The following is a 225,367-nucleotide window of genomic DNA, read 5'->3' on the forward strand; positions in this document are numbered from 1 at the left end:
ATCAGGCGGGATTGCTTAGTGTAGCGAGCACACAAAGTGCTCAAGGAAAATGATGACGCTGAATTACCGACCGATCCGGCGACGTGTGGCCACCAAACCTGCCAAAGCAAGTCCAATCAGGGCAAGAGAGCCTGGCTCAGGAACTTCAGTGACTGGCGGCTTGATGGAAGCCTGAACCTTTGCGAGCAACACGGGTGCCAAGGCATCAAAGTCACTTACCGGTACAACCCAACTCTTGCCCATAGGATTGGGGATAGTTGTCGCGTTGACTGCCAGGATGGTGGCTGGCCCAGGAAACGCGATGGCAACCATATTGGCTAATGCGGTGGCGTCAGCAACCCCGGTTCCAATAGCCTCGATGGACAGCGCGTCCATGCCAGCGGCGGCTGCAGCTACAGCAGCAGCTACTGCGGCATCCTGGCTGTTTGGTTCCCCATCCGTAGCCAAGTTAATGATTGATTTGGTTCCGACATCAGCAAAATTGGCGGATCCCGTCAAAAGAGCAGTTAATCCCGAAATTGCGCCTGCTGTGTTGGTACTACCACCAGCTTTGGTGTGTGAGGTTATTGCAAGTTGAATGGTTGTCAGCGTGGCCGCCGTCAAAACAGTGGGAAGCACCACACTAGTAACGCTGGTGCCATAGGACACCACAGCAATCTCTACGGACCCATCAACTGGCAGCCCAGCCAGTGCGGCGTTGAGTCCGGTTCTGAGCAGGTTGTAATTGGCGGTAGAGACGCTACCGGAAGCATCCAGCGCAAACCCCAATTGCGTCACTGGCGCTGCCCAGGTCGCGAAAGCGCTTAGCGTTAGTGACGCAGTGATAAGGGCAGAAGCCAAGCCTCGACGTAAAAATTTCATTTTGAACACCTCGTTAGTGGTTGATTAACAATTTCTCTCTCGCCCGGGGAGTGACAAAGCAAATCGTATGCCAATGTCTGTTAGTCGCAAACAAACTTGTTCTATTTCAACAGCTTAAGTTTATTTAGCGCTGGTTAAAATTGATCAGATCCATTGTTGTCGGCTTCTTGTGTAAAAAATCCTGACACTGGAACGGGTACAAGAATGTGGCAGTGGACCATGCGCGTTTCTTGATAGCGATACACCTGCTTGAGCGAACGGTTTCACTGGGCTTCTGGTTCACGATGTTGCAGCTGCGGGCAGGGCGCCGACCGGGGTCATGATGAGGCACGAACCTGGTTTGGCCGGTGTAGACATGCTGCGCACGCTTTGGTGCGTGTCACTGATGGCCAGTGCCCACGCCTCCTCTAGAGACTTAGTTCAGCGCAGCCCGCACGTTGTCTTTGTAGGTGTAAAGCGTGATGGCCGGGGTGGTCAGTTCACCCTTGGGGGTGAATGCGATGTTGGCGGTGATGCCCTTGAACTGGGTTTTAACGATGAACGGCACATAGACCTGCGGGTCGACCGAGTCAGCGCGCTTCATGGCATCGACCAGCACAAAAGCGGCGTCATAGGCATAGGGGCTGTAGATCTGGAACTGGCCTGGGAAGCGTGCGTCGTAGCGTTTCTTCCAGTCTGCACCGCCTTGCATCTTTTGCACCGAAGCACCGCCGGTGGCGCAGGTCACATTTCTGACGGTGTTGGCTTTGCTGGACAGTTCCACCAGCTTTTCGGTGCACATCGCGTCGCCGCCAAAGTACTTGACGGTGGTCAGGCCGAGCTGCTCCATCTGGCGCAGCATTGGGCCCGCTTGGGCGTCCAAGCCACCGTAGAAGATGGCGTCGGGCTTCTTGCTCTTGATGGCGGTCAATATGGCATTGAAATCGGTGGCCTTGTCGTTGGTGAATTCCATGGCAACCACCTGAATGCCTTTTTGCTCGGCAGTTGCCTTGAACACGTCGGCCAGGCCTTGGCCATAGGCGGTGCGGTCATCAATGACGGCCACGGTCTTGACTTTGAGCGCATCGTGCGCAAAGTAAGCCAATGCAGCACCCAGCGCGTTGTCGTTGGCAATCACGCGGTAAGTGGTGTTGTAGCCGCGCTTGGTCACGTCGGGGTTGGTGGCAGAGGCCGTGATGTGTGGCAGGCCGCACTTGTTGTAGATGCTCGACGCTGGAATGGTGGTGCCCGACTGCAGGTGACCGACCACGCCTGCCACTTTGGAGTCGCACAGCTTTTGCGCCACGGTGGTGGCCTGGCGCGGCTCGCCAGCGTCGTCTTCCGCGACCAATTCGAACTTGATCCGCTTGCCGCCAATTACGGGGTTTTGGGCGTTGAGGTCGTCAATGGCCATGCGCACGCCGTTTTCGGTGTCTTTGCCAATGTGGGCAATGCCGCCCGAGGTGGGGCCAGCGTGGGCAATGCGCACAGTTTGCACGTCTTGCGCGTGCGCCAACGTGGCGCACAGCGTCAGCACGGCGGCAGCAGTCAGATGGAGTGAACCGGAAGGAAAAGACGGTTTTTGCATGGCTTTGATTCTGAGGTGAAAGTGGAAGTCACTGAGAGCAGGGATTAGCCTGGACGGTGGATGCTACTACGCGCACCGGTGAGGTGCGTGTGCCCTGGCGTTGGATCAACCCAAGTCAAGCGGAATGTGACGGGCTAATGCAGCCTGCCCATCACCCTCCAAGACTCAAAAAGCCAAAACCCAACAGGCTCAATGAGTATATGAAAAATAAGCCTCCAGCCCTTATAAATAAAGGGCCATTAGCTATTAAATAAGAAAAAGCTGGCGCAGACCGGCAGCCATGCAGTGGTGTGCTTGAGCACTTCCCTGGTTGTCTTGGGACCCGGCGCGCTGGTGGGCTTCTTGAACAGCATGATTTTCGGCTTGAGGCGTAGGGCCGACGCACCGGGGTTTACACTGGAAAAGCATTTTGAGACCCCCAGCCCTAATGACCAAACAGACAACCGCTATGAATTTGATATGAGCTTGCAAATTGTGACGCCTGAAAAAGCGGGCCTGAGCACCGACCGCCTGAAGCGCTTGATGGGCGTGTTGCAGCGCGAGGTGGACGCCAAGCGTCTGCCCGGCGCGGTGGTGGTGGTAGCGCGCCATGGCAAAACCGCACTGTTTGAGAGTGTTGGCGAGCTCAGCCCCATCACGGGTGAAACCATGCGCTGTGACGCGCGCTTTCGCATCTATTCCATGACCAAGCCGATCGTCTCGGTAGCGGCCATGATGCTGGTGGAAGATGGGCGCCTGCTGCTGGCCGATGCGGTGGCCAAGCACCTGCCAGAGTTTGCGGGGCAGCAGGTGGCGGCTGCATCGGGCGAGGTGCCGGTGCAGCGCGATGCCACCGTGCACGACCTGCTGCGCCACACCGCCGGCATGACTTACGAGTTTCTGGGCAGCGGCCCGGTGCAGCGGCAATATGCCCAGTTGCGCCTGGGTTCGCGCGATCGCAGCCTGGCGGACTTTACCCACAGCCTGGCCAGCTTGCCGCTGCTGTTTCAACCCGCCAGCGTGTTTGAGTACAGCCGCGCCACCGATGTGCTGGGCCGGGTGATTGAAGTGATTTCTGGCCAAAGCCTGCAGGATTTTTTAAACGAGCGCGTGTTCGCGCCGCTGCGCATGCCTGACACCTCGTTCACCGTGCCGCCCGAATTTCACGGTCACATTGCCGAGCCGTTTGCGCGCGACCCAGAGGGCGGCCTACAGATGAAGGTGATTGACGTGCGCACCGACGCCGCGCTGGCCTCGGGCGGCGGTGGCCTGATCTCCACCGCGCAGGATTACGCTCGCTTTTTGCAATTTATGCTCAATCGCGGCGAACTTGATGGGCAACGCCTGCTCGGCCCGCAAACTATTGACTTCATGACCACCGATCACTTGGGTGACCTCCCGGTGGCAGCGGGCGGCTCGCGTGCGTTGCTGCCGCCCGGCCATGGTTTTGGCCTAGGTTACGCGGTGCGCAAACAGCTCGGTGTGGCGCCGGTGCCGGGCTCAGCGGGTACCTACTTCTGGGGCGGTCTGGCGGGCACCTCGTTTTTTGTCGACCCCAAACTGGACCTGTTTGGCATCCTGATGCTGCAGGCGCCTAATCAGCGCGAGTATTTCCGCATGCTGTTTCGCAACATGGTGTACGCGGCGGTGCTTGACTGAGCAGGACATCCCGCTGCCCTTTTAGTTCTTTCCGATAGCTGTCCTCCATTTGAGTCTTGACTTTTGACCGCGTCGCGGTTTGTTCTTTCGCCTCCATGCCGATGAGTGGAGCAGAGCCCCCGCAATTGACTTTGAAACTGGCTGTTGTAATGCTGACTTTGACTTTAGCCCGATGGTGCCTCGGGTGCGCCGCAGGCCGTTCACGCAGGCGACAAGAGAGTGGCTTGCCGTACAGCGGCGGGCATTCCAGCGAAGTCGCGCTATGAATGACAATCGCGGGTTAATTCAATTGATCGAACCGATCCCCGCCATGACCGAATCCCTTCCCGAATCCACCACGCCTATCACCGAGGTCGTTGATCAGCACGTTGAGACCGCCAGCCCTGGCGCAGTTGCTAAAGCGCCAGAACAAGCCAAAAGCAGAGGTAAAGGCCGTTTTGCTAGCGCCCAGCCGGTGCTTGAAAAGTTGTTTGAGCTTTACCCGCCACTGTTTGGCCAGCGCTTCGTACCGCTCAAACTGGGTATTTTTCAGGAATTGATGGCCGCCCAGCCGGAGGTGTTTTTGCGCGACGACCTCAAACTGGCACTCGGTGTGCACACCCGTTCTACCCGCTATCTGCAAAGTGTGGCGGCAGGCTTGCCGCGCCATGACCTGGACGGCAAGCCGGTCGAGCCAGTCGCACCAGAGCACGTGGTGCTGTCATGCATCGAACTGTTTCGGCGTCGCCAAGCACGCGGCGCAGACGCTGCGCCGGCCAAACTGCGCCAGCAATTGCTGGGGGCGTATCACCACAGTGGGATGTCGCGGCTGGATTTTCTGTCGCGGCTGACCACGCTGGACGAGCCGATGACCGCGCTGATGGACGAGGTCATGGCCGAGGTCGACCAGCAGCGCGCGCGCCAAGCCGCCTTACTCAAGGCGTTTGAGGCCAGCGGCAAATCGGCGGAAGATTTTGCGGCCGAGTTGGGCATGGATGCCAGTCTGATCCGCAATGCGGTGAGCCAGCGCCAAGCGGGTTAACGCAGCGCCAGGCAGCATTGGCGGCGTTTGGCGCCGACCCTACTGGCGGCGTGACGCTGGCGCGGCTCTGGGGGCGACCGAGCCCTTCAAAGCCTCTGCACGCCCGGCCCATCGCCGGGAACCGGGCCGTCGGGGTTTTTCGGTGTTAGTCCTCACCCACTGGCAAGCAAGAGCAAAACAGGTTGCGGTCGCCATAGACGTTGTCGATGCGACCCACCGGCGGCCAGTATTTGCTGTGCTTAAGGCTGGGCACTGGAAACGCTGCCAGCCCACGTGGATAGGGCTTGGCCCACTCTGAATCCAGTAGCGCTGCAGCGGTGTGGGGTGCATTTTTCAGCGGATTGTTGTCCTGCGGCCACTCACCGCTTTGCACCTTGGCGATTTCGCCGCGGATGGCGATCATGGCGTCAATGAAGCGGTCAAGCTCGGCCAGGGACTCACTCTCGGTAGGTTCCACCATCAGCGTGCCGGGCACCGGAAAACTCAGCGTCGGCGCGTGAAACCCGTAGTCCATCAAGCGTTTTGACACGTCTTCGGCGCTGATGCCGTTGGCGCCACCGGTGGTCTCTTTCAGCGGACGCACGTCCAGAATGCACTCGTGCGCCACGCGGCCGGGTTGGCCGTCCACCGGCACACTGGTGTAAAGCGTCGGATAGTGGTCTTTGAGGCGCACGCTGATGTAGTTGGCGCTCAGGATGGCGACCTCTGACGCGGCTTTGAGGCCCGCCGCACCCATCATCCGGCAGTACATCCAGCTAATTGGCAGCACCGCCGCATTGCCTAGTGGCGCGGCTGAGACGGCGCCAACGCGGCAGCCCTCACCCCGACCCTCTCCCGGTGGGAGAGGGCGTGATGAAGACGCGGCGTGCCCAGGCAAAAAGGGCACCAGATCCGCCACCACACACACCGGTCCAACGCCAGGGCCGCCACCGCCGTGCGGGATGCAGAAGGTTTTGTGCAGGTTCAGGTGGCTTACGTCGCCGCCAAATTCGCCGGGCGCGGCCAAGCCGACCAACGCGTTCATGTTGGCGCCGTCCACATACACCCGACCACCGTGGCTATGCACCAGCGCGCACAGATCTTTCACGTTGGTCTCGAACACGCCGTGGGTGCTGGGGTAGGTGATCATCATGGCCGCCAAATGGGCGCTGTGCTGCTCGCACTTGGCTGTCAGGTCGGCCATGTCGACATTGCCCAGTGCGTCGCAGGCGGTGACCACCACTTTCATGCCGACCATGGTGGCGCTCGCCGGATTCGTGCCGTGGGCGCTGCTCGGGATCAGGCAGACATGGCGGTGGCTCTCGCCGCGCGAGGCGTGAAAGCCGCGAATTGCCAGCATGCCGGCGTATTCCCCCTGGCTGCCGGCATTGGGCTGCAGGCTGACGCCGGCATAACCGGTCGCCTGGCACAGCCAGGCACGCAGTTGCGCGTCCAACTCGGCGTAACCCTGGCGCTGGTTGGCTGGCGCAAAAGGGTGAATCGACGCAAACTCTGGCCAGGTGATCGGAATCATCTCACTGGTGGCGTTGAGCTTCATGGTGCAACTGCCCAGCGGGATCATGCTGCGGTCCAGCGCCAGATCAAAGTCGCTCAGGCGGCGGATGTAGCGCAGCATGCCGGTCTCTGAATGGTGGCTGTTGAACACCGGGTGGGCCAGGTAGGGGCTGGTACGTAGCAGGCGCGCTGGCAGCAAGGAGTCGGCCAGCGGCTCGACCTGGCTGAAGCTCAGGCTGCGGCCACGGCCACCGTCCTGGCCACGGCGGGCGGTATTGGGCCAGCCGCTCACCGCGTCGGCAAAGAAGGCCCACAGCGCTTCAACGTCGGCCCGCGTGGTGGTCTCATCCAGCGAGATGCCCAGCGACGTTTCAGAGACAAATCGCAGGTTAGCCCCTGCTGCTATTGCGTTAGAAGCTATGGAAAAAGTAGCGTCACTGGTTTCTACGGTGAGCGTGTCAAACGCGGTGGTGTTGGCCACGGTGTAGCCGAGCGACGCCAGACCTGCGGCCAACACGGCGGTAAGTGCCGCCACGCGCTGCGCGATGCGCTTGAGGCCAACCGGGCCGTGGTACGCCGCGTACATGCTGGCAATCACGGCCGGCAACACCTGCGCGGTGCAGATGTTGGAGGTGGCTTTTTCGCGGCGGATGTGCTGCTCGCGGGTTTGCAGCGCCAGCCGGTAGGCCGGGTTGCCATGCACGTCCACGCTTACGCCGACCAAGCGGCCTGGCATTGATCGTTTGAATTCATCACGGCAGGCCATGTAGGCGGCGTGCGGGCCACCGTTGCCCATGGGCATGCCAAAACGCTGGGTGGTGCCAATGGCAATGTCGGCACCGAGCTCACCTGGCGGCGTTAACAGGGTGAGCGCCAGCAGGTCGGCGGCCATGATCACCACGCCGCCCTTGTGTTTGTAGTTGGTAATCCATTCGCGGTCGTCACGCACCTCGCCGCTTAGACCCGGGTATTGCAGTAACAGCGCAAAACTCTCGTCGGCCAGGGCCTCGTCGCCGCTGCAGGTCTTGACGGTGATGCCCAGCGGCTTGGCGCGGGTGCGGATCACTTCCAGCGTTTGTGGCAGCACCTCGTCGTCGACAAAAAAAGTGGTCGATTTGGACTTGCCTGCACGCATGGCCAGCGTCATGGCTTCAGCGGCGGCGGTGGCTTCGTCAAGCATCGAGGCATTGGCCATGGGCATGCCGGTCAGGTCGGTGATCATGGTCTGGAAGTTGATCAGCGCCTCCATGCGGCCCTGGCTGATTTCGGCCTGGTAGGGCGTGTACGCGGTGTACCAGGCGGGGTTTTCCAGAATGTTGCGCAGGATCACACCAGGGGTGAAGGTGTCGTAATAGCCCTGGCCGATGTAGCTCTTAAAAACCTTGTTTTTGGCGGCGATGGCTTTGAGTTCGGCCAGTGCGGCAGCCTCGGTGATGGCGCTGGGGATGGCCATGGGTTTGCTACGGGCAATGCTGCGCGGCACGATTTCGTCGATGAGCGCGGCTCGGGATGCGGCGCCTACGGCTTGCAGCATCTGCGCTTCGTCTGCCGCACTCACGCCGATGTGGCGGGCGACGAATTCGCTGGCGTTTTCAAGTTCGTGAAGAGGGGGCGTGTGGGTCATGTCGATGGCTCGGGTTCAGTGGGCGTCAGCGGCAAAGGCGGTGTAGCTGGTTTCGTCCATCAGGCCGTCGAGATCAGACGGGTTGTCCAGCGTCATCTTGAAGAACCAGCCGGTGCTCAAAGGTTCGGAATTGGCCAGCGAGGGGTCTGCGCGCAAGGCTTCGTTGACTTCGGTGACGACGCCGTTGGCGGGCGCGTAAATGTCGGCAGCAGCTTTGACCGACTCAACCACGGCGGCGGCGTCTTTGGCGGCAAAAGTTTTGCCGACTTCGGGCAGGTCCACAAACACCACGTCGCCCAGGGCGTCTTGTGCGTGGACTGTGATGCCCACGGTGGCGTTGTTGCCGTCGATCTGGACCCATTCGTGGTCGGGGGTGAATTTGATGGTCATGAGGTGCTCCGTAAAGTGAATTGAAACGATATGAAAACTTGAACTTGAACTTGAACTTGAACTTGAACTTGAACTTGAACTGTTTGGTTTTTATCCGCAGCGCGCGTTGGGTGCGTAACTCCGCGAATGTCCCCCGGCTTGGGGCTACTACCCCAAGCCTCCTCCTTTATTTGGCAAAACCCCAAGTCCACGCTGCGCTACGCACCCAACGCACGTTGCTAGTTGTTGTTGGAAGGATCATCGTTCAGCATTGGCGATGAGACTTAGCCGCGGAAATAGTTGGTTGGCACAAACGGCATGGCAACGACTTCCATGCGCACTGGCTTGCCGCGCACGATGGCGTTGACCACCGTGCCCACAGCAGACAGCTGCGTGGGCACGTAGCCCATGGCGATGGGTTGGTCGATGGTGGGGCCAAGCAGGCCGCTGGTGACATCGCCGATGCGTGCGCCGCTCTGGTCTTGCAGCTCGGTGTGTTCGCGCACCGGAATGCGTTCCAGCGCTATGAGCCCAACGCGTTTTCTTAAGACTTTTTGGCAAAACCCCGAGTCCTGGCCTATAGCCCCCGTGGCGTCTGCGCAGGTAGCTAGTATTTTTGTAGCGCCTGGAAAGCCGCCAGCGCGTGCGCCGCCGGTGCGGCGCACCTTTTGTATGGCCCAGGCCAGGCCGGCTTCTACCGGGGTGGTGGTGGCATCGAGGTCATTGCCATACAGCGGCAGGCCGGCTTCCAGACGCAGCGAGTTGCGTGCGCCCAGGCCAATGGGCTTGACTTCGGGCTGCGCCAGCAAGGCCTTGGCCAGGGCCAACGCGTCAGAGGCGTGCACTGAGATTTCGAAACCGTCTTCGCCGGTGTAGCCGCTGCGGGTCAGGAACACGTCAACGTCCTGCGAGCCGGTGCTGACGGTGAAATGGCCGCCAGTCATGAACACCAGCTTTTCAACGCCGGGTGCCAGCCTTGAGAGCGCGGTCACTGCCTGCGGGCCTTGCAGCGCCAGCAGGGCGAATTCGGGCATGGGGATCACCTGGCAGCGCGTGCCGATCTGCGCCTGAATGTGAGCCATGTCAGCCACTTTGCAGGCGCCGTTGACGATGATAAAAATCTCATCCAAGGCTTGGCGGAAAAACATCAGGTCGTCCATGATGCCGCCCTCGTCATTGAGCAGCAGGCCGTAGCGCTGTTTGCCCACAGCCAGGTCAATCACGTCCACCGGCAGCAGGCTTTCCAGCGCGGCGGCAGCGTCCGGGCCGACCAGACGCAGTTGGCCCATGTGCGACACGTCGAACAGGCCAGCGGCGGTGCGGGTGTGTTTGTGTTCGGCCATCAAGCCCGCCGGGTATTGCACCGGCATGCTGTAGCCGGCAAACGGCACCATGCGCGCGCCTAGCGCGACATGCAGGTCATTAAGGGGAACATTCAGCAGGGTTTCAGGGGAGGCAGACATCCGTTACTCCAGGGGCAGACCAAAAAAACCATGGCAAAACAAAATGCTTTGCCACAGGCTGCCCCCGCTGTCCGCTTTACCTGAGAGATTCGCCGGGCCGTGCCCTGCCATAAGCGGCAGGCTGACTGCGGGTTGCTCCTTCGGTGGACCGTGCGCCGTGCTCTGCGCTTGGCCTCTCTCCAGTGGGGATACGTCGACTGGCTAACGCGCCAAACGACGTTTGTCAGTCCTTTTGCCTGAGCGTTCAAACTGCTGCAATCAGCGGCCCTGCGCCTTCGGCGGCTGCCCTGAAACCTGTTGGCCTGGGCGGCTCTCTCCTGACCTGCAGAATTCTACCTTCACGGTCGATAATGCAGCCTCGTTATCACTGGTTGACCCACTCTGCATGAATAACTCGAACAACTCTTTATTTCTGGGCCTGGTGTCCAACCAGACGGCTTTCATTGCCGGCATCGTGGTGTTTTTGGTGTTGGGACTGCTCGCGTTTCGGCGTGGCAAGCAAACCAAACGCGCCGAGTTCACCTGGATCGGCCTGGCGCTGATGGTGTTCCCCTACGCCGTGGCGCAGGCCTGGTTGTTGTGGCTGATCGGCGCGGGTCTGACGGCCTTGCTGCTGTTTCGCTGGAAGTAAGCGCTCTACCGACGATATTGCGACGACGTTAAGCCGATGTTGAACCCACGCTATCGTCTTACTGGTTTGCCCTGGCTGGGTGCTTTGGCGCTCGGTCTGACGCTGGTGTTAGCGGGTTGCGGCACAGCACCCACCCAGCAACGCGGTGGGCAGTCTTCTCCAGCGCCGATCCTTTATGGCAGCGCCGCGGATGCTATCAATATTCCTTCGCGCCTGCAGCCCGAGCAGGCCAACGATGTCACGTTATATGCGCTGGGGCTGGTCGGCACGCCCTACCGTTATGGCGGCAACACCCCTGCGAGTGGCTTTGATTGCAGTGGCCTGATCAGGCACGTGTACCAGTCGCGTGCAGGGGTTGCTGCGCCGCGCACGGTGGCCAAGTTGCAGTACTGGGGCGAACCCGTGCCGGGGGAAGCGCTGCGCTCGGGTGACCTGGTGCTGTTTGCCAAGCGCGGCGCGCCTACCCACGCCGGCATTTATGTGGGTGAAGGGCGTTTTGTGCACGCACCGTCTACCGGCGGCGAGGTTCGGCTGGACAGCTTGAACTCGCGCTACTGGGCTGCGCAACGCCTGGCGTTTCGCCGGCCCTGACAAAGCGGCTTGCGCTGCGCTTCTTCAGCCGATCAGCGCAATGACGCTGACAAACAGAACTTTCACAGCCAGCCAAGTGCCCAGCACCACCGCCCAGGTTTTCCACGCCACGCGGGCGGCGTTAAACCGGTTTTCGGCCAGCGTGAACACCGCTGCGCAGACCGCGCCAAACGACAACCCCATCAACACCTGATCGAGCTTTTGCAGCCAGACTGGGTTGTTTTCGCTGGTGGCAGGCTGGAAAACGCTGACGATCAGCCCAAACAGCAGCCAGCGCACGGTGTAGCCGCGCCAGCGGTACCAGCGGCCTTTGGGTTGGGCCGACCAGGGGATTTTTTGCGTGACGCTGTGTGGCATCACATCGCCGCGTAGTTGGGCCCGCCGCCACCTTCGGGCGTGACCCAGACGATGTTTTGTGTGGGGTCCTTGATGTCGCAGGTTTTGCAATGCACACAGTTTTGTGCATTGATCTGCAGCTTGTCAGCACCCGCAGCGTCTTTGATGAACTCGTAAACCCCGGCCGGGCAGTAGCGTGCCTCGGGGCCAGCGTATTTAGCCAGGTTGGTGGCCACCGGCACGCTGCCGTCTTTAAGCGTCAGGTGCGCGGGCTGGTTTTCTTCGTGGTTGACGTTGCTAATGAAAATGCTGGAGTTGCGGTCAAAGGTCAGCTTGCCATCCGGCTTGGGGTAATCAATCGGTTTGCAATCGGCGGCAGGCTTCAGGTAGGCGTAGTCGGGCTTGTCGCGGCGGATCGTCCAGGACATGTTGCCTTTCAGGCCAAACTGCTCCAGACCGTTCATCAGCGTGCCCACGCGCAGACCATATTTAAACCAGGCCTTGAAGTTGCGCGCCTTGTTGAGTTCGGTGTACAACCAGCTTTGCTTGAAGGCTTGCGGGTAGGCGGTCAGCTCATCGTGCTGGCGGCCAGCGGTGACGGCCTCAAACGCCGCTTCTGCCGCCAGCATGCCGGACTTGATCGCAGCGTGCGTGCCCTTGATGCGGCTGACGTTCAGGAAGCCCGCATCGCAGCCCACCAGCGCGCCGCCGGGGAATACCGTCTTTGGCAAAGATAAAAGGCCGCCAGCCGTTATGGCGCGTGCGCCATAAGCTATTCTTTTTGCAGTGACTTCGCCTTTTGAGTTTTCCAAATACCAGCGGATGTTGGGGTGCGTCTTCCAGCGCTGGAATTCCTCGAACGGGCTCAGGTACGGGTTTTCATAGTTCAGCCCGGTTATGAACCCCAGGGCTATTTTGTTGTCTTCCATGTGGTACATGAAAGAGCCACCGTAGGTTTTGTTGTCCATTGGCCAGCCAGCGGTGTGCAGCACCAGGCCGGGTTGGTGGCGCCCCGGCTCCACTTCCCACAGTTCCTTGATACCGATGCCGTAGCTCTGCGGGTCGCAGCCCGCATCAAGCTTGAATTTTTCGATGAGCTGCTTGCCCAGGTGACCACGCGAGCCTTCGGCAAACACGGTGTATTTGCCCAGCAGTTCCATGCCGATCTGGAAGTTGCCACCGGGCTCACCATTTTTCTCAATGCCCATGTTGCCGGTGGCGACACCGCGCACTGAACCTGTGTCGTCGTACAGCACTTCAGCTGCGGCAAAACCGGGGAAGATTTCCACGCCCAGGTTTTCAGCCTGTGCGGCTAGCCAGCGGGTGAGGGCGCCCAGGCTGATGATGTAGTTGCCGTGGTTCTGGCTGCATTCGGGCAGGAACATGTTGGGCGTGCGGTAGGCACCACCTTCGCTCAGGAACAGCATGGCCTCGTCGGTCACCGGCTGGTTCAGCGGTGCGCCCATGGCTTTCCAGTCGGGCAAGAGTTCGGTGAGTGATCCGGGGTCTAGCACCGCACCGGAAAGGATATGTGCGCCGGGCTCGGAGCCTTTTTCCAGCACCACCACCGAAATTTCCTTGCCCTGCTCAGTGGCGAGTTGTTTCAGGCGAATGGCGGTGGCCAGGCCGGCTGGGCCACCGCCGACAACGACGACGTCGTATTCCATCGATTCGCGTGGGCCAAATTGGGCCAGGATGTCCTCTGGTGTCATGGTGTTCTCGCTAATAATGGTCCAAGGGAGGCGCGTGCACGCCCATGGAATGATTGTCGAAGATAAAACGAATTTAAAAGTCGGGTGTGCTCATAATAGAACGATCGTTCTATTTGCTCTGTACTCTGGAGAGAAAAACATGTCTTACAACATTGATTTATCGGGCCGTGTGGCCCTGATCACCGGCGCGTCCAGTGGACTGGGCGCCCAGTTTGCGCGCACTTTGTCGGCGGCCGGTGCGGCCGTCGTGCTGGCGAGTCGGCGGGTTGAAAAGCTGAAAGAATTGCGCGCCCAGATTGACGGCGAGGGTGGTGATGCGCACGTGCTGGAACTCGATGTAACCGACCAAGCCTCCATCAAATCCGCAGTGGCGCATGCCGAAACCGAGGTGGGTTCCATCGACATTCTGATCAACAACTCGGGCGTTAGCACCACCCAGCGCCTACAGGATGTGACCGAGGAAGACTTTGACTTCATATTTGACACCAACATCAAAGGCGCATTTTTCGTGGCGCAAGAGGTGGGTAAACGCATGTTGGCACGCTCGCAAGGCTCCGCGCCGGGCTCGTTCACCGGTGGGCGCATCATCAACGTAGCCTCAGCGGCGGGGCTGCGCGTGTTGCCCAAGATTGGTGTCTATGCCATGAGCAAAGCCGCCATGATCCAGATGACCCGCGCCATGGCGCTAGAGTGGGGCAAGTTTGGCATCAACGTCAACGCCATTTGCCCCGGCTACATCGACACCGAGATCAACCACCGCCACTGGCAGACCGAGGCGGGTCAGAGGCTGGTGCAAATGCTGCCACGCAAGCGCGTGGGGCAACCGCAGGACCTGGACGCGCTGCTGGTCATGCTCTGCTCGGACCAAAGCCATTTCATCAATGGCGCGGTGATCTCTGCCGATGACGGCTTCGGGATTTAATGTCGTTTCAAAACCGCCCATGGCGTTGTTGCTTCACCTTGTCGTGCTGCGGCACTGCCTGCGGCATCTGATCTAGATACGCATGATTTTGAAGAGAAATGACGCCTTGGGCATTGCTGCCGGGCTGGGGGCAGGTGCGCTGTGGGGCATGGTGTTTGTAGCGCCTCGCATGACGCCGGGGCTGACCTCGGTGGATTTGACCGCGGGGCGCTTTGTCAGTTACGGGCTGATGGCTATGGTGGTGATGCTGCTGGGGCGACGCCTGCGCAGATTGCCCACCGGGTCGCAAGCGCTCAGCGCCTTGGGCTTGAGTCTACTGGGCGCCACCGGGTATTACCTGCTGCTGGCGTCGTCCATCAGCGCGGCGGGCTCCGAGGTGCCGACGCTCATCATTGGCACCATTCCGATCTGGGTCATGCTGCTGGGCAAGCCGCTGGGGCTGAAATGGTCGGCGCTGCTGCCGGGGCTGCTGCTCACCCTGGCCGGCCTGGCGCTGATGATGCAGACTTCGCTGGCCAATGCCGTGGCTTTGCCGCTGCAGGGCCAACAATTTTGGTGGGGCGTGCTGCTGGCACTGGTGGCCATGGCCAGCTGGACGGCGTTTGCCATGCTCAACGCCAGCTGGCTCAAGCGTCACCCGCAGGTGAGTGTGACCGAGTGGTCCAACTGGCTGGGCCTGGCCACCGGCATCGGCGCCTTGCTCCTTTGGCTGTTCGCAGGTTCAACGTCAAATGAGCTTCTAGCCCTTGACAGTAAAGGGTTAGTAGTTATGGTTTGTATAGCAACGGGTGTTGGCTCCGGATGGGCTGGCAGCCTCCTCTGGAACGTGGCTAGCCGCCGCTTGAGCGTCAGCCTGGCCGGTCAACTGATCGTGAGTGAAACGCTGTTTGGGCTGTTTTATGCGTTTGTATGGGACGGGGGCTGGCCCACGCCCAGCCAATGGCTGGCCGCCGGTTTGTTCACACTGGGCATTCTGGCGTCGATCCGGGCGCACCGATGATGCGCTGGACGCCATACAACTTTGCCCAGGGTGGCATGGGTCGCTGGTTGCAGGCCACCGGCTCGCTGAGCGCGCGCCTGGCGGCCACTGGCAAAGTGTTTTCAGTACAGGTGCTGCGCCAGGGTCGGATGCCTTTGACCGAGGACGAGGCGCAAGCGCTGGGTGTTGCGGGTCCGCGCCTGGGTTATGTGCGCGAGGTGCTGCTCAAGGTGGATGGTGTCAGCGTGGTGTTTGCCCGCAGCGTGACCGCCCACGCGCACTCGCTGGGCGCTTGGCGTTCGGTGCGCGGCCTGGGCACGCGGCCGCTGGCCAATGTGCTGTTCACGCGCTCGGGCATCACCCGCCAGGCCATGCAGTACCGGCAGTTCGGCCCGCACAGTGCGTTGCTGCGCCAGGTGCAGCAGCTCTGTGCGGGCGTGCCACGAGGCTTAAGCGCGCGTCGCTCGGTGTTCATGCGCCAGTGCGCGCCCTTGCTGGTGATGGAAGTTTTTATCGCGCCACAGGCCGCTTGGCGCTGGCCCGCGGCAGTGTGGCAAATCACAGACTAGAGGACACAACCCATGAAAATTGAGCTACCTGAGCAGAAAAAACTGGTTTACCAGATGCTGATCCCGATCCGCTGGGGCGACATGGACGCGATGAACCATGTCAATAACACCGCCTATTTCAGGTATCTGGAAACCGCACGGGTGGACTGGTTGCAGTCGGTTGCCGCCATGCCGACACCCGTCGGAGAAGGCCCGGTGATCGTCAATGCGTTTTGCAACTTCTACAAGCAGTTGGAGTACCCGGGCGACGTGCTGATCAAGATGTACACCAGTGACCCGGCGCGCACCACCTTCGAGACTTGGGCCACCATGGAACGCGCTGACCGCCCCGGCACCATCTGCGCAGCCGGTGGTGCCACCACCATTTGGGTCGATTTCCCGACGCAAAAAGCGGTGACCTTGCCTGAATGGCTCCGCGCAGTGGTCAGCTAATTTTCATTTAATTCGCCTCTAGCCCTTATTCAACAAGGGCTAGAGGCTACAAAAAAATGCGTGATTAAATGGTGAAGTGACCGCTGGAAATGAAGCGGTCAACTTCGGCCTCAGCGGCCAGCCAGTCTTCCACCGGATTGCCCAGCGTGAAACCACGACGTTCTGCGATGTAGAACGCTGCTACAGCCACATAGTTGTTGCGCTGTTCAGTGCTCAGCACCGGTGCTGGCGCTGTGGACGGCTTCAGTGCGGTTTTTGTCGCGGGGATCTTTTTGGCAACTGGCGCTTTGGGAGCAGCTTCCTTTGTCGCAACCGCTGGCTTGGTGACAGCCTTTTTGGCTGCGGGTACAGCAACGGCAGGGGCAGCAATGGGCTTCTTAGGTGTGGTGGCCATGGTTTCTCCTTCGGTTTTGAACTCGGATGCGAGTGGGGTTGGACTGTATCAAAACTGTGTGACACAAGCCCAGATACTTTTAGCAATATTCATACCAACAGCGTGCGCTAACCGGCCATCAATTTGTGCACCAGGTCGCCGGTGTTGGAAGCGGCGTATTTTCGCATCAGTTTGGCGCGGTAGATTTCCACCGTGCGGTGGCTGATCAGCAGCGCGCGCCCGATCTCTTTACTCGTCAAGCCATCCATCAGCAGCGTGGCCACCTCGCGCTCGCGGGCGGTGAGCTCGGCTTTCACCGGGCGGCGCGCGCTCAAATCTTCAAAAGTCCAGATGCCGGCTTCGTGCGGGCTGAGTAGGTTCAGCGCGCGCCCAGTCACATGGCACCAGAAGGTTTCGCCCTTGAGGCGCCCGTCCAAGCGCTTCATGATGCGGTCGTCTGAATAGGTGCCGTTGCGGTTGAGCAGCGGGGCAATGCGTGCACCGGTGCGCTCAAACTCGGCGGCGCTGGGGTAAAGCACCTGAAACGACTGGCCCACCAATTGCTCCAGGCGCGCGCCAAACATCTCGCACAGGTGGCGGTTGCAGTCAACCATGGTGCGGTTGCGCGACACAGCCAGGCCCACGGGAGCCATGTCAAAGGCCTGGCGGTAATCAAGGGTGTCCATGCGGCAAATATTTGGGCAACTAAGGGTTGTACTTTACGGAAAACTACGTAGCTGGCTAGGTAGTATGCTAGCCACAGATCGACTTCTATGGAGAACCAGGCGTGAACAAAATTTATCCTGATGCAGCGGCTGCGTTGAAAGGCATTGTCCGAGACGGCCAGTTGCTGGCCGTAGGCGGCTTTGGCCTGTGCGGCATTCCCGAGGCACTGATCGACGCGCTGCGCGACAGCGGCAAAAAAGACCTGACGGTAATTTCCAACAACGCGGGTGTGGACGGTTTTGGCCTGGGCCGGCTGCTGGAAACCCGGCAGATCAAAAAGATGATTTCCAGCTATGTGGGCGAAAACAAGGAGTTCGAGCGCCAGTACCTGGCCGGTGAACTGGAGCTGGAATTCACCCCGCAAGGCACGCTGGCTGAAAAGCTGCGCGCTGGTGGTGCCGGTATTCCGGCGTTTTACGTGCGCACCGGTGTCGGTACGCTGGTGGCCGAGGGCAAGGAAAACCGCGTGTTTGACGGCCACGCCCATATTCTGGAGCACTCGTTGGTGCCCGACGTGTCACTGATCAAAGCGTACAAAGCCGACAAAAGCGGCAACCTGATCTTCAGGCGCACCGCGCGAAACTTTAACCCGGCAGTGGCCATGGCCGGCAAGATCACTGTGGTGGAGGTTGAGGAGATTGTTGAAACCGGCACCTTTGACCCCGACGCAGTGCATTTGCCCGGCATCTACGTGAACCGCATCGTGCTCAATGCCGCGCCTGAGAAGCGCATTGAGAAGCGCACCATTCGCTGAGCTCTTGCGCTCTTCTCAACCGATTAAATAAAGGAGCCTGATCATGGCCTGGACACACGACGAAATGGCGGCCATTGCAGCCAATGAATTGCAGGACGGTTTTTATGTGAACCTGGGCATTGGCCTGCCCACTATGGTGGCCAACCATGTGCCGCCCGATGTGGAGGTGTGGCTGCAAAGCGAAAACGGCATGCTCGGTATTGGCCCGTTTCCCACCGAAGACGAGGTCGACGCCGACCTGATCAACGCCGGCAAGCAAACCGTGACCACGCTGCCGGGCTCGGCCATCTTTGGCAGCCACGACAGCTTTGCCATGATCCGTGGCGGCAAGATCAACCTGAGCATTTTGGGCGCCATGCAGGTCAGTGAGCGTGGCGATCTGGCCAACTGGATGATCCCCGGCAAGATGGTCAAAGGCATGGGCGGCGCCATGGACCTGGTGGGCGGCGTGCGCAGCGTGGTGGTTCTGATGGAGCATGTGGCGAAGAAAAAAGACGGCGGTTTTGACTTGAAAATTCTGCCCGATTGCACCCTGCCACTAACCGGCGTGGGCGTGGTGGACCGCATCATCACCGACCTGGCGGTGATGGACATCACCCCCCACGGTGTCAAGGTGGTGCAGCGCGCACCGGGGGTCTCCATGCAAGAGTTGCAAGAGAAAACCGGCGTGCCGCTACACTGAACCGCCTAGCACAATCAGCCTACGGCCTGGCCTGCAGATGCGGGTGCAGGCCGTTTTTGTCGCTGACACGCTCGTTTAGAAAAAGGTAAATACATGAAATTTCGCACGTTTTCGCTGCTCCTGGTTTTGGCGCTGATTGCCGCATTTACTCTGCTGAACTGGCAGATCATCATGGCGCCGACCGCGCTGTCTCTGGGCGTGGCCCAGGTGCAGGCGCCATTGGGCTTGATCATGCTGGGGCTGATGGTGGCATTGATCGCGCTGTTTCTGGTGTACTTGCTGTACCTGCAAACCACGGTGATGTTTGACGCCCGCGCCCATGCCAAAGAGCTGCAAACCAACCGCAAGCTCGCCGACGAGGCCGAGGCCTCACGCTTTACCGAGTTGCGCAGCTTTTTGGACCTTGAATTCAAACGCATGGACCTGGCCGATATTGCCGCCAAGGCCGCCTTGACCACCCGCATCGACCAGCTTGAGCGCGACCTGCGCTTGTCAGTGGAGCAGTCGGGCAACTCGCTGGCCGCCAGCATGGCCGAGATGGATGACCGCATGCGTGCAGGTGGCAGCAACCTGCGCTGACGCGCCACGCCAGCGGAACCAGGCCATGCCATGGCTGTATCTGAGCATCGCCATTGTGTTTGAGGTGGTGGCCACCTCCGCGCTCAAATCGTCGGAAGGTTTCACCCGCCTGACCCCCTCGCTGTTGGTGGTGGTGGGCTATGGTGTGGCGTTTTATTGCCTGTCGGTCGCGCTTCGCAGCATGCCATTGGGCATCATTTACGCCATCTGGTCGGGCGCCGGCATTGTGCTGATGACCCTGGTGGGATGGCTGGTGTATGGCGAAACGCTGGGTTGGATGGCGCTGCTGGGCATGGGGCTCATCACCGTCGGGGTGATTATTTTGAATGCGGTGGCCTGATGGTTTGACCGGCTATGCCACGACCCGACCGCCAAACGGCATGCGCGAGCGTGCCACCACGCGCAGCAACACCACCAGTGCCAGTGCGGCAATGGTCAGGCCCAGAATCAGCGCGATCCAAAAGCCTTGCGCGCCCATCGCCTGCGCAGGCCGCCAAGGCATCCAATCGGGTGCCAGACCCAGCACATAACCCAACGGCAGCGCAAACACCCAAAACGCGGTGAGGTGAATCACCATAGGTGCACGGGTTACCTTGTAGCCGCGAATGGCGCAACTGGTGATGACTTGCGTGGCGTCCGAGAGCTGAAACACTGCCGCCCACAGCAACAACTGTGCCGCCAGCGCGATCACCGCCGCATCGTTGGTGTAGAGGCTGGCAATCGGCTTGGCCAGCAGCGCAATACCCGCGGCTGACAGCACGGCAAACACCAGCCCCAACGCCACCCCCACCCAAGCCTGATAGCGCGCCAGCACCGGGTCTCCGGCGCCGAGCGACTGCCCCACGCGCGTCATCAGCGCTAGCCCCACACTCAAGGGCACCATGAACACCAGCGAGGTGAAGTTCAGCGCAATCTGGTGCGCCGCCATCTGCGTGCTGCCAAACACGGCAATCAGCAGTGCGATCAGGCTGAAGGCGCTGCTCTCGGCAAAATAGGTGATACCAATCGGCATCCCCAACTTCAACAGGGGGCGAATCTCGCGCCAGATCGGTGGCTCGAACCGGACCAGCGGCCAGGTGCTGCGGTAGGCGCTGGCGCGCTGCATCCACCACACCAACGTCAGCAGGTTGAACGCCACCGTGATCAGCGTGGCCCAAGCGCAACCCAGGCCGCCCATGCGCGGAAAACCCCAGTTGCCAAATACCAGCAAGCTGTTGACGCCGATGTTGATCAGCAGCGAGAGCAGGGCAATCACCATCAACGGCTTGGTCTGGTTGATGCTGGTGCTGTAGCCGTACAACACCCGGTACATCGCAAACAGCGGCAGCGCAAAGCTGGTAATCAGCACAAAACCTTTGGCCAGGTCGCGCACATACGGCTCAAGCAGCATGTGATCGAACAACAGCGCGGCCGCATTGGCTATCAGCATCGCCATCAGCCCCATGCCGAGCGCCTTCCACAGCGCCTGGCGCACCACCCGCGGCACGCCAGCCAGGTCGCCCGCGCCCACCTGGTGCGCCACCATCGGGTTCACGCTCATCATCACCCCCAACAAGCTGATCATCAGCATGTTCCAGATCGACACTCCCAGCGACACCCCAGCCAGATCCTGCGCCGAGGCATGCCCGGCCATGGCCACGTCCACCACCGCCATACCCACGGTGGCCAACTGCCCCACCAGAATCGGCCAAGCCAGCCGCCACAGGCCGCGCAGCTCGGCCTGCAGACGCCAGCGCGAGGCCGGGTGATGGAAAAGATGTTTGAGAGGGCTTATCAAAATAGATAGCTGTCAGCGCTTGTTTTATAAAGGCTAGAGCGGGTTTTTATGTAAAAGTTGGGGCCAATCCGGCTGCCTGGCTGCGTGGCCAGGTGGATGCTTCAGTCGGGGAGGGCGGAATTTAGTGACCCTTGAGGCAGAGAGTAGGGCCGGGGCTGTCTAAGCGGGGGCTAGTCATAGGAGTTGAACGGGTTCAGCAGCGGCACATTGAAACCAGCGAAGTCTTGGGTGTTGCGGGTCACCACAATCAGGTGGTGGGTCAGCGCTGTGGCGGCAATCATGGCGTCTTCAAACAACGCATCAGAGCGCCGATGCAGCAGTTTGGCCCACAGTCTGAAGATGGCAACATCCACGGGCAAGATGTTGTGAACGTTGCTCAGGCGGCCCGCCCATTGCGAGATTTCAAGCGCTTTGGGCGCGTTCTGTTCACGCGTGAGTTCAATGCCACGCTGAATTTCCCCCAGGGTGACCGCTGAAATATACAGATCAGATTCTGCTGTGCCCTGCAGCCACGCCAGCACGCCGACGTGTGGCTTGGCTTTGCGCAGTTCTGAAATCACATGGGTGTCTAGCAGATACATCAAAAGCTCTCCGGGGCGCGGGTTGGCGTTTGGCCGCGCGGCACGGTCGGCAAGTCAAACCGAGCTTCAGGGTCCAGCAAAACTTGCTTGAGTGAGGGTCGGCTGCTGGCCTGCATTTGCCGCCACTGTTCCACTGGCACCAAAACGGCGGCATCCAGGCCGCGCTTGGTTACCAACTGCGGGCCGTCGCTCAGGCAGGCTTGTAAAAATTCGCTGAAACGCGCTTTCGCATCTTGAACCGGCCAAGTGTTCATCAGTTCATACTCCGCTAACTGGTTTGTAGTCTGACTAGTTTACCCGGATTGGATCGTTACGGGTCCGTCATGTTGCATACGCGCAGAGGGCCGTCACCATGGGTCTTTATCTGGCTACACCCGGCCCATGGCTGCCTGTGATTGGTCGGCGGCGAACAGCGCCAGTGCTGCGAAAGCGGGTGCACAATTTGACAGATAGAAATCACGAAATCGACCAGAACCGGGCGGTCACAAACGAAGGCTAACGGGCAGGCACTTTGTCAAGTTTTCGCCGCAACGAGCGACACTGATTATTTCCATTGCGGGTAATGACGGAGCTTGAATTTCTTGGGAATGCGTAGTCATCGCGTGCGAGCGTAAAAACGCAGAGAGTTCCCCAAGAGTTCGCAGCGTTTGCTAGCCCTTGCGTCGCAGACGCCCCGAGAGCTTCAGACCATCACGAAAATTCAGCGCCATCAGACTGAAGTTGGCAGCACCCGCTACCAGCCCCACTATCTGCAGCGCATAAAAGGTCAGATCCATCTCGCCCGCAGCGGCCTTGCCATAGAGGTAAAAGGCGCAGGGCAACAGGATCAACAGGCCGTTGGCGGCAATGATCTGCATGCGCATCTTCTTGCCCGCCAACAAGTTGCCTTTTCGTTCGCCCGATAACGCAAAACCGCTGCCGCCGGTAACCGCCATAGCCGAAATCATGACCCACATGGTTTGCAAAATGTTGTGCCTGACCAGCACGATGGCGTCTTGCGACAAGAACAACTCAGAGACCAGTGTGGACAACCAAAAACTGCCAATGCACAGCATGGCGATGGTTCCGGCCATCGGGTGAATGATTTTCTTTATAGACACGGTCCTTGGGCTAGATTTTGTGCGCAGTCAGCACGTTGCGCACAATCAGAAAATGCTCAGGCAACCGCGCACCAGCGCTGCACCGCCTCAGCCGTGTCAAATGGTCCCGTGTTGAAACAAATGCGTGCCTGGGGGGCATGCTCATGGACCACGTTGAGAACTTTCTCGAACAGCAGAAAGTTTTTATCGATGGTGCGCACGCCCGCACCGATCACCACACAGTCATAGCGTTTTTGCTGCAACGTGGTGCGGATCACGGCCTCTGCTGTTTCGCCAAAATCGGTGAGGCACAATTTTGCGTCGTAGCCCATGGCGTTCAGTGCGGCAATGTCCTTGTCCAGTCCGTCTTGTACTTTCTCCGCCGTCATACCGGGGAAGGCCGCGTAGGCCGGATCGGCGAAATTGATGAGTGTTGGCTGCAGGCCGACAGATAAGACAGATTTTTTCGAAGTCATGGTATTTCCTTGGGTTGTAAATGAAGGTTGTTGACGAACTTAACTGACGCGAAGAATCATTTTTCCACGGGACTTGCCACTTTCACCCAGGCGATGCGCTTGTGCCGCATCGGCCAACGCAAACTCTTGTCCCACCAGCACGCGCAACTGACCCTTCTCCATCAACGCCGCCAGTTGAGCCAGCACGCCGCCACGCGGCGTTGAGAACACAAACGCCGCGCGCGCACCGGCCGCAGTGGCCCGGTCTGGTGAAGGTGGCTGGGTGGTTGCCACCAACAATCCGCCAGCACGTAGCGTGGACCAGGATGCCTCTTGCGTGGGGCCGCCCAAGGTGTCGATGACGACATCCATGTTGCTGGCGATTTGTTCGAATTGTTGCGTGCGGTAGTCAATGACTTCATCGGCACCCAGGCTTTTCACCACGGCCACATCAGCAGTACCCGCCGTGGCAGTAACGTGCGCACCCTGCGCTTTGGCCAGTTGCACGGCCACGCTGCCCAACGCACCGGCGCCACCGTGGATCAGGACACGCATGCCGCGCGTTACCTGCGCTGTGTCGATCACTGCGGTCCAGGCTGCCAGGCCGGGCATGGGCAGGGCTACCGCTGTGGAGAACGACACGGTACGGGGTTTGCGCGCCACTTGTGCGGCATCGACCGCCACGTAATCGGCATAGGTGCCGCCCCGGGCGAACTCGGCATAGAAAAACACTTCGTCGCCCGGAGAAAATGCCGTCACCGCCCCACCGACGGCAGTCACCACGCCGGCCGCGTCCGATCCCAAGGTAAACGGAAACGTTTTGGGGATCATCTGTGCCATGGCACCGCTGCGCATTTTCCAGTCAATCGGATTGATGCCGGCCGCGACCACGCGCACCAGAACATCGTTAGCTCCGCAGGCGGGTACGAGCACTTCTTCCAACTGCATTTGACTGGCATCACCGTAGGCGTGGATTCGTATGGCTTTCATTTTGGGCTCTCTCTGATGGGTTGTTCGGGTGAGTTGTTCGGGTGAGTTGAGCAACTTGGTCGGATGAAGGAATGCATGTTAATCTTCTTCAAAAATTAATGAAATAACAATTAATGAATAATATTTTTCCATTAATGGAATAATTAACCCGATGGAAAACCTCTCTGCTTTGCACGACATGGCCTTGTTCGTTGAGGTGGCGCGCACCGGCAGCTTCAGTCGGGCCAGCGTCAAGCTGGGCGTGCCTGGCGCGACGCTGTCGCGGCGCATTGCCGCCATGGAGCGCCATTTCGGCGTGCGCCTGCTGGACCGCACCACGCGCAGTGTGGCGCTGAGCGAGACCGGGCAACGCTACTTTGAGCGCTGCGCCCACTTGGTGGACGAGGCACGGCTGGCGCAAGAGGCGCTGGCCGAGACTGTCAGTCGCCCGGTGGGCCATGTGCGCGTGTCGATGCCGGTGGACCTGGGTCTGACCTACATCGGGCCTTTGCTGCCTGACTTTGCCCGGCAGTACCCCGGCATCAGCCTGGACCTGGACCTGTCACCCCGTTTCAGCGATCTGGTCACCGAGCCTGTGGACTTGGCCATCCGTTTGGGTGAGGTGGTAGGCGATCAACTGGTGGTGCGTCGCCTGGGGTCAATCGAGCAGCTTCTTTTCGCGGCCCCTGGCTATTTGGCACTGCATGGCCACCCCCAACAACCCGCCGATCTGGTGGAGCATGCCTGCATCACCTCTGGCAGCGCGCAGCAAGCCAGCAACTGGCGCCTGCAGCGCCATGACCAGGCCATGCAGGCGATGCACGCCATGCAGGTGCAGGTACGCGGCCACTTTGGCATTAACAATCCCGGATTGATCCGCCTCTTGGCTGAGCGGGGTTTGGGTATTGCTGCCTTGTCACACAATCTGGCGCGTGAAGCCGTTGGCGCCGAACGCCTGGTTCGCGTGTTGCCGGATTGGTCGTTCAAGCCGATGGCCGTGCACGCCGTGCTGGCCACGCGCATGCAGACGGCCAGTGTGCGGGTGTTGGTGGAGTTTTTGGCGGCGCGGCTGTCGCTGGAGTGAGCCAGACGCAAGGCAAGGCGAAGCAACAACAGATCCTATTGATAGGGAAACGAAATAACAGAACGGCTGCAAAAGCAGCAACACGGACCCTGAAATACTGGGAATCAAACACTGTTTACGGGTAGCGAAAATTGACACTTATCAGTCGCCTTTGGGCCCACTGGAGCGGGTGCGCAAAGCTGGTTTACAGGCATGGCCCGCTTTTTGAACCTGTCGGGAGCACTGGCACGTATCACACGCGTGCATTTTTCGAACACCGCAGCATTTGGCCAGATGTGCCGATGATGATTCCCTTGCCGGGAGCCAACACCCTCGCCAATGCGACCCGCAAAGCGGTGCTGGCAGCACTCATCTACCCGGTCAAAGTCGAGAATCAACAGTTGGCGGACTCAGTGCGCGTTGATCTGGGCGGCGAATTGCGTCCGCTGCGAACCATGCAGCATTTGGTGGTGCCAGACATGCTCAGCCAGGTGACCGACTGATGGCGGACCTGACAAGAATCGCCAGCTGACCCGCTTCACCGCCCGCGCAAAAACAAGGCGTCGAGCTCTTTCATGCTGATCTGCCGCCAGGTCGGGCGGCCGTGGTTGCATTGGTCTGAGCGCTCGGTGGCTTCCATCTGGCGCAACAAACCGTTCATTTCTTCCAGCGTCAGGCGGCGGTTGGCGCGCACCGCGCCGTGGCAGGCCATGGTGGCCAGCAGCTCGTTGTGGGTGCGCTGGATGACGCCGCTGGCCTCATGCTGGCTGAGCTCGGCCAGCACGCTGCGCGCCAGTTCCACCGCATCGCCTAGGGCCAGGGTGGTTGGCACCGAGCGCACCGCCAGCGTTTTGGCAGAAAACACGGTGATCTCCAGGCCCAGTGCCTCCAGCGTGGCGGCATGTTGCTCAGTGGTGGCTACTTCGGTAGGCGTTGCGGCAAAGGTGGCGGCAATCAGCAGCGGCTGTCTGGGCAGCCGCTGCGGCGGCTGGTCGGCACCGGCATTGGCAGCGGTTTGGCTGGCCCACTGGGTTTTGAGTCGCTCGTAGACGATGCGCTCGTGGGCGGCGTGCATGTCTACTAGGACCAGTCCCTGAGCGTTTTCAGCCAGGATGTAGACGCCGTGCAGCTGTGCCAGCGCGCGCCCCAGCGGCCAGACGGTGGCGTTGGTGGCGTCGTTAGCGTCATTGGCGTCGTTCTGCAGTACCGCTGGTGGGCTGGCCGGGGCGTCGTTGCGCGCGGCAGCAGGCCCCCAGAGCGCGCCCAGGTCGCTGACCCGGTGCCCGCTGCGTTCATCAAAAAGCATAGCTCGTTGCGCTTGCCCCATAAGGGCTGGAGGCTGATTTGTCTTATAAAACGCTGCTGCGCCCAAGTGCGTGGCCGACGCTGGCGTGTCTGCCAGGTTAGGGTGCGAACCATGGGCAGACCCGAAGGCTGAGGCGGGTATTGCCCAGCCGCCAGGCGCGCCAAGGGATGTTGCGCCCGCGTAGGCGTCCGGCTGGCCCGCGCGCGGCAGGGCCAGCGCCTGGTCCACCGCGCGGCGCACTGCCTGGTGCACGTCGCGGCTGTCGCGAAAGCGCACCTCGATCTTGGTGGGGTGCACATTCACATCGACCCGCGTGGGGTCCATGTCGATGTACAGCGCGTAGACCGGCTGGCGCTGGCCGTGCAGCACGTCTTCATACGCGCTGCGGGCCGCGTGGCTTACCACCTTGTCGCGCACAAAGCGGCCGTTGACATAGCAAAACTGCTGGTCAGCGCGGCTGCGGGCGGCGTCAGGCGTGCCAGCGCGACCCCAGACTTTGATCACCGGTGCGTAGTCGGGCCGCCCGGGTGTGGCGGCGCTGGAAAAATCCACCCACACCGAGCGCTCAACAAAGTCGCTGCCCAGCACGTCGGCCAGGCGTTGCTCCAGCGCGGGCAGGCTGCCAGCCTCGCCGCAGCGGCGCCATTGCTCCACCAGACGGCCTTCATGCCATATCGCAAAGCCGACATCCGGGCGAGCCAACGCGTGGCGTCGCACGGCTTCGACGCAGTGGGCCAGCTCGGTGGCGTCGGTTTTCAGGAACTTGCGGCGTGCAGGCGTTGAAAAAAACAGCTCTTTCACCTCGACCGTGGTGCCCTCGGCGCGGGCCACGGGTTTGAGTTCACCCGTCTGGCCTTCTAAAAGATAAGCATGATTTTGGCCGCTAGCCCTTGACAGTATTGCGCAGTCAGCTATTGAATTGATGGCAGCCAGCGCTTCACCGCGAAAGCCCATGGTGCCCACCGATTCCAGCTCGGCCAGGCTGGCGATCTTGCTGGTGGCGTGGCGCTTCAGGGCCATGGGAAATTCGTCACGCGCAATGCCGCCGCCGTCGTCTTCCACGCTGATCAGGCGCACACCGCCGGCCAGCAGGCGCACGGTGATTTGGCTGGCGCCGGCATCCAGCGCGTTGTCCACCAGCTCACGCACCACCGAGGCCGGGCGCTCCACCACCTCGCCAGCAGCAATCTGGCTGATGAGTTCGTCAGGCAGTTCGCGGATCGGGCGGCGCGGCGCTTGATTTGGGGGCGTTTGGGCGGTATTCACCCGGGCATTTTAGGGTCGGGCGATAACCACGAGGGGGTCTAATCAGACCCTACAGGTCTGCCAGCAGGAAGCCGGCCCGGCATGAGGTGCTGACACCCATCAGCCTTGGCTGAAAACGCCAAGATGTAGCCGGGTGGGCAAGCCAATGGTCAGTCCCACGGGCTGCATGGTGGCGGTGATGTGCACTTTCATGCCTGTGTGGTCGATGGGGCGTTTGAGGCGCTGCCCGGCGGTTTGGCTTTTCACGCGGCCACTGAAGCTGATCGACCGCATTGCCCAATAGGTGCCGCCACAGCAAGCACAGCACGACTTTGGAGGCCGCACTTCGGTGCCTAACTTGGCCTTATGCGGTTGCGCTCTCTAGCCGTTTAACGTGTGATGTTTAACGTGTAACGTTTCGCGTTATATAATCAATCCCATGATCCGCACATTCAGAGACGAAGCTGCCGCCGCGCTGTTTGTTGGCAATGAGGTTCGCGTCCTGGCGGGCGAGATTCAGCGTGTGGCGTTGCGCAAGCTCAAGATGATTGACGCTGCCAAAAGTTTGATGGACTTGCGAGTGCCACGGGGTAACCAGCTTGAGGCACTCAAACGTGAGCGAAAGGGTCAGCACAGCATTCGTATCAACGACCAGTGGCGCGTGTGTTTTCGATTTGCTGACGGACACGTCACTGACGTTGAAATTGTTGATCACCACTGAAGGAGCCACACCATGATCCTAGACCGCACAGACCTCGATACGCTTGATTTCAGCGATGTCGCCACAGGCAAGCGTTTGACTCCGGTGCACCCTGGCGAGGTGTTGCGTGAGGAATTTTTGACTCCTAACGGTCTGACCGCCAATGCGCTGGCGATTCGCCTGGGTGTACCGGCACCGCGTATTCATGACATCGTGCGCTGCCGCCGCGCCGTGACAGTTGATACCGCCTTGCGCTTAGCTCAGTTCTTTGGCACCAGTGCCGAGTTTTGGACCAGTCTGCAAACTGACTTTGATATGACTTTGGCGCGTGATGCCATGCGCGAAGTGTTGGGGCGCATTGGCCGATTTGAGGAAGTGCCGTCTCAAGGCTTTTAGCCCGCTGACTGCGGCGCCATTGCTCCACCAGTTTGCCCTCAAGCCATGTCGCAAAGCCAACACCCGGGCAGGCCAGCGCATGGCCGAAAGCCCATGGTGCCTGCCGATTCCAGGTCTGAGAGGCTGGCGATTTTGCTGGTGGCGTGGCGTTTCAGGGCGATGGGCAGCTCGTCGCTGGGGTGGCGCAGCCATCGTCTGCGCCACTGATCAGGCGCTCACCGCCGGCCAGCAGGCGCACGGTGATTTGGCTGGCACCGGCATCCAGCGCGTTGTCCACCAGCTCACGCACCACCGAGGCCGGGCGCTCCACCATCTCGCCAGCGGCAATCTGGCTGATGAGTTCGTCGGGGAGTTCGCGGATCGGGCGGTGGGGGGCAATTGGGCGGTGTTGACCTGCAGATTTTAGGTGTTCAGTACCCCAAGGTATTGGCAGGGATAATGCCCCAACATGGACATTCTCTTGACCCTTATTGACTTCATCCTGCACGTCGACAAGCATCTGGAGGTGTTTGTGCAGACCTACGGCGCGTGGGTGTATGCGCTGCTGTTTTTGATCATTTTTGTGGAAACCGGCTTGGTGGTCATGCCATTTTTACCGGGTGACTCACTGCTGTTTGTGGTGGGCGCCATGTGCGGCGTGGGGCTGCTGAGCTATCCGCTGGCCGTGGGCTTGCTGCTGACGGCGGCTATTTTGGGCGACCAAACGAACTACACCATTGGTCGCTACTTTGGTCCCAAGGTGTTTGGCTGGGAAAATTCGCGTTGGTTCAACAAGCGGGCGTTTGATCAGGCACACGCGTTTTACGAAAAATATGGCGGCATCACCATTGTGGCGGCGCGTTTCATGCCCTTTTTGCGCACCTTTGCGCCGTTTGTGGCCGGTGTGGCGCAGATGACGCGCGGTCGGTTCACGTTTTTTAACGCCGTGGGTGCCGTTCTTTGGGTGGTTGGCATCATCACCGTGGGCTATTTTTTCGGAAACATTCCGTGGGTTCAGTTGCACTTGGACAAGATCATCTGGGCGATGATTTTGGTGCCGGGTCTGTTTGTGCTGGTAGGCGCCTGGCGCGCACGTACTAGGCCTGTAACGTAAACCGCTTGCCACCATGCCCCTGGCTGCACGCGGCTCCAAAACAGACGGTCATGTGCAATGGTTGGCCGCAGAGGGCGGCTGGGTGCTGCATCTGCGCCAAGACTGGCGTGGCTATGCCCCAACGCAAGCGCAGGCGGCGCCAGCCACGCTGACCGAAGGTGCGCTCCGCGTTGATGCCACAGAGTTGTCCGACTGGGATGCCAACCTGGCACCGGCGCTGTGGTCGCTGCTGGGCCCGCTGGCGCAGCGCGGCCTGACGCCCGACATCCAGGGGCTGCCCGCCGCCGTACGTGCACCGCTGCACCTGGCGCTGCAGGCGCAAAGCCAGCTACTGGAACCAAAACGGCCTGAGGCTGAGGTGACCGTGCTGGGGGTGATCCGCGAAAGTCTGCGCTGGGAAGATTTGCGCCTGACGCTGGCTTTTGTCGGTGAACTGCTGCTGTCTGTGGGGCGGTTGCGCCAGAAACCCCGGGTGTTTCGCTGGGCCGACTTGCTGCACCAGATGGACGAGATGGGCCCGCGCAGCGTGCCCATCGTGGCACTCACCACCTTTCTGGTCGGGCTGATGCTGGCCTACATGAGCGGCGCGCAGCTTGACCGCATTGGCGCCCCGAATCTGATTGCCGATGTGGTCACCGTAGGCATGGTGCGGGAGCTGGCCGCATTGATGACCGGGGTGATTCTGGCCGGACGCATTGGCGGCGCGATTGCCGCTGAACTGGGCAGCATGACGGTGAATGAAGAGATAGATGCCTTGCGCTCTCTGGGCATTGACCCGATGGTGCATCTGGCGCTGCCGCGGCTGTTTGCCATGCTGCTGACAGCGCCACTGCTGATTGCTTTTGCGATGGTGATTGGCGTGCTGGCGGGTATCCCTGCCGTGACGCTGGTGTATGGCGTGACGCTGTCGGATTATTTGAACCAATCGTTGCTGGCGTTGAACTGGACGCATCTATGGATTGGGCTCTTCAAAGGCACCACGTACACCCTGCTGGTGGTCATTGCTGGCTGCCGCGAAGGCTTTTACGCCCAGCGCAATGCCCAGGCCATTGGCCTGGCCACCACCCGCGCGGTGGTTAAGGCGCTGGTGTGGATGGTGGTTGCTGCGTGTGCCAGCACCGTGGTGTTTCAAAGCCTGGGGCTGTGATGACCGGCCTGCTGCACATCCAAGACGTGAGCATGGGCTGGGGCGAGCGGGTGATCTCGCGCGACCTGAACTTTGAGGTGCAACGTGGCGAAATTTTGGTCATCATGGGTACCAGCGGCTGTGGCAAGAGCACGCTGATGCGCCTGCTGGTGGGGCTGGAGCGGCCCATCAAAGGCCATGTTTTTTTTGAAGATTCCGATTTGCACCAAGGCGAGCCGCAGGCGCTCGATGTGTTGCGCCGGCATTTTGGGGTGATGTTTCAGGGCGGCGCGCTGTGGAGCTCAATGACCGTGGGTGAGAATTTGCTGCTGCCACTGCGCCTGTTTTCGCAGCTGTCCACAGCGGCGATGCGGCAGGTGGCCGAATTCAAGCTGGCGCTGGTGGGGCTGCAGGGCAGCTATGACGCCATGCCGGCCACGCTCAGTGGTGGCATGATCAAGCGTGTGGCGATTGCGCGCTCGCTGGTGCTCAACCCCGATGTGCTGTGCTTGGACGAGCCCGCCTCGGGCCTGGACCCGGTGAACGCCGCCAGGTTAGATGAGCTGATTCTGGCGCTGCGCGAGCACCTGGGCACCACGGTGATACTGGTGACGCATTCTGTGGAAGGCATTTTTGCCGTGGCTGACCGGGCCCTCTATTTGGATGATCAACTCAAGACCATGACCGCTATCGACACCCCCCAAGCCCTGCTGGCCCACGGCCCCGAGCGTGTGCGCGAGTTCTTGCAGCGCACGCCGCACAAATCATGACTACCAGCGCGCGCGCCTTGCGGGTCGGATTGTTTCTGGTGCTGGGCATTGCGCTGCTGGTCACGGCGATTGCTTTTGTGCTGGGCGGGCAGCTGTTTACCGCCCGTGAACCGGTGCTGATGCGCTTTTCTGGCTCGGTCTACGGCCTCAAGGTGGGCTCACCGGTGGTGTTTCGCGGCGTCAACATTGGCACCGTCACCAGCCTGGGCCTAGCGCACGGCAGCCAGCCAGACAGCTTTGAAATCCCGGTCAACGCCATGCTCGACCGGGACGCGGTACTGCAACTCGGGCCCGCGAAAACCAGTGCCACCCAAGCCATCAGCGCGCTGATCAGCCAGGGCCTGAGTGCCCAACTGGCCAACCAGAGCCTACTCACTGGCCAGCTGTATGTCGACCTGGACTTGCGCCCCAACCAGGTCAAGCCAATCGCTGCGGCAGTCAATGGTTTGGGTGGTGTGCCGGACATTCCCACGCTGCCCAGCACCACGCAGGCGCTGCAGGCGCAGCTTGAAGGCGTGGACATCAAAGCGGCCTTGCAGGACGTGGCCACCATTGCCAAGGTCACCCGCCAGTTCCTGCAGGACCCGCAGCTCAAGGCCACGCTGGACAACGCCGCCAAGCTCAGCTTTGAGCTGCGTGCGCTGGCCCAGAGCTTGCAGCGCGAGCTCAAGCCACTGTCTGCCACGGCTCAGGCCACGCTGACCCAAGCTGGGGCTGCGGCCGGCGCGCTGGCGCAGGCCGCCACCCGCATCGCCCAGGTGGCGCAGCAGTTAGAGGGCACCTTGGCCCCCGATGCACCGCTGATGCAGAGCGTGCAGGCCACGGCCAAAGAGTTAGGGCAAACCGCCGCTAGCCTGCGTCAAACCACAGACGAAGACAGCGCGCTGGTCAACAACCTCAACCGCGCCGCCCGTGACGTGGCCCGCGCCGCGCGCCAGATGGGTGACCTGGCCGAGCTGCTGGAGCGCCAGCCCGATGCCCTGCTGCGTGGCCGCGCGCAGGTGCCCTGATTCCGCGCACTTTGAGGCCGCATCGCCATACTCCACATCTGCAGAGCCAACCACCTTGCCCCATCCGCCATGAAGCCTTCACTCTTTGCCCACCCAATCTCTGCTCCCGCGCCGCATGTACCCAGCAGCAGGCGCCTGAGCGCGTTGCCAGTCTTGGCAGCCCTTGCCCTGGCCACCGTTCTGACTGGCTGTGCCAGCCGTTTGCCCAACCCAACTTTGTATGTGCTGCACAGCGCGCCGCCGGTAGAAGCGCAACGGCAGGCGCAGACTCTGGCCGTGAATTCGCCGGAGGTCAGCGCCGCTCCCTGGCAACTGGTTTTGCCGGTGCGCCTGCCTGCTTACCTGGATCGCAATGCGCTACTGTTGCCTGAGGGTGCCAACGGCGTGCAACCGTCACTCACCCATCGATGGGCTGAGTTGCTGTCGAGCAGCGTGCCGCGCGTGTTGGCGCAAGACTTGATCACGTTGCGCGGTGAAGGCAGCGTCTGGAGCGCGCCGCTGCCCGCTGGTTTGGTGCTCAAGGGCCAGTTGCGTGTGGAAATCATCACGCTTGATGTGGCGGCCAACGGCCAGGCAGTAACGCTTTCAGCGCGCTGGAGCACGGTGGGCGCACCTGCGGCACCACGCGCCCACAACCTGAGCCTGACCGTGCCCAGCCGCTCGCCGGACGCTGACAGCCTGGTTAGCGCGCATCGGCTGGCGCTGTGGCTGCTGGCGCAGGCAATTGCCAAGACGCTGGATTAACTTTCATGGACTCTGAGCACCCTCTGGACAAACCCGTGATTTCATTCGTTACGGGTTTTGTACTGGCATTGTGTAGACAAGTGGCGTGATCCGCGACTAACCAGCCACGCACACCACCGCCTATGAAAAGCAACAAACTCATCCTGATCGCACTGATTCTGGCCGCCGTGGTCGGCTTTGTGGCGCTGGATGGCGGGCGGTTTTTGAGTCTGGACTACCTGCAGCAGAGCCACGCCCGCTTTGCCGAGTTGTACGCGGCCCGGCCGCTGTCGGTGGTGGCGGGCTACTTTGTGATCTATGTGCTGGCCACGGCGTTGTCGTTTCCGGGGGCCACCATCCTCACGCTGGCAGGCGGTGCGGTGTTCGGGCTGGGCTGGGGTCTTTTGATCGTGTCGTTTGCGTCGAGCATCGGTGCCACGCTGGCCTTTTTGGCAGCGCGTTTTGTGCTGCGTGACAGCGTCGAGACGCGATTCGGCAAGCGCCTGGCCGACCTCAACGCAGGTGTGGCCAGAGACGGCGCGTTTTACTTGTTCACCCTGCGCCTGGTGCCGCTGGTGCCGTTTTTTGTCATCAACCTGGCGATGGGGTTGACCAAGATGCGCGTTGGTGTGTTCTATATCGTCAGCCAGCTCGGCATGCTGGCGGGCACCGCGGTGTATGTGAATGCGGGCACGCAGCTCTCCAAAATCACCTCGCTGCAAGGCATTTTGAGCCCGGCGCTGCTGGGCTCTTTTGTGCTGCTGGGCGTGTTTCCGCTGCTGGCGCGCAAGGTGATTGAGGCCATCAAAAAGCGCAAGGTGTATGCGCGCTGGCAAGCGGTGCGGCCGAAAACGTTTGACCGCAATCTGGTGGTGATTGGCGCGGGTGCGGGCGGGCTGGTATCGGCTTACATCGCGGCGGCGGTCAAGGCCAAAGTGACGCTGGTGGAAGCGCACAAAATGGGCGGCGATTGCCTGAATTACGGCTGTGTGCCGAGCAAGGCGCTGATCAAAAGCGCCCGTGTGGCGCACCAAATGAAGCATGCTCATCGCTACGGTTTAGAGAGCTACTCGCGCTTATCCGATAAGGGCCAGAGGCCAATTTCGTTTAAAAGTGTGATGGCGCGGGTACAGGCCGTGATTGCCGCCATTGCGCCGCATGACAGCGTTGAGCGCTACACCAGTCTGGGCGTGGAGGTGTTGCAGGGCCACGCCAAAATCATCAACCCCTGGACGGTTGAAATTGCCTTGAGCGATGGCGCACGGCAATTGCTGACCACCCGCAACATCGTCATTGCCGCGGGTGCGCGGCCGTTTGTACCGCCGCTGCCGGGGCTCTCGGAGGTGGCTTATGTCACCAGCGACACGCTGTGGGAGCGTTTTGCCGAGTTGGATGAGGCGCCCAAGCGCTTGCTGGTGCTGGGCGGTGGGCCGATTGGTTGCGAGCTGGCGCAAAGCTTTGCCCGCCTGGGTTCGAAGGTCACGCTGGTCGAAATGGCCCCGCGCCTGCTGATGCGTGAAGACCTTGAGGTCTCCGGCGTGGTGATGGATGCTTTGCGCGCTGACGGCGTGCGGGTGCTGACTGGCCACAAGGCGCAGCGGGTTGAGAGGCTTCCCGCTGGCGCCAGCGCCGACCTTGCTGGCAACGCCGTCACCCAGCCTGCGAAAGCAACCCGCTCATTACCCGCTGGCGGTGTGCTGGTGGTGGAGCATCAAGGGGTTGAGCTGCGCATTGAATTCGACCAACTGCTGTGCGCGGTTGGCCGGGCGGCGCGCCTCACGGGTTATGGGTTGGAAGACATTGGCATTGCGGTCGGCAAAACGGTTGAGACCAACGATTATTTACAAACCCTCTACCCGAATATCTACGCGGTGGGCGACGTGGCCGGGCCGTTTCAGCTGACCCACGTCGCCGCCCATCAGGCCTGGTATGCCGCGGTGAACGCTCTGTTTGGCGACTTGAAGTCGTTTAAGGCCGATTACTCTGTCATCCCCTGGGCCACCTTCACCGACCCCGAAGTGGCCCGCGTCGGCTTGAGCGAACAAGAGGCGCTGGCGCAAGGCGTGGCCTTTGAGGTCACCCGTTATGGCATCGACGACCTGGACCGCGCCATTGCCGACAGTGAGGCCCGCGGCTGGGTCAAGGTACTCACCGTGCCCGGCAAAGACCGTATTTTGGGCGTGACCATCGTCGGCACCCACGCGGGCGATTTGCTGGCCGAGTTCGTGTTGGCCATGAGACACGGCCTGGGTCTGAACAAGATTCTGGGCACCATCCACACCTACCCAACGCTCTGCGAGGCCAACAAATACGCCGCTGGGCAGTGGAAGCGCGCCCACCAGCCGGAGCGCCTGCTGGCCTGGGTGCGCAAGTACCACGACTGGAAACGAGGTTAATGCCATGGCACAACCCGGCTTGCATCCCGCCAGCGCCAAGGCCGCCGTCGCCGGCAGTCGCCAGCCGCTGCCCGCTTCGCGCCAAATCGGTGGGCATGACTTTTCTGGACGATGAATGAACGCTGCATGAGCACATTGGTTTTATTCAACTACGACTGGGATCAGGTTGGTTTTGCGCGCAACGCGCCCAGCTATCCTTTTGAAACCGCAGGTTTTGATCTGTTTAACTTTCCAAGCAACGCGCATCTGGTGGGGTTTGATTTGCAGCGCTTTGTGGATCGGCTGGCGCGCCAGGCCCGCCGCCGTGGCTGGACAGCGGTGGTCTCCAACCACGAGCAGTTTGGCGCGCTGGCCGCCGGGCTGCTGGCCGAGCGCATGGGCTGGCCGGGCACGTCGGTGGCGGCGGTGCTGGCCTGCCAGCACAAGCTGTATGCGCGGCAAATGCTGCAAGAAGTCTGCCCTGAGGCCAATTGCGACTTTGCCCCCTTGGACGCCGACTATGGCGCCCCGGTGCCTGACGGCCTGCAGTACCCGACGTTTGTCAAGCCGGTGAAAGCGGCGTTTTCGGTGCTGGCGCGCACTGTGCAAAACCAGTCCGAGTTGCACGCGCACACGCGCTTTGGCTTTTGGGAACTGTGGGTGATCCGGCATCTGGTGGAGCCGTTTGAGCGCATTTCGCAAGCGCGCCTGCCCCAAGCCGGTAGCGCCCACCACCTGCTGCTGGAAGAGCCGGTGGGCGGCGCCCAATACAACCTGGACGGCTATGTGTTTGCGGGCGATGTGCGCCTTCTGGGCGTGGTGGACGCCATCCACTACCCCGGCACCCAGGCCTTTATGCGGTTTGAGTACCCCAGTCGCTTGCGCGAAGCCCTGCAGCAGCGCGCGCTGGAGGTTGCGCGGCGTTTTCTAACCCATGTGGGCTTTACCCACGGCCTGTTCAACATGGAATTCTTTTACGACGAAGCCACCGACCGGCTGACGGTGATCGAATTCAATCCACGCATGGCGGCGCAGTTTTCTGACCTGTATTTGCGCGTGCGCGGTATTGACCTGCACCGCTACGCGCTGGCCTTGGCCCACGGACAAGACCCGGCCACCTTGCCGCTGGCGGTGCCCAGCGCGGGTGCTGCGGCAAGTTTCGTTTACCGCAGTTTCTCAATCGATACACAGGTGAGCCAACCCACCGCCGCGCAAAAAGAAGCCTTGCTGGGCGCCTACCCTGATGCCTTGCTGTTTGAGTTTCCCAAAACACCGAGCCAGATCGCGCGTGATTTCAAATGGCTGGGCAGCTACCGCTACGCCATCGTGCACCAGGCCGCGGTCGATGCGACAGCGCTGCGGCGTGACTGCGAGGATGCCAGTCGTCTGCTAGGCTGGCCTGCGCCGTATGCTGAGCCGTATGTCGAGCCTGATATTGAGCCGTGTGCCGAATCTGATGCCGACAACCCGGCAGTGGCGCATGATGAGCTGCCTGAGGCAGCGCTGGAAAAGCACTCTGACAAGGCGGCTGACGGTGCCCCCCGTAGTGGCCATTTGGCACTGACCAGCCAGTCTTGAGGCACTTTTTGCTACCCTTGCGCCACCTTCCAATCCCTTTTTCAGGAGACAATTTTATGAAACCCATGTCCTGGTTGCGCCGCATAGCGGCTGTGGCGTTGCTGACCTCGCTGGTGGGCTGCGGCGCCATGATGGCGCAAAACCCGTCGGGCAATTACCGTCCGGTCAATGCCGTGTCCGACAACCCCGAAGCGCGCTTGCTGCTCAAGGGCGCTGACGTGACCGCCTACTTCACCCAGGGCAAGTATGAGCAGGGCAGCCCGCAGTTTCGCAGCAGCTACGAGGGCGTTGACTTTCGCTTCGCCAGCGCCCAGACCAAGGCGCTGTTTGACCAAGAGCCCGCTAAATATCTGCCGCAGTACGGCGGCTACTGCGCCAACGGCCTGGTATATGGCATTCCCTGGGGCGGCGACGCCAACACCTTCAAGCTGATCGACGGCAAGCTGTATGTGTTTGGCGGACAAGGGTCCAAAGACGCGTTTGAGCTGGATGAGAAGACCAACCTGGCGCTGGCCGACAAATACTGGACCGAAGAAGTCAAGGGCAGCAACAGCCACCTGCAGCGCCTCAAACGCATGGTTTTCCGGGTGCCGCATTACAAAAGCGGTGACGAGCTCGCCAAGCTGGTCGCCGCCGCCAAGGCCAAGCCCTGATCGTCAGGGTGGCCTGTTTTATAAGCGAAATTGCCCTCTGGCCCTTGTGCAGTAAGCGCGAGCAGCTATCAAATTTATGAATCGGCGCGGGTCTCTGGCTGCTCTGGGTTGTGGTGCCGCCGCCGCTCTGGGTGGTTGTTCGCTGGAAACTGAGGAGGAGCGTGGTGGCAAACCCGCTCAATCCCCGCTGGCAGACGCCGACACCCCGGCTCAGGTCAACACCGGGCGCAGCTACCCGCTGGCCTGGTGCTTTAGTTCGGGCGGCCCGCGCGGCTTTGTGCATGTGGGCGTGCTCAAGGCACTGCATGAGTTGGGCCTGACGCCCGATCTGGTGGTAGGCAGTTCGGTGGGTGCGCTGGTGGGGGGCTTGTATGCAGCGGGCATGCCCATGGCGCAGATGACAGCGCTGGCGCTGGAGGCCAGCGTCATCAGCCTGTTTCGGCTGAACATCATGGGTCCGGGCTGGATCAATGTCGCCGGCGTGGCGGACTTGGTCAACGACGCGGCAGCGGGCAGGCGCCTGCAGCACTTTCCCACGCCGTTTGCGGCAGTGGCGCTGGCCCAGGGCAGCAACACTTTGATCGCTTTCAACTGGGGTAACGCCGGGCTGGCGGTGCAGGCCGCGTGCAGCATAGAAGGCCAGCTGGCGCCGGTGCGACTTCGCGACCAGACTTACCTCGACGCCGACCTCGTCAGCCCGATGCCGGTGCGCCTGGCCAAAAGCCTGGGCGCGCAGCGTGTGCTGGCCATCGACGCTTCAGCTTATGAAGACCAGGCGCCGCCGGGTGCCGAAAGTTACCGTGAATCAGACCTGCGCAAACGCGCACTCACCGAGGCAGACGCCCGCCACGCCGATCTGGTGCTGCACCCTGAATTTGGTTACTACACCGGGGTCAGCCGCGAGTACCGCGAGCGCACCATTGAAGCGGGTTACCGCCAGACCCTTTTGCAGTCGAAGCCCTTGCTGAGGTTGCATAGTTCGCAATGAATTTAATTGGGTTCAGATTGCTTTGTCGCACAGGCATGTGCTCGCGCAGATTTTGTTGGTAGTTGGAAAGTTTTGGGGACATGAGAATCCGGTTTTCACCCGCTTGGAAAGCGCATCAAAGCCGTCCGAATCACCAAAACCGCTAGCCAGGTTGGTCCTTGGGGCGGCTGACGATTTCTGGTACCCCAGTATGACGGATAGGACATCCAACCGCATGAGGCCAAGTATCGCACCCCAAACCGTCCTGGAAAACCGGGGTTTTCCTGAAATGACAGTCTGAATCCCCCAGAATCTGCGCCCCATCAGCGCCGGGGTCGACTCCGATGTGCTCCAGAATTTTGTGAATGTCGGCACTGAAGGTGGTGAAGGTGGTGAAGGTGGTGAAGGCAATGATGCGCATCTGGCCCCCACACATCGGGCAGATCAGCGGGAACACTATCGTAGATACGCGCAACCAGCGCGGCCCACAGGTCATGCGATGGTGGGCGAGGTTTGGGGGTGGCTTGTGGCTCAGGTGGGGCTCTGGCGCCTGCAGGCGTGACCACGGGGCTGTTCTCGACCACTTGCGCTGGCGGCACCAATTGGGCGATGCGGTTGATCAGCTCCAGGGGTGTGAGCACCAGTTCACCCGAGTACTTATCGGACTGCAGCGGCTCTGTGTGGCCTTTGCCACAGCGGTAAACCAGATCAGCGCCGCGCGGCGCGCAAGCATCGGCCAGCAACGGCGCCGGCGTGATCGATCTCGATCGCGACTACTGGGGCTTCAACGCACGCTGGCGCTTGCAGACCGAGTGGCGCAGCGGGCAGCTCAATCTGAGCGCCGGCCTTGCGGGTGACCGGCAGCCCGACCTGCGCCAGGGCTTTGAGAACTTTGTCGGCTCACCGCTCAACCAATCCTTGGGCGTGCCGGGAAGACTCAAGCCCGACGAGACCAACCGCGCCACCACGCTTGACGCGTACCTTCGAGCGTCCTGGCAACGGGAAGACTGGACGTTGGAGGGCGGCCTGCGCCGTGTCAACGCCCGCTATAGCTCAGACGAAGTGTTTCTGGCCAACGGCAACCAGAGCGGCGCGACGCGTTTTAGCGGCTGTCTGCCCGTGGTCGGTGTGCGCTGGCAACTTGCGCCCCAGTTATAGGCCCACGCCGCTATCGGTCGCGGGCTGGAGACGCCCACGCTCAACGAAGCCGCTTACCGCACCGACGGAGGGACCGGGTTCAACACCGACCTTATCGCCTCGCGCACCACCAGCGCCGAGTTCGGCCTGCGCGGGCGCAGCGCGGCGGGCCTGTGCAACGCCACGCTGTTCGACATCTGCACGTGCGACGAAATCGTTTCAGCCGGCACATCCGCAGCGGCACCGCCAGCATCCCCGCCGGCAACCGCCTGCCGGACATACCGGAGCAGCAGCTGTTTGCGCAGGTGGACTGGTCGCCAGACCTCGCTACCAGCATCGGCGACGTGTTCACGCTGGAGGCCCGGCGCACCGGCCGAATGTTTGCCGACGATGCCAACAGCGCCCAGGCCAAGGCATACACCCTGCTGGGCCTGGCCGCGCGTTTCGAACAAAAGACCGGTGCTTGGACCTGGCGCGGCGGTTTTGAATGGGCTCAATAAAGGTTGCGCTCAAAGTCCCAGTTCAGGTCCAAGTGAAACATGCTTTCCAGCAAATCCTTCATGGCAACACCTGGAGCACTTGGCTCGCTGAGGTCAGGACCAGCCCACAGATTGCGCTAACCGATCCGCTTGCACGCTTGAGATCCGCGCAGCCGGTCAGCTCTTCGCGGCCGTCACCAAGTGCTCGTGGTCCGACAGATCCATGATGTCCTCGTTGCTCTTTTTCCAGGTTGCCCGCTCCTCGTCGTTTGCGCGTGGCGAGAACCAGCCGGTGACCGCGTAGAGCATGCCGATCAGGGGCGCTGTCCAGCAGGCAAAAGCCAGCGGGATGTACAGCAGGTTCACCAGCTGGCCGTCCATGATGCCCAGGCCCAGGGCGCTGATGACGAAGGCGCCGCCGGCGTTCCACGGAATCAGCGGGCTCATCAGCGTGCCGCCTTCCTCAATCCCGCGGCTCAGGTTCAGTGTGGAATAGCCCATGCCGCGGTAAAGGGGCGCGTACATGCGCCCAGGCAGCGCGATCGAGATGTAGGGGTCGCCCGCCACGAGGTTGGTCGCGAACGAGGTGCCGATCGCCGAAACTTGGACTGCAGCAAAACCCTTGGTGCGGGAGATGATGCTCAGGATAATCGCCTCCAAGCAGCCGGTGCGCTCCAGCGCGCCGCCAAAGCCCAGTGCGATCAGCATCAGCGAGATGGTCCACATCATCGACTGGATGCCGCCGGCATTGAGCAGCTTGTCAATCTCGGCCACGCCAGTGTCGATGGCGAAGCCCGACTGCGCAAAGGTAAAGACATCGTGCAGCCCCACGCCTTGGTAAAAAATGGCAACCAGCGCGCCCACCACCACGCCTGAGAACAGCGCTGGCAGCGGTGCAATGCGCCTGAGCGCCAGCGTCACCACCAGCAGCGCTGGCAGCAGCGCAATCCAGCTGATCTGAAAGCGCGTGGCAAGCCCCGTCGTGATCGCTTCAATCGCGCCGAAAGAGGTCTCCACAGGCTCGATCACCAGAAAGCCCACCGCCAGGTAGATAACCAGCGCAATCAGCATGGCCGGCAAGGTGGTCGCCATCATGTTTTTGATGTGGTCAAAAACGTTGACGCCGGTGACGGCAGAGGCGAGGTTGGTGGTGTCCGACAGCGGGGAGATTTTGTCGCCAAAGAACGATCCCGAGACGACGGCACCGGCGGTCCAATACATCGGAATGCCAAAGCCGGCACCGATGCCCATCAGCGCCAGCCCGACCGTGCCCACGGTGCCCCAGCTCGTGCCCAGCGACAAAGAGACGACAGCGCAGAGCACCATGGCAGCAGCCAGGAAGATCGACGGGTTCAGCAGCGTGAGCCCGTAGTAGATCAGCGTGGGCACGGTGCCCGAGGCGATCCACACGCCGATGATCATGCCTACGACGATCAGCACCGCAATCGACGGCAGCGCGACGTGGATAACATGGAACACACCCTCGCGGATGTCGGGCCATTTCTGGCCTCTGACCACACCCAGCACCGCGGTGATCGCCAGGCCGATGGCCAGCGGGATGTGGGGCGTGAAGTCGTTGTAATAGAAGAGCTGCACCGCCAGCAGGCCCAAGGTGAGCAACACCGGCAGCAGCGCCAGAGGCAGCGAGGGCAGGGTTTGTGTGGGGGTTTTTGTGGCTTCGGTCATCGCTGGGTCCTTTGCAGTTTTGGCTGTGCATCACTGTCAAGAAGGACAGCTGTCTCGTGTGGGTCCGGCTCAGTGCAGTGTTGGCGCATCCGCCAGGGTTGGGGAACGCCGCGTTTTGAAAAAATTTGTAGCGCTGTAAGAAAGCCAATGCCTGCCACTGTCATCAGACGGCCCATGATTTGCGCTGTGTGGGCCAGCGTCTGTGCGATAGCGCACTCAGGGGTGTCCACATCAGGGTTTGCCACCGCAGCACCACCTCGCAAGCAACCACCGGCCTTTTCAACGCACTGGTCAGGGCGGGTATCACGGCAGAAAACTACCCCTTCTGCACCATCGAGCCCAATACCGGCGTGGTCGAGGTGCCCGATCTGCGGCTGGCGCAGCCGTCTGCCATCGTGGAGCCGGAGCGGGTGGTGCCGGCCATCGTGGAATTTGTGGGCATCGCCGCTCTGGTGGCGGGCGCGAGCACCGGCGAGGGTCTGGGCAACAAGTTTCTGGCCCGTATCCGCGAGACCGACGCCATTGTCAACGTGGTGCGTTGCTTCGAAGACGACAACGTGATCCACGTGGCCAACAAGGTCGACCCGATCGCCGACATCGAGGTGATCTTGACCGAGCTCTGCCTGGCCGACTTGGCGGCGGTGGAAAAAGCCATCCACCGCGTGAGCAAGACAGCGCGCTCGGGCGACAAGGAATCGGTCAAGCAGCTCGCTCAGTTCTTCCTGATCACGGCCAGGCCCGCGACGTTCGTGGCCAACGTGGCCGAAGACGGCTTCGAGAACAACCCGTTTCTAAACCGGCTCACGGCGTTTGCCGAAAAGCCATCTGCGCCAAGATCGGCCTCCCCTTGAACGATGCCAGTTCGGCGAGTCTCACTCCCGTCGTTGTGTCAGTCGTGAAGATCGCGCAGCGCCTGCGTCGCCACCATGAAGGCGGTCTCGACGTCAAGCAGATCGTCCGGTTCAGGGACAGCTTCTCGCGCGGCTCTGACAATCATGCCGGCGTGGCGCTGAAGGCAGACCATGTCCGGCGCACTTTGCACGTGTCCTGCAACTTGGGTGATGGCATCGAGCATGCGGATCGCCACTGCAGGGTTCGAACGGGCGCTTTGCCTGATTTGGTTGAAGGCCGCGTCCGCGATCCCTACAAACGAAGGCCCCGGCGCCACCAGACGCAGCCGCCCGTGAGAGTCGAACCGCAGGGCTGACGGCATGTCGCACCGGGCCAGACGGCACAGACCCGACCCGAGTCGATCCACGCAGGCGATCGCGGTGAACGGATCGTTGATGCCCGGGGACAGTGCCCGCACGGCGATCTCGACCAACTGAAGGAAGGAGAACTCGACATCCTGGGCGGCGGTGCGCTGGTTGCCGAGCACGAAGGCGGCGTTCATCTTGTCGACCAGCGTTTCAGTGACCCGGTCCCCTGGCCAGACCATCACCATCGCCCGCCCTTTGACGAGGTAGTGCCCGGGCCGGCGCTCAAGGCGAAGCAGCAAATCTTCCTCGTCGGCCAAGGCCATCAGGGCGTCGGCGTCAATCAGCTGGAGATAGCCGTCTTCGAGAGCGCCCACAGGGCGGGCCTCGCTTGCGAACGCCTCCGGCAAGCTGGCTTCGCTTGGCCCTTCTGAAACTTCCGATCCAGGCTTGCCCAAGTGGCCGGGAAACAGCCTGTCAATCCCGTCCGTCAGTTCCTTGGCGACCCGTCCCACGACCTCATCGGCCTGGATCGAGACCGAGACGTGATGGATGAAATAGATCAGCACGCCGATGCTGACCATGGCCAGCATCACGCCAATGCTGACGGACAGATGCGGCACGAAGGCCAGCTCGTCTGCACGCCGGATGGTGCGCAGCACCAGCAGGCAGTACACGAAGGTGGCCACGAAGGTGCCCAGCACCACCTGGTTGGCGGTGTCGCGCATGAAGTTGCGCAGCAGGCGGGGGCCCAACTGGGACGAGGCGAGCGACAACGCCACCAGCGTCATCGAGAACACCGTCCCGGCGATGGCGATCATCGACCCGGCCACGGTGCCCAGCAGCAGGCTGGCACCTTCGGCGCCACCGGAATAAATCCAGCCTAGGCGCTGCATCCAGCCCTCATCGATGGCCTTGTCGAGTGCGGCTTTGTCAAGCTCGACGGCGCCGATGGCCAGTGCCACGGCCAAGCACGCCATGACCGCTGGTACGAACCACAAACTGGATCGAAGGCGATCCCAATATTTCAGCAGCAATGCTTTCATGAATGCCTCACTTCAATCGGTTGGCCTCGAACGAAGCGCCCATGCCGACGCTGAACGGGCCATCCCTACAGCGTAAATTCTCGAACAGACGCGCTGCTCGTCCATCTTCAGCCAGGCCTGCAGATCGGCCACAAGTTGATCGCCGGACGCGCCCGAGGGCTTGCACAGCTGCTGCAGTTGTTCTCGCATCGCGACCAGCTCGGCAAGCGTCAGGCTTTGCGCGAGCGCGCACGACACCTGGGTGCACTGGCCGCGTCGAGCCGAGCCGCAACTGCGGCCGGACCTGGCGCACGGTGGCCAGCCCCAGCATTTCGAGGCCGCGGATGCAGCCCCAGCCGAAGTTGAACTCATGGCGGCACACCGACAGCTTCGCCGTAGTTGGATAGGTGTGATGGTTGTTGTGCAGTTCCTCGCCGCCGATCACGATGCCCCAGGGCGAGATGTTGCGGCTCTCGTCAGCGGTCTCGAAGTCGCGATACCCGCTCCAGTGGCCGACGCCGAGGAAACTGTGCGGCGTGTAGAGCTTACGCTTGAGCCAGTCGTCGGGCGTCCCAGTGCCGAAACGGTCGAGCATGTGTTGGTCCTCCGCAGCGGCCGCAGAAAGCTCGCTGCCGCGCAGCAGCACGGCGGCGGTGCCCCGGGTCTGCGGGCTGTGCGAGTCCTGGGGCGTCTTGCAGGCTGAATGGTGCTTTCTGTGCACCGCAACCCATTTGCGTGTCACGATGCCGGTGCTGAGCCAGAGCCAGCATCGAAAAAATGTGCAGGCAGCGCATGCAGCTCGACTGAGCGATGCGCCTGGCTGCGGCGCAGAAAAATTGTGACCGCGGCGATCGTGATGTGCGTTGTCACGAGCGTATAGGCGACGATCTGCCAGCCGCTGAAACTGCCAAGTCCGTGCACGAGCCAGTCGAAGAGCGCATCTTGCAGTGTGGCCAGAAGTTCGGTCATATATATCGGGAATTCTCAATGATTCAGCGTGGTTTGCGGGTGCAGTGTTACTTGGTCGAGCGGACCGCCTTTTCCACCTCGCTGAGTTTGGCGTCGTTCGGCTCGCCCTCGACGCGCGCGATGACCTTGCCCTGCGTGTTCAGCACGAACACGAATGCCTTGGCACTGTCGCGCGGGATGTTAAAAGCGTTTTCGAGGCTCGACTCGTTCAAGATCCAAGTCTGGTCAAAGTAGCGCGCCGGGATTTTTTCTTTGGCCTTGCCGATCGCGTCTTCCTCGCTCATGAAAAACGGCAGGTCGATCGCGAGCACGTCTCGGATGCGCACCCCGCTCTGGTCGATGTTCCTGCGCAGCGCTTCGACCCACAAGCGGGTGTCCTTGGCGGCATCCGTGCTTGGCGTGACGATCAGGATCGTCGGCTGGCCGATCAACTGGGCGGCGCTGACTTTTCCCCCAGTCAGGGCGGTTGCCGTGAAATCGGGGATCGGGCTGCTTGAGAGCTGCGACCAAGCGCCGACCGGTGCCAGCAGCACAAGCAGCAAAAGTGCACGCGTGATGGATGTTTTCATACGGGTTCTCCTTTATGCCTTGCTTTGAAAGGACTGGTTCGCACTGCTCAGTCCTGGATCTGCCGGGCACTGTCATTTCAACGCGATCGCCTGCACGGCGTTCTGCTTGCTGCCGGAGCGTCGTTCAATGAGCACGTTGATTTCCGAGCCAAACAGGATGGCCAGGCCTGCGATGAAGAGCCACAGCATCAGCATGATCACCGCACCAACGCTGCCGTAGGTGGAGGCGAGGGTGCCGACGTTTTGGGCATACTGGGCAAAAGCCAGCGAGGCGACCAGAAGCACCGCCACGCCGACAACGCTGCCCGCCGTGATGAACCTGAAGCGTTGCCTGACGTTCGGGGCCAGGTAGTAGATGAGGGAGAACGCCAGCAGCAGCGCGGCCAGGATGACCATCCAGCGAAAGACCGTGAAGAATGCCAGCAGCGCGCCGCCGATATTGAAACGCGCGCCCAGCCATTCCTGGATCTGGCCGCCCAGAACGATCAGCGAGAAGCCGCCCACCACCAGCACCACAAACAAGAGGCTCAGCGAGATCGCCACGAGCCGGGCCCGCAGAAAGCCACGCCCCTCTTTGACGCCGTAGGTGATGTTGAGCTGCTGCATGATCGCGTACATGCCGCTGGAGGTGGCCCATAGCGCAGCGAGCAAGCCAAACGAAAGCAGGCCACCGCGTTGTTCTTGTGTGACCTCTTGAACGACACCCGTGAACATCTCGGCGGCGCTCGCCGGCAGGGCCTGGCGCAGCAGATTCATGATGGCCTGATCGACGTTCGCGATCGGCAAATAAGGGATCACCGCCAGCACGAAGATCATCGCGGGAAAGATCGCCAGCATCAGGTAAAAGCCCAGCACCGCAGACCCGTTGAGGATGTTGTCGTCTTGGGTTTCTTGGTACAGCTCTTTCAGAAACTGTTTGCTGGTCGCAAGCGTTGTCATCCGTCTTCTCCTGCCTGATCTGATGGAGATTCACTTGCCTTTTTGAATCAGCGCTATACCGTCTGCTCAACGGCGCTCAAGCCCCAGAAGTGCGCGATGTGGCGGGTCGAGGAGATGCCGACTTCAAGCATGTACTCGCCGCTGGCACCGACGCCCTCGGCGCCTTCGGTCTCAAGCGGCGTGCCATGTCCCATTCCGGTGATGTTGTATTCCTCGATGACTTCACGGCCGCTGGCGTCACACCAGACCTTCCGTGGATAGCCATCCACCGTTTCGGTCCGCGTCGGCGGACCCTCAACATCGTGGATCCCCTGCCATTGCCGAACGATTGCATCGGCATTGGAAGAATCCACGGTCTGGTCCAAGCTGCCGTGCCAAACGGAGATCGTTGGCCAGTTTTTGACGTTCTCCGATGCGTCGCGCACCAGGGCCTCCAGTTTCGAGTCGGAGGGCCCGCCATATCCCTTCATTCGAAAAAGGGCTTGCATCAGGGTGTTGGCGCTTCGATATGGAAGCCCGGCAATGATGGCGCCGCCCGCGAACACATCTGGATAGGTGGCCAGCATCACCGATGTCATGGCGCCACCAGAGGACAAGCCGGTGATGAAGATGCGATCGGGATCAACACCGTGTTCTTCGACGACCTGTTTGATCATCTGGCGGATGGAAAGGGGTTCTCCCCCGTCGCGATGACTATCGCCCCACTTGAACCAGTTGAAGCTGCGCAACGCGTTGTTGGAGGGTCTCTGTTGAGGAAGGAGCAGCGCAAAACCATACTGGTCTGCGAGGGCGGACCAGCCTGATCCGTGGTCGTAGCCCTCGGCAGTCTGCATGCAACCGTGCAAAACGACGACGAGCGGGGCACCTTTCCTAAAGTTATCGGGTACGTATGTTTCTTCCTTTAGCGATCCGGGGTCCGAACCGAACTTCCTCACGACGGTTAAGTTGCTGCCAACAGGCTTCGAAGATGCCATCAGTGGGCTCCTTTGTTTGGTTAGGGGGGGCACTATGCGAGATGACTTCAAGACGGCCTATGTCGGCACTTTCGGCTTGCTGATGTACCGCAGCCACGACAGGCATCGCCCAACCACCTTCGACAGCCGTTTCTAGCGAAGGCGTTCACTTGCGCGATCTTCTTCTGGGCTGCCTCGTCGGCAGGTCTCGTGCGTGCAAAGATGATCAAGGGGTCCACCACCAGGAGCCATGCGGAGATACGCTTCCGATGAGCAAGCAGCCTGTCGGCGTCCACGTTATGGTTCTGCGCTGGTCTTCCAATTGGGCAGGGACCGATCAGCCCATGCCCACGTAGCCCAAAATGAACATGACGATGACCACGACACCGACGATCCAAATGATGCGATTCATAGAAGCTTTCTGCCGAGACGGCGATGTCTAAGGAACGACAGGCACACTTTGCTTGGGTGCCCACTTTGAATGTCCAGCTTAGGTTGTCGCGCTCCGTAGGACTGTGCGGTGCCGAACATTGGCTCGAAAAAAGTCACTGAATTTCCAGTGCGGCGCTTAGGGCACCGCCGCAGCTTGCGGGGCGGTCGTTGTTGTCGGCATCCTGGTTTCGCCCGACGCGGGGAGGTGGGGCTGTGTCTCGACATCTGCGCAGGTCGCAGCCCCGTGATGCCTAGTTCGTCGGCAAGCCGCGGCCTGGGCGCCTAGTCGACACTCAGACTCGGGCCGCGCGCAGTCGAAGTCCAAACTCCTGCAGGGCGCTGACGCCACTTTGCTCGGCCTCAGTGAGCCACGCTTGCAGATTGGCAACCAGTTGCTCGGAAGAAAAGTGGGTGCGGGTCCAGAGCATGCGCAGCTCGTCGCGTTTGGTGACCAGCTTGGCGAGACGGGGGCTTGATGCCAGCGCGCCCGCTACCTGCGCCTTGACCTTGTTCGGAATCATCTCGTCATCCCGATGCAGCCAGCGGCTCGCGATTCGCATGTCGGCGAGCTCGCTGGCTGTGCTTCCCTCGGTTTTGAGGCGACGCACCTCGGCGCGGCTGGCGCGACGCAGGCTTCGCGCGTAGTCGGCCATCACCTCGTACCGGTTGGCGATGACCGCCTCCAGCATCTTGTCGTCGGCGACGGCTTTCACAGCGCCAAACCGGAGCCTCGGCACTGTCTTGCGGACCGTTGCAAGGCCGAGCAGCTCCAGGCTGCGGATGTAGAGCCAGCCGATGTCGAACTCGTGCGGCTTGACCGACAGCTTGGCCGATGTGGGGTAGGTGTGGTGGTTGTTGTGCAGCTCTTCACCACCGATGATCAGCCCCCAGGGCAGGATGTTGCGGCTCGCGTCCGTTGGATCGAAATTGCGATAGCCCCACCAGTGCCCGATGCCGTTGACGATGCCCGCCGCGGTGATCGGAATCCAGAGCATCTGCACCGCCCACACGGTGGCACCGATGGCGCCGAACAGAAGCAGATCGACGATCAGCATCAACGTGACGCCTGCCAGGCTGAATCGCGAATACATGTTGCGCTCGATCCAGTCGTCGGGCGTTCCGTGGCCGAACTTGGCGAGCGTCTCCGTGTTCCTGGCTTCGCTGCGGTAGAGCTCGCTGCCTTTCAGCAACACGGTCTTGATCCCGCGCGTTTGCGGGCTGTGCGGGTCGTCCGGCGTCTCGCATCTGGCGTGGTGTTTGCGGTGAATGGCGACCCACTCCTTGGTCACAATGCCGGTCGTTAACCAGAGCCAGAACCGAAAGAAATGAGACGGGAGGCCATGAAGATGGAGTGCTCTGTGCGCCTGGGCGCGATGCAGAAAGACGGTGACCGCCGCGATCGTGATGTGCGTGACAACCAGCGTGAAGGCGACGATCTCCCAGCCATTGAATCCGGAAAATCCATGGGCCAACCAATCTATCAGGGCACCGAACAGATTCGAGAACACGCCCGCCTCGCTCCTGGCACTGCGTCAAGACGCCAACCGCAGGCCATCATCGGCTCGGGGACCGATAGGACATCTAACCGCATGAAGCCAAGGATCGCACCTTAATCCGTCCTGAAAAGGCCAGCGTCCCCTGAAACGACAGTCTGAATTCCCCAGAATTTGCGTCTACGCCTCTCAAACCACGCACCGGGCTGCCCACTGACACAGCCCTACCCCGGCGCAGTCGTCGCGCCCCCCTTTTGAGGTTCACCAGTCTGTGCGCTGATCGTCGAGATACTCGGGCGGTGATTGGTTTGCCAGATCTGAGTCCGGCTCAGCCTCAACACCTTCCCCCTGTTCCTGCGATTCCTGCGCACCACACTCAACCCACAGCGGCGGCCCGCGTGCCGGGGTGATACGGGGAGCTTCGGGGTCCACGCCGATGTGCTCCAGAATCTTCTGGATGTCAGCACTGAACGTGATGAAAGCAATGATGCGCATCTGGCCCCCGCACATTGGACACAGCAGCGGGAACACCTCGTAGATACGGGCGATCAGTACCGCCCAGAGGTCATGCGATGGTGGGCGAGGTTTGGCGTGAGCACCAGTTCACCCGCGTATTTGTCGGACTGTAGGGGCTCTGTGTGCCCTTTGCCACAGCGGTAAACCAGGACAGAGGCGCGCTGCTTGAGCCGGTCCATAGCGAAGGGTGGGCGCGCACAGTAGCGCGGTAGGCGCTCCAGCCCAGCGCGGTCTGGTGCCTCAATGCGCACCCCGACACCCTCCGAGAAGCCTCCGCCGTGGCTGCTGGAAGCTGCACGCTCGGCCATGTCTTTGGCGTCACAGGTCTCTAGGTGGCCGCGTGCCACAAAAGCGCGCAGGATGCGTTTGCGCACGTTGGCCCGCACGGTAGCGATGGCGCTCTCATCAAGACCAGTCGCCGCATGAAAAATCACACTCTGCGGTGCCGACTCCGGGCCTGGCTGGGGGTTGGCCTGTGCAGCAGCATCCGTATTGACGCTTTGCGCTATTGGCCCAGTAACAGCCTCAAACACCCCATCGACCACGCACACATGAAAACAAGCGAAGCGCAGTTTCGTGAGCCGCAGGCGAAAGGGCTACGCCCGGCAAAAGCACATGCGTGTTCAGGCTGGAGCCAAAGCGGTGGATAAAAGCGACGGCGCCCAGGTGCAGGCTGGCCGGGTCACACTGCGCGGCACCCGGGCAATGGCTTTGCAGACTCTGCTGCACCACCCGCAGGAAGATATGCAGCGCCGCATTGAGTGCGCCTTTGTCGCGCTGCAGGTAGTAGCGCAAGCCTTTGGGTACCGATAACACCCATTGGCGTACTGGCAGGCGCGGGAAAACGTGATCGCAAAGGTGCGCTGGCGCCTCGGCCATTCAGCGGGTGTTGCACAAGGGGTAGAAGCCACGGCCTTTGCAGGAGAAGGCGACCAAAAAGTCGTCCCCACAGTCGTCGCAACGGACGCGCGCAAAGCCGTGGGCAAAGATGCCTTATTCGAGGTATTGGCGAAACGCCTTCTCCACATACGCGGGCGGGGTGTGGTGGTCGCCTTGGCCGTCGAACTGGCCGGCGCTGGAGAGCTCAAGCAAGTTGGCGTTAAGGCCGTTGGCCAGGGCCACTGCCGCCGTGGAGACGCCGGGCCCACGGCAGGCGGCACTGACCTGGCGTTTGAATTCGTTGCTGTAGCGTGCGCGACGGCGGCCTGCGCCTGGATTTTGAAATTCTGGCGTGTTCACGTGTCCACCTATGTTGAAGTGGACACGATGCTCCTTATTTTTGTCTTTATCGGCAAGATGGCTTTGCTAGTCGCTTACGCCGCAATGAGCTCGAAGCTCGTTGCAGACTGTCCCCTGCGCAGCGACTGCCTGCCTTGGGTCGCGCTGGATCCAATTTTTAATCACCAAAACCGCTAGCCAGGTTGGCCCTTGAGGCGGCTGACGATTTCTGCTACCCCAGTATGAGGAAGCTGTCCCAAGGGACCGCCAGGCGGGTCGTACCCAAGAACTTGGCAACTGGTCAGACGGCACCGCGCTACCACCCAAAACAAGCGACGCCAAAAGACCGCGTGACCCACAAGCTCAAGCCCTAGTCAAACCAGTCAAACCAGCCCGGCCAGTTCTACAACTTCGCGCCAGGCGGCCAGCTTGCGCTCGAACGACCATCTGGCGTTGGCCGGGCTGGTGCAGGGAAGCTGTACCACCGGGAACCCCAGCGTTCGGGTGTGCCGGGCGTGGCGAAAGCTCTCGCCGCCGTTGTGGGCAATCACCCGTAATGCAGAGCAGCGCTTAACCAATACCGCCAGATCGTTGACTTGCGGGTGCTGAATGGCGCTGTCCAGGCTGCCTTGGCGTTCACAAGAGGCGTACACATCCCACAGCCCCAGACCTTGGCTGAGCAGAACGGCTCTACGTTTTTCATAGCTGTCAACGCTTATGCAATAAGGGCTAGAGGGCCAAATAGCTTGCAAGATTTTCCAGAAGGCGTTTTGTGGGCGGGCGTAATACTGCTGGCGTGCCAGCGAGGTGGCGCTGGGGAAGCTGCCCAGCACAAGCAGCTGGGTGTGGCTTGACACAAGCGGGGCCAAGCCATGCAATCGCAAGGGTTCAGTCACGGCCGAGAGGATAGCGCGTCAAACCCTGCTGCCCATTCTGACGACTCTGACGGATCTGCCGCTCAGACGCAGGTTTTCAAAAACAGATCACGGTCCGGCGCAAAGTGGGCGTGCAGCGGCATCAGCGCGCCGCCCAGGGCGCGGGCGTCTGGGCCTACCTCACCGGCGATCAGGTTGGCGCGCCACAAGCCTTCCCAGTTGTAGCGCTTCAAAGCGTGCTGGGTGGCGGTGATGAGTTGGGCGAGCAAGACGCGGTTGAACGAGCCGTCGATCACCACCGCATCAATGTCCAGAAAAGCCGTGCCGCTAACGACCGTGTGCGCCAGCGCGTTCGCGGCGCGTTCGACCCAGGCGCGGGTGTCTGGGGCATGGTCGGCTTGCAGGGCGCGGTCGTCGTAAGCGGCGAGTGGGTCGAGGCCGCGCGCGCTGAAGCGCTGCTCCAACTGCCACAACGAGGCGTAGCTGACGAGCTGTTCGGGCATCTGCTGGCTCTGTGCCAAACCTATCGGCAGCGACGCAATTGCGCCCGAGTTGCCATGCACGCCACCGTGCAACTGTGAGTTGATCACCAGCCCGCCGCCGACAAAAGTGTCGACAAACAGATACAAAAAATTCTTCAAGTCGCGCCCGCGTCCCGCCACCAGCTCGGCCACGCAGGCGGCTGAGGTGTCTTTGGCAAACGTCACCGGTAGCTCAGTCATGGCTTGCACTTGGGCGCGCAGGTCGATCTGCTGCCAGGCTTCAGACTGCGCTGGTGACAAGCCCAGCAAACGGTGCCAGCCACCTATCTGGAAAGGCACGGCCAGGCCAATGCCAACCAGCCGGTTTTTGAGAGGCCCCAGCGAATCGTGCAGTTCCTCCAGATGGTGGGCAATGGCAGGCAACAGCGCGTCAGTGCTGGGAAACAGGTAGTCCATGCGCTGGCGCTGGCGCACTTGCCCGGTGAAATCGACCAGCAGCCACTCGGCACCGCGGCGACCAATCTTGATGCCTATGGAAAAAGCGCCGTCGGGGTTCAGCGCCAGGGGGACCGACGGCTGGCCGATGCGCCCGCGCACCGCGCTTTGCTTGAGGATCAACCCATCATCTTCGAGGCGGGCGGTAATCAGGCCAATGGTCTGGGCGGTGAGCCCGGTCAGGCGGGCCAACTCGGCTTTGGGCAGGCTGGCGTTCAGGCGAATCGCTTGCAGCACCACACGCTCGTTGAACTGGCGCATGCCGACCTGGTTGGAGCCACGTGGACGCAGCAGGGCAATAGGTTCAGCCGCAGTGGATTTGGCGTCAGGGGCGAGCAGGGGGCCGATGCCATGGAACATGGTTTTGATTCTGTGGGGTTAACAGGGGCGTGCGTTGGTGGTACAGGCAGCGTTGATGTGCGGGACATCACGCTTTAAGATTCGGCGCGGGTGAACTATAGTTCTGCGAAAGTAATTAAATCAAGTTGTCTTAGTTATGGAAAACCCTGATATGTCAAAAACAGTTTCTTCGGCGCAAGTGGCTACCGCAGGCGAGGCCTTGATCGACATGATTGCTGGCGCTGATGGTCGTTTTGAGCCGTGTCTGGGCGGCGCTGTTTACAACCTGAGCCGCGCCTTGGCACGCCAAGGCATTGACACGCTGTACCTCAACCCCCTGTCCAAAGACCGCTTTGGTCGCCAGCTCGCCGCAGCGCTGCAGGAGGACGGCGCGCAACTGGCGGTGCCCGAGCCGGTGCAACAAGTCACCTCGCTGGCGGTGGTCAATGTGGATGCCAGCGGCCACCCGGATTACGCTTTTTACCGCGAGGGCGTGGCTGATCGCGCCACCAGCGCTGCGGCGCTGACCCAGGCCTGCAGCCAGATCGACAGCTTGCAACTGGTCTGCACCGGCGCGCTGGCCTTGTCGCCAGACGACGCCAACACCTATTTGCCCTGGCTGGCATCGCAGCGCCAAGCCGGCCGCACGGTGGTGATTGACGCGAACCTGCGCCCCTCAGTCATGCCCAACCTGGACGAGTACCGCCGCCACGTACTCACCACGCTGCAGTACGCCGACGTGATCAAGGCCAGCGACGAAGACTTGGCCTGCCTGGCTCTGGCGGGCGACAACGCGCTGGCGCAAGCCCGATATTTGTTGAAAACCAGCCGCGCCGGTGTGCTGGCCCTAACCCGTGGCGGCGAGGGCGCGGCCTTGGTGACCCGTTTTGGCCAACTGTTTGAAGCCCGCGAAACCGCACCCGTCACGGTGGTGGACACCGTCGGCGCTGGCGACTGCTTTCTGGCCGGGCTGGTGGTTGCAATGCTGGCCAACCGCGTCCCTGCCGATTGGGGTTGGGCAGCGGTGTCGACCGCTGTGGCGCACGAGTTGCTGGGCAGTGCGATTGCCAGCGCAAGTTTGTGTGTGATGCAGCGCGGCTGTGTACCGCCAACGCGGGCGCAGGTTCTAGAGCGTCTGGCCGAGGGTAGCGTCAGGTATTGATTGGGTGTTGACGCGAGACAGTTCATGGGGCGGTTCTTTGCTTATACGCTCAAAGCCGCTACTGATCGTGCGATCAGTGGCGGCTTGAACACCCTAGGTAGTGTTCTTGGCCGAGAACCGGATAAGCACGCGAGGTTCTTCGAATGTCCAAGGCGCTAGACGGTAGATAGGTGGGCATTCTTTGGACTTGCAGTGTTTCGTTGGCGCATAGGTCATGTGCGCGCCGAGAGCGTTGGCTGTCGAGCTGTTTTGGCGGCTCCGATTCCGGGTTTGTCCAATTCGGCGGGCCAGCCAAAGCCGCCCCAAGGGCCTGCCTGGCGGGTCGCACCGAAACGCTCCCAAAACACTGACCAGTCCATTAACAACCAAAAAACGCAGTTGACCCCTTCCAACCGCTAGCAGTTGCGTCCACCCTGCGCTACTCCTCATTTCGCCCTACGACCATACCGCCATATCCTCGTAAGCTATTTCGTTTAAAAATGCCCTCCAGACCTTATCCATCAAGCGCGAGTAGCTATTAAAAAATATTCAGTATGAGCATCCCAACCACCATCATCCTGCCCGACCTGTGCAGCCAGCGAATTACCGATCTGCTCGCCAGCGGCAGCCGCCGTATTCTGGGTATTGCCGGCGCACCCGGCGCGGGCAAGTCCACCCTGGTGCAGGCGATTGCCACGCAGTTTGGCGAGGCGGTGCAGCCAGTGCCAATGGACGGTTTTCATCTGGCCAACAGCGAGTTGCTGCGCCTAGGCAGACGTGGCCGCAAGGGCGCGCCGGACACTTTTGACGCCGCAGGCTATGTCAACCTGATGCGCAGGCTCAAGCATCACCCGCCGGACGAGGTGGTTTACGCCCCGGATTACCGCCGCCATGTCGAGGAAGCTATTGCTGGCGCGATCGCCGTCGACCCTGCCACGCCGCTGGTCGTCACCGAGGGCAATTACCTGCTGCTCGAAGACGCCCCTTGGAACCAACTGCCCGGCATGCTCGACGAGATCTGGTTCCTGGACGTGCCCGATGAATTGCGGCGCCAGCGGCTAGTGGCGCGGCACATGCGCTTTGGCCGCACGGAGCAGCAGGCGCTGGATTGGATGGCCAGTACAGATGAGCCCAACGCGCTGCGCATTACCCAAGGCAGGGTGCGCGCGGATGTGCAGGTGTCCTGGCATTAGCCGTATCCGCGCAGACGATCAGCCAATCAGCCAATCAGGTGGTGCGGTTGCGCGCCAGCGGCGGGTTTTTGGCGAAGTAGCCTGCAATGCCTTTCATCAAGGCGTTAGCCAACAAGTCCAGGTAGGCGTTGCTGTTGAGCTTGGCTTCCTCGTCCGGGTTGCTAATGAAAGCGGCCTCCACCAGCACACTGGGAATGTCGGGCGCTTTCAGCACCGCAAAAGAGGCTTGCTCCACGCTCGCTTTGTGCAACTTGCCCACGCGCTTGATATGACTCAGCATCGACACGCCCAACTGCAGGCTGTCCTTGATTTGGGCAGTGGTGCTCATGTCCAGCATGGCACGCTTGACTTGTACGTCCTTAGCGCGCACGTTCAGGCCACCCACCTGATCTGCCTTGTTCTCCTTGGCTGCCATCCAGCGCGCTGCCGCACTGGAGGCGCCGCCCTGGCTCAACGCAAACACACTGGCGCCCTGCGGGTTGGGTGTGTAAAAAGCGTCGGCATGCAGGCTGATGAACAGGTCGGCCTGCACCCGGCGGGCCTTGTCCACACGCACATGCAGCGGCACGAAGAAGTCCGCATCCCGCGTCAAGAAGGCGCGCATGGCATTGCCATTAACCGTGCTGTCGTTGATGCGATCGCGCAGCCGGTGTGCCAAGCGCAGCACCACATCTTTTTCGCGCGTGCCACCGGGGCCGATAGCGCCGGGGTCTTCGCCACCGTGGCCGGGGTCCAGCGCGATGATGATCAGCCGGTCAGTCGCCTGCGGGGGCGGGGCTGAGATGTAAGGCCCTGCATAGTTTTTCAAGCCTTTTTGGCCTTCAGTCCTTGCTATTAAAGGGCCATTAGCTAGTTTTTCAATAACATCCTGCAAGGCATCGGTGCCTGGCAGTCTGGCGTCTGGATTGAAAGGGACCGTTTTCTGCACGATCAAATCACCCAGCGGGTCCGCAGTGACATCTTTCATGCGCTCGGCAATCAGCGTCTCCAGCGGGTCGGCAACCTGGGTGGGGTAGAGGTCAAATACCAGCCGGTGCTTGTACGCGGCCACCGGCAGCAGGTTGAATACCTGCGGTGCCACCGGCTGTTTCAGGTCCAACACGAGGCGCACCACGTCGGGGCCAAACTGCCCGACGCGGATACCTTTGATGTTCGGGTCGTCCAAGCCAACCTTGGCCACCAGCTCTTTCAGGGCCGGATTCAGGTCGATGCCGCGCACATCTACCGCCAAGCGCGGCGGATTGGGGATGAAGTTCTTTGTGAAAGTCAGCAGCGCGTCGGACTCAATGGTGACGCGCGAATAGTCTGGCGCTGGCCATAGCCGCACCGCCACAATCGCCGCACCGCGCGCCAGCTGCTGGGCACCCAGCAACAGCACCAGCGTGCCGCCGTGCACAAAGTCGCGGCGTTTCATGGCTGGGTGTCTGAGTTAAGAACCATAGGCATTTGGAATGATTCTATAGGCTCCAGAGGCTTCTGGCCCTTTTCCGGTATGGATATGCAGCTATCAAAATGCTGAATCAACGCCAGCCCGACAGCGGTTTGTGCGCTGAGTGTGACTTGGCGCGCGGCCTCATTGGACATATCTAACTGCATTGCCAGCTGCACCACGAGGTCGGCCAGCGGCAGGTGGCCAGCCGCTTTGTCGGGCCATTCCACCAGCTTTAGACCCTGGCTGGCAAAGATATCCCGAAACCCCGCGTCTTCCCACTCCTGCGGGTCATGGAAGCGGAAAAAGTCAAAGTGCCACACCGCCAGATCCGGCAATTCGTAAGACTCAACCACCGCATAGGTTGGGCTTTTGATGCGGCCTGACACGCCCAAAGCGCCAAGCAGGTGGCGCACCAGCGTGGTTTTGCCCGCACCCAAGTCGCCACGCAGTTCGATGAAAGCGTTGCGCAGTGCCGGCTGGGCCGCCAGCGTTTGCGCAAAGGCTTGCGTGGCGGATTCGTCTGGCCAGAGGGTAGTTTTTACAATAGGCAGGTGAACAACTTCAGAACACATAACGGCGACGATGCGAGGGTCTCCAACATTCAGGAATGGGGGCTTGCACTGGGATTCTCCCAAATCAGCGTGTCGGGCGTGGATTTGTCCAGCGCAGAGCCCGGATTATCGGCGTGGCTGGCAGCCGGGTTTCATGGCGACATGGCCTATATGGCGGCGCACGGCATGAAGCGCGCCCGCCCGGCAGAACTGGTGCCGGGCACGCTGAGTGTGATCTCGGCGCGCATGGATTACTTGCCTGCCACCACGCCAGAAGGCTGGCAGGCGGTGGAGTTTGACCGCTTGCAGCGCCCGCAGCAGGCCATCGTCTCGCTTTACGCCCGGGGCCGCGACTACCACAAGGTGCTGCGCAACCGCCTGCAAAAGCTCAGCGACCGCATCGCACTAGAGTTCGGCCCGCTGGGCTACCGCGTTTTTACCGACTCGGCACCGGTGCTTGAAGTTGAATTGGCCGCCCGCAGCGGGCAAGGCTGGCGCGGCAAACACACGCTGCTGCTGAACCGTGATGCGGGCTCAATGTTTTTCCTGGGCGAGATTTTTGTCGATGTGGCGCTGCCGCCCACGCCTGCGGTGGCCGACCATTGCGGTAGTTGCAGCGCCTGCATCGACATCTGCCCCACACAGGCCATCGTCGCGCCGTACCGGGTGGATGCGCGGCGTTGCATCTCTTACCTGACCATCGAGCACGCCGGGCCAATACCCCTCGAACTGCGTCCGCTGATGGGGAACCACATTTATGGGTGTGACGACTGCCAGCTGGTCTGCCCGTGGAACAAGTTTGCCCGCACCAGCGCTTTGCCAGACTTTGATGCCCGGGCGGGCTTGGCAGATCAATCGCTTGCCGAGGTCTTCGCCTGGACTGAAGCGGTGTTTTTAAATTTGACCGAAGGCGGCCCGATTCGCCGCATTGGCCATGAGCGCTGGCTGCGCAATGTGGCGGTGGCGCTGGGCAATGCTTTGCGCGGTGCGGCCAACGCTGAGGTTCGCCAGGCTCTGCAGAGCGCCTTGCAGACCTGCCAGACGCACCCGAGCGCGCTGGTGCGCGAGCATGTGGCCTGGGCGCTGGCGCAGGCGTGATCACGCCCCTGCCTGTCTACAATTTGCCTGACAAAAGCCATCTAATTTGTCTCAGCCTGGCTGAAGTCACCACTCATATCAACGCAGAAACTACCCAGGAAAGCCATGCTGATCAAGCGCATCACCGTTGGTGAGATCAAAGTCCCGCTCAAGGTTGCGTTCAAAACCGCTGTGCGCAACGTCAACGAGGTGCATGACCTGGTGATCAGTATCGAGACCGACACCGGCCTGACGGGCTACGGCGAGGCGCCTGCCACGGCAGCCATCACCGGCGACATGTTGGGCTCAATGCGCGCTGCCCTGGATCTGATCGCGCCGCGCTTGCTGGGCAAGCGGTTGCAGGATTTCAATGCCTTGTTGCGCACGCTGCACAAGCATGTGGCCCAACACCGCAGCCTCAAAGCGGCGCTGGAGATTGCCCTGTATGACCTGCGCGCGCAGGCCATGGGCGTGCCCCTGTACCAGTTGCTCGGCGGCGGCGACCCGCAGCTCAAAACCGACATCACCATCAGCGTCAACGATGCGGCTGTGATGGTCAAAGATGCTCAGCGTGCTGTGGCCGAAGGCTTTGACTGCCTGAAGATCAAGTTGGGCGGTCACACCTGGCAAGACGATGTGGACAGCGTGCTGGCCATTGAGCGCGCTGTTGGCCCGCATGTGGCGCTGCGCCTGGATGCCAACCAGGGTTGGACGCCCAAACACGCGGTGCTGGTGATCCAGGCTATAGAAAGGGCCGGTGTAGCGCTGGAATTGGTCGAGCAACCGGTGCCCGCTGGTGATCTGGCTGGTCTCAAATTTGTCACCGACCACACGCTGACCCCCATCCTGGCTGACGAAGCGGTGTTTTCTGCCCGGCAGGCGCTGCAGATTCTGGCCATCGGCGGCGCCGATGTCATCAACATCAAGCTGATGAAAACCGGTGGCATCAGCCAGGCCATTGAAGTGGCCAACCTGGCGCGCCTGCACTTTAAGACCTGCATGGTCGGCTGCATGCTGGAGGCCGCTATCAGCGTCACCGCAGCGGCTCACTTCGCCGTGGCGTTTGACGATGTGGTGTCCTACATCGACCTTGATGGCCCGCAACTGTGCGCGACCAGCGCGGTGGAAGGCGGCATGGGCATGGATGGCCCGTGGATCACTTTGCCTGATGCCCCCGGCCTGGGCATCACCGCGGTGCATGGTTTAACCAACGTGAAGGTGTTTGATGTCTGATGCTCTGAAATCCCCGGTGCCCATCTACCCGACCAGCCAGTTGCGCATCCACCGCTTTGTTGCCCTGGAGCCGGGCCCGAGCCTGATCGTGCTGGGCGCGGTGCACGGCAACGAGGTGGCGGGAAGCCGCGGTATTGAGCGCGTGGTGGCTGAATTTGACAGCGGTGCGCTGCAGCTCGCCCGTGGCACGGTCACTTTTGTGCCGGTAGCCAACCCGCTGGCCTATGAAAAAGTGCAGCGCAATGGCGAACGCAACCTGAACCGCAACCTGCGCCCTACCGACACACCAAAAGACTACGAGGATTACATCGCAAACATCCTGTGCCCCTTGCTGGCAAAGCACCAGGTGCTATTGGATTTGCACACCTTTCAGGCGGCGTCCGAGCCGTTTGCCATGCTCGGCCCGACGGATAACAACGGGCACCTTGAGCCGTTTGCTCAAGCCGCCCAAGAGCAGGCGCTGGCGCTGCGCCTCGGCGTGCGCCGCGTGGTGGAAGGCTGGTTATCGACCTACGCGGTGGGTGTGCAGCAGCGCCTGGCACGCACGCCACCCGAAAGCCGGGCTGGCTTGCTCAGCACCGACCCGAGTTACGGCGTCGGCACCACCGAACACATGCGCAGCCAGGGTGGCTATGCCATCACGCTCGAATGCGGTCAGCACAACGAGCCCGCTGCGCCCGGTGTGGCCTACCGCGCCATTCGCAACACACTGGCGCACTTGGGCTTGGTGAATGCGCCTGCGCCAGAGCCCTGCCAGAACCCCGAGCTGCTCAAGCTGCTGCAGGTGGTGGACCGCTTCCACCCGGACGATGCGTTTGTCAAAGTCTGGTCGAGTTTTGACGCGATGCGTGCCGGTGAACCGATTGCCACGCGCCACGACGGCACCCCGGTGCTGGCCCAGATCGATGGCTACATCGTTTTCCCGAACGCCACGGCCACGCCTGGCAACGAATGGTTTTACCTGGCCGGGATCAGTTCGCGCAGCGGGTTGGTCTGATTTTTACAAGTCAAATTGGGCTCTGGCCCATATATTTAAAGCGCTGATAGCTATGGTTTTTGATGAATCAGGTGACAGACCATGCCCACACGGTGGCGGCCCCATGTGCATCGTCGCCTGACTTTGACGCTGCTTTTCGGTGTGATACTTGACCTCATGCGGTTGAATGTCCCACGCCTAGATACCAACGCATTTCTGTGATCCTGCTCAAGGCTCTTCTCGACTCAAGGAGATCTCATGAAAAACTACCTCACTTGCGTTTGCGCAGCAATGACGGTGACTGTTCCCCTTCTTATGGGTGCCTCCATCGCCCACGCCCAAAGCACCAAACCCGGTCTGTGGGAGATCACCAACAAAATGGGGGGCAATGCCCAAATGGATTCGGCCATGGCGCAGGCGCAAAAGCAAATGGCCGCCATGCCCCCCGACCAGCGAAAAATGATGCAAGAGATGATGGGCAAGCAAGGCATCAGCATGCCCACCGTGGGTGCGGGTGGCGGAGTCGTCATGAAAATTTGCATCACGCCGGAAATGGCGGCCCGCAACGAAATGCCCAATCAGCAAGAGGGCGACTGCACGGCCACCATCACCTCTCGAACGGGTAACAGCATGAAGGCCAAGTTCGTCTGTACCGATCCGCCCACCACGGGTGAAGGCACCTACACCTTCAGCGGCGACACGGCCTACACCGCAGACATGAAGATGAGCACCACGCAAAACGGCAAGCCTGAAACCATGACTATGAAAGGGAGTGGTAAGTGGCTGTCGAGCAACTGCGGCTCAGTCAAGCCCATCGTAGCGCCCATGACAAAGGGCAGGTGAGTTGCCGTTCTCGCGCAGCGGGTTTGCCTGATTTTTTAAGCCAAATTGGCCTCTAGCCCTTATGTATAAAGCGCAAGCAGCTATTATTTTTGATTAATCACGCGGCAGGCCGCGACCGCAGAACCCCCAGCGCCAACGGCAAGCTGAGCATGCCCAGCAGCGTGGACAACGTCACCAGCGCTGCTACATAGGCGCCGTCATAACCCATGCGCGCTGCGAGCACGTAGCAGCTTGACTTGGTGGGCAGGGCCGAGAACATCAGCAATATCGTCGTTTGCACCGGGTTCAGGCCGAACAGCTGCGTCAGCCCCAGCGCCAGCAGCGCCATCAGCAGGTGCTTGATGGTGAGCAGCGCCACGCCCAGCAGCTTGGCATGGTTCAGCGCGCCGAGCTGCATGCCAGCACCCGTGGCCATCAGCCCGAGCGCCAATGAGGCAGCGCCAATGCCTTTGAAGCCCGGCCAGTGCGGCACGGAATAAGCCAGCGCAATGCCGCCCAGCCTGCGCCCACCAGATGACTGGCCGCACCGATGTCCAGCGGGCTTTTCAGAATCGACTGAAACAGCAGCACTAAAAAAGAGAAAAAAGTACACCAGTTGCTCCACCTGCGTCCACACCGGACGGTTCAGGGGCGTGAAGCGGCACACCAAGTAGCCGATCAAAATCAGCGAAAAGTCGGGAAAAAAGGAGGTGGGCAAAATTCACCCGGCGAGAATATCAACCCATGCCACCCAACCCCATGCCCACCGCCACCACTCCCGACCCGCTGATCGACACCTTCATTGACGCGCTGTGGCTGGAAGATGGCTTGTCCAAAAACACCCTGGCCGCGTACCGCCGTGACCTGACACTGTTTGGCCAATGGCTGGCCCAGCAGCATCGCGTGCTGCTGCAGGTGACGCAGGACGACATCAATGGTTATTTCGCCGCCCGGCACCATCAGACCCAGGCCACCACCGCCAACCGGCGTCTGACCGTGTTCAAACGCTTTTTTCGCTGGGCATTGCGCGAACAACACCTCCAGCAAGACCCAACGCTGAAAATCCTCTCGGCCAAACAGCACTTGCGCCTGCCCAAAACCCTCACCGAATTTCAGGCGGAAGCGCTGCTAGCTGCGCCCGATGTCAGCACCGCCCAGGGCGTGCGTGACCGCACCATGCTGGAGCTGATGTATGCCAGCGGCCTGCGGGTGAGTGAGCTGGTTAGCCTCAAAGTCTTCAACATCAGCCTGAATGACAACGTGCTGCGCGTCTTTGGCAAAGGCAACAAGGAGCGCCTGGTGCCGTTTGGCGAGGTGGCCGCACTTTGGCTCAAGCGCTATCTGGCCCAGCCGCGCGCCGAATTGCTCGCTGCGCATCAGACCGATGACCTGTTTGTCACCCACAAAGGTCCGACGCCAGGCACCGCCATGAGCCGGGTGATGTTCTGGATGCTGGTGAAAAAATACGCGCTAGCAGCAGGCATAAATTCGCCCATGTCACCGCATACCCTGCGCCACGCGTTCGCCACGCATTTGCTCAACCATGGCGCAGATTTGCGGGCGGTGCAGATGTTGCTGGGCCACGCAGATATTTCCACCACCACCATCTATACCCATGTGGCGCGGGAACGGCTCAAGGTGTTGCACGCCGTGCACCACCCACGCGCGTGATTCAGCAGTTCAGGCGGTGATGTTTTCGGCCCAGACCAGCGCTTGCAGATGCGCCATGTTGACCTGATCGCCAGTCAGCTGCAGGGCGGTGGCGGCTTCGGCAAACAAGCGGTCGTCGGCGTTTTCGCAGGCCAGCGTGAGCTGCAGGAAAGGTGACAGCACGCCGGTGCGGCGCAGCAGTGCGTCCGTCACCGACTGCGGCAACGAGATGGACTCCAGCGCCTCGGCCAGTGGCAGGCCCAGCATGGTGTCCAACAGCGAGAAGATGCCCACCACAAAAGCGTTGTCACACTCCTCGGGTGACAGCAATTGAGCAGCCAGCAGCTCCATCAGCCGCCCGCGCACCACGGCGGCGTGGCCCACCGCGGGGGAGGCGCCTGCAGCGCCGGAGGTGGTCATCAGCAGCGCCGCCCAGCGAAATAGCTTTTTCAGGCCCAGCAGCATTACCGCGTGCCGAAACGAAGTGATTTCACAGCTCAGCCCAAAACCCGCCGAGTTGATGAAGCGCAGCAGGTTGAAAGACAGGGTCGGGTCGTGCTTGAAAACCTCTTCAATCTCATTGGTGCTGGCCTGCTTGCGCACCAGGTTGATCAGGTGAATGATGGCCGCTTGCGCCGGGCGAATGGTCTGACCCTTGACCAGCACCGGGCGGGCAAACCAATAACCCTGGAACAGCTTGGCGCCCGCCAGCCGCGCGGCTTCAAAGTCTGCCTGGGTTTCAATTTTTTCGGCGACGAGTTGAATGCCCGGTTGGTCTGCCAGCGCAGTGGCGATGGCCTTGAGCTCACACGCAGATACCTGGGTGACATCGGCCTTGACGAACGACGCCAGGGGTAGCCAGTTGGCATAGGCCTCGGCCATCACCGACTCGTCAAACGCCAGCCTGAAGCCACGTTTGTGCACGCTGATCATGGTCTGCAGAAACGTCTCGATGTCTTCCGGCTCGGACTGGGCCGCGGGCATGGGCGGAATCTCCAGCACCATTCGGTCGGGCTCAATGAGTTCCAGGTGACCGGCTGCCAGCGTCTGATGGGTGCAGTTAATGAAAATGGTCTTGGTGGTGTTGCGCATCTCGCTGTCGGCGTTAGACAGCAGGTTAAACAGCAGCGCGGCATCGCTGGCTGCTGAATAGGCCTTGTTTTCCAGAGATCGGTCAAACAGCTCGTAACCAAACACATGGCGTTTGGCATCCAGAATGGGTTGTCGGGCAATCGCCATGGTGGAGCTCGGGGTTAGATCGGGTCGTTGGAGTGACGTTGACATGTGGAGCCTTCAGGGAAATGGGGCGCTTCAGGCAATGGCAGGTGTACCACACAACGCGGCCAGCTCGGTATCGGTAAAGCCAGCAGCCCGCCGTGCGGCTAAGTTAAATGGCCCCTTGAGCACCGGTGCCGAGTGTTTTCGGGCCAGCTCGGCGTAGGTGCTGACCGGGTCCAGGCCGCGCTGGCTGCACACGGCCGCGTACCAGCGGTTGCCGGTGGCCACGTGGCCAATTTCGTCACGCAGGATGATGTCGAGAATGGCCGCACCGGATTTGTCGCCTATTGAGATCAGTTTGGTCCGAATGGCCGGGGTGGCGTCCAACCCGCGTGCCTCCAGGGTGCGCGGCACCAGCGCCAAACGCGCCAGCAAGTCAGCTTGGGTTCGAAAAGCCATGTCCCACAAGCCATCGTGCGCGGGAAAGTCGCCGTAGGCGTGGCCTAGGGTGTGCAGGTGGTCTTGCAGCAGCTGAAAGTGCAAGGCTTCTTCTACCGCCACTTGCCACCAGTCGCGGTAATACGCCTGCGGCATATCAGCAAAGCGCCAGACAGCATCCAGCGCCAGGTTGATGGCGTTCGCCTCGATATGGGTCAACGCATGGATCAGGCTGGCATGGCCCTGAGTCGTGCCAACTGAGCGGTGCTTGAGCGCGGCGGGCTGCACCAGCGTGGGGCGCTTGGGCCGACCGGGAACGCCCGCGGGCTCAACCAACCTCTGGGCCGGGTCAACCTCCAGACCGTTGGCGGGAAGTGCCCTGACAGCTTCAGCCTTTTGCTGCGTGTTACCCAGCAACAGCAGTTGCAGTGCATGTACGCGCAAAGATGTCTGTGTGGCGTCTTGCGGGTTGTTGGGGTGGGTGGATGTCATGGCGGGCGTGTCAATCCCTACAATTCTAGGCAACTTGAACTCAGAAAATCATCATGGCAATCTATGAAATGGACGGCGTCAGCCCCACGGTGGCAGATTCAGCCTGGGTGGCTGACAGCGCCGAGGTGATCGGTGATGTGGTGCTGGGCGCTGAGGTGGGCATCTGGTTTGGCGTGGTGGCGCGCGGCGACACAGCGCAGATTCGCATTGGCGCGCGCACCAATATTCAGGATCTGAGCGTGCTGCACGCCGACGTCGGCATGCCTTTGAGCATTGGTGCGGGCGTTACGGTGGGTCACAAGGCCATGTTGCACGGCTGCACTGTGGGTGACGACAGCCTGATTGGCATCGGTGCGGTGGTGCTTAACGGTGCCAAGATCGGCAAGGGTTGTCTGGTGGGTGCTGGCGCGCTAGTCACAGAAGGCAAAGAGTTTGCGGATGGCACGATGATCATCGGCAGCCCGGCAAGAGTGGTGCGCAGCCTCACGCCCGAGCAATTGCAGGGCTTGCGCCAGAGCGCAGATCACTATGTGGCCAATGCGCAGCGTGCTAAAGCGACGCTGCACAAAATAGCCTGAACCAACGGGGAACTTGACTTGTCAGAAATCCACAAATTCCTCTTCGACGGCCTGCCGGTACGCGGCGTGCTGGTGCGCCTGACCGACGCCTGGCGCGAAGTTCTGAGCCGCCGTGCGGCCAACACCACCCAGGGCGCCTACCCCGAGCCGCTGCAAAATTTGCTGGGTGAAATGACCGCTGCGGCGGTGCTGATGCAGTCCAACATCAAGTTTGACGGGGCGCTGGTGCTGCAGATTTTTGGCGATGGGCCGGTCAAGCTGGCGGTGGTGGAAGTGCAACCTGGCTATGGCCTACGCGCCACCGCCACCCTGAATGGCACGCTGAATGATGCCGCCACCCTGAGCCAGATGGTCAACGTCGGCAACGAAGGCCGCTGCGCCATCACCCTGGATCCGCAAAACCGACAGCCCGGCCAGCAGCCGTATCAGGGCGTTGTGCCGCTCTTTGGCGACCAGCGCGAAAAGCTGGAAAAGTTCAGCGACGTGCTGCAGCACTACATGCTGCAAAGCGAGCAGCTCGACACCACATTGGTGCTGGCCGCGAATGAGCAGGTCGCTTGCGGGCTGCTGATCCAACGCCTGCCGATGCAAGGCGCTGGCAATCTGGACGGTGGCTCGGCCTACGCGCATGAGGACGAGATTGGTCGCAACGAAGACTACAAGCGCATTGCCATGCTGGCATCGAGCCTGAAGCGCGAGGAACTGCTGGGCCTGGATGCCGACAGCATCCTGCACCGCCTGTTCTGGGACGAAAATGTGCTGCGTTTTGCGCCACTGCAGGGCGATAACGGCCCGCATTTTTCATGCACCTGCAGCCGCGAGCGCGTGACCCGCATGCTGGTGAGCTTGGGTGTGGAAGAGGCACAAAGCATTCTGCTGGAGCGCCCGGACATTGAGGTGGGTTGTGATTTTTGCGGCAAACAGTACCGGTTCGATGCGGTGGATGTGGCGCAAATTTTTCGCCAGCCAGACCAGCTCCCACCCGTTCCCGGGGCAGTACATTAAATTTGGGGACGCAATCGGATGAGGGCCTACAGCAACCGGTCGTCGCGGTTCAGGGCGTCGTCCAGGCGGGCCAGCAAGGCGCCGAGTTTTTCCGAAGGCTCGCCAGGCAGGCTTGGCCCGGCAGCAGCAGCAGGCTGGGCTTGAGGTTTGCCCTGGTCGCTCAAATCAAACGCTAAGTTCAGTGCGGCCAGCACCGCAATGCGGTCACGGGCACGCACCTTGCCGCCTTCGCGAATCTTGCACATGGCGGTATCGACCCGCTCCACGGCGTCCAGCAGCCGGGCGTCGCCGCCGTCAGGGCAGCCCAGCAGATAGCTTTGACCCATGATTTGCACTTCAAGCTGCTTCATGCATCACCCCGCGAAGAGACCGTTTTGAAAGCGGGTTTGACGCTGCTGGTGCCAGGCTCACCGGGCAGTCGCTCCAGCAGGGCATCTACCCGAGCCCGCGCCGCGCCCAGGCGGCTTTTGAGCGAATCGCGCTCTTGGGTGAGGGCATCCGTTTGCTGGTTGAGCAGCGTGTTGGTGCGCATGAGCTCTTCATAGCGCACCAGCAGGCGCTCAACACGCTCGGCGATCTGGTCGATTTGTAAGGAGTCCGGCATAGATCGGCATTGTAGGGTTGGAAGAACCTGACCGGGCCAGAGTCGCCCTTCAAGTACCGACGGCGGCGGTCGGCAATGTGGCTCTGACGCCGCATTCCACCGCCGCAGCCGCATCGCGCTGCAGGTGTCCCACCAGCGGCTGCTGATCGTCGCGCTGGCCCCAGGTGTCGAAGTACAGCAAGTCCTGAATCGGCATGCGTGGCAACCAGCCAGCGGTTTCCAGCTCTGGCTTGTCTTTGAAATGGCTGACATAGCCCACGCACAGGTAGGCGATCGGTGTGATGTGCTCAGGGATACTCAGCGCATTCTGCAGCGCCGCCTCGTTGAAAATGCTGACCCAGCCCACGCCCAGGCCTTCAGCACGCGCGGCCAGCCACAGGTTTTGCACCGCACACACGCTGCTGTAAAGGTCCATGGTTTTGATGTGGGTGCGCCCGATCACCACTGGCCCGGTGCGCGAGCGGTCACAGGTGATGACGATGCCCACCGGCGACTCCACAATGCCTTCAAGCTTTAGCGTCTTGTAGGTGGCGCGTTGGTCGCCCTCAAACATTTCTGCCGCCTGTGCATGCGCCACAGCAAAGGCGTCATGCACCCGGTGTTTGACGGCATCGGACTTCACCACCAAAAAATTCCACGGCTGCATGAAGCCCACCGACGGCGCATGGTGGGCGGCAGTGAGCAAGCGGCTCAGTACCTCGTCGGGTATAGGTTTGGGCAAAAACTGGCCCCGCACATCGCGGCGCATAAAAATGGCCTGGTAAACCGCGTCGCGGGCTTCGCTGGTGAAGGCGTGTGGGTCTTGGGCAACTGATGCTGGCATTGATTTCATGACATTCCCCTGTCTGGTTGAAACATATGGCGCTGCCTGGCCGTGCAGCGTGTGATGTTTCAGGCCGGTCTTCTGACTTGGAGTCGCTTGAATCCTGCGCCTTCCCAGCTTGCGCCAGTGGCATACACATGGTTCATCATCCTTACAGCGTTGGGCACGTGGCGGACTTGCACCGCCTTCCCGATTCTCCCGAAACCTGGCGGTCACGGGCACCTGAAGGCGGCGATGATAGCCGAGCACAACGTTAGAATTCTTCGCGTTGGTGCTCGCGCTGTGGTTCACACATCGCAGTTCAACGGGAAGCAGGAGGGTGAGCCATGCAAGGCGAACCTAACCTGCGCTGCCCCCGCAACGGTAAGTGGACGAACCCTTTTGGGTTCCGCTGCCATCAAGACCACTGAATGTTTCAAACACATTTGGGAAGGTGATGGCGGTTTGCTCCATCAGCCCGGATACCGGCCAACGCGGTGGTTGCACGCACTTAAAAAGTGTGCAGCCGTGACGCTCAAGCACTGTCGGGGACGATGGTGAGGGCTTTTTTTTGGCTTTTTCAACCATGACTTCTTTTGTTTTTTCCGTGTGCCACCGCGCACCTGTGCGCTTGTGCGCGTCTGCGCTGGCTGTTTTTGCGACTTTTCCGGTTTTGGCCCAGGGCCAGGCCGCAGGCACGCTGGGGGAAGTGGTGGTGACGGCGACGCGATTCCCGGTGTCTGCCGATGTTCTTCCGTTTGGTGTAAGCGTCATCACCCAGGCAGATATTCAGCGGACAGGGGCGACCACCGTGAACGATGCACTCGTCAAATTGTTGGGCGTTCCAGGACGGACGGATTTATACGGTAGTGGCGATTACGGTTTGGACTTGCGTGGCTTTGGTACGACTGCAAGCAGCAACCAGGTCGTTGTACTGGATGGCATCAGACTCAACGAGTCGGATTTGAGTGGCGCTCGGTTGTCGGGCATTGCAATTGACTCCATCGAAAAAATTGAGGTGATACGCGGTAGCGGCGCGGTGTTGTACGGCGAAGGTGCGACTGGGGGCGTGATTGTGATCACGACGAAGGCTGGTGCTGGATCAGAACGCAGCAACCAAGCCAACCTGTACACCGCGGTAGGCACTTACGGTCTGCGTGAATTTCGAGCTGGTGCCACGCTGGCAACTGGTGGTTTTTCGCTCGACGTTTCCGGTAACCAGCGTGATACGGACAATCACCGCGACAACTTCAAGTCCTCGGCAGACGGTAGTGCCGCGACAGCTCAGTGGAGCAACGACTGGCTGCGCCTTGGGGCGAGCTACGCGCATGACACGCTTGACGCTGGCCTGCCTGGCCCTCTTTCAGCGGCGGATTACCAGGCAAACCCAGTTCAAACTAAATACTCAAACAATCATGGCAATATCGTCAACACGCGCAAGACCGTGTTTGCACAAGCTGATGTGGGTGCTTGGCAGCTCGCTCTGGATGTGGGACAGCGCAGCAAGTCACTTGATAGCATGTACAGCGGAAGCGCTTCTGGCTATGACGTCGATGCCAATACGCTGGCTGTGCGCGCCAAACACGAATCCACTTGGGGTTCAGCACGCAACGCAATCACATTTGGTCGAGATCAAACCGATTGGAAAAAAAATCAACCTGCAGGGGTTTCTGAGCAAAAGTCTCATGGCCTGTATGCTCAGGACGATCTGACTCTGGCTGGCGGTACGCGTGTTTCGGTTGGCTACCGTTCGGAAAATATTTCGCAGACCGATGATCGTGGTAGCGGAGTGGACACTGACCAGCGACAAACCGCCTGGGAGTTGGGTCTGACTCAGTCATTGTCAAAAACATGGTCTGTATTTGGCCGAATTGGTACCAGCTTCCGACTGGCCAATATGGATGAGCTATACCCCTTATACGCTCTGCCTGGTGCTGTGCTGCAACCGCAAACATCACGTGATTTTGAGATGGGTAGCCGCTGGACCTACGAAGCTGGCCGAGTGGAGTTGCGCTATTACCGCTACAAATTGAACAACGAGCTGGGGTATGACCCGACCGTGGCCAACGCCAATTCATGGAATGGATTGGGCGCCAATGTCAATTTCGACCCCACGTTGCGTCAGGGGTTTGAACTGGAGACGCACTATAGCCTGAGCAAAACGTTAGCTCTGCAGGGCAATCTGGGCATCCGTGAAGCCAAGTTCACCGAAGGTGCCCACAATGGCAAGACGGTGCCGCTGGTGGCTGGTACCACAGTGGCGGTCCGTGCCAACTGGCAGCCCTTGCCTGCTCATTCAGTCAATGCGGGCGTGGTCTGGGTGTCGGATCAACACGTGGATTTCAACAATACCTGCAAGGTGCCTGCCTATGCGACGGCCGATGCGCGCTACGCCTACCAGATGGGCAATGTGGAGCTGTCGTTGGGAATCAGCAATTTGTTTGATAAAAAGTATTTCACCCTTGCATATGATTGCGCCTCTGGTGGGGGTGCCACTAGCATTTATCCAGAAGCCGGCAGGGCGTTTGCCGGGGCTTTGCGTGTCAAGTTCTGATGCGCTGGCTTGAATCAGAACCATTGACCACCATGACCACCTGCCCCGCCATCCTCGTTGCCGCCCCGGCCTCTGGCCAGGGCAAGACCACCGTGGTGTCTGCCTTGGCGCGGCTGCACACACGCATCGGCAGAAAAGTGCGGGTGTTCAAATGCGGGCCAGATTTTCTGGACCCGTACTGGCATGCGTTGGCCAGCGGTGCGCCGGTGTATCAGCTGGATCTATGGATGAATGGCGAGGCCGATTGCCGTGCCCGCCTAGCCGCAGCGGCACGTGAGGCGGACCTGATCATTGTGGAAGGGGTTATGGGCCTGTTTGACGGCACGCCTAGTGCGGCTGATCTGGCGCAGCGCTTTGGCTTGCCGGTGATGGCAGTGATCAATACCGGTTCGATGGCAGGCACCTTTGGTGCGTTGGCCTTTGGGCTGCAGAACTACCGCCCAGGGTTGCTCTGGGCTGGGGTGCTGGCCAACTGCGTGGCCAGCGAGCGACATGCAGGCATGCTCAAAAGCAGCGTGCGCGAGCCTGAACATTGGCTGGGCGCGGTCATGCGCAGCGACGCCTTGACGCTGCCCGAGCGGCATTTGGGCCTGACTGTGGCCAGCGAGGTGGGTGACGCACTGGCGCGGCTGGATGCAGCAGCAGATGCCCTGCAGGCCACGCCCTTGGGGCAAATGACGCTGTCAGATTTGCAGCGCTGGGCTGTGGACTTTGACGACGCAGTGGCTATGCCAAAAGGCGAGGTGGCAGCGTGCTCTGCGCAGGTCAAGGAGGAGCCCGCAAAGCGGGCGGGGGACACGCAGCAGAGCACGCTGCCACCTCGCCGCAGGTCGCTGCACGGCCAAACCATCGCCGTGGCGCGCGATGCCGCGTTCTGTTTTATCTACGACGCCAACCTCGACTGCCTGCGCGATCTGGGTGCGCAGCTGGTCTTCTTTTCTTCGCTGGCAGACTCTGCGCTGCCGGCCTGTGACGCCGTGTGGCTTCCGGGTGGCTACCCGGAACTGCACGCGTCAACCATCGCGGCCAACACTGGGATGCGCGACAGTCTGGCGGCGCACATTGCCGTGGGTAAACCGGTGTGGGCCGAGTGCGGCGGCATGATGGCGCTGTTTGACATGCTGATCACGTCCGACGGTGAACGCTTCGCCCAGTGGGGCCTGTTGCCCGGTATCGTCACCATGGGTAAACGTCTTGCGGCGCTGGGCCCGCAGCAGCTCAGCTTGGCCAGCGGCACGTTGCGCGGCCACACCTTTCATTACTCCACCACCAATTCCCCGCTGCAGCCGGTGGCGCGCACCGCGCGCCCGGACACGGATCCGATGCCCGACGCGGGCGAAGCGCTGTGGCAACAGGGCAGTGTGCGCGCCAGTTACTTCCATGCCTGGTTTGCGTCGTGCCCAAAAGCGGTGGTAGAGCTGTTTACGCGACCCACTCCCACGCAGGCACAAGGCTTATGAACCCCGTCAACATCGCCCGCAGTGAACTCCTTTTGGGCGGACAGAAAAGCGGTAAGTCACGCCGCGCCGAGTTGCTGGCGCGCGACTGGTTGGCGCAAAGCGCAGTCCACAAAGCGGTGATGATCGCCACCGCCCAAGCCTGGGACGGCGAGATGCAGCAGCGCATTACGCGGCATCAGGTGGACCGCGCTGAGCGGGTGCCGGGCATGACCACGGTGGAAGAGCCTTTGCTGCTGGCCGAGTCGATTCAGGCGCACAGCAACCCGCAGACACTGATTGTGGTGGACTGCCTGACCCTGTGGCTGACCAACAGCCTGATGCCGTTTGATGTGCAGTCAGGTGCCTACACAGCGGTCGTGGACGATGATCCTGATTCCCCCGCAAGTTATATGAAAAAACAGTCTCTAGCCCTTATGCATCAAGCGCGAGAAGCTCTACTTTTGGAAGCAATTCGGCAGACGCCGGGGCCGCTGGTGCTGGTGGGCAACGAGATTGGTCTGGGCGTGATTCCGATGGGGCGCGAGGTGCGCGCTTTTGTCGACGCGCTGGGCCTGCTCAATCAGAGTGTGGCCGGTGCCTGCCAACGGGTGACGCTGATGGCCGCCGGGCTGGCGCTGACTTTGAAGGATGTGTCATGAAAGCATGGTTTTTTGCTGGTTTGATCTGCCTTGCGTCGGCGGTGCAGGCTTACGACGTGGTTGACGACCGGGGTGTGAGCGTCAGCTTCGCCCAACCGCCGCAGCGCGTGGTGAGCCTGCTGCCGTCGCTGGCTGAGACGGTATGTGAGCTGGGCGCCTGCGTGCGCTTGGTGGGAGTGGATCGCTACACCGACTACCCCGCCAGTTTGCAAAAAGTGCCCAAGGTCGGGGGCGGGCTGGACCCCAACATTGAGGCCATCGTGGCGCTGCGCCCAGATGTGGTGTTGCTGATCACCTCGTCGCGCGCCAGCGACCGGCTGCGTGCCCTGGGTATCAAGGTGGTGGCGCTGGAGCCCAAAACCCACGCCGATGTGCAGCGCGTTGTTTTGAAGATTGGCGAGGTGTTGGCGGTGGCGGACGCGGCCAAGATCTGGCGCGCCATTGATGTCGCCGTGGCGGCGGCGGCGGAGTCGATACCAGCCTCGGTCAAGGGCACACGGGTGTATTTTGAGGTTAGTCAGGGGCCATATGCTGCGAGCGAATCGTCATTCATCGGCGAGACGCTGACCCGCCTGGGTGTGAAGAATATCGTGCCGGGCAAATTGGGGCCGTTCCCCAAGCTGAATCCCGAATTCATAGTGCGTGCTGACCCTGACCTGATCATGGTGAGTGAGCGAAGCGCCACCGGTATGGCGCAGCGCCCGGGCTGGCAGGGCATGCGTGCGTTGCGTGAAAACCGCGTGTGCATCTTCGCCAACCATGATGCCGATAGCCTGGTGCGCCCAGGGCCACGCATGGCCGAAGGCGCCCGGCTGATGGCGCAGTGCCTGACGGATCAGGTGCGCAAAACGCCCACAGCACGGCCCCCACTTTGACGCTGCGCAGCGTATCTTTTGTCGTTTGGTCGCTGGTGCTGTTGAGCCTGGCACTCATCGGCCTGGGCGTAAGCGTGGGCAGCACCGGGTTTGAGAACCTGCTGACGCCGCTGCTGCATCCTGCGCCAGACCCTTCTGCCACCGCCATGGCGCAGCAAATTGTGGGCCATATTCGCCTGCCGCGCACCCTTGGCGCCTGGGCTGCTGGGGCCCTGCTGGGGCTGGCCGGTGCGGTGGCGCAGGGCTTGTTTCGCAACCCTTTGGCTGACCCATATCTGCTGGGTAGCGCCTCCGGCGCGGCGCTGGGTGTGGCGCTGGTGCTGGCGGTGCTGGGCGGCGGCGGGGGCATGCTGGGTAGCAACATGATGAGTGGCGGGGCGGCGGTGAGCGTGTTCTCCGGCAGTGTGCTGGTGCGTCTGGGGCTGACGGGTGCGGCGTTTGTTGGTGCGGTGCTGGCGGTATTGCTCACACTGGCGCTCTCGCGCGGGGTTCAGCACACGCTGCGTCTACTGCTGGCCGGTGTGGTGGTGGGCGTGGTGCTGGGGGCGGCCACGCAACTGGTGCTGCTGTTTTCGCCCGAATCGATGCAGGCCATGCAGGCTTTCATGCTCGGCTCCACAGCGTTCGTCGGCTGGATCGCCTTGGCACTGATGGCGGGCGTGTGGGTGGTGTGTGTGCTGGCTGCTGGTTTGCTCGGACGGGTGCTGGACGGCTTGAGCCTGGGCGAGGCCACCGCGCAAAGTCTGGGGTTGCCGCTGGGCAGTCTGCGCGTGGCGCTGGTGGCGGTGCTGGCGCTGGCCACAGGCACGGCGGTGGCGCAGACCGGGCTGATTGCTTTTGTCGGTCTGGCCGCGCCGCACCTAGTGCGCTCGGTCATCAAAACCACCCACGGCTCGCTGATGCTGCTGGCCAGCCTGATGGGCGGCGCCTTACTGATGGCCGCCGACACGCTGGCGCGCTGGCTGATTGCACCGCAAGAACTGCCGGTGGGCGTTCTCACCGCCGTCCTGGGCGGCGGCTACCTGCTGTGGCTGATGCGTCGCAACACGTGCGGCTTTACCGGAGGCGGCCAGTGATCAATGCTGCATCTTCTATAGCTATTGAGGCAAGCCACATAAGGGCTAGCCTCGGAAATATCGAGATACTGCACGACATCTCCATGCGCTTGCCGCGGGGCCGCTGGACCAGCGTTGTCGGGCCCAATGGCGCCGGTAAATCGACGCTGCTCAAAGTGCTGGCCGGGTTGATGCCGCACACCGGCAGCATCCAGTTGCTGGGCCATGACCTGCACAGCCTGGCGCACCGCGCGCGCGCACGCCAGCTCGCCTGGCTGGGCCAAAACGAATCTTCTGGCGACGACCTGACCGTGTGGGATGTGGCGCTGCTGGGCCGCCTGCCGCATCAGGCCTGGTTGGCTGGGCCCAGCCCGCAGGATCTGGTAGCCACCGAGACGGCGCTCAAAGCCACCCACGCCTGGGAGTGGCGTCGGCGCAGTCTGGGCCAACTCTCGGGCGGCGAGCGCCAACGGGTGCTGCTGGCGCGCGCGCTGGCGGTGCAGGCGCAGGTGCTGCTGATGGACGAACCCTTGGCCAATTTGGACCCGCCGCACCAGGCGGACTGGCTGGGCGTGGTGCGCTGTCTACTTGAGACCAACACCACCGTCGTCAGTGTGCTGCACGAGATATCGATGGCGCTGCATGCGGACGAAATGCTTATCATGGCGGACGGCCGAATCACGCATCAGGGCGGGTGTGCCGACCCCGCCACCCATCAGGCGCTGGAGTCGGTGTTTGATCACCGCATTCGCGTGTATCCGATCGAGGATCAATGGGTGGCTTTGCCGCGTGCTGATGCCCTTCAACCCGCGTTCAATCACGCCGACATTGCCGGTGGGCTTGCGTCGTGCGGGGTTGAAGACTGACGACACCCGAGCTTGGCTTCTCTAAAAGGACATCGTTTCATATGAGCTACATCACCTGGTTTCTGAATCATGGCGAAAAACACCGCAAGATCGTGGAGAGACTTAAAAAGGACGGGCTCTCGCAGGATCAGATCATTGACTACTTTGAATTTGACAATATGGTTGCGAGGGAGTTGGAGTTCTGTCTGCTCTACGCTGAGCCCAGGAAATGCCACAACACCGCTTATCTGAGCTGCTACATGTGCGCGTGTCCGTATTTCAGGTTCGACGACAAGGGCACCCTCAACGCCGAGGGCATTCTGGTGAAGAGCCATTGCGCGATCAATTCCACCAAATCTGCCCAGTTCGTTCACGACGGCGTGGCGCATCTGGACTGCTCCAAATGCAAGGTGCCGCACACCCGGGACTTCGTGCGAAATAATTTCAATGAAAACTGGCTTGAGATGATGAAAGACTGCGCCCCGGTCAAACCCGATGACCCTGAAACAGGCATCCCTGGCGTTTCCAAATAGGCCATTGGCAGGCCAAGACACTTTTTTTAAATACTGTTTTTGACGACACACATGACACTCTTGACCTCTGAAGACACCACCGCCGTCACCATCGCGCTGCACTTTCATGCCTGCCTTGACGAACACCCCGAACGCCCGGCCAGCGGCCAGCGGGTCTGGAGCGTGGATGAGGTGCTGGCGCTGTTTGATCTGCCTTTTTCAGACCTGATGTTTCAGGCCCAAACGGTGCACCGCGCTCACTTTGACCCCAATCTGATTGAGTTGGCCACCCTGGTCTCGGTCAAAACCGGCGGTTGCCCGGAAGATTGCGGCTACTGCCCGCAGTCGGTGCACTTTGACACCGGTGTGCAGGCCAGCAAATTGATGGGTGTTGACACCGTGCGCCGTGCCGCGCTGGCTGCGAAAGAGGCCGGGGCCAGCCGTTTTTGCATGGGTGCCGCCTGGCGTGCGCCCAAAGACCGTGACATTGAGGCAGTGGCTGAACTGGTGCGCACCGTCAAGGCCAGCGGGCTGGAGGCTTGTGCCACGCTGGGCATGCTGTCCGACGGCCAGGCCGAGACGCTGCGCGACGCCGGGCTGGACTACTACAACCACAACCTGGATAGCGCGCCCGATTTCTACGGCAACATCATCACCACCCGCGACTACCAGGACCGGCTTGACACCCTGGCGCGGGTGCGCGAGGCGGGCATCAGCGTGTGTTGCGGCGGCATTGTCGGCCTGGGGGAGTCGCGCTTGCAGCGAGCCGGTTTGGTAGCCGAACTGGCCAATTTGTCGCCGTACCCCGAGTCGGTTCCGATCAACCATCTGGTCAAGGTGGCGGGCACACCGCTGGCCGCTCAGCCCGACCTGGACCCGCTGGAGTTTGTGCGCACCATTGCCGCAGCGCGCATCACCATGCCGATGGCGCGGGTGCGCTTGTCGGCGGGCCGCCAAAGCCTGGGTGAGGCGGAGCAGGCGCTGTGTTTTGTGGCCGGCGCCAACTCGATTTTTTATGGCGACAAACTGTTGACCACGTCCAACCCGCAGGGCAACGAGGATTTGGCGCTGCTGTCACGGCTGGGGCTGCAAATCGGCACACCGATGCCTCGGGCCTGACCTAATGAATGTCTGGATTCCCGCCGGGGCGCTGGTCCTGGCCCTGCTGGTGGACCACTTCTGGGGCGAACCGCCGGTGCGGCTGCACCCGGTGGTATGGATGGGCAATTACCTCGGTTGGGCCGGTCGGCAAGTTCAAAAGGTGGCCTTGCAGGGGGCGCTCGCGCCATCCTCGGCGGCGGGCCCGGTAACGGTCGCCAGCGCACCAGATTACAAGGCTTTTTGGCTCGCAGCCCTTTACTGGTCGGCGGGAGCTGCTCTATTTACAGTAGCAGCATGGTGGCTCCAAAGCGCGCTCATGCAAGCGCTGGGCGCGTCTGCGGGCTGGCTGGGCGGTGCCACGTCGCAGTTGTTAGGCGCCGTGCTGCTGGCGCTGTTGCTCAAACCCATGCTGGCCTGGGCCATGTTGCGCCGTGAGGTTCAGGCGGTGGAGGGCGCTTTGGCCGGGTCTTTGCAGGCCGGGCGCGATCAACTGAAGTGGCTGGTCAGCCGCGACACCGCCAACTTGAGCGAAGCCGAGGTGCGTGAAAGCGCCATCGAATCCCTGGCCGAAAACCTCAGCGACTCGGTGGTGGCGCCAATCTTCTGGTTTGTGTTGCTGGGCCTGCCTGGTGCGGTGCTCTACCGCTTTGCCAATACGGCTGATGCGATGTGGGGCTACAAGGGCCTGTACAAAGGGCAAAACTGGGAATGGGCCGGCAAATGGGCGGCGTGGGTCGATGACGTGCTGAACTGGCTGCCCGCGCGCCTGACCGGGCTGTTGCTGGCGGCCACCAGTGGGGTGGCGCAGCATGTGCTGCGCCGCGAGGCGGTCAAAACCCCGTCGCCCAACAGCGGCTGGCCGATGGCCGCGATGGCGCTGGCCCTGAACATCCAGCTGGCCAAGCCGGGCGTGTATGCGCTCAACCCAGACGCTGGTGCGCCGCTGCCCGAGCAGACTGGGCAGGCCGTCATTTATGCACGAAAAGTGCTTCTAGCCCTTATTCCGCTTGCGCTGACTGCTCTGATATTTAAAGCATGGTTCAGCGCATGACTGCGCCTTGTATTTGCGCCCTGTCGCCCCGGTGCCTGATTTATTAAAAAGAGTTCATTCCATGAGTGCTGCCACACCAATTTCCATGCCCACTTTGCCAACTGCCGTGCCAGCCGCCACGCCAGGTGAGATGTCAGTAGAAATGCCCGTTGAGATGCCAACTGCGCGGTCCACCACGCCAGCGCCACCGTTGCCGAACATCGAGGTGCCGCTGCTCGACCCGGCCGTGCCTAAACGCGCGCGCTGCCTGATGATCCAGGGCACCTCGTCGGACGTTGGCAAAAGCCTGCTGGTGGCCGGCCTGTGCCGCGCCTACACGCGTCGCGGCATCACCGTGCGGCCGTTCAAAGCGCAGAACATGAGCAACAACGCGGCGGTCAGCGTCGACTCTGACCTGCCGCCTGGCCCGGATGGCGAGATCCGCTGTGGCGAAATTGGCCGCGCCCAGGCGCTACAGGCTCGCGCTTGCAAGATGCCGGCGTCGATCCACATGAACCCGGTGCTGTTGAAGCCGCAGGCTTGCGTCGGCTCACAAGTGGTGCTGCGCGGGCGCGCGCTCGGCAATTGGCCAGCACGGCACTACCACGAGCTCAAGCCGATGCTCATGCCGGCGGTGCTCGACAGCCTGCGCCGCACCGCCGCGCTGGCTGAACTGGTGATCGTCGAAGGTGCCGGCAGCGGCACCGAGGTTTACCTGCGGCATTGCGACATCACCAATATGAACTTGGCTGAATTGGCCGACTTGCCGGTGGTGGTGCTGACCGACAACGACCGTGGCGGCGCGATTGCAGCGGTGGTGGGCACGTATTTGCTGCACACGGCAGAGGAGCGCGCGCGCATTGTGGGTTACATCGTCAACAAGTTTCGCGGTGACTTTTCTCTGTACGAACCCGGTTGCCAGGTGATGACCGAGCAGACCGGCTGGCCGCTGCTGGGCGTTGTGCGCTGGTTCGAGGGCGCTGGCCGTTTGCCGGCTGAAGACGCGCTGGCGCTCGAAAAACCGACGCGCCAGACGAGCGGTGCAGCGGGTAGCGCCCTGCTGGTGGTCGTGCCGCAGTTGTCCCGCGTGGCCAATTTCGATGACCTCGACCCGCTGGCCGCCGAAGCCGGTGTGGTGGTGCGCTGGATTCCTCCGGGTGAGCCGATCCCGGCAGAGGCCAACGTCGTGCTGTTGCCCGGCTCGAAAACCACCCGCGCCGATCTTGATGTGTTACGCCGTGAAGGTTGGGACATCGACATTCACGCGCATGTGCGCCGCGGTGGCCGAGTCGTCGGTCTGTGTGCTGGGTTTCAGATGCTGGGCCATGTCGTGCGTGACCCGCTGGGCATTGAGGGCGCTGCGGGTGAGACGCCGGGCTTGGGCCTGCTCGATATCGAAACGACGATCGGCGGCGACAAGCGGCTGATCGATATTGACCGTTTCGATAGTGTCAGCGGTCAGCGCGTGGTCGGCTACGAAATGCACATGGGACGCACCGATGGGCCCGGGCTGGCGCGGCCGTGGCTGCGCTTGGTGGGCGCTGATGGTGGCGAGACGCCTGAAGGCGCGGTCTCGGCTGATGGCCGCATCACGGGCGCCTATATTCACGGCCTGTTTGCCGCCGATGGCTTTCGCAGCCATTGGCTGAGGCAGCTTGGCGCGCAGATTTCCGAACTCGACTTTGAGGCGCAGGTGGAAGCCACGCTGGAGGCGTTGGCTGACCATGTCGAAGCGAATCTTGACCTTGACGCGCTGCTGGCGCTGGCGCGTTAACGCGGTTGATGCATGAAAGAAACCGTCATCTTCACCCCGGCGCCAGATGCGCCCAGGCGGGCGCGCCGCCTGATGATTCAAGGCACCTCGTCGGACGTCGGCAAAAGCCTGCTGGTGGCCGGCCTGTGTCGCGCCTTTGCCAATCGCGGCTGGGTCGTGCGTCCGTTCAAGGCGCAGAACATGAGCAACAACGCAGCGGTGGCGGTGGATGCCGATCTGTCCAGCGCCGTTTCGCTTTATGCGCCGGGCAGCGGTGGCAATGACGCCATGAAAGTCGGTGACGAGCGCCCGGATTGTGGCGAAATTGGCCGCGCGCAGGCTTTGCAGGCGCGGGCCTGTGGCGCAGAGCGTTCGGTGCATATGAACCCGGTGCTGCTCAAGCCTGAGAGCGATATCGACTGCCAGGTGGTCCTGCGCGGGCGGGTGCTCGGGCGCCAGTCGGCCAGCGCCTACCAAACGCTCAAGCCTGCACTGATGCCCGCGGTGCTCGACAGCCTAGAGCGGTTGTCGCAGCAAGCCGATCTAGTGTTGATTGAAGGGGCCGGCAGTGGCGCCGAAGCGTACTTGCGCGCGCAAGACATCAGCAACATGGGGCTGGCCGAAGCCGCTGATTTGCCAGTCATGCTGGTTGGCGACGAGTCGCGCGGTGGCGTGAGCGCAGCGGTGCTTGGCCATCGCCTGCTGTGGAGCGTGTCTGAGCGCGCGCGGGTTGCCGGGGTGGTGGTGAACAAATTCCGTGGCGACCCGGCGGTGTTCGCACCCGCGGGCGATGCCATCCAGACTGCCACCGGCTGGCCGGTGCTTGGGCTGGTGCGCTGGTTCGACGGCGCCACGCGCCTGCCGCAGGAAGATTCTTTGGCGCTTGACGTGGCCGCCCGCGCCACCTCGCCGACGCTTGCCGGTGCCGCCAAGCCGCTGACCATTGCCGTGTTGCGTACGCCGCGCATGGCGAATACAGACGATCTGGATCCACTCGAGGCCGAGCCGGGGGTGGTGCTGCACTGGGTGCAGGCGGGCGAGCCGATTCCGCGCGCCGCTGATGTGGCGGTGCTGGCCGGCTCCAAAGCGACGCGCGCCGACCTCGAGTTTGTGCGCGCGCAGGGTTGGCACCACGATCTGCACGCGCATGTGCGCCAAGGCGGGCGAGTCGTCGGCCTGTGCGCGGGCTTGCAGATGCTCGGTCGTATGGTGCGTGACCCGCTGGGTATTGAGGGCGCGCCGGGCGAGAGCGAAGGGCTGGGTCTGCTCGACCTCGACACCGAGATTGGCGGCGACAAGCGGCTGCTCGACCTGGACGCGGTCGACAGCATCAGCGGCTGCCGCGTGACGGGTTATGAAATGCACATGGGGCGCACGCAGGGCGCAGCGCTGGCGCGGCCGTGGCTGCGGCTAGCGCAGGCTACTGGCGAGCGCGCTGAGGGCGCGGTGTCCGCCGACGGGCGGGTGATGGGCAGCTACGTGCATGGCCTGTTCGCCAGCGATGACTTTCGCCACCACTGGCTCAAGCAAATGCGTGGTGATATTGTGCTGGGGGCGGCTGGAGATGGCGCGCCTGTCAACGCCTACGAGGCGCGCGTTGAAGCCGCGCTCAACGCCTTCGCCGCGCAATTGGAGGTCGACCTCGACCTTGACGCGATTTGGGCGTTGGCGCGATGAGGGGCAAGGAGACCGCCGATAACAGGAGTTGGCGACCTCACGCATCCGTAGACAACATTGGCTTGACGCCAGCAAATGCATGCCAAAACGCGCGTCGGCATGGTGCGTGTTGTGAGCCGCTGCGCCCGACGAGATGAATCTTGACTACGCCACCCTGGACGCCCTGCGCCGCCAGCACCCGGCCTGGCGGCTGCTGGTGGCTGACCATGCACCGCTGATTGCCAGCTTTTTGCAGCGCGTGTTTGTGGCACCCAATGTGCGGGTGATGGCGCAGTCCGACCTGGTGGAGGCGCTGCAAGACACGTTATATGGCTTGCGCGAGCAGTTGGGCGAGCAAGCTTTTCCCAAAAGCGCCCATGAGTATCTGAACGACTGGGCCGCCAATGACAAGGGCTGGCTGCGCAAGTTTTACCCAGCCGGTAGCGATGAGGTTCACTTTGACCTGACACCCGCCACCGAGCGTGGGCTGGCTTGGCTGGGTACCTTGAGCCAGCGTGCCTTTGTCGGCACCGAGTCGCGTTTACTCACCTTGTTTGACCTGCTCAAGCAAATGCACCAGGGCAGCGAGACCGATCCGCAACTGCGCGTAGCTGAGTTGCACAAACAACGTGACGCCATCGATGCTGAGATCGCCCGGGTGGCCGCGGGTGACATGCCGCTGCTGGACGACACCGCTTTGCGCGAACGCTTTTTGCACTTCACTGCGCTGGCGCGTGAGCTGCTGACGGATTTCCGCGAGGTGGAGCACAACTTTCGCGCGCTGGACCGCACGGTGCGCGAGCGCATTGCGCTGTGGAACGGTGCCAAAGGTGCGCTGTTGCAGCAGATCATGGGCGAGCGCGATGCCATTGCCGAATCTGATCAGGGCAAAAGCTTTCGCGCTTTTTGGGACTTTTTGATGTCGCAGCAGCGCCAGGACGAGCTGACGCAATTGCTGGAACAGGTGCTGGCATTGAAACCGGTGGCCGCCCTTGAGCCAGATCCGCGATTGAAGCGTGTGCATTACGACTGGCTGGAAGCCGGTGAACACGCCCAGGCCACGGTGGCCTTGTTGTCGCAGCAATTGCGCCGTTTTCTGGACGATCAGGCCTGGCTGGAAAACCGCCGCATCATGGACATTTTGCACAGCCTGGAAGCCCGCACGCTGGCGCTGCGGGCGCAGTTGCCGAAAGGCGATTTTGGAGCTATCGACGAGATCGGTGCCAGCATCGAGTTGCCTCTGGAGCGCCCGCTATTCAGCCCGCCGATCAAGCTGGTGCTCGACAACCAGGCGCTGCAAGCCGGTGATGAAGACCTGGACGCCTCTGCGCTGTTTCACCAGACCCGCATTGACAAAGCGCAGCTGGCAGCCCATGTGCGCCAGATGCTGCAACAGCGCAAGCAGGTCAGTCTGGCGGAGGTGCTGAGCGCGCACCCGCTGCAACAGGGTTTGAGTGAACTAGTGGCCTACTTGCAGCTGGCCAGCGAGTCGAGCGACACGCTGGTGGACGACACCGTGCAGGAGACGGTGCAGTGGCAAGTGGCCGACCCGGATGCGGCAGGTGAGCCCGTTCCCGTGATGCGTCAGGCCAGCCTGCCGCGCGTGATTTTTGTGAGGCATTGAGCATGCAATCTGTTGATTTGTTTGACAGCCCTGATCCATTGCGGTCAACGCCAGACGCTGACCCGCACCGGCAAATTCCGCCAACTTCGCCAATCTCGCCGACAGATCGACGCGCCAGGTGGGACGCTGACATCTCACCAGATGCAGATGCAGATGCAGCGCCGCGCCAGCCCGCTCACGACCTCACCACGCTGGTGATCCCGCTGCTCAAAGGCATGCTTTACCGCGATGAAGACGGTGCCCAGTGGCAAGCGCTGCTCAATTTGCAAGCCCGGGTGCGCGACTATGTGGCGGTGCTGGCGCTTGAACTGGTGCTGGATGAGTCCGAGGGCTATGCCTTTTTGCGCGCCCGACCTGAAACGGATGACGACGCGCCGAAGCTGCCTCGCCTGGTGGCGCGCCGCCCCTTGACGTTTCAGGTCAGTCTGCTGCTGGCATTGCTGCGCAAAAAGCTGGCTGAATTTGACGCCAGCGGCGGTGACACGCGGCTGATTTTGTCGCTGGAGGCGGTGACTGAACTGCTGCGCGTCTTCATGCCTGCCGGCTCCAACGAGTCGCGCCTGATGGACCAGGTGGAAACCCAGCTCAACAAAATCATCGAACTGGGCTTTGTGCGCCGCCTCAAAGCCCAGTCCGGTAAAGCACAGTCGCCCAGTTTTGAGGTGCGCCGCATCCTCAAAGCCTATGTGGATGCCCAGTGGCTGGCCGACTTTGATGCGCGGCTGGCGGCGTACCAGGTGCAGCTAAGTGTGGCTGATGCGGGCCAGGCATAGCTGCAGACGAGTAATTGCATTTCCATATCAATAGGATTTGTTGTTGTTTCGTCTTGCCGTGCGTCTGCACTGTCTGCGGCTTCGCTTCTCGCGCTCCTATCGATCTAAAAATGGAATGAGGGGTGACGGTTAAAATAGTACGGACAATCGGCGTACAATTTGTTCGCCCAACTTTTTGCGATTTGGAGCTTTTTATGCAAACCAGTCAAAATTCTTCTACCAAAACCCGAGGCGCGCGATTAGAGGCGCGCATCAGCGCCGAGCAAAAAACGCTGTTTCAGCAGGCTGCCATGCTGTCGCAATGTACGCTCAGTGAGTTTGTTGTGGCCAGTGCGCAAGAGGCAGCTGCCAAAATCATTCAAACGCACGAAACCATTGCGTTGACGCGCGATGAGCAAATCCGCTTTGTTTCGGCCTTGCTGACACCGCCCGAGCCCTGCGACCGGCTACGCCAGGCGGCGGCGCAGTACCGCCAGCAAACCGGCGCTTGATGCCCCATGGCACCCACTGTGCACCCGGCTGACTGGCGGGTTGAGCCTCTGCAAAAAAGTCATGCCCGCGAGTCATTCAACTGTGGTCATGCTGCGCTGAACCGCTACTTGCAGCAGCAGGCCCGTCAAGACGCCCAAAATCAGGTGGCCGCCGTGTTTGTAGCCTTTGCACCACCCCGGGTGCAGGTGTTGGGTTATTACAGCCTTTCAGCGTCGAGCATTCCAGTGGCAGAGCTACCCTGCGACTTGACCAAAAAGCTGCCGCGCTACCCACTTTTGCCGGTCACCTTGTTGGGACGATTGGCAATCGACCAGTCCTGCAAAGGGCAAGGTCTGGGTCAGTTTTTGTTGCTCGATGCCTTGTTTAAGAGCCTGCAGGCCGCCGCCAGCATTGCCGCCATGGCGGTGGTAGTGGATGCCAAAGATGCCGCTGCGGCGGCTTTTTACCAGCACTATGGTTTTGTGCCCCTGAACACCTCGGCGGGCAAATTGTTCTTGCCCTTAAAGACCATTGCGACGCTGTTTTGACAGCCCATGAAACGCATCGACAACATCAACGCGCTGGAAACCTGCAAGGGCGGAACCGGTGTGGCATGACCGATGTTTTGGATTGACAGTGTGTCACGCGATATATACCATGTACCATATCAATTAAAGGGAGGCCCATCATGCAACAAACCGCCAAAATATTTGCCACCGGCCGCAGTCAAGCCGTTCGGCTGCCGCTGGAATTTCGCTTTGATGTGGCAGAAGTTTATATTCGCCACGACCCTGTTACGGGCGATGTGGTGCTGTCGCGCAAGCCCACAGACTGGCAAGGCCTGCTGGATGCCGTCGCACAAAACATGGGTGAAGACCTGTTGATTGAGCGCCGCGCTGTGGCAACGCCCCAGGTCCGCCGCGACCCCTTTGAGGGCTGGCAGGAATGACGCAGCGCTACATGCTCGACACCAACGTGGTGAGCCACATCATGCAAGGGCGCGACGCTGCTTTGCTGGCTCTTTTAACCCAAGTGCCCGTGGGCCAAGTGGTGATTTCCAGCGTGACGCTGGCCGAGCTTGAATACGGTCTGCACTGCAAAGGGCAACCCGTGCGCCTGAAAAACGCCATGACCCAGGTGCTGCTGCACATGGATGTGCTGCCTTGGGATGAATCCGTGGCGCGGTGTTATGGCGTGTTGTGCAGCACGCTGGAAGCGCAGGGCATCAACCTCAGCGATCTTGACATGATGATTGCTGCCCACGCCGTTGCGGTGGATGCCACTCTGGTCAGCCGCGACAAGGCCTTTGCCCAAGTGCCCGCGCCATTGAGGCTAGAAACTTGGTGAGCAAGCCACCCAGCGCCCAGTTGGAAAATTGTAAGAAATAGAGATTTAAGAGAGCCATGAGACTCAAATTTAAAAAGCAGGCCTACCAGGCTGTTGACGCTGTTACAGCGTGTTTCGTCGGGCGGCCCAAGCGTAAGCTGGACGCCAGCAGCGACGTGGCAGACGGGTATGCGAAGCTTATGGCGTTGATGCAATGACCCAACCCGATCTCGACTTCAACACCGCAGCACTGTCGGGTTTCCGCCTGCAGCGGCTTGAAGTCTTCAACTGGGGCACCTTTGACAAACGCGTCTGGTCGCTCGAACTCGGTGGCCACAACGCGCTGCTGACCGGTGACATTGGCTCGGGCAAGTCCACATTGGTTGATGCGGTGACCACGCTCTTGGTGCCAGCCCAACGCATTGGCTACAACAAGGCCGCCGGGGCTGATGCCAAAGAGCGCTCATTGCGCTCCTATGTGCTGGGGCATTACAAGTCGGAGCGCAATGAGGCCAGCGGCAACGCCAAGCCAGTGGCGCTGCGCGATGCACGGCATTACTCGGTGATTCTGGGTGTGTTTCACAACGCCGGTTTTGATAAGACGGTGACGCTGGCACAAGTCTTCTGGTGCCGCGAGGCGGCTGGCCAGCCCGAGCGTTTTTATCTGGTAGCCGAGCAGGCGCTGTCGATTGCCGCCGATTTTGGTCAGTTTGGCACAGCGATTGAGCCGTTGAAAAAGCGTTTGCGCAAAAGCGGTGCCCAGCTGTTTGACACTTTCCCGCCCTATGGCGCGCTGTTTCGCCGCCTGTTTGGCGGGCTGCAAGAGCAAGCCCTGGAGCTGTTTTTGCAAACCGTGTCGATGAAGTCGGTGGGTAATTTGACCGATTTTGTGCGCCAGCACATGTTGGAACCCTTTGAGGTGGCCCCGCGCATTGCCGCGCTGATCACCCATTTTGACGACCTGAACCGCGCCCATGCGGCAGTGCTGACCGCCAAACACCAGGTCGAGATGCTGACCCCGCTGGTGGCAGACAGTGATGAACACGCCAGCCTTTTGGCCGCCACCGATGAGTTGCGTGCTTGCCGTGACGCGCTAAAAAGTTACTTTGCCCGGCTTAAATTAGCGCTGATCGACCAGCGCCTGCAGGCCTTGGCTGAAGACCTGGCGCGCGACCAGGCCAAGGTTAAAAAGCTCGAAGAAAAGCGCGCCGCCGAGCTTGCCCAAGAACGCGAATTGCGCCAAAGCCTGGCCGAGCGGGGTGGGGCGCGCCTTGCCCGCATCGAGGCTGAAATTGCCGCGCATCAGGCCGAGATCACCCGTCGCCAAGCCAACGCCGCGCGCTATGACGAGCTGCGCCGCACTTTGAACCTGCTGCAAGTCGGCAGCACCGAAGACCTGGTGGCGCAGCAGCAAACCTGCCTGCAAATGGTTGAGGTTGAGACCGCCCAAGCCGATACCGTGCAAAACACGCAGACTGAAAAAAGCGTTGAATTCAAACAAGGCCGCACCGAGCACGATGCCTTGTCGGGGGAGATTACCAGCCTGAAAGGCCGTCGCAGCAACATCGACGCGCAGCAAATCGCCATGCGCGCCGAGCTTTGCGCGGCCCTGCACCTGGATGAAGACAGCATGCCGTTTGTCGGCGAGTTGATTGAGGTGCGCGATCAGGAGCGCGATTGGGAAGGCGCCATTGAGCGCCTGCTGCACAACTTTGGCTTGTCGCTGTTGGTGCCCGATGCCTATTACGCCCAGGTCGCGGACTGGGTGGACAAAACCCGGCTCAAGGGGCGACTGGTGTACTTTCGGGTGCGCCTGCCGGTGCGCCCTGAGGCCGCTACTCTGCACCCCGACTCATTGGTGCGCAAGCTCAGTGTCAAACCCGATTCGCCGTTTTATGCCTGGGTAGACCGTGAGCTGCAGCACCGCTTTGATGTGGCCTGCTGCGCCACCCAAGAGCAGTTTCGCCGTGAGCTCAAAGCCATCACCCGCGCTGGGCAGATCAAGGCCGGGGGTGAGCGCCACGAAAAAGACGACCGCCACCGCCTGGACGACCGCGGCCGCTATGTGCTGGGCTGGAGCAACGCCGCCAAATTGGCCGCGCTACAGAGCAAGCGCCGTGTGCTGGAAGCGGCGTTGGCGCAACTCGCCAAGCACATCAGTGAGGCACAGGCACAGCTCAAAGGCATCAACGAGCGTCTGAGCGCGCTGGCCAAGCTGGTGGAATACCGCGACTACCGCGAGCTCGATTGGGGCTTGCCCGCGCGCGAGGTGGCCGCGCTGCAGGATGAACGCGCCCAGTTGGAGGCGGCCAGCGATATTTTGCAAACGCTCACCCAGCGCCTGGCCGCGTTGGAAACCCTGCAAACCGTCACCGACAACGCCTTGCTGGCGCAACGCGACCGGCGCGCCAAGGTGGAGCAAAAAATCACTGATGCGACGGCGCTGCAGCAGCACACGCTGGCGCTGTTGGGCGTTTCAGTTACTATTGATTCAGGAGCTACTGGCGCTTATTCGGAAAGGGCTGCAGGCCAATTTGATATAAAGATTGCAGACTTGCAAAATAAGTTGCTGGCCAAACAGGCGATCACCCTGGAATCATGCGACAACCGCCAGCAAGACCTGCGCGAGAGCCTGCAAAAGTCCATCGACGCCAACGATGCCAAAGCCCGCAAGCTGGTCGAAAAAATCATCGACGCGATGCGCAGTTTTCGCCACCGTTACCCGCTGGCCAGCCAGGAGGCCGATGTGTCGGTGGCGGCCGCCGGGGAATTTCGGGCGCTGCTCAAGCAGCTGCAGCTCGATGATCTGCCCAAATTTGAGGCCAAGTTCAAAGAACTGCTGAATCAGAACACCATCAACCAGGTGGCGCAGTTCAGCGCCCAGCTCAGCAAAGAGCGTGAAACCATCAAGGAACGCATTGAGCGCATCAACCAGTCGCTCACGCAAATTGACTACAACCCCGGGCGCTTCATCGTGCTCGAAGCCCAGCCCACGCCGGATGCCGAGGTGCGCGACTTTCAGACCGAGCTGCGGCATTGCCTGGACGGCGCCGTGTCGGGCGCTGCGGACCATGATGATGGCCAGTATTCCGAGGCCAAGTTTTTGCAGGTCAAAGCCATCATCTCGCGGCTGCGCGGGCGCGAAGGCCAGGGCGAGCAAGACCGGCGCTGGACCCATAAAGTGACCGACGTGCGCAACTGGTTTGTGTTTGCCGCCAGCGAGCGCTGGCACGAAGACGGCCGCGAGCACGAGCATTATTCAGATTCGGGCGGCAAGTCTGGCGGGCAAAAGGAAAAGCTCGCCTACACCATTTTGGCGGCCAGCCTGGCCTACCAATTTGGGCTGGTGTGGGGCGAGGCGCGCTCGCGCAGTTTCAGGTTTGTGGTGATTGACGAGGCCTTTGGCCGGGGCTCGGACGAGTCAGCGCAATACGGCCTGAAACTGTTTGCGCAGCTCAATTTGCAACTGCTGATCGTCACGCCGCTGCAAAAAATCCACATCATCGAGCCGTTTGTGTCAAACGTCGGTTTTGTCCACAACGAAGAGGGGCGTGATTCCAAGGTGCGTAACCTGAGCATGGCCGACTACCGCATTGAGCGCGATCGCCTTGAAGCATCAAAACAGCCTAAAGCCCTTATAGAGCAAGCGTTAGTAGCTATTAAAAATAAAGCAACTAACGCGGAAAAAGCAACTGACCCAGGCAAAGTCGTCAACCTCGAACCCGTACTGTCGGAGCCCCCGCCATGAGCTGGACCACGGCCAAAGACCTGCGCGCCCAGGTGCAAAAACTCTGGGACAAAGGCGATTTGCTGCGCCCTTTGGTGCATGGCGAGCCGTTTGAGCCGCGGCGTTTGCGCCTGTCGGGCCCGAGTTCACAGGAGCTGACGGAGCGCTTTGAGGCCGTGCGCGACTGGATCAGCGCGCTACGCGCCACGCCCAAAGTGCGGATAGAACTGCGCGAATTTCGCCACCGCGTGTTGGGCTTGTGTGCGGTGCCGGATGCGGTCTGGCTCGACAGCCTGGACGATGCGCTGGTGCTGATTGGTAAAACCCGTGAGGCAGCCCGCTTTGCCACGCTGGTGGCCAACACCCAAGCGCAAAACGCCGCCTTGTTGCCCTGGCTGAAAAAGCGCCCGCTGTTGGCGTTGGAAGTGACAGATGCTTGGGCGCGCCTGCTGGCCGTGGTGACGTGGTTGCAAGCCCATCCACGCCCAGGCGTCTACCTGCGTCAGGTGGATTTGCCGGGTGTGGACAGCAAGTTTCTGGAAACCTACCGCGCTGTGCTGGCCGAGTTGCTCGATTTGGCGCTGCCGCCATCGGCCATTGACGCCACCGCCAACGGCCTGAGCCAGTTTTGTCGCCGCTATGGCTTCAAGGACAAACCGCTGCGGGTTCGCCTGCGCGTGCTCGACCCGGCTTTGCGGCTGCTGCATGTCGGCACCAGCTCAGGCAGCGCTGCGATCGATCGGCCAAACCCATTGGACCAAGACATCACCTTGACCCAGGCCGACTTCGAGCGGCTGGACTGGCCGGTGCAGCGCGTGTTCATGACCGAGAACGAAGTCAACTTTCTGGCTTTCCCGCCAGTGCCGGGCAGTGTGGTGATTTTTGGTGCGGGCTACGGGTTTGACGCTTTGGCGCAGGCCACTTGGCTGCAGCGCTGCCCACTGCACTATTGGGGTGATATTGACACCCACGGTCTGGCCATTTTGGACCAGTTGCGTGCCCACTTCCCCCACGCTCAGTCGCTGCTGATGGACCGCACCACCTTGCTGGCCCACCCAGACCAATGGGGCAGCGAGCCGCAGCCTGTGCTGCGTGACCTGACCCGCCTGAACGCAGGCGAAGCCGCGCTGTACAACGATCTGCGCGACAACCGGCTTGGCAAACACCTGCGACTGGAGCAGGAGCGCATCAGCTTCCTCGCGCTGCAACAGGCGCTGAGGGCGATCGCGTGCCAAGTGTCGGCACCCGCAGACGGAGCGCCGCAGACGACGCTGCCGGACACGCCACCGGACACGCTGCCGTCCGCGCCCTGGCAAGCCCTCGTATGCCCTGAGACCGGCTGGACGCACGGTGGTACCGACGCGCTGGGTGCGGCGCGCTTTGACTTTTCCACCAACAGCAACGCCTGCGGCCCCTGCCCACCAGCACTGGCAGCGGTGCAAGCGGCAGACGCCACCCTGTACCCAGACCCGGCTTACACCGCGCTGCGCGAACGTTTGGGTACTTTTCACGAGGTGAGCCCAGGGCGCATCGTGCTGGCGGGCAGCGCCAGCGAAGCCATTTTTCGCCTCACCGCCTGGGCGCATCAACAAGGCGTGCGAGCGGTTCACCTGCCCCAGCACCATTACGGCGACTATGCCCGCGCCGCGCAAGCCTGGGCGCTGCAGCGCGTGGTTGATCAGCCCTCTGCCGTGGCAGGTTCGCTTTTGGCGCAACGCACGCTGGTTTGGGCCTGCGAGCCGTCCAGCCCCCTTGGGCAGGCGCACACCGGCTGGCCGAGTTGGCTGACGCCACACGCCAGCGACAAAGCTGTAAGTACCCGCACAAACGCGTCAGCAGCCCGCCAACCCCTGCTGGTGCTGGACCGTGCCTACGCCCCGTTGCGTCTGAGCGGCGTGTCATCGCTGAGTAGTGACCAACGGCAACATGTCTGGCAGTTGTTTACCCCCAACAAAGCGCTGGGTCTGGCAGGTGTGCGTGCTGCGTACTTGATAGCACCTTACGCTTATTCTGAAAGGGCTGGAGGTAAATTTTATGCAGATTTCCAACAGCTTGAGCGGCTGGCACCGTCCTGGCCGGTAGGCGCCCATGGTGTGGCTCTGCTGCAGGCCTGGACGCAAGCTGATACCCAAGCCTGGCTGACCGGGAGCCTGCACACCCTGCGCCACTGGAAAGCGCGCCAGATCGCCCAGCTGCAAACCCTGGGCTGGATCGTGCAGCCCAGCGACGCCAACTATTTTTGCGCCCGCCCGCCGCAGCCCATTGACCTGGCCGCCTTGCGCCAGACGCATGGCATCAAACTGCGCGACGCCACCTCATTTGGCTTGCCTGGCTGGGTGAGGCTGGGAGTGCTGGGGCCGGATGCGCAGGTTGCGCTGGCGGCGGCGCTTCAAGGTGCCCATTCAACTTGAAAGCCCACCGGAGATTTTTTATGACCGCGACCTGCATCATGGTGCTAGGCACCACCAGCGGTGCTGGCAAGAGCTGGCTGGCCACGGCGCTGTGCCGCTACTACGCTCGCCAAGGCCTGAAAGTCGTGCCGTTCAAGGCGCAAAACATGAGCAATAACGCAAGAGTGGTCGCGTCAAGCAATGGTCAGGGCGAAATCGGCTCGGCCCAGTACTTTCAGGCGCTGGCGGCCAAGGCGCTGCCTGATGTGCGCATGAACCCGCTCTTGCTCAAGCCTGAGGCCGACACCCACAGCCAGGTGGTGTTGATGGGCGAGGTCAGCGCCGAGCTCACCGCTATGCCCTGGCGCGGGCGCAGCGTGCATGTGTGGCCGCAGATTGCCGCCGCGCTTGACGAATTGCGTGCCGAGAATGACGTGGTGGTGATCGAAGGTGCGGGTTCACCGGCCGAGATCAATCTTTCGAGTAGCGACATCGTCAACATGCGCGTGGCGCTGCACTGCAACGCGGCCTGCCTGCTGGTCACTGACATCGACCGTGGCGGCGCATTTGCCCACCTGTATGGCACCTGGGCGCTGCTGCCTGCGCCCGAGCGCGCGCTGATCAAGGGTTTTGTGCTTAACAAGTTTCGCGGTGACGCCGCGTTACTGGCGCCCGCGCCGCAGATGCTGCAAGACCTCACCGGCATTCCCACCGTGGCCACCTTGCCGATGTGGTGGCAGCACGGTCTGCCGGAAGAAGACGGCGTATTTGATATGGCCCCCACGTTCGGCACGGGCGTGTCCTCACTGCCCCCCGAGGGGGCGCCCGCGTCTTCGGGCGGCCGTGCGCCGCTCAGTGACTGCAGCACCACGCGCGGCGAGGTGCAACTGACGGTGGCCGTAGTGGCTTACCCGCGCATTAGCAATCTGGACGAGTTCCAGCCGCTGAAGAACATTCCCGGTGTGCGGCTGATGTGGGTACGTTCGCCTGCCGAATTGGCGGGTCTGTCGCCCTGCGACTGGGTGGTGCTGCCTGGCTCCAAAAGCACCACCGCTGACCTGGCTTGGCTGCGCTCGCAGGGCTTGGACGCGGCTGTGGCCAGGCATGCGGCGCAGGGCGGGGCGGTGTTGGGCGTGTGCGGCGGGCTGCAGATGCTGGGTGAGGCGTTGGTCGACACGCACGGCGTGGACGGCAACGCGCCGGGGCTGGGGCTGCTACCGCTGGTGACGCTGTTTTTGCCGGACAAGACAGTGCGGCACACCCAGACGCGCTTTGTTGAAGACATGGGCGCTGAGGTCATGGATGGTTTGCCGTCCGATCCGCTGGCTCACTCGCCGGCTGTTGAGGGTCAGGCCGAAGGTCTCAATCTGTCAAAGGCCCATAAATTTGCCCCTGGCCTGACCGCCAACAGCCGGGGCCAATGGTCGGCGCAGTGCCACAACCCTTGGTCTGCATTGGCCGGGGTGCAGGTCAGCGGCTACGAAATCCACCACGGTCAAACCGCGCAGCACCCGGCGATGGCGCAGGCCGGTGATGTGGCGCGCGCGGTCTTGCCCGGCGGCTTGGGCTGGCAAAATGGCGCAGGCAACGTGCTGGGCATTTACCTGCATGGGCTGTTTGAAGATCCGGCTGCCCCGCAAGCCCTGTTTGCGTCGCGACTGGACGGGCCAGTGCCCACCCTAGATGCAGTCTTTGAGCGCATGGCCGACTTTATTGCCACGCACTTTGAGCCGGGTGTGCTTCAAGCCCTTTTGAAACCTTGACTCTTTAATCACTTTTTTATCAAACTGGAAAATCGATGAACCAAACTTTGCCGCAACTCGCTGACCTATCAAATGCCGCCTTCACCCAGGCACTGCAACACAAAATTGACACCAAAACCAAGCCGCTGGGCTCGCTCGGTCGCCTGGAGACACTGGCGCTGAGTATTGGTCAGATTTTGAACACCGATTGCCCGGTGCTCAAAGACCCGCAGATGGTGGTGTTTGCCGGCGACCACGGTTTGGTGGCGCGCGGCGTGTCGGCGTTTGCGCAAGACGTGAGCTGGCAGATGGTGGAGAACTATCTGACCGGTGGCGCGGCGGTGAGCGTGTTCTCGCGCGCCAATGGCATCGCCCTCACTGTGGTGGACTGCGGCGTGGCGCATGACTTTTTGGCCGGTTTGCCTGAAGGTGCCCAGCGCCCAGGCTTGATCGTGCGCAAAGTGACCGGCGGTGAAAAAGGCACGGCTGATTCGTCTGTACAACCCGCCATGACCGCCGCGCAATGCCAAGAGGCTCTGCAAACTGGCATGGACATCGTCAAAGGCTTGCCCGGCAACGCGCTGCTACTGGGTGAGATGGGCATCGGCAACACCTCGGCAGCGTCTTTGCTGCTGGCACGTTTGGCCGGGCTGAACATTGAGGTCTGCACCGGCGCCGGTACCGGGCTGGATGCCCCGGGCGTGCAACACAAGACCGAAGTGCTGCGCAGCGTGCTGGCGCGCCATCCCCAGGCGCAAGCCCCGCTGGAGGCGCTGGCCGCTTTCGGCGGCTTTGAGATTGCCGCCATGGTCGGTGCCATGATGCAGGCCGCTGCAGAGCGCCGCGTGGTGGTGGTCGATGGTTTCATTGCTACCTCGGCCCTGCTGGTAGCGCATGCACTGCAGCCCTTGGTGTTACAGCGCTGTGTGTTTTCGCATCGTTCGGGCGAGCGTGGGCATGAGTTCATGCTGCAACACTTGGGCGTGCAGGCGCTGCTGGACCTGGGGCTGCGTTTGGGCGAAGGCTCAGGTGGTGCGCTGGCCTGGCCGCTGCTGCAGTCGGCCTGTGTCATGCTGCGCGAGATGGCCAGCTTTGAGTCGGCCGGTGTGTCGGAGAAGGACAGCAAACACAGCGCCACGGTGTGATCACACGGGTTGCGCTGCCAGTCGACCCTGCTTTATGACCCCTGGGTGTGCAGCCCCGACCCCCTTGGGCGTGCTTGCAACGTTTGCCCGTGGGTTGCCTGAGTTCGCACAAGTATGAAGTCAGCGGCGGGTGGTCTGAACCGGACCGGGGGCAGGGCTGACGCCGTGGCCTCATGACGCTTCGCTTTTTTAAACCGGCTGCGGCATCCGCTCTACCCACGACCCTTAGTGTGGGTGCTAACCCCAACTTTGCCATGACCCAATTCACCCGCCACTACCTGCTAAGTCTGCAATATTTCACCCGCATCTCGCTCCCTAAGAAACTGGCGGACTGGGTGGGTTGGTGCCCGGTCATGCTGCGCGCCAGTACCGGCCATTTCCCCGGCGTGGGCCTGCTGATCGGTACGCTGGTGGGGTTGTTCACCTGGGCGCTGTTGCTGCTGCTGCCTGCCACTGGCTTGGGCGCGCTGGTGGCGGCGGCCTTGGGCACGGCGCTTTCGGTGCGGCTCACTGGCGCGCTGCATGAAGACGGCCTGGCCGACGTGGCCGATGGGCTGGGCGGCAGCGACGACCGAGTTCGCTCGCTGGCGATCATGAAGGACTCGCATGTCGGTGCCTTTGGTGCCGTTACGGTGATGCTGGCGCTGCTGTGCAAAGTGGCGCTGCTGGGGCTGCTGGGTGATGTGAGTGCGTCTCTGCTGGTCGTGGCGCTGATTTTGGCGCATGTGGTGTCACGCACTTGGCCGCTGCTGACCATCCGGCTGCTCAAAAACGTCAGTGATCCGGCAAGATCCAAGTCCAAACTGATGGCCGATCAGATCAGCCCGCGTGCGCTGGCGACCGGAGTTTTATGGTTTTTTTCGGCTCTAGCCCTTACTGTATATGCGCAAGTTGCTACTAACGTTATAGCTATTGAACTCTCCAATGCAGACCTGTTGCAAGCTCTGGCGACTGCGCTGGTGGCCTCGCTGCTGGCCTGGGTCTGGCTGACACGCTGGTTTTCCCGCCGCCTAGGTGGTTTCACCGGCGACTGCCTGGGTGCCACGCAGCAGGTGTGTGAGCTGGCGTTTTACCTCGGGCTGGCGGTGAGTTTGTGAGGCTGACCCTGGCGCGCCACGCCCAGCCGCTGGTGGCCGCCGGCGTGTGTTACGGCGCGCTGGACATGCCCGCCGATCTACAAGCCACCCAACAAGCCGCCGAAGCGCTTGCGCAAACGCTGTCAACCGGCGTGCGAATGCTCTGCTCGCCGCTACAGAGATGTGAGCTACTAGCGCAAACGCTACAAGGGCTACGGCCTGATTTGACGTATAAAACCGATCTGCGCCTGAGGGAGATGAATTTCGGCCGCTTTGAAGGCCAGCGCTGGGACAGCATCGCGCCTGGGTTGCTGGATGAGTGGACGGCCAATTTTTGGCAGCACCGCTTTGGCGGCGTAGAAAGCGTGGCAGAGCTCATGGCGCGCGTCGCCAGCGTCTGGGGCGAAGCCCTGTCCAGTGCGCAACCGCAGGTTTGGATCACCCACGCCGGGGTGATTCGTGCCGCCACGCTGCTTGACCAAGGTGTGCGTCGCATTGATCGGGCGCAAGACTGGCCGCAAGCGGCACCGGCGTTTGGCCAATGGCTGGTGTTGCCACCGCACCCCCGGACAAACGCAGGCGGCTAGATGGTGAACATCGACACATCGGTCAGCGCAGTCTCGTCGGGCGCGCAGGCTGCCAGGCCGACTGGGTCAAGCTTCAGCAGGGCCAGCAAAATCAGCGGCAAGTTCTCCACGCTGGCGGGCGTGACAGCGCCGTCGTCGGCCAGCCGCGCTGCCAAGTGCAGCACACCAGCCAGTGGGGCCACCGGGCTGCCCAGCAGCGGCTGCGCACCCTGGCGCAAACCGGTCACCAGCGCCGGCGGAAAGTCCCAGTGCCGGGCCAGCTCGGCCATGACTTCGCCCTCGTCAAAACCGACCAGGCTGCGCTGGCGCACCCAACGCTCGCCGGGCGCGGCGGGCAGCGCTTCGATGGCCAGCAGGCGCTCGGGGCGCACTTGCACCAGGCTCAAGCCGCCCAGGCGCAGCATCATGCCGCACAGCCAGGCCTCTTGGTCATCCACCTCGCACAGATCCGCCAGCCACTGCGCGTAGCCCGCACACAGCAGGCTGTCATGCCAAAACCGCTTGCGGTCAAAACCGGCCGGAAAGACGCAAGCGCGCGCCATGCACAGTGCCAAGGTCCGTGCGCGTACCGTGGTTACCCCCACCACACTCACCGCGCGCTCCAGGGTGCTGACCGTGCCCGACAGCCCAAACATGGCGCTGTTGGCCATGCGCAGCAAGTCGGCGGTCAGGGCCGGGTCTTTTTTGATGATGCGGCACACGGTGAAGGTGTCCACGTCGTCGTCGCTCAGGGTGCGGATCAGCGCCTGCCCGGCTTCGGGCATCACTGGCCATTGCACAGTTTGAACGAAGTCAGACAGGCGGGTAAATGGGGCTCGGTCAGGTACGGCCATGTGTTTTTTTCCCTGGTGGTTGTTGTGTTTTGGGTGCAAAGTCGCAACAGTTGGCCACAGCGCACACCCAACATTGCGGTGTGCGCGCTTGGCACACATAGCGCCCGTGCAAGATCAGCCAGTGGTGCGCGTCGGTCATGAATGCTTTGGGAATGCGCTTGAGCAGCCCCAACTCCACCGCCAGCGGCGTCTTGCCCGGCGCCAGCCCGGTGCGGTTGCCGACGCGAAAAATATGCGTGTCCACGGCCATGGTGGGCTCGCCAAAGGCCACATTCAGCACCACATTGGCGGTTTTACGGCCCACGCCGGGCAGGGCTTGCAGCGCCTCGCGGGTGCGTGGTACCTGGCCGCCATGCAGGTCCACCAGCATCTGGCAGGTTTGCAGCAGGTGTTTGGCCTTGCTGTGGTACAGGCCGATGGTTTTGATGTGGCTCTCCAAGCCATCCAGGCCCAGAGCCAGCACCTTTTCAGGGGTGTTGGCGACCAAAAATAGCGCGCGGGTGGCCTTGTTGACACTCCTATCGGTGGCCTGGGCTGACAGCAGCACGGCGGCAAGCAGCTCAAACACGCTGGAAAATTCCAGTTCGGTTTGCGGCTGCGGGTTGCTGGCGGCCAAGGTGGTCAAAAAGGTTTGAATCTGCGCAGGTTTCATACGCTCAGTGCAGCTGAATAAACGAGTCGGGCAGGGGGAAGGTGGCTTTCATCCAGCGCACTTCCAGCCCCAGCGCCTGAATCACGTCAAGCGGCAAGGCATCTACCGCGAGCGCGTCAGCATCCGGCATGTCGGCCAGCATGCCCGCCAGATTCACCACCGCGCCCAAGCGCGAAAAGGCTTGCTCCACCAGCGGGTCGTAGGCACGCTCTAGGGCCTGCGCGATCTGCATCGGAAAGTTCCAGCGGCGCGCCAGTTCGGCGGTGATTTGCCCTTCAGAGAAACCGATCAGGCGCTTTTCACGCTCCCAGCGGGCCCCCGGCGCAAGCGGCAGGCGTTCAATCTCGGCCAGCGCCTGCGGGTGGGTCTGGCCAATCAGCAGCTCGCCCAGGCGCAACATCATGCCGGTCAGCCAGGCTTGCTGGGTGTCCATCTCCAGGGCACCCGCCAGCCACTGCGCGTAGCCAGCGCAGGCCATGCTGGTTTGCCAGAATTCGGGCATTTTCAGGCCTGGCGGAGGCGCAAACGCGTCGCTCAGGCAGGCGCTCAAAGCCAGCGCGCGCACCCGGCTCATACCCACCATCTGCACGGCATCGTCAATCGCGTTCACCCCACGCGGCAGGCCAAACTGCGCACTGTTGGCCAGGCGCAGCAGGCGAGCGCTCAGCGCCGGGTCACGGCTGATGATCTGGCTGACTTCTGTCACGCTGGCGCTCTCGTGGTTCAAGGTCTCAATCAATTCGTGCGCCACCTCTGACATCGAGGGCAATTCGATGGTGGCAAAAAAGGCATCAAGACTTGGCATGGTTTTCCAGAGAGAGGCGACGGCGACCTGATCGGTCACAATTTACCCCATTTACCGGCTGCCCCGCCCTGCAAACTGCTGGCAATCTGGCCTGACCAGCGTTTTTTCACACTTCTTATCTGAAAGCCACATTTCATGAAATTCGCCGACCGCCTGCAAAACGTCGAAACCTCTGCCATTCGTGAGCTGTTCAAGCTGCTGGGCAAGCCCGGCATCATCAGCTTTGCTGGCGGTTTTCCTGACCCGGCACTGTTTGACGCCACCGGTATTGCCCAGGCCAGCGCTGCCGTGCTGGCCAACAACCCCGGCCCGGTGCTGCAATACGGTGCCACCGAAGGCTATGGGCCGCTGCGCGAAGGCATCAGCCGCTTCATGGCAGGCAAGGGCAGCACGGTAGCGCCAGACGGCCTAATCGTCACTACCGGCAGCCAGCAGGCGCTTGATTTGATTGGCAAATGCATGATCTCGCCGGGTGACAAGATCATTGTGGAAGCGCCCACCTTTCTCGCCACCATCCAATGTTTCAGGCTGTATGGCGCGCACATCATCGGCGCGCCGATTGATGCCGATGGGGTGGATGTGGACCGACTGGAGCAACTCATTGACGAACACCACCCCAAGTTGGTTTACCTGATTCCCACCTTTGGCAACCCCAGCGGGGCCATGCTGAGCCTGGCGCGGCGCAAACGCATTCTTGAAATAGCAGTGCGCACGCAAACGCTGGTGGTGGAGGACGACCCGTATGGCGAGCTGTACTTTGACGCCGCACCGCCACCGAGTTTGCTGGCCCTGAGCGACACCGTGCCTGGCAGCCGCGAGGTGCTGGCGCATTGCGGATCTTTCAGCAAGATATTAAGCCCCGGTCTGCGCGTGGGCTGGATGATTGCCCCGCCTGAGTTGCTGACCAAAGCGGTGATGTGCAAGCAGTTCAGCGACGCGCACACCAGCAACCTGACGCAAGCCATCTGCGCGCAGTACCTGACGATGGACCGCCTGAACGACGCCCTGGCGGTGGTGCGCAAGACCTACGCCGAGCGCGCCTGCGTCATGGCGCAGTGTTTGCAACGTGATCTGGCTGATGCGATTGCCTTCAACGCGCCGCAAGGCGGCATGTTTTTCTGGGCGCGCCTGACCGGTGTCAACGGTCAATGCGCCAACGCCGCCGACTTTGCCAAACGCGCTATCGACCAGTTGGTGGCCTTCGTGCCCGGCGCACCGTTTTACGCGCATGACCCGGACTTGACCACCCTGCGCCTGAGTTTTGCTACGGCAGATGTCGCGAAGATCGAGGAAGGCATTGGCCGCCTGAAACTGGCACTGGGCTAGTCTTATATAAGAAAAAGGCCTCTAGCCCTTATGAAAAAAGGGCTAGTAGCTATTGAAAATATAGTAGTGGCAGTATGTTGCGATGTCGACCGGCAAGCGTCGGCACCATCAGCAACACAGCAACTCAGCGATTCGACACCTGCCAGCGCTGCCGGTACACATTGGCGATCACTTCGGGCATGAGTGCGAAGTTGCTGGTCAAGTAACCAATTGCTTGCCTGCGTCGTCTTTGACCGCTACCCGGCGCCGCGGCGCTTCAACTTGGTACTGCTCTTGGCCCGAATCATCAAGAAGGCCAGAGCCTGGTGGTTGGCAACCAAGCGACCAAAGTCCACATGTTTTAAGACTGGAGTGGCAGCGTAACTGGTGGCTCTCGCACGGGTACGGGGCTCTCTGTAGGCGCTGGGACTCGGAAGGGTGGCGTGGTATCTGGAATTTCAGGGGGAATGGACGGTGGGATCTCCGGCACTGGCAGGGGCGTGTTGGGCGGTGCAATGCCCGCAGCGTTCGCCGCTCGACGATTGCCAACCGGGGCTCGCACTATTGGGTCAGCGGGTCCACATGCACCTGCAGCCACCACTCCAGCAGCGCCAGGTGCCACAGCTTGCTGCCGTTGATGCGGGTGAAGGCGTTGGGGCCTTCGGGCTCGGCCAGCAACTGGTTCACATAGTCGCGCTGGTACAGGCCGCGCTTGAAGCAAGCGTCCGACATCAAAATTTCGCGCATTTTGTCCAGAAATGCGCCGCGCACATAACGCAGCGCAGGCACCGGAAAGTAGCCCTTGGGCCGGTCAATCACGCTGTCTGGCACCAGCCCGCGGGCAACGGCTTTGAGGGGGAACTTGCCGCCTTCTTTGAGCTTGAGCGCAGGCGGCATTTTGGCGGCCAGCTCCACCAGATCGTGGTCCAGGAACGGGGTGCGCACCTCCAGCCCCCAGGCCATCGGCATGTTGTCCACCCGCTTCACCGGGTCATCCACCAGCAGGGTGGTGACATCCAAGCGCCACACTTCGTCCAGAAACTCGTCGGCCTGCGGTTTGGCCAGCTCAGCGGCCACCAGCGCCGAGGTGACATCACTGGTTTGGAACGCCGGGGTGATCATCTGCAGGTATTCGCCGTGGTCGCGGTCAAAGTAGTGCTGGCTGAAGCGCTCCAGCGGTGTTCCCTGCGCGGCGTCCATCTCGGGGTACCAGAAATAGCCGCCAAACACCTCGTCGGCGCCCTGGCCTGACATCACCACTTTCACGTCTTTGGAGACTCGCTCGCTGAGCAGGTAAAACGCGATCACGTCGTAGCTGGCCATCGGCTCGGTCATCTGCGCCACCGCTTCGGGCAGGCGGCTGAGCACCTCGCTGTTGGGGATGCTGTATTGCTTGTGGCGGGTTTTGAAGTGCGCCGCCACCTGGTCCGAGAACTCGAATTCGTCGGCCTTCTCGGTGCCGGCGCCCATGTCTTCAAAACCGATGGAAAAGGTGCGCAAATCCTTCACATGCCCTGCCAGCAAGCCCACCAGCAGGCTCGAATCAAGCCCGCCCGAGAGCAGTACGCCCACCGGAACGTCGGCGGCCAGCAGGCGGCGCTGCACGCTTTTGTCGAGCGCGTCGCGGGTGACTTGCAGCCATTGGTCTTCGCTCAAGGGCTGTGCCGGGCGGGTGGCATCCAGCGTCCAGTACACCTGTTCGTCTACGCTGCCATCCGGGTTGAACATCATGGTGCTGGCGGGTGCCAGTTTGCGCACACCTTTGAGCAAGGTGCGTGGCGCGGGTACCACCGTGTGCAGGGTGAAGTGGTGGTGCAGGGCGGCGGCATCCAGCGTGGTGTCTACCCCGCCACCCGCCAGCAGGGCCGGCAGGGTAGAGGCAAACCGCAGGCGCTTGCAATCCTGGTTGATGTACAGCGGCTTGATGCCAAACCTGTCGCGCGCCATGAAAAACTGGCGGCTGCGCTGGTCCCACAGGCAGAAGGCAAACATACCTTTGAAGCGCTTGACGCAGTTGTCACCCCAGGCGTGGTAGCTTTTGAGGATGACTTCGCTGTCGCCTTCGCTGAAAAAGCGGTAACCGAGCCCTTGCAGCTCGGTGCGCAGTTCGCGGTAGTTGTAGATGGTGCCGTTGAAGACCAGGGTGAGCTGCAGCGTGGCGTCGACCATCGGCTGGTGCGCGTGGGCTGACAAATCAATGATCGACAAGCGCCGGTGGCCCAGCGCCACCGGGCCGTCGCTGTAGGTGCCGGCGTGGTCCGGGCCGCGGCGGGCCAGCTTGTCAGACATGCGGCCAATGGCCGCCATGTCGGGAGTTTTGCCGTCAAAACGCAATTCGCCACAAATGCCGCACATCAGCGTGTCTCCTCGTCGCTGACCACAATCACCGGGGCAAAGCCGCCGCCAGGGGTGCGAAAGTTGGTGGTTTGCCCGCTGTAGATGCGTGCAGCCAGAAGCTGTACCCGGCCACCGTAGGTGAAGGCGCGAATGTCAAATTTGAGGTCGGTGAGGACACCGTCCACCTCAATCATTCGCTCGGCAGGCGGCACCAGGGTTTGCGCCACAAAGTCGCCTTGCAAAATTTCGCCCCAGACCCGGCGGGTGAGTTTGTCGCCCCGATAGGCGGCTTTGGCACCGTAACCGGCCACGGGCTTGAAGAACAGCTGGCGGCGCTGCGCCCAGAGTTCGTCGGCGCGCTCCTGCGTCACCAAACGGGTGGTGGGCACGCTGGCGGCCAGCAGTTTGCGGTCCGCCGTCGACGCGCCCAAGGCGGTCAGCAGCGTGTCATTACTCAGCGCAATCAGGTTACGTTTGTCGGCCAGCAGCGCGTGACGGTTCGGGTGCGGCGTGAGCACCACCGCACCGGCCTCATAGGCCTGGCGCAGCGCCTGGTGGGCGGGCTCTTCCAGATAGAAGTCGGTCAGGCGGTTGTAGACCATGTCGACCCGCGTGTTCTGGTACAGCAACTGGCCCCCCTGCCATACCAGCTCAGCCGGGTCGGCAATATGCGCTTGCAGGCCATGCTGGGCAAACAGCTGGCGAAACAGCTCGAACTCGGGTGCCAGGTACTGCGCTTTGGGGGCGCTGTCCACAATCAGCACGCTGCGCCAGGGCTGGTCGCCGCGCTGCAGCTGCCACTCGGCGGCAAACATGTCAAAAATAGCTTGCGGCAATCCGCTTTGGCGCGCGCCGGTCACAAACGCATCGCCAAGCTCCTTGCAACAGACTTCCTGCGCCCGCGCCAGCGCCGCGTTAAGCAGCAGGCCGCCCGCGTTGGTGTTGATCTCAATGAGCTGCGGTCCCTGGTGGCTCAGATGAAAGTCGTAGCCCATACACGCGCCCCGCGGGCCCCAGGCGGGCTGTGCTATGGGCAGCGCACGCGACAAAGCCTGGGCTTGGTAGCCGGGCAGAGTTGCTACACGTTCTATAGCTTCCACCACAGACTCTATATGGGATTGAACCTTTTTTGATACAAAAACCACGTTGCTGGAAAACAGGTTGGACCGGGTTTGAAGCAGCTTGTCGGTCAGGCCCTGCAAGCTGGGGTCGGCTTCCAGTTGCGCACGCAGGCGGTCTTTGTTCAGGGTGCGACAAAAACAGTCGCGGTTCAGCACCTCTGCAGAGCTGAGGTTCAGGGCGGATTCAGGGGGAGTGGCGGTGGTCATGAGGCACAAAAATATGAGAAGGATCACGACCTGGGGCATAGCAGGCAGCAAGAGCCGCGTTGTGGCCAAGTATCCGGTGTGAGCATGTCTTGATTCTGCCTGTGTCCTTGAATCCGGGTGCAAAGCGGCCTATTGGTGCGGCGCTGCAAGGTTTGTAGGCATGTGGCGCGCCAGGGCGGTGGCGCTTTCCATGGAGCGCAAATCCAGGGCCAGATTAGCGTGGTTTACTGCTGGGCCAGCAGCTGCAAAAAATTCTCGCAGGTTTATCAGCGCCGGATGCTGCAGGCCAAAAAGGGCCAGATGTTTGCCGGGGACGTGGCGTAACTTCCTCAATGGTTGAAATAGACTTTAGCCTTTATAGATAAAGGGTTAGACGCTATAAAAAACACACCAAATTCAGCGTGACGGGTGGCCTTTGACTGCTGCGCCGAGGGCACTGTGCGGCTGCTTTTTTCTGGCGCATTGGCAGCAAGTAATGCGTAACAGTGAACGCCAAGGGCCGGGAATGCGTCAGGTCTGCCAGTAGCATCGCGTTCATGCTTTCCAAGTCACCATCTACCGCTCGTCACCCCGCCTGGGAGGTGTTTGTGGTGTTTTTGCGCTTGGGCTTGACCTCGTTTGGCGGGCCGGTGGCGCACCTGGGTTATTTCCGCAACGAGTTTGTCAGCCGCCGTGCCTGGCTGACTGAGTTGGCCTACGCTGATCTGGTGGCACTGTGCCAGTTTTTGCCCGGCCCGGCCAGCAGCCAGGTGGGCATGGCCATTGGCCTGCTGCGTGGCGGCTATATGGGGGCTGTGGCTGCCTGGTTGGGGTTCACCTTGCCGTCGGCGGTGTTGCTGTCGCTGTTTGGGCTTGGGCTGGCGCAGGGCGCGGATGTGGTGCCCGCCAGCGTGCTGCACGGCCTGAAGCTGGTGGCGGTGGCCGTGGTGGCGCAGGCGGTGTGGGGCATGGCACGGCTCTTTTGCAGGCAGGCTTGGCAGCGCGCCCTGGCGGTGCTGGCGGCAGTTGTGTTGCTGTTGCAGCCTGCTGTGGGTATGCAACTGGCGGTGCTGGTGGTGGCCGGGCTGCTCGGGCTGTGGCTGCCCGGCACACCCAAGGCAGGCCGGCATGATGAGGCAATTTACCCGGTCAAGACCAGAACTGGTATGGCTTTATTGCTCTTGTTTTTGATTCTGTTGCTGGGCTTGCCCTGGGCTGCGCAGGTCTGGCCGCAGGCAACGCTGGAGGTGTTTAGCGTGTTTTACCGCGTTGGCGCGCTGGTGTTTGGCGGTGGGCATGTGGTGTTGCCATTGTTGCAGGCCGAAGTGGTGCCGCGCGGCTGGGTCAGCCTGGACGCGTTCATGGCGGGTTATGGTGCAGCGCAGGCGGTGCCGGGGCCACTGTTCACCTTTGCGGCGTTTCTGGGTGCTGCGCTGCCAGGGCCACTGGGCGGGGTGAGTGGTGCGCTGCTGGCGCTGGTGGCGATTTTTCTGCCGTCCTTCTTGCTGGTGGCTGGCGCGCTACCGCTTTGGGAGCAGCTGCGGCAGAACCCGTGGGCGCAATCGGCGTTGGCGGGTATCAACGCGGCGGTGGTGGGCTTGCTGCTGGCGGCGTTGATCCAGCCAGTGGCCAGCAGTGCCTTAACCAACCTGGCCGATCTGGCTGTGGTGCTGTTGGCCCTGCTGGCGCTGATGCGCTGGCGCCAACCGCCCTGGGCTGTGGTGCTGGGCTGTGGGGTGGCAGGGTGGCTGCTGGGGCTTTTGTAACTGCTTTGGTTCACCCATGTTCGCGTCTTGCACAATGTTGTCATCCACGTTGCTGACATTCACAACCCGACACCTGCATGACCACTTCCATCCTTTTTGTCTGTATGGGCAACATCTGCCGCAGCCCCACGGCTGACGGCGTGTTTCGCCAGAAAGTTTTCGACCACGGCCTGAGCCACGCGGTGCGTGTGGACTCGGCCGGCACCCACAACTACCACCCCGGCAGCCCGCCCGATGTGCGCACGCAGGCCGCTGCCAAGCGGCGTGGCTACGACTTGTCAGCCTTGCGCGCGCGCCAGATCGTGGGCGCTGATTACGCCGCGTTTGACCTGATTCTGGCCATGGACTGGGACAACCTGGCACTGCTGCAAGACGATTGCCCAGCTGAGCACCAGCACAAGCTGCGCCGCCTGACCGAGTTTTGCCAGCTGCATGACACCCCGGTGGTGCCCGACCCGTATGACGGTGGCGAACGCGGTTTTGAGCAGGTGCTTGATCTGGTGGAAGACGCCTGCAACGGGCTGCTGGCGCATGTCCGCAAAAGGGATTGCGCGGCGCCGCTTACGCGGTAGTTTCCATCACCCGCAGCGCGGTTTCCTGCCAGGTCAGGGCTTCATGCATCAGGTGCGGGGTGTGTTGGCCGGGCGACTCGCGCAGCGCACGCTCATAGTATTCAGTTAAAGCCGGGCGGTAGTCGGGGTGAGCACATTTCTCGATGATCAGGCGCGCACGCTGTTTCGGCGACAGGCCGCGCAGGTCGGCCAGACCCTGCTCGGTGACGAGAATCTGCACGTCATGCTCGGTGTGGTCCACATGCGAGACCATCGGCACGATGCATGAAATGGCGCCGTTTTTGGCAGTAGATGGCGTCACAAAGAACGACAAAAACGCGTTGCGCGCAAAGTCGCCCGAGCCACCAATGCCGTTCATGATGCTGGTGCCCTTGATGTGGGTGGAGTTGACGTTGCCGTAAATGTCGGCTTCGATCATGGCGTTCATGGCAATCACGCCCAGACGGCGCACCACCTCGGGGTGGTTGCTGATCTCTTGCGGACGCAACACGATGCGCTTGCTGTAAAAATCAATGTTGTCATTGAACTCTTTGAGCGCAGCGGGGCTGAACGACAGCGCGGTGGCGGATGCCGAGGTGAGCTTGCCCGAGCGCAGCATATCGAGCATGCCGTCTTGCAGCACTTCGGTGTAGGCGGTCATTTTCTCGAACGGACCGTGGTTCAGACCGGCCAGCACCGCGTTGGCAATGTTGCCCACGCCAGACTGCAAGGGCAACAAATCAGCGGGCAAACGCCCGGCCTTGACCTCTTTGCCGAGAAAATCGATGACGTGGCTGGCAATGCGCTGCGAGGTCTCGTCCGGTTCGGCAAACGGCGTGTTGCGGTCCGGCTGGTTGGTTTGCACCACCGCAATCACCTTGCTCAGGTCACACCGCAGATAGGCTTCGCCAATGCGGCCACTGGCGCGCACCAGCGGAATCGGTTGGCGGTCTGGCGGTAGTTGGGTGCCGTAGTAGATGTCGTGCATGCCCTCCAGACCCATGTTTTGCATCGAGTTCACTTCCAGAATGATCTTGTCAGCTTGATCGATCCAGGTTTTGTTGTTGCCCACCGAGGACGACGGAATCAGCCGCCCGTCGGGCAGAATGCCCGCCACTTCGACCACCGCTATATCCAGATTTCCCAGAAAGCCGAACCACACCAGTTGCGCCACGTGTGACAGGTGCAGGTCGGTGTATTGCATTTCCCCGGCGTTGATCTGTTTGCGCACTGTCGGGTCGGATTGGTAGGGCAGGCGCATCGAAATGCCATGGGCCTCGGCCAGCACACCATCAAGCTCGGGCGCGGTCGAGGCGCCGGTCCACAGGCCAATACGGAAGTCTTCACCGGTGGCGTGCGCGTGTTTCATGCGCTTGGCCAGCGCCGCAGGCAACTGCTTGGGATAGCCAGCGCCGGTAAAGCCACTCATGCCGACATTGGCGCCGGTCGGGATCAACGCGGCGGCAGCTTCTGCCGACATGATTTTGGTTTTTAGCAGGGTATTGCGAATGCGTTCGACAGGTGACGTGACCATGGGTTTTTGACTAAGTGAGTTACAGGGGGAGGGCTGGGCGGTGGCCAGGCGCGCAAAGTCTAGCAGTGCTGCAGCCTTGGACAAGGGTTTACCCTGAAATGTAAACTCTTGTGATGCCGAGGTAGCTACCTTATCAATAGCTATTACCGCAGCACTGATAAGGGCTAGAAGCCATTTTTGCTTGAAGAATTCAGGTGGATCAAGGTCAGGCCGACTTTGCCCGGCGGCATCAAATATTTGAGCGCCAGCCGGTAGCTGTCCAGGTCAAACGCCAGCACCTCGGTGCGCGTTTGCAAGGCCTCCTGCAGGTCCTCGTCACTGCGCACGGTGGTCAGGTGGCACCACTGGTTAAAGATATGCATCTCGCCTTTGCCCGTGTGCGGGTTGTGCTCACGCAGGCCCACTGGCCCGGCAAACGGCCAGACGCGCAGTTTGTCAGCGCTCAGGACCATTTGCAGGCGCAGGTGATGCCGCTCAGGCGCTTCTTCGCCGCAGCACACGCCTTTGCAGTGGCCGATCTGGTGGGCAAAACAGCGGCCCTTGCCAGACTCCAAGCCTAGCGCCTGCAGGCACAGGCCGTGGGCGTCGGCGAGTTCGCGCAGGTGGCTGATGGCCTGATTTTTGGAGCGATACGGGCCATACAAATTGCCAAACTGCTCGGGCGAGAGTTCCGCGCCGCGCACCAAGGTGAGCAGCGGGCGGGCGTTCGGGTTGGCATCCAGGCGCCAGGCGCACAGGCTGCTCTCGCGGCGCAGCTGGCGGTTGTGCAGGGGCTGGTGCTTTTTTACCAAGCGGGCTTCCAGCAGCAGCGCGCCCAGTTCGCCAGCGGTCTCAACCCACTCGATGCGGCGGATTTCCTGCGCAATGCGCATCTCGCGCGGCTCGCGGCTTGCGGCAGAGAAGTGCGACATCACCCGGCTGCGCAGCTTGACACTCTTGCCAATATACAGAGGCAGCGTGCCTTCGCCGTAAAAAATATACACGCCGGGGCCTTCGGGGATGTCGGCCACATGGGTGTCGAGTTGCGGCGGCAGGGCTGCGCTGCCTTGCAGCAACACCAAGGCCTGTTGCCGCAGGTGTGCCGCGCCAAACTGCTGGGCCACTTGCTTCAGCCAGGTTTGCATCACCTGCACGTCGCCCATGGCGCGGTGCCGCGACTCGGTGGTGATGCCGTGGCGCTGCATGATGGCGTCTAGCCCGTGGCCTTTGATGCCCGGGTACAGCAAGCGCGACAGGCGCACCGTGCACAGCGTTTTGGTGCGCAGCGCGACGTCCATGCGGGCAAATTCATGCAGCAAAAAACCATGGTCAAACCGCACGTTGTGCGCCACCAAAACCGCACCGTCGAGCAGTTTCAGCAGCTGCACGCCCACTTGGTCAAACGCGGGTGCGTCGGCCACCAGCGCGTTGCTGATGCCGGTGAGCTGCGTGATGAAGCCAGAGATGAACACGCCCGGGTTGACCAGCGTGCTCCAGCGCGCCACCTCCACACCGTGCTCAAAACGCACGGCTGCAATCTCGGTGATGCGGTCACGCACCGCGTTGCCGCCGGTGGTTTCCAGGTCAAGCAGAACGTAACAGGGCAGCATGAGATGTCAAAAATAGGAGCTGCTCGCGCTTATTGCATAAGGGCTAGAGCATGAAAACATCAAAAAAATATTTCACCACCATACTGTCGCCAGTCAGCATCCGAAGCCCGTGGGCGGACCAGGCGTTCAAGAAGGAGCATGACTTTTGGCAAGGACGATTGCCTTCGTTAGCGTTGTTCCAAGTGAGGCTGGGGCGCCCAGCACGCTGGTCACCAAGACCTGGCTGGCGCGGTAGAAGCACAGCTCAGCGCTGAACAACATGTCAGGAGATGTCAAAAATATGGGTGGCAAACCGTCCCTGGCGGCGGTCAGCAAAAAAGCGCTTTAAGGTTTCCGACACGGTGCGAAAAGCCATCTCTTCCCAGGGAATCTCGTCCTCGGTGAACAGGCGTGCCTCGATGGTTTCATGACCGGGCTCAAACTGGTCGCCGAGCAGGCGTGCGTGGTAGAACAAATGCACCTGGCCGACGCGGGGCACATTTACCAGCGAGAAAAATTCGCCCATCTCGAACTGCGCACCGGCTTCTTCCATCGTCTCGCGGGCAGCGCCCTGGGCCACGGTTTCGTTCAGTTCCATGAAGCCTGCGGGCAGCGTCCAGAAGCCGTTGCGCGGCTCGATGTTGCGTTTGCACAAAAGCACCTTGTCGCCCCAGACGGGAATGGTGCCCACCACATTAAGCGGATTTTCGTAATGCACCGTGTGGCACGCCGGGCAGATCGCGCGATCTCGGGTATCGCCATCATTCGGTAGCCGGTAGACCACGGCTTGGCCGCAGTTTTTGCAGTGTTTGATGGGCGGTCGGTGCATGGCAGCAGTGTAATTTGAAACCGCGCCTAACCACCTCAGACCACTTGCAGGTTGATGGCGGTGAGCCCTTCAATGCCAGCCTGCAAGCGGTCACCGCGCACCACCGCCCCCACGCCAGCAGGCGTGCCGGTGAAAATCAGGTCGCCGGGTTGCAGCTCCCACGCCGCCGAGAGTTGGGCGATGGTCTCTGCCACGCTGCAGATCAGCTGGCTGGTTTGACCGTGCTGGCGCGCCGACCTGTTTACGCTCAGGTCAATCTTTGCCGCATGGATGCCAGGCACAGCTTGCGCCGGGGTGATCGGGCCGATGGGTGCGCCGTGGTCAAAGCCCTTGGCGATGCACCACGGGCGGCCCTGCTTTTTCAAAGCGGCTTGCAAGTCGCGTCGGGTCATGTCAAGGCCTACCGCGTAGCCAAAAACATGTTGCAGCGCCTGATCAACCGGGATGTTTTTGCCACCGGTGCCAATGGCCACCACCAGTTCCACCTCGTGGTGCAAGTTGCTAGTCAAGCTGGGGTAGGGCAGAGGCGTGGTCTGGCCGGGGGGGCACAGCACCAGCGCGTCGGCAGGTTTCATGAAGAAAAAGGGTGGCTCGCGCCCGCTGCTGCCCATCTCTTGGGCGTGCTCGGCGTAATTTTGGCCAACGCAGTAGATGCGGTGCACCGGGAACTGCGAGCCAGTGCCGACCACTGGCACAGAAATTACGGGCGCGGGAGTAAAGACGTAATTTGTCATGGAAGCTTTCGGTTAATGAGTTGGTGCAAGGGAATGAATGGCGTTACGAGCATCAGGACTTGAACCGCCAACCTGATGTCAGGCTGACTTGGCTACTAGGTCAAAGTGTTGCACCAACGGCGCTCTGGCAAAAAATGGGCCGACGATGGCACGCCAGTCGGTGAACGCGCTGGATTCACGAAAACCCACGGTGTGGTCTTTGAGCGTGGTCCAGAAGATTTGCAGCACATAGCGGCCCAGGGCTTCGATGCAACGGTTGAACTTGAAGCCCTCATAGCCACGTGCCCTGGCGATGCAGGTGCTGATGCCGCGCTGCTGGGCGGTTTCGAAGGCGTCGTTGTGTTGCGGGTGGATCTGGAAGTCGGCTAGTTCGAGGATCATTTTTTTGGTCTTAGTGCGATAGTTGCTATATTAATAGAAGCTAATTATCCTTTAAATACAAGGGCTAGGAGTGGTTTTATTCATTAATCGTTTTAAGAGTCCCGCTATTTTAGTTTTTCCAATGGACTGTTTTTCCCCACCAAATACGGCTGTTCAAGCGTTCCTTTCGCCCAACGTTGCAAGAGGGCTTGAGGCAGAGTCGGGCCAAATGAGATTTGCGCTCGAAGGGCCTTTGAATTCAGGCCGGTGTCTGGTTTGGCGGCAAGACCAAGCCCGCCCGCTGTTATCCTCGCCGCATGCACAACACCACCTTTATTCCCGGCAAAGACGCCGCGCTTGAATCCACCATCACCGCGCTGCAAGGCAAGCTGCAGCACCTGGGCTTTCATGTTGAAGAGCGCAGCTGGCTCAACCCGGTGGAGGGCATCTGGTCGGTTCATATCCGTGACCGCGACTGCCCGCTGCTGTTCACCAACGGCAAGGGCGCCAGCCGCCTGGCTTGCCTGGCCAGCGCGCTGGGCGAGTTTTTGGAGCGTCTGTCCACCAACTATTTCTGGACGCACTTCTATCTGGGCCCCGATGTGGCCAACCGCGACTTTGTGTTCTACCCGCAAGAGCGCTGGTTTGCTTTGCCCGAAGACGGCAACTGGCCTGCCACCTTGCTGACGCCAGAGTTGCAAGCGCTCTACAACCCGCAAGCTGCGGTGGAAGCCGAGAGCCTGGTGGATTTCAACTCCGGCAATGACGAGCGCGGCATCTGCGCCATCCCCTATGTGCGTGAGCGCGACGGTGCCATCGTCTACTTTCCGGTCAACATCATCGGTAACCTGTATGTCAGCAACGGCATGTCGGCCGGCAACACCCCGGCAGAGGCGCGGGCGCAGGCGCTGTCCGAGGTTTTTGAGCGCGCCATCAAGGCGCGCATCATCAGCGAAGGCATCTGCCTGCCCGATGTGCCCGAAGAAGTGATCGCACGCTACCCGCGCGTGGCCAAGGGTATCGCTGCGTTGCGTGAAGCAGGTTTTGGCATTCTGGTGAAAGACGCGTCGTTGGGCGGCCAGTACCCGGTGATGAATGTGACTCTGCTGAACCCGCAAGACCAGGGTTGTTTTGCCAGCTTTGGCGCGCACCCGCGCTTTGAAGTGGCGCTGGAGCGGGCTCTGACCGAGCTGCTGCAGGGCCGCGCGCTGGAAGCGTTGTCGGGCTTTCCTGCGCCGGGCTTTGATCTGGAAGAAACCGCAAGTTCCACCAACATCGAAATCCATTTTGTGGACTCCAGCGGCGTGATCCACTGGAAGTTCTTGGGCAACGAACCTGACTTTGAGTTTGTTGACTGGAACTTCAGCAGCACCACCGCCGAAGACGTGGCTTGGTGCGTGCAGCGCCTGCATACTGACGGCCAAGATATTTACATCGCTGATTTCACCCATCTGGGCGTTTACGCCTGCCGCATTTTGGTGCCCGGCCTGTCAGAGATTTACCCGATCGACGACCTGGAGTTTGAGAACAACAGTGTCGTTAATACGATCCGCGAAGCGATTTTGAACCTGCGCGACCTCGACGACCAAGAGTGCACTGACCTGCTCGAAACCCTGAACGATTCCAGCCTAGCCGATCACCGCCCGGTGCCCGCGCTGATTGGGCTGGCTGCCGATGCCGGCTCTTTCTGGGCCGACTTGCGTCTGGGCGAGCTCAAAACCCTGCTGGCACTGGCCGTGGGTGACGAAGCCGCCACGCTGGAAGGCTGCGAGTGGATTTTGAACTTTGACCAACTCAACCCACAGCGCAAGCCCGTCTATGCCTGCATTCAAAACCTGATCCAACTGGCCGACATGGGCGACAGCGGACCGTATCTGGATGCGTTGTCGCTGCTTTACGGCGCTGGTCCGTTGGCGCAGGCGCACGCGCTGATCATGCAAGAAGACCGTTTCATGGGCCTGAGCGCGCCGGGCATGGCGCTGGCTGGCTGTGAAATGCACCAGAAACTGCTGCAGGCTTATGACAAGGTTTACCCGGCCCACGCGGCCCGCTAAGACATCCGTGTGGCACAAACGGTTGACGTCTCGCTGCCACCCGACTGGCTGACACCCGACTGGCCCGCGCCAGCCAATGTGCGCGCCGTCTGCAGCACACGTGCGGGTGGTGTGTCGGTGGCGCCCTATGACAGCCTGAACCTGGGCGACCATGTCGGCGACGACCCGCAACATGTGGCCGCCAACCGGGTTATTTTTCAGCAAGTGCTGGGTGCGCGGCCGGTGTTTTTAAACCAGGTGCACGGCACAGCGCTGATGCAACTTGATGCGGATACGGTTGAAGCCAACCTCACTACCGAGCTAGCCCAGGGATTGCCTGCGGTTGCCGATGCCGCAATCACCACTGCCACGGGCGTGGCCTGCACCATCATGGTGGCAGACTGCCTGCCGGTCTTATTTTCCACCCTGGATGGCCGCTGTGTGGCTGCGGCGCATGCCGGTTGGCGTGGTTTGGCGGGGCAGGGTAGCAGCGGGATTCTGGAAGAAACTTATAAGACTTTTAGTGCTCTAGCCCTTATAGACAAAGCGCAGGCAGATATTGAAATAATAGCATGGTTGGGGCCATGTATTGGCCCCCAGGCATTTGAGGTGGGAGACGAGGTACGCACCGCCTTTGTCGCCCACGATGCGCAAGCAGCGCCGCTGTTTGCGTCACAAGGTGGCGGCAAGTGGCTGGCGAATTTGCCAGCTTTGGCGCATCAACGGCTGGCCAAGCTGGGCATCCATCGGGTTTTTGGCAACGATGGCAGCGCGCAGTGGTGCACCGTCAGCCAGCCGTCACGTTTCTTTTCGCACCGGCGCGACGGGGTGAGTGGGCGGCTCGCTGTGAGCATCTGGCGCGCTGCCTGACGTCGGCGCCTCGGTTGCCGTTTGGGCGGGGTCAGCATGCAAAGCCCCTGCCGCCTGCGCCGCTGCCGACTCGGTTTCTTCTCGCACCTTGATGGCGCGTTTGCGCGCTGGCGTGCCCATCACATACACCACCAGCGAGATCGGCAGCACACCGTAAAACAAAAAGGTGATAACAGCGCCCACCACCGTGCCATTGCTGGCGGTGGCCTCGGCCAGCGCCATCATCAGCGCCACATAAAGCCAGGCAATGGGAACAATGTACATAAGTCGCGATTTATGGGGGGGATTGAAAACTTGTCAGGTTTTCGAATGTAGTTGTCCCGCATACTAAGGGTTTGTCACTAACTAGGCTAAAGAAGGGTATTTCATGAAAGATGATGCACAGCAACCATGGCTCGACACCGCACAGCAGTTCCAGCAAACCATGACTCATACATGGGCCAAGGCGTTTGAGTCCTTCAAAAACATGGACCTGGGCAAGTTGCCCGGCTCTATGGCGATGGCAAGCCCGTCGAAGATGCCTGACATCAAGTTTCCCCCCGAAAAGCTGCATCAAATCCAGCAAGATTACACAAAAGAAGCCAACGACATCTTGATGATGAGCATGCAAAGCAAGCTCGAACTCAAAGATCGCCGTTTCAGCTCACCTGCCTGGACCGACAACCCGATGGCCGCTTTCACTGCCGCCATGTACCTGCTCAATTCCAAAACGCTGGCACAAATGGCTGAAATCGTTGAAGCTGACGACAAAACCCGTGCCCGTGTGCGCTTCATGGTCGAGCAGATCAACGCGGCTTGCGCACCCAGCAACTTTTTGGCGATGAATGCCGACGCCCTCAAAACCGCGTTGGACTCTAAGGGTGAAAGTATTGCCAAAGGCATCAAAAACCTGCTGCAAGACATGCGTCAAGGCCACATGTCCATGACCGATGAGAGCTTGTTCACCGTCGGTAAAAACATTGCCACCACTGAAGGTGCCGTGGTTTTTCAGAACGACTACATCCAACTCATCGAGTACAAACCGCTGACCGAAAAAGTCTATGAGAAGCCTTTTTTGCTGGTGCCGCCGAGCATCAACAAGTACTACATCCTTGACCTGCAGCCCGCGAATTCGCTGATTCGCTATGCCGTGGAGCAAGGGCACCGCACTTTCGTGGTGAGCTGGCGCAACCCGGATGCGTCGATGAAGCAGGTCACCTGGGACAATTTCATCGAACACGCCATCCTCGAGGCGATTCGCGTGACCAAAGAAATCAGCGGCGCCAAGAGCATTAACACGCTGGGCTTTTGTGTTGGCGGCACCATGCTGTCTACCGCGTTGGCGGTGTTGGCCGCGCGCGGCGACACCTCGGTGGCGAGCGTGACGTTCCTGACGACGATGGTCGATTTTTCCGACACCGGCGTGCTGGACTTGTTCATCGATGACAAGTTTGTCGAGTACCGCGAGAAAGAAATGGGCAAGGGCGGCATGATGAAGGGTGGCGACATGGCCAGCACCTTCAGCTTTTTGCGCCCCAACGACTTGGTGTGGAACTACGTTGTGGGCAACTACCTTAAGGGCGAAACGCCACCGCCGTTCGACCTGCTGTACTGGAACGCCGACAGCACCAACCTGCCCGGCCCGTTTTACACCTGGTACTTGCGTAACACCTACCTGGAAAACAACCTTAGCAAACCCGGCAAAGCAGTGGTGCTGGGAGAGAAGGTTGATTTTGGCAAGGTGAACATGCCGGTTTATATCTACGGCTCGCGTGAAGACCATATTGTGCCGATCAACGGCTCATACGCCACCACACAGTTTTTCCCTGGCCCCACGCGCTTTGTCATGGGCGCCTCTGGTCACATTGCCGGCGTGATCAACCCACCCGCCAAAAACAAGCGCTGCTACTGGACGCGTGATGACGGCATGTTGCCCAAAACTCATGCCGAGTGGTCTGAAGGTGCTGTCGAACATCCAGGCAGCTGGTGGACCGACTGGTCCAACTGGTTGGCCAGCCAGTCCGAGAAGCAGATCCCAGCGCCCAAGACCTACGGCAAAGGCAAGTACAAAGCCATTGAGCCAGCGCCGGGCAGCTACGTGCTGGTCAAGGTCTAGCCTTTGTCAGTTCCATTTGCTCAGTTAGTCGTTTTTTAATCAAGTTTAAGGAAGAAAAATGGAAGATATCGTTATCGTTTCGGCAGCGCGCACAGCTGTGGGCAAGTTTGGTGGTTCGTTGGCCAAGGTCGCCGCAACCGAGTTGGGCAGCATCGTGATTCGTGAAGTGATGGCGCGCGCCAAGCTCTCACCCGACCAGATTGGTGAAGTCATCATGGGCCAGGTGCTGGCCGCTGGCTGTGGTCAAAACCCGGCGCGCCAAGCCACGCTCAAGGCTGGCCTGGCCATGGAAACCCCGGCACTCACCATCAACGCGGTGTGCGGCTCTGGTCTGAAATCGGTCATGCTGGCTGCGCAGGCAGTGGCCTGGGGCGACAGCGACATCGTCATTGCCGGTGGCCAGGAAAACATGAGCGCTGCGCCACACGTGCTCAACGGTAGCCGTGATGGCCAGCGCATGGGCGACTGGAAACTGATCGACTCAATGATCGTTGACGGCCTGTGGGACGTCTACAACAACTACCACATGGGTATCACTGCTGAAAACATTGCGCGTGCCTGCAACATCAGCCGTGACATGCAAGACGCGCTGGCCCTGGCCAGCCAGCAAAAAGCAGCGGTCGCACAAGACGCTGGCATGTTCAAGGACGAAATCGTTGGCGTGAGCATTCCCCAGCGAAAGGGCGGCCCGGTGGTGTTTGACACCGACGAATTCCTGAACCGCAAATCCACCGCTGACGTGCTGGCAGGCCTGCGCCCGGCGTTTGATAAGACCGGCTCGGTCACTGCTGGCAACGCCTCGGGCATCAACGATGGTGCCGCTGCGGTTGTTGTCATGACCGCCAAGAAGGCTGCTGCCCTGGGCCTGACGCCCCTGGCGCGCATTGCCGCGTTTGGCACCAGTGGTCTGGACCCGGCGCAAATGGGCTTAGGGCCGGTGCCAGCTTCCCGCAAGGCGCTGGCCCGTGCGGGCTGGAATGTGCAGGATGTGGACCTGTTTGAACTGAACGAAGCGTTTGCAGCACAAGCCTGTGCGGTGAATCTGCAGTTGGAAGTAGACCCGAGCAAAGTCAACGTCAATGGTGGCGCCATTGCCATCGGCCATCCGATCGGTGCGTCCGGTTGCCGCATTTTGGTGACGTTGTTGCACGAAATGCAGCGCCGTAATGCCAAAAAGGGCCTGGCTGCGCTGTGTATCGGCGGCGGCATGGGGGTTTCCCTTGCCTTGGAACGCTAATTCTGTCTCTATCATCGCCATTCAATAATTTACAAAGAGGGGACAACGATGAGTCAGAAAGTAGCGTATGTGACCGGCGGCATGGGTGGTATTGGTACCGCCATTTGCCAGCGGCTGAGCAAAGAGGGTTTCAAAGTCATCGCGGGTTGTGGCCCAACGCGTGATTACGCCAAGTGGCTGGCCGAGCAGGCGGCACAGGGCTTCACCTTTCATGCGTCGGCCGGCAATGTGGGCGACTGGGACTCCACCGTAACCGCTTTCACCAAAGCCAAGGCCGAACACGGCACGATTGACCTGCTGGTGAACAACGCCGGCATCACACGTGACCGCATGTTCCTGAAGATGACCCGCGAAGACTGGGACGCGGTGATCGAGACCAACCTCAACTCCATGTTCAACGTCACCAAACAGGTGGTGGGCGACATGGTGGAAAAAGGCTGGGGCCGCATCATCAATATTTCCAGTGTGAACGGCGTCAAAGGCCAGGCGGGGCAAACCAATTACTCAGCGGCCAAGGCTGGCATGCACGGCTTTAGCATGGCGTTGGCGCAAGAACTGGCCAACAAGGGCGTCACCGTCAACACAGTGAGCCCGGGCTACATCGGTACCGAGATGGTCAAAGCCATCCGCCAGGAAGTGCTCGACAAGATCATTGCCACCGTGCCTGTCAAACGTCTGGGCGAGCCGAGTGAAATCGCCTCCATCATTGCCTGGCTGGCGTCTGATGAGGGCGGCTACGCCACAGGGGCCGAGTTTTCTGTGAATGGTGGTTTGCACATGGGGTGATGTCTTACGCGACCCCTAAAGCAAAACCCGCCATGTGCGGGTTTTTTTACGCTCAAATGGCCTGACAGGGCGGATGAATACGCCGCCCCCGGCATTACGGCCTTGTCAGGCAAACACTTCTGTCAACTCCAATGTTGCCGCAGCAGAATCCTTGGCCGCCAGCAGCGGCTCGCCTTGGATGGGCCACTCAATGCCCACTGCCGGGTCATTCCAGAGCAGGCTGCGCTCATGCTCGGGGTGCCAGTAGTCAGTGGTTTTGTATAAAAACTCTGCGCTGTCGCTGGTGACCAGAAAGCCATGGGCAAAGCCAGGCGGAATCCACAGCTGGCGTTTGTTGTTCTCTGACAGCAGCACGCCTTCCCACTTGCCGAAGTTGGGCGAGCTGCGGCGCAAGTCCACTGCCACGTCAAACACTGCGCCCTGCGTGACCCGCACCAGCTTGCCCTGCGGGTGCTCAATCTGGTAGTGCAGGCCGCGCAGCACGCCTTTGCCCGACTTGCTGTGGTTGTCTTGCACAAAGCTCACGTCCAACCCGGTGCACTGGGCAAAGTCACGCGCGTTAAAGCTCTCAAAGAAAAAACCGCGTGCGTCACCAAAAACTTTGGGCTCCAGGATCAACACTTCTGGCAGGGCGGTAGGTATCACGGTATATGGCATAAATTGGCCTCTAGCCCTTGCAGCATATGCGCGGGCAGCTATAAATATTGATGTTAACGACGGAGCATGTCTGGGGTGACTCGTCAGATTTGGTGTGGCGCGCCCAAGCGTCGCTCAGGCAACTATCAGCTCAGCAGCCCAAGCAAATACTGCCCATAGCCATTTTTCGCCAGCGGGGCAGCCAGTTTCTGGATCTGTGCCGCGTCAATCCATTTCCGGGCAAACGCAATTTCTTCCGGGCAGGCCACTTGCAGACCTTGGCGCTTTTGCAGGGTGGCGATGAAGCTGGCGGCCTCCAGTAGGCTGTCATGCGTGCCGGTATCGAGCCAGGCGTAGCCCCGGCCCATGATCTCGACGTTGAGCTGACCTTGCTCCAAGTAGCGCCGGTTTACATCGGTGATTTCCAGCTCGCCGCGATGCGAGGGCTGGATGCTGGCCGCGATGTCGCACACTTGGGTATCGTAAAAGTACAAACCGGTGACCGCATAGTTGCTTTGGGGCTGCCTGGGCTTTTCTTCGATGCTGATGGCGCGCATGTCACTGTCAAACGCCACCACGCCATAACGCTCGGGGTCACTCACCCGGTAGGCGAACACGCTGGCCCCGGTTGGGCAGGCGTTGGCGTGGGCGAGTTGCTTGACCAGATCATGGCCATAAAAGATGTTGTCACCCAGCACCAGCGCGCTGGGCTGGCCCGCCACAAACTCGCGCCCGATGATAAAGGCCTGCGCCAAGCCGTCTGGGCTGGGCTGCACCGCGTAGCTGATGGCCATGCCCCACTGGCTGCCATCACCTAGCAACTCTGCAAAACGCGGCGTGTCTTGCGGCGTGGAGATGATCAGCACCTCACGAATGCCAGCGAGCATCAGCGTGCTCAGCGGGTAATAAATCATCGGCTTGTCGTACACCGGCATGAGCTGCTTGCTCACCGCTTGCGTTACCGGGTAAAGCCGGGTGCCGGAGCCACCGGCAAGGATGATGCCTTTGCGTTGAATAGCTGCGTTGGTCATGGTCAATTTCCCTGTCAGTTATCTAAAAAGCCATTTAAAGAATCTCAGCCAGCATGCGGTTCACCCCAGATTGCCACGGCGGCAGCGTCAAGCCAAAAGTGCGTTGCAGCTTTTGCGTGTTCAGACGTGAGTTGTGCGGGCGCGTGGCGGGTGTGGGGAAGGCGCTGGTCGGCACCGGGTCCACCTGGCTTGCTGTGATATTTATAGTGGGCTGCACAAGCTGCGCCTGGGCTAGAACGTGTTTTGCATAGTCAAACCAGTTGGCGGTGCCGCTGGCTACCAGGTGGTAAAGCCCGGCATCTTTGTCGCCACCGGGTTGGCGGGTAACCTGGCGTAGGGCATGCGCGGTGACATCGGCCAGCAGGTCAGCCCCGGTGGGCGCGCCAAACTGGTCGTTGATCACGGTGAGCTTGTCACGCTCTTGCGCCAGGCGCAGCATGGTTTTGGCAAAGTTGCCTCCGCGTGCGGCGTAGACCCAACTGGTGCGAAAGATCAGGTGGCGTGGGTTGGCAGCGGCTACCCGCGCTTCACCTTCAAGCTTGGTCGCGCCATACACGCTTAACGGGCCGGTGGCGTCGGTTTCAACCCAGGGTGTGTCGCCACTGCCGTCAAAGACATAGTCGGTGCTGTAGTGCACCAGCCAGGCGCCGAGCTTGGCCGCTTCAACGGCCAACACCTCAGGGGCTAGGGCGTTGAGGGTACGTGCCAGGTCGGGCTCACTTTCTGCCTTGTCCACGGCGGTGTGGGCGGCGGCGTTGACGATGATGTCTGGGCGTACCGCACGCACGGTGTCGGCCAGACCAGCCAAGTTGCTGAAGTCACCGCAATAGTCTCTGCTGTCATGGTCCAGGGCGATGAGTTCACCCAAAGAGGCCAGGCTGCGTTGCAGCTCCCAGCCCACTTGGCCGCCTTTACCGAGGAGAAGAATTTTCAATGGAGATCTCCAAAACGTTGCAGCATTTGCCTGCTAATGAGGCCAAGGCAGTCCATCAATTGGCTTGCCGCACTGGCTGCGGCTTGTAAACGTTCAAAACGCTCTTGCGCTGAGTCAGGGTAATCATGCGCGAATGCGTTGCGAATCTGGCGCAGGGTCGCCCAATCGTCGGCGCTGGCTAGCCAGCCCAATTGTTCAAGTCTGGCAAACCTGTCCAAGGCCGGCATGGCGGCAATGTCCTCGCCTAGCGCGCGTAGCACGGCCGGCATGAGCTTGGCGCCCATGTCGTCTTGCAGACGCGTGTAGCGGTAGGCAAACTGGTCCAACAAACGCCGATCGTCTTTGTCAAGATGCTCATACGACGCGGCGTCCAGCGCGCGCACACGCATGTCAGCCAAGGCCTCGCCCAGCGCGTCGGCGTGCGCCAGGCACTGCTCATGCGTTTGCTTAAGAGCTAACAGTTCAACTGGGTGTTTCATACGAGTTTGACGCCAGTGGCTCGTGCGACTTCAACAATGGGTCGGGTGTCGTGCGGCACTTCTATGACGACATCAATTTTGCGTTCACCCAGTTCCCGCTCAAGTCTTGTTAGAAATCGAATCTTTCTAGAAAACAGGTCACTGGTCGCAGCAGGGGCGGGTTGAATCAGTAAATCAATGTCACCACCGCGCTTGTTGTCGTCCACGCGCGATCCAAAAAGCCACACGCTCACGCCCGCATCAAAGGCGGCAATGCTGGCTGCCCGAATGGCGGTTTGCTGATTGATGCTTAGGCGCATAGCGTTGTTTGGTCGATGCAAAGAATTATTGTCATGTCAGTTTCCATTCTTCAACCGCCAGCCCAGGCACCCGGGCGAATTCCCGCGCATTGTTGGTCACCAGGACGGAATCGTTGGCCAAGGCGTGCGCCGCAATCAACAAGTCCATCGCGCCAATGATGTTGCCATCGCGTTCCAGCTTGGCGCGAATCTGCGCGTAATGGCCAGTGGCCTGCACGGGCCAAGCTTGCACATCAAAACCAGCCAGCCAAGTCTCTACGGCTGTCGTGAAGCGTGGCACACCCAGTTTGGCCGCACTAAAACGCAATTCTGCCGCCACGATGCCTGACAGCCATAGCTGCTGCCGGTTGAGCGTGGCAAATCGCTCCAGCATCTCGGCGGGGCGCCTACGCAGCACATAGCTGCAGATGTTGGTGTCTAGCGTGCGCAGCATGGTGCTTGGCCAATCAACCCAAAGACCAGTCACGGCCCTGCGCCGGTGCGTCTTGGCGATCAGCAAAAAACTCTTCGGGCAATGCCTGCGTGCTGTCATAAAAGTTCTGTAGCCAAACCCCCATGTTTTGCCCCGGCGCAGGCTCTGGGCGAATCAGCAAAGCATCGCCAATTTGCTCAATCTGCACCTCAGTGGCGGCCAGCCGCAGCTTGGCTGGCAGCCGTATAGCCTGGCTTCTGCCACTCATGAACAATTTGGCGGTGATGGTCATGGGGTACTCCTGTGTCATAACACAGTGAGATATTACATCATTGACCCGGTGACGAGGCACTGGCGTATTGTTTTTGCACCCAATCGCGGTAGGCACCGCTTTGCACATGCGCGACCCACTCTGGGTTGCTCAGGTACCACTGCACGGTTTTGCGAATGCCGGTCTCGAACGTCTCAGCGGGTTTCCAGCCCAGTTCGGCTTCGAGCTTGCGGGCGTCAATGGCGTAGCGGCGGTCGTGGCCGGGGCGGTCGGTGACGTAGGTGATTTGCTCTTTGTAGGGTTGGCCGTCAGCGCGTGGGCGCAGTTCATCGAGCAGGCTGCATACGGTGTGAACGATCTCCAGGTTGGCTTTTTCGTTCCAGCCACCGACGTTGTAGGTTTCACCCAGGCGGCCCGCTTCAAGCACCCGGCGGATGGCGCTGCAGTGGTCTTTGACGTAGAGCCAGTCGCGGATTTGCTGGCCGTCGCCGTACACCGGCAGGGGTTTACCCGCCAGTGAATTGACGATCAGCAGCGGAATGAGCTTTTCTGGGAAGTGATACGGGCCATAGTTGTTGGAGCAGTTGGTGGTGAGCACTGGCAGGCCGTAGGTGTGATGCCAGGCGCGCACCAGGTGGTCACTGGCGGCTTTGCTGGCGCTGTAGGGGCTGTTGGGCTCGATGTGGCTAGATTCGGTAAAGGCTGCGTCATCTTTGGACAGGCTGCCATAAACCTCATCGGTGCTGACGTGCAAAAACCGGAATGCTGCTTTTTCTGTAGCACCCAGCGCAGACCAATAGCCGCGTACCGCCTCTAAAAGGTCAAAGGTGCCAACAATGTTGGTCTGGATGAATTCACCCGGGCCGTGGATGGAGCGGTCCACATGGCTCTCGGCGGCAAAGTTGATCACTGCGCGGGGTTGGTGGGTGGTCAGCAGCTGGGCCACAAGCTCGCGGTCACCAATGTCACCTTGCACCAGGGTATGGCGGGCATCAGCCTGCAGGCTTTGCAGGTTTTCGGGGTTGCCTGCGTAGGTGAGTTTGTCGAGGGTGATGACCGGCTCATCGTTCAATGCCAGCCAGTCGAGAACGAAATTGGCACCAATAAAGCCGGCACCGCCGGTGACGAGGATGGTCATGTTGTTCTTCCCTTTTGAATGCTTAGTGGGTCATTGCGAGACAAAAACTTTTAGCGCGACATGGCAATCCAGGGCGTCCGCAGTCATGGATTGCCGCGGTTTGTCCGCAATGACGGTCTTGGTTCAATCACACTGCCGCTGATTCTATTTCGCCCGAAATGGTGAGCCACTGATCTTCCAGTGACTGCAGTTCTTCGTTCACCGCTTTGAGGCGCTTGCCCAGGTTGGCAAAGTCAGAAGGCGGTGGGGATTGGCTCAAATGGCCTTCCAGCGAAGCGCCCTCGGTATTGAGCACGGCCATGCGCGCTTCCACATCCTGCAACTTGCGTTTGAGCGAGCCGGTGGGTGCCGGTTTGCTTTTGACCTTGGCTGCTGCTGCCGTCGCTTCGGCCTGCGCCTTGCGCTCGGCTTTGGCTGCTGCGCTGCTGGCTTCCTTGATGGCTTCACGCTGGCGCTTGGCTTCGTCGAGCAAATAGCGCTGGTAGTCGTCCAGGTCACCGTCGAACGGCTCTACGCCGCCGCGCGACACCATCCAGAACTCGTCACACACACTGCGCAGCAGCGCACGGTCGTGGCTGACCAACATCAGCGTGCCCTCGAACTCGTTGAGTGCCATGGCCAGCGCCTCGCGGGTGGCCAGGTCCAGGTGGTTGGTGGGCTCGTCCATCAGCAGCAAATTGGGGCGCTGCCAGACCATCATGCACAACACCAGCCGGGCTTTTTCGCCGCCGCTCATGCTACCCACGGCTTGTTTGACCATGTCGCCACCGAAGTTGAAGGTGCCCAGAAAACTGCGCAAATCCTGCTCGCGGGTTTGCTGGCCTGCTATCTTTCCAGCAGCGGTCATGTCTTTGACCAGCCGGATCATGTGCTCTAGCGGTGTGTCCGACGGGCGCAACACGTCCAACTCCTGCTGGGCAAAGTAGCCGATGTTCAGGCCCTTGCCCTCGGTGATCTCGCCGCCAATGGCTTGCAAATCGCGGGCAATGGTTTTCACCACGGTGGATTTGCCCTGGCCGTTGGCGCCCAGAATGCCGATGCGCTGGCCCGCCAGCACCGATTTGCTGACGTTAGTAACGATGACGGTGGGCGGTGTGCCCTCGGGCGCGTCTTCCGGCGGCGGGTAGCCAAAACTCACACCGGTCATCGACAACATCGGGTTTGGCAGATTGGCGGGTTCCTTGAACTCGAAGGTGAAATCAGCCTCGGCCAACAATGGCGCAATTTTTTCCATGCGGTCAAGTGCCTTGACCCGGCTTTGTGCCTGCTTGGCCTTGCTGGCCTTGGCCTTGAAGCGGTCGATGAATTTCTTCAGGTGGGCAATCTTGTCTTGCTGCTTGGAGAAGGCCGCTTGCTGCAGCTCCATCTTTTCGGCGCGCATGTCCTCAAACTTGCTGTAGTTGCCACCGTAACGCACCAGTTTGCCCGCGTCGATGTGCAGGGTGACGTTGGTTACCGCGTCCAGAAACTCGCGGTCATGGCTGATGACAATCATCGTGCCCTGGTAACGCTGCAACCAGGCTTCCAGCCACACCAGGGCGTCCAGGTCCAGGTGGTTGGTGGGCTCGTCAAGTAGCAGCAAATCAGACGGGCACATCAGCGCGCGCGCCAGTTGCAAGCGCATGCGCCAACCGCCCGAGAAGCTGTTGACCGGGTTGCTGAGTTCGGTGGTTTTGAAGCCCAGACCCAGGATCAGCGCCTGCGCGCGGGCTGGCGCGTCATGGGCACCGGCATCTTGCAGGGCCATGTAGGCGTGCGCCATGCGGTCGTAATCGTCGGTGGCTTCAGAGGCGGTCACCTCTTGCTGGGCGGCCAGCAGGGTGGTGTCGCCATCCACCACAAAGTCGGTGGCAGGCTGGTCGGTCTCAGGCATGTCCTGGGCAACCTGGCCCATGCGCCACTGCGCGGGGATGTAGTACTCGCCCACATCTTCGTGCAGGCTGCCGTTGAACAGCGCAAACAGCGATGATTTGCCGGCGCCGTTGCGCCCGACCAGACCGACCTTTTCGCCGGGGTTGATGGTGACGCTAGCGCCTTCAAGCAAGACTTTGGCGCTGCGGCGCAGGGTGACGTTTTTGAGGGTAATCAAGGGGAAAAATTCTTAAAAAAAAAGGGGCACAGCTTTACAGCTTGGTTAAAGCGGAGCGGCTGACCAGCAGCACCTGGTCTTCGCCCGCGCTGGTTTCCAGCCAGACCACCTCAAGCTGCGCAAACGCAGCCTCGAAGTGGGCGCGTTCATGGCCAATTTCCAGTACCAGAATTGCCTCTTCGGACATCTGTGCGGGCGCATCACGCAGCAACTGGCGGATGAAGTCCATGCCGTCGCTGCCACCAGCGGCATTGCCGTCCAGCGCCAGCGTCGGTTCGGCCTGAAACTCGGGCGGCAAGGCGGCCATGCTTTGAGCGTTCACATACGGCGGGTTGCACAGAATCAAGTCATATCGGCTGCCGGTTTTGGGGATGCCGTCGCACTGGCGCAGAAAGATGCGATCGTGCAGGCCGTGGCGGTCGATGTTGATGCGGGCCACTTCCAGCGCCTCGGGGCTGATGTCGCTGGCTTGCACTTTGACATCCGGGTAGACCATGGCAGCCAGCACGGCCAGACTGCCGCTGCCAGTGCACAGATCCAGCACGCGATGCGTGTCTTCGCTCAGCCAGTAGTCCAGGTTGCCCTCCATCAGCACCTCGGCAATCAGCGAGCGGGGCACGATGGTGCGCTCGTCCACATAAAACCCCACACCTTGCAGCCAGGCCTCTTTGGTGAGGTAGGCAGCGGGTTTGCGAGTGCTGATGCGTGCTTCTACAAATGTAGCTATCAGCGCTTGTTCTGTAAGGGCTACAGGCCGATTTGACGTTAAATCTTCAGGACTCAGGGAGGTGTTCAGCGGCAGACCCAAGCGCCACAGTACCAGCCAGGCGGCTTCGTCAAACGCGTTGGTGGTGCCCTGGCCAAAGGCCACACCGGCTTCTCTGAGCCGCTGGGCGGCGTCGGTAACGCACTGGCGCAGGGTCAGCGGTGCGGCTGGGTGTGGATGGGATTTGGAAGATGATGGCATGTTGTCGTCAAGTGTTCAGGTGGGTCAGATTCCGTGGGGTGTTCTTCTGCAGTTCAGTGTCGGCTACGGCTAGTGGCCCATGTCCAGCGTGATTTCGGTAAATGTAGGTTGGTCGTCGGGGTCAGGTTCGTTGGCTCTGGCCAACGCTTGCGCCTGAGCGCTGGCCTGGTTGGTGAAATCATTTTGCAGTCGCCACATCAGGTTGGTGGGTGAGTCTGAATTGGCCAGGCCCTCCTTGCGCTGCACAATGCCGGCGATGATGAGGCGGGCAATGTCTTGCTCAAAAGTCTGGCTGCCTTCGGCCAGCGACTTCTCCATCGCTTCGACGATACCTGAGAAGTTGCCTTTTTCGATCATTTCACTGACCAGTCGGGTGTTGAGCATGATCTCCACCGCCGGGGTGCGTGTGTTGGCCACGGTGCGCAGCAGCCGCTGTGAAACGACGGCCTGCATTGCGGCGGCCAGATCGCCCAGCATGGTCGGGCGTACCTCCACCGGAAAAAAGCTCAAGATACGGCTCAGCGCCTGGTAGCTGTTGTTGGCGTGCAGCGTGGCCAGGCACAGGTGGCCGGTTTGTGCGTAGGCAATGGCTGCCGACATGGTTTCACGGTCGCGGATCTCACCGATCATGATCACATCGGGGGCCTGACGCAGCGCGTTTTTCAGGGCCAGGGGCAAGGATTCGGTGTCGGTGCCCACCTCACGCTGGTTCACCACCGAGCGCTTGTTTTTGAACAAAAACTCCACCGGGTCTTCGATGGTCAGGATGTGGCCCGAGGTGCTGGCATTGCGGTGGTCGATCATGGCTGCCAGGGTGGTGCTTTTGCCCGAACCAGTGGCGCCCACCACCAGGATCAACCCGCGCTTTTGCAGCATCAGATCGGCCAGCAGCGGTGGCAGCGACAAAGACGAGATCGGTGGCACCTCGTTGACGATGAATCGGATCACTGCTGCATAAGTGCCGCGCTGGCTCATGGCGCTGATACGAAAGCGCCCCACGCCCGGCATCGACCAGCCCACATTGAGCTTCGTTTTTTTCCTTTAGCTCGGCAATCTGATGTGCTGGCAGAATTTCGGTGAGCAAATTCAGTGGCGCATCAGGCGGCAGGATCTGGTTGTTGATTGGCACGCACACGCCGTTGATGCGCACCAGCGCGGGCGATTGGGCTGACAGATAGACGTCAGACGCACGTTTTTCAGCCATCAGCCGCAAGATGCGGCGCATGGTGCCCTCGGCAGGGGTGTCTATGCTGGCCATGTCAGTGCCTTTCCAGAAACGTTTTTTAGATCAGGCGGCATGTTGGGGACAGAGCAAAAGTTCACTGCGTGTAACTTTTGGTCTTTCCCTCAATATGAACATCCGACGGCATGTTGGGGACAGAGCAAAAGTTCACTGCGTGTAACTTTTGGTCTTTCCCTCAATATGAACATCCGACGGCATGTTGGGGACAGAGCAAAAGTTCACTGCGTGTAACTTTTGGTCTTTCCCTCAATATGAACATCCGACGGCATGTTGGGGACAGAGCAAAAGTTCACTGCGTGTAACTTTTGGTCTTTCCCTCAATCTCTCAGTAAATCATTCAGACTGGTTTTTGGCGCGGGTTTGCGCATCTACATGCTTGACGATGATGGCCGCATACAGGCTGTACTTGCCGCCTTCCTTGGGAAGGTTGCCAGAAATCACCACCGAACCTGCGGGCACACGACCGTAGCTCACGGTGTCGGTAGCGCGGTCGTAGATCGGGGTGCTCTGGCCAATGTAGACGCCCATGGAAATGACGCAGTTTTCTTCGACGATAACGCCTTCCACCACTTCCGAGCGGGCGCCGATGAAACAGTTGTCCTCGATGATGGTCGGGTTCGCCTGCATGGGTTCCAGCACGCCACCAATGCCGACACCGCCGCTCAGGTGCACGTTTTTGCCGATTTGGGCGCACGAGCCAACGGCGGCCCAAGTGTCAATCATGGTGCCTTCGTCGACATAGGCGCCAATGTTCACGTAAGACGGCATCAGGATCACACCCTTGGCCAGATAGCAGCCACGGCGCGCCACGGCAGGCGGCACCACGCGCACGCCGGTGGCGCGCATGCCAGCTTCATCCAGGTTGGCAAACTTGGTGGGTACCTTGTCATAAAAACCCAGGTCACCGGCCCGCATGAGCTCGTTGTCTCGCAGCCGAAAGCTCAGCAGCACGGCCTTTTTGATCCACTGGTGAGTGGTCCACTGGCCCACGCCATCGCGGGTAGCCACACGCAGGGCACCGGTGTTGAGCTGGTGAATGACCTCCTCGACCGCGTCTGTGACCTCCTTGGGCGCCGAGGCGGCGGACAGGTTGGCGCGGTCTTCCCAGGCGGCGTCCAGGATGGTTTGGAGTTGTTCGGTCATGGGGCTTGTCTCTCAGGAATAGTGGTTGAAAACGTTGCGGCGCAGCGGTGGATGGGCGTCTTAACGCCGCCGACTTTGCACAAACTTGCGGATGCGGTGGGCGGCCTCTACACATTCTGCGGTGTCGGCCACCAACGCCATGCGGATGCGACCAGTGCCGGGGTTGCTGCCGTGCGCCTCGCGCGCCAGGAACGAGCCCGGCAAAACTATCACATTGTAGTTAGCGTACAGGTCGCGGGTGAACGCCAGCTCATCCCCGGCCACGTCGGCCCACAGGTAAAAACCGGCATCCGGCAGGGCCACGTTCATCACCGAAGCCAGCAGCGGCGTCACCTCGGCAAACTTGGTGCGGTACAGCGCCCGGTTGGCCACCACATGGGCCTCGTCGCCCCAAGCGGCGATGCTGGCACTTTGCACCACCGGGCTCATGGCGCAGCCGTGGTAGGTGCGGTAGAGCAAAAATTGGCTGATGATGGCGGCGTCACCGGCAACAAAGCCGCTACGCAGGCCCGGCAGGTTGCTGCGCTTGGACAGACTGGTTAGCGAGATTAGGTTTTTAAAGTCGTGGCGGCCCAGCTTGGACGCCGCCTGCATACCGCCCAGCGGCGGCTCGTCTCGAAAGTAGATTTCGCTGTAACACTCGTCGCAGGCAATCACAAAACCAAAGCGGTCGCTCAAGTCAAACAGCTTTTGCCATTCGCCGAGCGGCATCATCGCCCCGGTAGGGTTGCCGGGTGAGCAGACAAACAGTTGCTGGGTGCGCGCCCACACAGACTCGGGCACGCTGTCCCAATCTGGCGCAAAGTTGCGCGCCGGGTCGCTCGCCACGTAATACGGCTCGCCACCTGCCAGCAGTGCGGCGCCTTCGTAGATCTGGTAGAACGGATTTGGGCAGACCACGATGGGCTTGTCGCCAGTCACGGCGCTGTCGCCGGGGTCGATGAGGGTCTGGGTGAGGGAAAAAAGCGCCTCGCGCGAGCCGTTGACCGGCAGCGTTTGGGTGAAAGGGTTCACCGCCAGGTCGTAACGCTTTTTTAGCCAGTTGGCAAAGGCTTGGCGCAGCGAGGGCTCACCTGCTGTGGCCGGATAAGCAGCCAAGCCGCTGGGGGTGCGGTTGATCGCATCACACAGCGCCTGCTGGATGAAAGTCGGCGTGGCGTGCTTGGGTTCACCAATGCCCAGGCTGATGGGCTTGTACGCGGGGTTGGGCGTCACGCCGTCAAACAGCTGACGCAGCCGCTCAAACGGGTAGGGCTGCAAGAGGGAAAGCAAAGGATTCATGGGGCGTGATTATCCGGGATTGCCTGGGCTGGCTTGTGGTAGGTTAGCCAGTTGGTGCCGTGGTTATAGTGGAAACAGTGAGGCCGTTGGCGTCATCGAGCTGGAAAGTGCCGGGCAGGTCTTCAAGAAACAAGAGGTAAGCAATATGCCATTTGAGAAACCCACCATGCTGATTGGCGTGTCAGCGCGCATCTACTACCCGAGCGGCCCGGTACTCGATCTTGGCGGTGTGTGGACAAAAACGCTGCATTATCTGGAGCAGTCTGTGGCGCTTTGGTTGATCGGGGGCGGCGCCCTTCCGGTGATGATTCCCGCCTTCGAGTCCGAGAGTCTGTTTCGCAGAGAACACCTCAACCTGCGGCATTATGTGGATGCCCTAGACGGCCTGGTCCTTCAAGGTGGCAACGATGTGGCACCAGAGTCCTATGGTGAGACGCCGCTGCAGCCCCAATGGCATGGTGACCCGGTGCGGGATCGCTATGAAATGGAGCTGATCCATGCGTTCGTCGAAGCTGGCAAGCCCGTGTTCGGCATCTGCCGCGGATTGCAGGTGCTGAATGTCGCTTTTGGTGGCACCTTGTGGCAGGATTTGCCGACGCAGTGCCCCGGCGCAGCGCAGCACATCAGCCCGGGTCTCTACGAAAAAAATGTCCACGCACTGGCGCTCACGCCTGGCGGATGGCTGCACAGCCTGTATCCGCAGGCGACGGACTTGTCCGTGAATAGCATCCATCACCAAGGCATCAACACCTTGGCCAGCAGCTTTGACGCGCAAGCCGTCTGCCCGGTCGATGGACGCATCGAGGCCATCCGCAGGTCTTATGGCAGCTTTGTGGCGGGCGTGCAGTGGCATCCGGAATTTCATTGCACAGAGACGGCGTCGAATTTCAACGATCAGCCAATACTCGAAAGCTTTTTAAGGGCGGCCAGGGAGCGGCGCACCGGCATAAGCCAAATAAGCTAGCGCGCCGCAGACATCGCTGCCATCGCTAGCAAGCGCAATCAAACTACAACGGAACAGGAAAGTATCTTGGAATTCACAAAATCAGAAGCACTGACCTTTGGGCTTGAACTTGAATTCCAGATCGTCAATGAAGCCACGGGACGCTTGTCCCCATCGAGCTTGGCTATTTGGAACGCACTGTCTGAACGGGAAGATCTAGCCAGGTTCTCTTTGGAGGCAACGCTTTCGACGATGGAGATCAATTCGTCTGTTCACACCTCAGCCGATGCCATGTTTGCGCAGGTGCATGCCTTGGCCGTGCACATTCGCCAAATTGCCAAAGCAGCTGGCCTGGACATTCGCGGGGGTGGTACGCAGATTGCGCAATTTTGGAACGACCGGGTGATGGCACCGACCCCCCGCGCCAAGGAACTTGAAAGCAAGTTTGGCTTCCTGCCCAAGCGTTTTTCAACCTATGGGATGCATGTGCATATCGGTATGCCGACTGGCGACGATGCCATTCGCGTCGCGAATGTGCTGCAAGCCCTGTCGCCTCTGCTCATCGCCATGACGGCGGCGTCGCCCTATTTGCAGTTGTCAGACACCGGATTCGCTGCAGCCCGCCCCCTGGAAACATTGATGTACCCGCATGGTGGGCCGATGCCAGAACTGCGCGACTGGGCGCATTTCGAGGAAGTCACCGAAGAACTTTTCTCCACTGACTTGGCAAGTTCGCTGAAAGACATTTATTGGGATGTCCGCCCCAAGCCGGAATTCGGCACCGTCGAGATCCGCGTGTTTGATACGCCGCTTTGCGTCAAAAAAGCCGTCGCCATGGCGGCGTTCTCGCGAGCTTGCGCCTCGCTGGCGCTGCACGGGCAGTTGCGCATGGCGTCAAAGACCCAACCTGCATCTGCCCAACGCGTGAGCCGATTCCTTGCTTGCAAAGAGGGCATGGGGGCAGTTCTGTACAACCCAATTGCTGGCGAGTGGGTACCAGCGCGCCAATGGATGGGGCAAATCTTTGAGATGTTGAAGCATCAACCCACCTACGCAGTGGATGTATCGCAACTTAAGTTCCTTGAGAATTTGATGCGCGAACAGCAGGATCATGAAACCATGCGCACCGCTTGGACTGAGGTGCAGGCCAACAACCCAAATCCTGAAGACATCGCCTGGAGCCTGCCCAAATATTCCTCGGAAATTTGCAAGCTGCTCACTTGATGCCTACAAATTCGAACTGATGCCCAATGGGGAGCAGCAGCGCGACATGCGCCGGTTTGCTGGTGCGTGCCGATTCGTTTTTAACAAAGCGTTAGCTCTGCAAAAAGCCAATCACGAAGCAGGCGAGAAGTTCATCGGCTACGTGGCCATGGCCAAGCGTCTGACCGACTGGCGCAATGGAGCCGAGACGCCGTGGCTCAAAGATGCCCCTTGTCACCCTTTGCAGCACGCCCTTAAAGACCTGGAGCGTGCATACAAGAACTTCTTCGCCAAACGCGCAGACTTCCCGCGTTTCAAACGCAAGGGCAGTGGCGAGAGCTTTCGCTACCCCGACGCCAAGCAATTCAAACTCGACGCTGGCAATGGCCGCATCTTCCTGCCCAAGCTGGGCTGGATGCGTTTGCGCCTAAGCCGTGAGGTGCTTGGCACGCTCAAGAATGCCACCATCAGCCTGAGTGCGGGTAAGTGGTACGTGAGCATTCAGACAGAGCGCGAAGTAGAACAGCCGGTGCCGACCGCCAGCACGGCCATTGGTATCGACATGGGCATCACGCGCTTTGCCACGCTGTCGGACGGCACGTTCGTTGCCCCGCTTAACAGCTTCAAAAAGCACGAACAACGCTTGGCCCGTTACCAGCGGCGCATGAGCCGCAAAGTCAAGTTCAGCAAAAATTGGCTCAAAGCCAAAAGGAGAGTGCAAAACACGCACACCCGTATCAGTAACGCCCGGCGCGACTATCTGCACAAGACCTCAACAACGATCAGCCAAAACCACGCTTTTGTGTGTATCGAGGATTTGCGGGTACGGAACATGTCCAAGTCAGCGGCAGGCGATACTGAAAAACCGGGTAAAAACGTTCGGGCCAAGTCTGGCCTGAACAAAGCCATCCTCGACCAAGGCTGGTTCGAGTTTCGCCGCCAACTGGAGTACAAACTCGGCTGGAATGGCGGGACGCTGGTGGCCGTGCCTGCGCACAACACGAGCAGAACTTGCCCGTGCTGCGGGCATAACGCCAAAGAGAATCGGCTCACGCAATCGAAGTTCTTTTGTGTCGATTGTGGCTATGAGGAAAACGCCGATGTCGTCGGCGCAATGAATGTATTGGCGCGGGGACACCGCGTTGCAGCCTGTGCAGAGGACGGCTCTGGCCTGGGGCGCAAGCCCAAGGCGAAACCAGCCTCAGTGAAGCAGGAACCCACCGAAGCGACTATGCACGAGGTTTCTCATGCGTAGCACCGTAGGAATCCCCGTCGCGCGCGGCGGGGAGGATGTCAACGCATGATTTGAACGCTGTGGTTGGCCTCCCGGCGCCGGTGGCGTGTCTGTCAATGCTCGGTGCCAAGCATTGACAAGGCGTCTTGGCGCTCGCCTACTAAGCGAATGACATCCAGATGGTCTGGTCGCTCAAAGTAAAGCCAAACCAACGGGAAGCCAGTGACACGCCCTGCGCGTAACCCGTCGATGTCAGCAAGCTGTCCCCACCGTGCAGAGCCGATACCCGGATTGCGTTGAATTTGTTCCAGTGCGAATTTCGTTTGTGTCACCAGGCCGATCGCGGCTTCCTGCCCCGCTTTTTCTCTGTAATACCGCACTTCGGCCCTTCTGTCCTCTTTGGCCAACGGACGTAAAAGAGCAAGCTTCAAGCAATTTCATCGCGTGCAATGCCTAACAGTTCCTGGTTGTCGGAATCCGTCAAGGGTTGTGCCGGACCCGAGGACAGGCCCTCTTCAATGAGAGTTCGCAATCGCGCCTTGGCTTGCTCAGATTGGTCCTTGCGAACCAGTTCGCGGAAGTATTCGCTCATATTGCCGTAGGCACCCGATTCGACACGGGCTGCGACGTAGGTACGCATTGAATCAGGAATGGCGATGCTCATGGTGGTGTTGCTCATGGCCGAAGTGTAGTCAAGTTAACAACTATTAGTAAACATGTTTGAAAGTTGCCCGGCTCCAAGCCTGCGCAGGTATCGGCCAATCAGCCAGACGGGCTTTTTTTGCAAATCCTTGTCGTTCTCACAACAAAATCGTAACCATCCGCCACAGGGGGGTGGGGCGGTTTACTGACAGCAAGCGACACTCGGCGGTGAAGCGCACAGCAGACGGTCATTGCCCTCGCCGACGCGGCGCTGTAAAGCGCAAAAGCACGGGGACGGCATCGAACCGTTGTCGCCTCAAGTCCTTAGGCGCCACTGAGCTACAGCGCCCCCGAACGCCTCTACACAGGCGCCGAAAAACTTAGAGCATCAGCGTTTGCACCGCACACGCCAGACCAAGCCAGCGCTGTGCGGCCTGGGCAAGCAGCTGCGGGTTCCCGGTGGAATACAGCCGCATCTGGCCAGTGTGCTCTGCACTGGCCGCCTGCGGGAGCACGCGGCGGGTTTGTCGGGCGACCGGTTCGCCGTTGTCAATGATCTGCACGCCTGCGGGCAGCAGCGCTTGCAGTTGCGCGCGGGCAAACGGGTAATGGGTGCAGCCCAGCACCAGCGTGTCCACTTCGCCACTTTTTAAGCCAAATTGGCCTATAGCCCTTATGTAATATGCGCTAAGTGCTATTAATTTTGATTCATTGGCGTGTTCAATGGCGTCTGCCAAACCGTCGCAGGGTTGGCAGATGAACTCGGCCTGGCCGTCGAACTTGGCCAGAAGCGCGTTGAATTTCTGGCTGGCCAGGGTGCCACGGGTAGCCATCACACCGATGCGCTGGGTGCGACTGGCGGCCACAGCGGGTTTCAAAGCAGGCTCGACCCCCACGACTGGCAGGCCAGGGTGCTCCTGGCGCAGCAGGTGGATGGCCGCGGCGGTAGCGGTGTTGCAGGCGATGACCAGCGCCTGGATGGGCGGTTGCCCCTGCAGCAGATAGCGAGTGATGGCGCGTGCGCGCTGGATGATAAAAGCGTCGTCGCGCTCGCCGTAGGGGGCGTGGCCACTGTCGGCCAGGTAAACAAAGTCTTCGTGCGGCAGCTCCCGGCGCAAGGCTTGGAGCACGCTCAAGCCACCCACACCGCTGTCAAAAACGCCGATGGGGCGCTTGCTGATGGGGTATTGCGTTGCCTTTTTGGACATCGGGTTTGATGCGGCACTGAATTCGGTACTTCTCACCTGTTTCGCGGCTGGCTTGCCACGTATTGGCGAAGAACACCGTCCATACGGGCTTGCCAGCCTTCACCAGTGGATTTGAAGTACGCCACCACCTCTTGGCTGTAGCGCACCGATACCAGCAATTTTTTATGTTCTGACTTGGGGCGACCACGCAGCGCCTGTATCGGAACCATGGACTGAAGTTGCCTGGGCGTCAGGGGCTGTGCGTCAGGATCGCTTTTGGCTGGCGCTGTGATCGCTCGGTCTTCTTCTGCCGTTGGCATGTGAATAGTGGGTTGCTCAGACCGTGTTGGCATAGTGCTTAACCTCAGGACGATTGGCGCGGCGCAGACTGATGATTCTGCCTATCTCGCCACGATCTACAAACGCCAGGAAATAGAGGATGCTGGTTTTTGGTGCCAGCGCAATCATTCGCGCCTCGCCATAGTCAGCCCGTGCATCGATCCATACCAGCGCGGCCTGCCAGTCGAGTTCATTGGCCACCATCAGGGATACGCCGTGCTTCGCCTGGTTGGCTGTATCCTTGGCCGAATCAAACCCGATTCGCATGTTTTACTGTAGCTACAGTAAATAGGCTAGTCAACAACATGTTCTATGTCGTTACGCCCCGGCCACTGTGATGCCCTTGAACTCACCGGTGGCAATGCGCTCTTTCCACTGCGCCGGGCCAGTGATATGCACGCTGGTGCCGCCCGCGTCTACCGCCACGGTGACGGGCATGTCGACCACGTCGAACTCGTAGATGGCTTCCATACCCAAGTCGGCAAAGCCGACTACCTTGGCGGTCTTGATGGCTTTGGACACCAGGTAAGCGGCGCCGCCCACCGCCATCAGGTAGGCTGATTTGTGTTTCTTGATGGCCTCAATGGCCACCGGGCCGCGCTCAGATTTGCCGATCATGGCGATCAGGCCAGTTTCTGCCAGCATCATCTCGGTAAAGCCGTCCATGCGGGTAGCGGTGGTCGGGCCGGCCGGGCCTACCGCCTCATCGCCCACCGGGTCGACCGGCCCAACGTAATAGATGACTCGATTGGTGAAATCGACCGGCAGTTTTTCGCCCTTGGCCAACATGTCCTTGATGCGCTTGTGTGCGGCATCGCGGCCGGTCAGCATCTTGCCGTTGAGCAGCAGGGTGTCGCCGGGCTTCCAGGTGCCGACTTCGGCCAGTGTCAGGGTGTTGAGGTCTACCTTTTTGCTCTTGACATAGTCCGGCGTCCAAGCCACATCCGGCCAAGTGTCGAGCGACGGCGGGGTCAGGTAAACCGGCCCGCTGCCGTCCAGCACAAAGTGGGCGTGGCGGGTGGCGGCGCAGTTGGGGATCATGGCCACCGGCTTGCTGGCGGCGTGGGTCGGGTACATCTTGATCTTCACATCCAGCACCGTGGTCAGGCCACCCAGGCCTTGCGCGCCAATGCCCAAAGCATTCACCTTGTCAAACAGTTCAAGCCGGAGCTGCTCTATTTTTGATAGTGTTTCACCCTTACTGGACTTGGCCTGCAGATCGTACATGTCCAGGTCGTCCATCAGGCTTTGTTTGGCCATCAGCACCGCCTTCTCGGCGGTGCCGCCAATGCCGATGCCCAGCATGCCCGGCGGGCACCAGCCCGCGCCCATGGTGGGCACGGTTTTCAGCACCCAGTCGACCACCGAGTCGCCGGGGTTGAGCATCACCATCTTGCTCTTGTTCTCGCTGCCGCCGCCCTTGGCTGCTACCGTCACTTCCAGCGTGTTGCCGGGGACGATCTCGGTGACGATCACCGCCGGTGTGTTGTCTTTGGTGTTCATGCGCAAGAACTCGGGGTCGTCCACCACGCTGGCGCGCAGCGTGTTGTCAGCAAAGTTATAGGCGCGGCGCACGCCTTCGTTGATGGCGTCGTCCAGGCCGCGGGGCTGGCCATCGGGAGCCGCGTCGAAACCTTCCCAGCGCACGTCCATGCCGACTTTGAGGAACACGTTGACGATGCCGGTGTCCTGGCACATTGGCCGGTGGCCGGTGGCGCTCATCTTGCTGTTGGTCAAAATTTGTGCAATGGCGTCCTTGGCGGCTGGGTTTTGCTCACGCTCGTAAGCGCGGGCCAAGTGGGCAATGTAGTCAGCCGGGTGGTAGTAGCTGATGTATTGCAGCGCGGCGGCGATGGATTCAATCAGGTCGGCTTGGCGGATAGCGGTGGTCATGGAAGGCGTCCTCGAAGGTCTAGCGAATGGGGTTGACTCAGCAACTGAAAAGTCAAAATTGGAGTTTAACCACCCCGCCCCGACGTCGAATGGCAGCCGATGCTTCGACCAGTCCGACAGGCTGCTAGACGCGCGGTCTCTCGCCAGGTTGGGTTACTCCCGCACTGCAGCAGGCGGGTTTGCCGCGGTGACAGGCTCGTGGGCCGCGTCTGGCAGTGGGGTGACCGATGGCAAGCGCAGATGCAAAGCCGCCTTGGCCAGTAAGTGCGCCGAGATGGGGGCGGTGATGAGCAAAAACAGACTGACCAATATTTCGTGCAGGCTCAAAGCCTCGCCTGTGACGCTGAAAAAAACCGAAGAGGCGATCAGCAGGCCGCCGACACCCAGCGTGGAGGCCTTGGTGGGCGCGTGCAAGCGGGTGTAGAAGTCTTTGAAGCGCACCAGACCGAGCGAGCCGATAAAGGTGAAGGCGGCACCTATCAAAACCAGCGCCGACAAGAGTATTTCAGTGGTGCTGCTCATTCGATGATGTCTCCCCGCAGTAAAAACTTGCACAGTGCCACCGTGCTGACAAAGCCCATCAAGGCGATCAGCAAAGCCGCCTCAAAATACAAAGGGCTTGCCAGTTGAATACCCAGCAGTACCAGCAGCGCAATCGCATCGATGTACAAAGTGTCCAGCGCCAGGATACGGTCTGGCACGCTGGGCCCCTTGATCAGCCTGAAGAAACTGATGCCAAAGGCTGCGGCAACCAGAACAAAAGCGAGGGTGAGGGCGGTGCTTAGCATTCAAAAATCTCCCGCAAAGGCTTCTCAAAGCGCAGCTTGATGCTGCGTACCAGTTCATCCGGGTCGGTGCAATCCAGCGCATGCACCAACAACACCCGCTGGTCGGCCGACAGATGCGCCGACACAGTGCCCGGTGTCAGGCAGATGGTGTTGGCCAACAGGCTGAGCGCCAGGTCATTGGTTAAATCCAGGGGGACATGCACAAACAGCGGGTTGAGCGCCTTGGGGCCAGCCAGTACAAGGCGTGCCACGGCCACATTGGCCACCAGCACGTCGAATAAAAACACCCCGGCGAATCGCAGCAGGCTGATAGGCCGATAAATACGCACCTGGTTGGGCCAAAAGGCCAGTGTGAAGCGCGGAATGGCCCAGCCTAGCATGATCCCCAGCACGATGTGCCCAGGGGCCAGGGTGTTGTTGAGCAACAGCCAAACCACCGTCAGGGTGGGCGTGAGCAGGGGGTGGGGTAGCCAGCGCTTCATGGTTGACCTGTCAGTACCGCAGAGATATAGAGCGCGGGGTTGGCCAACTGAAGCGCCGTGGCATTGGCAAAGTCCACCGCCGGACCCGCTGCGACGGTCATCGCCAGAATGAGGCAGACCAGGCCACCGATGGACAGCAGTTCCCACGCTTCAAAGGAGGTGACGACTGGCCTAGGCGTTGCGGTCAGCGGCGCGCCCGAAGGCGCAGGCGTACCCGCCGTCTTGGGCGCTCGCGCCGCCGTTGTGGCTGCCAGAAACAGTTGGCTACCGGCTCGTGCCAGGGCAATCACGCTCATCAGCGCGCCCAGCAAAATAATCACCCACACCCAAGGTTGCTCAGGCGTGGCCCGCAATATTAAAAACTTGCCAATGAACCCGGACAGCGGAGGCAAGCCCGCCACCGCCACGGCTGCTGCAAAAAATAGGGCACCCAACACGGCATGGTGAGGCAGGTCGACACTCTGGACAAAACGGTCGCCGGTTTTGGGGCGACGCCGTTTGATCGCATCGGCGAGCAAAAACATCAGGGCCGCAGTGAAGGTGCTGTGCGGCAAGTAGTAGAGCGCGGCGGCAATGCCCTGTGTGCCCACTGAAATGCCGGTCAGCAAGGTGCCCACCGACACCAGGACCAAATAGGCAGCCAGTTTTCCCAGGCTGTCTGCAGCCATCGCACCCAACGTGCCGATGACAATGGTGGCCAGCGCCAGCGGCAGTAACCAGGGATCAAACAATTGCGCGAGCTCGCCCGCTGCATTGCCAAAAAGCAAGGTGTGGGTGCGCAAAATGGCATAAATGCCCACCTTGGTCATGATGGCGAACAGTGCAGCCACAGGCGCCGAGGTGTTTGCATACGCGCGCGGCAGCCACAGATGCAGCGGCAGCAGCGCCGCCTTCAACCCAAACACCAGCAACAGCAGCAAGCCACCGGCGCGTGCCAACCCCAAATGGTCAGGCGCCAGCGTGCTGGCTTTGTTGGCCAGATCGGCCAGATTCAGACTGCCTAGCGCGGCATAAATGAGGCCCGCAGCGAATAAAAACGCGGTAGAGCCCGCCAGGTTCATCACCACATAGTGCAGGCCGGCGCGCGTGCGGGCGGCACCGCCGCCGTGCAATGCCAGTCCGTAAGAGGCAATCAGCAAGATCTCAAAAAAGACAAACAGGTTGAACAAATCGCCCGTCAAAAAGGCGCCCGCCAGGCCGAACAACTGCATCTGGAACAGCACATGAAAATGCCGGCCCTGGGCGTCCACACCGCCACTGGCAAAAACCAAAGCGGGGAGTGCCAGCAGCGTGGTGATCAGCACCATCCAAGCGGCCAGCCGGTCAGCCACCAGCACAATGCCCCAAGGGGCGGGCCAGTCACCCAGACGGTAAACCAGCATGTCACCGCCCGCTACCGCTGACAGCAAAGCGACGGCAGCGCCGATCTGAAGTAGCACTGACGCCACCGCCACCCAGCGTTGGACCATGATGGGCAACTGCGCCAGTGCCAGCAGCAAGATGCCGACGATGAGCGGCAGCAAAATCGGGAAAATAGCCAAATGGGCCATCATGAGGGTTCGCCCTTGGTGTCAGCGGTGGTGTCTAGGCCGTCCACATGGTCGTTACCAAATTCGTCACGGGCGCGCAAGCTGAGCATGATGACAAACGCGGTCATGGCAAAGCCGATCACGATGGCGGTCAGCACCAGCGCTTGCGGCAGCGGATCTGCGTAACTCGGCGCACCGGAGATGACTGCCGGCTGGCCAATCACCAAGCGTCCGGTGGCAAACAAAAACAGGTTGACGCCATACGACAACAAGGTCAACCCAAGCACCACGGTGAAAGTGCGGGCGCGAAGGATCAAGTAAACACCGCAGCCGGTCAAGGTGCCAATGGCCAGGGCAATCAGGGCTTCCACGAACGCTGCTCCTTGTTATGGCTGGCGCGGTGGGCCAAGCCAAGGTTGATCAAAATCAGCAGGGTCGCGCCAACCACGACCAGGAAGACGCCCAAATCGAACGCTAAAGCTGAGGCCACCTCAAACTCACCCACTAGCGGCCAGTTCACGTGGCCAAAGGCAGATGTCAGGAACGGGCGACCAAAGGCCCAGCTGGCCAGCCCGGTGAGTACCGCTAGCCCCAGCCCAGCAGCTATCAGTGGCTGGGTTTTTTCGGGCAGACGCGCATGCGTCCAGAGAACACCGTTGGCCAGGTACTGCACGATCAGGGCAATCGCGGTAATCAGGCCAGCAATGAAGCCGCCGCCTGGCAGGTTGTGACCACGCAGGAAAATGAACGCAGAGACCAGCAATGCCAGCGGCAGTAACAGTCTGGCGAAGGTGGCCAGAATCATGGGGTGTGCATCGGTGTCCCAGGCGCGCCCACTGGCATCCCGCTCAGGCCCAGGTAAGCGCAGTTTGCCGAGCAAGGCAAAAATGCCCAAAGCCGCGACTGCCAGCACCGCGATCTCGCCCAGGGTGTCAAAACCCCGAAAGTCCACCAAGATAACGTTCACCACGTTGTGTCCACCGCCACCGGGCACGCTGTTTTCAATGAAAAACCCGGAAATGTTGTCACTGGACCGGGTCAGTACCGCCCAGGCCAGCGCGCCTGCCCCGCCACCCGCGAGCAAGCCAAGGCCCACATCGCGCCAGCGCCGTAACGCGCTCGATTCCCGGGGCGTGGTAACAGGCAAAAAATACAGTGCCAGCAACAGCAAAATGGAGGTGACGACCTCGACAGAAATTTGCGTCAGCGCCAGATCAGGCGCAGAAAATTTGATAAACACCAGGGCCACCATCAACCCCACCGCGCCCACCAGAATCAGTGCTGTGACCCGCTGGCGGTGCAGCACGGTCGCCGCCAGTGTGGCCAGCACCAGGGACACGCCAGCGGTCAGGGTGACCACACCCATCGGAAGCAGCGCTCGCGTTCCGGTCAATGGGGCTGACGTCAGCGCCATACCCGCCACGCCGAGTACCACCGCGCTCAGTACAAACCACATCAGTTGCCGCTGCAAAGAGCCGGTGTCTATCCAAACCGTGACGCGCTGCGCAAAAGTCAGCACAGCACCCACCATCGCATCAAAGATCACCTTGCCATTCCACCGTTTGTCTAGCCGGTCATGCAGGGTAAACAACGGTTTTCGGCCCAAGTACAGCAGGCCACCGCCGATCAGGGCAATCACACTCATCCACAGCGCTGGATTAAAGCCATGCCAGAGGGCCAGGTTGTGCTCGGGTAAGGGCCCTTGCAGCACGGCAACTGCCGCAATAGCCAACAAAGGCTCAACCGTCTGGACCGGGAAGATGCCAACCACCAACACCAAAATCACCAGAATTTCCACTGGAACTTTCATCAAGCGTGGCGGCTCATGGGGTGTCTTGGGCAAGTCGATCGGCTTGCCGTTGAAAAACACATCATGGATGAAGCGTATCGAGTAGGCCACTGCAAAAATGCCCGCCAGCGTCACGACCACGGGCAACCACCACCCCATGCGCATGTGGCTCCCTGCGGCCGCGGCTTCGGCAAAAAACATTTCTTTGGACAAAAAACCATTGGCCAGCGGCACCCCTGCCATCGCCGCCGAGGCAACCATCGCCAGGGTAGCGGTGTGCGGCATGTAATGCCACAGGCCGTTGATGCGGCGCATGTCACGGGTACCGCATTCGTGGTCAATGATGCCTGCCGCCATGAACAAGCCGGCCTTGAAAATAGCATGGTTGATGATGTGGAAGACACCTGCAACGGCTGCCAGCGGCGTGCCAATGCCAAACAACGCGGTAATCAGACCCAGATGGCTGATGGTCGAATAGGCCAGCAAACCTTTGAGATCGTGCTTGAACAATGCCAGTACCGCGCCGAGCAGAAAGGTGGTCAGGCCGATGCCACCGACTATCCAGGTCCATGCATCTGTGCCCGACAGCACCGGAAACAAGCGGGCCAGCAAAAAAACACCGGCCTTGACCATCGTGGCAGAGTGCAAATAGGCAGACACTGGTGTTGGTGCCGCCATGGCGTTGGGCAGCCAGAAGTGGAACGGGAATTGCGCTGATTTGGTAAATGCACCGAGCAAAATCAATAGCAACGCGGGGAGATAGAGCGGGTGAGCACGAACCATGTCGCCATTGGCCAGAACCGTTGTCAGCTCATAGCTGCCGACTATTTCGCCCAGCAATACGACGCCCCCTAGCAACGCCAGACCACCCGCGCCAGTGATGGCCAGCGCCATCTTGGCACCACTGCGCGCCGCTTCACGGTGTCGCCAGTAGGCGATCAGCAAAAAAGACGACAGACTGGTGAGTTCCCAAAAAATCACCAGCTGAATCAGGTTTTCTGACAACACCACGCCCAGCATGGAGCCCATGAACAGCAGCAAGTAGCTGTTGAGCCGAGTCAAGCTGTCGCGCTCTGACAGGTAGTAGTGCGCATACAGGATCACCAGCAGTCCGATGATCAGAATCAGCAATGAGAACAGCACACCCAGCCCGTCCATACGAAAGCTCAGGTCAAGCCCCGCGCTGGGTATCCAGCCCACACGCTGGAGGGTCGTTTGCCCGGCAAAGCTGTCCATCACCAAAGGCGACAAAAGAGCGAGTGCCAGTGTTGTGATGCCAGCTGTGGCCCAGGCTGACACGCTGCGACCGTATTTAGCCAACAGTGCTACCAGTGCAGCACCAAAAAAAGGGGTCAGTATGGCAAGGAACAAATGCATCGGCTTATTTTTTCACACTGATTTGTTTGTGCCCTTGTACCGGCAGATAAATCCAATAAGCCGTGCCGGGGATAACAGTGTGCCGGTAAAAATACCATTGGCTTGGGTAGCGCATGTCAATGCGAAGACCATTGGCCGTGCTGCATCAGCCGGTCGGTGTTGGCGATGGCCATCGCCGATAGCAGGAAGGTGATGTGTATCACCGTCTGGGCGATCAACACCTTGTCACTGTAGTTGGCGGCGTTGATGAAGGTCTTGAGCAGATGGATCGAGCTGATACCAATGATGGCGGTGGCCAGCTTGACCTTCAGCACCGAGGCGTTGACATGGCTCAGCCACTCGGGCTGGTCGCGGTGGCCCTCCAGGTCCAAGCGGCTAACAAAGGTCTCGTAGCCACCAACGATCACCATGATCAGCAGGTTGGAGATCATCACTACGTCAATCAGCGCCAGCACCACCAGCATGATGATGGTCTCGTTGAGCGAACTCACCACCAAGTCGGATTTGTAGCCAATACTCGTCACCAGCGCTTGCAGTGCGTTCTGATTGCCAAATGCGGCCTCCAGCAAATGCACCAATTCAACCCAAAAGTGAAAAACATAGACGCCTTGCGCCAGGATCAGGCCGATGCAGATCGGCAGTTGCGACCAGCGGCTGGCAAAAATCAGTCGCTGAACAGGGTTTTTTTCAGGAGTGGGGGTAGACATGAAGCGTCTGTAAGTTGGAAGACGCCCGGAGTTTATCGCGCTACCCCAAACCCTCTGTGACTCCCCGTTATAGTCAGTAGCTTGTAAGTACGTGGCTTGACATTACCGAGTGAATTTCATTTAACAAAGAGGAGATTGATCTGTGAGCACACCGTCAGTTATTGAGTCCGTTTTGGTAGAAAACCGCGTTTTCGAACCCAGCGAGGCCGTTATGAAGGGGGCCTGCATCTCCGGCATGGACGCCTACAGCGCCTTGTGCGCTGAAGCTGCCACCGATTTTGGAGGTTACTGGGCCCGTCTGGCGCGTGAAAACGTGGTCTGGAGCAAGCCCTTTACCAAGACGCTGGACGAGTCCAATGCGCCTTTCTACAAATGGTTTGAAGACGGCGAACTCAATGCCAGCGCCAACTGTCTTGACAAACACATGGGTACGCCCAACGAGAACAAAGTGGCTGTCATTTTCGAAGCTGACGGCGGCGAAGTCACCAAAACTACTTACAAGGAACTGCTGGCCAAGGTCAGCCAGTTTGCCAATGCCCTGAAAGCCCGTGGCATTCAAAAAGGCGACCGTGTCCTGATTTACATGCCCATGACGCTTGAGGGCGTGATTGCCATGCAGGCTTGCGCCCGCATTGGCGCGATCCACAGCGTGGTGTTTGGCGGCTTTTCGGCCAAGGCGGTGCAAGAGCGCATCATTGACGCGGGCGCGGTGGCGGTTATCACCTCCAACTTCCAGATGCGCGGCGGCAAAGAACTGCCCCTGAAGGCGATTGTGGACGACGGCCTGGGCCTGGGTAGTTGTGAGTCCATCAAAACCGTGATGGTGTTTGAGCGCACGTCCACCGCCTGCAACATGGTGGAAGGCCGTGACGTCACCTTTACTGAAGCGCTGGCCGGTCAAAGCACCGAATGTGCGCCGGTGATGGTGGGTGCCGAGCACCCGCTGTTTATCTTGTTCACCTCTGGCTCCACTGGCAAACCCAAGGGTGTGCAGCACGCCACCGGCGGCTTTGTGCTGTGGGCCAAGCTGACCATGGACTGGACTTTTGACTTGCGCCCAGACGACGTGTTCTGGTGTACTGCCGACATCGGCTGGATTACCGGCCACGCTTATGTGGCCTACGGCCCGCTGGCAGCAGGTGCCACGCAAATCATTTTTGAAGGTGTGCCAACCTACCCGAATGCGGGGCGTTTCTGGCAAATGATCGAGCGCCATAAGTGCAGCATTTTTTACACCGCACCCACGGCGATCCGCTCGTTGATCAAATCTGCCGAGGCCGACTCCAAGGTGCACCCGGATGCGTCAGACCTGACCAGCCTGCGGATTCTGGGTTCGGTGGGCGAACCCATCAACCCCGAAGCCTGGATGTGGTACTACAAGAACGTTGGCCATGAAAAATGCCCAATCGTTGACACCTTCTGGCAAACCGAAACCGGTGGTCACGTGATCACCCCGCTGCCGGGCGCCACACCGCTGGTACCGGGTAGCTGCACGCTGCCGTTACCCGGCATCATGGCCGCTATCGTTGACGAAGCCGGTCACGACGTGCCCAATGGCTCGGGCGGCATGCTGGTCATCAAGCGCCCCTGGCCGTCGATGATTCGCACCATCTGGGGCGACCCGGAGCGTTTCAAGGCCAGCTATTTCCCCGCTGAAATGGGCGGCACCTATTACCTGGCAGGTGACGGCGCAGTGCGCAGTATTGACCGGGGTTACTTCCGCATCACCGGCCGTATTGACGACGTGCTGAACGTCTCTGGACACCGCATGGGCACCATGGAAATCGAATCGGCGCTGGTCGCCAAGACCGATCTGGTGGCTGAAGCCGCTGTGGTGGGTCGTCCCGATGACCTGACTGGCGAAGCGATTTGCGCCTTTGTGGTTCTGAAGCGCGGCGTGCCGACGGGTGACGAGGCCAAAGCCATTGCCAAGCAACTGCGCGACTGGGTGGCCAAGGAAATTGGCCCGATCGCCAAGCCAAAAGACATTCGCTTTGGTGAAAATCTGCCCAAGACCCGTTCCGGCAAGATCATGCGACGCCTGCTGCGCTCGCTGGCCAAGGGTGAAACCATCACCCAGGATACGTCCACGCTGGAAAACCCGGCGATTTTGAGCCAGCTGGGTCAAGCCTACTGATGCTCTGATAAGAATAGCTTCTCGCGCTTATGGAATAAGGGCTAGAGGTCGATTTCTTATATAAAACTAGTGTTGGGCTGGTGATCAAAAAGCCCGCTTTTGCGTTATGCAATTGCGGGCTCTTTGCTGGGCGTTTGAATCTGCGCTTGAGGTGTCAGCTGTCGATGCTGGCGCTCCAGCGGTTGCCCCAGGCATCACCCCGTAATTTTTCGGCGTCGCGGCGGTCGCGTTTGGTGGGACGGCCTTGAGTGAACGCCAGAGCGGGTTCTGGGGCTAAGCGGCGCTGCTCAGCGGCGTCCTGTCGCTGCGTGATAGACGCTTGTGTTTCCTGAAACAGCAGTGCGGCAACCGGCGCCGGGCCGCGTTTGTCGCTTACCGCGAGCACAGTCACAGTGCGCGCGGTCGGGCCGATGCGCATTTGCACGCTGTCACCCGCCTTGACCTCACGCGCGGGCTTCACAGAAAGGCCATTCACCTGCACCCGGCCCTTGTCGATCTCGTCACACGCCAGGCTGCGCGTTTTGTAAAAGCGTGCCGCCCACAACCATTTGTCAATGCGCAGTTTGTCCATACGGCGGATTAAAGTAGGCGCTCTATATCGCCCACCAGGCTGCGGCTGCTTGGGCTGGTCATGCTGCCGTAGCTGTCGATCACTTTACCGTTGCGATCAATCAGGTATTTGTAGAAATTCCATTTAGGCGTGGTGCCAGTGGCTAGGGCCAACTGGGCAAACAGCGGGTTGCGCTGGGTGCCCGACACCACGGTTTTGACAAACATCGGGAACTTGACGGCGTAGGTGTTAAAGCAAAACTCGGCAATTTCCTTGTTGCTGCCGGGTTCCTGCTTGCCAAAGTCGTTGGACGGAAAACCCAGGATCACCAAGCCTTTGGGCTGGTATTTGGCATACAGCGCCTCCAGCCCCTCGTATTGGCCGGTGAAGCCGCAGTAGCTGGCGGTGTTGACCACCAGCACGACCTTGCCCGCGTACTGGCACAGGTCTTGGGGTTTTTCGTCTTGCAGTCGATTGAAAGTGTGCTTCAGCACCGCTGGGCAGGCTGCTGCTGCTGTTTTGGCAGAGGGTGCTACAGGCTTGGCGGTTTGCGCGGTTGCGCCAAAACTCAGCCCCAGCAACAGTGCACTGCCCAAAGCGAGCAGAAGCTGTTTGAGGGTGCCGGGTGATCCCGAAAGCGATGTCAATCGTGGCATAAAAACTCCTGAGTATTTTTTCGGACAGCTCAGTTTACTATTTTGATGTGTTGTCTGCCAGCCGCCACAGCGAGGTGACTTCCTGGCTCCTGGCGTGGTGCAGTGCGTCGGTGGTGTCGCTGGCCTTGGGGTGCACCGGTTTGGCGTCCACCCGACTGATGACGCGCAGGCCGTTGGCCTCAAACAGCGCCAGCAACTCGTCACGGCTGCGCAGGCCCAGGTGCTCGGCCAGGTTGGACAGAATCAGCCAGCCTTCACCCTTGGGTTCCAGGTGTGCCAGCAGCCCGGCCAGAAAGCCTTTGAGCATGCGCGAGCCCTCGTCGTACACCGCGTGTTCAATCGGCGAGGTGGGGCGCGCGGGCAACCAGGGCGGGTTGCAAACAATCAGCGAGGCACGCCCCGGTGGGAAAAGATCCGCCTGAAGGACCTCCACGCGCTGCTTCAACCCAAGTTGGGCGATGTTGTCGTTGGCACATGCCAGCGCTCTCGCATCCAATTCCGTGGCAACCACATGGCCCACGCCACGCTGCGCCAGCACGCCCGCCAGCACGCCGGTGCCAGTGCCAATGTCAAACGCGGTGATCTGGTCTTGCCCTTTGGGCGGCTTGGGCAGGTGGGCCGTGGCCACCAACTGGATGTATTCACCGCGCACCGGCGAGAACACGCTGTAGTGCGGGTGAATGCGGTTGTGCGGCGCCTCGCCGAGCGCGGGGATTTCGATGCCGACGCGGCGCCACTCGTGCGCGCTGGTCATGCCCAGCAGTTCCCGCAGCGATGCGACCGAATTGCCAGTTTGCAAGTCAGGCTCGCCCCAGGCCTCAGAACACGCCACTTTGACATCTGGTGCGCGGCGCAGCAGCACGCTGTAGTCTGGGTTGAACTCAATCAGCAGTTGCCCTAGCAGGCGGGCACGTTGCGCCTGCGCCAGTCGGTACTGGTTGAAGACCTCAGCCAGCGGGATGGGTGTGGCGGCTTGTTTGCGCTTGCGTTTGGGCACCTGGTCCACACGCCGGCCCAGGGCTTGCAGCAGCTGGCGGGCGTTGTGAAAGTCACCCCGCCAGAGCAGCGATGTGCCCGCGCAGACCAGCCGGTAAGCGCTGTCAGCACTCAGGGTATCGTCTGCCAGCACCACTTTGGTGGGGGCTGGCAGACCGCGCTCGGAGCGCCAGCGGGCGCTGCGGGGTTGATCAGCTTCCACCCAGTGAATCTCTGGCAGGGCAGTGGGGTTGGCGGGCAGGGCGCTGTTGGGGCTTGAAGGCATGGGCTTGGTCGCAGAAGTGAAGGCCCCGGTTGTAACAGATGGCTTGTGCTTAGCCAGCCAAAACGCCGTCCTGAACCTGGCGATGCGCTGGCGCACCTTGCTCGCAGCCTGCGTTGGCTGCCGACAAAAAAAGTAAGCCACTTGCAGTTCACCTGCAAGCGGCTGACTTTGATATCAAATATATAGCTGCTTACCCACGTACTATAAGGGCTTGCGTGCTATTTTCCTCAATTTTGAAAGTGCCTACCACGCGCTCTAGGTTTTCTGCCTGATCCTGCAGCGACTGGGCCGCAGCGGCGGCTTGTTCCACCAGCGCCGCGTTTTGCTGGGTGACCTGGTTCATCTGGTCGATGGACCCGCTCACCAGCGCAATGCCGCTGGACTGGCTGACGCTGGCCTGTGCAATCTCGCTCATGATGTCGGTGACGTGGCGAATGCTCTCCACAATGTCGTTCATGGTGATGCCGGCCTGCTGCACCAAGGTGCTACCGGCTTCCACCTTGGTCACCGAGTCACCAATCAGTGCCTTGATCTCCTGCGCGGCATCGGCCGAACGTTTGGCCAGGCTGCGCACTTCAGCGGCCACCACCGCGAAACCACGGCCCTGCTCACCCGCGCGGGCTGCTTCTACCGCGGCGTTCAGCGCCAGGATGTTGGTCTGGAAGGCAATACCGTCAATCACCGAGATGATGTCCACAATGCGTTTGCTGGAGGTGTTGATGGAGGCCATGGTGTCAATCACCCCCGAGACCACACTGCCTCCCTTGACGGCCACGTCAGACGCCGACTGCGCCAGCTCGTTGGCGCGCTGCGCATGGCTGGCGTTCTGGTTCACCGCAGCGGTCAAATCTGCCATCGAGGCCGCGGTCTTTTCCAGGGAGTGGGCTTGCAGCTCGGTGCGGTTAGACAGGTCCAGGTTGCCACTGGCAATGTCGCTGGAGGCGCTGTGAATGGTGTCGGTGCCTAGGCGCACTTCCTGAACAATCTTCACCAGGCTGGCGTTCATGTCTTTCAGGGCTTGCTCCAACTGGCCCATTTCGTTTTTGGCCCGCACCTCAATTTGCTGGGTCAAGTCACCCTGGGCAATGCTTCGCGCCACGCGCAAACAGTCTTCCAGCGGCCGGGTGACCACCTTGCGAATGAACGGGTAAATCAGCATCAACACCGGGATGCAAGTGATCAGCGCCGCCAGAATGGATTTGAGCCGCTGGTCCGCCAGACTGGCGTTGACCTTGTTCAGTGACACCTTCATGCTGACCACGCCCAGCACCGTTCCTTCGGGGGAGACATGGCAGGTGGTGCAGTCTTTGCCCAGGTAATTTTTGGAAGCCAGTGTCGGGCGCACCGCGCGCAGATACTCGCCTTGGGCATCGGACTGCACTTGCACAATGGCTTGGCCTGTGGTCATCACCTGCTGCTCCAACGCGTCCGGGTTGTGATCGTCCGTGGCATTGCCCGGCCCATACAGTTTGATGACAGCTTCACCGCGCAGTACCCGCACGTCGCGAATCGAGCCTAGCTGTTTGATTTGGTCCAGCAAAATCTCTCGCTGACCAATGGTGCCGGTGACCATCATGCCGGTCAGCCCGGCCATGGTGGCATCGTGCATGCTGGTGGAAAAATCGGTGGCCTGCTCCAGCGCAGCTTGTCGGGTCACATGACCCTGCCAGAAAATGACTCCGGTCCACACCACCACAAGGGCAGCTCCGATGGTGGCCAACAACTGAATCCATATTTTGTATTTCGGGGTATCCACGCGCGCTCCTGTTGCACTTCAGTACAAATATACCCCTGATTGCCCTGCCAGCGGCCAACATTCAGGGCAGTTGATTTTGACAAAAGGCAAACAAACAAGGCTTTTCTTCGGCGCTTGCTGCGGCGAAAACCATGCCATGTTGCCCCGCAGCCCAGCCCCTAAAATGAAACCAGTGCCCTGAACCCCGACCTGGCGCTGCGCCTGCCCCAAGCGGACCCGCAAATCTGTTTTTTGGTCGGCCGCTGCATGATTTTGGCAAAGTGCCTGAGCTGCAGTGGCTTAAACATTGTTGAAAGTTCCTCGTGTTTAAATCCGCAGAAATTGGCCACCGCCTGTCCAAAGAGGCCTACCGCGATGCCGTGCCCGGCCTGCGCGCCGCCTTGCTGGATGCGCAGGTCAGCTTGTTCGAGAAGCGCAAAACCCCGGTAGTGGTGTTGATCAGCGGGCAGGACGGCGCTGGCAAGGGCGAAACCATCAACATGCTCTATGAATGGATGGACCCGCGCTTTATCTCGACCTTGGCGTTTTCTGAGCCCAGTGACGAAGAGCGCGAGCGCCCACCCATGTGGCGCTACTGGCGCAGCCTGCCACCCAAGGGGCGCTTGGGCATTTTTGCCGGCTCATGGTATTCCGACCCGATTCGCGAGCGCATCCAGGGGGACATCTCTGTCAAAGAGCTTGATGCCCGTGCCGAACAGATCAACCGCTTTGAACAAATGCTGGTGGCTGAAGGTGCGCTGGTGCTCAAGTTCTGGTTCCATCTGAGCAAAGACGGCCAGAAGCAGCGCCTGAAAGCGCTCTCCAGCGACCCGCGCACCGCCTGGCGTGTCACGCAGTGGAACTGGGACCGCCTGAAAACCTACGACCAGTTGCAAGAGGTGGCCGGGCATTTGCTGCGCGTCACCAACACCGCCGCCGCCCCCTGGGTGGTGGTAGAAGGCACCGACGACCGCTACCGCTGCCTGGCAGTGGGCCAGGTGTTGCTGGCGGCCATCAGCCAGAAGATGACCGAGACCGAGCCGCCACGCGCCGCCGCAGCACCCATGCTGCGGGTGGACCTAGATGGGCGCAACGTCCTGACTGAGCTGGACCTGTCCCTGACCCTGGCCGACAAGCCTTACAAAGACGCGCTGGCGCGCTGGCAGGGACGGCTGTCTGAGCTGCTGCGCGACGAGCGTTTCAAACACCGGTCGCTGGTGTGCGCCTTTGAGGGGGTTGATGCCGCAGGCAAGGGCGGTGCCATTCGCCGCATTGCGGCGGCCATGGACGCACGCCAGTACCAGGTGACCCCGGTGGCTGCGCCCACCGACGAAGAAAAAGCCCAACCGCATTTGTGGCGCTTTTGGCGCAACCTGCCGCGCCACGGCCAGGTGGCTGTTTTTGACCGCACCTGGTATGGCCGGGTGCTGGTGGAGCGGGTCGAAGGCTTTTGTACCGAGCCCGACTGGCTGCGCGCTTACGGCGAAATCAACGACTTTGAGCATGAACTCATCGACGCTGGTGTGGTTGTGGTGAAGTTCTGGCTGCAGATCAGCCAGGAGGAACAGCTCAAGCGCTTTAAGGCGCGTGAGCAGGTGGCCTTCAAACGCTTCAAGATCACCCACGAGGACTGGCGCAACCGCGAGAAGTGGCACGACTACCAGCAAGCCATTTGCGACATGGTGGAGCGCACCAGCACCGGCGAGTCGCCCTGGACGCTGGTGCAGGCCAACGACAAAAACTTCGCGCGGGTGAAAATTTTGAGCACCCTGTGTCAGCGGCTGGAAGCAGCTTTGCAAGAAAAGTCTGCCCCGGCAAGCGCGCCGGACGACCCGGCGGGCAAAAAAGCTGCCGTGCAGCGTAAATCCGCCAAGCGCAAAACCTGATGGCTAACCCCGCCATGAGTGCAGCCCCAACTGCCAAACCCACCAAAATCCTGATCGTCGAAGACGAGATGATTGTTGCGCGCGACATTGCCCAGCAGGTTCAGTCGTTAGGCTACGAGGTGCTGGGCCCAACCTCTTTGGGCGAGGAAGCCATTGTCCTGGCAGGCATGTGGCACCCCGATCTGGTCCTGATGGACATTGGCCTGGCCGGCGAGGTGGACGGCATTGCCGCCGCCCTTACCATCCGCCAGAAATTTGGAATCCCGGTGGTTTTTCTGACGGCTTACGCCGCCGACGACATTCTGGAGCGAGCCAAGATCACCGAGCCGTTTGGCTACGTGCTCAAACCATTTTCCGAGCGGGAACTGCACACCGTGCTGGCCATTGCGCTTTACAAGAAGCAGGCCGAGGCTAAGCTGCTGACCACTACCCGGCAGCTGCAAGCCCTGTCACGCCGGGTGCTGGAAGCGCAGGAGCAAGAGCGCCGCCGCGTGGCCCTTGAGCTGCATGATGAACTGGGCCAGTCGCTCACCGCCATCAAGATCAACCTACAGTTGGGCGAACGCTTCAAGGACCAGGCACCGGCCGGTCTGTACCAGGAAAACATCCGCATCGTGGAAGACGCGCTGCGGCAGGTGCGCTCACTGGCCACCGCCCTGCGGCCGTCCATGCTCGATGACCTGGGACTGGCCCCGGCGCTGAAATGGATGGCTGAACAAAGTGCCAGCCGCAGCGGCTTTGAGGTGCAGTTTCACCACGAGCGCACGCTGGAGCGGCTGGCCCCCGAGATCGAAACCGCGTGTTTTCGCATCGTTCAGGAGGCGCTGACCAACATCACCCGCCACGCCCGTGCCAGCCAGGTCAGGATCAATCTGTACCGGGAGATGGATGAGATGGTGCTCACAGTCACCGACGACGGTCTGGGTTTTGATACCGCAGCCATGCGCGAGCGTGCCGTGACGGGTGCTAGCCTGGGCGTGCTGGGCATGCAGGAGCGTGCCACACTGGTGGGCGGCACGCTGGAGATCAGTTCCATGCCTCAACAGGGCAGTACCGTGACCTTGCGCTGCCCGTGGCGCACATAATGAAAGTGCCGATGAACCCGATGCGCGTATTACTTGCTGATGATCACACCCTGTTGCGCGCGGGCCTGCGCAAGTTGCTGGAATCCGTGCCCGGCCTGACCGTGGTGGGCGAAGCCGGAGATGGCCTGCAACTGCTGAAACTCGCTGAACAGCTGAAACCGCATCTGATTCTGATGGACATCTCCATGCCTGGCCTCAATGGGCTGGAAGCCACCGCGCGGCTGGTCAAGTCGATGCCCGGCATCCGGGTGATGATTTTGTCGATGCACCAAAACGCGGAGTACGTGCGACGCGCGCTGCGCCACGGCGCCGTCGCCTATTTGCTCAAGGATTCCGCCCCGATGGAGTTGGAGTTGGCCATCACCGCGGTGTTGCGGGGTGAAACCTATCTAAGTCCGGCGGTCTCCAAAGGCGTGCTGGACGACTATGTGCACCGCTTGCGTGAAGACGACCAGCCCAGCGAGCACCTGTCACCGCGCCAGCGTGAGGTGTTGCAACTCATTGCCGAGGGCCTGAGCACCAAGGACATTGCCCGCCGACTTGACCTGTCGGTCAAAACCGTGGAAACCCACCGAACGGGTCTGATGCGCCAGCTTGATGTGCATGAAGTCACCGGGCTGGTGCGCCACGCCCTGAAACTGGGCTTGGTGACGCTATAGGCTTTAGGCTACAGGCCGCTGGTACCTGGTAGCCAGCTTTCAGGTGTTTTCCGGGCCGGACTCAGGTGTTTCCCGTATATGGCTCAGGCAAGAGAAGACGTATCCTGTGGCATGCTTAAAACCTCAGGTTCATCCAACACTGGCGCCCAGCGGTCCAAGACAAAGAGCCCTGCGCGTATCCTTATCGTGGAAAACGAGGCGATTGTTCGGTACGACATTCGCCTGCAACTGGAAGCGCTTGGCTACCTTGTGGCGGGCGAAGCCTGTTCCGGGGAAGAGGCAGTGTTTCTCACTGGGCGGCTGCGGCCGGATTTGGTACTGGTGGACATTGGCCTGGGCCCGGGCATGGACGGCATTGCCGCCGCCCACGCCATTCGCGAACACCAGGCGCTGCCCGTGGTTTTTCTGACCGCCTACGCCGCTGACGACATTCTGGAGCGGGCCATGGTGGCCGAGCCCTACGGCTACATCCTGAAGCCTTTTTCAGAGCGCGAGCTGCACACCGTGCTGCAAATGGCGCTGTACAAACACCAAGTCGATGTGCGTGAGCATGAGCAGGCAGCGCGCAACCAGGTCATTCTCGACAACCTCAGCAGCGGTGTGATGACGATCAGCGCCAGAGGTGTGATTGAGTCATTCAGTATGGGTGCCAGCGCCATCTTTGGTTACAGCGCTGAGCAGGTGCTGGGTCAGAATGTGTCGATGCTGATGCCTGAGATCCAGCGCAGTCGCCACCACGGCTATCTGCAGCTAGACGACTCCCCCGAGCTGGAGCGGGTGGTGGGGCGCCAGCAAAATCTCGAAGGCGTGCGCCAGGACGGTACGCTGTTCCCATTGGGCATGAAGGTGTCGCGCCTCAACACTGAGGCGCAGACCCGCTACATCGTCATTCTGTCCGACCACAGCGAGCGCCTCCAGGCCGAGAAAAAAATTCAGAGCCTGTCGTTTTACGACGACCTCACCGGCCTGCCGAACCGCCGCTGCCTGTTGGAGCGGCTAAAAAAAGTCATCGCCTCGGCTTCGCGGTCTGAGCAGCACGGCGCGTTGATCTTTCTGGACATGGACCACTTCCGCCATGTCAACGAAATCATGGGGCCCGGCCATGGCGACGACATGTTGTGTGAGGTGGCGCTGCGCCTGACCGCCTGCGTGCGTGACAACGACACGGCAGCGCACTTGGGCGGTGATGAATTCATGGTCATGCTCGACAGTTTGGGCACTGACAGCCACAGTGCTGCCGCACATGCCGAAGCAGTGGCGCAAAAAATCCGCGACGCACTGTGCCAGCCGTACCACCTGCGCGGGCGCCAGCACAGCAGCTCCGCCAGCGTGGGCATTGTGGTGTTTGACAAAGACGCCGGCGAATTGAATGAGCTGCTGAAGATGACCGACGTCGCCATGTACCAGGCCAAAGCCGCCGGGCGCAATCAGGTCCGTTTTTACGACTCGGCCATGCAGGCCCAGGCGCTGGCGCGCACCGAGTTGTTGCGCGACATGCGCTGCGGTCTGGCCGCCGGGCAGTTTGTGCTCTATTACCAGGTGCAGGTAGACGCCCATGGCCGCACCCAGGGGGCTGAGGCGCTGGTGCGCTGGCAGCACCCGCAGCGCGGTCTGGTCATGCCGGGCGACTTTATTGCGGTGGCCGAGGAGTCGGGGCTGATCCTGGAGCTGGGGCATTGGGTGCTGCAGGCGGCTTGCCAGCAACTGCTGCGCTGGGCCACCAACCCGCAAACTGCGCACTGGACCATGGCGGTCAATGTCAGTGCGCTGCAGTTTTCCCGCGACGATTTTGTCGACAGCGTGGTGAGCGTTATCCGGCATAGCGGTGTAGATGGGCACAAACTCAAGCTGGAGCTGACCGAGAGCATGCTGATTGGTGACGTGCAGGACGCCATCGTCAAGATGAGCCAGCTCAAAAAACTCGGGGTGAGCTTTTCGCTGGACGACTTTGGTACTGGCTACTCCTCGCTGATCTATCTCAAGCGCCTGCCGATGGACCAGCTCAAGATTGACCAGTCTTTTGTGCGCGATCTGCTCAGCGACCCGGATGACGCGGTGATAGCGCAAGCCATCGTGGCGCTGGGCCACAATCTGGGCATGCAGGTGATTGCCGAAGGCGTTGAAACCCAGGGCCAGCACGACGCGCTGGCTGGCATGGGGTGTGACGCGTTTCAGGGTTACCTGTTTGGCCGCCCGGTACCGCACCCAGACCCTGGCAAGCCGTCTACCATTTAAATAACAAATTGGCCTCTAGCCCTTATTGAATAAGCGCTAGTAGCTATAGATAAATGAGTATTGCCAATCCCTTGTTTCAAGGCTTTTTGCTAACCGCTGTTGCCCTCACAGCGCTGCCAGCCAAAGCGGCCGCACAGGTTGCGGGCGGTGCGCAGACGCTGGATTACGCCTTTGTGATTCTGCTGGTCTTCACCTTGGCGCTGGCTGCACGGAGTTTGATGCTGCGCCAGCAGTTGGCTGAAAAAACCCGTGCGCTGGCGCACTCGCAAACGGCGCTGGCGCGTGCCCGCCTGACATCCGAGCGTGCGCTGGCCGAGCACGCCATGATGCTGCACTCGGACATGGTGGGCATTGCCCGCGTGGCAGACGGCAAGTTGTTGTGGGCCAATTCAGCGTTTGAGGCGATGTTTGGATATCGCCCGGGTGAGTGGGTGGGCGTGCCCACCAGCGTGCACTACCCCTGTGAGGCGAGCTACCAGGCGCTGACGAACGCCGCTGACCCGGTCATGGCAGCGGGCAAGGTGTTTCGCTCCCTGACCGAATTCAAACGCTGTGACGGTGCATCCATCTGGGTCGAACTCAGCGGTGCCATGCTGGACGCCAGCACGTCGGAGTCGATGTGGATTTTTCTTGACACCACCGAGCGCCAGCACGCTCAAGCGGTGCGGCAAGAAGCCGCGCAGCGCCTGCAAAAGCTCAGCAATCGGTTGCCCGGCGTTTTGTATCAATATTTGCTCAGGCCCGACGGTAGCGCCTGCCTGCCTTATGCCAGTGAGGCCGTCCGCCAGGTGCTGCGGGTCAACCCGGAAGATGTTAACGAAGATGCCACTGCTGTCCTGTCCCGCAACCACCCGGACGACGCGGCACAGTTTCTTGCCTCGATCCAGGCATCGGCGCGTGATTTGACCCCCTGGCAGCACGAATACCGCATGTTGTTTGACGACGGCAGTGTGCGCTGGCTGTATGGCAATTCGGTGCCCGAGCGGCTGGACGACGACTCGGTGCTGTGGCATGGTCTTGTCACCGACATCACCGAACGCAAAGCCGCTGACGACCGCTTGCGCCAGTTGTCACGCTCGGTGGAGCAGGCCCCGGTGTCGATCGTGACCACCGATCTGCAAGGCAACATCCTCTATGCCAACCCATCGTTCACCCGCAACACCGGCTACACGTTGGAGGAGGCCACGGGGCAAAACCCGCGCATCCTCAAATCGGGCCTGACACCGCCCGAGACCTATGCCGAGCTGTGGGGCACGGTCAGCACGGGAGGCGTCTGGCAGGGCGAACTGCATAACCGCAGAAAAGACGGCACCCTGTTCATCGAGCGTGCGGTGATTGCGCCGGTGCTGGACGCCGAAGGCCACATCAGCCATTACGTGGCGGTCAAGGAAGACATCACCCAGCGCAAGCAGGCCGACTTGGCGCTGCAAAACTCGCTGCGGGAGAAAGTGGCCTTACTCAACGAGGTGCATCACCGGGTCAAAAACAACCTGCAGGTCATCACCAGCCTGCTGCGCCTGGAGGTTGGCCGCAGTGCGCAGCCTGACACCCGTAGCGTGCTCAAAGACATGCAGAGCCGCATCTACGCCATGGCGCTGCTGCACGAGAGCCTGTACCGCTCGGGCACCTTTGCCTCAGTGGAGCTGGGGGCTTATCTCAAGCAACTGGCCACCCAGACCTTTCGCACCCAATCCGGGCTGGGCGGCGATGTGCGGCTGCTACTGGAGATGTCTGCCGTCAACGTCGGCATGGACCAGGCCGCACCCTGCGGGCTGCTGGTCAACGAACTGCTGTCCAACTGCCTGAAGCATGGATTTCCCGAACAGCGCTCGGGCCAAGTGGTGGTCAGCCTGCAGCCCAGCGGCCGTACTGGCTGGTGGCAGCTGTCGGTGCGCGACACCGGCGTGGGCCTGCCTGGCGACTTTGAGGCCCGGCGCACCCAGTCACTTGGCTTGCAGCTGGCGTCTGACCTGGCGCGCCAGATTGGCGGCCAGCTCAATGTGGGCCCGGGGCCGGGTGCCACGTTCTCGGTGGTGTTTCATCTTCAGGTGTTTCCCCTGCCGGATTAGGGTGTTGGCCTGATACCGCCTGCGCGGCGCTGTGCCTAAAGTACAGCCTATGGTTACCTTACTGGCTCTTTCTGTTCATCTAACCACTCCCGTAGGCGACACGTCTTGTGGGAGTCGATCATGACGTTGCATGTCATGCTGGTGGATGACAACCTGACGTTTTTGGCATCTGTCAAAAAAACCCTCGGCTTGGTCGCCAACACCGAGGTGGTGGCAGAAGCCCATAACGGCGAGCAGGCCCTGGCAATCGCTCAAGCCCTGCAGCCCGACCTGATGTTGCTGGACATCGTCATGCCCGGCATGAGCGGCCTGGAGGTTGCCCGCACCATGCAGAGCTGGCCACACTCGCCACGCGTGCTGTTCTTGTCGATGCATGACAACGAGTCCTATCGCACTGCGGCACAAGAGCTGGGTGCCCTGGGTCTGGTGGGCAAGGCCAATTTTGTCGCACAGCTGCTACCCATCATTTCGCAACTGGCGCAGCCTGTCTCCGGGGCGTCTGTATGAAGCTGCGCATGCCGGAAGACCTTGGCAAGTATTACCCGGTGGCGCTGGGCGGGGTGGCCATGCTGGCCGTTGTGGGGGTCGGGAAGGGCGCACTGCTGGCTGACGCCCTGGGGCTGGTACTGCTGGCGCTGGGTGCTGTGGTGGCCTGGCTGATGGCGCGGCGCGACGCGGCGCAGCGCCAGGCCGTTGACGAGTTTCTGGCCGATCAAGCCCACTTTGTGGTGCAAGTGGTGCCGGTCTGGAACGGCCACATTGAGTCTTCTCGCGAGCAGATGGAAGTGGCTGTCAACGCCTTGTCAGAGCGCTTCGGCGGCATTGTTGACAAACTCGACGTGGCTCTGCGCACCGCCACGCAGGAAACCGACAGCATGGACAGCGGCGGCATGTTGGCGCTGTTTCAGCGAAGCCAGCAGGAATTGAGTGCACTGGTCAACGTTCAGCAGGCCTCCATGGGCACTATGGAGAACATGCTGACCCAGGTGCAAGGGCTAAACCGCTTTGTGGTGGAGCTGCATGAGATGGCCTCTGATGTGGCGCGCATTGCGCAGCAAACCAATCTGCTGGCACTGAATGCCGCCATTGAAGCCGCCCGTGCCGGTGACCTGGGGCGTGGCTTTGCGGTGGTGGCTAAGGAATTTCGCATGTTGTCCAACCAGTCCGGTGAAACTGGCCGCAAGATCGCCGAAAAGGTCAAAATCATCAGCGCCGCCATTGTGGAAACCTGCACTGTGGTGCGCGAATCGGTGGTGGCAGAAGACAACTCACTTGAAGCCGCCCAGGTCACCATTGACCGGGTGGTGACTGACTTCAAGGGCATCACCGAAGCGTTTCAGCGCTCCCGCGATCTGCTGCAGGGTGAAAGCATGAGCATTCAGGCCGAGGTGAATGAGGCGCTGGTGCAGATGCAGTTTCAGGACCGCGTCAGCCAGATCCTCACCCAGGTCATCAAAAACATCGAACGCCTGCCTGTGGCGCTGCAAGACCAGCAACAAGTCTATGCCCAGACTGGTGTCCTGCAGGCGCATGATCCGCAAGACATGCTTGCCGAGATGAAAAAGACCTATGTGATGGCAGACCAGCACGTCATTCACGCAGGTGGCAAGGTGGCGCTAAACAGCGCCGACGACATCAGTTTTTTCTAGGGGTTAAGACATGGCAAAGACCATCATGATTGTTGACGACTCCGCCTCCATGCGGCGGGTGGTGGGCATTGCGCTCAAGGGGGCGGGTTACGAGGTGCTCGAAGGCGTCGACGGGCGCGACGCGCTGAACAAGCTCACCGGCCAGAAGGTTCACCTGATCATCAGCGACGTGAACATGCCCGTGATGGACGGCATCACCTTTCTGAAAAACGTCAAGCAGATGCCGGCTTACAAATTCACCCCGGTGATCATGCTGACCACTGAATCCGATGAGTCCAAAAAGCGCGAAGGCCAGTCGGCTGGTGCGCGTGCCTGGGTGGTCAAACCCTTCCAGCCAGAGCGCCTGGTGGACGCTGTTCAAAGGCTGTGCCTGCCATGAGTACCAAAAATGTTTTGCGCATCGAAGGCGAGCTGACCATCTTTCGGGCGATGGAGCTCAAGCCGATCATCCTGGCTGTGCCACCGGTGACCGAGATTGACCTGTCAGGCGTGACTGATCTGGATACGGCCGGGGTGCAATTGCTGATGCTGGCCAAGAAGACCGCACTGGCCCAGGGGCGTGACCTGACACTCATCGGCCACAGCCCGGCGGTAATTGAGGTGTTTGAGTTGCTGAATGTGGTGGCCTATTTTGGCGACCATCTGGTGATGGACTCACGCAGCCCGGCGGGCGCCTCAAGGAGCTGACATGGACATGGATGACGCACTGCAGATGTTCATCGTCGAGAGCCGCGAGCTGCTCGAAGACATGGAGACCGCCCTGCTGGCCGTGGAAGGCGCTGATGAAAAGACCGAACTGGTCAACGCCATCTTTCGCGCAGCCCACACCATCAAGGGCTCCGGCGGCCTGTTCAGCCTGGACCATGTGGTGTCATTTACCCATGTGGTTGAAAGCGTGCTCGACAAGGTGCGCGCCGGCAAGATGGAATTGTCCGAGCCGCTGGTGGCCTTGCTGCTGTCATGCAGTGACCATATTGGCGCGTTGATCAACGGCGTGGCTGCTGGTCAGTTGTCTGGCACTGCCGAACAAAAAGCTCAGGGTGACCCGCTGCAGGCGCAACTAGGCCAGTTTCTGGAAGCCGTTGCCACAGAGACTAGGGCCGCTGACGCACCAAGGCAAGCCGACACCACCCGCACCGTGCCCACGGCAGACACCGAGCGGGTTCAGCGCATTGGCGCTGGCGCCGTCAATGCAGACCACTGGCATATTTCAGTGCGCTTTGGGCCTGATGTGCTGCGCAACGGCATGGACCCGCTGTCTTTCATCCGTTACCTGGGCACCCTAGGTAAAGTAGTGGCCATTGAAACGGTGCCAGACGCCCTGCCAGACGCCCAACACATGGACCCTGAGCTGTGCTATGTGGGCTTTGAAATCGCATTTCAGGCCGCAGTGGACAAGGCCACGATCGAACAAGTGTTTGAATTTGTGCGCGACGACTGCCGACTGGTCATTCTGCCCCCGCACAGCCTGATCTCGGAATACGTCGGCCTGATCAACCTGCAGCAGGGTGAACCGGCGCGCCTGGGCGACATGCTGGTGCACTGCGGTACGCTCACACCACAAGAGCTGGATAGGGCGCTGAACGCGCAGTTGGATGCGCCAAGTAAGCCCATTGGAACCATTCTGGTGGAACAGGGCTCGGTACAACCCGAGGTGGTGGAAGCCGCGCTCACCAAGCAAAAACAGGTCAAGGAAGCCGGAGCCACAGAGAGCAAATCCATCCGCGTGGATGCCGACAAGCTCGACCAGCTGATCAATCTGGTGGGCGAGCTGATCATTGCCGGGGCCAGCGTGAACATGATTGCGCACCGCGCACGGGTGATTGAGCTGACCGAGGCCACCTCCAAGCTCGCCACGCTGGTAGAAGATGTGCGCGACAGTGCCCTGCAACTGCGCATGGTGCGTATTGGCGCCACCTTCAGCCGGTTTCAAAGGGTGGTGCACGACGTGTCGCGTGACCTGGACAAGAATATTGCGCTCGTCATTGACGGCGAAGAGACCGAACTGGACAAAACTGTCGTCGAAAAGATTGGCGACCCGCTGATGCACCTGGTGCGCAACTCGATGGACCACGGCATCGAGAGCGCCGAGGTGCGCGCCGACCGGGGCAAGCCCGCCCAGGGCACACTCAAACTCAACGCCTACCACGACTCCGGGGCCATCGTCATCACTGTCGAAGACGATGGCGGCGGTCTCAAACGCGACAAAATTCTTGCCAGGGCCATCGAACGTGGCCTGGTCGATGCCAACCACCACCTGACCGACGCCGAGGTCTATGCGCTGATCTTCGAGCCGGGTTTCTCCACCGCCGAGAAGGTTACCAACCTGTCGGGCCGGGGCGTCGGTCTGGATGTGGTCAAGCGCAACATCACCGCTTTGCGCGGCACCGTGGGCATCAACAGTGAAGAAGGCGTGGGCACCATCGTGACCGTGCGCTTGCCGCTCACCCTGGCCATCATCGACGGCTTTCTGGTGGGTGTCGGCAAGTCGGTGTATGCCATCCCGCTCGACACCATCGAGGAATGTGTGGCGTATTCGGCCGAACCAGGCCACGACTACACCAACCTGCGTGGCGAGGTGCTGCCTTTCATCCGGCTGCGTGAGCTGTTTGCCGTATCGGCTGCGCCAGCCAAAGCAGAAAACATCGTGGTGCTCAAGTACGCCGGGCAAAAGGCCGGTCTGGTGGTGGACAGCCTGCTGGGCGAGTTCCAGACGGTGATCAAGCCGCTGGGGCAGATGTTTGCCCAAAGCACATGCATCAGCGGCTCTACGATTTTGGGTAGTGGTGATGTGGCGTTGATTCTGGATGTGCCGTCACTGGTGCGACAGGCGACGGCACGCGGCGGTGCAGCAGCGTCTGGCGCAACTCGCCAATTAGAGATGCCATCATCATGAACACCTTGGCACGCAAGAAATTTGAATTCTGTTACTGGGCGGCGGAACCCCTGAGTCGAATGAACCATCCGCCACCGTCGGGACCGCCATCGTCGATGTGTTTCAAGGCTCTCTGGCTCTTTCATACAAGCTCTCAGTTTCATTTTTCAGGAGAATTTTCATGTTGAACAATCTCAAAATAGGCGTACGACTGGGGATTGGTTTTGCCATTAGCCTGATCATGCTGATCACCATTTCGGTGGTCAGCTACACACGGCTGGGGACGTTGAACGACAGTATCGGGACCATGACCAATGACCGGTTTCCCAAGACGGTGCAAGCTAATGACATCATTGATGCGATCAATAACATCGCGCGGCAACTGCGCAACGCTTATATTTACTCAGGCGCAGAACAGCAAAAATCGCTGGAGGCCATTGGCCCCGAGCGAAAAGTCATTAGCGACAACCTGGAGTTGTTGGACAAGTCCGTCAAATCGGAGGCCGGCAAAGAGCTATTGAAGAAAATCGGTGTCGCGCGCACAGCCTATGTGGTTGACCAGGACAAGTTTTTGGAGCTGCTCAAGGCCGACAAGAAGGCGGAAATTGTCGCCCTCATGCAATCTGAGCTGCGCAAGTCACAAACTGACTACATGACTTCGATCAACGCATTGATCAAGTTCCAGGCCGATGCGATGACCAAGTCCGGCGAAGACGCCAATGCAATGGTCGCAGCCACCGAGCATCTGATTCTTATTCTGGGGGCCATTGCAACTGTGTTGACCGCCCTGTTTGGCTGGTTTATCACCCGCTCGATTACGGGCCCCACCAACAAAATGGTGGAAGGTGCCAACAAGATGGCCAAGGGCGATTTTGAGTTCAAGATCGACATCGACAGCAAAGATGAAACCGGCCAGTTGGCTACGGCAGTTCGCGCCACGCAGACGGCAGTACAAGCCATGATTGCCGATGCCAATATGCTGGCCCAAGCCGCAGTGGCCGGCAAGCTCGAAACACGGGCCGATGCCAGCAAGCACCAGGGCGACTTCCAGAAGATCGTGGCCGGTGTCAATGGCACCCTGGATGCCGTGATCGGCCCGCTGAATGTGACTGCCAAATATGTGGATGACATTTCCAAGGGTGTGATTCCACCGGTGATTACCGACAACTACAACGGCGACTTCAACCTGATCAAGAACAACCTGAATGCTGTGGTGAAGATGATGAGCGACCTGCTGGCGCAGACCGACATCATCATCAAAGGTGCTGCTGACGGCGAGTTGGATAAACGCGCCAACGCCGACATGTTTGTGGGAGGCTGGAACAAGCTGGTGGTGGGCGTGAACGAAACGGTGACCAATATCGTCAACCCGCTGAACGTGACCGCTGATTACGTGGACAAGATCGCCCAGGGCAATGTTCCCCCAGCCATCACCACGGTTTACAAGGGCCAGTACAACGTCATCAAGAACAACCTCAACGGGCTGATTGAAGCCACGGCGCAGCAAGCCAACGCCGCAGTGGCCATCTCCAGGGGCGATCTGACCACGGTGGTGAAGGTGCGTAGCGAGGGCGACGCGCTGGCCAAGGCGCTGATTGACGTGACCAAGGCGGTCAATAACCTGGTGGCAGATGCCAACCTGCTGTCCAAAGCCACGGTAGACGGCGACCTGACCGTGCGGGCCGATGCGAACCGGCATCAAGGCGACTTCCGCAAGGTGGTTGAGGGGCTGAATTCGGTGATGGTGGCGGTCAACACGCCGGTGGAAGAGCTGCGCAGCGTGCTGGGTGCCCTGCAAGGTGGTGACCTGACCCTGTCCATGAAGAAGAACTACGCCGGCACCTGGGACGAGCTGAAATCTGCCATGTCCAACATGCAGAAGAAGCTCGTCGAGGTGGTGACGGATGTGAACTCGGGTGCGCAAGCCCTGTCCAGCGCCTCTGAAGAAGTGAGCGCCACAGCACAGTCACTGAGTCAAGCGGCCAGCGAACAGGCTGCCGGGGTGGAAGAAACCTCTGCGTCCATCGAACAGATGACCAGCAGCATTGCGCAAAACACCGAAAACGCCAAGATCACCGACGGCATGGCCAGCAAGGCGGCCAAGGACGCAGAAGATGGCGGTGAAGCGGTCAACGCCACGGTCGAAGCCATGAAACAGATCGCCAAGAAGATCGGCATCATCGACGACATTGCCGCGCAAACCAACCTGCTGGCGCTTAACGCCGCGATTGAGGCTGCCCGCGCTGGCGAACACGGTAAGGGCTTTGCCGTGGTGGCCGCCGAGGTGCGCAAACTGGCAGAACGCAGCCAGGTGGCGGCGCAGGAGATCGGTGAAGTGGCCAGCTCCAGCGTGGGCCTGGCAGAAAAGGCTGGCAAACTGCTGGCCGAGATCGTGCCCAACATCCGCAAAACCAGCGACCTGGTGCAGGAGATCACGGCAGCCTCCACCGAGCAAAGCAGTGGCGTGGGCCAGATCAACTCGGCGGTGAGCCAGCTCAACACCACCACGCAGCAAAACGCCTCCAGCTCCGAAGAGCTGGCCGCTACCAGCGAGGAGATGAGCAGCCAGGCTGAGCAACTGCAGCAAACCATGTCGTTCTTCAAGCTCGACAGCTCAGCCATGAGCCGGGGTGTGCCGCATCCGGTGCGCAAGAGCAGTGCCAGCAGCAAGGCCGCCAGGCCAGCGGCGGCGCGCCCGGCCCAGAGCCGTGCCATGGCGGCCGGTGAAGACCTGGATGAATCCCAGTTCACCAAGTTTTAACAGGAGCCGACCATGAACGCATTGGTCAAATCTGACAAAAAAGGCTTGGGTCACCAAGTCAAGGCGCAGGCGGCCGTGGAAGAAAAGCAGTACCTGACCTTCATGCTGGGGGGTGAAATGTTCTCCATCAGTATTCTCAGCATCAAGGAAATCATCTGGTATGCCAATTTGACCGAGGTGCCGATGATGCCCGCGTGTATTCGCGGCGTGATCAACCTGCGCGGTGCGGTGGTGCCGGTGATGGACTTGTCCAACCGCTTTGGCAAGCCGTCCACCCCAGTGGTGAAGAGCACCTGCATCGTCATCATTGAGGTGCCCACAGCGGTCGAGGGCGAGCACCAAAACATGGGTGTGGTGGTGGACTCGGTGCAGGCGGTGCTGGAGATACCAACGTCTGAGATCGAACCCGCGCCCAGTTTTGGCGCCAAGATCCGCTCTGACTTCATTGAAGGCATTGCCAAGGTCAACGGCAAGTTTGTCATTTTGCTTAACGTCAACCGGGTGCTGTCCACTGAAGAAGTGAGCCAGATGGGGCAGGTGGCCGGTGTGGCAGACAGCCTATGAGTCACCCTGGTGTTTGACGAAACACTATTATATATATAGCTACCAGCGCTTTATTCATAAGGGCTAGAGGCTAAAAAAATCATAAAAATAGTCAAGGAGCGAGCGTGCAGACAGTTGCCATCACAGACACCGAGTTTGCCCAGTTTCAGCGTTTTATCTTCGAGGCGGCAGGCATCACCATGGCCGACGCCAAGAAGGCGTTGGTGACCGGGCGGCTGGGCAAACGGCTGGCCGCGCATGGGTTGGACAGTTTTGGCGCCTATTTCAAGGTACTGAAATCGGGCTTGCAGCCCGCTGAGGTACAGATGGCGGTGGATTTACTCACCACCAATGAAACTTATTTTTTTCGCGAGATCAAGCATTTTGAGTTTTTGCGCACCCAGGCTTTGAACGAGCGCAGCCGTGCGCAGCCGTTTCGCCTGTGGAGCGCGGCCAGTTCCAGCGGTGAAGAGGCCTACAGCATGGCGATGGTGCTGGCCGACTGCATGCAGACCACACCCTGGGAGATTTTGGGCACCGACATCAGCACCCGGGTGATTGATGGCGCGCGCCGGGCGCTTTATTCCATGGAGCGTGGCAGGCATATTCCGCCTGAGTATCTGAAGCGCTTTTGCCGCAAGGGCACCGGAGCCTACGAGGGACAGTTGCTGGTGGAGCGCAGCTTGCGCAGCAGGGTCAGCTTTCGCCATGTCAACCTGAACGCGGCGCTGCCCGAATTCGGCCAATTTGACATTGTGTTTTTGCGTAATGTGATGATTTACTTCAACACTGACACCAAACGGGACGTGGTGGCGCGCGTCATTTCCACCATCAAGCCGGGGGGCTATTTTTGCGTGGGTCATTCGGAAAGCCTCAACGACATCACCCAGTCAGTGAAGATGGTGGCACCAGCGATTTACCGCAAGGCCCTTTGACATGACCCGCCTGAAAGACCTGATGGACATCTTTCTGCAGCCCGGCGAGCTGTTTGTGGGCGATGCTGCGTTTCAGATTCGCACCATTCTGGGGTCGTGTGTGTCGATCACTTTGTGGCACCCGCAGGCCTGCGTCGGCGGCATGTCGCATTTTTTGCTACCGACCCGCACCGAGCCGGTGGCCGCGCAGGTGCTGGATGGTCGGTATGGTGATGAGGCCTTACGGTGGATGATGAAAGACCTGAAAGCTGCCGGTATCAACCCACGGCAATGCCAGGCCAAGATTTTTGGCGGTGGCAACATGTTTCCCGACCAAATGCGCGCAAGTGCCATCACCGTAGGTCAGCGCAACGGCGAAGCGGCGCGCCTCATGTTGCAAAACCAGGGTATCGAGGTGCTCAGCGAAAGCCTATTTGGTGTCGGCCACCGGCAAATCATTTTCAATGTCAGCAACGGCGATGTCTGGTCGCGCCAGATCAGACCGAGCCAGCTTGAAGTGGCCGCTGAAATAGCAGCCGAAAGGTGTTCATCATGAGTCGTATCAAGGTTTTAGTGGTGGATGACTCGGCTGTGGTGCGCCAGGTGGTCACCAGCCAATTGGCGCAAGACCCGGAGATTGAGGTCATTGGTGCGGTGGCCGACCCGATTCTGGCGATTGCCCGCATGAAGGTGCAGTGGCCCGACGTGATCGTGCTCGATATCGAGATGCCGCGCATGGACGGCATCACCTTCCTGAAAAAAGTCATGGCCGAGAAGCCGACACCGGTGGTGATTTGCTCCACGCTGGTGGAGGCGGGCGCGCAAACTTCAATGGCGGCGTTGGCCGCCGGGGCGGTGGCGATCATTGCCAAACCCAAGATGGGGCTCAAGCAGTTTCTGGAAGATGCCTCACAAGACATGGTGACCGCCGTCAAAGCGGCGGCCAAAGCCAATGTGAAAGCGCTGCATGTGTCTGCCAAAAACACCGCTGACGTGATCATGCCCGCTGCCGACAAACATTCAGCCATGATCCAGACCACCGAGCGGGTGGTGGCACTGGGCACTTCCACTGGTGGCACGCAGGCACTTGAAGTGGTGCTGACCAGCTTGCCACGCGTGACACCGGGCATCGTCATCGTGCAGCACATGCCCGAGAAATTTACCGCAGCCTTTGCTGAGCGCCTCAACGGCCTGTGCCAGATCGAGGTGAAAGAGGCGCAAAACAACGACCGCGTCATCAACAGCCGCGCATTGATTGCCCCCGGTGGCAAACACATGCTGCTGCGCCGCACGGGTGCCCAGTATTACGTGGAGGTGATGGACGGCCCGCTGGTGAACCGGCACCGGCCGTCGGTGGATGTTTTGTTCAGATCAGTGGCCAAATGCGCCGGGGCCAATGCGCTGGGCGTGATCATGACCGGCATGGGCGATGATGGTGCGGCAGGTTTGCTGGAGATGCGCAAGGCCGGTGCCCGCACCGTCGGGCAAGATGAGGCCAGCTGCGTGGTCTACGGCATGCCCAAGGAGGCAGTCAAGCGCGGTGGGGTGGAGAAAACTGTGCCGTTGACCGCGATTGGCAAAGAGATCATGCAGCAGCTCTCAGGCGTGATGGTCAGATAAGCCATTGTTTTGACTTAAACCACGGCCCCTTGTGCCAGGGCGGCTGATTTGGAGGCCGCCAGGGTGGCTGCGTCAGGCAGGGTCTGGGTGGGCCAGCCTTGCAGATGCTGCTGGGTGATCTCGCCTAGCGCCTCAATCCATTGCGGTTCGTCGTTGAGGCAGGGAATGTAGTGAAACGCCTGCCCACCGGCATGCAAAAAGGCTTCACGCGCTTCCATGTTGATTTCTTCCAGGGTTTCCAGACAGTCGCAAGTGAAGGCGGGGCACACCACATCGACGCGCCTCACACCTGCTTTGCCCATCTCAATCAGCGTCGGCTCGGTGTACGGCTCCAGCCACCTGGCACGACCCAGGCGGGACTGGAAGGTGACCTTGAATTGCGCTGCGCTCAAACCGAGTTTTTCCGCCAGCAGGCGGGCAGTTTTGAAACACTCGCAGTGGTACGGGTCGCCCAGGTGCAAGGTGCGCTCTGGCACGCCATGAAAGCTCATCACCAGCACATCCGGGTGACCGTGTTCTTGCCAATAATGCTGCACACGCGCGGCCAGCGCGCCAATGTAGCGGGAATCGTCGTGGTAATGGTTGACAAAGCGCAGTTCAGGAATGCTGCGCACCTGCCCGGCCCACTGGTACACCGCGTCCCACAGGCTGGCGGTGGTGGTGGCGGAGTACTGCGGATAGGCTGGCAAGATCAGCACGCGGGTGGCGCCTTCGGCCTTCAGGGCATCAAGCTGGCTGGGAATGGAGGTGCTACCGTAGCGCATGGCATAACGCACCACGACATCGTGTTGGTGCTTTGTCAGCCAGGCTTGCAGGCCGCGGGCCTGGTTGTCGGTCCAGACTTTCAGCGGGGAGCCCTCAAGCGACCAGATGCTGGCGTATTTGGCAGCTGACTGGGACGGGCGCAAGCGCAACACCACACCATGCAGCAGTACCAGCCAGATCAGGCGGGGAATTTCCACCACCCGCGGGTCACTCAAAAACTCGGCGAGAAAACGTTTGACATCTTTTGTGCTGGAGGTATCTGGCGTGCCTAGATTGCAATACAACACGCCGGTGCGAGGGACTTGCCCGTGGGCATAAGGGTGCTCTACAGCGTAAGGAGGGGAGAAAACAGGCATCCCCGTATTTTCGCCCACTGCGGCGGTTCCCGGTGCTTGTGACGTATTTAAGCCGGACGCGTTAGCGTTTGGCGGGCTGCAGCGTCAGGATGCTGCGGGTGTTGGCGGCCACGTCGGCCTCAATGAGGTATTCCTGCACGTACCCGCCCACCGCATAGGCGTCGGCCTGGTCTTGGTAATGCCGGTCAAACAATACGCCGCTTTGCCCCACCGGGTTGATGCCGCGCGCCTGGCCGGGCTGGGCAAAGTCAATGATGCGCCGGGTAGACGGGCCATAGGCCACCGCCCAGGGGGCCGGGCCAATCGCTGTGGACTGGTTGTTGGGCACCTCACGGCCACCTGGCATCTCGAACGGGCCCACGTTAAAGAACCAGTCCAGCGGCCATTGCGAGGCCAGTGGATGCTTGTGCGTCAGGGTGTGGGCGCGGCCCCAGCCCCAGTCGTTGGGGCTCTTGCCCAAGGTCTCTTTCAGGTGTGCGATGCTGGCGCGCCAAGCGACGGCGACGATATCCTTGCGTGACTCAACCTTTTTTGTCTTGACGTTATCCCACCACACCGACTCTGCATCTTCGGCCAGCCGGGGCAGTGCCAGGTCCAGCGCGCGGGTGCCGAGCAGGTTTTTGAACTGCATCTCGCCAAGCTCATCAGCCATCGTGGCTTGGGTCAGCTCATACAGAAACTGGGTGAAGACGGTGGGCGGAATGTTCAGCGGGGTGTATTGGCCGTCCCACAGGCTCAGGCTGTCAAACACCGAGCGCTCCAGCGGGTCGCGCACCACCTCACTGAGTACCGGCAGCAGCGGCTTGAGCACCCGCCAGTAATAGGCGGTCTGGGTGCTGAGCTGCAGCGACTGGCTGTTGAGCGCGTTCCACTGGATCGTGTTGTCAGCCAGCCGGTCTTCCAGTGCCTGCGCCCGGTCATGCAGGTTGTAGTAGCCCGCTACCGGCAGGCCGCTGCTGGCGAGTGGTTGCTGGTTGGCTGAAACGATGTAGCCGCGTGGCGGATTTTCTTCCTGTGGGTTGTCACTGAAGCGGTAAAAACCCAGCTTGTCAGACTCTTCTTCTTCACCGTCTAGGATGAACATCGGCCTCACCCCGGCCGCACGGATCGGCAATTTGGCTGCGGCCCAGTAGCCGATGTCGCCATCGGCGCTGGCCCAGACGATGTTCAGCCCGGGGGCGTGGATCTTGCTGGCGGCTTGTCTGGCCTTGGGCAGGGTGTTGGCCCGGTTGAGTTCGTAAAAGGCGTCCAGCACCGGGTTCTCGGTTTCCAGGAACGCCCACCACATGGCCAGCGGCTTGTCGCCCAGGCTGTCGCTAAAGGCGCTGTTGAGTAACGGGCCTTGCGGTGCGCGCTGCAGCGTCAGAGTGACGGGTTTTGCGTCCTTGACCTTGATGATTTCCTGGGTGGTTTGTAGATCGACCCATTCACCCAGGTGCCCTACCTGATTCGGGTTGTTCGGGTTGATGCGCAGGCTGATCAGGTCAAGATCATCGTTCTGGAACATGGTCAGGCTCCAGCCAAACTGGCTGTTGTGCCCCAGCAGCGCGGAAGAATTGAGCGCCTGAAAATGCCCGTACAGCTCAAAGCCCGGCGCGCTCAAGTGCGCCTCGTACCAGACTGAGGGCACAGAAAACCCAATGTGCGGGTCGCCCGCCAGCAGCGGCTTGCCGCTGGAGCTGCGCTGGCCCGACACCGCCCAGGCATTGCTGCCCTCAAACAGCGGTACACCGGCCAGGTCCTGCACTTCACGGCTGGCCTGCGCCAACTGGGCCAAGCCCTGCCAGTCGGGTTTGGCAGCGGCAGTGGGTTGCTGATTCAGCACGCCCAGCGGGTGCCACTCAAGGTCAAAAATGTGCAGGTAGTCTGCGCCCAACTCATCGCGCACGTAGGTCAGCACTGGCTCGGTTTTGAAGGCTGCGGCAAAGCTGTAGGCCAGGTAGCCCGAAACCGCTACGGTGTCTGCCAGGGTAAAGGGCCGCTTGGGAATACCTATCAAATCAAATTCCATTGGGGCCGGGTGGCTGGCCTGGTATTGGTTGACGCCGTCCAGATAAGCCAGCTGGGCCTTCACTGCCGGGCTCTGCGGGTCTAGCGCCGCGGCCACCTTGGCAGCGTGCTCGCGCAGGCGCAAGGTGCGAAATAGCCGGTCAACCTTGACCAGCTTGGGGCCCAGCACCTCGGCCAACTCGCCTTGGGCCAGGCGGCGCACCATCTCCATTTGAAACAGCCGGTCTTGCGCATGCACATAGCCCAGCGCCCGGTACAGGTCGGCCTCGTTGCTCGCCTTGATGTGCGGTACGCCGCGCTCGTCATAACGCACACTGACCGGGGCACTGAGTTGCGTCAGGCTCAGTTCACCCGCGCGTTGCGGCCATTTGCTGGAAACATACCAAAACCCACCCCCCAAGGCCAGCAGCATCAAGGCCAGCAGCAGCCCTGCGATGATCTTCAGGGTCAATTTCATGGCGTGCTTGCGAAAAATGTCCGGTTCATGGCTGCATGATAAAGGGCGGTTTGCCGATGCCGGGGTCGTCCTCGGCATAATTTGCTGCTTCATTCACAGGAGATCTTTATGAGCTTGTTTGATTCTGAGCGCAGTCAACAGCCATGTGCAACAGCAAGGCGGCATCGCCAATGTGTTGAGCCGTTTGCTGGCCAACAATGGCGCCAATCCAGCCGATCTCGGGGGACCAGCTCTTGCAGGTGCTCGGCGGTGACCTGATGGGCAAAGCCGCTGGCCAGCTCGGCATCGACCCGTCGCAGCTCAGTGCTCAACTCTCGGCCCTGCTGCCGGGCCTGGTTGACAAACTCACGCCCAACGGCGCCATACCCCAGGGCGGTTTGGGCAATACCGGCGATTTGATGGGCTTGCTGGGCGGCTTGCTGCAACAGCGTTAACTTGCATGCATCAAATCCACCCCGAAGCATGAAAAATTCGTCTCGTCACTGCGAGCGTAGCGTGGCAGTCCATGCAGTACGGGGGGCATGGATTGCTTCACCTCGTTCGCAATGACGACTGTATTTCACGTTAAGTTTTAACTGCCCACCGATTGATCGCAGCGAGGTAACTGCAAGTTATCCGCGGCGCCGTGCTTGGGCATTGACCCGCTGCGCGGCCTCCAAGCCGCTGCGTACCGCACCCTCCAGCGTGGCCGGGTAGGGGCCTGCCACATAGTCGCCACAGGCCAGCAAGCCCGGCGCAATTTGCGGGGCAGGGCGTTGCAGGCCGGGGGTGCAGGCAAAGGTGGCGCGCTTTTCAACCACGGTTTGTACCGGCTGCAGCGTCAGCCCCAACTGGGCTTGCGCTTGCGCCAGCACCTGGGCCTGCACGCTAGCACGGTCGCCCACCGAGGCGCTCACCACAAACGCCAACAAACCCACCGGGCCACCCAGCGCTGCGCGGTCAAAGACAAACTGCGCTGGGTAGGCCGCAGTGTTGCGCAGGGTCAGCATCGGCAGCGGCAGCCGGGCGCCGGGTGACCAGGCGTACACGGTGGTGATCGGCTCGTAATGCAGAGCTTGCGCCGTTTGGCACCAGTCGGCTACCTTTTTTGATATGGTTTCAGGAGCTGCTTGCGCATACTGCATAAGGGCTTGAGCCGTATTTGATGCTGAAGTTGCCCAGATCACCGCGTCAAAGCGCGTCTCTGCCGCAGCCCCCAAGCCCGCGCCAGACAGCCGCCAGGATGGGGGCTTGGCGGAATTGCTCTGTGATGCCTCTTGCCCCAAGGTGTCGACGCGCGCTTTGCGCAGCACTTGCCCACCTTGCTGCTCAATCCAGCGGGCGGCTGCTTGTGGAAACAACGCACTCAGGTCCGTTTTAGGCAGCAGCAGATGTGAGCCGCCGGTGGCGCCAAACAACGCGTCACGCATCACCCGCAGGAAAATGCCGGCGCTGGCCTGCGCTGCTGGGGTGTTCAAGGCCGACACGCACAGCGGCTCGATCAGCTCGGCGTTGATACGCGGGGTGAGGCCGCGACACAGTTCGGTCACGCTCAAACTTGCCTCACAGGTGAACCCTTGCAGCCGCCAGCCCAGTGCTGCGCGCAGCAGCGACACCTTGTCGCCCAGCGACCAACCACGCGCCGCCAAAATGCCGCCCAGGGCGTCCAGCGGCGTTGGCCAGTTGGGCAAGCGGATGCCGCAACCATCGGGAAACTGCAGCGTCATCGGCAGGTCCAGCAGCGTTTGTTGTGGCTCAACACCGACTTGGCGCATCAGCCGCAGGGTGTCGCTGTAGGCACCAATCAGGATGTGCTGGCCGTTGTCCAGCGTCACCTCAGCGCCGTCGGGTAAAGTGCCTTTTAAGGCTCTAGCCCTTCCACCTAAAGCGTCAGTAGCTTCTAAAACTGTAGCATGATGTCCAGCTTGTGTGGCGGCAACTGCAGCCGCCATACCAGCCCAACCGCCGCCCACCACGGCAATCTTCAAACGCGCGGCCATGTCAGTGTTTTATTAACGCAGACAACTACAGCTTGCCCAGCGCCTGCACCCGCCAGGCCAGCCAGAATTTGCGCAGCGGCGTCAGGCTGATGCGTTGGTGCAGCACCTTGAACTGCTCGCGCTCGATCTCGCCCAGCAGCGCGCGGTAGATGCTGGCCATCATCAGGCCGGGTTTTTGCGCGCGGCGGTCTTCGGTAGCGAGCAGGGCAAACGCTTGGTCGTACAAGCCTTGGGCGCGCTGGGCCTGAAATTGCATCAGCGCGGTGAAACGGTCTGAATACGTGCGGTTCAGAATCTCTTGCGCGGTCACGCCGAACTGCTGCAACTCGTTGACCGGTAGGTAAATGCGCCCGCGTATCGCGTCTTCACCCACGTCGCGGATGATGTTGGTGAGCTGCAGCGCTTGGCCCAGCGTGTGCGCGTAGGCGGTGGTTTGAGTCTGCGTCTGGCCAAAAATCTGCGCCGCGACTTCACCCACCACGCCTGCTACCAGATGGCAATAGCGCGACAACGCGATGTAATCCAGATAACGCGTCTGGTTCAGGTCCATCTGGCAACCTTCAATCACGGCTTGCAGGTGGCGCTGCTCGATGGCGAAGTCTTTGGCAATCGGCATCAGCGCCAGCATCACCGGGTGGCTAGGCTGCCCGGCATACGCCTTGGCCACTTCCTGCTGCCACCAGGCCAGCTTGGTGGCCGCCACGCCGATGTCGGTGGCGTCGTCCACCACGTCATCGACTTCCCGGCAAAACGCATAAAACGCGGTGATAGCGGCGCGTTTGGGCGGCGCAAGGAACAAAAAAGCGTAATAAAAGCTGCTGCCGGAACCGGCGGCTTTTTGCTGGACATAGTCTTGAGGGGTCATGGGGTGCGCTTGTTTTGCTTGAGTTTAAGCGGGGACTCGTTTCGTTTTGCCGGTGATTTGTCTGCCATTCAATTGAGTTTATTTTTGTTGGACTTCTGGCATTTATGTTTCGCTACGCGCGTTGATTTCCCCACTCACTACCCCCGCGGGGCGAGAAAGGGCGGGGGTAGTGAGTGGGGGAAAACCACTCGGCTGGCGTGCCAAAGAGACGCGGGTTACAAATAGCTGGTGGCCAAGTGAGCAAAAGCTCACTTCATCCACAACGCCCGCCAAAGCAACACTGGCACATCCCAAGCGCTGAGTTTGGGCCGGGTTCGCCAGGTCACAAACCCCAGCGCTTCAATCTTGTCCAGAATCCGTAAACCGCCTTGCACCACCAGCCGCAGTTCCCAGCCCGCCCGGCCAGGCACCTTGCGTGGCAGTGCAGCGCCTTTTAGCATCAGAGCCCTTGCAGCGCTTGCGCTGGCAGCTATTAATAGTGCAGCATTCTCAGAGTGGCTGGTGGGCAGGAAGTCGGCCTGTGTCACACCGAAGCGTGCCATGGCTTGCTGCGTGATGTACCAGCGGCCACGGGCAGCGTCCACGCTCACGTCTTGCCAGAAGTTGATGAGCTGCAGCGCGCTGCAGATGGCGTCGCTTTGCGCCAGCGAGGTGGCGTCTTGCACACCATGCAGGTGCAGTAGCAGCCGCCCGATGGGGTTGGCAGAACGACGGCAGTAGTCCAGCAACGCGTCGTCGTTCGCGTAGCGGCGTTGTTGTGCGTGATAGATCACGTCTTGCTCAAAGGCGTCGAGCAAATCTGTGAGCAGGCTCAGCGGCAACTGGTACTGTCCAAGCATGTGTTGCAGTGGCCGAAACACCGCCGCCCAGCGCGGGCTAAAGGGCTTGTCGTTGGCGGCGGCCAGCAGGTCGCCCTGAAAATCACTCAGGTCAGCCAAGCGGCTCGCGGGGCTGGCGTCGCCTTCGTCAGCGAGGTCATCTGCCGTGCGGGCAAAGTGGTAAATCGCGGCAACGGCCGGGCGCAAGTGCGCCGGGCACAGGATGGAGGCCACCGGAAAGTTTTCATAATGGGTGACCGGGGCAAGGATTGGCGCGTGGCTCATGGCTAGCAGGGTCAGTGCATCCTGCCAGGTTTGACAGTGGTTTTGAAGCTCTTAAAATTACTAACCGCCCGGTCATTAACCAGGGTATTGTTTGAAAGTATTGCTATGAAATTGGTGCCATCCATGTCGCGCTCGCTGCTGTTGGGCTTGACTATAGCGTCAGCCTTTGTGCTGCTGGCGTGCTCCAAGCCTGAGGTGCCGGTGGAGCCGATCCGCTCGGTGAAGGTGATCACGGTGGGGGTTCAGCCGGCCATTGCTACGCTGGAATATGCCGCCGAGGTGCGGGCCCGGGTTGAATCGCGTCTGGGTTTTCGGGTGGGCGGCAAGGTGACGGCGCGGCTGGTGGAATTAGGCCAGCGCGTCAAAGCCGGGCAGGTTTTGGCGCAACTGGACCCGCAAGACCTGAAGCTGGCCACCGATGCCGCGCGCGCCCAGGCCGCCGCTGCCCGCACGAACCGTGACCTGGGCGCAGCTGATTTCAAACGTTACCAAGCCTTGAAAGAGCAAAACTTCATCAGCGGCGCCGAGCTGGAGCGGCGCGAAAGCACCCTGAAGGCCGCGCAGGCGCAGCTTGATACGGCCCAGTCGCAGCTGTCTGCCCAGTCGAATCAGGCCGGCTACGCCACGCTGCTGGCGGACGCCTCCGGGGTGGTGACTGCCGTGCTGGCCGAAGCCGGCCAGGTGGTGTCCGCCGGTGCGCCGGTGGTGCAGCTGGCGCGTGATGGCGCGCGTGACGTGGTGTTTGCCGTGCCGGAAGACAAAGTGGCCGGGCTGCGGGTGGGCGGCCAGGTGGCGGTGCGCCCCTGGGCGACTGGTGCGCTGCAAACTGCGGTGGTGCGTGAGGTGGCCGCCAGCGCTGATGCGGTGACACGCACCTTCAGCATCAAAGCGGCGTTGCCAGTGGCCAGTACGCTGGCGCTGGGGAGCACCGTGTCGGTTTTGCCCGCAGGCGTGCAACACACGGGTGCCATGGTGATCAAGCTGCCCACCACGGCGCTGCGACAGGAGGGGCAAAGCACGGTGGTTTGGGTGCTTGACCCGACAACCATGACGGTCAACCTGCAGTCGATTCAGGTGGCTACCGCCGATGGCAATGACGTGGTGGTGGCCAGTGGCTTGACACCGGGCATGCAGGTGGTGACCGCAGGCGTGCATGTGTTAACCCCTGGTCAAAAGGTCACACTTTATAAGCAAAATCAGCCTCTAGCCCTTACCAGTCAAGCGCAGACAGCTATCAATAGTGAAGTTAATAGTAAAGTGAATCAAGCGCCGTCGGCAGCCCTGCCAGCAGCCAGCGCAGCCAGCGCCGGGCAGTGAGGCGAGCATGAGCGACACCCACCTGCACCCGGAAAAGGGTTTTAACCTGTCGCGCTGGGCGATTGAACACACTGCCCTGACGCGTTTCCTGATGATCGTTTTGATGCTGCTGGGCGCTGCCAGCTACTTCCAGCTGGGGCAAGACGAAGACCCGCCGTTCACCTTCCGGGCCATGGTGGTGCGCGCCTACTGGCCGGGTGCCAGTGCCCAGCAGGTGGCCGAGCAGGTCACTGACAAGCTGGAGCAGGTGCTGCAAGAGGTGCCTTACGCCGACAAGATCCGCAGCTACTCCAAGCCGGGCGAGGCGCAAATCATCTTCCAGATCAAGGACTTTGCGCGCGGGCCAGAGGTGGCCAACGTCTGGTACCAGGTGCGCAAAAAGATGGGCGATGCGCGTGGCAGCTTGCCGCAAGGTGTGCAAGGCCCGTTCTTCAATGATGATTTTGGCGACGTGTTTGGCGTTATCTACGCCTTGCAGGCGCCTGGTTTTGACTACGCCGAGCTAAAAACCTTTGCCGACGAGGTGCGCCAGCAGTTGCTGCGCGTGCAAGACGTGGCCAAGGTGGAGCAGTTTGGTGTGCAGGACGAAAAGCTGTTTGTCGAGATCTCGCAAAAGCGCTTGGCGCAACTTGGGCTGGACATGACCGCCGTGCTGGCGCAACTCAGCCAGCAAAACGCGGTGGAGTCGGCCGGTGCGGTGCAAACACCGTTGGACGTGGTGCAGGTGCGGGTGGCCGGGCAGTTCAAGGCCGTTGAAGAGCTGGCCGCCATGCCGATTCGTGGCAGTTCAGGCAAGCAGTTGCGCCTGGGCGATATTGCCGAGATCAAACGCGGCTACGTGGACCCGCCCACAGTCAAAGTGCGTTTTCAGGGGCAAGAGGTGGTCGCGCTGGGGGTCTCTATGTCCAAAGGTGGCGACATCATTGCCCTGGGCAAGGCGCTCAAGGTAGCCACCGCGCGTATTCAGGCGACGCTGCCGGTGGGGGTGACGCTGGGGCAGATCCAGGACCAGCCCACATCGGTGGCCAAGTCAGTCAATGAATTTGTGGCGGTGCTGATTGAAGCGGTGGCGATTGTGCTGGCGGTGAGCTTTTTGAGCCTGGGTCTGCACAAGCGCCCCGGTATGCACCCGCTTTACCGGCGCTGGACGCTGGACATGCGCCCCGGTCTGGTGGTGGGCATCACCATCCCGCTGGTGCTGGCGATGACGTTTTTGGCGATGAATTATTTTGGCATTGGCCTGCACAAGATATCGCTGGGTTCGCTCATCATTGCGCTGGGCTTGCTGGTGGACGACGCCATCATCGCGGTGGAGATGATGGTGCGAAAGATGGAAGAGGGCTACGACAAAGTGCGTGCCGCCACCTTTGCCTATGAGATCACCGCCATGCCGATGCTCACCGGCACGCTGATCACCGCGGCGGGCTTTTTGCCGATTGGCATCGCCAAAAGCACGGTGGGTGAGTACACCTTTGCCATCTTCGCGGTCACCGTGATTGCCTTGTGCCTGAGCTGGATCGTGTCGGTGTACTTTGTGCCCTACCTGGGGGTGCGGCTGCTCAAGGCACCGCCGCATGTGGTGGCGCATACGCAAAGTGGTGAGACGCTGGGCGCCGGTGAGGTGCATGACATGTACGACACGCCGTTTTACAACTGGTTTCGCCGCGCGGTCCATACCTGCGTGCGCCGCCGCTGGGTCACTATCCTGGTCACACTGGCCCTGTTTGGCGCAGGCTTGTTCGGCATGACCCGGGTGCAGCAACAGTTTTTCCCGGATTCGGTGCGCCCGGAGCTGACGGTGGACCTGTGGTTTCCCGAAGGCACCTCGTTTGCCGCCAACGAAACGGTGGCCAAACGGTTGGAAGCGCGTCTAATGGCCGAGCCGGGTGTACTGACCGTTACGCAGTGGGTGGGTTCGGGCGTGCCGCGCTTTTACTTGCCGCTGGACCAGGTGTTTGCACAAACCAATGTGTCGCAACTGATCATCCTGCCGCAAGACCTGGCCACCCGAAACGAACTGTTGCACGCGCTGCCTGCGCTGCTGGCGCAAGAGTTCCCCGAAGTGCGTGGCCGTGTCAAGCTGCTGGCCAACGGGCCGCCGGTGCCCTACCCGGTGCAGTTTCGGGTGATTGGGCTGGACCCCACGGTTTTGCGCGAGCGCGCCAATGAGGTTAAGGCCATTTTGCGTGACAGCCCTAACACCCGAGGTGTGAACGACAACTGGAACGAATCGGTGAAAGTCATGCGGCTGGAGGTCGACCAGACCAAGGCGCGCGCGCTGGGCGTCACCAGCCAGTCGATCGCGCAGGGGGCTAAAACTCTTTTGAATGGCAGCACAGTCGGGCAATACCGCGAGGGCGACAAGCAGATCGACATCGTACTGCGGCAACCGCTGGACGAGCGCAACGCCATCACCGACATCGCCAACGCTTATCTGCCAACCGCGTCAGGCCAGTCGGTTCCGTTGACGCAAATTGCCAAGCCGGTGTTCACCTGGGAGCCAGGGGTGCTGTGGCGCGAGGGGCGCGACTACGCCATCACCGTTCAGGGCGATATTGCCGAGGGCTTGCAAGGTGCCACCGTCACCAACGAGCTGCTGCCTCAGCTGAAGACTTTGGAGGCGCAGTGGGCACAAGCCGGGCAGGGCGACTACCGCATTGAGGTCGCGGGCGCAGTGGCCGAGAGTGCCAAAGGCTCGTCAAGCATCTTGGCGGGTTTGCCGGTGATGCTGTTCATCACCTTCACTTTGCTGATGCTGCAATTGCACAGCTTCAGCCGCGCCCTGCTGGTGTTTTTGACCGGGCCGCTGGGGATAGCAGGCGTCGCAGCGGCTTTGTTGCTGCTGAATCGGCCTTTTGGCTTTGTGGCGCTGCTGGGGGTGATTGCGCTGATGGGCATGATCCAGCGCAATTCAGTGATCCTGATTGATCAGATTGAGCAGGACCGCGCGCGTGGCGTGCCGGCCTGGGAAGCCATTGTGGAGTCTGCCGTGCGCCGCTTGCGCCCGATTGTGCTCACCGCTGCAGCCGCTGTGCTGGCCATGATTCCACTGAGCCGCTCGGTATTTTGGGGGCCGATGGCGGTGGCGATCATGGGCGGCCTGATCGTCGCTACGGTGCTGACACTGCTGGCCTTGCCGGCCATGTACGCGGCCTGGTTTCGGGTGACGCCCCACAGCAAATAGCCCAAGTTGGGACTTCTCGGGATATATGCAGGTGCTTTGGACAGATCAGGGCAGTGCATCGGGTTAAAATCTCAGGCTGACCAATTTCTGGGGGCGGTTTATACCAGCCCCCTTTAATTTGCGCGGGTGGCGAAATTGGTAGACGCACCAGGTTTAGGTCCTGACGCTGGCAACAGTGTGGGGGTTCGAGTCCCCCCCCGCGCACCACTCATATTTATGGAGATAAAAGATGGCCGTAGCTGTAGAAACTCTTGAAAAGCTCGAACGCAAGATGACGTTGAGCCTGCCCCTTTCCGCCGTTCAGTCCGAAGTGACCGCACGCCTGAAAAAAATGGCCCGCACGGTAAAGATGGACGGTTTCCGTCCGGGCAAGGTGCCCATGAATGTGGTGGCACAGCGCTACGGCTATTCGGTTCAGTACGAAGTGATGAACGACAAGGTTGGCGAGGCATTTTTCAATGCCGCCACGCAAGCCCAGTTGCGCGTGGCCGGGCAACCGAAAATCAACGAAAAAGAAGGCGCCCCCGAGGGTGAGATGACTTTTGAAGCAGTTTTTGAGGTCTATCCAGATGTCAAGATCGGTGATCTGACCACAGCTGAAGTCGAAAAAGTCACCACCGAAGTGTCTGACGCCGCCATCGAAAAAACCCTGGACATCCTGCGCAAGCAGCGGCGCACGTTTTCGCAGCGCGCACATGATGCCCAAGCCGTGACTGGCGACCGTGTGACTGTTGATTTTGAAGGAAAAATTGACGGTGAACCGTTTGAAGGTGGCAAGGCGGAAGACTTTCAATTCATCCTGGGTGACGGCCAGATGCTCAAGGAATTTGAAGAAGCCGCGCTGGGTCTGAAAACTGGCGAAAGCAAGACTTTCCCGCTGGTTTTCCCTGAGGACTACCACGGCAAGGATGTGGCCGGCAAAACTGCTGACTTCATGGTTACCGTCAAGAAAATTGAAGCCGCACACCTGCCGGAGGTGGATGGTGCGTTGGCAAAAACTCTGGGTATTGAAGACGCCACGGTTGAAGGCTTGCGCGCAGACATCAAGAAAAACTTGGAGCGTGAAGTTAAGTTCCGCTTGCTGGCGCGTAACAAAACTGCGGTGATGGATGCCTTGGTTGCCAAGGCCGAGTTGGACCTGCCCAACGCCAGCGTGCAAGCGGAAATTGCCCGCCTGATGGAGGGTGCTCGTGCTGATCTGAAGCAACGTGGCATCAAAGACGCTGACAAGGTGACGATTCCCGACGATGTGTTCCGCCCGCAAGCTGAGCGCCGCGTGCGACTGGGCTTGGTGGTTGCCGAACTGGTGCGCGCCAATGGCTTGCAAGGCAAGATGGAGCAGATCAAGGCGCATGTGGATGAACTGGCCGCCAGCTACGAAAAACCCGCTGAAGTTGCGAAATGGTATTTCAGCGACAACAAGCGCCTGGCCGAAGTCGAAGCCATCGTGCTGGAGAACAATGTGACCGACTTTGTGCTGACACAAGCCAAGGTTACCGAGAAAGCGATCGGCTTTGACGAGTTGATGGCGCAAAACTGATTTGCATCTTCTTGTGCTGACCCAGTTGGGGCTTGTGTCTGACTACTCGTCAGGCAATCAAGCCTCAATTTGTTTGCAGGCTTGCGTTTTTGGCTACAGTACAGTCAGTTTTCATGATCAAACCCGAATCCCCGTAGGAGTGCAATGAACATACAGAATCTGGGCATGGTGCCCATGGTGATTGAACAATCAGGCCGCGGCGAGCGTTCTTATGACATTTATTCGCGTCTGCTCAAAGAGCGTGTGATTTTTATGGTGGGTCCGGTCAATGACCATGTGGCCAACCTGGTGGTGGCGCAGTTGTTGTTTCTGGAAAGCGAAAACCCGGATAAAGACATCTCGTTCTACATCAATTCGCCCGGCGGCTCGGTCACCGCTGGCATGGCGATTTATGACACCATGAATTTCATCAAGCCTCAGGTTTCCACGCTGTGTACCGGCATGGCTGCCAGCATGGGCGCGTTTTTGTTGGCAGCGGGTGAAAAAGGCAAGCGTTTTTCGCTGCCAAACTCCAAGGTCATGATTCACCAACCCTCGGGGGGTAGCCAGGGTCAAGCGACTGAAATCGAAATTCAGGCGCGTGAAATCCTGAAAACCCGTGGGCAACTCAACAAAATTCTCGCCGAGCGCACCGGCCAGTCGCTGGAGCGTATTGAGCGTGACACCGAGCGCGACTACTACATGTCGGCGGATGAGTGCAAAGATTACGGTCTGATTGACCAGGTTATTTCAAAAAGGGCGTAGTTCACATGGCCGACAAAAAAGGCTCCTCGGGCGAAAAGACGCTGTACTGTTCTTTCTGTGGCAAAAGTCAGCATGAAGTCAAGAAACTGATTGCTGGTCCCTCGGTGTTTGTGTGCGATGAGTGCATTGAACTCTGCAACGAAATCATCCGCGACGAACTGCCGCCGACCACCGAGAGCACAGGCACAGGTGATCTGCCGACACCCGCTGAGATCAAAGCCAATTTGGACAATTACGTTATTGGTCAAGAGCCTGCCAAGCGCATCCTGGCGGTGGCGGTTTACAACCACTACAAGCGGCTCAAGCACCAGGAAAAGTCCACCAAAGACGATGTTGAACTGTCCAAAAGCAATATTTTGCTGATTGGTCCCACGGGTTCGGGTAAGACGCTGCTGGCGCAGACTTTGGCGCGAATGCTGGATGTGCCTTTTGTCATGGCCGACGCCACAACGCTGACCGAAGCCGGTTACGTCGGTGAAGACGTTGAAAACATCGTGCTCAAGCTGCTGCAAAGCTGTAACTATGAAGTGGAACGGGCTCAGCGCGGTATTGTTTACATTGACGAGATCGACAAGATCTCACGCAAGTCTGACAACCCATCCATCACGCGTGATGTGTCAGGCGAAGGTGTGCAGCAGGCGCTGCTCAAGCTGATTGAAGGCACGATGGCCAGCGTGCCACCCCAAGGTGGCCGCAAGCACCCGAATCAGGACTTTGTGCAGGTCGACACCACCAACATTTTGTTCATTTGCGGTGGCGCGTTTTCGGGGCTGGAGAAAGTCATTGACAACCGCACCGAGTCATCGGGCATCGGTTTTGGTGCGGCGGTCAAGAGCAAACATAACCGCAGTCTGACTGACGTCTTCAAGGAAGTTGAGCCAGAAGATTTGATCAAGTTCGGTTTGATTCCAGAGCTCGTGGGGCGCATGCCGGTGGTAGCGACGCTGGGCGAACTCAGCCAAGAAACGCTGATACAGATCCTCACCGAGCCAAAAAACGCGCTGGTCAAGCAATACAGCAAGTTGCTGGCCATGGAAGGGGTCGATCTCGAAATCCGCCCTTCTGCCTTGAAAGCGATTGCCAAGAAGGCGCTGGCCCGCAAAACCGGCGCACGGGGTTTGCGCTCCATTTTGGAGTTGGCGCTGATCGACACCATGTTTGACTTGCCCAACGCGTCTAATGTGGAAAAAGTGGTTCTTGACGAATCTACCATCGAAGAAAACAAAGCGCCCTTGTTGGTTTACCGCGAAGTGGCCAAGAAGGCCTGATTTGGTCTGCGTTTGGGGGCTTTATGCCCCGGTAGCGTTTTCACGGGCTGCTGATAATGGGCTCGCTGCTTGAAAAGTGGCCAAGTCGCTCCATATCTACCAGGTAAGAAAAGGATGTTTTATGTCTGGTCACACACTATTACCTGTTGATCCCCTTGACCTGCCACTGTTGCCCTTGCGCGATGTGGTGGTGTTTCCGCACATGGTTATTCCGCTGTTTGTCGGCAGGCCCAAGAGCATCAAGGCGCTGGAAGCCGCTATGGGCATCGACCGGCGGATTATGCTGGTGGCGCAAAAAGCCGCAGCCAAGGATGATCCTCTGGTCACCGACATGTTTGATGTCGGTTGTATCTCCACCATTTTGCAAATGCTGAAGCTCCCTGACGGCACGGTCAAGGTGCTGGTGGAGGGGCAACAGCGTGCCGTGGTCAATAAGGTGGAGGACGGCGAGTCTTATTTTGTTGCCAGCATCACACCTGTAGAAGTAGTTGTGGAGCCTGTGACGAAGTCAAAAAACAAGGCGAGTGAAATTGAGGCGTTGCGTCGCGCGGTGATGCAGCAGTTTGACCAGTACGTCAAACTCAATAAGAAAATTCCGCCAGAAATTCTGACGTCGATTGCCGGCATTGACGACCCGGGCCGCATGACCGACACCATCGCAGCCCATCTGCCGTTAAAGCTCGACAGCAAGCAAGCTGTGCTGGAGCTGTCCAACATCAAAGAGCGCCTGGAAAACCTGTACGGTCAGATTGAGCGCGAAGTCGATATCCTGAATGTCGACAAAAAGATTCGTGGGCGAGTCAAACGCCAGATGGAAAAGAACCAGCGCGATTTCTACTTGAATGAGCAGGTCAAAGCCATTCAAAAGGAACTCGGCGAAGGCGAAGACGGTGCAGATATTGAAGAGATCGAGAAGAAAATCAAGTCTGCCAAGATGCCCGTGGAGGCGCTAAAAAAGGCTGAGGCGGAGCTCAAAAAACTCAAGTTGATGTCGCCGATGTCAGCAGAAGCCACGGTGGTGCGCAATTACATAGATGTGCTGACCAGCATGCCTTGGGCGGTCAAGACCAAAATCAAGCACAACCTGACGAACGCCGAGACGGTGCTGAATGAAGATCACTATGGTCTGGACAAGGTCAAGGACCGCATCCTCGAATACCTTGCTGTGCAGCAGCGGGTCGACAAGGTCAAGTCGCCCATCCTGTGTCTGGTGGGCCCACCTGGGGTGGGTAAAACTTCTCTTGGTGAGTCAATTGCCAAAGCCACGGGCAGAAAATATGTGCGTATGGCGCTGGGTGGAATGCGCGACGAGGCTGAAATCCGTGGCCATCGGCGAACCTATATTGGTGCCATGCCGGGCAAAGTGCTGCAGAGCTTGTCCAAGGTGGGCACGCGCAACCCGTTGTTTTTGCTGGACGAAATCGACAAACTGGGCACAGACTTCCGTGGTGATCCGTCGAGTGCGTTGCTTGAGGTGCTGGACCCCGAGCAGAACCACAAGTTTGGTGATCACTATGTCGAGGTCGACTTTGACCTGAGTGACGTGATGTTTATCGCCACATCCAATTCCATGAATATCCCGCCCGCCCTGCTGGACCGCATGGAAGTGATTCGCCTGGCCGGTTATACCGAAGACGAAAAAACAAATATTGCTCTCAAGTACTTGCTGCCCAAGCAGTTCAAGAACAATGGCGTGAAGGAATCTGAACTGCTTTTGACCGAAGAGGCGGTACGTGACATCGTGCGTTACTACACGCGTGAAGCCGGCGTGCGGTCGTTGGAGCGTGAAATCTCCAAGATCTGCCGCAAGGTGGTTAAAGGTTTGCAACTCAAGAAGATGACCGGCCTAGTCACTGTGGCAGGCGATAACTTGAACGATTTTCTTGGTGTGCGTAAGTACGACTATGGCCGCGCCGAGAAGATAAATCAGGTGGGCCAAGTGGTTGGCTTGGCGTGGACAGAAGTCGGTGGCGATTTGCTCACCATTGAAGCCGCCATGGTGCCGGGCAAGGGTGTGATCACGCGCACCGGTTCTTTGGGCGACGTGATGAAAGAGTCAGTGGAGGCCGCCCGCACCGTGGTGCGCAGCCGCTCACACCGGCTGGGCATCAAGGATGAAGTTTTCGAAAAGAAAGACATTCATATCCATGTGCCTGACGGTGCAACACCCAAAGACGGTCCCAGTGCTGGTGTGGCCATGACTACGGCATTTGTGTCTGCCATGACCGGTATCCCGGTGCGTTGTAACGTGGCCATGACGGGTGAAATCACTTTGCGCGGTGAGGTGACCGCTATTGGTGGCTTGAAAGAAAAGCTGCTCGCCGCGCTGCGGGGTGGTGTCACGACGGTGATCATTCCGGAAGACAACGCCAAGGACTTGCAGGAAATTCCTGAAAATGTAAAAAATGGTCTTGAAATTGTTCCGGTGCGCTGGATCGACAAGGCGCTTGAGATTGCATTGGAGCGGATGCCCACGCCGCTACCTGAAGATGAACCGGTGGCCGTCGCGCCCGCCAAGGCGGTGGTTGATCCTGTTCACCTCTCGGGCGCGGTGAAACACTGAAAACGTTTTTGAATTTTGAAACAAAGCAGGCCCGTTTTCTACTATACTCATGGGCTTGCGACGCGGGAATAGCTCAGTTGGTAGAGCGCAACCTTGCCAAGGTTGAGGTCGAGAGTTCGAGACTCTTTTCCCGCTCCATAGGTTTTATCAGATGCAAATCCCGGTTTGCATCCACGCGGGAATAGCTCAGTTGGTAGAGCGCAACCTTGCCAAGGTTGAGGTCGAGAGTTCGAGACTCTTTTCCCGCTCCAGATTTCAAAAAAGGGAAGCAGCTGCTTCCCTTTTTTGTCATAGGTTTTGGCGCGATAGCAAATCGGTTATGCAACGGATTGCAAATCCGTCTAGCCCAGTTCGACTCTGGGTCGCGCCTCCATCAATACGGAGCCCAAATAAGCTCAGGCAAGCCTCGCAAAGTCATTATGCGAGGCTTTTTGTCTCACAATACAGCTGTGCCCGAGTGGTGAAATAGGTAGACACATCGGACTTAAAATCCGCCGCTTCGTGAATAACGGGCGTACCGGTTCGATTCCGGTCTCGGGCACCACTAAACTCCAAACCTATGGCACGCTACAACGCCCCCTTTGAAATCCATGTGCATGGCCAGGTGGCCTTGCGCGCGGATGTGACCCCTGACAACCTGCAAGACGCACTCAAGCCCCTCTGGAAATATGTGGGTGCCAAATCTTTAGCCGCAGCGTCAGGTAGCTTTTACGAAGATGAGCCGGGCATCAAATTTGATGCCCAGGAGCACCTTCTGCAGATGTGCTGGACCGTGGAAGGTGATGATGACTTTCGCCAGGCACTCGACGAACTGTGCATGAACCTCAACGATGTGGCGCAATCAGGTGCCGCCATTGAAGTCACTTTTTACGATACCGAATTTGACGATGAGGACGAAGAAGACGCCACCGATAACGAGTCACGTGATGACTTTGTCATGCTCTTTGTCGGCCCAGACCCGGCGTCCATCATGCAAGTGCAGCGCGATTTACTGGTGCAAGATGTGGTCAACATGATGGAGCGCCACTTTGACGGGGCAGAGCTGGGTGGGGTGGTCGCCGCCATCGACCACCTGTTTAGCCAACGCTTTGATGACTTGGTCAACTCTTTGCAGTTGGGCAAGCCGCCGCGAGGTTCGGGTGGTGGAGGCTCTGGTGGCATGGGTCACGGCGGGGGCCGCAAGCCCCGTCATTTGCATTAGTTTGGAGCATATGCGGATATGAATCAGGCCGTGACTTCAGCAACCGCAGCACCATCACCCCCTGTTCCGGGGCGTCCCGAGAAGCTACGGCTGGGCGACGTGCTGGTTCAGCAGCGCCTGATCTCCCAAGAGCAATTGCAGCAAACGCTGTTGCTTCAAAAGCAGACTGGCAAAAAAATGGGCCGTCTGCTCATTGAAACCGGGCTGATCACTGAAGAACTACTGGCCAACGGGCTGGCGCGCCAGCTCCGGGTTCCGTTCGTCAATCTCAAAACCTTCCCGTTTCGTGTTGATGTGGTGAAACTGCTGCCCGAGTCAGCTGCGCGGCGTTTCCGTGCCCTAGTGCTGGAAGACAAGGGTGATACCTTGCTGGTCGCTTTTGCCGACCCGCTTGACCTGTTTGCCTATGACGAACTGACAAGGCTGCTCAAGCGATCAGTTTCAATTGCTGCGGTTCCGGAAAGTCAGTTGGCGCTGGCGTTTGACAGGCTCTACCGCCGCACTGAGGAAATCAGTGGCTTCGCGCGTGCGTTGGAAAAAGATCTGGGTGATGCGGTTGACTTTGGCGAGTTGTCTGCATCGGTGGGCAGTGAGGGCGCGCCAGTTGTGCGCTTGCTGCAGTCGCTTTTTGAAGATGCCATGCAGGTTGGCGCGTCGGATGTGCATATTGAGCCGCAAGAGTCAGGGCTGCAAATCCGGGTGCGGGTGGATGGTGTGTTGCAAACCCAAACGCAGGCCGACAAGCGCATTGGTGGCGCGTTGGCGCAGCGTCTCAAGCTCATGGCCGGGCTGGATATTTCTGAGAAACGCTTACCGCAAGATGGTCGCTTCAGCGTGCGCCTGCGTGACGCCACGATTGATGTGCGGCTTTCCACCTTGCCCACCAATTACGGTGAATCAGCCGTGATGCGTTTGCTAAAGCAGGGCGCAGGCATGAAGCGCCTAGATGACATTGGCATGCCGGCAGACATGCTGCGGCGCTTTCACGAGATCATTGGTCGCATTTCCGGGCTGGTGCTGGTGACCGGGCCCACAGGCTCAGGCAAAACCACGACACTATACGCGGCACTGTCAGAGATCAATGCTGCTGAACTCAAGGTCATCACCGTGGAAGACCCGGTGGAATACCGGATGCCTGGCCTGACCCAGGTGCAGGTGAACGACAAGATTGATTTGAGCTTTGCACGCGTGTTGCGCGCTTGCCTGCGTCAGGATCCGGATGTGATTCTGGTCGGTGAGATGCGAGACGCAGAAACTGCTGAAATCGGCCTTCGGGCCGCAATTACCGGGCACTTGGTGCTATCAACTTTGCATACCCGTGATGCCATCAGCACACCTTTCCGGCTGCTGGACATGGGTGTGCCGCCCTTCATGGTGGCGACCTCTTTACAGGCGGTGATTGCCCAGCGGCTGGTTCGGCTGAACTGCCCGGAGTGCAACGAGCCGCATCACCCCACGCCGCAAGAGTTGTCGTGGCTGGCGGGTATGGTTGATGATGTGGCTGCAGTGGCCTCCAAGCGCGGGCGAGGCTGCTCGGCCTGCAATGGCACCGGTTATGCGGGTCGCCAAGGGGTTTATGAACTGCTTGAAATGGATGCGGCACTCACCCAAGCGGCGTCCCGATCTGACCCTGCAGCGTTTATGAAACTTGCGCGCGAGCGCATGAAGGGCCACACCCTGTCGTTTCATGCGCTGGAACTGGTTCGCCAGGGGCGCACGTCGCTGGCCGAGGCCTTACGCATCGGGTTCGATGTCGACGAGCAAGACGACTGACCGCAGCCAGACCAGCACTTATGGCAGTCTATGCATGGCGCGGCCGCAACAATCGCGGTGAAGCAGTTCAGGGCCAACTCGACGCACTGAGCGAAAACAACGTCGCCGATCAACTGCTGGCCATGGGAGTGGCACCGGTTCATATCGGTGCGGTTACCGTGGCTGCCAAAGACAAAGCCGGCCAAGATAACTGGTTCACTCGGCTCAGCCGGCCTGCGGTGGTGGTGGAAGACATCCTGATTTTTTCGCGGCAGATGTACACCTTGAACAAGGCGGGCGTGCCCATACTGCGTGCATTTGCCGGGCTGGAAGCGTCCAGCACCAAGCCAGCCATGGTTGATTTGCTCAAAGACATTCGCTCCAGCCTGGACCAAGGGCGTGAGCTATCGGCCGCATTGGCGCGACATCAGGATATTTTTGGTGCGTTTTACATCTCCATGATCCGCGTGGGGGAGATGACCGGCAAGCTCACCGAAGTGTTTTTGCGCCTCAATGAGCATATGGAGTTTGAGCGCGATGTGCGTGAGCGCATCAAGCAGGCCTTGCGCTACCCGATTTTTGTATTGATCGCCATGGCCATTGCCGTGATCATCCTGAATATTTTTGTGATTCCCACCTTTGCCAAAGTGTTTGCCGGCTTCAACGCAGAGTTGCCACTGATCACCCGCGGCTTGCTGGCTTTTTCCGCCTGGATGCTGGCCTGGTGGCCGTTGCTGATTGCCGGGGGTATTGGCGTGGGCATGTTGATTCGCAGCTACATACGCACCCCTGCGGGCCGCTACAACTGGGACTCCCGCAAGCTTAAGCTCCCCATTGTGGGCGAGATCATCCTGAAGGCTACCCTGGCCCGTTTTGCCCGCAGTTTTGCCTTGTCCAGCCAGAGTGGCGTGCCCTTGGTGCAAGCTTTAACCGTGGTGGCGCAAACGGTAGACAACGCATTTATAGGCAGCCGCATTGAGCAAATGCGCGATGGCATTGAGCGCGGCGAGAGCATTTCAGCCTGCGCGGCGGCCACCGGCGTCTTCACCCCGGTGGTGCTGCAAATGATCAACGTGGGTGAAGAAACCGGCGAGCTCGATAACCTGCTGTTCGAGATTGCCGGCATGTACGAGCGCGAAACCGACTACAACATCAAGGGCCTGTCAGCCGCCATTGAGCCGATCCTGCTGGCAGTCATTGGCGTGCTGGTGTTGCTCCTGGCGCTGGGTGTGTTTTTGCCACTCTGGAATTTGGGCTCGGCTGCGATGGGCAAAGGTGGCGGCTAGCCATGGCTGAGCGCGCCATGCGCCATTTGAGTTTGCCCACTTGGAGCCGCACCTTGGAATGGTCGGTGATGGGCCTTGTCGTAGCGATATTGGTGGTGGCGTTCATGCACTACACGCGCGTTCTGCAAGGGCAGGGCGAGTACGCGGCGGTGCGAAGCACCTTGGGCGCACTGCGGACTGCGCTGGTCATTGACCGCTTGCAGCGCGTTACAGCAAAAATATCCAACACAGGTGCCGCTGACGCTGTGTTGAATGAACCTCGCAATCCCTTTGAATTGCTGCAACAGCGCCCGGCGAATTATTCAGGCCTTGCCAGCCGCCAGCAAGCGGAAATGGTCTTGCCCGGCACCTGGGTTTTTGATCCTGCTTGCCCCTGTATAGGCTACCGCCCGCTGGATGATCGGTGGTTTGACAGCCCTAGCGGTGAGCTGATGGCGTGGTTCCAGTTACAAGGCGCACCGGGCCCTCTGCAACTGACGGGGAAGGAAGTCTACCGCTGGCAGGGGCAGTTGCTTGACTGATGTGGAAGTTTGTAGTTTGGCCGCCATATACTTAGAACACCGGCGCTATGAATTTTAAATTTTTTTAAAAGGCGGACAACATGAAACAAGTACAACGCGGCTTTACTTTGATCGAGTTGGTAATGGTGATCGTGATCTTGGGTGTGCTGGCGGCGGTGGCGTTGCCTAAGTTTGTGGATTTGAAGGGGGATGCGCAGACTGCGGCAGTACAAGGAGTCGCTGGCGGCATCAGTTCGGCGAGCTCAATTAACTATGCTGCCCGGAGTGTGACCACAGCTAATGGCACCGCAACCGCTAACATCAGTTGCCAGGACGCTGCAACTGCGATCTTGCAGGGTGGGCTACCTTCGGGCTACAAGATGGAGGCTGGCAACGTTGGTGCCGCTGGCGTGTCAACCAACTGCACAGTCCAACAAACCGATGGCGGCAAGACGGCAACCGCGGTCATTGTTGGAATCTGACTCTATTGATTGAACAGGTTCAGCTTTGACGCTGCCTGTTCTCCGAACTAGCCGCCGTCAAGGCGGCTTTTTCACATCTGCTGCTGAAAACGCAGTGGTAATTGATACCGGTAATTGTCTTTTTGATCAGCAGGCACGCCAGCATATCCCTGTTTAAAAGCGGCAAGCGCCTTCGCATCATCCTGCATCGGTGGGTTGGCATAAATTGAACCTAGCCGAAAGTAAGTGTCAGCTCCCTGCTCAGGCCATTTGGTGTTGAAAAGCTCCAGTGACCGGATCGTCAAAAGCGGATTGTTTTCTTTTAGGCCGACCGCGTATCCCGTCTGCAGCAGGTTGAAGTCGTATCGGCCAAGGTCGAAGCTCTTATTCAATATCCCCGCGGCCTCAATTGCCTGGCCAGCCTTGGTTAGAAGTGTGACCTTGAGAGTGACCGTTTCCAGATCATCAGGCTTCAACCTTTCTACTTGTTGCAGTGCTAGATGCGCTTTCTCGTGTTGACCCATCTGCGCGTAGTTGATTGCCAGACCGGCCCAAATGGCCACTACATTTGGCCGACTGGCTGCAACTGTTTCCAGTATCTTTATGGCATTTCTGAAGTCCCCGGATGCTGCCAATTGTTCTGCCACCACTGCGGTGAGCCGCCGGTAGTGATGATTGATGGCAATTCCCTCCTGAACATCCTGCAACATTTGTGATTTGCGGTCGGCCATACTGGGCGCGCTGGCGGGCAGGGTTTGCGTCAAAAACAAGCCAAGATGGATGGCGTGGACGATTTTGTATTCCGCCACTGCCGCCTGCCTGCTGATGTAGGCCGCCAGCCCAAGGCTGGTTGCCATCGCAATCAACGCGACGCGTGAGTAAGTTGGCTTCCAGCGCAGACAGGACGCAAAAAACTGCTGCCGCTTGCCCAGTCGCGCATCCGACCCCGCCAACATCGCTAAAGCCAGCACCAGCAGCGCCCCACAGCCCGCCAAATGCCAAGGAAACCCTGCGTTGCTGACGATTAGCAGTGCCAGCAGGCTCGTCAGCGTGAAAGCCCGTAGCGGAGCCTCTTGCAAATCCTCGCCGCGTAGCCGCCAGGTAGTTCCGGCCGAGTGCAGCAAATAGGCCAACAAAAACGCTAAAACCAAGCCACCCACCGCCATGCCGTATTCACTGAGCAACTGTAAAAACTCGTTGTGCGCGTAGTAGTCAGTCTCTAACACCGTGTAAGTGCGTTGGTACAGCGGAATTTGCACCTCCCAGGCACCAGCGCCCACACCGGTTAGCGGGTTGGCCAGCATCATGCGGGCGGTGGCCATCCACATCTGCGAGCGGATTGAAAAAGAGCCTTCGGTGTACTCGCTGCGTTTGGCCATCGAGGCGGTTCGCAAAAAACTGCGTTCCAGGGCTGTGGTGCCACTGCCGTCTTTGATCAGCTGCGCATTTTGGGTTGGAATCGAGCCCATCACACCAACACATGCTATAAAAATAGCAGCTGTTAGCGCTCTATTTACAAGGGCTAGACGCCAAAAAGGCAATATATCTCGGTACTTCACAAGTACCACCGCCAACACCGGCAACAACACCAGCAGCGTCACCAGGGCAGAACGGGTGCCGGTCATCATCAGTGCCACTACATTGAAAGCGACTGAGGCCGTCATGACCATCGTCAAGCGCGGTGAGCGCAGACTGGCGAGCAACCAAACTGACAGCGGCAGCACGGCTATGGCGTATTCAGCAAAGAAATTGCGGTTGATGAAAGACGATGCTGGCATGGCACCTTGCGGAAAAAAGCGCCAATCAAACCAAAATTGCAGCGCCACCCACAGGGAGGCCACCACCGCACCCAAGTGAATGCCCCACAGCAGCGTTGGCAGATTCTTGCGTGTCAGCGTGTTCAGTACCAGCCACAGCAGTAGGCTCAAAATGAACCAGCGAATGGCTTCCACGCCCGCCAGGTAGGTGTGGCTCCACGCCATGCTGCCCAGCGCGTAGGCCATTAGCGCCAACGGGAGCCAGACCAAGCCATGCCAGCGCAAAGGCGCAGTGCGCTGGCGTTGCTGCCAAAAAAATACCAGTGCCGCTATCAGTACTCCAAAAGCCGCCAACGCCGATTTCAGCGTGTCTTGCAGCATCAACTCGCTGGGCACGCCCAACGTCGGGACCAAAAACATCATCCAAGCCAGGAAAGTGATGGGTTGAAGAGAGGGCACTTGGGCAGTCGGATGAAGTTCACGTTAACGCCTACCTATTATGATGGACGGCCAAGCCCACCCACGTGAGGTCAAACCATGCAACATGCCTTCAAACCACGCTTGACCGCTGATGACTACCTTAGCGGCGAACTCACTAGCGACATTCGCCACGAGTATGTCGATGGCGAGGTTTACGCCATGGCTGGCGCGGGCGAGGCGCACAACCTGATCGCGTTAAACGTGGCATCCTTTCTGCGCAGTCATGCGCGCGGTGGGCCGTGCCGGGTGTTTATCTCTGACATGAAGTTGCACGTGGCGACGTGGAAAGCGTTTTACTACCCGGATGTGATGGTGGTTTGTGATCCGGACGATGCGCAAACGTACTACAAACAAAGCCCCAGCCTGGTGGTGGAGGTGCTGTCGCCGTCCACCGAGTCGATTGACCGGCGCGAGAAAATGCTGGCTTACCGCACCTTGCCCAGCCTGCGCGAGTATTTGCTGATCGCCCAAGACAAACGCCAGCTTGAGCTTTATCGGCGCGCCGACGATGGCGACTGGCTTGTGGCTGTGCGCGCCGAAACCGGTGCTGTGCAGTTGGACAGCGTTAACGCCAGTCTGGCGCTTGACGAGGTGTACGAGGATGTCAATTTGGGCACCGCTGAAGTGCATGGCTAACATTCGTTTTCGAGCTGGCGAAATTTATGAAAAATTGGCCTCTAGCCCTTATGAATACTGCGCAAGCAGCTCTTTAATGAATAGCGAAACAAGTCTCTGACATGCCAGCCCTGTGTACCCAAGCGCTTGCCGCGATGCCTGGCCTGAGGTGTCGGGCACGCGCTTTGCGGCGTCGCACACGGGGTTTCACCCTGATCGAACTGATCATGGTCATCGTCATCCTGGGTGTGCTGGCCGTTTTTGCTGCGCCGCGTATGTTCAACAGTTCTGATTTTTATGCGCGGGGGTTTCAGGACGAGACGCGCGCCCTGCTGCGCTACGCGCAAAAGACGGCCATTGCGCAGCGACGTGCGGTGTGTGTCACCGTGGCTGCCACGGGCATCGACTTGAAGATCGCCACCGACAACCCGGCGACCAACTGTGCTGGCACGCTGACTTTGCCGAACCAACCCAAGGCTGGCAGCGGGCTGTCTGCATCGGTTTCACCCTTCAAGTTTGTCCCCTTGGGCAGCACAGATCAGTCGGCGGACGTGACGCTGACCTTTGCTGACGGCACGGCAATCGTCATTGACAAAGACACTGGTTATGTCAAGTAACCGGCCCCGCCAAACCGGCTTCACGCTGATCGAGCTGATCATCTTTATTGTGGTGGTGAGCGCGGGGCTGGCGGGCATTTTGTCGGTGATGAACACCACTGTCAAATCCAGCGCCGACCCGATGGTGCGCAAGCAGGCCATTGCCATTGCTGAGTCATTGCTGGAAGAAATTTTGCTCAAGGACTATTGCGACCCCGACACCGTGACTGCGGGCACCCCGCCAACCTGCGGCACCTATACCGTAGAAGCCTCGCGCAGCCTGTATGACGATGTGAAAGACTACGCCGGCTACAGCACCACCAGCGGCATCGTCGACTTGGTGGGTGATGCCATCCCGGGTTTGGCGCTGTACAACATCGCGGGTGTCACCGTGGGTGACAGCACCGACCTGACCGGGGTGGCGGCCAAAAAAATCACCGTCTCGGTCAGTGGGCCGGCTGGCACCATCAGCCTCAGCGGCTACCGGGCCAACTATTAGATGACCATCTTGATGACATAATTCACGCTGAAATGGTCATATAAAAAGGAGCCTCCTTATGCGCAGTGTTTCTGTTGCCGATGCCAAGGCGCATCTTTCAGAGTTGCTCTCATTGGTTGAGGCCGGGCAGGCGCTGACCATCTCGCGGCGCGGACGCCCGGTTGCGAGGCTGGTGCCCGAGCCGAAGGCGGTCACGCGTGAACCGTTCGATTTTGCAGCGCTTGCGGCATTTGTTGACGCGCAACCCGCCGCAGCAGGCAACAGCGTGGCGGCCATGCGCGCGCAAGACAGCTATTGATGGCCGCCTACTTCGACACCTCGGTGTTGGTGCCGCTGTTCTTCCATGAAGCCGGCACGCCAGCGGCGCGTCTTGAAATGCAACAGACTAATTCGCCTTGGGTCAGCCACTGGACTTTGGCCGAGTTTTCCAGCGCTGTGGCATTCAAGTTGCGCTGTGCGCAGGTTGATGCAGCCACTGCTTCAACGGTCAGGCGTTTGTTTGCTGAGTTGGTGGCCTCGCGCTTGACGGTGGTCGATGTGCTGCGTGAAGACTTTGCCAATGCGGCCGTCTTGTGCGAAGCCACGCCTGCGCCCGGACTGCGCACAACCGATGCGTTGCACCTGGCCGTCGCACAACGGCTGGGCTTGGCGCTGGTCAGTTTTGACCAGGCGCTCACGCAAGCGGCTCGGCAGCAAGGCTTGGCTTGCCGGGGCAGTGATTGACCGTGAACACCATGCACTACCCGTCCCAGCGCGGCTTCACGCTGATTGAGTTGGTGATGGTCATTGTTCTGATGGGCGTGATTGGTGGCATGGTGTCAGTCTTCATGAAAAGCCCCATCGACGCCTACTTTGACAGCGCCCGGCGCGCCGGTTTGACCGATGTGGCCGACACCGTGTTGCGGCGCATGGGGCGCGACATCCGCAAAGCGCTGCCCAACAGCATCCGCATCGCGGACAGCCAGTGTGTGGAGTTCATCCCGACCAAGACGGGTGCACGTTACCGCTCTGATCCTGGCGGTGCTGGCGATGTTTTGGATTTTTCACAGAGCGACGGCAGTTTCAACATGCTGGGCAACAACCCAGCCGCGCCCGCCGACCAGCAGATCGGCGCTGGCGACCTGATCGCGATCTACAACCTGGGCATCAGCGGCGCTGACGCGTTTGCGGGTGACAACACCGCCGCTGTTAGCTCAGCCAGCCCCGGCGCGGGCTCGCCGCCCGAGAGTCTGATCACCTTCAGTGCGGCAAAGAAATTTCCGCTGGAGTCGCCCACCAAGCGTTTTTATGTGATCACCGCCACCGAAAAAGTCGTGCGCTACCTGTGCATCGACGCCACCGGCACCAACGCGCAGGGCCACGGCAACGGCACGTTGTACCGTCAGGTACTCAGCCTGCCCTTGGCTGAGAGCACCACTTGCCCTGCGAGCGTGACCGGCGCAGCGGTTATGGCCACCAATGTGAGCGCCTGCAATTTCAACTACAGCGGCTCAGACCTGCAGCGCAACGCGTTGATCAGCATCAAGCTGCAAATCACAGAGAAGAATGAAACGGTGAGCCTGCAGCACCAAGTGCATGTGAGCAATGTGCCATGAGCCAGCCAGGGTTTTTGCGGTGTAAAGTGCATTGCAAAGCCACGCAGAGGTTGGTCTGCGGCAAGCCTCTTTAAAAGGATCAATCATGAGAATGCGCCAACAAGCAGAACATTACACGGTTGACGACTACCGGCAGTGGAAAGGTGAGTGGGAGCTGATTGACGGCGTGGCCTATGCCATGGCACCGTTGTCGGCGTTTGCGCACCAATCCGTGGCGATGCAAATCGCGCTTCAACTCGGCCAGGCTCTGGAAGACTGCCCCCACTGTCAAGCCTTGTATGAGATGGATGTCGAATTTGCGCAAGATATTGTGGTGCGCCCGGATGTGCTGGTGATTTGTTATCAGCCGCAAAACGACCGTCTGACGCGCGCGCCAGACCTGATTTTCGAGATCGTCTCAGGCCAGGATGCCCGCGCGGCCCGGCGTGACGAAGTGATCAAGTTCCAGCTTTACCGCGACGAGGGTGTGGCGCATTTTGTGCTGGTCTATCCTGCGGCGCGCAAAGCCAAGGTGTATCGGCTGATCGATGGCGACTACCGCAAGGTGGCTGATTTCAGCGATGAACGGCACCGTTTTGACCTGTCCAAATGCAGCATCGACTTTGATTTTTCGCGCCTGTGGCGGCGCAAAGGCAGTGCCGCCGAGCTTGCAAGTAGCTTATGACGCAGGGGTCGCACACCGCTGGCCAGCAAGGTTTTGCTGCGATTGCTGCTATTTTTTTGGTCGTGATTCTGGCGGCGCTGGGTGCTTTTATGGTGACGTTTTCCAACACCCAGCAACTGACTTCAGCGCAGGATGTGCTGGGCACGCGGGCCTACTGGGCAGCGCGGGCAGGTGTGGAGTGGGCAGTAGGTGCTGTCAGTGCCGTGGCGAGCCCGGCCAGTTTGAGCGCATCGACTTGCAGCACGACGCCGCCTTTAAGCATTGCCGGATTTACAGTGGCCGTTACCTGCAGTGTCGCCAACTATTCCGAGGGGGCTGACAGCCGGTATATGGTTCAGATGCGGGCAGTTGCGTCCAGCCAAGGGGCAGTGGGGTCAGTGGGCTATGTTGAGCGCAGTGTCTCCGCGTCAATGGAGCGGTAAGTCTTGGCAACAAATTTTCATTGATGAAATAGTGCTCTAGCCCTTATGAATAGGTGCTTTACAGCTATGTTTAATAGAGTAAAAGGATGTTGTTTTGAATAAGTTGCACAACATTTTTTACGCCCTTTTTTTTGCAGGCGTGATCGCGGCACTGGCGCTGTTGCCGGTTGGGCAGGCACACGCGGCCAACGTCTACACGCTTCCCGGGAACTTGCCTACGGGTTGCACCGAGACTTCCCCAATCCTTTACACCTGCTCCAGCTTGTCGTTGAACTGGGCCGACAGCATCAAGGTGACCAACGCCAATACCAGGCTGACCATCACAGGTGCCTTGGATTTTGGGGGGGGTAACGACATCAATTTCAGCAGTCTAGCCAGCGGGTTTTTGATTCAGGCCAATACCGTTAGTGGCACCAATGTCGTTAGCGTCAAGGGCGACATCATTGCTACCAGTACCCTGACCTTGAGCAGCAATACAAACAACATTACCGGCAATATCAGTGCGGGAGGCAATACCAGTTTGGGTGGCAGCATCACTGGCGCCGTGATGACGACAGGGGGCGCCGTCAACTTGGCTAGCGGCACCAGCGTGACAGGCAATGTCACCAGTACCGGTGGCGCTGTCACGATCAATCCTTCAGGTGTGACGGTTGGCGGCGATGTGACGGCATCGGGCGCAGTCAGCTTGGGTAGCGGCACCAGCGTGACGGGCAATGTGACCAGCGCCGGTGGTGATGTCACGCTTGCAGATTCCGATGTTGGTGTTGGGATGTGCATCAAGGCACCCAGCAGCAAAGCCATCAATTTGGGCTGGAATGCATCCGCTGGCGGCGTGTGTTGCTCCAATGGCTCAGTTTGCTCAAACACTTGTGTGGCGAACAACAGCGGCAAATCAATGCCAGGCCTTTGCACCGTCACAACGCTGATTGCCCAGTACCGCATGGAAGAAGCCGCCTGGACCGGCACCACCGGCGAGCTCAAAGACTCTGCCGGCTACACCGGTGGCCCCTTTAACGGGCAGGCCATTGGTAGCCCGTTTGCAACGCCCGCCAGTGCCAACCCTGCAAGGGCAAGCAACCCGGGCACCTGCGGTTACGCCACCATGTCGGGCGGTGCCTTTGATATCCCTAACCTGCCAGTGGTCACGACCCCGGGTGCCAAGACCAGCGTTGCTTTCTGGATGTATTGGGATGGCACCAACGGCGTCATGCCGATGGGTTGGGGGCGGCACGATCTCTTGCTTACTGGCGGTTTTTTTGGCTTCAATACCAGCAACGGTGATGTGTATGGCAGTTCGTCATCTGCGTTGAAGAACGGGTGGCATCATGTGGTGGCCATCTTCACCAACGGCAGTGTTACCACCAATAAACTTTACATTGACGGGGTAGACCAAACTCTCAGTCAACGCAACTCCTTCGATCCGAACAATGTCTTTGCCGTAGTGTCTTCTACGCTACGTATTGGTGGCTGGACGCATGACAACGACTACCGCTTCAAAAGCGCGATTGATGAACTGTCAGTATTTAACGGGGCGCTTTCTGCCTCTGAAGTAACTGCCTTGTTTGCGCAAACGCATGCCTGTCCGTCTTCCCAAACTTGCCTCACCGACAACTTTGCCACTGGCACCCTCGACACATCGCTTTGGAATGTGTACGGTGTTGGCTATACGCCGCAGGTGGTGACCTCTCCCACCGTCACCAGCAACCGCCTGCGCCTGACTGACAACTCAGGCGGACGCGCAACTTTTGCCCAACTCAAAAAATGGTTTCCCGGGGCCAATAACAAAGTGGTTGTGGAGTTTGATTTTTTTGGCTGGGGTGGCAGCGGGGCCGACGGCATTGCTATGGTGCTGTCGGATGCCAGCGCGTCACCCGCGCCTGGCGGTTTTGGCGGGTCACTGGGCTACGCCAACCGCTCTGGGAGCGATGGTTTTGGCGGGGGCTGGCTGGGCATTGGGCTTGATGAGTTCGGTAACTTCCCCAATTCAACTGAGGGGCGCCGTGGCTACCCGCTGGGGTATGCGTTGCCGGCTGGGTCCAAGGCCGCAGGCTTTGCAGCCAACTCCATTGCGGTACGCGGCAGCGGCACCGGTCAGAGCGCGGGCTACGCACTGCTGGCCAATTCGGGCGCCTTGTCACCTGCGATCAAAACCGGCACCAGCGCCACCGACAGCACCACCAAACACCGCTACCGCATCACCGTTGACCATTCCAACAGCATCAATGCTTATGTCTCGGTGGAGCGCGACGCCACCGGCACCGGCAGCAGTTACACCACTGTGATTCCGGCGTTTGACATCAAGGTTGCAGCGGCAGGGCAGGCGACCGTTCCGGCTAACTTTTTGTTGTCGTTTACCGGCTCCACCGGCGGCTCTACCAACAACCATGAAATTTCAAATGTTCGGGTGTGTGCTACCAGCATGAACGCTGTGGGTGGCAGTGCGCCAGCCGCCAACTTTGAATGCATGGATGACTACCTGTCGCAGGCCAGCTACGTCAACCGCCAGACCACTGCGTCAGGGCGCAACCCCATTTACACCAAGCTGGCCCGTACCGCATTCAAGCTGCGGATGGTGCCGCTGGCCAGTGATGGTGCCATCAAACCCGATTACATCGCAGCCGGTGGTAGCTCGAAAAGCGTGACGGTCGAACTTTTTGACAACAACAGCACGCCAGCGCCCGCCTGCTCTGCCTATTCAGCTAGCAATTTAGTAGCAACGCAGTCCGCGACGCTGGCCAGCGGGGTGGCCTATTTGACCGGTAACTTCACCGTCAACAAGGCCTACCCCAAGGTGATGTGTCGGGTGACCGACAGCAACGGCGCAAGCCCGGTGTATGGCTGCTCGTCCGACTCTTTTGCCGTGCGGCCCGGCGCGGTGACGCTGTCCACCACGCCGACAATGGCTGCGCCCCCTTCGGCCAGCTCGGCTTCGCCCATCAAGGCGGGTAGCAACTTCACCCTGCGCGCCACCACTTCCACCAACAGCAGCGATGCCTATGCCGGCACGCTCGGCCAGACTACGGGTGCCTTGACAGCCCAAACCACTGCCCAAGACACTTCCCAGGTTAGCGGTGGGGTGATTGGCACGCTCACACCAGCTAGTTTGGTGAGCAATGCAGTAGCGGTAAACGCCACCTACAGCGAGGTAGGCTACCTGTATCTGGCAGCAGGGGCTTACCAAGATAGCAGCTACACCGCTGTCGATGGAGCGTCCGACTGTGTGTCTGGCAGCACCAGCGTAACCCTCAGCGGCGGCAAGTATGGCTGTGTGATCGGTACCACAGCGCAGGTGTCGTTGGGGCGCTTTATTCCTGATCATTTTGATGTCGCGGTGGCTTCCAACGGTGCCATGCAGGCCGCCTGCACCTCCGGCAACTTCACCTATACCGGACAAGCCATGGTCTACACCAGCCCGCCCAGCCTGACCATCAAGCCAATGAATGCTGCCAGTGCTGGCAGCGTGACGCAGAACTACCAGGGTGTGTTCCAAAAGCTCGGTGCTGCCAACGTGCTGCTGACACCGCCCAGCTTCGATGGCAGTCAACTGGGTGCGGATGGCAGCACACTCGCCGGGTTGGTCAGTGTGCTGGGTACGGGAGGGCTGATCAACAGCAGTGGCACCATGACCTACACCCTGAAGTCAGACGATGCATTCACCTACACCCGTAACCCTAACGCACTGGTGGCACCGTATACCAGCGCTATTTGGTTACCACTGGCCAGTGTGATAGACAGCGACACAGTCAATGCCCCTGGCAGCCTGCCGACGCTGAAACCCACAGGCGTCAACCTGCGCTTTGGACGCCTGCGCTTGGAAAACGCTTTTGGTTCTGAAAAATTACCCCTGGCGGTGCCACTGCAGGCGCAGCACTGGGCAGGCAGCTATTTCGTCACTAATGGTCTGGACAGTTGCACAGTGCTGAGTGTTCCGGCCGCACAAACCTTGGGGGCCGGTGCTAAACCAGCCGGTGCCGAAGGCTTGTACTTTTACCCGGAGGTTACCGGAAAAAATCAGCTGCTGAGCAGCGACACCGTGCCGACCCTGACCAGCCCCCTGGTGGCTGGCAAGTCCAAGCTGTCCTTCACTGCGCCGCAAAAGACGGGATGGTTAGATGTGATTTTGCAGGTGCGACCATATTTGCTGGGCAACTGGGGCAACTGCAATGGCCAAACCGGCGCGGCCGGGCTCTTTGACGATTTGCCCTGCGCACGCGCAGCCTTCGGTATTTATGGGTCAAAATCCCCCATCATTTATCGCCGCGAAAACTACTGAACTCGGTTCTCTAAACACTTTTGGCCTTTAGCCCTTGATTAGCTTGCGTGAATAGCTATTAAAATTAGAGCAATAAGCACTTTCTTCACAACCTTTCCATGCGGATCATTTTGTTTCTTTTTCAGCCATTTTCCAGAGACTGCGTTTGATCATGCGTTGGCCTTGGCAACCTCCGTCTTCCACGAACCAATGGGTACTTTCGTGGGCGGGTGATGCGCTGGCGTATGTGCATGCCAGGCCGCTGGGTGACGGCGGTTTTGAGGTTCTGGCCATGGGGGTGGAGCAGCAGGCAACGGATGACGCGGGCTCGTTCAGACAGCGCTTGCAAGCCTTGGGACTCAAGGGCGTTGACACCACCATCATGCTGCGTTCGGAGCAGTACCAGTTGCTGCAAATTGATACACCGAATGTTCCTGTGCAAGAGTTGCGCGCCGCAGCGCGTTACCAGGTGCGTGAGATGCTGCAAACGCACGTGGATGATGTCACCATCGACGTGATGCATGTGGGTGATGATCAGCAAAAAGGTGCTGGCGCCAAGCATTCGTTTGTGGTGGCGGCAACCAACGCTGTGGTCAAGGTTGCGCTGGATTTTGTGGCGTCGCTGGACTGCCGCGTCTCGGTCATCGACATTCAGGAAACTGCCCAGCGCAATCTGCAAACCGCGCTGGCTCAGCGCGACGGTGTGCCTGAGCGCGCTAGCGCTGCCCTGGTGCTGACCGAGGGGCCGCAGGCGCTACTGACCATCAGCGCCAATGAGGAGTTGTTTTACACCCGCCGTTTTGATGTGCCCGAAGGTTTTCTGAGCGGCACCTGGGGGCAAGAAGTGGCTGTGGATGCGCCCATTGATGGGTTCACGCCAGTGCAAGAGTACGTGCCTTCCTACGGTGTGGGCGACATCACCCTGGACGACGACTTTCTCAGCGCGACCCCGGCGCCTGCCCCAGCTTATGCTGCCGACCAGGTTGATGACGACCGTGCGCAACGAATGGTGCTGGAGGTGCAGCGCTCACTGGACGTGTGGGACCGCACTTGGTCGAGCCTGCCTTTGGCCGGGTTGCAGGTGTTTGCCGGTGAGCGCAGTGCCGAGTTGGCCACCTGGCTGACCCGGCAATTGGGCCAAGTGGTGGTGCCGCTGGACGTGAAACCCGTTTTTGCCGGATTAGACGCCGTCAGTGCCTCTGATCTGGCCCAGTGTCTGCCGCTGTTGGGTGTTTTGCTGCGCACCGAGCATTCGGTGCTGTAGCCAGGTCAAACCCGTTTTATTGTCACCATGGCGCAACAAGTCAACCTTTGCCTCCCGATTCTGCGCAAGCAGCCCAAGCGTTTTGGCGCCCAGTCACTGGCGTTGGCGCTGGCCGTGATCTTGGTGTTGGGTGCGGCGCTGGCAGCAGCCTGGGTGTGGAATTTGAACAAGGCCTCAGACAGCCTGCAAGCCACGCTGGCGGCGCAATCCATAGAGATGGATAGCTTGCGCGCTGCGCTGGAGCGCGCCCAGGCCAGCGCCAACCCTGGCGAGTCAGCAGTGCAGCAAGAGCTCAGGCAGCGTCGGCTTGAGTTGCAGCAGCGCCAAAGTATTCTTGAGGCGTTGAGCCAAGGCTTGTTTGAACCCGGCCGCGGGCACTCGGCGCGTTTGCAACTGGTGGCACAAACAATTCCCCCGGTGGCCTGGCTAACCCACATCCGAACCGACGATCAGTTGTTGGAACTTGGCGGCTACACGCTGGAGCCTGCGGCGTTGAACGACTGGGTCGGCAAGCTTGCCATCAGCCCTTTGCTGCAGGGGCAGAGCTTGACCACCGCCAAAGTAGAAGGCGTCAAGCCACCCACTTCGCTGGTGCCAGGCTCCCCTGGGGTTGCCCAGCCTGCAGCCGTCAAAGTGGTTGCGGGCTCGGTTGCAGCGCCTACGTCGATGTGGTCATTCAGTTTGCTGAGCAAGGTGGCAGCCGCTGCCTATGCCAAGACAGGAGGTCAGCCATGAAAGCGCAGTGGCTGGCGCAAATGGCGCGCATCGACAACCTGAGCCTGCGCGAGCGCGCTTTTCTGTTTTTGTCGATTTTGGTGTGCTGCTTGGCTTTGGCTGACACCCTTTGGCTGTCACCCGCGCAAACCGCGCACCGGCAACTGCTGCAGCGCATGGACAAGCAAAGCGCCGAGCTGCAGCGCTTGCGTGACACGCTGCGCACTAGCGTGCAGCCCAACGATGCTGATCAGGCGGCGTTGGCTGAACTGCAAGCCATACAAACGCAGATCGGGCAGGTCAACCAGGCGGTGCGTGAGCGTTTGCCGGATGCGGCTGGCTCGGCACCACTGGCTCAGGCGTTGCAGCAGCTGTTGCGTCGTTACCAGGGCCTGACTCTGGTCCGCACCTCTGCCGTGCCGCCAGAGGTGGCCGGGCCGGGCAACAGCAACGGCACTGCTAGCCTGCCCGCTGGGCTAACGCGCCAAGGCGTCACCATGACCGTAGCGGGTGCTTACCCGGATTTGATGCGCTATGTGGCCACGCTGGAGTCTGGCATGCCCCAGGTGCGCTGGGGTGTCATGACTTTGTCGTCAGAGCAGGGCCTGCCTGAGCTGACGTTGCAACTGTTTTTGCTCGGAGAAGTGCGGCCATGACCTTGATCCCAAGCCAGTTGCTGCGCCGGTTTGCTGGTCGTTGCCTTCTGTGGTCAGCCCTGTGCTTTGGCATTGCCACAAGCACTTTTGCACAGCCCCTGCGCGACCCCACGGTCGCTCCAGCTGCCGCTGGTATGGTCGGCTCAGGTGGGCCGCAGCGCGAGGAAATCCTCAAGACGGGCAGTATTTCGGTCTTGAAGCGCGAGGGGGCAAACTATTTGATGATCGGCACCCGTTTGTATGGGGTGGGTCAGCGCATTGGGCAGGTGCGCATTGAGCGCATCACCGAGACCGAAATCTGGTTACGCGAGGGCGGGCAGCTGCAAAAAATCAAGGTGTACAGCGGTGTGCAGCGGCATGCTGGCGTACCACCACCGACTTCAAAGAAACCCGCTGTTGCCCCACTGACGGTGCGCCCAGCCCAAATTAAGCCGTGAGATCTGACCTATGAAACCTGAAGAACTCGCCATGTCAAAGTGTTTGTTGGATATCCAGCGTTCTAGGCTGAACGTGCCCTGGGGCCGCAGTTCTGTGCTGGCGTGTGCGGTGCTGATGTTAGGCGGCTGCGCTATTGACCGACCGCTGCGCACGCCCAGTGTCAGCGAGGCCATTCGCGCTGAGGTGCCCATGCCTGCTGTTGCAGTTGCTGCAGCATCGACACCTGTGCCTGCTGGCATTGCCGATGCGCTGGCAGAGCCTGCGCCGCCCCGGGTGGCGCTGCCGCCCGAGCCGCGCATTGATCTGTTGGTCAACAATGCACCGGCCCGCGAGGTCTTCCTGGCCATGGTGGCTGATACCCGCTACAGCATGTTGATGCACCCCGACGTGGCAGGCACGCTGTCCGTCACGCTGCGCGGTGTCACGGTGGCTGAGGCGCTGGAGGCCATTCGCGATGTGTATGGCTATGACTACAAGATGGAGGGCAGGCGCATCACCGTTTTTGCGCCTACGCTGCAGACGCGTATTTTCACCATCAACTACCCCAATTCACAGCGCAACGGCAACAGCGATTTGCGCGTGTCTTCGGGCAGCAATGGGCAGTCAGCAACTTCAAGTACGACAACCAGCGCCACCAGCGCTGTGCCAACTCAGACTGAAAGCAGCCGCGTTTCAACCTCTTCAAAAACGGATTACTGGTCTGAATTGACCGGCGCAATCAAAGGTTTGATCGGCAGTGGGGAAGGGCGCAGCGTGGTCACCAGCCCGCAGGCGGGCATCATGGCGGTGCGGGGTATGCCAGAAGAATTGCGACAAGTCGCCAAGTTTCTGAAGGCGGCACAGATTTCAGTTGAGCGCCAGGTGATGCTGGAGGCCAAAATTGTCCAGGTGGAGTTGCGTGACGGCTACCAAAGCGGCATTGACTGGTCGGCGCTCAAAAGTCGTGGCTCTTATGTGAGTGGCATGGGTGTGCTGAGCGCAAGCGCCAGCAACAATTTGATCAACGGCAACCCGGCCAATCTGCCCAATTTTGTCGCAGGGACCGCGGCGGTGCTGGCCGACACGGTGGCTTTGCCTGCAGCGGGGGCGGGCTTGTTTGGCCTGGCATTTGCCAACGAGGGCTTTCAGGCGGTTCTGGGCTTCCTGGAAACCCGAGGCGATGTGCAAATTCTCTCCAGTCCGCGCATCGCCACGCTGAACAACCAAAAAGCGGTGCTCAAAGTTGGAACCGATGAATTTTTTGTCACGGGCGTGAAAGGCGGATCCACCAATGCTGGAACCACCGCCACGAGTTCCACGACAACTTTGCCGGACATCACCCTGACACCGTTTTTCTCTGGCATTTCGCTGGACGTGACGCCGCAAATCGATGATGGCAGCACCATCACCTTGCACGTTCACCCGTCAGTGACCACGGTGACGGAAAAGACGCGACAGGTGAACCTGGGGGATCTGGGTAACTACCAATTTCCGCTGGCATCCAGCAATGTGAACGAGTCGGACACGCTGGTGCGCATCCAGGACGGCAAAATAGTGGCCATCGGCGGGTTGATGCAAATTGAGTCCAACCTGACCTCATCGGGGCTGCCTGGCTCCAGCGACACCATTTTTTCGTCCCTTCTGGGCAATAAGGCCAACATCGGGCGTAAGAAAGAAGTGGTGGTGCTGATCAAGCCCACCATCATCCGTAGCCAGCAGGACTGGGACGAGCAGAGCCGCCGTAGCCGCGCCGCGCTGGACGATATGGATGCCGCGCGTGCCCGCGTGATCCGTATTGACGGCCAGGTACTTGAACGCCCGGTGCAGTGACGCGCTGCAATGTACCTAAACCATTTCTCCTTGCAGGAGTTTCCGTTTTCCATCACGCCTGACAGCGATTTTTTTTACCCGCATGACAGCGCCCAGGCAGCGCTAAACACCCTGCTGGTGGCTTTGCGCAGCGGCGAGGGTTTTTTAAAAATCGTCGGAGAAGTCGGCTGTGGCAAAACCGTTTTGTGCCGCCAACTGCTCAAAACCCTGCACGACGAATGTGTGACCGCCTACATTCCCAACCCGGACATGGGGCCGGATGATCTGTTGATGGCCTTGCTCGACGAGTTGGGGGTGGATACTGCCGCCGCGCATCTGATTGCCCCCAATGGGCAGACCCGGCAAAGCAGGCGCATGTTGATGATCTTGCTGGAAAAATGCCTTTTTCACCATGCCCAGCAAGGCAGGCGGGTGGTGGTGTGCATTGATGAGGCGCAGGCGATTCCGCTGGCGTCGATTGAGAGCCTGCGCCTGCTGTCCAATCTGGAAACCGAAAAGCAAAAATTATTGCAACTGGTACTGCTGGGCCAACCCGAGCTGGATGCCAAGCTGGCGCGCCCGGAGATCCGCCAACTGTTGCAGCGCATCACCTTCAGCGAATACCTGGGCCCCATGCATGCGTCGCATGTTGGGCTGTACCTGCAACACCGGTTGGCGGTGGCTGCGGCCAGTGAGTCGACCGATATTGAGGTTTTTCAAACGTCTGCCACCGAGTTGATGGCTGCCTTGACCCACGGCGTGCCACGGCTGTTGAATGTGCTGGCGCACAAGTGCCTGATGCTGGCGTATGGTGAAAACACCCACCGGGTGACTGCAGCGCATGTGCGTCTGGCTGCGGCTGACACACCCGGACTGGGGCAACTGTCTGGCCGGCCAACATCGATGTTTCGCGCGCTACCGGCGTGGTTCTGGCGCAAGAGGACAACATGAGTGTGATCAACAAAATGCTGCGCGACCTGGACAGTCGGCAACCCAACCAGGCGTCAGGTGCGGCGCGTTCGTCCGGCGGGCAACTCGATTTGACCGCTGGAACGGTTGCTCTAGGCAGCCAAAATGCAGCTTCAGCTGCGTCTGACGATCAGCCAGGTCACAGTCTGCGCGTGGGCCTGCTGGCACTGGTCGTTGGGGTCGTGGCCGGATTGGGTTGGTGGATCAATCAGCGGCCCGAGCCGATGCCATTGACGGCAATGCCACCTGCTACGCCAACACCCGCCACGTCAGCCTCGGTCACCGTGGTCGCGCAGGTGGCCAATCCACCGGTGGTCTCGCCAGCCACAGAAGCGTCCGACTCTTTAACGTTTGCTCAGCCAGCAGTATCTGCTGCCATCGCGGCACCTGTCGCGAGAGAACGCCCACCAGCGACAGCTGCAAGCGCCAAAGTGGTTACACCTAAGCCCGTTGAAATCTTGGCAGCTGCCAAAGCTTTGCCTGCAAAAATCCTCACTGATCGGCTAAAAGACGCAACCGAGTTGCCTGCCATCCAGTTGGGCACCCGGTCAGGCGAGCCGAGCGCGGGGATCGCTCCCAGAGCAGCGACACCTCCCGCCGCGGCTGGCTTCGAGGCGCCCAAACTGCGCCCGCTTGCTGCTCAGGACGTTTTAGCTCAGGCTCAAGAGCGCTGGAACCTGGGCCAGCGCACGCCAGCCATTGCCTTGCTGCAGGATGCCATCACCCGGCTAGAAGGCGCAGGTGCCAGCGAGGCGACCGCGCTGGCCGCCCTGACTCGCGAATATGTGCGCATGACGCTGGCGCAAGGGCAGGCTAGCGCCGCGTCGGCCATGCTCGCCCGGCTGGAGCAACCCTTGGCCGGTGTGGCCGATATCTGGGCGCTGCGCGGCAATGTGGCACAACGCCTGGGGCACCACCCGGAGGCCGTTCGGGCTTATTTGAAGAGCCTGGCGTTGCGCGCCAACGAGCCGCGCTGGATGTTGGGTGCAGCCGTTTCACTGGCAGCACAGGGGCAGGTTGGTCCGGCGGGTGAATTGGCTGAGCAAGCGCGCCAGGCCGGAGCCTTGCAGCCAGATGTGGCGAACTACCTGCGTCAGCTAGGCGTGGCGGTAGCCCCGGATTGACCCTTATATTCGTGCCGCAAAGGCGCTGAAACTATTTACACCATGCTCAAACGTATTCATGTTGATCAACTTCAGTTGGGTATGCATCTCAAGGAATTTTGTGGTTCTTGGATAGACCACCCCTTTTGGCGTACCGGCTTTGTCCTGAAAGATCTCAAAGACCTTGCCTTGATTCAGGCCAGCAGCATCAAGGAGGTGATGATTGACTGCAGTCTTGGCCTGGATGTGCCCGCTGGCGCGCTGGCCATCGAAGAAGTTGCAGATACCCCTGCGGTCATTGAGCCCGAACCCAGTATCCCGGCGCCGCCCAAGCCACCTCATACCGCCCCGGTGACCGCAAGCCAGGAAGTGGAACGCGCTGCGCGCATCTGTCTGCAGTCCAAAGCGGCGGTGGTGTCCATGTTTGAAGAAGTTCGCATGGGCCGGGCGGTGGATGTGGGCGGTGCCCGCCAGCTCGTAGAAGACATCGCCGATTCGATTTCGCGCAACCCTGGGGCCATCATCAGTCTGGCACGGCTCAAAACGGCGGACGACTACACCTACCTGCATTCGGTGGCGGTGTGCGCCATGATGGTGGCGCTGGCCAAGCAGTTGGGTCTGGACGAGACCAAAACCCGCTTGTGCGGTATGGCTGGCCTGCTGCATGACATGGGCAAGGTGGCCATGCCCATCGAGGTTCTTAACAAGCCCGGCAAGCTGACCGATGCCGAATTCGACATCATGCGCACCCACCCCACCGAAGGTTACAAAATGCTCATGGCCAGCCCCGGCGTGGACGCGGTGTCGCTGGACGTGGTGTTGCACCACCACGAAAAAATCGACGGTAGCGGTTATCCCGAAAAGCTTCAAAGTGGCGCCATCAGCCTGTATGCCAAGATGGGTGCGGTGTGTGATGTGTACGATGCCATCACCTCCAACCGGCCCTACAAAACAGGCTGGGACCCCGCCGAATCCTTGCGCCGCATGGCCGAATGGCAGGGCCATTTCGATGCGAAGGTGTTTCAGGCGTTTGTCAAAAGCATGGGCATTTACCCGGTGGGCTCGTTGGTGCGGCTACGCTCCGGGCGCATCGGGGTGGTGACAGAGCAGTCGCGCAAGTCGCTGACCATGCCCATGATCAAGGTGTTCTTCTCCACCAAGTCCAATATGCGCGTCGTGCCGGTGATGGTGGATTTGTCGCAGCCTTCGACGCTGGAAAAAATCACCAGTCGCGAAGATCCAGCGCAGTGGAACTTCTCCGACCTCAACGAGTTGTGGTCAGGCTTGCCCAATTTGGGCAAGTGAACTGGCGTGTGTCAGGCTGAGATGTTTTTATGTCAAAAAGCCCTCGAGCCCTTATATATAAAGCGCTAATAGCTATTAAAAAAGTAGCAAACTAACGACCTTTGGGTGGCTGTCTGGGTGATCAGCAAACCCGCCTGACCGGCATCTGCACCGGTTTTTCTCCGGCGTAATGCACCCAGCAACTGTTCCAGGGCCGGGGTGAGGTTGCTCAAGGGCTGCCACGTTAGCGACAGAAAACCGTAGCGCTGTCAGGCCCTCCCAGTATCGCTAGCGCCGCACCTGCAGGGCGCCCGGGTTGACGATGTTGGTGGGGCGGCCCTTAATAAAATTCACCACGTTGTCAAAGGCAGCGCCAAAGTACGCCTCGTAATTGTCAAGCTCCACATACCCAATGTGAGGTGTGCAAATGCAGTTTTCCAGGCGCAGTAGCGCGTGGCCCTGCAAAATGGGTTCTGACTCATAAACATCCACCGCTGCCATGCCTGGGCGGCCCCGGTTGAGTGCACTCAGCAATGCGTCATGCTGAATCAGTTCGGCACGGGAAATGTTGACCAGCAGGGCAGTGGGTTTCATTTTGGACAGGTCGTCCATGCTGACGATGCCTTCAGTCTCTTCGTTGAGCCGCAAGTGCAAGGACAACACATCGGATTGTTCAAACAACTCCTCTCGGGTACTGGTCACTTCAAAGCCATCAAGGATTGCCCGTTCACGCGACGGTGCCCGGCCCCAGATCAGCACCCGCATGCCAAAGGCTCGCCCGTAACCGGCCACCAGTTGCCCGATGCGGCCGTAGCCCCAGACGCCCAAGGTGCGGCCTTGCAACCGGGTGCCCAGTCCGAAGTTGGGCGGCATGCTGCTGGACTTCAAACCAGACTGCTGCCAGGCAGCATGCTTCAAGTTGCTGATGTATTGCGGCAGGCGGCGCATCGCCGCCATGACCAGTGCCCAGGTCAGCTCGGCAGGTGCCACAGGCGAGCCCGTGCCTTCTGCCACAGCAATTCCGCGCTCAGTGCAGGCGTTCACATCCAGGTGTGGGCCAACTCGCCCGGTTTGCGATATCAATTTGAGACGCGGCAGTTTGTCAATGACGGCGCGCGGTAAATGGGTGCGCTCGCGGTTGAGCACAATCACATCGGCATCTTTTAGCCGCAAAGACAACTGCCCCAGCCCTTTGACCGTATTGGTGTACACCTTGGCCTGATAGGCCTCTAGCTTGGATGCGCACGCCAATTTGCGAACGGCATCCTGATAATCATCCAGGATCACGATATTCATGCTGTCGATTGTGCCTTGGCAAGCGCAATCTGATACGCATCGCTGCCGGGAAATGGCAACAATCAACGACCCACTCTCATCCACACCGGTGGCGGGCGTGCCACAGGCGCTACTTCTCAGTGCTGCAGTGACTCACGGGCGGCCAGTCGGTCCAGTTCGGCGCACACATCAGCCATACGTCCTGAGATGCGCAAGCGCCCTGACTGGACTGGGCTTTGGCCTGCGTCCATCACCTGCAACACGCGCACTGGCCGACTCGGTATGCCCCGCTGAGCACTGACCGTAGGCGGTCGTGACGGGCTGCCTGCTTTGGCAACAGGGGCAGCATGGGTGGGCGAAACAACCAAGTGCAGGCGGTAGGCCTGCTGCGTGCACGCAGGTAAGGATTGCCCCGGCTTGGCCATTAGCCACTGCCACAGGGACTTGAACGAGTGGGTGACAGACGTTGTGCGAGGCGTGGTGTGCATGGCTGTGGCTTTCATGGACGGCGGTATCAGGGTCGATGGACTTGGCGGCCAGGCAGGCGGGCTTGGCACGCAAGTAGGCGGGGTGGCGAGCGTGACGAGCTTGGTGGTCTACATCAGCATGGTGTTGCGGATCAGGCCGACAGCTAGGCCTTCAATCTCGAACGGCTCACCAGGCTCGACCAGAATCGTCTGATAGTCCGGGTTTTCCGGGTGTAGCTCGATGGTGTTTTTGTTGCGCATGAAGCGCTTGACGGTGACCTCATCGCCCAGGCGGGCCACCACGATCTGGCCATTTTTGGCGTCACGGGTGGTTTGCACGGCGAGCAAATCGCCGTCCATGATGCCCGCGTCGCGCATGGACATGCCGCGCACTTTCAGCAGGTAGTCTGGCTTGCGCTGAAACAGGCTGCTTTCTACATAGTAGGTTCGGTCCACATGCTCTTGCGCCAGGATGGGTGAGCCGGCAGCCACCCGGCCAATCAGTGGCAGGCCCAACTGGGCCAGCGCGGCAAGGGGCGAGGCAAATTGCGCATGGCGTGACTCATTGATGGAGCGCAACGCATCACCACGCAGCCGGATGCCGCGTGAGGTGCCGCTGACCAGCTCAATGGCGCCTTTGCGCGCGAGTGCCTGCAAATGCTCTTCAGCGGCGTTGGCGGACTTGAAGCCCAGTTCATTGGCGATCTCGGCACGGGTAGGCGGCGCACCAGTGCGCGCGATGGCGCTCTGGATAAGATCCAGAATCTGCTGCTGGCGGTCGGTCAGTTTGGGGCGAGTGAGCATGACAACTCCTTGAGGTGGCTTGAGGCAAAGCAACTGGCATTAAAACCACTGTTTTCATGGCCAGTAACTGTATTTTTAACCAGTTTTTGAAAGCACGCAAGTGGAATCTGATCAAAGTGCAAAAAAATTGTGGGTGTTGGGCACCGGCGGCACCATTGCCGCTACGGCGGCCAGTGCCTCGGACAACATCGGCTACACCGCAGCGCAAGTTGGGGTGGCCACCTTGGTAAACGCCTTGCCGGGCTTGCAGAGTGTGTTGCTCGGCCACGAGCTTTGCAGCGAGCAGGTGGCGCAGGTGGACAGCAAAGACATGTCTTTTGACATCTGGCTGGCGTTGGCCAAGCGCGTGGCGCACCATTTGGCCCAAGCCGATGTAAGCGGCGTAGTGATCACCCACGGCACCGACACGCTCGAAGAAACGGCTTACTTTCTGCAAGCTGTGCTGCCGCCGGAGCTGATTCTTGCCAAACCCGTGGTGCTGACCTGTGCCATGCGGCCCGCCTCGGCGCTAAACCCCGATGGCCCGCAAAACCTGATGGATTCTGTCGCCGTGGCCCTGACGCCCGGTGCACACGGTGTGGTGGCGGTGTGCGCGGGCACGGTCCACGCGGCGCTTGAGGTGCAAAAAACCCACACCTACAAGCTCGACGCCTTCACATCGGGTGACGCAGGCCCGCTGGCTCATGTCGAAGAAGGCTCGGTCAGATTATTAAGAAATTGGCCTCTCGCCCTTATGGATAAAGCGCTAGTAGATATCAAAGACATAGCAACTATTGTTGCCTGGCCACGTGTCGAAATCGTCATGAACTACGCCGGAGGCAGTGCGGGCGTGGTGGATGCCCTGCTACAACCCTGCCCGGGCGTCGCTGCGTTACGCGGGCTGGTGGTGGCTGGCACCGGCAACGGCACCTTGCACCATGACCTGGAAGCGGCGCTACGCAGGGCGCAGCAGGCGGGCGTGAAGGTTGTGCGCACGACCCGCTGTGCCACTGGCCGCGTGCTGGCAACGGCGCACAGTGAATTTGCTGACTCTGAAGGTTTATCGCCCGTCAAGGCCCGGATCGCGTTGATGCTGGCGCTGATGAGTTCAGGTTTTTAGACACGGGAATCGGTCATTTTCCCAAGCAACTTGACGCCAACCCCACCACCGGGTACCAACGACCCAGCCACCTCAGCGCCAAGGTCCACCAGTGCTTCGCGGGTGAGAATTTTGTTGACCTTGTCCTTAAACCAGCGCCCGTTTTCAACGACCTCACCCGTCAATCCGTCGACTTCAATGACCCCGACCTTGTCGGCGCTGGACCAGCGAAACTCAAATGCAAACACCGGCCGCATGTACATGTGGGTGCTTTCAAACTCTATATGGTCACCCTGGATTTCAAAGGCATTCACCGCCTGACCGGTGAGATTGGCACTGGCCATCTGCTTGGCAGCGGCCATCGACACCAGTGGCTTGAGCAACTCGGGCCGCTCAACCTGCGCGGCTTCGGCGTACTTGTATTTGCTGATGTATTGCGCAAACACAGAGGACTTGATGTCGCGTTGCATGCCGTCAATCAGCTGGTCAAACTGAATCTTGCGGTGGCAGTGCTCCAAGGCCACAAACTCAATGCGAGCTTTGTCCTTTTGTCGGGCTACCTCGAAGACCTTGTCGTCAATTTGCAAGGTTTGTGCGTAGGGGTTGTGAACGGGAACCTGGTAGGTCAGCTGGCAGCTGTAATCAACCGACCGTTTGGCCACAATGTGCCAGAAAGGCTCCCAGCGCAGCTCCTGGCGAGAGAGTTGCACCGTCTCCTCCTTGGGCCGATTCAGCGGGTTGAACTTGGCAAACATGCCAAAGGCGCTGAGTTTCTTTTTGTCGGCCTGCTCCTGGGCCGCACGAAGCGGGTAAACCTCTTCAAAGACAAAAATTTTGGTCGCGCTGTCCGGATGTAGAACGGTTTGCTGGTTGTGCATGTGAATGTCCCTGAATTGAGTCGCCATACCGGGTCAGACAGACGCAACAGGCAGCATCGTGACGTGTTTGCGTGAACCTCAATGGCCGGGTTGAGTTTATCCGGCACGGCTGAGGCAGCTGTGCGCTCAGCCTAAAGTTCTAGACCCACCCTCGCAACCATTGTTTGGTGTCACGCAGGTCTCGCCACGCCATGCGCCGCGTTGACTTGGCGTGCACCGCCTCCAGGTCAATCCACTCGACCTGACCACCTTCAAGTTCGGGCGGAACGACTTTCGTCACCAAAAAGTGTTTTTCTTTGGCCACAGGTTGGACCGCTGTCCATTTCGACAAAAGCAATTTTTTTGGCTGCAGTGAAATCATAGGAGCGTGCGTATTGGGGATGGCGCGTGGGTTGATGCGCAGTGCGCATCTGGCGTTAACGTATTTCAGGTAGCGTAGCTTTGCACCGCCACAAAGTGGCACGCGGTACCCATGGCAACAAAGCCGTGCCACACCGCGTGTGAATACCGAATCCGTGCGTCAAAGACAAAGAAAATGACCCCAACCGTGTACGCCAGCCCACCGGCCACCAACCACATCACGCCCGGCAGGGCCACGCGCTCCAGCAAAGGCACGGCAGCTACAACCACCAGCCATCCCATGGCCAGATACAGCCCGGTTGACAGCCAAGGGCGGGACAGTCGGTCCAATGCTTTCAGCGTGACACCCATGGCTGCCAGCAGCCACACCACACCAAAAAGGCTCCAGCCCCAGGCGCCACTTAGGGCACCCAGTGCAAACGGCGTGTAAGTGCCAGCGATAAACAGGTAAATGGCACCATGGTCAAGTTTGCAGAAAAGCTGCTTGGCGCGACCCGCTGGCATGGCGTGGTAGAGCGTTGAGGCTAGATAGAGCAGCACCATGGTTGCCGCAAACACCATGGTTCCCACAAAGCTGGCAGCACTCTGGTGGCGCGCCGAAGCGATCAAAAAGGGCACGCTGACCACGGCCGCCATGAGTGCCACTCCATGGCTGACGCTGTTGGCGATTTCCTCGCCCAAGGATTGCGGACGTTTTGTCATGCCGGTCATTGTCCATGGCTGACAAGTCAACATAAAACCAGGGGAAATTTTGGAGGTTGCACCTTCGGCGGTGAACCGCTGGAGAAGCGACACGCTTTTTGCCGCGTGAAGGACAGAGGTGCTGGATAGATTAGGTTGACGAGCCTTGACCCCGGCACTGGCTCCACAGTTAGGGCTGCTTGGTTCCCCACCTGACCCGGTTGGCCGCTTTACCATGCGGGAAGGCCCGTCAGCCCATATTGTAAAGGCTCAGGCCTCGGTCAGGTCTTTGATGGGCGCATCAGGGGCATGGGTCATGACCGATTTGATGCCGTTTTCCATGGCTGTTGCCGACGAATACATCTCGCTGCGCCCGATCACCTGACCGTTGCCCGCCTTCAGGTTGAACATGAACCTGCCGCTTTTCGACCGGGTGATTTCAAATTTTCCAGCCATGAATTTCTCCGGTCGTTGAAGTGTGGTTGAGTGCTTTTGCCGCAGTGCGCGCAGGAAGGGTGCCGCCCGGCATGGCGAAGTCTAGCGCCACGCCCGGCCCTTAGAATCGCCCAATGTCCTACCTCGTGCTCGCCCGCAAGTACCGCCCCCGCAACTTCACCGAGATGGTGGGGCAGGACCATGTGGTGCAGGCCTTGTCCAACGCGCTGACCACCCAGCGGCTGCACCACGCCTACATGTTCACTGGCACGCGCGGCGTTGGCAAGACCACGGTGTCACGCATTCTGGCCAAATCGCTCAACTGCCAGGGCCCGGACGGCACCGGTGGAATCACCGCTACCCCTTGCGGCGTATGCCAGGCGTGCACTGATATTGATAGTGGGCGGTTTGTCGATTACACCGAGCTCGATGCGGCTTCCAACCGCGGTGTGGATGAGGTACAGGCGCTGCTGGAGCAGGCGGTTTATAAGCCGGTGCAGGGGCGCTTCAAGGTTTTCATGATTGACGAAGTGCATATGCTCACCGGCCACGCTTTCAACGCGATGCTGAAAACGCTGGAAGAGCCGCCTGAGTACCTGAAATTTGTGCTCGCCACCACCGATCCACAAAAAGTGCCGGTAACGGTACTTTCTCGTTGTTTGCAATTTAATTTGCGCCCGATGGCGCCTGAAACCATCCGCGAACACCTGCAAAAAGTATTGCAGGCGGAGCAGGTGGGCGCTGATCTGCAGGCGCTCAAACTGTTGGCGCGCGCCGCGCGTGGCTCGATGCGTGATGCGCTAAGCCTCACCGATCAAGCTATTGCCTTTGGCTCAGGTGCTCTCACCGAAGCCACGGTGCGCCAGATGCTTGGCAGCGTGGACCGCTCGCATGTGTTTCGCCTGCTGGACGCGCTGGCCCAGGGCGACGGCAAAACGGTGGTGGAAACCTCAGAGGCGCTGCGCATCAACGGCTTGAGCGCGGCCTCCACCCTGGAAGAAATGAGTGCCGTGCTGCAGCGCATGGCGGTGCTGCAGGCAGTGCCCGGTATGGCTTCACAAGACGACACCGACCCGGAGCAGGCCGAGCTACAACGCCTGGCGGCGCTGATGCCGATGGATGAAACCCAGTTGCTTTACAGCATTTGCCTGCACGGGCGCAGTGAGTTGGGCTTGGCACCTGATGAATACGCCGCGCTGACCATGGTGCTGCTGCGCCTGCTGGCGTTCAAACCCGCCAACGGCGTCAGCGCTGTGGCTGAAAAAAAAACACTGAAAAATCCACCGGCGGCACCTGAGCGCGCGCCGCCAGTGCCGCAGATAGCCCCGACAGCGCCGCAGACTGCCCCTGCAACATCACATGTCGCTGCGGCGGCACCGCAGGTTGCCCCGGTAGTGCCCGTTCAAGACCTCTCACAGCCCAAACGCCAACCGACACTCCAGCAACCCGTTCAGCCGACACCCCAACCGGCCCGTCAGTCGATATCGCAGGCGACCCTGCAGCCGAAACCCCAGCCTGTAACCCTGACGGCACCCCAGCCGCCCGCCGAGGCCGCCCCTGTAGCGAGTGTGGTCAACGAGCATGATGTGCCAAATCAGCCTCTAGCCCCCGTATCTATTGCGGAAGAAGCTATTGAAAACAAAGCAGTAACGACCTTGCCAGAAGGCCAGCACCTGGCGGTGAGAGAGTTATCCCAGAGCACGACTTCCACTCAAAATATTGCATCAAATCAGCCTCTAGCCCAAGAGAAACAAGGGCCAGTAGCTACGAATATTGAAGCCTATCCGGTGCGGGTGCAAACCGATTCGGCGCGCGATGTGGTGGCCCAGGCAGTACCGCATGACGTCAACACCACCGCTGAGGGCGACTTTTGGCATGCCACCGTGCAGGCGCTGATCGCCGCCGAGGCCATCAACGCCATGGCGCGTGAGCTGGCCTTGCAGTCGCAATTGATCGCGCGCGACAGCGACCAGTGGCTGCTGCGCGTGGAGCGGGAGTCACTCAACCAGAGCGGCAGCCGTGACCGCCTGACCGCTGCACTGGCTGCCACTGGTTACCCGGTGCGCCTGACGATTGAGGTCGGCCGCGTCACCGACAGCCCGGCCAAACGCAACGCAGCGGCGGCGGCGCAGCGCCAGTTGGCGGCTGAAAAAATCGTTTTTGACGATCCGTTTGTGCAGTCGATGATGCGTGAGTTTGCGGCGAAAATCGTGCCTGGCAGCATCAAACCGCTGTAGCCGTCGGCGCTACAGGCCGTTGCTCGAAATTCTTTTTAAACCAACCCCAAGGAACCCCACATGTTCAACAAAGGACAACTCGCTGGCTTGATGAAACAGGCGCAGTCGATGCAGGAAAACATGAAAAAGGCTCAGGACGATCTGGGCAACATCGAAGTCAGCGGCGAATCTGGCGCGGGCTTGGTCAAAGTCACCATGACCTGCAAACACGAAGTGCGCCGCATCACCATTGACCCCAGCCTGCTGGCGGAAGACAAAGACATGCTCGAAGACCTGGTGGCTGCCGCGTTTAACGCAGCGCTGCGCAAGGCCGAAGAAACGTCTGCAGAAATGATGGGCAAGATCACAGCGCAGATGCCAGGCCTCCCAGGCGGCATGAAATTCCCTTTTTGAGGGTGGCTACCGAGCCAGTGTGATCCGTCGTTGGGCGGTGCTCGCAATCCTCACGTACAGGAAGTACGTTCCGGTTGCTGCGCTCCGTCCGCCTAGGCTGACGCTGGCGCGCTACGCCCGATACCTTTGTTGTTTTGAAAACCGGAATTCATAGTCTTCATGTCAGACACCAATGCGCTTGAGGCGCTGATCCAGTCGCTGCGCTGCCTGCCGGGCGTGGGGGTGAAGTCGGCGCAGCGCATGGCGTTTCATTTGCTGCAGCACAACCGTGCCGGGGCGCAGGCCTTGGCGCGGGCTTTGAATGAGGCGGCCCAGAACATTCAGCACTGCGAGCGCTGCCACACCTTTACCCAGGCCGAGGTTTGCGCCACCTGCCTGGATGTGCGGCGCGATGCCAGCAAACTGTGTGTGGTGGAAACCCCAGCGGACCAGTCGGCGGTGGAGCGCACCGGTGCCTACAAGGGGCTTTATTTTGTGCTGATGGGCAAACTCAGCCCGCTGGACGGCATTGGCCCCAAAGACATTGGCCTGAAAAAGCTTTTTGACCGGGCGCTGGACGGTAGCGTGACCGAGGTGATTTTGGCCACCAACTTCACCGCCGAGGGCGAGGCCACTTCGCACGTCATCAGCGAAGGCCTGAAAGGCCGTGGCCTGCAAATCACCCGGCTGGCGCGTGGCGTGCCGGTGGGCAGCGAGCTGGAGTATGTTGACCTGGGCACCATTGCCCATGCGCTGGTCGACCGGCGTTAACGCTTAAGGACTGATTCATGCTGACTGCCTCATTTACCCTGGCTTATTGGTGTGTGTTGATCGCAGCGCTGCTGCCACTTGTGTGCACCGGCATTGCCAAGTGGGGCATGTTCACCACACCACCGCAGCATGGCGGCTTTGACAACAACAACCCGCGCGCCTGGCTGACCCAGCAAACCGACTGGCGCGCGCGCGCCAATGCGGCGCAGGCCAACAGCTTTGAGGCACTGCCGTTTTTCATCGGTGCGGTGGTGATTGCGCACCAGTTGGGCGCGCAGCAGGGGCTCGTGAATGCGCTGGCGGCGCTGTTTGTGCTGCTGCGCCTGGTGTATGTCGGGCTGTATCTCGGCAACAAGGCTGGGCTGCGCAGTGTCGTCTGGATGCTGGCCTTTGGCGCCAATATCGCTATCTTGTTTGCCGGGTACCGGTAAAACACCTTCTTATCAGTAACCGCTCGACAGCACCGTGAAACGGGTGTCGGTTAGGCTTGGTTACCGTTTCGAGACTTGCACCGCTCTCTTGGCTTGTGCCGCTTGACGCTTGGCTGTCATGGCTTTCGTGCGGACCGGTGCTTTGGCGGTCTTTTTGCTGCTGATCTTGCTGACACGGCTGGCTTTGCTGCTCCCGCGCTGGGCGGTGCGGCTGACTTTGGCACGGGCGGGAAGGTACACCACCACTTTTTGCCCCGCCTTGAACGCAGCGGAGGCGCTGATCTTGTTCCACTGAGCGACATCGGCGGCGTTCAGGTGGTAGCGGCGGGCGAGCGAGGCCACGGTGTCTTTTTTACCAGCTTTAACAGTGGTCCGGCGTAGCACGATCTCCGGCGCTAGCGACAACTGGCCGTTGTCAGCTACGTGGCTGCTCACATCTTGCAGCACGCTGGTGGCGCGGTGCACCAACAGGGTGGAGCCGGCTTTGATCAACATGCGCCCGTTGATGTTGTTGACCGCACGCAGATCGGCCTCTGACATGCCGAATTTCGCAGCGGCGTCGGCGGGCTTGAGAGTGCTGGGAGCAATCCAGGCGGTCCAGCTGGCGGTGCTGCCACCGCCATAGGATTCCAGATTGGCCTGGAAGATCTGTGCGTTGTCCCAAGGCAGCAGGATTTGCGGTGTGCCCGCCGCCAGCAATACCGGTTTGGAAGCCGAAGGGTTCAGTGCGCGGAAATCGTCTAACGGCACCTCGGCCAGCTTGGCTGCCAGAGTCACATCAATGTCACGGCGAATATCGACGGTCTGAAAATACGGGTGGTTTCCCACTGCTGGCAGGCCCACGTTGTAGCGCGCCGGATCAGCGACGATGTTTTTCACGGCCTGCAACTTGGGCACGTAAAACTGCGTCTCCATCGGCATTTTCAGGTCGGTGTAGCTGGTGCCCAGGCCCAGCTTCTTGTTTTTGGCAATCGCCCGGCCGACGCTGCCTTCGCCCCAGTTGTAGGCGGCCAGCGCCAGATGCCAGTCGCCAAACATGCCATAGAGGCGCTGCATGTAGTCCAGCGCAGCGCGGGTGGAGGCCAGCACGTCGCGCCGGTCGTCACGAAACATGTTTTGTGTCAGGTCGAAATGCCGGCCGGTGGCGGGCATGAACTGCCACATGCCGGCGGCCCGAGCACTGGAGACGGCCTGCGGGTTGAACGCGCTTTCAATAAACGGCAGCAGCGCCAGCTCGGTGGGCATGTTGCGCCGCTCCAACTCCTCCACAATATAGAACAGGTATTTGCTGCCCCGGTCAGTCATGCGCTGCACATAACCGGGCCGGGAGCTGTACCACTGTTCGCGGTCACGTACCAGATCGCTGTCAAGGTCGGGCATGGCAAAGCCCAGGCGGATGCGGTCCCACATGTCGGCCGGGGGCGTCAAGGTGTACACGGACAGGGGATTCAGCGTGACACTGGGCAGTGCGCGCAAGCTGCCACTGGGGTACACCGGTATCCGCAAACCGGGGGGCATGCTGTTGGCCTGGACGCCTGACGGGGAACCAGTGGACAGCGTGTAAGTGCCTTGCTTGTCGCCACCGGTAGAGGCGCAACCTGCCAGCCAGACACTGAGCAGCAGTGCTGCCAACTTCAAAAATATTTTCAAAACTGATTTTTCCAGGTGCGCAGTGCAGCAAAAACACTGACAGGGTCTTGCGCAGACGCGTCAAATTGCTGCACCGCACGGATCACACCGGGAAGGTGCGTCCGCAAAAAAGGGTTAACGGCATTTTCCAGCCCGATGCTGGAGGGCAAGGTGGGCACATTTTGCTTGACCAGCGCCTTGACTTTGACCTGATAGGCGATCAAGGCTTGGTTGTCAGGCTCCACCGCCCGTGCAAACACGAGTCCGCTGGCAGTGTACTCATGCGCGCAACACACCCGCGTGTTGTCGGGCAGGGCGGCCAGCTTGCCCAACGACGCCAGCATTTGCGCCGGTGTGCCTTCAAACAGGCGGCCACTGCCCGCGCTGAACAGGGTGTCACCACAAAACAGCAGCGGGGCCTGATCTTGCGGCTGGGCATAAAACGCGATGTGGCCTGCGGTGTGGCCAGGCACGTCTAGCACTTGCAGCGTCAAGCCCAGCAGGTGGACGGTGTCACCCTCCTTGAGCCGGGTCAAAGGCTCGGGCACGCACTCCAGCAGCGGGCCAAACACTTGAGCACCCGTGGCTACGCGTAGTTCGGCTACACCGCCGGTGTGGTCGTTGTGGTGGTGCGTGACTAGAATCGCCTCAAGTTGAAGTCCCAAGCGCTTGATGGCCTCAAAAACTACATGGGCTTCGCCGGGGTCAACCACCAAGGCACGCGCCCCGTCGTGCAGCATCCAGATGTAGTTGTCGTTGAAAGCAGGCAGTGGAATTAAGTTCATGAGCGATCAAATTATAGGGATGCATGATTGGCTGGCTACCCCGCCAGGACAGTATCTGCTGGCTTGGGAGCGCGCGCAAATGGCGCTGACCGTCGCGAACCTGTTTGGCTACCATGCCTTGCAGCTCGGCCTGCCCGAACTGGACGCGCTGGAGGCCAACCGCATGCCGCACCGCTGGCTGGCCACCCAATCCGAGGCGGAGGTGGCCTTGAGCCCGCGTGTGGCCTTTGCCACGCACTTTTTCGCGCTGCCTTTTCCGGCCAATAGCCTGGACTTGGTAGTGCTGCCGCACACGTTGGAGCTCACTGCTGACCCGCATGGCGCGCTGCGCGAGGTGGCGCGGGTGCTGATGCCCGAGGGTCGGGTGGTGATTTGTGGCCTGAACCCATTGAGCTTGTGGGGCTTTCGCCAGCGCCGTGCACGTTGGCTCAACCGCCTTGGCGGTCACAGTCTGTTTTTGCCGAACGAGGGCGAATTTATTGGCTATCTGCGCCTGCGCGACTGGCTGCGGCTGTTGGATCTGGAGATTGAAGACGGCCACTTTGGTTGCTATCGGCCTGCGTTTTCCAGCCAGGCCATGCTGCACCGTTTTAATTGGATGGACAAGGCGGGTGCGCGCTGGTGGCCGATACTCGGCTCGGCCTATTTTTTGGTGGCGATCAAGCGGGTGCGCAGCATGATGCCGATCAACCCGATTCGCAAGCCAGCACTGCGCCTGCCGGTAGCTCCTGTTCCTGTAGCTAACAGCGCAGGTAAGATAAGGGCTAGAGACCAAAAAGATGCATAAAAGTTGAACTGATGACTACCTTGAATACGATAGATATTTATACCGATGGTGCCTGCAAGGGCAACCCTGGTCCCGGTGGCTGGGGCGCCTGGCTGACCTCAGCCGAGGCACAA

Annotated in this window: 212 protein-coding genes, 5 tRNA genes, 1 other RNA gene, 7 pseudogenes and 4 riboswitches (1 of these 229 cut by a window edge); of the genes and pseudogenes, 130 read left to right on the plus strand and 95 right to left on the minus strand. The window is 60.2% G+C overall.

What is annotated here, in order from left to right; translation table 11 throughout:
- Positions 1 to 63 precede the first annotated feature (63 nt).
- The gene (locus BLL52_RS10855; protein ID WP_075586675.1) at positions 64 to 861 is read right to left on the minus strand and encodes a vWA domain-containing protein; all 798 of its coding nucleotides are present in this window, start codon (positions 859 to 861) and stop codon (positions 64 to 66) included.
- A gap of 415 nt (positions 862 to 1,276) precedes the next feature.
- Positions 1,277 to 2,428 (minus strand): branched-chain amino acid ABC transporter substrate-binding protein, encoded by a 1,152-nt coding sequence (locus BLL52_RS10860; RefSeq protein ID WP_075586676.1) that lies wholly within the window; start codon positions 2,426 to 2,428, stop codon positions 1,277 to 1,279.
- A gap of 459 nt (positions 2,429 to 2,887) precedes the next feature.
- Here BLL52_RS10860 and BLL52_RS10865 point away from each other — a divergent pair, with 459 nt between their 5' ends.
- Positions 2,888 to 4,066: a serine hydrolase domain-containing protein gene (locus BLL52_RS10865; protein WP_075587199.1), complete on the plus strand. Its 1,179-nt coding sequence runs from the start codon at positions 2,888 to 2,890 to the stop codon at positions 4,064 to 4,066.
- A 310-nt stretch (positions 4,067 to 4,376) separates the two neighbouring features.
- Entirely contained in the window at positions 4,377 to 5,087 is a 711-nt protein-coding gene (locus tag BLL52_RS10870; protein WP_075587200.1) for a ProQ/FINO family protein, read from the plus strand.
- A gap of 145 nt (positions 5,088 to 5,232) precedes the next feature.
- Here BLL52_RS10870 and gcvP read toward each other — a convergent pair whose 3' ends face one another.
- The 3 genes from gcvP to gcvT form a co-directional block, all read right to left on the minus strand.
- The gene (gene gcvP / locus BLL52_RS10875) at positions 5,233 to 8,205 is read right to left on the minus strand and encodes an aminomethyl-transferring glycine dehydrogenase (RefSeq protein WP_075586677.1); all 2,973 of its coding nucleotides are present in this window, start codon (positions 8,203 to 8,205) and stop codon (positions 5,233 to 5,235) included.
- A 15-nt stretch (positions 8,206 to 8,220) separates the two neighbouring features.
- Positions 8,221 to 8,595 carry a glycine cleavage system protein GcvH gene (gcvH, locus tag BLL52_RS10880; RefSeq protein ID WP_075586678.1) on the minus strand — a complete coding sequence of 125 codons (375 nt, stop codon included), beginning with the start codon at positions 8,593 to 8,595 and terminating at the stop codon, positions 8,221 to 8,223.
- 263 nt (positions 8,596 to 8,858) lie between these two features.
- The gene (gcvT, locus tag BLL52_RS10885) at positions 8,859 to 10,037 is read right to left on the minus strand and encodes a glycine cleavage system aminomethyltransferase GcvT (protein ID WP_075586679.1); all 1,179 of its coding nucleotides are present in this window, start codon (positions 10,035 to 10,037) and stop codon (positions 8,859 to 8,861) included.
- A gap of 57 nt (positions 10,038 to 10,094) precedes the next feature.
- Positions 10,095 to 10,230: riboswitch (glycine riboswitch) on the minus strand.
- Positions 10,231 to 10,251: 21 nt separating this feature from the next.
- Positions 10,252 to 10,367: riboswitch (glycine riboswitch) on the minus strand.
- A gap of 55 nt (positions 10,368 to 10,422) precedes the next feature.
- On the opposite strand from gcvT, the gene BLL52_RS10890 reads away from it, so the two are divergent.
- Together BLL52_RS10890 and BLL52_RS10895 are read left to right on the plus strand one after the other, a co-directional pair.
- Positions 10,423 to 10,668 carry a hypothetical protein gene (locus BLL52_RS10890; RefSeq protein ID WP_075586680.1) on the plus strand — a complete coding sequence of 82 codons (246 nt, stop codon included), beginning with the start codon at positions 10,423 to 10,425 and terminating at the stop codon, positions 10,666 to 10,668.
- Positions 10,669 to 10,704: 36 nt separating this feature from the next.
- Positions 10,705 to 11,259 carry a C40 family peptidase gene (locus BLL52_RS10895; protein ID WP_075586681.1) on the plus strand — a complete coding sequence of 185 codons (555 nt, stop codon included), beginning with the start codon at positions 10,705 to 10,707 and terminating at the stop codon, positions 11,257 to 11,259.
- Positions 11,260 to 11,283: 24 nt separating this feature from the next.
- Here BLL52_RS10895 and BLL52_RS10900 read toward each other — a convergent pair whose 3' ends face one another.
- Positions 11,284 to 11,616 (minus strand): hypothetical protein, encoded by a 333-nt coding sequence (locus BLL52_RS10900; RefSeq protein WP_075586682.1) that lies wholly within the window; start codon positions 11,614 to 11,616, stop codon positions 11,284 to 11,286.
- Positions 11,616 to 13,307, minus strand: a complete 1,692-nt coding sequence (locus BLL52_RS10905; RefSeq protein ID WP_075586683.1) for an electron transfer flavoprotein-ubiquinone oxidoreductase — start codon at positions 13,305 to 13,307, stop codon at positions 11,616 to 11,618. Before BLL52_RS10905 ends, BLL52_RS10900 begins: the two co-directional genes overlap by 1 nt.
- Before the next feature lie 139 nt (positions 13,308 to 13,446).
- On the opposite strand from BLL52_RS10905, the gene BLL52_RS10910 reads away from it, so the two are divergent.
- From BLL52_RS10910 to BLL52_RS10925, 4 genes are all read left to right on the plus strand, one after another.
- Positions 13,447 to 14,229 (plus strand): SDR family oxidoreductase, encoded by a 783-nt coding sequence (locus BLL52_RS10910; RefSeq protein ID WP_075586684.1) that lies wholly within the window; start codon positions 13,447 to 13,449, stop codon positions 14,227 to 14,229.
- 82 nt (positions 14,230 to 14,311) lie between these two features.
- A complete protein-coding gene (locus BLL52_RS10915; RefSeq protein WP_075586685.1) occupies positions 14,312 to 15,229 on the plus strand; it encodes a DMT family transporter in 918 nt (305 codons plus the stop codon).
- A complete protein-coding gene (locus BLL52_RS10920; protein WP_158025687.1) occupies positions 15,229 to 15,777 on the plus strand; it encodes a chorismate--pyruvate lyase family protein in 549 nt (182 codons plus the stop codon). Before BLL52_RS10915 ends, BLL52_RS10920 begins: the two co-directional genes overlap by 1 nt.
- Before the next feature lie 12 nt (positions 15,778 to 15,789).
- Entirely contained in the window at positions 15,790 to 16,209 is a 420-nt protein-coding gene (locus BLL52_RS10925; RefSeq protein ID WP_075586686.1) for an acyl-CoA thioesterase, read from the plus strand.
- Positions 16,210 to 16,273: 64 nt separating this feature from the next.
- Here BLL52_RS10925 and BLL52_RS10930 read toward each other — a convergent pair whose 3' ends face one another.
- Entirely contained in the window at positions 16,274 to 16,603 is a 330-nt protein-coding gene (locus tag BLL52_RS10930) for a DUF2934 domain-containing protein (RefSeq protein WP_075586687.1), read from the minus strand.
- 107 nt (positions 16,604 to 16,710) lie between these two features.
- On the minus strand, positions 16,711 to 17,268 hold the full coding sequence (locus BLL52_RS10935) for a PAS and helix-turn-helix domain-containing protein (RefSeq protein WP_075586688.1): 558 nt from the start codon (positions 17,266 to 17,268) through the stop codon (positions 16,711 to 16,713).
- A gap of 101 nt (positions 17,269 to 17,369) precedes the next feature.
- On the opposite strand from BLL52_RS10935, the gene BLL52_RS10940 reads away from it, so the two are divergent.
- The 4 genes from BLL52_RS10940 to BLL52_RS10955 all read left to right on the plus strand — a co-directional run bounded on the left by BLL52_RS10940 (position 17,370) and on the right by BLL52_RS10955 (position 19,663).
- Positions 17,370 to 18,062 carry a CoA transferase subunit A gene (locus BLL52_RS10940; RefSeq protein ID WP_075586689.1) on the plus strand — a complete coding sequence of 231 codons (693 nt, stop codon included), beginning with the start codon at positions 17,370 to 17,372 and terminating at the stop codon, positions 18,060 to 18,062.
- 43 nt (positions 18,063 to 18,105) lie between these two features.
- Complete coding sequence (locus BLL52_RS10945; protein WP_075586690.1) at positions 18,106 to 18,744, plus strand: 3-oxoacid CoA-transferase subunit B; 639 nt, start codon at positions 18,106 to 18,108, stop codon at positions 18,742 to 18,744.
- A 93-nt stretch (positions 18,745 to 18,837) separates the two neighbouring features.
- Entirely contained in the window at positions 18,838 to 19,323 is a 486-nt protein-coding gene (locus BLL52_RS10950) for a Signal transduction histidine kinase (protein ID WP_075586691.1), read from the plus strand.
- A gap of 25 nt (positions 19,324 to 19,348) precedes the next feature.
- The gene (locus tag BLL52_RS10955; protein ID WP_075587202.1) at positions 19,349 to 19,663 is read left to right on the plus strand and encodes a DMT family transporter; all 315 of its coding nucleotides are present in this window, start codon (positions 19,349 to 19,351) and stop codon (positions 19,661 to 19,663) included.
- Positions 19,664 to 19,675: 12 nt separating this feature from the next.
- On the opposite strand, the gene BLL52_RS10960 is transcribed toward BLL52_RS10955, so the two are convergent.
- From BLL52_RS10960 to BLL52_RS10985, 6 genes are all read right to left on the minus strand, one after another.
- Positions 19,676 to 21,100, minus strand: coding sequence for an MATE family efflux transporter (locus BLL52_RS10960; RefSeq protein WP_241839125.1), 1,425 nt, complete (start codon positions 21,098 to 21,100; stop codon positions 19,676 to 19,678).
- A gap of 170 nt (positions 21,101 to 21,270) precedes the next feature.
- Positions 21,271 to 21,681 (minus strand): type II toxin-antitoxin system VapC family toxin, encoded by a 411-nt coding sequence (locus tag BLL52_RS10965; protein ID WP_075586692.1) that lies wholly within the window; start codon positions 21,679 to 21,681, stop codon positions 21,271 to 21,273.
- The gene (locus tag BLL52_RS10970; RefSeq protein WP_075586693.1) at positions 21,681 to 21,935 is read right to left on the minus strand and encodes a type II toxin-antitoxin system Phd/YefM family antitoxin; all 255 of its coding nucleotides are present in this window, start codon (positions 21,933 to 21,935) and stop codon (positions 21,681 to 21,683) included. The genes BLL52_RS10965 and BLL52_RS10970 overlap by 1 nt, the downstream gene beginning before the upstream one ends.
- A 396-nt stretch (positions 21,936 to 22,331) precedes the next feature.
- On the minus strand, positions 22,332 to 22,781 hold the full coding sequence (locus tag BLL52_RS10975; RefSeq protein ID WP_241839127.1) for a hypothetical protein: 450 nt from the start codon (positions 22,779 to 22,781) through the stop codon (positions 22,332 to 22,334).
- Positions 22,782 to 22,837: 56 nt separating this feature from the next.
- Complete coding sequence (locus tag BLL52_RS10980) at positions 22,838 to 23,236, minus strand: hypothetical protein (RefSeq protein ID WP_075586694.1); 399 nt, start codon at positions 23,234 to 23,236, stop codon at positions 22,838 to 22,840.
- 39 nt (positions 23,237 to 23,275) lie between these two features.
- The gene (locus BLL52_RS10985) at positions 23,276 to 24,205 is read right to left on the minus strand and encodes an NADP-dependent oxidoreductase (RefSeq protein ID WP_075586695.1); all 930 of its coding nucleotides are present in this window, start codon (positions 24,203 to 24,205) and stop codon (positions 23,276 to 23,278) included.
- Positions 24,206 to 24,356: 151 nt separating this feature from the next.
- On the opposite strand from BLL52_RS10985, the gene BLL52_RS10990 reads away from it, so the two are divergent.
- On the plus strand, positions 24,357 to 25,268 hold the full coding sequence (locus BLL52_RS10990; RefSeq protein WP_075586696.1) for a LysR family transcriptional regulator: 912 nt from the start codon (positions 24,357 to 24,359) through the stop codon (positions 25,266 to 25,268).
- A 281-nt stretch (positions 25,269 to 25,549) separates the two neighbouring features.
- A complete protein-coding gene (locus tag BLL52_RS10995) occupies positions 25,550 to 25,750 on the plus strand; it encodes a hypothetical protein (RefSeq protein ID WP_075586697.1) in 201 nt (66 codons plus the stop codon).
- Positions 25,751 to 25,785: 35 nt separating this feature from the next.
- On the opposite strand, the gene mutL is transcribed toward BLL52_RS10995, so the two are convergent.
- Positions 25,786 to 27,819: a DNA mismatch repair endonuclease MutL gene (gene mutL, locus BLL52_RS11000; protein WP_075586698.1), complete on the minus strand. Its 2,034-nt coding sequence runs from the start codon at positions 27,817 to 27,819 to the stop codon at positions 25,786 to 25,788.
- A gap of 99 nt (positions 27,820 to 27,918) precedes the next feature.
- The gene (locus BLL52_RS20770; protein ID WP_156876208.1) at positions 27,919 to 28,065 is read right to left on the minus strand and encodes a hypothetical protein; all 147 of its coding nucleotides are present in this window, start codon (positions 28,063 to 28,065) and stop codon (positions 27,919 to 27,921) included.
- 172 nt (positions 28,066 to 28,237) lie between these two features.
- Between BLL52_RS20770 and BLL52_RS11005 the strand changes: the two genes are divergently transcribed.
- Positions 28,238 to 28,519: a type II toxin-antitoxin system RelE/ParE family toxin gene (locus tag BLL52_RS11005; RefSeq protein WP_075586699.1), complete on the plus strand. Its 282-nt coding sequence runs from the start codon at positions 28,238 to 28,240 to the stop codon at positions 28,517 to 28,519.
- Positions 28,520 to 28,531: 12 nt separating this feature from the next.
- Positions 28,532 to 28,894, plus strand: a complete 363-nt coding sequence (locus BLL52_RS11010; protein ID WP_075586700.1) for a HigA family addiction module antitoxin — start codon at positions 28,532 to 28,534, stop codon at positions 28,892 to 28,894.
- A gap of 83 nt (positions 28,895 to 28,977) precedes the next feature.
- Here the strand turns inward: BLL52_RS11010 and BLL52_RS19985 are convergent.
- Positions 28,978 to 29,207 (minus strand): annotated as a pseudogene (locus BLL52_RS19985) (ATP-binding protein); the annotation flags it as partial.
- Between the two features lie 135 nt (positions 29,208 to 29,342).
- On the opposite strand from BLL52_RS19985, the gene BLL52_RS11015 reads away from it, so the two are divergent.
- The 9 genes from BLL52_RS11015 to BLL52_RS11055 all read left to right on the plus strand — a co-directional run bounded on the left by BLL52_RS11015 (position 29,343) and on the right by BLL52_RS11055 (position 39,210).
- Complete coding sequence (locus tag BLL52_RS11015) at positions 29,343 to 29,987, plus strand: VTT domain-containing protein (protein WP_075586701.1); 645 nt, start codon at positions 29,343 to 29,345, stop codon at positions 29,985 to 29,987.
- Between the two features lie 13 nt (positions 29,988 to 30,000).
- A complete protein-coding gene (locus BLL52_RS11020; protein ID WP_075586702.1) occupies positions 30,001 to 31,134 on the plus strand; it encodes an MlaE family ABC transporter permease in 1,134 nt (377 codons plus the stop codon).
- Positions 31,134 to 31,883, plus strand: coding sequence for an ABC transporter ATP-binding protein (locus BLL52_RS11025; RefSeq protein WP_075586703.1), 750 nt, complete (start codon positions 31,134 to 31,136; stop codon positions 31,881 to 31,883). Before BLL52_RS11020 ends, BLL52_RS11025 begins: the two co-directional genes overlap by 1 nt.
- Positions 31,880 to 32,893, plus strand: a complete 1,014-nt coding sequence (locus BLL52_RS11030) for an MlaD family protein (RefSeq protein WP_075586704.1) — start codon at positions 31,880 to 31,882, stop codon at positions 32,891 to 32,893. Before BLL52_RS11025 ends, BLL52_RS11030 begins: the two co-directional genes overlap by 4 nt.
- Positions 32,894 to 32,962: 69 nt before the next feature.
- On the plus strand, positions 32,963 to 33,637 hold the full coding sequence (locus BLL52_RS11035) for a PqiC family protein (protein WP_076072046.1): 675 nt from the start codon (positions 32,963 to 32,965) through the stop codon (positions 33,635 to 33,637).
- A 122-nt stretch (positions 33,638 to 33,759) separates the two neighbouring features.
- Complete coding sequence (locus BLL52_RS11040) at positions 33,760 to 36,012, plus strand: FAD-dependent oxidoreductase (RefSeq protein ID WP_075586706.1); 2,253 nt, start codon at positions 33,760 to 33,762, stop codon at positions 36,010 to 36,012.
- A 126-nt stretch (positions 36,013 to 36,138) separates the two neighbouring features.
- Complete coding sequence (locus BLL52_RS11045) at positions 36,139 to 37,569, plus strand: ATP-grasp domain-containing protein (RefSeq protein WP_139313369.1); 1,431 nt, start codon at positions 36,139 to 36,141, stop codon at positions 37,567 to 37,569.
- Between the two features lie 56 nt (positions 37,570 to 37,625).
- Positions 37,626 to 38,222 carry a YHS domain-containing (seleno)protein gene (locus BLL52_RS11050; RefSeq protein WP_241839128.1) on the plus strand — a complete coding sequence of 199 codons (597 nt, stop codon included), beginning with the start codon at positions 37,626 to 37,628 and terminating at the stop codon, positions 38,220 to 38,222.
- A 76-nt stretch (positions 38,223 to 38,298) separates the two neighbouring features.
- Positions 38,299 to 39,210 (plus strand): patatin-like phospholipase family protein, encoded by a 912-nt coding sequence (locus tag BLL52_RS11055; RefSeq protein ID WP_075586708.1) that lies wholly within the window; start codon positions 38,299 to 38,301, stop codon positions 39,208 to 39,210.
- A gap of 313 nt (positions 39,211 to 39,523) precedes the next feature.
- Here BLL52_RS11055 and BLL52_RS22135 read toward each other — a convergent pair.
- Positions 39,524 to 39,905, minus strand: a pseudogene (locus BLL52_RS22135) (IS91 family transposase); the annotation flags it as partial.
- A 37-nt stretch (positions 39,906 to 39,942) separates the two neighbouring features.
- Here BLL52_RS22135 and BLL52_RS11065 point away from each other — a divergent pair.
- Together BLL52_RS11065 and BLL52_RS11070 are read left to right on the plus strand one after the other, a co-directional pair.
- A complete protein-coding gene (locus tag BLL52_RS11065) occupies positions 39,943 to 40,347 on the plus strand; it encodes a TonB-dependent receptor domain-containing protein (protein WP_075586710.1) in 405 nt (134 codons plus the stop codon).
- 182 nt (positions 40,348 to 40,529) lie between these two features.
- On the plus strand, positions 40,530 to 40,826 hold the full coding sequence (locus BLL52_RS11070; RefSeq protein ID WP_075586711.1) for a TonB-dependent receptor: 297 nt from the start codon (positions 40,530 to 40,532) through the stop codon (positions 40,824 to 40,826).
- Positions 40,827 to 40,982: 156 nt separating this feature from the next.
- Here the strand turns inward: BLL52_RS11070 and nhaC are convergent, their stop codons facing one another.
- The gene (gene nhaC, locus BLL52_RS11075; RefSeq protein ID WP_075586712.1) at positions 40,983 to 42,491 is read right to left on the minus strand and encodes a Na+/H+ antiporter NhaC; all 1,509 of its coding nucleotides are present in this window, start codon (positions 42,489 to 42,491) and stop codon (positions 40,983 to 40,985) included.
- 230 nt (positions 42,492 to 42,721) lie between these two features.
- Here nhaC and BLL52_RS11080 point away from each other — a divergent pair.
- Positions 42,722 to 43,324, plus strand: a pseudogene (locus tag BLL52_RS11080) (GTPase); the annotation flags it as partial.
- A 56-nt stretch (positions 43,325 to 43,380) separates the two neighbouring features.
- Here the strand turns inward: BLL52_RS11080 and BLL52_RS11085 are convergent.
- From BLL52_RS11085 to BLL52_RS21405, 8 genes and pseudogenes are all read right to left on the minus strand, one after another.
- Positions 43,381 to 44,733, minus strand: a complete 1,353-nt coding sequence (locus BLL52_RS11085) for a DUF2254 domain-containing protein (RefSeq protein WP_075586713.1) — start codon at positions 44,731 to 44,733, stop codon at positions 43,381 to 43,383.
- Between the two features lie 7 nt (positions 44,734 to 44,740).
- Positions 44,741 to 45,454 carry a fatty acid desaturase family protein gene (locus BLL52_RS22140; protein ID WP_075586714.1) on the minus strand — a complete coding sequence of 238 codons (714 nt, stop codon included), beginning with the start codon at positions 45,452 to 45,454 and terminating at the stop codon, positions 44,741 to 44,743.
- Positions 45,451 to 45,681 (minus strand): hypothetical protein, encoded by a 231-nt coding sequence (locus tag BLL52_RS21020; RefSeq protein WP_075586715.1) that lies wholly within the window; start codon positions 45,679 to 45,681, stop codon positions 45,451 to 45,453. Before BLL52_RS21020 ends, BLL52_RS22140 begins: the two co-directional genes overlap by 4 nt.
- Positions 45,682 to 45,728: 47 nt before the next feature.
- Positions 45,729 to 46,250 carry a hypothetical protein gene (locus BLL52_RS11100; RefSeq protein ID WP_075586716.1) on the minus strand — a complete coding sequence of 174 codons (522 nt, stop codon included), beginning with the start codon at positions 46,248 to 46,250 and terminating at the stop codon, positions 45,729 to 45,731.
- 72 nt (positions 46,251 to 46,322) lie between these two features.
- Positions 46,323 to 47,189 (minus strand): YihY/virulence factor BrkB family protein, encoded by an 867-nt coding sequence (locus tag BLL52_RS11105; protein ID WP_075586717.1) that lies wholly within the window; start codon positions 47,187 to 47,189, stop codon positions 46,323 to 46,325.
- Positions 47,190 to 47,242: 53 nt separating this feature from the next.
- Positions 47,243 to 48,163, minus strand: a complete 921-nt coding sequence (locus BLL52_RS11110; protein ID WP_075587206.1) for an extracellular catalytic domain type 1 short-chain-length polyhydroxyalkanoate depolymerase — start codon at positions 48,161 to 48,163, stop codon at positions 47,243 to 47,245.
- Positions 48,164 to 48,867: 704 nt separating this feature from the next.
- On the minus strand, positions 48,868 to 50,082 hold the full coding sequence (locus BLL52_RS11115; protein ID WP_075586718.1) for a DesA family fatty acid desaturase: 1,215 nt from the start codon (positions 50,080 to 50,082) through the stop codon (positions 48,868 to 48,870).
- 246 nt (positions 50,083 to 50,328) lie between these two features.
- Positions 50,329 to 51,672: pseudogene (locus tag BLL52_RS21405) on the minus strand (transposase zinc-binding domain-containing protein); the annotation flags it as partial.
- Between the two features lie 150 nt (positions 51,673 to 51,822).
- Here BLL52_RS21405 and BLL52_RS20775 point away from each other — a divergent pair.
- A complete protein-coding gene (locus BLL52_RS20775; protein ID WP_158025689.1) occupies positions 51,823 to 51,999 on the plus strand; it encodes a hypothetical protein in 177 nt (58 codons plus the stop codon).
- A 185-nt stretch (positions 52,000 to 52,184) separates the two neighbouring features.
- Here the strand turns inward: BLL52_RS20775 and BLL52_RS11140 are convergent, their stop codons facing one another.
- Complete coding sequence (locus tag BLL52_RS11140) at positions 52,185 to 52,658, minus strand: DNA-deoxyinosine glycosylase (RefSeq protein ID WP_420852626.1); 474 nt, start codon at positions 52,656 to 52,658, stop codon at positions 52,185 to 52,187.
- A 101-nt stretch (positions 52,659 to 52,759) separates the two neighbouring features.
- Complete coding sequence (locus tag BLL52_RS11145) at positions 52,760 to 54,013, minus strand: ROK family transcriptional regulator (RefSeq protein WP_075586723.1); 1,254 nt, start codon at positions 54,011 to 54,013, stop codon at positions 52,760 to 52,762.
- A gap of 151 nt (positions 54,014 to 54,164) precedes the next feature.
- Here BLL52_RS11145 and BLL52_RS11150 point away from each other — a divergent pair, with 151 nt between their 5' ends.
- Positions 54,165 to 55,154: a PfkB family carbohydrate kinase gene (locus tag BLL52_RS11150; protein WP_241839129.1), complete on the plus strand. Its 990-nt coding sequence runs from the start codon at positions 54,165 to 54,167 to the stop codon at positions 55,152 to 55,154.
- Positions 55,155 to 55,687: 533 nt separating this feature from the next.
- Positions 55,688 to 56,326: a nucleoside/nucleotide kinase family protein gene (locus BLL52_RS11155; protein ID WP_075586725.1), complete on the plus strand. Its 639-nt coding sequence runs from the start codon at positions 55,688 to 55,690 to the stop codon at positions 56,324 to 56,326.
- A gap of 34 nt (positions 56,327 to 56,360) precedes the next feature.
- Here BLL52_RS11155 and BLL52_RS11160 read toward each other — a convergent pair whose 3' ends face one another.
- Together BLL52_RS11160 and tsaE are read right to left on the minus strand one after the other, a co-directional pair.
- Positions 56,361 to 57,740 carry an N-acetylmuramoyl-L-alanine amidase gene (locus tag BLL52_RS11160; protein ID WP_075586726.1) on the minus strand — a complete coding sequence of 460 codons (1,380 nt, stop codon included), beginning with the start codon at positions 57,738 to 57,740 and terminating at the stop codon, positions 56,361 to 56,363.
- Positions 57,737 to 58,330, minus strand: a complete 594-nt coding sequence (gene tsaE, locus BLL52_RS11165; RefSeq protein ID WP_075586727.1) for a tRNA (adenosine(37)-N6)-threonylcarbamoyltransferase complex ATPase subunit type 1 TsaE — start codon at positions 58,328 to 58,330, stop codon at positions 57,737 to 57,739. The genes BLL52_RS11160 and tsaE overlap by 4 nt, the downstream gene beginning before the upstream one ends.
- 27 nt (positions 58,331 to 58,357) lie before the next feature.
- Here tsaE and queG point away from each other — a divergent pair, with 27 nt between their 5' ends.
- The 4 genes from queG (at position 58,358) to BLL52_RS11185 (ending at position 62,438) form a co-directional block, all read left to right on the plus strand.
- Positions 58,358 to 59,407 (plus strand): tRNA epoxyqueuosine(34) reductase QueG, encoded by a 1,050-nt coding sequence (gene queG / locus BLL52_RS11170; protein WP_075587208.1) that lies wholly within the window; start codon positions 58,358 to 58,360, stop codon positions 59,405 to 59,407.
- Between the two features lie 105 nt (positions 59,408 to 59,512).
- Positions 59,513 to 60,619, plus strand: a complete 1,107-nt coding sequence (locus BLL52_RS11175; protein WP_075586728.1) for a dipeptide epimerase — start codon at positions 59,513 to 59,515, stop codon at positions 60,617 to 60,619.
- A 4-nt stretch (positions 60,620 to 60,623) separates the two neighbouring features.
- Entirely contained in the window at positions 60,624 to 61,616 is a 993-nt protein-coding gene (locus tag BLL52_RS11180; RefSeq protein ID WP_198930635.1) for a M14 family metallopeptidase, read from the plus strand.
- Between the two features lie 237 nt (positions 61,617 to 61,853).
- Positions 61,854 to 62,438 (plus strand): DUF3617 domain-containing protein, encoded by a 585-nt coding sequence (locus BLL52_RS11185; RefSeq protein ID WP_075586730.1) that lies wholly within the window; start codon positions 61,854 to 61,856, stop codon positions 62,436 to 62,438.
- Between the two features lie 97 nt (positions 62,439 to 62,535).
- Here BLL52_RS11185 and BLL52_RS11190 read toward each other — a convergent pair.
- A pseudogene (locus BLL52_RS11190) lies at positions 62,536 to 63,142 on the minus strand (AEC family transporter).
- Positions 63,143 to 63,161: 19 nt separating this feature from the next.
- Here BLL52_RS11190 and xerD point away from each other — a divergent pair.
- The gene (gene xerD, locus BLL52_RS11195) at positions 63,162 to 64,088 is read left to right on the plus strand and encodes a site-specific tyrosine recombinase XerD (protein WP_241839130.1); all 927 of its coding nucleotides are present in this window, start codon (positions 63,162 to 63,164) and stop codon (positions 64,086 to 64,088) included.
- Positions 64,089 to 64,097: 9 nt separating this feature from the next.
- On the opposite strand, the gene BLL52_RS11200 is transcribed toward xerD, so the two are convergent.
- Both BLL52_RS11200 and BLL52_RS11205 read right to left on the minus strand, forming a co-directional pair.
- A complete protein-coding gene (locus BLL52_RS11200; RefSeq protein WP_420852627.1) occupies positions 64,098 to 65,306 on the minus strand; it encodes an EAL and HDOD domain-containing protein in 1,209 nt (402 codons plus the stop codon).
- Positions 65,307 to 65,378: 72 nt separating this feature from the next.
- Positions 65,379 to 66,215, minus strand: a complete 837-nt coding sequence (locus BLL52_RS11205; protein WP_075586732.1) for a ferritin-like domain-containing protein — start codon at positions 66,213 to 66,215, stop codon at positions 65,379 to 65,381.
- Between the two features lie 53 nt (positions 66,216 to 66,268).
- Here BLL52_RS11205 and BLL52_RS11210 point away from each other — a divergent pair, with 53 nt between their 5' ends.
- Together BLL52_RS11210 and hslO are read left to right on the plus strand one after the other, a co-directional pair.
- Positions 66,269 to 66,793: a gamma carbonic anhydrase family protein gene (locus BLL52_RS11210; protein WP_075586733.1), complete on the plus strand. Its 525-nt coding sequence runs from the start codon at positions 66,269 to 66,271 to the stop codon at positions 66,791 to 66,793.
- Positions 66,794 to 66,811: 18 nt separating this feature from the next.
- The gene (hslO, locus tag BLL52_RS11215; protein WP_075586734.1) at positions 66,812 to 67,798 is read left to right on the plus strand and encodes an Hsp33 family molecular chaperone HslO; all 987 of its coding nucleotides are present in this window, start codon (positions 66,812 to 66,814) and stop codon (positions 67,796 to 67,798) included.
- Positions 67,799 to 67,824: 26 nt separating this feature from the next.
- Here the strand turns inward: hslO and BLL52_RS11220 are convergent, their stop codons facing one another.
- The 3 genes from BLL52_RS11220 to bluB are packed head-to-tail and all read right to left on the minus strand — an operon-like array spanning position 67,825 to position 69,234.
- A complete protein-coding gene (locus tag BLL52_RS11220; protein ID WP_075586735.1) occupies positions 67,825 to 68,148 on the minus strand; it encodes a cell division protein ZapA in 324 nt (107 codons plus the stop codon).
- Positions 68,145 to 68,402, minus strand: coding sequence for a DUF904 domain-containing protein (locus tag BLL52_RS11225; RefSeq protein WP_075586736.1), 258 nt, complete (start codon positions 68,400 to 68,402; stop codon positions 68,145 to 68,147). Before BLL52_RS11225 ends, BLL52_RS11220 begins: the two co-directional genes overlap by 4 nt.
- A 49-nt stretch (positions 68,403 to 68,451) precedes the next feature.
- Positions 68,452 to 69,234, minus strand: coding sequence for a 5,6-dimethylbenzimidazole synthase (gene bluB, locus BLL52_RS11230; protein WP_075586737.1), 783 nt, complete (start codon positions 69,232 to 69,234; stop codon positions 68,452 to 68,454).
- Positions 69,235 to 69,279: 45 nt separating this feature from the next.
- A riboswitch (cobalamin riboswitch) is annotated at positions 69,280 to 69,466 on the minus strand.
- An 11-nt stretch (positions 69,467 to 69,477) separates the two neighbouring features.
- Positions 69,478 to 69,712, plus strand: a riboswitch (cobalamin riboswitch).
- Between the two features lie 78 nt (positions 69,713 to 69,790).
- Between bluB and BLL52_RS11235 the strand changes: the two genes are divergently transcribed.
- The 24 genes from BLL52_RS11235 to BLL52_RS11350 all read left to right on the plus strand — a co-directional run bounded on the left by BLL52_RS11235 (position 69,791) and on the right by BLL52_RS11350 (position 97,544).
- On the plus strand, positions 69,791 to 71,758 hold the full coding sequence (locus BLL52_RS11235) for a TonB-dependent receptor (RefSeq protein WP_075586738.1): 1,968 nt from the start codon (positions 69,791 to 69,793) through the stop codon (positions 71,756 to 71,758).
- Positions 71,759 to 71,790: 32 nt separating this feature from the next.
- The gene (locus BLL52_RS11240; RefSeq protein WP_075587210.1) at positions 71,791 to 73,218 is read left to right on the plus strand and encodes a cobyrinic acid a,c-diamide synthase CobB; all 1,428 of its coding nucleotides are present in this window, start codon (positions 71,791 to 71,793) and stop codon (positions 73,216 to 73,218) included.
- Positions 73,215 to 73,856, plus strand: coding sequence for a bifunctional adenosylcobinamide kinase/adenosylcobinamide-phosphate guanylyltransferase (locus tag BLL52_RS11245; RefSeq protein ID WP_075586739.1), 642 nt, complete (start codon positions 73,215 to 73,217; stop codon positions 73,854 to 73,856). Before BLL52_RS11240 ends, BLL52_RS11245 begins: the two co-directional genes overlap by 4 nt.
- Complete coding sequence (locus BLL52_RS11250) at positions 73,853 to 74,731, plus strand: ABC transporter substrate-binding protein (protein ID WP_075586740.1); 879 nt, start codon at positions 73,853 to 73,855, stop codon at positions 74,729 to 74,731. Before BLL52_RS11245 ends, BLL52_RS11250 begins: the two co-directional genes overlap by 4 nt.
- A gap of 2 nt (positions 74,732 to 74,733) precedes the next feature.
- Entirely contained in the window at positions 74,734 to 75,807 is a 1,074-nt protein-coding gene (locus BLL52_RS11255) for a FecCD family ABC transporter permease (protein ID WP_406681433.1), read from the plus strand.
- Positions 75,804 to 76,652, plus strand: coding sequence for an ABC transporter ATP-binding protein (locus tag BLL52_RS11260; RefSeq protein ID WP_241839131.1), 849 nt, complete (start codon positions 75,804 to 75,806; stop codon positions 76,650 to 76,652). Before BLL52_RS11255 ends, BLL52_RS11260 begins: the two co-directional genes overlap by 4 nt.
- Positions 76,653 to 76,693: 41 nt before the next feature.
- Positions 76,694 to 77,164: a hypothetical protein gene (locus BLL52_RS11265; RefSeq protein ID WP_075586742.1), complete on the plus strand. Its 471-nt coding sequence runs from the start codon at positions 76,694 to 76,696 to the stop codon at positions 77,162 to 77,164.
- 51 nt (positions 77,165 to 77,215) lie between these two features.
- A complete protein-coding gene (gene bioB, locus BLL52_RS11270) occupies positions 77,216 to 78,262 on the plus strand; it encodes a biotin synthase BioB (RefSeq protein ID WP_083633906.1) in 1,047 nt (348 codons plus the stop codon).
- A 4-nt stretch (positions 78,263 to 78,266) separates the two neighbouring features.
- On the plus strand, positions 78,267 to 79,295 hold the full coding sequence (gene cbiB, locus BLL52_RS11275; RefSeq protein WP_075586743.1) for an adenosylcobinamide-phosphate synthase CbiB: 1,029 nt from the start codon (positions 78,267 to 78,269) through the stop codon (positions 79,293 to 79,295).
- Between the two features lie 61 nt (positions 79,296 to 79,356).
- Positions 79,357 to 81,048: a cobyric acid synthase gene (locus BLL52_RS11280; RefSeq protein ID WP_406681260.1), complete on the plus strand. Its 1,692-nt coding sequence runs from the start codon at positions 79,357 to 79,359 to the stop codon at positions 81,046 to 81,048.
- Positions 81,049 to 81,060: 12 nt separating this feature from the next.
- A complete protein-coding gene (locus tag BLL52_RS11285; RefSeq protein WP_075586744.1) occupies positions 81,061 to 82,704 on the plus strand; it encodes a cobyric acid synthase in 1,644 nt (547 codons plus the stop codon).
- A gap of 133 nt (positions 82,705 to 82,837) precedes the next feature.
- Positions 82,838 to 84,307 carry a DUF3375 domain-containing protein gene (locus BLL52_RS11290; RefSeq protein ID WP_075586745.1) on the plus strand — a complete coding sequence of 490 codons (1,470 nt, stop codon included), beginning with the start codon at positions 82,838 to 82,840 and terminating at the stop codon, positions 84,305 to 84,307.
- Positions 84,308 to 84,309: 2 nt separating this feature from the next.
- Complete coding sequence (locus BLL52_RS11295; RefSeq protein WP_083633907.1) at positions 84,310 to 85,080, plus strand: DUF4194 domain-containing protein; 771 nt, start codon at positions 84,310 to 84,312, stop codon at positions 85,078 to 85,080.
- Positions 85,081 to 85,274: 194 nt separating this feature from the next.
- Positions 85,275 to 85,571: a type II toxin-antitoxin system TacA family antitoxin gene (locus BLL52_RS11300; RefSeq protein WP_075586746.1), complete on the plus strand. Its 297-nt coding sequence runs from the start codon at positions 85,275 to 85,277 to the stop codon at positions 85,569 to 85,571.
- Positions 85,572 to 85,577: 6 nt separating this feature from the next.
- Positions 85,578 to 86,099: a GNAT family N-acetyltransferase gene (locus BLL52_RS11305; RefSeq protein ID WP_075586747.1), complete on the plus strand. Its 522-nt coding sequence runs from the start codon at positions 85,578 to 85,580 to the stop codon at positions 86,097 to 86,099.
- Between the two features lie 140 nt (positions 86,100 to 86,239).
- Complete coding sequence (locus tag BLL52_RS11310; protein WP_075586748.1) at positions 86,240 to 86,500, plus strand: antitoxin; 261 nt, start codon at positions 86,240 to 86,242, stop codon at positions 86,498 to 86,500.
- Positions 86,497 to 86,898, plus strand: coding sequence for a type II toxin-antitoxin system VapC family toxin (locus BLL52_RS11315; protein ID WP_075586749.1), 402 nt, complete (start codon positions 86,497 to 86,499; stop codon positions 86,896 to 86,898). The genes BLL52_RS11310 and BLL52_RS11315 overlap by 4 nt, the downstream gene beginning before the upstream one ends.
- A 56-nt stretch (positions 86,899 to 86,954) precedes the next feature.
- A complete protein-coding gene (locus BLL52_RS20780) occupies positions 86,955 to 87,095 on the plus strand; it encodes a hypothetical protein (protein ID WP_156876214.1) in 141 nt (46 codons plus the stop codon).
- Positions 87,092 to 90,625 (plus strand): ATP-binding protein, encoded by a 3,534-nt coding sequence (locus BLL52_RS11320; protein WP_075586750.1) that lies wholly within the window; start codon positions 87,092 to 87,094, stop codon positions 90,623 to 90,625. The genes BLL52_RS20780 and BLL52_RS11320 overlap by 4 nt, the downstream gene beginning before the upstream one ends.
- Entirely contained in the window at positions 90,622 to 93,015 is a 2,394-nt protein-coding gene (locus BLL52_RS21855; RefSeq protein ID WP_075586751.1) for an aminotransferase class I/II-fold pyridoxal phosphate-dependent enzyme, read from the plus strand. Before BLL52_RS11320 ends, BLL52_RS21855 begins: the two co-directional genes overlap by 4 nt.
- 20 nt (positions 93,016 to 93,035) lie before the next feature.
- Positions 93,036 to 94,757 (plus strand): cobyric acid synthase, encoded by a 1,722-nt coding sequence (locus BLL52_RS11330; RefSeq protein ID WP_083633908.1) that lies wholly within the window; start codon positions 93,036 to 93,038, stop codon positions 94,755 to 94,757.
- Between the two features lie 35 nt (positions 94,758 to 94,792).
- Positions 94,793 to 95,881, plus strand: a complete 1,089-nt coding sequence (gene cobT / locus BLL52_RS11340) for a nicotinate-nucleotide--dimethylbenzimidazole phosphoribosyltransferase (RefSeq protein WP_075586752.1) — start codon at positions 94,793 to 94,795, stop codon at positions 95,879 to 95,881.
- A gap of 254 nt (positions 95,882 to 96,135) precedes the next feature.
- Complete coding sequence (locus BLL52_RS11345) at positions 96,136 to 96,978, plus strand: adenosylcobinamide-GDP ribazoletransferase (RefSeq protein WP_075586753.1); 843 nt, start codon at positions 96,136 to 96,138, stop codon at positions 96,976 to 96,978.
- On the plus strand, positions 96,975 to 97,544 hold the full coding sequence (locus tag BLL52_RS11350; RefSeq protein ID WP_075586754.1) for a histidine phosphatase family protein: 570 nt from the start codon (positions 96,975 to 96,977) through the stop codon (positions 97,542 to 97,544). Before BLL52_RS11345 ends, BLL52_RS11350 begins: the two co-directional genes overlap by 4 nt.
- Here BLL52_RS11350 and BLL52_RS11355 read toward each other — a convergent pair.
- Genes BLL52_RS11355 through BLL52_RS11365 form a run of 3 tightly spaced genes read right to left on the minus strand, consistent with a single transcriptional unit; the run spans position 97,541 to position 99,834 of the window.
- Entirely contained in the window at positions 97,541 to 98,377 is an 837-nt protein-coding gene (locus BLL52_RS11355) for an HDOD domain-containing protein (protein ID WP_075587214.1), read from the minus strand. The two genes, BLL52_RS11350 and BLL52_RS11355, sit on opposite strands and share 4 nt — an antisense overlap.
- Positions 98,364 to 99,029 carry an endonuclease III gene (gene nth, locus BLL52_RS11360; protein ID WP_075586755.1) on the minus strand — a complete coding sequence of 222 codons (666 nt, stop codon included), beginning with the start codon at positions 99,027 to 99,029 and terminating at the stop codon, positions 98,364 to 98,366. The genes BLL52_RS11355 and nth overlap by 14 nt, the downstream gene beginning before the upstream one ends.
- Positions 99,030 to 99,033: 4 nt before the next feature.
- Positions 99,034 to 99,834 carry an HDOD domain-containing protein gene (locus BLL52_RS11365; RefSeq protein WP_075587215.1) on the minus strand — a complete coding sequence of 267 codons (801 nt, stop codon included), beginning with the start codon at positions 99,832 to 99,834 and terminating at the stop codon, positions 99,034 to 99,036.
- Positions 99,835 to 99,969: 135 nt separating this feature from the next.
- Between BLL52_RS11365 and BLL52_RS11370 the strand changes: the two genes are divergently transcribed.
- Positions 99,970 to 101,160 (plus strand): aminotransferase-like domain-containing protein, encoded by a 1,191-nt coding sequence (locus tag BLL52_RS11370; protein WP_075586756.1) that lies wholly within the window; start codon positions 99,970 to 99,972, stop codon positions 101,158 to 101,160.
- Positions 101,161 to 101,700: 540 nt separating this feature from the next.
- On the opposite strand, the gene BLL52_RS11375 is transcribed toward BLL52_RS11370, so the two are convergent.
- A complete protein-coding gene (locus BLL52_RS11375) occupies positions 101,701 to 103,494 on the minus strand; it encodes an N-acetylglutaminylglutamine amidotransferase (protein WP_075586757.1) in 1,794 nt (597 codons plus the stop codon).
- The gene (locus tag BLL52_RS11380; protein WP_075586758.1) at positions 103,494 to 104,804 is read right to left on the minus strand and encodes an ATP-grasp domain-containing protein; all 1,311 of its coding nucleotides are present in this window, start codon (positions 104,802 to 104,804) and stop codon (positions 103,494 to 103,496) included. The genes BLL52_RS11375 and BLL52_RS11380 overlap by 1 nt, the downstream gene beginning before the upstream one ends.
- Positions 104,805 to 105,340: 536 nt before the next feature.
- Between BLL52_RS11380 and chrA the strand changes: the two genes are divergently transcribed.
- Both chrA and BLL52_RS11390 read left to right on the plus strand, forming a co-directional pair.
- Positions 105,341 to 106,549 carry a chromate efflux transporter gene (gene chrA / locus BLL52_RS11385; RefSeq protein WP_075587216.1) on the plus strand — a complete coding sequence of 403 codons (1,209 nt, stop codon included), beginning with the start codon at positions 105,341 to 105,343 and terminating at the stop codon, positions 106,547 to 106,549.
- Between the two features lie 77 nt (positions 106,550 to 106,626).
- Positions 106,627 to 107,121 (plus strand): low molecular weight protein-tyrosine-phosphatase, encoded by a 495-nt coding sequence (locus BLL52_RS11390; RefSeq protein WP_075586759.1) that lies wholly within the window; start codon positions 106,627 to 106,629, stop codon positions 107,119 to 107,121.
- On the opposite strand, the gene BLL52_RS11395 is transcribed toward BLL52_RS11390, so the two are convergent.
- From BLL52_RS11395 to BLL52_RS11415, 5 genes are all read right to left on the minus strand, one after another.
- Positions 107,111 to 108,634 (minus strand): acetyl-CoA hydrolase/transferase family protein, encoded by a 1,524-nt coding sequence (locus BLL52_RS11395; RefSeq protein ID WP_075587217.1) that lies wholly within the window; start codon positions 108,632 to 108,634, stop codon positions 107,111 to 107,113. The genes BLL52_RS11390 and BLL52_RS11395 overlap by 11 nt on opposite strands.
- Before the next feature lie 164 nt (positions 108,635 to 108,798).
- The gene (locus tag BLL52_RS11400) at positions 108,799 to 110,223 is read right to left on the minus strand and encodes an exonuclease domain-containing protein (RefSeq protein WP_075586760.1); all 1,425 of its coding nucleotides are present in this window, start codon (positions 110,221 to 110,223) and stop codon (positions 108,799 to 108,801) included.
- 262 nt (positions 110,224 to 110,485) lie between these two features.
- Entirely contained in the window at positions 110,486 to 111,031 is a 546-nt protein-coding gene (locus tag BLL52_RS11405) for an NUDIX hydrolase (protein WP_075586761.1), read from the minus strand.
- 35 nt (positions 111,032 to 111,066) lie between these two features.
- Positions 111,067 to 111,765 carry a fumarylacetoacetate hydrolase family protein gene (locus tag BLL52_RS11410; RefSeq protein WP_075586762.1) on the minus strand — a complete coding sequence of 233 codons (699 nt, stop codon included), beginning with the start codon at positions 111,763 to 111,765 and terminating at the stop codon, positions 111,067 to 111,069.
- Positions 111,766 to 111,843: 78 nt separating this feature from the next.
- Entirely contained in the window at positions 111,844 to 112,146 is a 303-nt protein-coding gene (locus tag BLL52_RS11415; RefSeq protein ID WP_075586763.1) for an antibiotic biosynthesis monooxygenase family protein, read from the minus strand.
- A 296-nt stretch (positions 112,147 to 112,442) separates the two neighbouring features.
- On the opposite strand from BLL52_RS11415, the gene ycaO reads away from it, so the two are divergent.
- Entirely contained in the window at positions 112,443 to 114,179 is a 1,737-nt protein-coding gene (gene ycaO, locus BLL52_RS11420; protein ID WP_075586764.1) for a 30S ribosomal protein S12 methylthiotransferase accessory factor YcaO, read from the plus strand.
- A gap of 9 nt (positions 114,180 to 114,188) precedes the next feature.
- A complete protein-coding gene (gene pgeF, locus BLL52_RS11425) occupies positions 114,189 to 115,028 on the plus strand; it encodes a peptidoglycan editing factor PgeF (protein ID WP_241839132.1) in 840 nt (279 codons plus the stop codon).
- On the opposite strand, the gene BLL52_RS11430 is transcribed toward pgeF, so the two are convergent.
- The gene (locus BLL52_RS11430; RefSeq protein WP_075586765.1) at positions 114,957 to 115,292 is read right to left on the minus strand and encodes a hypothetical protein; all 336 of its coding nucleotides are present in this window, start codon (positions 115,290 to 115,292) and stop codon (positions 114,957 to 114,959) included. The genes pgeF and BLL52_RS11430 overlap by 72 nt on opposite strands.
- A gap of 103 nt (positions 115,293 to 115,395) precedes the next feature.
- Here BLL52_RS11430 and BLL52_RS11435 point away from each other — a divergent pair, with 103 nt between their 5' ends.
- Genes BLL52_RS11435 through phbB form a run of 3 tightly spaced genes read left to right on the plus strand, consistent with a single transcriptional unit; the run spans position 115,396 to position 119,146 of the window.
- Positions 115,396 to 117,123 (plus strand): PHA/PHB synthase family protein, encoded by a 1,728-nt coding sequence (locus BLL52_RS11435; protein WP_075586766.1) that lies wholly within the window; start codon positions 115,396 to 115,398, stop codon positions 117,121 to 117,123.
- Between the two features lie 58 nt (positions 117,124 to 117,181).
- Complete coding sequence (locus BLL52_RS11440; protein WP_075586767.1) at positions 117,182 to 118,360, plus strand: acetyl-CoA C-acetyltransferase; 1,179 nt, start codon at positions 117,182 to 117,184, stop codon at positions 118,358 to 118,360.
- Between the two features lie 48 nt (positions 118,361 to 118,408).
- Positions 118,409 to 119,146 (plus strand): acetoacetyl-CoA reductase, encoded by a 738-nt coding sequence (gene phbB / locus BLL52_RS11445; RefSeq protein WP_075586768.1) that lies wholly within the window; start codon positions 118,409 to 118,411, stop codon positions 119,144 to 119,146.
- A gap of 105 nt (positions 119,147 to 119,251) precedes the next feature.
- Here the strand turns inward: phbB and rfbC are convergent, their stop codons facing one another.
- From rfbC to dapC, 13 genes and pseudogenes are all read right to left on the minus strand, one after another.
- A complete protein-coding gene (gene rfbC, locus BLL52_RS11450) occupies positions 119,252 to 119,803 on the minus strand; it encodes a dTDP-4-dehydrorhamnose 3,5-epimerase (protein WP_075586769.1) in 552 nt (183 codons plus the stop codon).
- A 125-nt stretch (positions 119,804 to 119,928) separates the two neighbouring features.
- Positions 119,929 to 120,798 (minus strand): glucose-1-phosphate thymidylyltransferase RfbA, encoded by an 870-nt coding sequence (rfbA, locus tag BLL52_RS11455; protein WP_075587219.1) that lies wholly within the window; start codon positions 120,796 to 120,798, stop codon positions 119,929 to 119,931.
- A gap of 49 nt (positions 120,799 to 120,847) precedes the next feature.
- Positions 120,848 to 121,747 carry a dTDP-4-dehydrorhamnose reductase gene (rfbD, locus tag BLL52_RS11460; protein ID WP_075586770.1) on the minus strand — a complete coding sequence of 300 codons (900 nt, stop codon included), beginning with the start codon at positions 121,745 to 121,747 and terminating at the stop codon, positions 120,848 to 120,850.
- Complete coding sequence (locus tag BLL52_RS11465; protein ID WP_075586771.1) at positions 121,744 to 122,226, minus strand: hypothetical protein; 483 nt, start codon at positions 122,224 to 122,226, stop codon at positions 121,744 to 121,746. Before BLL52_RS11465 ends, rfbD begins: the two co-directional genes overlap by 4 nt.
- Positions 122,223 to 122,525, minus strand: a complete 303-nt coding sequence (locus BLL52_RS11470; RefSeq protein ID WP_075586772.1) for a nucleotidyltransferase domain-containing protein — start codon at positions 122,523 to 122,525, stop codon at positions 122,223 to 122,225. The genes BLL52_RS11465 and BLL52_RS11470 overlap by 4 nt, the downstream gene beginning before the upstream one ends.
- Before the next feature lie 31 nt (positions 122,526 to 122,556).
- Positions 122,557 to 122,958: a PIN domain-containing protein gene (locus tag BLL52_RS11475; protein WP_075586773.1), complete on the minus strand. Its 402-nt coding sequence runs from the start codon at positions 122,956 to 122,958 to the stop codon at positions 122,557 to 122,559.
- Between the two features lie 13 nt (positions 122,959 to 122,971).
- Complete coding sequence (locus BLL52_RS11480; RefSeq protein WP_075586774.1) at positions 122,972 to 123,229, minus strand: antitoxin; 258 nt, start codon at positions 123,227 to 123,229, stop codon at positions 122,972 to 122,974.
- 37 nt (positions 123,230 to 123,266) lie between these two features.
- Positions 123,267 to 124,346, minus strand: coding sequence for a dTDP-glucose 4,6-dehydratase (gene rfbB / locus BLL52_RS11485; RefSeq protein ID WP_075586775.1), 1,080 nt, complete (start codon positions 124,344 to 124,346; stop codon positions 123,267 to 123,269).
- Between the two features lie 127 nt (positions 124,347 to 124,473).
- Entirely contained in the window at positions 124,474 to 126,435 is a 1,962-nt protein-coding gene (locus BLL52_RS11490) for an ABC-F family ATP-binding cassette domain-containing protein (RefSeq protein ID WP_075586776.1), read from the minus strand.
- Positions 126,436 to 126,469: 34 nt separating this feature from the next.
- The gene (prmB, locus tag BLL52_RS11495; RefSeq protein ID WP_083633910.1) at positions 126,470 to 127,402 is read right to left on the minus strand and encodes a 50S ribosomal protein L3 N(5)-glutamine methyltransferase; all 933 of its coding nucleotides are present in this window, start codon (positions 127,400 to 127,402) and stop codon (positions 126,470 to 126,472) included.
- A 69-nt stretch (positions 127,403 to 127,471) separates the two neighbouring features.
- A pseudogene (locus tag BLL52_RS11500) lies at positions 127,472 to 128,660 on the minus strand (PilT/PilU family type 4a pilus ATPase).
- 302 nt (positions 128,661 to 128,962) lie between these two features.
- Positions 128,963 to 129,788: pseudogene (dapD, locus tag BLL52_RS11505) on the minus strand (2,3,4,5-tetrahydropyridine-2,6-dicarboxylate N-succinyltransferase).
- A gap of 60 nt (positions 129,789 to 129,848) precedes the next feature.
- On the minus strand, positions 129,849 to 131,069 hold the full coding sequence (gene dapC / locus BLL52_RS11510) for a succinyldiaminopimelate transaminase (protein ID WP_075586777.1): 1,221 nt from the start codon (positions 131,067 to 131,069) through the stop codon (positions 129,849 to 129,851).
- Between the two features lie 145 nt (positions 131,070 to 131,214).
- On the opposite strand from dapC, the gene BLL52_RS11515 reads away from it, so the two are divergent.
- The 3 genes from BLL52_RS11515 to BLL52_RS11525 all read left to right on the plus strand — a co-directional run bounded on the left by BLL52_RS11515 (position 131,215) and on the right by BLL52_RS11525 (position 134,470).
- Entirely contained in the window at positions 131,215 to 132,033 is an 819-nt protein-coding gene (locus BLL52_RS11515; RefSeq protein ID WP_075586778.1) for a gamma-glutamyl-gamma-aminobutyrate hydrolase family protein, read from the plus strand.
- A gap of 66 nt (positions 132,034 to 132,099) precedes the next feature.
- Entirely contained in the window at positions 132,100 to 133,236 is a 1,137-nt protein-coding gene (locus BLL52_RS11520) for a YbdK family carboxylate-amine ligase (protein ID WP_075586779.1), read from the plus strand.
- A gap of 19 nt (positions 133,237 to 133,255) precedes the next feature.
- A complete protein-coding gene (locus BLL52_RS11525) occupies positions 133,256 to 134,470 on the plus strand; it encodes an RNA-guided endonuclease InsQ/TnpB family protein (RefSeq protein WP_075586780.1) in 1,215 nt (404 codons plus the stop codon).
- Between the two features lie 92 nt (positions 134,471 to 134,562).
- Here the strand turns inward: BLL52_RS11525 and BLL52_RS11530 are convergent, their stop codons facing one another.
- From BLL52_RS11530 to BLL52_RS11590, 13 genes are all read right to left on the minus strand, one after another.
- Positions 134,563 to 134,880, minus strand: coding sequence for a type II toxin-antitoxin system RelE/ParE family toxin (locus tag BLL52_RS11530; protein WP_075586781.1), 318 nt, complete (start codon positions 134,878 to 134,880; stop codon positions 134,563 to 134,565).
- Complete coding sequence (locus BLL52_RS11535; protein WP_075586782.1) at positions 134,877 to 135,128, minus strand: type II toxin-antitoxin system ParD family antitoxin; 252 nt, start codon at positions 135,126 to 135,128, stop codon at positions 134,877 to 134,879. Before BLL52_RS11535 ends, BLL52_RS11530 begins: the two co-directional genes overlap by 4 nt.
- A 343-nt stretch (positions 135,129 to 135,471) precedes the next feature.
- Complete coding sequence (gene murI / locus BLL52_RS11540; protein ID WP_075586783.1) at positions 135,472 to 136,299, minus strand: glutamate racemase; 828 nt, start codon at positions 136,297 to 136,299, stop codon at positions 135,472 to 135,474.
- A 32-nt stretch (positions 136,300 to 136,331) separates the two neighbouring features.
- Positions 136,332 to 136,598: a BrnA antitoxin family protein gene (locus tag BLL52_RS11545; protein ID WP_241839133.1), complete on the minus strand. Its 267-nt coding sequence runs from the start codon at positions 136,596 to 136,598 to the stop codon at positions 136,332 to 136,334.
- Between the two features lie 16 nt (positions 136,599 to 136,614).
- Positions 136,615 to 136,884 (minus strand): BrnT family toxin, encoded by a 270-nt coding sequence (locus tag BLL52_RS11550; RefSeq protein WP_075586785.1) that lies wholly within the window; start codon positions 136,882 to 136,884, stop codon positions 136,615 to 136,617.
- Between the two features lie 51 nt (positions 136,885 to 136,935).
- A complete protein-coding gene (locus BLL52_RS11555; RefSeq protein ID WP_075586786.1) occupies positions 136,936 to 138,510 on the minus strand; it encodes a fumarate hydratase in 1,575 nt (524 codons plus the stop codon).
- A 153-nt stretch (positions 138,511 to 138,663) separates the two neighbouring features.
- On the minus strand, positions 138,664 to 139,032 hold the full coding sequence (locus BLL52_RS11560) for a Na+/H+ antiporter subunit G (protein WP_075586787.1): 369 nt from the start codon (positions 139,030 to 139,032) through the stop codon (positions 138,664 to 138,666).
- Positions 139,029 to 139,298 (minus strand): K+/H+ antiporter subunit F, encoded by a 270-nt coding sequence (locus BLL52_RS11565; protein WP_075586788.1) that lies wholly within the window; start codon positions 139,296 to 139,298, stop codon positions 139,029 to 139,031. Before BLL52_RS11565 ends, BLL52_RS11560 begins: the two co-directional genes overlap by 4 nt.
- Positions 139,292 to 139,780, minus strand: a complete 489-nt coding sequence (locus BLL52_RS11570; protein ID WP_075586789.1) for a Na+/H+ antiporter subunit E — start codon at positions 139,778 to 139,780, stop codon at positions 139,292 to 139,294. The genes BLL52_RS11565 and BLL52_RS11570 overlap by 7 nt, the downstream gene beginning before the upstream one ends.
- Complete coding sequence (locus BLL52_RS11575) at positions 139,777 to 141,333, minus strand: monovalent cation/H+ antiporter subunit D (RefSeq protein ID WP_198930624.1); 1,557 nt, start codon at positions 141,331 to 141,333, stop codon at positions 139,777 to 139,779. Before BLL52_RS11575 ends, BLL52_RS11570 begins: the two co-directional genes overlap by 4 nt.
- The gene (locus BLL52_RS11580) at positions 141,330 to 141,680 is read right to left on the minus strand and encodes a Na+/H+ antiporter subunit C (RefSeq protein WP_075586790.1); all 351 of its coding nucleotides are present in this window, start codon (positions 141,678 to 141,680) and stop codon (positions 141,330 to 141,332) included. Before BLL52_RS11580 ends, BLL52_RS11575 begins: the two co-directional genes overlap by 4 nt.
- Positions 141,668 to 144,475 carry a monovalent cation/H+ antiporter subunit A gene (locus tag BLL52_RS11585; protein WP_075586791.1) on the minus strand — a complete coding sequence of 936 codons (2,808 nt, stop codon included), beginning with the start codon at positions 144,473 to 144,475 and terminating at the stop codon, positions 141,668 to 141,670. The genes BLL52_RS11580 and BLL52_RS11585 overlap by 13 nt, the downstream gene beginning before the upstream one ends.
- Before the next feature lie 116 nt (positions 144,476 to 144,591).
- On the minus strand, positions 144,592 to 145,182 hold the full coding sequence (locus tag BLL52_RS11590; RefSeq protein ID WP_075586792.1) for a YqhA family protein: 591 nt from the start codon (positions 145,180 to 145,182) through the stop codon (positions 144,592 to 144,594).
- Positions 145,183 to 145,324: 142 nt separating this feature from the next.
- Between BLL52_RS11590 and acs the strand changes: the two genes are divergently transcribed.
- Complete coding sequence (acs, locus tag BLL52_RS11595) at positions 145,325 to 147,319, plus strand: acetate--CoA ligase (protein WP_075586793.1); 1,995 nt, start codon at positions 145,325 to 145,327, stop codon at positions 147,317 to 147,319.
- Between the two features lie 154 nt (positions 147,320 to 147,473).
- Here acs and BLL52_RS11600 read toward each other — a convergent pair whose 3' ends face one another.
- The 4 genes from BLL52_RS11600 to BLL52_RS11615 form a co-directional block, all read right to left on the minus strand.
- Complete coding sequence (locus BLL52_RS11600; RefSeq protein ID WP_075586794.1) at positions 147,474 to 147,890, minus strand: RNA-binding S4 domain-containing protein; 417 nt, start codon at positions 147,888 to 147,890, stop codon at positions 147,474 to 147,476.
- 8 nt (positions 147,891 to 147,898) lie between these two features.
- Complete coding sequence (locus BLL52_RS11605) at positions 147,899 to 148,525, minus strand: glutathione peroxidase (RefSeq protein ID WP_075586795.1); 627 nt, start codon at positions 148,523 to 148,525, stop codon at positions 147,899 to 147,901.
- A 37-nt stretch (positions 148,526 to 148,562) separates the two neighbouring features.
- The gene (locus BLL52_RS11610) at positions 148,563 to 149,786 is read right to left on the minus strand and encodes a methyltransferase (protein ID WP_075586796.1); all 1,224 of its coding nucleotides are present in this window, start codon (positions 149,784 to 149,786) and stop codon (positions 148,563 to 148,565) included.
- A gap of 190 nt (positions 149,787 to 149,976) precedes the next feature.
- Entirely contained in the window at positions 149,977 to 151,542 is a 1,566-nt protein-coding gene (locus BLL52_RS11615) for a methyl-accepting chemotaxis protein (RefSeq protein WP_075586797.1), read from the minus strand.
- A 302-nt stretch (positions 151,543 to 151,844) separates the two neighbouring features.
- Between BLL52_RS11615 and pap the strand changes: the two genes are divergently transcribed.
- From pap to BLL52_RS11695, 15 genes are all read left to right on the plus strand, one after another.
- The gene (pap, locus tag BLL52_RS11625) at positions 151,845 to 153,407 is read left to right on the plus strand and encodes a polyphosphate:AMP phosphotransferase (protein ID WP_083633912.1); all 1,563 of its coding nucleotides are present in this window, start codon (positions 151,845 to 151,847) and stop codon (positions 153,405 to 153,407) included.
- A gap of 14 nt (positions 153,408 to 153,421) precedes the next feature.
- Positions 153,422 to 154,492 carry a response regulator gene (locus tag BLL52_RS11630; RefSeq protein WP_139313373.1) on the plus strand — a complete coding sequence of 357 codons (1,071 nt, stop codon included), beginning with the start codon at positions 153,422 to 153,424 and terminating at the stop codon, positions 154,490 to 154,492.
- A 20-nt stretch (positions 154,493 to 154,512) separates the two neighbouring features.
- On the plus strand, positions 154,513 to 155,151 hold the full coding sequence (locus BLL52_RS11635; protein ID WP_338065734.1) for a response regulator: 639 nt from the start codon (positions 154,513 to 154,515) through the stop codon (positions 155,149 to 155,151).
- A gap of 111 nt (positions 155,152 to 155,262) precedes the next feature.
- Positions 155,263 to 157,386: a putative bifunctional diguanylate cyclase/phosphodiesterase gene (locus BLL52_RS11640; RefSeq protein WP_083633913.1), complete on the plus strand. Its 2,124-nt coding sequence runs from the start codon at positions 155,263 to 155,265 to the stop codon at positions 157,384 to 157,386.
- A 53-nt stretch (positions 157,387 to 157,439) separates the two neighbouring features.
- Positions 157,440 to 159,455: a PAS domain S-box protein gene (locus tag BLL52_RS11645; protein ID WP_075586800.1), complete on the plus strand. Its 2,016-nt coding sequence runs from the start codon at positions 157,440 to 157,442 to the stop codon at positions 159,453 to 159,455.
- A gap of 120 nt (positions 159,456 to 159,575) precedes the next feature.
- Positions 159,576 to 159,962, plus strand: coding sequence for a response regulator (locus BLL52_RS11650; protein WP_139313374.1), 387 nt, complete (start codon positions 159,576 to 159,578; stop codon positions 159,960 to 159,962).
- A complete protein-coding gene (locus BLL52_RS11655) occupies positions 159,959 to 161,104 on the plus strand; it encodes a methyl-accepting chemotaxis protein (RefSeq protein ID WP_241839134.1) in 1,146 nt (381 codons plus the stop codon). Before BLL52_RS11650 ends, BLL52_RS11655 begins: the two co-directional genes overlap by 4 nt.
- A 10-nt stretch (positions 161,105 to 161,114) precedes the next feature.
- Positions 161,115 to 161,483 carry a response regulator gene (locus BLL52_RS11660; protein WP_075586802.1) on the plus strand — a complete coding sequence of 123 codons (369 nt, stop codon included), beginning with the start codon at positions 161,115 to 161,117 and terminating at the stop codon, positions 161,481 to 161,483.
- Positions 161,480 to 161,791 (plus strand): STAS domain-containing protein, encoded by a 312-nt coding sequence (locus BLL52_RS11665; RefSeq protein ID WP_075586803.1) that lies wholly within the window; start codon positions 161,480 to 161,482, stop codon positions 161,789 to 161,791. The genes BLL52_RS11660 and BLL52_RS11665 overlap by 4 nt, the downstream gene beginning before the upstream one ends.
- Position 161,792: 1 nt before the next feature.
- Positions 161,793 to 164,000: a chemotaxis protein CheA gene (locus BLL52_RS11670; RefSeq protein WP_075586804.1), complete on the plus strand. Its 2,208-nt coding sequence runs from the start codon at positions 161,793 to 161,795 to the stop codon at positions 163,998 to 164,000.
- Between the two features lie 160 nt (positions 164,001 to 164,160).
- Positions 164,161 to 166,740: a methyl-accepting chemotaxis protein gene (locus BLL52_RS21860; RefSeq protein ID WP_075586805.1), complete on the plus strand. Its 2,580-nt coding sequence runs from the start codon at positions 164,161 to 164,163 to the stop codon at positions 166,738 to 166,740.
- A 12-nt stretch (positions 166,741 to 166,752) separates the two neighbouring features.
- Positions 166,753 to 167,304, plus strand: coding sequence for a chemotaxis protein CheW (locus tag BLL52_RS11680; RefSeq protein WP_083633914.1), 552 nt, complete (start codon positions 166,753 to 166,755; stop codon positions 167,302 to 167,304).
- A 104-nt stretch (positions 167,305 to 167,408) separates the two neighbouring features.
- Positions 167,409 to 168,218 carry a CheR family methyltransferase gene (locus BLL52_RS11685; protein WP_075586806.1) on the plus strand — a complete coding sequence of 270 codons (810 nt, stop codon included), beginning with the start codon at positions 167,409 to 167,411 and terminating at the stop codon, positions 168,216 to 168,218.
- A 1-nt stretch (position 168,219) separates the two neighbouring features.
- Positions 168,220 to 168,753: a chemotaxis protein CheD gene (locus BLL52_RS11690; RefSeq protein WP_173861771.1), complete on the plus strand. Its 534-nt coding sequence runs from the start codon at positions 168,220 to 168,222 to the stop codon at positions 168,751 to 168,753.
- Positions 168,750 to 169,817: a protein-glutamate methylesterase/protein-glutamine glutaminase gene (locus tag BLL52_RS11695; RefSeq protein ID WP_075586807.1), complete on the plus strand. Its 1,068-nt coding sequence runs from the start codon at positions 168,750 to 168,752 to the stop codon at positions 169,815 to 169,817. Before BLL52_RS11690 ends, BLL52_RS11695 begins: the two co-directional genes overlap by 4 nt.
- 14 nt (positions 169,818 to 169,831) lie before the next feature.
- On the opposite strand, the gene hemH is transcribed toward BLL52_RS11695, so the two are convergent.
- Both hemH and BLL52_RS11705 read right to left on the minus strand, forming a co-directional pair.
- Positions 169,832 to 170,938 (minus strand): ferrochelatase, encoded by a 1,107-nt coding sequence (gene hemH / locus BLL52_RS11700; RefSeq protein WP_075587227.1) that lies wholly within the window; start codon positions 170,936 to 170,938, stop codon positions 169,832 to 169,834.
- A gap of 61 nt (positions 170,939 to 170,999) precedes the next feature.
- The gene (locus BLL52_RS11705; protein WP_075586808.1) at positions 171,000 to 173,405 is read right to left on the minus strand and encodes a penicillin acylase family protein; all 2,406 of its coding nucleotides are present in this window, start codon (positions 173,403 to 173,405) and stop codon (positions 171,000 to 171,002) included.
- A 197-nt stretch (positions 173,406 to 173,602) separates the two neighbouring features.
- Between BLL52_RS11705 and BLL52_RS11710 the strand changes: the two genes are divergently transcribed.
- Entirely contained in the window at positions 173,603 to 173,839 is a 237-nt protein-coding gene (locus tag BLL52_RS11710; RefSeq protein WP_075586809.1) for a YidB family protein, read from the plus strand.
- 177 nt (positions 173,840 to 174,016) lie between these two features.
- On the opposite strand, the gene hpnE is transcribed toward BLL52_RS11710, so the two are convergent.
- The 3 genes from hpnE to hpnC form a co-directional block, all read right to left on the minus strand.
- A complete protein-coding gene (gene hpnE / locus BLL52_RS11715; protein ID WP_075587228.1) occupies positions 174,017 to 175,372 on the minus strand; it encodes a hydroxysqualene dehydroxylase HpnE in 1,356 nt (451 codons plus the stop codon).
- Positions 175,373 to 175,409: 37 nt separating this feature from the next.
- Positions 175,410 to 176,249, minus strand: a complete 840-nt coding sequence (gene hpnD, locus BLL52_RS11720; protein ID WP_075586810.1) for a presqualene diphosphate synthase HpnD — start codon at positions 176,247 to 176,249, stop codon at positions 175,410 to 175,412.
- 248 nt (positions 176,250 to 176,497) lie between these two features.
- Positions 176,498 to 177,352 carry a squalene synthase HpnC gene (gene hpnC, locus BLL52_RS11725; protein WP_075586811.1) on the minus strand — a complete coding sequence of 285 codons (855 nt, stop codon included), beginning with the start codon at positions 177,350 to 177,352 and terminating at the stop codon, positions 176,498 to 176,500.
- 105 nt (positions 177,353 to 177,457) lie between these two features.
- Between hpnC and BLL52_RS11730 the strand changes: the two genes are divergently transcribed.
- From BLL52_RS11730 to BLL52_RS21755, 16 genes are all read left to right on the plus strand, one after another.
- The gene (locus BLL52_RS11730; protein WP_241839136.1) at positions 177,458 to 178,669 is read left to right on the plus strand and encodes an efflux RND transporter periplasmic adaptor subunit; all 1,212 of its coding nucleotides are present in this window, start codon (positions 177,458 to 177,460) and stop codon (positions 178,667 to 178,669) included.
- Between the two features lie 7 nt (positions 178,670 to 178,676).
- Positions 178,677 to 181,853 (plus strand): efflux RND transporter permease subunit, encoded by a 3,177-nt coding sequence (locus BLL52_RS11735; protein ID WP_075586812.1) that lies wholly within the window; start codon positions 178,677 to 178,679, stop codon positions 181,851 to 181,853.
- Positions 181,854 to 181,973: 120 nt separating this feature from the next.
- A tRNA-Leu gene (locus BLL52_RS11740) sits at positions 181,974 to 182,060 on the plus strand.
- A 22-nt stretch (positions 182,061 to 182,082) separates the two neighbouring features.
- Entirely contained in the window at positions 182,083 to 183,393 is a 1,311-nt protein-coding gene (tig, locus tag BLL52_RS11745; protein ID WP_075586813.1) for a trigger factor, read from the plus strand.
- A gap of 144 nt (positions 183,394 to 183,537) precedes the next feature.
- On the plus strand, positions 183,538 to 184,137 hold the full coding sequence (clpP, locus tag BLL52_RS11750; protein WP_075586814.1) for an ATP-dependent Clp endopeptidase proteolytic subunit ClpP: 600 nt from the start codon (positions 183,538 to 183,540) through the stop codon (positions 184,135 to 184,137).
- Positions 184,138 to 184,142: 5 nt separating this feature from the next.
- Positions 184,143 to 185,405 (plus strand): ATP-dependent Clp protease ATP-binding subunit ClpX, encoded by a 1,263-nt coding sequence (clpX, locus tag BLL52_RS11755; protein WP_075586815.1) that lies wholly within the window; start codon positions 184,143 to 184,145, stop codon positions 185,403 to 185,405.
- A 121-nt stretch (positions 185,406 to 185,526) separates the two neighbouring features.
- The gene (gene lon, locus BLL52_RS11760) at positions 185,527 to 187,968 is read left to right on the plus strand and encodes an endopeptidase La (RefSeq protein ID WP_075586816.1); all 2,442 of its coding nucleotides are present in this window, start codon (positions 185,527 to 185,529) and stop codon (positions 187,966 to 187,968) included.
- 62 nt (positions 187,969 to 188,030) lie between these two features.
- Positions 188,031 to 188,106: transfer RNA gene (locus BLL52_RS11765), tRNA-Gly, on the plus strand.
- A gap of 37 nt (positions 188,107 to 188,143) precedes the next feature.
- Positions 188,144 to 188,219, plus strand: a tRNA-Gly gene (locus tag BLL52_RS11770).
- Positions 188,220 to 188,267: 48 nt separating this feature from the next.
- Positions 188,268 to 188,341 (plus strand) — tRNA-Cys (locus tag BLL52_RS11775).
- A gap of 78 nt (positions 188,342 to 188,419) precedes the next feature.
- Positions 188,420 to 188,512: transfer RNA gene (locus BLL52_RS11780), tRNA-Leu, on the plus strand.
- Between the two features lie 15 nt (positions 188,513 to 188,527).
- Entirely contained in the window at positions 188,528 to 189,169 is a 642-nt protein-coding gene (locus tag BLL52_RS11785) for a DUF6806 family protein (RefSeq protein WP_075586817.1), read from the plus strand.
- Between the two features lie 30 nt (positions 189,170 to 189,199).
- The gene (locus BLL52_RS11790) at positions 189,200 to 190,942 is read left to right on the plus strand and encodes a GspE/PulE family protein (RefSeq protein ID WP_241839137.1); all 1,743 of its coding nucleotides are present in this window, start codon (positions 189,200 to 189,202) and stop codon (positions 190,940 to 190,942) included.
- A gap of 20 nt (positions 190,943 to 190,962) precedes the next feature.
- Positions 190,963 to 192,207 (plus strand): type II secretion system F family protein, encoded by a 1,245-nt coding sequence (locus tag BLL52_RS11795; protein WP_075586819.1) that lies wholly within the window; start codon positions 190,963 to 190,965, stop codon positions 192,205 to 192,207.
- 2 nt (positions 192,208 to 192,209) lie between these two features.
- Positions 192,210 to 192,728, plus strand: a complete 519-nt coding sequence (locus tag BLL52_RS11800; protein WP_075586820.1) for a hypothetical protein — start codon at positions 192,210 to 192,212, stop codon at positions 192,726 to 192,728.
- An 80-nt stretch (positions 192,729 to 192,808) separates the two neighbouring features.
- Complete coding sequence (locus tag BLL52_RS21755; protein WP_075586821.1) at positions 192,809 to 193,189, plus strand: pilin; 381 nt, start codon at positions 192,809 to 192,811, stop codon at positions 193,187 to 193,189.
- Positions 193,190 to 193,260: 71 nt separating this feature from the next.
- Here BLL52_RS21755 and BLL52_RS11810 read toward each other — a convergent pair whose 3' ends face one another.
- Positions 193,261 to 195,348, minus strand: coding sequence for an O-antigen ligase family protein (locus tag BLL52_RS11810; protein ID WP_075586822.1), 2,088 nt, complete (start codon positions 195,346 to 195,348; stop codon positions 193,261 to 193,263).
- 114 nt (positions 195,349 to 195,462) lie between these two features.
- On the opposite strand from BLL52_RS11810, the gene BLL52_RS11815 reads away from it, so the two are divergent.
- The 17 genes from BLL52_RS11815 to BLL52_RS11895 all read left to right on the plus strand — a co-directional run bounded on the left by BLL52_RS11815 (position 195,463) and on the right by BLL52_RS11895 (position 212,285).
- A complete protein-coding gene (locus BLL52_RS11815; protein ID WP_075586823.1) occupies positions 195,463 to 196,041 on the plus strand; it encodes a Uma2 family endonuclease in 579 nt (192 codons plus the stop codon).
- Positions 196,042 to 196,205: 164 nt separating this feature from the next.
- The gene (locus BLL52_RS21760) at positions 196,206 to 196,637 is read left to right on the plus strand and encodes a type II secretion system protein (RefSeq protein ID WP_158025690.1); all 432 of its coding nucleotides are present in this window, start codon (positions 196,206 to 196,208) and stop codon (positions 196,635 to 196,637) included.
- Complete coding sequence (locus BLL52_RS11825) at positions 196,627 to 197,115, plus strand: type IV pilus modification PilV family protein (RefSeq protein ID WP_075586825.1); 489 nt, start codon at positions 196,627 to 196,629, stop codon at positions 197,113 to 197,115. Before BLL52_RS21760 ends, BLL52_RS11825 begins: the two co-directional genes overlap by 11 nt.
- A gap of 58 nt (positions 197,116 to 197,173) precedes the next feature.
- Positions 197,174 to 197,413, plus strand: coding sequence for a type II toxin-antitoxin system Phd/YefM family antitoxin (locus tag BLL52_RS11830; protein WP_075586826.1), 240 nt, complete (start codon positions 197,174 to 197,176; stop codon positions 197,411 to 197,413).
- Complete coding sequence (locus BLL52_RS11835) at positions 197,413 to 197,838, plus strand: type II toxin-antitoxin system VapC family toxin (RefSeq protein ID WP_075586827.1); 426 nt, start codon at positions 197,413 to 197,415, stop codon at positions 197,836 to 197,838. Before BLL52_RS11830 ends, BLL52_RS11835 begins: the two co-directional genes overlap by 1 nt.
- Positions 197,839 to 197,849: 11 nt before the next feature.
- Positions 197,850 to 198,710 carry a PulJ/GspJ family protein gene (locus BLL52_RS11840; RefSeq protein WP_139313375.1) on the plus strand — a complete coding sequence of 287 codons (861 nt, stop codon included), beginning with the start codon at positions 197,850 to 197,852 and terminating at the stop codon, positions 198,708 to 198,710.
- A gap of 85 nt (positions 198,711 to 198,795) precedes the next feature.
- Complete coding sequence (locus BLL52_RS11845) at positions 198,796 to 199,374, plus strand: Uma2 family endonuclease (RefSeq protein ID WP_075586829.1); 579 nt, start codon at positions 198,796 to 198,798, stop codon at positions 199,372 to 199,374.
- The gene (locus tag BLL52_RS11850) at positions 199,371 to 199,796 is read left to right on the plus strand and encodes a hypothetical protein (RefSeq protein WP_075586830.1); all 426 of its coding nucleotides are present in this window, start codon (positions 199,371 to 199,373) and stop codon (positions 199,794 to 199,796) included. Before BLL52_RS11845 ends, BLL52_RS11850 begins: the two co-directional genes overlap by 4 nt.
- A gap of 94 nt (positions 199,797 to 199,890) precedes the next feature.
- Positions 199,891 to 204,069: a DUF6701 domain-containing protein gene (locus BLL52_RS11855; protein ID WP_075586831.1), complete on the plus strand. Its 4,179-nt coding sequence runs from the start codon at positions 199,891 to 199,893 to the stop codon at positions 204,067 to 204,069.
- Between the two features lie 151 nt (positions 204,070 to 204,220).
- Positions 204,221 to 205,312: a hypothetical protein gene (locus BLL52_RS11860; RefSeq protein WP_206744492.1), complete on the plus strand. Its 1,092-nt coding sequence runs from the start codon at positions 204,221 to 204,223 to the stop codon at positions 205,310 to 205,312.
- Positions 205,313 to 205,339: 27 nt separating this feature from the next.
- Complete coding sequence (locus BLL52_RS11865; RefSeq protein WP_075586833.1) at positions 205,340 to 206,047, plus strand: PilN domain-containing protein; 708 nt, start codon at positions 205,340 to 205,342, stop codon at positions 206,045 to 206,047.
- Positions 206,044 to 206,682, plus strand: a complete 639-nt coding sequence (locus BLL52_RS11870) for a hypothetical protein (protein ID WP_075586834.1) — start codon at positions 206,044 to 206,046, stop codon at positions 206,680 to 206,682. The genes BLL52_RS11865 and BLL52_RS11870 overlap by 4 nt, the downstream gene beginning before the upstream one ends.
- The gene (locus tag BLL52_RS11875; protein WP_075586835.1) at positions 206,679 to 207,119 is read left to right on the plus strand and encodes a hypothetical protein; all 441 of its coding nucleotides are present in this window, start codon (positions 206,679 to 206,681) and stop codon (positions 207,117 to 207,119) included. Before BLL52_RS11870 ends, BLL52_RS11875 begins: the two co-directional genes overlap by 4 nt.
- A 10-nt stretch (positions 207,120 to 207,129) precedes the next feature.
- A complete protein-coding gene (locus tag BLL52_RS11880) occupies positions 207,130 to 208,929 on the plus strand; it encodes a secretin N-terminal domain-containing protein (RefSeq protein WP_198930625.1) in 1,800 nt (599 codons plus the stop codon).
- Positions 208,930 to 208,938: 9 nt separating this feature from the next.
- A complete protein-coding gene (locus BLL52_RS11885) occupies positions 208,939 to 209,859 on the plus strand; it encodes an ExeA family protein (RefSeq protein WP_075586836.1) in 921 nt (306 codons plus the stop codon).
- The gene (locus BLL52_RS11890; protein ID WP_139313376.1) at positions 209,856 to 211,001 is read left to right on the plus strand and encodes a tetratricopeptide repeat protein; all 1,146 of its coding nucleotides are present in this window, start codon (positions 209,856 to 209,858) and stop codon (positions 210,999 to 211,001) included. Before BLL52_RS11885 ends, BLL52_RS11890 begins: the two co-directional genes overlap by 4 nt.
- A 42-nt stretch (positions 211,002 to 211,043) precedes the next feature.
- Positions 211,044 to 212,285: an HD-GYP domain-containing protein gene (locus BLL52_RS11895; protein ID WP_075586838.1), complete on the plus strand. Its 1,242-nt coding sequence runs from the start codon at positions 211,044 to 211,046 to the stop codon at positions 212,283 to 212,285.
- Positions 212,286 to 212,552: 267 nt separating this feature from the next.
- Here the strand turns inward: BLL52_RS11895 and BLL52_RS11900 are convergent, their stop codons facing one another.
- From BLL52_RS11900 to lexA, 3 genes are all read right to left on the minus strand, one after another.
- Positions 212,553 to 213,560 (minus strand): D-2-hydroxyacid dehydrogenase family protein, encoded by a 1,008-nt coding sequence (locus tag BLL52_RS11900; RefSeq protein WP_075586839.1) that lies wholly within the window; start codon positions 213,558 to 213,560, stop codon positions 212,553 to 212,555.
- Positions 213,561 to 213,676: 116 nt separating this feature from the next.
- Entirely contained in the window at positions 213,677 to 214,042 is a 366-nt protein-coding gene (locus BLL52_RS11905) for a hypothetical protein (RefSeq protein ID WP_139313377.1), read from the minus strand.
- A 93-nt stretch (positions 214,043 to 214,135) separates the two neighbouring features.
- Positions 214,136 to 214,810 carry a transcriptional repressor LexA gene (gene lexA, locus BLL52_RS11910; protein ID WP_075586841.1) on the minus strand — a complete coding sequence of 225 codons (675 nt, stop codon included), beginning with the start codon at positions 214,808 to 214,810 and terminating at the stop codon, positions 214,136 to 214,138.
- 100 nt (positions 214,811 to 214,910) lie between these two features.
- On the opposite strand from lexA, the gene BLL52_RS11915 reads away from it, so the two are divergent.
- Positions 214,911 to 215,909, plus strand: a complete 999-nt coding sequence (locus BLL52_RS11915) for an asparaginase (RefSeq protein ID WP_241839138.1) — start codon at positions 214,911 to 214,913, stop codon at positions 215,907 to 215,909.
- Here BLL52_RS11915 and BLL52_RS11920 read toward each other — a convergent pair.
- The 5 genes from BLL52_RS11920 to BLL52_RS11940 form a co-directional block, all read right to left on the minus strand.
- Positions 215,906 to 216,766 carry a hypothetical protein gene (locus BLL52_RS11920; protein WP_075586842.1) on the minus strand — a complete coding sequence of 287 codons (861 nt, stop codon included), beginning with the start codon at positions 216,764 to 216,766 and terminating at the stop codon, positions 215,906 to 215,908. The genes BLL52_RS11915 and BLL52_RS11920 overlap by 4 nt on opposite strands.
- 139 nt (positions 216,767 to 216,905) lie before the next feature.
- Positions 216,906 to 217,127, minus strand: a complete 222-nt coding sequence (locus BLL52_RS21765; protein ID WP_075586843.1) for a TIGR02450 family Trp-rich protein — start codon at positions 217,125 to 217,127, stop codon at positions 216,906 to 216,908.
- Positions 217,128 to 217,192: 65 nt separating this feature from the next.
- Positions 217,193 to 217,837: a PAQR family membrane homeostasis protein TrhA gene (gene trhA / locus BLL52_RS11930; RefSeq protein ID WP_075586844.1), complete on the minus strand. Its 645-nt coding sequence runs from the start codon at positions 217,835 to 217,837 to the stop codon at positions 217,193 to 217,195.
- Between the two features lie 125 nt (positions 217,838 to 217,962).
- An RNA gene (gene ffs / locus BLL52_RS11935) (signal recognition particle sRNA small type) lies at positions 217,963 to 218,059 on the minus strand.
- Between the two features lie 18 nt (positions 218,060 to 218,077).
- Positions 218,078 to 218,263 carry a YegP family protein gene (locus BLL52_RS11940; protein WP_075586845.1) on the minus strand — a complete coding sequence of 62 codons (186 nt, stop codon included), beginning with the start codon at positions 218,261 to 218,263 and terminating at the stop codon, positions 218,078 to 218,080.
- A gap of 113 nt (positions 218,264 to 218,376) precedes the next feature.
- Between BLL52_RS11940 and dnaX the strand changes: the two genes are divergently transcribed.
- The 4 genes from dnaX (at position 218,377) to BLL52_RS11960 (ending at position 222,053) form a co-directional block, all read left to right on the plus strand.
- Complete coding sequence (dnaX, locus tag BLL52_RS11945; RefSeq protein WP_075586846.1) at positions 218,377 to 220,479, plus strand: DNA polymerase III subunit gamma/tau; 2,103 nt, start codon at positions 218,377 to 218,379, stop codon at positions 220,477 to 220,479.
- Between the two features lie 60 nt (positions 220,480 to 220,539).
- Entirely contained in the window at positions 220,540 to 220,872 is a 333-nt protein-coding gene (locus tag BLL52_RS11950) for a YbaB/EbfC family nucleoid-associated protein (RefSeq protein WP_075586847.1), read from the plus strand.
- A 159-nt stretch (positions 220,873 to 221,031) separates the two neighbouring features.
- A complete protein-coding gene (gene recR, locus BLL52_RS11955; RefSeq protein ID WP_075586848.1) occupies positions 221,032 to 221,622 on the plus strand; it encodes a recombination mediator RecR in 591 nt (196 codons plus the stop codon).
- A gap of 17 nt (positions 221,623 to 221,639) precedes the next feature.
- Positions 221,640 to 222,053 carry an MAPEG family protein gene (locus BLL52_RS11960; RefSeq protein ID WP_075586849.1) on the plus strand — a complete coding sequence of 138 codons (414 nt, stop codon included), beginning with the start codon at positions 221,640 to 221,642 and terminating at the stop codon, positions 222,051 to 222,053.
- Between the two features lie 60 nt (positions 222,054 to 222,113).
- Here BLL52_RS11960 and BLL52_RS11965 read toward each other — a convergent pair whose 3' ends face one another.
- Together BLL52_RS11965 and gloB are read right to left on the minus strand one after the other, a co-directional pair.
- A complete protein-coding gene (locus tag BLL52_RS11965; RefSeq protein ID WP_075586850.1) occupies positions 222,114 to 223,703 on the minus strand; it encodes a transglycosylase SLT domain-containing protein in 1,590 nt (529 codons plus the stop codon).
- Positions 223,700 to 224,467: a hydroxyacylglutathione hydrolase gene (gloB, locus tag BLL52_RS11970; protein WP_075586851.1), complete on the minus strand. Its 768-nt coding sequence runs from the start codon at positions 224,465 to 224,467 to the stop codon at positions 223,700 to 223,702. The genes BLL52_RS11965 and gloB overlap by 4 nt, the downstream gene beginning before the upstream one ends.
- Here gloB and BLL52_RS11975 point away from each other — a divergent pair.
- Positions 224,466 to 225,254 (plus strand): class I SAM-dependent methyltransferase, encoded by a 789-nt coding sequence (locus BLL52_RS11975; protein ID WP_241839140.1) that lies wholly within the window; start codon positions 224,466 to 224,468, stop codon positions 225,252 to 225,254. The two genes, gloB and BLL52_RS11975, sit on opposite strands and share 2 nt — an antisense overlap.
- 20 nt (positions 225,255 to 225,274) lie before the next feature.
- Positions 225,275 to 225,367: the 5' portion of a ribonuclease HI gene (rnhA, locus tag BLL52_RS11980; protein ID WP_075587232.1), read on the plus strand. Its footprint extends 357 nt past the window's final position; 93 of the gene's 450 nt are visible here — the first part of the coding sequence; the start codon lies at positions 225,275 to 225,277; its stop codon lies off the right edge, out of view.

The organism is Rhodoferax antarcticus ANT.BR (assembly GCF_001938565.1).
In the GTDB taxonomy this organism is placed as follows: Bacteria; Pseudomonadota; Gammaproteobacteria; order Burkholderiales; family Burkholderiaceae_C; genus Rhodoferax; species Rhodoferax antarcticus.

Bases quoted from the DNA above. Each gene is read 5' to 3' on its own strand.
- rfbB (WP_075586775.1), bottom strand. From the start codon at position 124,346: ATGACCATCCTCGTCACCGGCGGTGCCGGCTTTATTGGTGCCAATTTC.
- hemH (WP_075587227.1), bottom strand. From the start codon at position 170,938: ATGCCTGTTTTCTCCCCTCCTTACGCTGTAGAGCACCCTTATGCCCAC.
- BLL52_RS11665 (WP_075586803.1), top strand. From the start codon at position 161,480: ATGAGTACCAAAAATGTTTTGCGCATCGAAGGCGAGCTGACCATCTTT.
- BLL52_RS10890 (WP_075586680.1), top strand. From the start codon at position 10,423: ATGAATAACTCGAACAACTCTTTATTTCTGGGCCTGGTGTCCAACCAG.
- cobT (WP_075586752.1), top strand. From the start codon at position 94,793: ATGAACCAAACTTTGCCGCAACTCGCTGACCTATCAAATGCCGCCTTC.
- BLL52_RS10870 (WP_075587200.1), top strand. From the start codon at position 4,377: ATGACCGAATCCCTTCCCGAATCCACCACGCCTATCACCGAGGTCGTT.
- BLL52_RS11250 (WP_075586740.1), top strand. From the start codon at position 73,853: ATGAAAGCATGGTTTTTTGCTGGTTTGATCTGCCTTGCGTCGGCGGTG.
- BLL52_RS11670 (WP_075586804.1), top strand. From the start codon at position 161,793: ATGGACATGGATGACGCACTGCAGATGTTCATCGTCGAGAGCCGCGAG.
- BLL52_RS11730 (WP_241839136.1), top strand. From the start codon at position 177,458: ATGAAATTGGTGCCATCCATGTCGCGCTCGCTGCTGTTGGGCTTGACT.
- BLL52_RS11210 (WP_075586733.1), top strand. From the start codon at position 66,269: ATGGCAATCTATGAAATGGACGGCGTCAGCCCCACGGTGGCAGATTCA.
- BLL52_RS11440 (WP_075586767.1), top strand. From the start codon at position 117,182: ATGGAAGATATCGTTATCGTTTCGGCAGCGCGCACAGCTGTGGGCAAG.
- phbB (WP_075586768.1), top strand. From the start codon at position 118,409: ATGAGTCAGAAAGTAGCGTATGTGACCGGCGGCATGGGTGGTATTGGT.
- BLL52_RS10935 (WP_075586688.1), bottom strand. From the start codon at position 17,268: ATGGACACCCTTGATTACCGCCAGGCCTTTGACATGGCTCCCGTGGGC.
- BLL52_RS11735 (WP_075586812.1), top strand. From the start codon at position 178,677: ATGAGCGACACCCACCTGCACCCGGAAAAGGGTTTTAACCTGTCGCGC.
- BLL52_RS11220 (WP_075586735.1), bottom strand. From the start codon at position 68,148: ATGAAGCAGCTTGAAGTGCAAATCATGGGTCAAAGCTATCTGCTGGGC.
- BLL52_RS11585 (WP_075586791.1), bottom strand. From the start codon at position 144,475: ATGCATTTGTTCCTTGCCATACTGACCCCTTTTTTTGGTGCTGCACTG.
- BLL52_RS11370 (WP_075586756.1), top strand. From the start codon at position 99,970: ATGAAATTCGCCGACCGCCTGCAAAACGTCGAAACCTCTGCCATTCGT.
- BLL52_RS11145 (WP_075586723.1), bottom strand. From the start codon at position 54,013: ATGTTCCATGGCATCGGCCCCCTGCTCGCCCCTGACGCCAAATCCACT.
- BLL52_RS11880 (WP_198930625.1), top strand. From the start codon at position 207,130: ATGAAACCTGAAGAACTCGCCATGTCAAAGTGTTTGTTGGATATCCAG.
- BLL52_RS11055 (WP_075586708.1), top strand. From the start codon at position 38,299: ATGAATCGGCGCGGGTCTCTGGCTGCTCTGGGTTGTGGTGCCGCCGCC.
- BLL52_RS10895 (WP_075586681.1), top strand. From the start codon at position 10,705: ATGTTGAACCCACGCTATCGTCTTACTGGTTTGCCCTGGCTGGGTGCT.
- BLL52_RS11430 (WP_075586765.1), bottom strand. From the start codon at position 115,292: ATGTACATTGTTCCCATTGCCTGGCTTTATGTGGCGCTGATGATGGCG.
- BLL52_RS11830 (WP_075586826.1), top strand. From the start codon at position 197,174: ATGCGCAGTGTTTCTGTTGCCGATGCCAAGGCGCATCTTTCAGAGTTG.
- BLL52_RS11865 (WP_075586833.1), top strand. From the start codon at position 205,340: ATGGCGCAACAAGTCAACCTTTGCCTCCCGATTCTGCGCAAGCAGCCC.
- BLL52_RS11885 (WP_075586836.1), top strand. From the start codon at position 208,939: ATGTACCTAAACCATTTCTCCTTGCAGGAGTTTCCGTTTTCCATCACG.
- BLL52_RS11630 (WP_139313373.1), top strand. From the start codon at position 153,422: ATGAGTGCAGCCCCAACTGCCAAACCCACCAAAATCCTGATCGTCGAA.
- BLL52_RS11640 (WP_083633913.1), top strand. From the start codon at position 155,263: ATGCTTAAAACCTCAGGTTCATCCAACACTGGCGCCCAGCGGTCCAAG.
- BLL52_RS11205 (WP_075586732.1), bottom strand. From the start codon at position 66,215: ATGACATCCACCCACCCCAACAACCCGCAAGACGCCACACAGACATCT.
- BLL52_RS11570 (WP_075586789.1), bottom strand. From the start codon at position 139,780: ATGAAGCGCTGGCTACCCCACCCCCTGCTCACGCCCACCCTGACGGTG.
- BLL52_RS11815 (WP_075586823.1), top strand. From the start codon at position 195,463: ATGCAACATGCCTTCAAACCACGCTTGACCGCTGATGACTACCTTAGC.
- BLL52_RS10865 (WP_075587199.1), top strand. From the start codon at position 2,888: ATGAGCTTGCAAATTGTGACGCCTGAAAAAGCGGGCCTGAGCACCGAC.
- BLL52_RS21765 (WP_075586843.1), bottom strand. From the start codon at position 217,127: ATGATTTCACTGCAGCCAAAAAAATTGCTTTTGTCGAAATGGACAGCG.
- trhA (WP_075586844.1), bottom strand. From the start codon at position 217,837: ATGACCGGCATGACAAAACGTCCGCAATCCTTGGGCGAGGAAATCGCC.
- BLL52_RS11840 (WP_139313375.1), top strand. From the start codon at position 197,850: ATGCACTACCCGTCCCAGCGCGGCTTCACGCTGATTGAGTTGGTGATG.
- BLL52_RS10945 (WP_075586690.1), top strand. From the start codon at position 18,106: ATGGCCTGGACACACGACGAAATGGCGGCCATTGCAGCCAATGAATTG.
- BLL52_RS11390 (WP_075586759.1), top strand. From the start codon at position 106,627: ATGACCACTTCCATCCTTTTTGTCTGTATGGGCAACATCTGCCGCAGC.
- BLL52_RS10955 (WP_075587202.1), top strand. From the start codon at position 19,349: ATGCCATGGCTGTATCTGAGCATCGCCATTGTGTTTGAGGTGGTGGCC.
- BLL52_RS11020 (WP_075586702.1), top strand. From the start codon at position 30,001: ATGCCCCTGGCTGCACGCGGCTCCAAAACAGACGGTCATGTGCAATGG.
- BLL52_RS10970 (WP_075586693.1), bottom strand. From the start codon at position 21,935: ATGAACACTTGGCCGGTTCAAGATGCGAAAGCGCGTTTCAGCGAATTT.
- BLL52_RS11785 (WP_075586817.1), top strand. From the start codon at position 188,528: ATGGCACGCTACAACGCCCCCTTTGAAATCCATGTGCATGGCCAGGTG.
- lexA (WP_075586841.1), bottom strand. From the start codon at position 214,810: ATGCTCACTCGCCCCAAACTGACCGACCGCCAGCAGCAGATTCTGGAT.
- BLL52_RS11025 (WP_075586703.1), top strand. From the start codon at position 31,134: ATGACCGGCCTGCTGCACATCCAAGACGTGAGCATGGGCTGGGGCGAG.
- BLL52_RS11315 (WP_075586749.1), top strand. From the start codon at position 86,497: ATGACGCAGCGCTACATGCTCGACACCAACGTGGTGAGCCACATCATG.
- BLL52_RS11710 (WP_075586809.1), top strand. From the start codon at position 173,603: ATGGCGCCAATCCAGCCGATCTCGGGGGACCAGCTCTTGCAGGTGCTC.
- BLL52_RS11960 (WP_075586849.1), top strand. From the start codon at position 221,640: ATGCTGACTGCCTCATTTACCCTGGCTTATTGGTGTGTGTTGATCGCA.
- BLL52_RS11185 (WP_075586730.1), top strand. From the start codon at position 61,854: ATGAAAAACTACCTCACTTGCGTTTGCGCAGCAATGACGGTGACTGTT.
- BLL52_RS11810 (WP_075586822.1), bottom strand. From the start codon at position 195,348: ATGATGTTTTTGGTCCCGACGTTGGGCGTGCCCAGCGAGTTGATGCTG.
- BLL52_RS11605 (WP_075586795.1), bottom strand. From the start codon at position 148,525: ATGCCACGATTGACATCGCTTTCGGGATCACCCGGCACCCTCAAACAG.
- BLL52_RS11895 (WP_075586838.1), top strand. From the start codon at position 211,044: ATGCTCAAACGTATTCATGTTGATCAACTTCAGTTGGGTATGCATCTC.
- BLL52_RS11040 (WP_075586706.1), top strand. From the start codon at position 33,760: ATGAAAAGCAACAAACTCATCCTGATCGCACTGATTCTGGCCGCCGTG.
- BLL52_RS11680 (WP_083633914.1), top strand. From the start codon at position 166,753: ATGAACGCATTGGTCAAATCTGACAAAAAAGGCTTGGGTCACCAAGTC.
- gcvT (WP_075586679.1), bottom strand. From the start codon at position 10,037: ATGTCTGCCTCCCCTGAAACCCTGCTGAATGTTCCCCTTAATGACCTG.
- BLL52_RS11550 (WP_075586785.1), bottom strand. From the start codon at position 136,884: ATGCGAATCGGGTTTGATTCGGCCAAGGATACAGCCAACCAGGCGAAG.
- BLL52_RS11535 (WP_075586782.1), bottom strand. From the start codon at position 135,128: ATGAGCAACACCACCATGAGCATCGCCATTCCTGATTCAATGCGTACC.
- BLL52_RS10930 (WP_075586687.1), bottom strand. From the start codon at position 16,603: ATGGCCACCACACCTAAGAAGCCCATTGCTGCCCCTGCCGTTGCTGTA.
- BLL52_RS10925 (WP_075586686.1), top strand. From the start codon at position 15,790: ATGAAAATTGAGCTACCTGAGCAGAAAAAACTGGTTTACCAGATGCTG.
- BLL52_RS10965 (WP_075586692.1), bottom strand. From the start codon at position 21,681: ATGTATCTGCTAGACACCCATGTGATTTCAGAACTGCGCAAAGCCAAG.
- BLL52_RS11200 (WP_420852627.1), bottom strand. From the start codon at position 65,306: ATGGCGATTGCCCGACAACCCATTCTGGATGCCAAACGCCATGTGTTT.
- BLL52_RS10920 (WP_158025687.1), top strand. From the start codon at position 15,229: ATGCGCTGGACGCCATACAACTTTGCCCAGGGTGGCATGGGTCGCTGG.
- BLL52_RS11035 (WP_076072046.1), top strand. From the start codon at position 32,963: ATGAAGCCTTCACTCTTTGCCCACCCAATCTCTGCTCCCGCGCCGCAT.
- bioB (WP_083633906.1), top strand. From the start codon at position 77,216: ATGACACTCTTGACCTCTGAAGACACCACCGCCGTCACCATCGCGCTG.
- lon (WP_075586816.1), top strand. From the start codon at position 185,527: ATGTCTGGTCACACACTATTACCTGTTGATCCCCTTGACCTGCCACTG.
- BLL52_RS11365 (WP_075587215.1), bottom strand. From the start codon at position 99,834: ATGCCAAGTCTTGATGCCTTTTTTGCCACCATCGAATTGCCCTCGATG.
- BLL52_RS20780 (WP_156876214.1), top strand. From the start codon at position 86,955: ATGAGACTCAAATTTAAAAAGCAGGCCTACCAGGCTGTTGACGCTGTT.
- BLL52_RS11320 (WP_075586750.1), top strand. From the start codon at position 87,092: ATGACCCAACCCGATCTCGACTTCAACACCGCAGCACTGTCGGGTTTC.
- BLL52_RS11575 (WP_198930624.1), bottom strand. From the start codon at position 141,333: ATGATGGCCCATTTGGCTATTTTCCCGATTTTGCTGCCGCTCATCGTC.
- BLL52_RS11005 (WP_075586699.1), top strand. From the start codon at position 28,238: ATGATCCGCACATTCAGAGACGAAGCTGCCGCCGCGCTGTTTGTTGGC.
- BLL52_RS11875 (WP_075586835.1), top strand. From the start codon at position 206,679: ATGACCTTGATCCCAAGCCAGTTGCTGCGCCGGTTTGCTGGTCGTTGC.
- BLL52_RS11525 (WP_075586780.1), top strand. From the start codon at position 133,256: ATGCCCAATGGGGAGCAGCAGCGCGACATGCGCCGGTTTGCTGGTGCG.
- BLL52_RS11265 (WP_075586742.1), top strand. From the start codon at position 76,694: ATGAGCTACATCACCTGGTTTCTGAATCATGGCGAAAAACACCGCAAG.
- BLL52_RS11355 (WP_075587214.1), bottom strand. From the start codon at position 98,377: ATGGCCGTACCTGACCGAGCCCCATTTACCCGCCTGTCTGACTTCGTT.
- BLL52_RS11410 (WP_075586762.1), bottom strand. From the start codon at position 111,765: ATGACAAATTACGTCTTTACTCCCGCGCCCGTAATTTCTGTGCCAGTG.
- BLL52_RS10980 (WP_075586694.1), bottom strand. From the start codon at position 23,236: ATGACTTCGAAAAAATCTGTCTTATCTGTCGGCCTGCAGCCAACACTC.
- BLL52_RS11905 (WP_139313377.1), bottom strand. From the start codon at position 214,042: ATGAAAGCCACAGCCATGCACACCACGCCTCGCACAACGTCTGTCACC.
- hpnD (WP_075586810.1), bottom strand. From the start codon at position 176,249: ATGACCCCTCAAGACTATGTCCAGCAAAAAGCCGCCGGTTCCGGCAGC.
- BLL52_RS11415 (WP_075586763.1), bottom strand. From the start codon at position 112,146: ATGATCCTCGAACTAGCCGACTTCCAGATCCACCCGCAACACAACGAC.
- tsaE (WP_075586727.1), bottom strand. From the start codon at position 58,330: ATGTGTTCTGAAGTTGTTCACCTGCCTATTGTAAAAACTACCCTCTGG.
- BLL52_RS11295 (WP_083633907.1), top strand. From the start codon at position 84,310: ATGCAATCTGTTGATTTGTTTGACAGCCCTGATCCATTGCGGTCAACG.
- BLL52_RS11375 (WP_075586757.1), bottom strand. From the start codon at position 103,494: ATGTGCGGCATTTGTGGCGAATTGCGTTTTGACGGCAAAACTCCCGAC.
- BLL52_RS11305 (WP_075586747.1), top strand. From the start codon at position 85,578: ATGGCACCCACTGTGCACCCGGCTGACTGGCGGGTTGAGCCTCTGCAA.
- BLL52_RS11975 (WP_241839140.1), top strand. From the start codon at position 224,466: ATGAGCGATCAAATTATAGGGATGCATGATTGGCTGGCTACCCCGCCA.
- dnaX (WP_075586846.1), top strand. From the start codon at position 218,377: ATGTCCTACCTCGTGCTCGCCCGCAAGTACCGCCCCCGCAACTTCACC.
- BLL52_RS11310 (WP_075586748.1), top strand. From the start codon at position 86,240: ATGCAACAAACCGCCAAAATATTTGCCACCGGCCGCAGTCAAGCCGTT.
- recR (WP_075586848.1), top strand. From the start codon at position 221,032: ATGTCAGACACCAATGCGCTTGAGGCGCTGATCCAGTCGCTGCGCTGC.
- BLL52_RS11225 (WP_075586736.1), bottom strand. From the start codon at position 68,402: ATGCCGGACTCCTTACAAATCGACCAGATCGCCGAGCGTGTTGAGCGC.
- BLL52_RS10915 (WP_075586685.1), top strand. From the start codon at position 14,312: ATGATTTTGAAGAGAAATGACGCCTTGGGCATTGCTGCCGGGCTGGGG.
- BLL52_RS11405 (WP_075586761.1), bottom strand. From the start codon at position 111,031: ATGCACCGACCGCCCATCAAACACTGCAAAAACTGCGGCCAAGCCGTG.
- BLL52_RS11280 (WP_406681260.1), top strand. From the start codon at position 79,357: ATGAGTGCTGCCACACCAATTTCCATGCCCACTTTGCCAACTGCCGTG.
- BLL52_RS11045 (WP_139313369.1), top strand. From the start codon at position 36,139: ATGAGCACATTGGTTTTATTCAACTACGACTGGGATCAGGTTGGTTTT.
- BLL52_RS11850 (WP_075586830.1), top strand. From the start codon at position 199,371: ATGACGCAGGGGTCGCACACCGCTGGCCAGCAAGGTTTTGCTGCGATT.
- BLL52_RS10990 (WP_075586696.1), top strand. From the start codon at position 24,357: ATGGAAAACCTCTCTGCTTTGCACGACATGGCCTTGTTCGTTGAGGTG.
- BLL52_RS11860 (WP_206744492.1), top strand. From the start codon at position 204,221: ATGCGTTGGCCTTGGCAACCTCCGTCTTCCACGAACCAATGGGTACTT.
- BLL52_RS11795 (WP_075586819.1), top strand. From the start codon at position 190,963: ATGGCAGTCTATGCATGGCGCGGCCGCAACAATCGCGGTGAAGCAGTT.
- BLL52_RS10905 (WP_075586683.1), bottom strand. From the start codon at position 13,307: ATGACACCAGAGGACATCCTGGCCCAATTTGGCCCACGCGAATCGATG.
- BLL52_RS11800 (WP_075586820.1), top strand. From the start codon at position 192,210: ATGGCTGAGCGCGCCATGCGCCATTTGAGTTTGCCCACTTGGAGCCGC.
- BLL52_RS11610 (WP_075586796.1), bottom strand. From the start codon at position 149,786: ATGCCTTCAAGCCCCAACAGCGCCCTGCCCGCCAACCCCACTGCCCTG.
- BLL52_RS10985 (WP_075586695.1), bottom strand. From the start codon at position 24,205: ATGAAAGCCATACGAATCCACGCCTACGGTGATGCCAGTCAAATGCAG.
- BLL52_RS11400 (WP_075586760.1), bottom strand. From the start codon at position 110,223: ATGCTGCCCTGTTACGTTCTGCTTGACCTGGAAACCACCGGCGGCAAC.
- BLL52_RS11515 (WP_075586778.1), top strand. From the start codon at position 131,215: ATGCCATTTGAGAAACCCACCATGCTGATTGGCGTGTCAGCGCGCATC.
- BLL52_RS10995 (WP_075586697.1), top strand. From the start codon at position 25,550: ATGATGATTCCCTTGCCGGGAGCCAACACCCTCGCCAATGCGACCCGC.
- BLL52_RS10900 (WP_075586682.1), bottom strand. From the start codon at position 11,616: ATGCCACACAGCGTCACGCAAAAAATCCCCTGGTCGGCCCAACCCAAA.
- BLL52_RS11835 (WP_075586827.1), top strand. From the start codon at position 197,413: ATGGCCGCCTACTTCGACACCTCGGTGTTGGTGCCGCTGTTCTTCCAT.
- BLL52_RS11155 (WP_075586725.1), top strand. From the start codon at position 55,688: ATGAGCATCCCAACCACCATCATCCTGCCCGACCTGTGCAGCCAGCGA.
- gloB (WP_075586851.1), bottom strand. From the start codon at position 224,467: ATGAACTTAATTCCACTGCCTGCTTTCAACGACAACTACATCTGGATG.
- BLL52_RS11890 (WP_139313376.1), top strand. From the start codon at position 209,856: ATGAGTGTGATCAACAAAATGCTGCGCGACCTGGACAGTCGGCAACCC.
- BLL52_RS21855 (WP_075586751.1), top strand. From the start codon at position 90,622: ATGAGCTGGACCACGGCCAAAGACCTGCGCGCCCAGGTGCAAAAACTC.
- BLL52_RS11100 (WP_075586716.1), bottom strand. From the start codon at position 46,250: ATGAAAACATCCATCACGCGTGCACTTTTGCTGCTTGTGCTGCTGGCA.
- BLL52_RS11435 (WP_075586766.1), top strand. From the start codon at position 115,396: ATGAAAGATGATGCACAGCAACCATGGCTCGACACCGCACAGCAGTTC.
- BLL52_RS21860 (WP_075586805.1), top strand. From the start codon at position 164,161: ATGTTGAACAATCTCAAAATAGGCGTACGACTGGGGATTGGTTTTGCC.
- BLL52_RS10860 (WP_075586676.1), bottom strand. From the start codon at position 2,428: ATGCAAAAACCGTCTTTTCCTTCCGGTTCACTCCATCTGACTGCTGCC.
- xerD (WP_241839130.1), top strand. From the start codon at position 63,162: ATGCCACCCAACCCCATGCCCACCGCCACCACTCCCGACCCGCTGATC.
- hpnC (WP_075586811.1), bottom strand. From the start codon at position 177,352: ATGAGCCACGCGCCAATCCTTGCCCCGGTCACCCATTATGAAAACTTT.
- BLL52_RS11285 (WP_075586744.1), top strand. From the start codon at position 81,061: ATGAAAGAAACCGTCATCTTCACCCCGGCGCCAGATGCGCCCAGGCGG.
- rfbC (WP_075586769.1), bottom strand. From the start codon at position 119,803: ATGCCATATACCGTGATACCTACCGCCCTGCCAGAAGTGTTGATCCTG.
- BLL52_RS11920 (WP_075586842.1), bottom strand. From the start codon at position 216,766: ATGCACAACCAGCAAACCGTTCTACATCCGGACAGCGCGACCAAAATT.
- BLL52_RS11030 (WP_075586704.1), top strand. From the start codon at position 31,880: ATGACTACCAGCGCGCGCGCCTTGCGGGTCGGATTGTTTCTGGTGCTG.
- BLL52_RS11240 (WP_075587210.1), top strand. From the start codon at position 71,791: ATGACCACCTGCCCCGCCATCCTCGTTGCCGCCCCGGCCTCTGGCCAG.
- BLL52_RS11560 (WP_075586787.1), bottom strand. From the start codon at position 139,032: ATGAGCAGCACCACTGAAATACTCTTGTCGGCGCTGGTTTTGATAGGT.
- tig (WP_075586813.1), top strand. From the start codon at position 182,083: ATGGCCGTAGCTGTAGAAACTCTTGAAAAGCTCGAACGCAAGATGACG.
- BLL52_RS11290 (WP_075586745.1), top strand. From the start codon at position 82,838: ATGAATCTTGACTACGCCACCCTGGACGCCCTGCGCCGCCAGCACCCG.
- BLL52_RS21755 (WP_075586821.1), top strand. From the start codon at position 192,809: ATGAAACAAGTACAACGCGGCTTTACTTTGATCGAGTTGGTAATGGTG.
- BLL52_RS11300 (WP_075586746.1), top strand. From the start codon at position 85,275: ATGCAAACCAGTCAAAATTCTTCTACCAAAACCCGAGGCGCGCGATTA.
- BLL52_RS11600 (WP_075586794.1), bottom strand. From the start codon at position 147,890: ATGGACAAACTGCGCATTGACAAATGGTTGTGGGCGGCACGCTTTTAC.
- ycaO (WP_075586764.1), top strand. From the start codon at position 112,443: ATGCACAACACCACCTTTATTCCCGGCAAAGACGCCGCGCTTGAATCC.
- nth (WP_075586755.1), bottom strand. From the start codon at position 99,029: ATGAAACCTGCGCAGATTCAAACCTTTTTGACCACCTTGGCCGCCAGC.
- cbiB (WP_075586743.1), top strand. From the start codon at position 78,267: ATGAATGTCTGGATTCCCGCCGGGGCGCTGGTCCTGGCCCTGCTGGTG.
- BLL52_RS11845 (WP_075586829.1), top strand. From the start codon at position 198,796: ATGAGAATGCGCCAACAAGCAGAACATTACACGGTTGACGACTACCGG.
- BLL52_RS11660 (WP_075586802.1), top strand. From the start codon at position 161,115: ATGGCAAAGACCATCATGATTGTTGACGACTCCGCCTCCATGCGGCGG.
- BLL52_RS11010 (WP_075586700.1), top strand. From the start codon at position 28,532: ATGATCCTAGACCGCACAGACCTCGATACGCTTGATTTCAGCGATGTC.
- nhaC (WP_075586712.1), bottom strand. From the start codon at position 42,491: ATGACCGAAGCCACAAAAACCCCCACACAAACCCTGCCCTCGCTGCCT.
- BLL52_RS11650 (WP_139313374.1), top strand. From the start codon at position 159,576: ATGACGTTGCATGTCATGCTGGTGGATGACAACCTGACGTTTTTGGCA.
- clpP (WP_075586814.1), top strand. From the start codon at position 183,538: ATGAACATACAGAATCTGGGCATGGTGCCCATGGTGATTGAACAATCA.
- BLL52_RS11555 (WP_075586786.1), bottom strand. From the start codon at position 138,510: ATGACCACCGCTATCCGCCAAGCCGACCTGATTGAATCCATCGCCGCC.
- BLL52_RS11635 (WP_338065734.1), top strand. From the start codon at position 154,513: ATGCGCGTATTACTTGCTGATGATCACACCCTGTTGCGCGCGGGCCTG.
- gcvP (WP_075586677.1), bottom strand. From the start codon at position 8,205: ATGACCCACACGCCCCCTCTTCACGAACTTGAAAACGCCAGCGAATTC.
- BLL52_RS11870 (WP_075586834.1), top strand. From the start codon at position 206,044: ATGAAAGCGCAGTGGCTGGCGCAAATGGCGCGCATCGACAACCTGAGC.
- BLL52_RS11705 (WP_075586808.1), bottom strand. From the start codon at position 173,405: ATGAAATTGACCCTGAAGATCATCGCAGGGCTGCTGCTGGCCTTGATG.
- BLL52_RS11150 (WP_241839129.1), top strand. From the start codon at position 54,165: ATGTCAAAAACAGTTTCTTCGGCGCAAGTGGCTACCGCAGGCGAGGCC.
- BLL52_RS11565 (WP_075586788.1), bottom strand. From the start codon at position 139,298: ATGCTAAGCACCGCCCTCACCCTCGCTTTTGTTCTGGTTGCCGCAGCC.
- BLL52_RS11695 (WP_075586807.1), top strand. From the start codon at position 168,750: ATGAGTCGTATCAAGGTTTTAGTGGTGGATGACTCGGCTGTGGTGCGC.
- BLL52_RS10910 (WP_075586684.1), top strand. From the start codon at position 13,447: ATGTCTTACAACATTGATTTATCGGGCCGTGTGGCCCTGATCACCGGC.
- bluB (WP_075586737.1), bottom strand. From the start codon at position 69,234: ATGAAATCAATGCCAGCATCAGTTGCCCAAGACCCACACGCCTTCACC.
- BLL52_RS11645 (WP_075586800.1), top strand. From the start codon at position 157,440: ATGAGTATTGCCAATCCCTTGTTTCAAGGCTTTTTGCTAACCGCTGTT.
- BLL52_RS11345 (WP_075586753.1), top strand. From the start codon at position 96,136: ATGACCCAATTCACCCGCCACTACCTGCTAAGTCTGCAATATTTCACC.
- gcvH (WP_075586678.1), bottom strand. From the start codon at position 8,595: ATGACCATCAAATTCACCCCCGACCACGAATGGGTCCAGATCGACGGC.
- BLL52_RS11825 (WP_075586825.1), top strand. From the start codon at position 196,627: ATGTCAAGTAACCGGCCCCGCCAAACCGGCTTCACGCTGATCGAGCTG.
- BLL52_RS11470 (WP_075586772.1), bottom strand. From the start codon at position 122,525: ATGCGCCTAAGCATCAATCAGCAAACCGCCATTCGGGCAGCCAGCATT.
- BLL52_RS11395 (WP_075587217.1), bottom strand. From the start codon at position 108,634: ATGGTCACGTCACCTGTCGAACGCATTCGCAATACCCTGCTAAAAACC.
- BLL52_RS11940 (WP_075586845.1), bottom strand. From the start codon at position 218,263: ATGGCTGGAAAATTTGAAATCACCCGGTCGAAAAGCGGCAGGTTCATG.
- BLL52_RS11235 (WP_075586738.1), top strand. From the start codon at position 69,791: ATGACTTCTTTTGTTTTTTCCGTGTGCCACCGCGCACCTGTGCGCTTG.
- dapC (WP_075586777.1), bottom strand. From the start codon at position 131,069: ATGAATCCTTTGCTTTCCCTCTTGCAGCCCTACCCGTTTGAGCGGCTG.
- prmB (WP_083633910.1), bottom strand. From the start codon at position 127,402: ATGCCATCATCTTCCAAATCCCATCCACACCCAGCCGCACCGCTGACC.
- BLL52_RS11900 (WP_075586839.1), bottom strand. From the start codon at position 213,560: ATGAATATCGTGATCCTGGATGATTATCAGGATGCCGTTCGCAAATTG.
- BLL52_RS11175 (WP_075586728.1), top strand. From the start codon at position 59,513: ATGCTGATCAAGCGCATCACCGTTGGTGAGATCAAAGTCCCGCTCAAG.
- BLL52_RS11950 (WP_075586847.1), top strand. From the start codon at position 220,540: ATGTTCAACAAAGGACAACTCGCTGGCTTGATGAAACAGGCGCAGTCG.
- BLL52_RS11590 (WP_075586792.1), bottom strand. From the start codon at position 145,182: ATGTCTACCCCCACTCCTGAAAAAAACCCTGTTCAGCGACTGATTTTT.
- BLL52_RS11015 (WP_075586701.1), top strand. From the start codon at position 29,343: ATGGACATTCTCTTGACCCTTATTGACTTCATCCTGCACGTCGACAAG.
- BLL52_RS11050 (WP_241839128.1), top strand. From the start codon at position 37,626: ATGAAACCCATGTCCTGGTTGCGCCGCATAGCGGCTGTGGCGTTGCTG.
- clpX (WP_075586815.1), top strand. From the start codon at position 184,143: ATGGCCGACAAAAAAGGCTCCTCGGGCGAAAAGACGCTGTACTGTTCT.
- BLL52_RS11465 (WP_075586771.1), bottom strand. From the start codon at position 122,226: ATGAAACACCCAGTTGAACTGTTAGCTCTTAAGCAAACGCATGAGCAG.
- BLL52_RS11545 (WP_241839133.1), bottom strand. From the start codon at position 136,598: ATGCCAACGGCAGAAGAAGACCGAGCGATCACAGCGCCAGCCAAAAGC.
- chrA (WP_075587216.1), top strand. From the start codon at position 105,341: ATGCTTTCCAAGTCACCATCTACCGCTCGTCACCCCGCCTGGGAGGTG.
- BLL52_RS10855 (WP_075586675.1), bottom strand. From the start codon at position 861: ATGAAATTTTTACGTCGAGGCTTGGCTTCTGCCCTTATCACTGCGTCA.
- BLL52_RS11380 (WP_075586758.1), bottom strand. From the start codon at position 104,804: ATGACCACCGCCACTCCCCCTGAATCCGCCCTGAACCTCAGCTCTGCA.
- BLL52_RS11330 (WP_083633908.1), top strand. From the start codon at position 93,036: ATGACCGCGACCTGCATCATGGTGCTAGGCACCACCAGCGGTGCTGGC.
- BLL52_RS21020 (WP_075586715.1), bottom strand. From the start codon at position 45,681: ATGACCGAACTTCTGGCCACACTGCAAGATGCGCTCTTCGACTGGCTC.
- BLL52_RS11480 (WP_075586774.1), bottom strand. From the start codon at position 123,229: ATGACCATCACCGCCAAATTGTTCATGAGTGGCAGAAGCCAGGCTATA.
- BLL52_RS11105 (WP_075586717.1), bottom strand. From the start codon at position 47,189: ATGACAACGCTTGCGACCAGCAAACAGTTTCTGAAAGAGCTGTACCAA.
- BLL52_RS11085 (WP_075586713.1), bottom strand. From the start codon at position 44,733: ATGAAAGCATTGCTGCTGAAATATTGGGATCGCCTTCGATCCAGTTTG.
- BLL52_RS11690 (WP_173861771.1), top strand. From the start codon at position 168,220: ATGACCCGCCTGAAAGACCTGATGGACATCTTTCTGCAGCCCGGCGAG.
- BLL52_RS11475 (WP_075586773.1), bottom strand. From the start codon at position 122,958: ATGCTGCGCACGCTAGACACCAACATCTGCAGCTATGTGCTGCGTAGG.
- murI (WP_075586783.1), bottom strand. From the start codon at position 136,299: ATGTCCAAAAAGGCAACGCAATACCCCATCAGCAAGCGCCCCATCGGC.
- BLL52_RS10950 (WP_075586691.1), top strand. From the start codon at position 18,838: ATGAAATTTCGCACGTTTTCGCTGCTCCTGGTTTTGGCGCTGATTGCC.
- BLL52_RS11245 (WP_075586739.1), top strand. From the start codon at position 73,215: ATGAACCCCGTCAACATCGCCCGCAGTGAACTCCTTTTGGGCGGACAG.
- BLL52_RS11110 (WP_075587206.1), bottom strand. From the start codon at position 48,163: ATGGCATCTTCGAAGCCTGTTGGCAGCAACTTAACCGTCGTGAGGAAG.
- BLL52_RS11655 (WP_241839134.1), top strand. From the start codon at position 159,959: ATGAAGCTGCGCATGCCGGAAGACCTTGGCAAGTATTACCCGGTGGCG.
- BLL52_RS11160 (WP_075586726.1), bottom strand. From the start codon at position 57,740: ATGAAACGCCGCGACTTTGTGCACGGCGGCACGCTGGTGCTGTTGCTG.